Genomic DNA, 180006 nt, shown 5'->3' with positions numbered 1-180006 from the left:
CAGCCCTGATCTAAACCCTATCGAGAAAAAGTGGGCACAGGCTAAGTTTCTACGCCAAGGGTGGATGGAGAATAATTTACCAAAACTGTTTCAGGATATGGGCTGTATCTCTTTTATTATAGACTGACTATATCTAGTTTTATAATTTCTCTGGTACATATTTGGGCAACTAATATATCTAAGTGGTTCTTTTTATCTAAATACTGACTATTTATTTTATTGTTTATATCTATATCATCATTGTCTGACTCAATGAGATAACTGATCATATCTAAAAGGAAGGGAATGTAAGTTTTCTGTTCAGAAATACATCCATCTTCTTTTGTTTCAATCGCTAACTTATTAGCTAACAGCATAGCCTTGTTTATTTTCTTTTCTTGAACTAGTTTTTTTGAAAAGAACTCTGTTGCTAGATCACTATTAAAAGCTTTTAGAGTTATTTCCGGAAGTAATATTTTCTTACCAACTTCATTCCAAAAATGATCCCTACATGTAATTAAAATCTTGGTTCTGTGAAGACCTGATGAATATTCTTCGAATATTGAGTTTATAAAATTTTCTATATCAAATTTATCACCAAGCTTAGCTATAACCTCATCTATTCCATCTAATACGATGACTAGACTTCCATTATCAATTGATAGCTTTAGAAGATCTTTACTAAACTTTGAACACTCCAAAATTTCAACTTCCATTAATGCATTGTAAAAATCGAAAATATCACTGATTTTGTTGTCTTGACTATAGTTTCTTGAAAGCTCACTGATTATCTTTTTAGAATCAATAAATAATATTCCTAAACTATTAACTTCGTCATAAACATAGTCCAGAAACTGTTTCGCAAGTGTGGTTTTCCCAATGCCACCATGACCACTTACAACAAATAAAGGCTCGCTTTCAGTATTAAACCACTCTTTAAGTCTATCGATAGCGGATAGATCTAAGTTACTATTGTTATCATTGTCATATAGCCCATTAACATAGACAGGGAGGTTGAACTTTTCGTATGGAAGGATACAATCCTTGTATAAATGTTCATATCCAAACTCGTCGATAAAAAAAACATGATTAGTGCCAAAGAGCTTTCTTATATTTTCTTTTCTTCTATCCACGTCTTTAATATTAGGTTTGTCTATTAATATTATAGTTCTACTAAAATCTAATATTAGGTTATTTTTCTTTATTTCTCCTAATGTTTTCCCTTGATTTGCCTTTTCATGTAGATAAATAAATTCTTTTGAGTCTGAGAACCTATCAACTAATTTGTACACTTCATATATAATATTGTCTTTCCATTTTTTTACTTTAACTGGAAAATTTTCTGCTAAAGAGAAGCTTGAGTTTTTATCTATGTATAGTTGAATAGTTTTTTCTATAGACCTTTCAGGCGTTGTTACGCTTTCGTCTTCATTTCTTCTGTTTTTCAAAAAATCTTTTCTATACTCTTCAAACTCATACTTCAATCCTTCTATTTCAGAAATATTAGCAGTTCTTATTTCATCTGATTTTTGACCTTTTCTGACTAAAACAACTCCTTCATCCAATGATCTGGTTTTAGTCTGTAATTCTTTTTTTGTTTCAGTTATAAACATTGGGGAGGGTATACCAAAAACTAATAGTTCAACATCATTGTATTTTACTTTATTTATACTAAAATTTATAAATGCTGGCTGTGTACACCTTTCTAGTCTTTGAACTAAGTCTTTCTTAAAACTGTCGATATTTCTAAGTTGTTTTATCTTAGAGAAATCTATGTTGTATGATTTTTTTTCGCTTTCACAAAATCCAAATATTAGATATCTACTTTGACCCACATAACTATGATAAGCGTTGGCAAGTGAAATTATATCTTTTAGGAACTCTCCCCATTTAACAGCCATATCTTCACTAGGCGTACTATCATCCCAATACCACTGCCTTTTAAATTCTAATATGGGCGACTCTTCTTTCGCTAGAATTAGTTCAATATCGTCTTGCATTTTGCTTTCCATGAAGTTTAGTAAATATGTCGCATCTTATCATTAATATAACATTTGTTTATAATAGTATTTAATATCAATATGATTATTAAACTTCAAACATTTGCTTCATCAGTTGTTAGAATGCACCTTCATATCACCTTTCTTACCATCTGGCACAATCACAATAGGTAACACCAACCCTTTCGCAAAGTCATCAGACAGCACGTAATCATAGCTACTGGCAGCGATATCAGGCGTAGTATGAATGATGAGTTTCATCTCATTGCCATCGGTTAGCTCATGCGAGACATAGCTTTCACTCAGCTGATCCAAGGCTTTCGATAGTGCCTCATTACTTGCCATGCTTACCGTTAGATTATGCTGAGCCGTCGCATTATCTACCTTGAAATATTCTGCGTAGTCGCGCACATTTTGGCTATCGAGCGCAAACGGATATTGATAATTGGCAGGGTCAGCGGGCTTTTCACCGCTATCCATGACAGCCCAGTCGATAGTCTTAGTGGCTGTCGTTGACGAGTCTGCGGTCGCCACCGCTGGCTCAGAAGCTTGAGCGGCAGTTTCAGCATTGTTGTTGCAGCCTGCCAGTGCCCACATGCTGGCAGTAGCGATGATCATCATATTCATTAGGCGCTTAGCCATCGACGTATCCTTAGTATTATTAATCATAAACAATATCTTATCAGTGCTATTTTGACAGGTTTCTTGATGCTTCTCTAGACAAAAGCAACAAACCGTTTATTCTAATCAACGCTTTACCTAAATCTAGGGTTTTAATGTCAGTTTTTATACAGGTATTCAGCGCCATTATTGCTCAATCAAAACGCAAAAAAACAGCCATCTTATGATGACTGTTTTTTATAAGTAGCTAGTTTTTTAAAACTGGCAGACCGTTTATAGCTAGCTAATTAGATTTGGCAGTTTACTTGATATTCTTTACCGTTTGCCCATTTGATGGCAAAAATACCTTTGTCGCCTTTCATGTGCCATGCATAGACAGCTTCTGGGTTTGACTCATTAACGTAGCTTGCAGTATCACCTTGTACATCACCATTTAAGATGATTGGTTGCTCAGCCCATTTTACTTTAGGCAAGGTCGCATTGAGCATCACTTGTTTTTTATTGATAGATTGTTTAGCCATGATGGTGCTGTCGTCAGTACAGGTATAAGGTGCTGGTGCCATACGATCATAAGCGGCATCGGTGACGCTTTCTGATGCAGGCGTGTTTGATGCATTTGGCGTAGTAGGAGCCGTGGTTGCACAAGCACTTAATAGGGCAAGGGTAGGTAGGGCAACAGCAAATTTAGTTAGGGTGTTCATGGCATTCTCCAAAGATATAAAAATCATAATGTATTTATTTTTAATAATGCGTTAAGCATATAGCGCATATGGTAACGAAAACAGCGCTTGAAGAATGTTAGAAATTGTTTGTTACGTGTTCATTAAGTTACTTAATCACTGACTAATGTAACGCATCATTTGGTGCGTTTTGGTCGGTATTTAAGCTTTGATTATGGATTTATTAAAAATAAGCCGCTTCAAAGGAAAAAAGCGCCTATCGATCTTTTGAACGATAGACGCTTTTTTGATGAGCTTAAATAAGTGTTCGTCACTCATTTAAGCATCTGCATTTAGCAATGATATACAGAGCTTTAGCTACTTGGTTTTACGCGGTGGCAGACCCGTATGCTGGGTTTGGAAATTGCCTTTGCTCACGCGCTTTTTGGTATTTTTGCTGACCGTGATTTGACCCGCAGCGCCTTTAGCGGATGCGCCATTGGTTGACGAATTATTATTACGCTTCACCGAGTCATTACCGAGGCGGCTGTTCTTTTTACGCGCTGATTGATAGCTATCTTGTGCCGCATCGCGCCCTTCTAAACTGGCGTTGAACGGCGGGATTAAGCAGCCACGATTTTTACCAATCAAATCGCCACGACCCATATCTTGTAGCGCTTTACGCAGCAGTACCCAGTTTTTTGGATCATGATAGCGCAAGAACGCTTTGTGTAATTTGCGCTGCTTACCAGATTTGACGATATCCATGTCACCTTCATCACGGCTGATCTTATGTAGCGGATCTTTATGCGTGTGATACATGGTGGTCGCTGTCGCCATTGGGCTTGGATAAAATGCCTGTACTTGGTCAGCACGGTAGCCATGGCTTTTTAGCCACAGCGCAAGGTTCATCATATCCTCATCTTTCGTGCCCGGATGCGCGGCGATAAAGTAAGGAATCAGATATTGCTCTTTGCCAGCTTCTTGGCTGTACTGCTCAAACATGGCTTTGAATTTATCATAGCTGCCCATGCCCGGCTTCATCATTTTCGATAAGACGTTTTCTTCAGAATGTTCAGGCGCAATTTTTAGATAACCACCGACATGATGGCTGACCAATTCTTTGACGTATTCTGGATCTTTTACCGCCAAGTCATAGCGCAAGCCAGAGGCGATAAGAATCTTTTTCACACCTTTGATATCACGGGCTTTGCGATATAGTTTGGTCAAATTACTGTGATCGGTAATTAGGTTTTCGCAGACGTCAGGATAGACACAAGACGGCTTACGGCAATTCTTTTCAATGGTCTCGTCTTTACAGCTCAGACGATACATATTGGCTGTTGGCCCGCCAAGGTCAGAGATAACGCCAGTGTAGTTAGGTGCGGTATCACGAATGGCTTCGACTTCTCGTAGGATAGATTCTTCCGAGCGGTTTTGGATAATGCGTCCTTCGTGCTCAGTGATAGAACAAAAAGTACAACCACCAAAGCAGCCGCGCATGATATTGACCGAAAATTTAATCATGTCATAAGCAGGGATACGCGCATCGCCATAGCTTGGGTGCGGCAGGCGTGCATACGGCAAGTCAAACACATAATCCATCTCTTCTGTCGAGAGTGGCACTGGTGGCGGATTGAGCCAAACGTCGATAGAGGTATGCGAGTTACCAGCACCGCTACTATGACGTTGCACGAGCGCACGGGCGTTACCTGGATTGGTCTCTAAATGCAGAATACGACTTGCATGAGCATAAAGCACAGGGTCCGATTTGACATGCTCATAGTCAGGCAGACGAATGACGGTTTTTTCACGTGGTGGCATTTTTAGCTTATGCTTACGTGCGGTCATTGGCTTATCAAAACCGCGCATTTGCACCACTTGCGTCTCTTCATCGACTTGTTCAGCGTTGATAACTTTATTGGCAACTGGCTCAGCGACAAAACCCTGATATTGCGATGACATAGATGAAGGCATGGCTTGGCCAACAGGCGAGTCCGATGGTTTGTTCTGCTCAATTGAACAGCTATCAACGTCTTCGGTCATCACATAAGGGTTGATAATTGGATCGACACGACCGACAGTATCGACATCGTTACTCGCAACCTCAGTCATGTCTTCTTGCCAATGACGACGAGTCGGAGTCAATAAATAAGCCGTACCGCGCAATTTACTCATTTGCTCGAAGCTATAGCCTTTCGACAGACCATGTACCACATCGACGATCGCACGTTCAGCATTACCATATAGTAAGACATCAGCACGCGCATCCAGCAAGATACTACGGCGCACTTTGTCTGACCAATAATCATAATGAGCGATACGGCGTAAGCTACCTTCGATACCGCCTAAGATAATTGGCACATCAGGATAAGCTTCACGGCAGCGCTGGCTATAGACGATAGCGGCGCGGTCAGGGCGTTTATTTGCCACGTTGCCCGGCGAGTACGCATCATCGCTACGAATCTTGCGATCGGCGGTATAGCGGTTGATCATGCTGTCCATGTTGCCTGCGGTCACGCCGTAAGCATAGACAGGTTTGCCCAATTCCATAAACGCATCTTTGCTCTTCCAATCGGGCTGAGCAATGATACCCACACGAAAGCCTTGTGACTCTAGTAGACGACCGATAATCGCCATACCAAAGCTTGGATGATCGACATAAGCATCGCCTGAAATAATGATGACATCACAGGCATCCCAGCCCAAATCGTCCATCTCTTTGCGGCTCATTGGCAAATAAGGCGCAGGTTCGTAACAGCTTGCCCAATGTTTGTCGTAGTCGTAAAGTGGTTTGGTGCCTTGTTTAAAGGCGGTGCGGGCGATGGTATCGGCAGACATGAGCGGACCTGTTAATTAGAAAAATGGCACTAAAAAAAGCCGTTATTCATTAAAAATATTAACGGCTCATTTAAAAGCGCTCATTTTAACATGAATTGTCTTCATGATGTCATAAACGATGATAAAGGATTGACGATAAGTTATTGATAGTTTAAGTAATCTATGAATAAAAAGGCTTCTAGGAACTAAGCGCATCTTTATTTCAAATCATCGTTTATAGTAAGGATTTGCTACTCTAATAACTGAAATGGGAAAGTGACAACGTCAAAAGCTAAGGCAAAAGGCAATAAAACCAGCTTCTGAGCTGTATTTGCGCCACTACGAGACACTTGATTTTGCTGACTTTGGGTATAAAAGCTCACCGTATAAGGCTTAGTTAAAGGGCGATAATTGGATTGGATTAAGCTGAGGTTACTTACTTGCGGATAGATAGCACCTTTGACAGGAACGCTAAAGCAAAAGCGCTGAGCATTGATACGCTGGTCACTGGCTGAGGTACATTCTTTGCCGTTGTTTTGCAAAAAGAACTGATAGTCAGAACGTTTAAATTCATCTTTTAGTTTGGCATAAGACAGCTTCATCTCACCCTGAAAATACCCATCGTTATTGGGCACATAAAAGTTCATCTCATTATCGACTTGGATATTTTTTGGTGTCAAATTGGTCAGTAAATTCACCATCTCTGTCCCACCTTGGGTCAGCACATAGCTGTTTTTTTCACCGACGATCACCATGGTCGCGTTGGGCATTTTTGGCAATGCCTGTGCAGGGCGACCAAAAGCCACAATTTGATCTTCTGACAACACACTTTTAGTTGTCGTTGTGTTGACTCGATTGTCACTGTCTAATAATGAACTGGTTGCACAGCCAGAGCTGGCGAGCAATGCCGCAAGCGATGCACTGGCCATCACTGTTTTAAAGCTTAATGCTTTTAGTACTGGATTATTACTTTCTTCTTTTCTAATGGTACGGGTGTTTTTAGTCATGGTAAGGCTTCCTTGTCTACTAGGCGATGGGCTACTGGTGCGGCATCTATTATTTACTGCCAAACTTTCGTTGATATCGTACCTTGTTTGACCGCGACTTATCTACTTTTAATTAAACAGCCAAGCAGTTTTTATAACCAAATTAATCGAGCAAAATCTTTGTGCCACTTTTAGTAAAGTTCATCACAAATTGGCTTTTAAAGTTGCGCACATTATTCTCATAGGTGAGCAAACCAGTCGTGAATCGATGGTAATCACTCATATTTTTGGCATTGACCATCAACATAAAATCCGCATCACCTGATACCTCATAACAGCTCATCACCTGTGGCTGCGCATTCATCAAGCGCTCAAACCGATGTTGCATCGAGGTATTCGAGCGCGCCATCTCTATCATTACCACAGCAGTAAGTCCGTAGCCCACCTTGTTTGGGTCAACGATAGCGACTTGCTTGGTAATGACGCCATTGCTGATTAATGCTTGAATACGGCGCTGGGCAGTAGCAATAGATACATACACTTGTTCTGCTACGGTTTTTAATGGCAAGGTCGCATCGTCTTGTAATAAATTTAAAATCGCTTTATCGATATCATCTAAAACTTGGCTCATGGTGTACTCTCTTTTAGAAAGTGTTTCATTCACTGGATTTTTTACAATTATTATCACTATAAATCAAAATATAAGAAAATATTTATTTTCAAAGCCTATAAAAGAAAAATTTATTCATAAATAAATTTTTATAGCAATAATATATCACCGACACTCAGTAAAATAGACGCTATTAATCAAGGTTTAACAACCAAAACTTAGCAACTAAAACCTAGCAACCAAAGCTTAACCCTAACAAGTAAAAGCTCACAGCTGGTTTTCTAATATCTATGTAAACTTACGGTGCTTTTATGTCTACTTCAATGCTTTCTACTGTCTTTGTAAATACGCTAGCAACGACTGTCTCGCGCTTGCCATTGCCAGCGATTTGGACGGCGGGTAGCGCACAGCAACGCACATTAATATTGGGCGTCATACTAGCCATCTTGTCGAATTTATTATTTGGCGTACTTTATGCTTACAGCAGCTTTTTGGCGCCATTGTCAGGTACGCAAGTTTTTATATGGCGTATGCTAGCGATGTGGGCAGCATTGATAGGATATTTACTGATTAGTGGGCGCTTAGGTTTTCACATTGATAAACTCAAAGCGCTAGGCACAGTTAAGCAGTGGGCGTGGTTGCTATTGCCGACACCGATATTCTTAAGCCAGTTTTGGTTATTTATGTGGGCACCGGTCAATGGGCAGGGCGTACAAACCGCGATGGGTTATTTCTTATTTCCACTGATGATGGTAGTGTTTGGTTGCGTACTATTTGGTGAAAAATTAAGCCGTTTGCAATGGTTGGCTGTTGGCTTTGCCGCATTAGGAGTCGGCAGTGAAATTATCCGTACACAAAGTGTCTCTTGGGCAACGCTTTGGGTCTGCGGCACGTATCCGCTGTATTATATTTTGCGTCGTCTGCAAGGGATTGGCGCGGTGACTGGACTCTTGGTTGATTTGACGATATTCGCACCATTTGCTGTGGCTTATTTGTTTTTATTCGCGCCGAGCAGTTTAAGCTTAGTGAGCGGTTCTGGCTTTTTTATCCTGATGCTGGCGGGACTTGGTGTCATGAGCGTGCTTGCGATGAAAACCAATGTGGATGCTAGCCAAATGCTGCCAGTGAATGTCTATGGCATGATGAGCTATTTAGAGCCTGCATTATTATTTATCTTAGCCGTAACTGTACTGGGCAATCCGTTTGAATCAGCGATGATTTATAGCTATGGTTTGATTTGGCTCGGTATTGTCTGTCTGATTATGCACGGTATACGTCAATTACGCAGTGCTCATAAACAATCGCAAACGACAAAGATTGCGCCAGTTGTTTGAGGGTTGATAAGTAACCTTGATTGAACAAATAAAAATGGACGATTCAACACTATGCTGAATCGTCCATTTTTTAAGATTAACACCAATCTGTTGAAAGATGACTTTAATCTAAATCCTTCTTAAAACCACGCTGCTTATCACGTTCCCAATCACGGTCTTTAAGCGTTTTACGTTTGTCGTGTTGTTTTTTACCCAATGCCAAGCCAATTTGACATTTTACCAACGAGTTTTTCCAATAGCAGGATAATGGCACGCAGGCATAGCCTTTTTGGTTGACTGCACCCATTAACTTTTCGATTTCGCGGCGATTGAGCAGCAGTTTACGGGTACGGATACTATCAGGACTGACATGCGTCGAGCTGGATAGTAGCGGCTGGATATGCGCGCCAAATAAGAATGCCTCATTATTACGAAAGATAATATAAGCTTCGGTAATGGTCATTTTGCCCGCACGAATGGCTTTTACTTCCCAACCTTGTAACGACAGACCTGCCTCAAACGTTTCTTCAATAAAATACTCGTGTCGAGCTTTTTTATTGGCACAAATTTGATTTTCTGGTTTTTTTGATTTTTTTGACATAATTTCTCCATAAGGACTGCCTACAAATACAAAGTCCTTATCTGACTAGTCCTACTGATTCCTCATCCTAACTCAATAAATGGCATTGTCTTTTATTTGGTTTATAAAATGGATGAGTCGAACCGCCTATTGTAGCAAAGCCTCTAACAAAAATGTAAGTCGACTATTAGGACAAATGTAGCCAATATAGTCGCAGTCATTTAAGGTGGGTACACAGCAATCGGGCGCAAACAGAAGACTGAGTACATTAAGTGAGTTTAAGGCGGTAACTATTTACAAATGCATCGACGATAAGTATTAAGTTTGAGCAAAATTTGCTAGCATATAGCCTATTATTACTGACCCTATTAGCCACGCTATGAGCCACTCTACTTCTGCTAACTCCTCAAAGCTGCACACCAGAATTTTATATCCTGGTACCTTTGATCCTATTACCAATGGTCATGTGGACTTGGTCACACGCGCCACCAAACTATTTGATGAGGTCGTTATTGCGGTTGCCTCAGGACATCACAAAAAGCCTTTATTTAACTTTGAGGAGCGCGTCGCCTTAGTCGAGACAGTATTTGCTGACTTGCCGCAAGTATCGGTGGTGGGTTTTGAAGGTCTACTCGTTGACTTTATGCGTGAAAAAAATGCCACTGCTGTCTTACGAGGTCTGCGGGCGATGTCAGATTTTGAATATGAATTTCAGCTGGCCAATATGAATCGTGAGCTTGATGAAAACTTTGAAGCGGTGTTTTTGACGCCATCGCAGAATTACTCATTCATCTCCTCGACGATGATTCGAGAAATCGCCAAACTCGGTGGTGATGTGACTAAATTTGTCCCGCCATGTGTCTCACAAGCTTTTGCTGAAAAACTCAATCTTAAATAGCAAAATACCTGCTGACAATGAAGATGTGTCGAACATTTAAACGCATCGAAATCGTCAAAGCCAACGATACAAGTGTTATAAGAAAAATATAAGGAGCAGTCTATGGCGTTATTAATTACTGATGAATGCATCAACTGTGATGTGTGCGAGCCTGCCTGCCCAAACGAAGCCATCTCAGAAGGCGATGATATTTATGTGATTGACCCTGATCTATGCACCGAATGTGTCGGGCACTTCGATGAGCCGCAATGCGTGGTCATTTGCCCTGTCGATTGTATTCCTCATGATCCCAATCATGTCGAGACTGAAAGCGATTTGTTGTCAAAATATAAACGTATTACTGGTCAATAGAACATGATGATATCAAACCCTTCAACGAACGACTTTGACCAGCAACATCTCTGGCATCCGTATGCCAGTCTACCACCGACATATCCCAATATTGTGATTGATCACGCTGATGGTATTTATATCGTCACGCAAGATGGCACGCGTCTGATCGATGGTATGTCATCGTGGTGGGCGAGTGCACATGGCTATAATCATCCAAAGCTAAACGCGGCAATTATTGAGCAATTGGGTAAAATGGCACACGTCATGTTTGGGGGTTTAACCCATCAGCCAGCGATAGATTTGGGCAAAAAGTTGCTTGCTATCGTTCCTGCTGGACTTGATGCCATATTTTATGCCGATAGTGGCAGTATCGCGGTAGAAGTGGCATTAAAGATGGCATTGCAGTATCAAATTGCCGCTAAGCGTCCGCAAAAGTGCCAATTTGCCTCGACCCATTCAGGTTATTATGGTGATACGTGGCATGCGATGAGTGTCTGCGACCCTATCAATGGCATGCACAGTCTCTATGGTAAACAGTTACCGATGCAGCATTTTGTGCCAGCTCCGCCACTGGGCTTTGAACGTGATATTAGCCAGTCTGAGTATGATGAATTAACGGATTTCTTTGATAAAAATAGCGATAAGTTGGCTGGATTTATTATCGAGCCGATTATTCAAGGCGCAGGCGGGATGCGCTTTTATAGTCCTGAATATCTGCAACTACTGCGTCAGCTGTGTAATGAGCACAATGTGCTATTGATTGCGGATGAAATTGCTACGGGTTTTGGTCGTAGCGGTAAGTTATTTGCATGTGAGCATGCTGATATCAGCCCTGATATCATGACCATTGGTAAGGCGTTGACAGGAGGTTATATGACTTTTGCGGCGACTTTATGTACGCGTAACATTGCCGATACCATTAGCCAAAGTGATTATCCAGCACTGATGCACGGTCCGACCTTTATGGGCAATCCGCTAGCTTGTGCCGTCGCTTGTGCCTCAATTGATTTAATACTGTCCTATGGTATTGAAGCGCGTACAGCAAATATCCGAATAATAATGGAACAACAACTTGCTGTAGCAGCAAAGCTAGACGGTGTTAGGGAAGTACGCTGTCTGGGCGCAGTTGCCGTCATTGAGCTAAATGAAGCGATTGATATGCCGACCTTTCAAACCTTGCTGATTGAAAACGGTATTTGGGTCAGACCATTTGGTAAATTGGTTTATATCATGCCGCCTTATGTGATTACAGATGACGAACTTGCTACCCTTTGCCAAGCATTATTAAAAGTAGTAAGTATTTATTTAACGCAAAAAGGTCAATAATGAGCGTTCTCTTTATCTCCGGTATCGATACCGACATCGGCAAAACTTATGCGACGGGTATGATTGCCAAAGCGCTTATGCAGCAAGGTATTGATGTTATTACCCAAAAGCTGGTGCAAACTGGTGTCGCAATAAATCCAGATAGTGGCGAGATAGGAATTGCTGATGATATTATTATCCATCGTCAGCTGATGAACCTTCCGTTGCAACCTTGCGACCTTAATTTCACCACTTGTCCATATCGTTATGAGAAGCCTGCATCACCGCACTTAGCGACTCGGTTATCAGGGGAAGTGCTAGATCCTGAACTGATCACTAGTGCCACCAAACGATTGCAAGCTGAGTATGACTTGGTATTACTAGAAGGTGCTGGTGGGTTGCTCGTGCCAATAACGGAGCAGTTATTAATTTTAGATTATATTGCTGCTCAAGGTTATCCGATTGTTTTGGTTACTTCTGGTCGTTTGGGCAGTATCAACCACACATTACTGAGTTTAGAGGCAATAAAAGCACGTGGGTTATCGGTACATAGCATCATTTATAATCATATCCATGACGATGCTGATCAGACAGATGAAGAGATATCCACTAGTACAATAGAATTTTTGCAAAGCTATCTCAAAAGCAATTATCCAAATACACATTGGCTACAGCTACCCGATTTGAAAAATGCAATATTTGCCACTGATAGCCTGTTAAAAGATCACCATTTAAGCTTACCAATAGACTTTATTTAACCTATTTGTGCTGATGCTAAAAATAAATCCAAAAGACGTTCGCACTCTGCCATAAGTTTGTTATACTAGCGCGCTTGGTAGACTAGACAATCGCCGCTGCACACTGGCAACAGAGATGCAGGGGAGGAAAGTCCGGGCTACATAGGGCAGCGTGCCAGCTAACGGCTGGGCAGGGTAACTTGACGACCAGTGCAGCAGAGAGTAGACCGCCTTTGGCTTATATGAGTATCGCAAGATATTCATGTCATCGGTAAGGGTGAAAGGGTGCGGTAAGAGCGCACCGCGTGGCTGGCAACAGTTCACGGCATGGTAAACTCCACGCGTAGCAAGACCAAATAGGCATCGGCATGGCGCGGCCCGCGTTCGATGCGGGTAGGTTGCTTGAGCGTACGAGCGATTGTGCGCCTAGAGGAATGATTGTCCACGACAGAACCCGGCTTATCGGTTTACCAAACCTTTTTTATTGTTCGTGATAAAAATGCAGAAAATTTGATAAAATTCATATTTTCTGCAAAAAAGCCCTTATAGGGGTTGACGACAGTCAACAGCTTGGGTAAAATGTGCATCCTAAAATGGCGATGTAGCTCAGCTGGTTAGAGCGCATGACTCATAATCGTGAGGTCAAGAGTTCAAGTCTCTTCATCGCCACCATTTTTATTTTAGCAATACCTGCAATATTAAAAATGCCAATCATTATTTGATTGGTTTTTTTTTGCCTGAAATAAATTATTTAAGAATATGGTGAATGGCTCAAGTCGCACCATAAAACATTATAATTACCTACTGATTTCTTGCTAAATCATAGCTTTATCTGTTTAGGTACAGATTAATTGTTGTAACTTATGTCCCGCTTACTTATCATAGGGGCTGTTTTCGGTAAAGTCCTGTAACGCCATGTCTGTACAACTACCTCCTTATCGTCCTATTAAGCACCGCAGTGGTCTAAAAGTCATGGGTGCCGCATTTCATGCTTTGCTGATGCGTGAGCTGCAAACGCGCTTTGGTGGTTATCGCTTGGGCTATCTGTGGGCGCCATTAGAAATAATTTTTCAAATGCTTATATTTCTAGTGATTTTTGGCGTGATTATTGAACGTGCATTACCAGGGATGAGCTTTCCATTGTTTTTAGTTGCTGGAATGGTTCCTTTTCGCATGTTTCAGACCATTGCGACTAGAGCACTAGGAGCTGTTGAGGCAAATCAGGGACTTTTGATGTACCGTTCAATACGGCATATTGACGTCATTATTGCTAGATCAGCTTTAGAGCTTATTATTTATTTTTTAACATTTATTATATTGTTGGTTGGCTTGGCTTTCTTTAATGATTACGCCAGTTTGGGAAATTTGCATATTGTACTTTTCTGCTGGATAACGATGTTTATGTTCAGCTTCGGTGTCGCTCTAATCATGATGATTGTTGGTTATTATGGGGGTGAAATCACCAAGGTAATTACGATTCTCTTTACCATATTGTATTTTGCTTCAGGTATCATTTATCCGATTCATATTATTCCAGAGCCATATTTTAGTTATTTACTTTATAATCCTTTTATCCATAATATTGAATTGATACGACACGCTTTAGCGCCCAATTATCCCGCTTATCATATTGATATAACGTACTTTTTAAAGTGGACGGTTGCAGTAAATTTCTTGGGTCTGCTCATGTATAAAGCGGTAGAAAGAGACTTAATACGTTCTAAATAACGACAGGTAAGTGAATGATTGAAATTAGAAATGTTTCTAAGTCCTTTATGACCAAGCAGGGTCGGCATTATCTATTTAAAGATTTGAATCTGACCATTGGTGATAAAAAAAGTGTGGGTTTACTCGGTCGTAATGGGGCGGGTAAATCGACTTTGCTGCGTATTATTTGCGGATTAGATAAGCCTGATCACGGAGAGATTATTACCGACTCGACGATTTCTTGGCCAGTAGGGGTAGCCGGCGGTTTTCAGGGTAGTTTGACGGGTCGTCAAAACGTCCGCTTTGTTTGCCGTCTTTATTCAAGCGGTCCCTATATTGACGAAAAAATTCGTTTTGTGGAAGAGTTCGCAGATATCGGAAACTATTTCGATATGCCGGTAAAAAGTTATTCATCGGGGATGAAAGCACGCTTAACGTTTGGCTTAAGCTTGGCCTTCGATTTTGATTATTATATGCTTGATGAAGCAGGCGCTGTGGGTGATGCGGCTTTTCGTAAGCGTAGTGAAGAGATATTGGCCGCGCGCCGTGAACAAGCAGGGTTTTTGATCGTATCGCATAACATCGGTGATATTAAGCGTAATTGTGATATTGGTATTGTGTTAATGGATCAAACAGCACACGTCTTTGAAGACACAACAGAAGCGATTGAGGTATATGAAGAGCATGTCCACAAAGCGAAAAAATAAGATAATTGACTTCTCGCTGTTTATTGGCTTGGTGGTCCTCCCTTGGGCGTTGGTGATATTTTATGTCATGACCATTGCTCATCCGCGGTTTATTTCGACGGCTGATGTGGTGGTCAAACAAGTCAGTGATACCAGTGTGCCTTCTGGCGGTGGACTGTCGGCCTTGTTGGGTGTGAACAGTACCAGTAAAGAAGATGCGACTTATCTGACCGAGTATATTCTATCCAATGATATGGTGAAGCGCCTTGATAATAAGTTCAAGTTCCGCGAAGCGTATCATGTCGATGGCTCAGATCCGCTCAATGAAATTGAGCCTGATGCCACACAAGAAGAGTTACTTGAGTACTTCAAAAAGCGTGTACACATCAATCTGGACGAGCAAAGCTATGTGCTGTCAGTATCGACGGAAGCCTTTGATCCAAAGTATGCTTTTGAGCTGAATAAAACGATCCTCAATGAGTCTGAGCAGTTCGTCAACCGTATTTCACAAGAGGTGGCTCGTGATCAGTTGTTATTTGCAGAGACGCAATTGGATGAATCACAAGATCGCTTGAATGATGCCAAAGAGAAATTGTTAAACTATCAGAACGAAAATGAGATTTACGATCCACAATCCAATGCTCAAATTGTGAATCAGGTGATTGGTAGTTTGCAAGCGCAATTAAGTTCATTACGTACCGAAGAGCGTCAATTACTCAGCTATCTGAACCCAGACGCACCGCAAGTAGTGTCACTAAGAAGCCAGATCAAAGCAGTCGAAGAGCAAATTCTTCAAGAGCAAACCAAACTGACCTCGCCAAATACTACTAAGCTAAATCGACAAGCAGTACAGTTTGAAACCATCAAAGCTGATGTCGATTTCGCCACTGAGCTGTATAAGCTTTCTTTATCTTCGCTTGAAAAGTCACGTTTAGAAGCTTTTAAAAAGATGAAGAATTTGATTGTTATCTCAACACCATATCAGGCTGAAGAAGCAACTTATCCACGCCGCGCCTATATTATTTGGACGTCGCTAGCATTACTTTTGATGCTTTATGGATTTGTGCGCCTAGTGATGGCAGTTGTTCGTGATCATCGTAGCTAGTTTTAACACACCAGATATCAGTAATGATCGATAGATCAGCAAAGGAATACCACTCATGAATATGAAACCACGTCCTATTGTGACCGTGATAAAAGTGTTAAGTTTGGCCATGGCAGCCAGCAGTGTATCAGCACTAGCAGCAGGCAGTTATGCTGATCAAATCTCAGGATCTAGCTTTGGCACCAGCAATAACAGCATGAGTCAAGACCAAAACAGCAATAACATCAATGTCTCAACACAGGCATTTGCAGGTGGTGTATCAGGACAGGCGACCGCGCAAGAAGCGGTTAATGCCTCAAGCTTGCCAAGTCAGTCAGTCATCAATACCACGCGCCCCTATCAAGAAATCAACACGCAAGACATGATGTTTGGTGAGCAGCTGTTTCGTGGAGCATTTTCGACTACTTCTGGCTCTACCTTTAATGACAGTTACGTGATCAACCCGGGTGATAACGTCCAAGTACGGATGTGGGGCGCTTATCAATATGCGGCTACCATGACCGTCGACCCACAAGGCAATATTTTCTTGCCAAATATCGGTCCAGTACGTGTCTCAGGTGTGCAAAATGGCAGTCTACAAAATGTGGTAAAAAGTGCTGTCAGTCGTATTTATCGCTCGAATGTTGGCGTTTATGCCTCATTAGAGCAAGCACAGCCAGTGAAGGTGTTTGTAACAGGTTTCGTTAAACAACCAGGTTATTACGGCGGTTTAGCAGCAGATTCCGTATTGTCTTATTTGGATAGAGCGGGCGGTGTTGATCCGACTCGTGGTAGTTATATTGATATTCAAATCAAACGTAATGGGCAAATGCTACAGCAAGTCAACCTGTATGATTTTTTACTGGCGGGTAAATTACAAGCATTCTCTTTTCGTGATGGCGATGTGATTACGGTCGCGCCGCAGAAAAAAACCTTTGAAGTAGGCGGTCAAGTCCAAAACGAATATACCTTTGAATTTGATGTGAACGATCTGACCATTGGTGATGTATTGCAAGTGGCCAATCCAGCAGCAAATGCGACCAACGTTAGTATCACTCGTAGTGCAGGACGCGCGCAGACGGCAGAATATTACTCGTTAGCAGAAGCTCAAAACGTGCCTGTTTATAATGGTGATCAGATGGTAGTTACCTCCGATCGCTATGCGGGCACAATTGCGGTGCAAGTAAAAGGTGCGCATACGGGTAATGGTGCCATGGTTGTACCATATGGTGCTCGCTTAAAGGACATCGTGCCACAGCTACAGCCAAGCCCACTCGCTAAACTGACTCATCTGACCATTTATCGTGAGTCTGTTGCTGAGCAACAAAAACGCATGATTAATGAGTCGCTCGATCGTCTAGAAGAGCTGACGCTTGCCACGCAGTCAACCACTCGTGAAGAAGCAGCACTGCGTCAAGACGATGCAGCGTTGGTTAAGCAGTTTGTTGCCAAAGCGCGTAATGTTAAAACAACGGGTCAAATTGTTGTCGTCCCGAATTCGTGGCAGGATATTATTCTGCAGCAAGGTGATATCATTGAGATACCTGCGCAAACGTCTGTCATTACCGTTAATGGTCAAGTACGAGCACAAGGCGCGCTGACCTTTAATCCAGATTATACCGTTGGTGATTATGTTGCCAATTCAGGCGGTTTCTCTGACAATGCTGATGTTAAAGAAATCTTGATTATCCATCAAAATGGCGCCAGTGAGGTGGTCAATACCGCTTACCGTATCCAGCAAGGCGATGAGATTATGGTATTACCGAAAGTCAAAACCAAGCGCGTAGAAATTGCTCGTGGCTTATCGCAAATTGTTTATCAGTTGGCCATTGCTGCTAAAGTGGTTCTCGATTTATAACCATTATTGAAAAGTTGTATAACAAGAGAACAAGTCATCTACATAGATAGATGCAAAAGTAATGAATAAGGGTGTTAGAAATGGCAAAAAGCGCGGCAGATGATGTCAATGTGGCAGTGACCTCTCACTCTGATAATGCCTTGCTTTTGCCATCATCCGCATACCAATTGCCACAGCATTTGGCGGTCATTGGTAAGGGTATGCGTCAAAACAATGTACTTTTGTCTCAGGTATTGCAGGCAGATATTCAGCGCTGGTATCCGTGGTCAGGTATACAGCAACGTATCAATGCAGGTAAAACGCATTTACTGTCTGCATTGCCATTACCTAATGTTGTAAAAAATCAGATAACTCATTTGTCCAGCTCCTCTCTCTCTTTTCAGCAACCCGATGCCTTTATCGGTTGGGGTCGTAAAAAAAGCTATCAACGAGCTAATAAAGTGGCTAAGCGGCAAAAGCTTAAGACATTGAGTGTCGAAGATGGCTTTTTGCGCTCATTAGATTCTGGTATTGGTAGCCGTCATGGCCTCAGTGTTGTCGTCGATGACCTTGGTATTTATTTTGATACGACGCATGACTCACGCCTTGAGCGGCTGATTATTGAGCGTACTAAAAATGCTACTACGCCCAATAATTACGAAATAGATGACGCGCACGCGCGGCAATTGATGGCACGTATTTGTAATGAGCAGCTCAGTAAATATAATGCAGTGATCGATTGTCCATCCTTGAATGAATTGACGAGTGAAGACGGCGTTAATACAACGGCAGATTCCTTGAAATCGCATGTTTTATTGATTGACCAAGTGGTTGGTGATGCTTCTATCACCGGTGCTGGTGCTGATAAACGTCAGTTTAAGAAGATGTTAAAATCTGCGTGTCGTAATCATCCTCATGCCCATATTTGGATAAAGGCACATCCTGCGTCAAAATCAGGATACTTGACCAGTCTTAAACTACCTAAGCAGGTTCGGCTATTAACTCAAGCACTCAATCCTATCCAGCTATTAGAGCAAGTTGACCATGTTTATACGGTCAGCTCCCATATGGGCTTTGAAGCATTGATGTTAGGTAAAGCAGTACATTGCTTCGGGGTCAACTGGTATAGTGGCTGGGGTCTAACTGATGACAGCGGCGCACCCAAAAAGCTGCTTAAAGCGGTCGAAAAACGTCGTCAAAAACTTGTCAGCAAACTGTTAGAGGATCGGGAACATTCAAATCCTGCGTTGTTTCCTACCTCATTTGCTAAAAAAACATCTGCGACGTTAGAAACGTTATTTTATAGCGCCTATATAGATTATAGTCGTTATGTAGATCCAGCCACCAAGCAAGCCTGTGATATTGATACAGCGATAGAATGGCTAGTGACTAATCGATATTGGCAAGCGCGCCTTGAAGGGGATCTCACGATATATGAATTTAGTCGCTGGAAATTACCATTTGTAAAAGCTTTTACGAATCTACCGCGTACGACATTATTTATCAAACCCAAGCCACGTCTCAAGAATCTCCTGCATCCTGATCATTTTCGTGTTGATTATCAGCAGCCTCTATTAGTGTGGGGTTTAGCCAAACGCCAGCAAGTACAAAATAAATTACAGCGTAAGCTTGAGAAACAGCCGCATTTGTCCATACCGTTTATATACTGTATGGAAGATGGATTTATCCGCTCAAATGGTTTGGGCGCGACGTTGTTAGCACCGTTGTCAGTCGTCATAGATAAGCAAGGTATTTATTATGATGCAACCCAGCCTTCAGATTTAGAGACGTTGCTACATCATTGTCAGGCATTGAACCCACAGCAAAGTGTCCGTGTACAACAGCTGCAAGATAAATTGCTGAATCAACGGGTGAGTAAATACAATGTTGGGGCTGAGGTCGACAGTGCTAATAACCAGCATACTTCGTGGATGCATGAGGCTAGGGTATCTGGCAAGCGCCGTCTGCTTATTATCGGTCAAGTCGAAGATGATTTATCGGTGCAGTACTGCGGCTCAACGATCAAAACCAACAGCGGCTTGATTGAGCGTGTATGCCAAGACAATCCTGAGGCTTATCTTATTTATAAGCCGCATCCTGACGTTGAAGCAGGGCTAAGGGCTGGTAAGGTTAGCGCAGAGTTTTTACAACAGGTCAGTGCCGTCGCCTATGATACTGCGATGCCTGATTGCTTAGAATGTGTTGATGAAGTACATACGATTAGCTCATTAACTGGCTTTGAGGCGTTGCTGCGCGGTTTAGACGTTACTTGCTACGGCTTACCGTTTTATGCTGGTTGGGGGTTAACGGCAGATATTGATGCCCAGTTATCACCGAAAGCTGACTATTTAGAGAGACGAAAACGCGACACTGCATTAACGCTTGAACAATTATTATATTGTGCGCTTATTCGCTATCCTTTATATCGTTTGCCTAATGGCTATGGGCTTGCACAAGTAGAGCAAGTGATTGACTATTTATATCCTCCTAAAAGCGCTCCTTTGCTTAAAGATATTCATAATACAGAGTCTCAAGCGCAAATATCTAGCCCTATAAATAGCTCGATTAACTATGAGAATTCAGTTTTATCCACGCTACCTGAAAATTTTAAACGCCAATCGACGACTCGTTTTATGCAGCAGCGTCATCAATGGCAGCAGCGCCTGCGTAAATTATCTCGTTAGTTTGTTCTAAACTTGTGACGCAAATCCATTGCGACAAGTAGGGGCTTTTTCGGTATAATCAGTGATGATTAGTGTGTATTTACACGGCTTAATATTCAAGTTATTTAATAAATACTCTCGATTTTATCCTTCATCTTCTCATTAATGGTAATTCAATACTATGGCAGCTTCGATGTCTCACTTGCTTACTCATCGACACGTCTTGCTGTTACAAGGAAAGATGGGCGGATTCTTCAACCGTTTTTCGACATTTCTGCAAACTCAAAATATTAAGGTTAGTAAGATCAACTTTAATGCAGGTGATGCATTTTTTTATCATCATGATAATACCTATGAATATACCGATACGTTAGCGCAGTTCTCTTCTTGGTTGCAGGTTTTCATTGAAGAAAATAGCATTGATGCGATTGTCTGTTTTGGTGATTGTCGTCCGCATCACACCCAAGCTGCTTATATCAGTGAGCAGTTGGGCACCTCTTTTTTTGTATTTGAAGAAGGCTACTTGCGTCCCGATTACATTACATTGCAAGAATATGGCATTAATGGCTATTCGCGCTTAAATACGGCAGATATTAAAGCGCTCAAAAAAGCCAATGATAAACCATTGTATACTCACAATCGTTTTTATCGTTTGAGTATCGCTGCGATTGTCTATTATATTATCGTTTGGATATACAAAAGTCGCTATCCGCATTATTCGCACTATCGCGGTATGACAGCGTGGCAAGAAGCAATCGCTTGGCTCAAAGCACCATGGCGTAAATTGCGAGGGTATTTACCTGATAAGCGATTGCAAAATAAGCTGACCAAAGAACAAAGTAATAATTATTTTTTGATTAGTTTACAAGTGCATAATGACTCGCAGATTACCCATCATAGTGACTACCGTGATGTGGTGCAGTTTATTGATGAGTCTATTGCCAGCTTTGCAGAGTATGCTGATAAGCAGCAATTACTGGTATTCAAGCATCATCCGTTAGATCGTGGTCATCGAGATTATCGCGAACTGGTATCTAGCTTGGCTAGACGCTATCAAGTGGCGGAACGTGTGTTTTATGGTTGCGACATGCACCTGCCAACCTTGATGAAACACAGTATTGGGATGGTGACCATCAATAGCACGACAGGGTTGCAATCGGTATATCACAAAAAACCTACCAAAATCATGGGTCGCGCGATTTATGATACGCCGAAACTGATAGATCAAAAACCACTGAATGAGTTTTGGCAACAACCTAACCGCCCAGATAATGAGTTTTATCTTAGATTCCGTGAATACTTGATAGAGCAAACTCAGATCAACGGGGCTTTTTACGGTAAGTCACCATGGATGTATAAATATCTGCATAGCGCAGGATGTGAACCCATAGAGAGCGATCTGTCCAAAACCAATACCCCTCAGTAGATTATTGATTGTTCATATTCAGTTAGCATGAGTCTTGTCGAAGTGAATAAGGTGCTATCAAGCCGCTCGCTTTCTATCTGTATAGTTATCCGCTCGTAACTTCACTTGTAAATCATCCCTCTGCTAATAAAATCGCCTTACTTTATGGTAGAAAACTGCTAGAATACTCTTTCATGCCTGCGCATAAGAGTTGACGTCCTGAGCGGTTGATTGGAGATGATAGTATTGGCAAATAAGCTGATTCTAATTATTTTCTCTTCCTATTTCCCCCTTAACGATGGACAGCTATTTTAGCGGTTGCGCCTGACAGCATTTATTTCTTAATTTTATTATTCTATCACCCTTAATTTAGTAGGCGCTTTGTGACTGCATTAGCAAATATTCGTAACTTTTCAATCATTGCCCACATTGATCATGGCAAGTCGACGCTTGCTGATCGTTTTATTCAAATGTGCGGTGCCTTGCAAGATCGCGAGATGCAGGCGCAAGTACTTGACTCCATGGATATTGAGCGTGAGCGCGGTATCACCATTAAAGCGCAGTCGGTAACCTTATTCTACGATCATCCTAATGGTGAGCGCTATCAGCTCAACTTTATCGATACTCCAGGACACGTTGACTTCTCATACGAGGTGTCGCGTTCACTAGCCGCTTGTGAAGGGGCGCTATTGGTCGTTGATGCCGCGCAAGGGGTGGAAGCTCAGTCCGTGGCCAACTGCTATACTGCCGTTGATCAGGGTCTAGAAGTCATGGCGGTACTAAATAAAATTGATTTGCCACAAGTCGAGCCTGAGCGTGTCATTCAAGAGATTGAAGACATCATTGGGATTGACGCAGTTGATGCGCCACGAGTTTCTGCTAAATCGGGTTTGGGCGTTGATAAACTGCTAGAAGCATTGGTTGAATTTATCCCTGCACCGACTGGTGATCGTGAGGCGCCATTACAAGCATTGATTATTGACTCTTGGTTTGATAACTATCTAGGCGTTGTGTCATTGGTTCGGGTACGTGAAGGTACTATCCGAAAAGGTGATAAACTTTATATCAAATCAACCAAAGAAGCGCATTTAGTCGGCTCGATCGGTGTCTTTACGCCCAAGCCTGTCGATACGGGTATCTTGGAGGCGGGTGAAGTCGGTTTTATTATTGCTGGTATCAAAGATATCGCTGGCGCGCCAGTGGGTGATACGATTACTCATTCTAAAACGCCAGACGTTGAGCGTATTCCAGGTTTTAAACAGATTACTCCGCAAGTCTATGCCGGTATGTTCCCTGTTGAATCTACAGATTTTGAAAAATTCCGTGAAGCGCTGCAAAAGCTGCAAATCAACGATGCCTCATTGTTCTTTGAGCCTGATACCTCCGATGCGCTAGGTTTTGGTTTCCGTTGTGGTTTCCTTGGCATGCTGCACATGGAGATTATCCAAGAGCGTTTAGAGCGCGAATATGACTTGGACTTGATTACCACTGCGCCGTCAGTTATCTATGAGATTGTAAAAAAAGATGGCAGTATTATCTACGTTGATAATCCATCAAGATTGCCTGAACCCAATAATATCGAAGAGTTCCGTGAGCCAATTGCCCGTTGTCAGATTTTAGTACCGCAAGATTACTTGGGCAATGTGATGACGCTTTGTATTGAGCGTCGCGGCGTACAAGTTGATATGCGCTTTATGGGTCGTCAAGTACAGCTGATCTTTGATATTCCAATGGGCGAAGTAGTCATGGACTTCTTTGACCGTCTAAAATCGGTATCACGCGGATTTGCCTCGCTTGATTATAATTTTGAGCGTTATCAAGTTGATAAATTGGTTAAGGTAGACGTACTGATTAATGGTGATAAAGTCGATGCGCTCGCCATGATTGTGCATGAAACCCAATCACGCTATCGTGGTAATGCGTTGGTGACTAAGATGAAAGAGTTGATTCCGCGTCAGATGTTTGATGTGGCAATTCAGGCCGCGATTGGTAGCCAAATTATTGGGCGTAGTACGGTGAAAGCCATGCGTAAAGACGTCTTGGCTAAGTGTTATGGCGGTGATGTGTCGCGTAAGAAAAAGCTATTGTCTAAGCAAAAAGCGGGTAAAAAACGTATGAAGCAAGTCGGTAATGTGGAGATTCCACAAGAAGCCTTCTTAGCGGTATTGCAGGTTGAGTAAGTCATTACTAATTGACTGGTCAACGATAGTTTTTTTGGTGTAATTAGTGGCGCAGTTGATAGTATAGATAGCCAGATAAGTCGCTCGTTAATAGGCAATTGAGTATGGATTTTGATTTTAATTTAATTTTAGTACCATTAACCATTGGTTTGGGTATTATTTGGCTATTAGATAAGCTTACCCTCAAGCAGCGTAAAACTCGCGGGCGTGGTCAAGAAAGTCTCTTGGTACGCTGGGCTTATGATTTTTTCCCTGTATTGGCAGTGGTGTTAATAGTACGCTCGTTTTTGATTGAGCCTTTTAATATCCCTTCATCTTCTATGGTGCCGACATTATATACGGGCGATTTTATTGCGGTTAATAAGTATGCCTACGGGGTGCGCCTACCGCTGACGTATAACAAAGTGCTGGATACGGGCGCGCCTGAGCATGGTGATGTTGCGGTATTCCGCTATCCTGAAAACCCAAGTATTTATTATATCAAGCGTGTCATTGGTTTGCCTGGTGATACTGTTAGTTATGATCAAGGGACACTTTCTATCAATGATGTCCCAGTTGATACCAAGCCTGTCGATTTTGCGGCAAACCCTGAGTTGACCTCACAGCTTTATTTACCAGGGCAAATCGGTCCAGGGCAAGTACTGACCGAAGACAGTGCGGCAGCGATGGGTGAGCAAGAAGAGGGTGAGGCGCAATATTTTCAGGAAACACAAGGTGACAACAAGCATCTTGTTCGTTACTTGAATGGTATGAATAGTTCCCAATATGCACCATTTTTGCAGCAGCAATCGCCAGAGGTGGTTAGCTCAGCAGGTACCAAATGGCGTATTAGCGTTCCAGAAGGTCAGTATTTTGTGATGGGCGATAACCGTGATCGTAGTGCTGATGGTCGGTTTTGGGGATTTGTTCCTGATGAGAATTTAGCGGGTAAAGCGGTTTATATCTGGATGCATAAGCCACCCGGACTTAATTTACCAACCTTTGAACGCAATGGTACTATTGATTAAGATTATGTCATTAAGATTATGAGACGCTCTATTGGTTGATTTATCGATAATAGTTTTATGCTAATATTGTTGCTATCTAATAAACGGCTACCTAGTATTTTGGTAGCTCCTAAAAATAGTTGTTTACCAGTAGAGGGATATCATAGTGCAGCAATTATCTGGAATCGCCACACAGCGTGGTGCTAGCGTAACGAGTATCGTTTTAATTATTCTTGTGTTAGGAGTTGCTGCCAAATTGATGGTTGCTATCATACCTGCTCAGATTGGTGATTATCAATTGACCAAGACCTTAAGCGCACAGCTTAAGGAGGCAAATAATAATAATGAGACGGCCAAGCAGTTTGTCGAGCGTGTCAATAGACAGCTATCTATTAATGCTGATTATGATACTCAGGCGGAAGACGTATTTACTTTTATTGATAAAAAGACGGGACAATTGGCTATTCGTAAAGAATATGCAGTCACCAACAATTTCTTTGGTAATGTTGATATCGTCAATCGCTTCGAAGGTGATATCGATATGACAACAGCAGAGTAACTAAAAAGAGTGTTAGATCACTCTTAAACTTTTTAATATCTGAATGTCTTTATAATATTCATTAATCCATACTATTACTAACCAAATCAGTAAAACAGAAGGGATAACCACAAGCCACGCATGAAACCAACTTTGCAGCATTCCCAAGCGATTCCTACTCCTCAACAAAATAGCACGTCTGTCGACACGCTGATTGTTAGCTCAGAATTTATTCAGCAATTAGCCGTATTAACACGCAAGTTAGGCTATGTGTTTAAGGACTTGAGTCTCCCCAAACTTGCGTTGACACACCGCTCGTTTGATAGCAAAAAAAATTATGAGCGTTTAGAGTTTTTAGGAGACGCTCTGTTAGGAATGATTGTGGGTGAGGCCTTATATCATCGCTATCCTAGCCAAAATGAGGGTCGATTGACTCGTATGCGTGCCACCTTGGTACGTCAAGAATCATTGGTCATCATTGCGCAAAATTTAGAGCTCTCTAATCATCTGATATTAGGGATAGGTGAGCGTAAAGGTGGTGGGCGCAATCGCGCTTCTATATTGGCTGATGCCGTGGAGTCTTTGATTGGTGCTATTTATTTAGACAGCCAAGATTTGGATATTACTCGCGATTGTGTTCTCTCATGGTATGGTGATTTGATTGACAACGTTAATGACCAAAAAGCGTTAAAAGATGCCAAGAGTCGATTGCAAGAGTGGCTACAATCTAAGCAGTTTGATCTGCCACATTATGAGCTGATGGAAACACGTGGTAACGCGCCGCATCAAATTTTTGTTGTACGTTGCCATGTTAATATCAATAACTGTGTTGATATTACTGAATCTGGTGAGAGCCGCCGTATCGCTGAACAAAAAGCAGCAGAACTAATGATTAACCAGTTGCATAAACTGCCGAGCTCAGCTAAAAAGCGATCCTAACTAGGATTAACCTATGGATCGCACATACCACTTTTTTTGACAATATATGTTAAGTGACGTTTTAAGAATCGTTTATTTGAATTAGCGTAAACGTCACACATTTCAAAAATTTAAATATTTCCCAGCCGATGATGGTTTTGCTTTTTTAGTGCTGATACAGCCAATACATCATTAAGCACCATTTGACTGGGTATAAATTCTATAGGATTAACCTATGAGCAATCGTACTGACTTGCCATCCAATGATGAAGATAATGCCAAAAATATGACCGAAAACACAGAATTGAATCAAAACCAAGATAATATCGATATTACTAATGATGGCATCAATCAAGCAGAAGATACTACTGTAGACAATGATATGGCAATTGAAGAATTCTTTGCCCCTAGTAGTCATGCAGGTATTGCTGATGACTTTAAAGCGGGTTATGTCGCGATCGTTGGACGTCCAAACGTTGGTAAATCGACTTTGATGAATCACCTATTGGGTCAAAAGTTATCTATTACATCACGTAAGCCACAAACGACTCGTCACCGTATCCACGGTATTTTGTCAAATCATGAGATGCAGGCAGTATTCGTTGACACGCCGGGTATTCATCGCAATGAAGTACGTGCTATTAATGAGCGTATGAATAAAGCTGCGGTATCTGCATTAGTAGATGTTGATTTGGTATTATTCGTTGTTGATTCAGATCAATGGCGTGATGATGATTTGTTGGTTTTACAAAAGCTTGGCGATACCAATTTACATGTAGTATTGGTTATTAATAAATCTGATACCTTAAAAGATAAAGGCAGCGTGTTGCCGCTGATTGAGACGTTTAATGACAGTTTTGATTTTGCCGATATCGTACCAGTATCTGCCTTAAAAAACCAAAACCTAGATCGTCTACAAGAAGTGATTGCTTCGCATCTTCCTATTGCTGCCCCTATCTATGATACCGAGCAAATTACTGACCGCTCAGAACGATTTTTGGCCAGTGAAATTATCCGCGAAAAAATCATGCGTAGCGCTGGTGACGAAGTGCCATATGACTTAACTGTACAGATTGATGGGTTCAAAGATGAGCCTGCGCACACTGATCCAAAGACAGGGCGTCCACGTAAGGCTTGTACTTTCATCGATGCGACTATTTATGTTGAACGTAGTGGTCAAAAAGCCATTGTGATTGGTGATAAAGGTCAGCGTATTAAGCAAGTGGGTATGGATGCTCGTAAAGATATGGAGCAGCTGTTTGATAAAAAGATTATGCTGACACTGTGGGTGAAAGTGAAACGTGGCTGGTCTGATGACGAACGTGCATTGACTAGCTTAGGATATTGATTGAAGAATAGCGCTTTAATCACTTTTCTATATGCTCGATGCTGAGGTAATAAGAAATGCGCAATGAAGCGTTAGTCGGTTATTTATTGCATCAGCGTCCTTATCAAGAAAAGCGCGCCTTATATTATCTGTTTTCTCAGCAACATGGCGTGATCCATGGTATTGGGAAAAAAGGCGCGCCATTGTTCATGCCATTGCAGCTCTTTTCCACTGGTAAACGCGATTTAAAAACGTTTAGTCAGATCGATATTGCATCGCAAAACACAACTCAAACAGTCATAGCAAAAGATGATGGCATTGCCACTGTTTTAGAAGCACTACCCTACGAAAATATTACAGGTCAACATCAATATGCGGCGTTGTATTTAAACGAAATACTATGGCGATTGTTGTCGACTGAAGATCCAATGCCAGTATTATGGCTACATTATCAGGACAGTCTGTCTCAGCTTAGGCGACCTTTGAGCGCCAACGAATTACGGTTGTGCTTGCGCCAATTTGAGCAGCATTTATTCAATGAGTTGGGTTTTATCTTAATGTTGACTCACGATAGTGTTGAAAACATCATTCAGCCTGACGATTCTTATCGCTTTTTACCTGATGTTGGTTTAGTGCCTGTCTTGCAGAATGATATACATACTGAGCATTTAGACAATACTATGGGGCAATTTTTTTTCAAAGGTACTGATATTATCGCAATGACGCAGTTAGGTATTACTGACAAAACCTTAAATAATTGGTCAAAAATCCATCGACAGCTTATTGATCATTTACTGGATTATCAACCATTGCAAAGCCGCCTACTATGGCAGCAGCAACAGCGTTACCAATAAATAATAGTACTATCCTCAAAGTGCTATAACCAATCCGATTGCTACTGAGACGGTCTAAAGTTTCATATTCTTGTACCGTTGATCAGTCAATTGGTTTTCGTTATCAAAAAATCTCTTATGACCACTGCTTCATTACCTTCATTTAACAACCCTTTGCAAAAACCTTTATTAAGTATAAACATTGATCACGTAGCAACTCTGCGTTAAGCGCGTGGGGTTAGTTATAAGCCCTTTAGCCGCCGCTCTTTGGTGCGAGAAGGCGGGAGCAGATAGTATTGAGTTACATACAGGCGCTTATGCTGAGGCAAGCTTGGTAGCCGATATGAACATGCAAAATGCTGAGCTGAAACGAATTAAGCAAACTGTTGCTACTGCTTGACGCAGTGATAATAAGCTCTTAATTAACGCAGGTCATGGTCTGACACGTGATAATGTGAACGCTATCGCACAAATTGAGGGTGTTTATGAGTTGAATATTGGCCATGCACTCACTGCAGGCGCTGTACTTGTAGGACTCGAGCAGGCCATCATTATGATGAAAGAAGCAATGTATAATGTATATAGAGCTATCAAAAAATGTGAGTGGTAACTTATGTCATTAGTAATTTCTTATTCGTCACATTCAGTGGGATGATCCTCATTAAGTTTTTGTTTAATAATACCTCCTTGGTTAAATGATATTAGATACATTGCTTCATTATAAGCAACGATGGGACAGTATTTTATATGACCAAAATGTCCTCGTGGTTTGCCACTATCACCCCAAAATTTGGTATAGTGGCGTCGACTTCCAACTCGTAAACTTAGCTTACTGTATTTAGGATTTAAAGACTGCTGAACGACTAATGAATCTACCTGAGCATCAAAGTGATTATTGTCATTTTTATCTATGAATAACAAAAGTGTCTTATCGCTGTCTCTATGGCAGCGCCCTCCAGTATCAGACAAGCAAACAATGATATTCTGTCTTCTGATGTAACTCTCAGCCTTGGCTAAGGCAAGAGAATTCTCTAACTGACTTTGAATCCGTTTGGCTTCCATACGTGCTAATTGCGTTCGTATGACTGGGGCTGCGATCGTCACTATAATTGCTAATACACATACAGTGACGATAAGTTCGACCAGCGTAAAACCCTTGTTATTTCTATTAACAGTGCTTGGGTCTGTTCTAGTGTTTGTATTAGGTGCTCTTTTATAGAGAGATACTATATATCTGTGATACACATAAAGAATCAATCGGCTTTGAGCTAGCCTGTGCTTATTTGAAGTAAAAACCCATAACATAAATGCTGAGAGCTCTTTGTAACTTGATAATGTTTTATGCAGCAATGCCATGAGGCTTGTTACCTATAATAAGTAGTTTAGTTCAATAAAACAATCTCGCTTCTTTAGATGTTATTCAATCCAATCATTGCGTAAAATCGAGCCAATATGCGCGCGAAATTTTGGAGTAATGATCAGATTTATGATGTATGAAATAATGTTGAGTGCTATAATATAAACAGAATATATGTCTACTGTCAAAAAATGTTTCAATTAGTGAATGACTGGTTTTAATAATAGAGAAAAAATACTAACTGTACTAAAATACGCCCAGACAATAGATACTGTTAGGTTTACTATCTATTGTGAACTGACATACAAAAGATAAAAAGCGTAAGGTGTGTTAGTTCTAGGTAACTTAAGCTGGTTATTGTGTTTTAGTTACGACATTATCGTGTAATAATGTGTAGCTCGTTAACGAAAAAAGTTGTAAACTGAATTGATAATCGCTAAGCTACTCCTTAATTGGTTTTGCTTTGTCACTTAAAATTCGTAAAAGATGTCTATTTTAGAGCATCTTGAGAAGCGGTTTTGCTTAATGCATCACTCAAATTATCCTTTGGAGGAAGTCCATGAAATTGAATAAAATTGCTCTAGCTCTGGTTGCTGTAGCAGCTGCACCTTTAGCAGCTAATGCTGGCGTAACTATTAGCCCATTGTTACTAGGTTATCATTACACTGGCGAAGCTCATGACGAGCAACGCGAAATCCTTACAACTGGTAAAAACTTGTACGTAAATGCTGATGGTAATAACATCGACGACGGTACTCCTTTTACTGGCGCTAATGGTCATCCTAATAATGGCGGCGTAGCTAAAGAAAGCAGCTTATACACTGGTGCTGCACTAGGTATTGAACTAACTCCTTCTACTCAGTTCCAAGTAGAGTACGGCGTGTCAAGTGCAAACGGCGAAGCTTCTGAAGATTCTGCTGATGCTGGCGTTAACCGTTTTGACGTAGAACAAACCATGCTTTCTGGTAACTTCTTAATCGGTACTGAAGAGTTCACAGGTTATACTGATAGCGCATTCAAGCCATATGTATTGGTTGGTGCTGGTCAATCTAAGATCAAAGTAGAAAACCAAGAGACCTATAATACAAAAGAAGGGTCATCTGTAGGTCTTGTTAATGCGGGTACTGAAGTTGCAGAGTCTAAAGATACTATTGGTAACCTAGGTTTAGGTGCTATGTATCGTATCAACGACGCTTTAAGCCTACGTGGTGAAGCTCGTGCGATTCATAACTTTGATAACAACTGGTGGGAAGGCATGGCTTTGGCCGGTCTAGAAGTTGTACTTGGTGGCCATTTAGCACCTACAGTAGCAGTACCACCAATGCAAGAGCCAGTTATCGATACTACTCCAGTAGTCGTAATTGAATCTGATCTTGATTCTGATGGCGATGGCGTACCTGATAGCATCGATGCATGCCCAGGCACTCCTATGAATGTCGTAGTAGATGAGCGCGGTTGCCCAGTACCAGTAGATATTACTGATGAGCTGAAAATGGAACTACGTGTATTCTTTGATAACGATAAATCAACGATCAAATCTCAGTATCAACCTGAAATCGCTAAAGTAGCAGAGAAGATGCGCGAGTATCCCAACTCTACAGCACGTATCGAAGGTCATGCTTCTAAAACTGGTCCTTCAGCACGTTATAACCAACGTTTATCTGAAGCCCGTGCCGTTGCTGTTAAATCTATGTTGACTAACGAATTCGGTATTGCTCCAAACCGTATATCAACAGTTGGCTATGGTTATGACCAACCAATCGCTCCAAACGACACTGAAGAAGGTCGTGCTATGAACCGTCGTGTTTATGCCATCATCACTGGTGACAAAACAATGACTGTTGAACAAACTAAAGATATGGTTGTTCAGTAAATAGTATTGGATCAATTGTTTTACTAAATATATAGTTACAAAAAAAGTCACCTAATGGGTGGCTTTTTTTTATTTATGGATTGAGAAAAGCAAGTTATTACATAAATTTGTGAAGCAATAATGTTATACTAGCTGCCCAAACATTCTGTAAATTGACAGAATGTACATTAGCATAGCTATCTGTATGATGAATTTATCAGTGTAGATACTTGATTATATTGAAATTATTTGATTAACCGCATCTATTGTGCAGTCTTCTAAAAGTAAGTACTCAATATCTATCTGGTTGATGATAAAAGTTTATCCAGCGGCGCTTATTGCTACTGCATTTTTTTAAGACGAAACGAGCATTTTATATGGCGAACGATATCAAACACCTGCGTAACATTGCAATTATTGCCCACGTTGACCACGGTAAAACAACTTTGGTTGATAAGTTATTACATCAGTCTGGTACTTTTGGCGACCGTGCAAACATTGCTGAACGTGCAATGGATTCAGGCGATATTGAGCAAGAACGTGGTATTACCATTTTGGCTAAAAATACAGCCATCCGCTGGACAGATAAGACTGATGATACTGAATATCGTATCAACATTGTTGACACCCCAGGTCACGCCGACTTTGGTGGTGAAGTTGAGCGTGTAATGTCTATGGTTGACTGCGTGCTTCTAGTCGTTGATGCGGTTGATGGCCCAATGCCACAGACCCGTTTTGTGACGCAAAAAGCGTTCGAGCAAGGTCTAAAACCTATCGTTGTCATCAATAAAATTGACCGTCCTGGCTCACGCCCTGACTGGGTAATGGATCAAATCTTTGATCTTTTTGATAACTTGGGTGCAACTGATGAACAGCTTGATTTCCCAGTTGTTTATGCCTCAGCATTGAATGGTATTGCAGGTTTGCAAGCTGACGATTTGGCTGATGACATGACACCGCTTTTCAAAACAATTGTTGATGTGGTTCAGCCTCCTCAAGTTGATGCTGACGCACCGTTCCGTATGCAAATCTCAAGCCTTGATTACAACAGTTTTGTTGGCGTTATCGGTATTGGTCGTATTCAGCGTGGTAAAGTTAAAACCAATACTCAAGTAACTGTAATCGACAAAAACGGCAATACCCGTAATGGCCGTATTTTAAAAATTATGGGTTATCATGGTCTTGATCGTATTGATGTAGAAGATGCACAAGCTGGTGACATCGTTTGTATTACTGGTATTGATTCGCTTAATATCTCAGATACGATTTGTGATCCTAGTGCTGTCGAAGCATTACCAGCATTAACGGTTGATGAACCTACTGTTTCTATGAACTTCCAAGTAAATAACTCACCTTTTGCTGGTCGTGATGGCAAGTTTGTGACCTCGCGTAATATCCGTGAGCGTCTTGAGCGTGAATTGATTCATAACGTAGCATTACGTGTAGAAGATACAGAATCTCCTGATAAATTCAAAGTATCAGGTCGCGGTGAGCTGCATCTGTCTGTATTGATTGAAAACATGCGCCGTGAAGGTTTTGAGATGGGTGTTTCAGGCCCAGAAGTTATCGTCAAAGAAGTGGATGGTAAATTACAAGAGCCGTATGAAAACGTTGTTTTTGATATTGAAGATGAGCATCAAGGTTCTATCATGGAGCAGGTTGGCTTGCGTAAAGGCGAGATGACCAATATGGAACTTGATGGTAAAGGTCGTATGCGTATCGAAGCGACGATGCCTGCCCGTGGTTTGATCGGTTTCCGTTCTGAGTTCTTAACGTTGACCTCAGGAACTGGTATCATGACGTCAAGCTTCTCACATTACGGTCCACAAAAGATCGGTGATGTTGGTGGTCGCTCGAATGGTGTCTTAGTTTCTATGGCAAAAGGTGTTTGCTTAGGTTTCGCGCTATTTAACCTGCAAAAACGTGGTAAATTGTTTGCTGAGCCACAGCTTGAAGTTTACGAAGGTATGATCGTTGGTCTTAACTCACGTAACGATGATATGGCTGTTAACCCAACGACTGCTAAGCAGTTAACCAACGTTCGTGCGAGTGGTACTGATGAAGCATTGACGTTGACTCCAGCAGTCAAGTTCACACTTGAGCAAGCGCTTGAATTCATTCAAGATGATGAATTGGTTGAAGTAACACCTAAGGCGATTCGTCTGCGTAAGCGTTATTTGACTGAAAGTGAGCGTAAGCGTCACGGCCGTGGTAAAAAAGGTGCTTAATATTGAGCCATGAATTACTGAGTAATTTATTGGACTGATATTTTATAGAAGCATTTGATGCTGTTGTTATTTAATAATGGGCATCAAGATAACTAAAAAATTAGCAGTATAGAGTGAACTAAATATGGTTCATTCTATGCTGCTTTTTTTTGTTGTAATTTCCATAGAATATAGACAGAATAACTGACAGTAGTAGTGTTTCTTACTATTACTCTTAAGGCTCAAGATTGGGTCGACTGTTGAGATACTTATTCGATTATAGATTGGTATTTTGAGGAGAAAATAATGAGTATGGTTTCTGAGTTTAAAGAATTCGCTCTAAAAGGTAATGTGATGGACTTAGCGGTCGGTGTCATTATCGGTGGAGCATTTGCTACTATCACAACGTCCTTAGTTGAAGACATTATTATGCCAATAGTGGCCTTCATAGCAGGCGGCGAGATCAATTTCAAAAACATGTTCTTAGTGTTGGGTGATGCGCCTGAAGGTGTTGCCATGACCTATGATGCCCTCAAAGCGGCTGGCGTTCCTGTATTAGCCTACGGCAGTTTCATTACCGTACTGATTAATTTCTTAATTTTAGCATTTATTATTTTTATGATGGTTAGAATGGTTAACAAAATGCGTCGTAAAGAAGAAGTACAAGAATTGGTAAAACAACCTTCAGAAGAGGTGCAATTGCTTCGTGAAATTAGTGCTAAATTAGGTAATACCGCTGTTTCAAAATAAAATATGATGATTTGATTAAAAACACAAAAAAGGCTAACGTCGTGTTAGCCTTTTTTATGGATAATTTATAAATGCATTGTCTTTAGCGCAGTTGTATCATTTAACCAGCTGTTAATATAAAGACTATGGCGTAACTACGACATAATCGTTGGTATTAATCAAAATCTCAGATGGTTGATCAACGACAATACGGACAACATTATCATTAGTCACTTGTGATTTGTAATAGTTGTCTTCAGCCACAGTACAACCTAAGCAACGTCCCATCGCATCCCAAGGTTCAACAAAAAGTTTCTGCTGCGCCTGATCCGCATTACCACCGATAAGCGAGAAGGGTAGACTAACTAGGTAGGCGGCAGTACCAGCAACGGCACTGACCAGTTGTAGAGGTTTACCCACTACAGTATCAACCACCATTGTCTCATAAGAGGGCCCAAAGTCTGTCTCATCAATTTCTATGGCTGCCAAGGCAGGCTGCATAGTAGCAGCCATTAAACTTAAGCTTGCGGCTATAGTAATGGCTTTTTGCTTAACTGTGCGTTGGTTTTTGGCTTTAACAGTCATAACGATGTCCTAAAATTCATAGTTGGTATGATTATTAGCTGCTGCTATTTCCACACAGAGACAATTTCCCTATATAAACAATGCGCAACGATAAGTAAGCTAAATATATTACAGATGTATAAACATTATGCACTATTTATGTAAGTGCTCATACTATTAAAGCAAGATGTGTGTCAATCAGCAACAAAAATGGCGTGCGATATAATAATCTTAGTGCAAAATAATAGGACACTTAGTCAAGAGTATTGTGCTGCTATATTATACGATTTGATACCTAAGTTATTTTGGTACTTAAGGCTAAACAGATAGTGATAGTTTCAGATAATATTTAAAGGATTGGCTGACAGTTGGGACAGAATACACTGGCGCGACCATTAATTTTGATATTCTCAAGCACGGCATCACAATGCGGACAAGTTTCCCCTTGTCTACCATAGACATTTAATGTCTGCTGGAAGTAACCGGTTTGACCATCTGCTACGGTGAAGTCTCGCAGTGTCGAACCACCAAGCGCTATCGCCTTTTGTAGAATAACTTTAATATGATCGACCAAAATAATCATCTGAGCATGGGACAGTTGGTGAGCGGGGGTGGCTGGATGAATAGCTGATAAATATAGGCTTTCAGTTGCATAGATATTACCGACACCCACGACGACCTGTTGTTCCATGATGACTGATTTTATAGCGCGAGCAATGGGCTGCTTCTTTGATTTGGCTTTGCCAATTGCTACAGTATCAGCACTGTGATCAAGCAAGTTTGACCGTTGAATCAATTGATACAGGTAGTCTGCAGTAAATTCATCTGATAATGGCTCAGGACCTAAATGATCTAATAGCTTAGCACTATAATCTTTGTGCCATAGCACTGACCCAAAACGTCTTGGGTCATAGTAATGTAGTTGGGATTTTGTATTATTAACGCCCTTAAAAACAATGATGAGATGATCATGCTTGCGCTTTTCAGTACCGTAGCTCTGCTGTTGCAGGCTGCCCGACATGCCTAAATGAACCAAAAGTTGACGCGGTACTAACGTAGCAGTTTGAGCCGCAGCGCTATCATCATTGGGTAATAAAGGTAAAAAGTTAAGAATTAAATATTTTGCGCGGCGCTCAACGCTATCTAGCATGTAATCAATCAAGCTATCTAAATCATCTGGCATCGCCCAACGCAGCTTTGGCTGGAAAACTTTTATATCGATAATGCGTTGCCCTAATAACGGTGCAAGGCTGGTTTTGGTTGTTTCTACTTCAGGCAGTTCAGGCATGATATTTTTATAATAACCTTATGATTCAGCGGACGTATTTTGTGATTTTATATCTAAGCGACGGCGCGGCGAGCATGCAAGATACCATGCTGTTGCTCTAGTTTCGCTAAAAGCTTAGATAGGTGTGCCAATCCTGAGACTTCAATATGAAATTTCAAAAAGGCAATGTTATCATCATTACTAAGCGTTTCAACTTGACGAATATTGACATTTTCTTTATCAATAATTTGCGTCAAGTCACGCAACAGTCCGCGTCTATCATAGGCTTCTACGTGAATATCAACGGGTTGATAACGACCAGCTTGTACCCGCCACGAAGCTTCTATTTCGCGCTCAGGATCGCGTTCAATCAAGCGTGAATATTCAGGGCAACCACGATTATGGACACTGACACCTCGTGATAAGGTAATGTAACCAGCAATTGGCTCGCCATGCACAGGGTGGCAACAGCCTGCTAAATTGATTTCTATATTATCCAGCCCATCGATACGAATTTTATAAGCATCGATTTTGCCTGCCTCTCTAGCATCTATACTTGGCGCAAAATTTTCTGGCGGTCTTTCAGGTTCTAGATGTAGCTGACGAGAGATGTGGCTGGTGAGTTGGTTGAGACCAATGTCGCCTGTGACCAATCCAACGATAATATCATCAGTCGTATTGACATGGAAATGCTGAATATAGTCGTTTAAATCGATGCTATTGGGATGTACCGATAGTCGTTCAAGCTCTTTACTGAGCATTTGACGACCAATTTCAATGTTTTTATCACGGTCTTGCTTATTGAACCATTGACGCAATTTTGAACGTGCACGGTTGGTATGAATGTATCCAAGTGAAGCAACTAGCCAATCACGGTTGGGCTCACGTGATGCTTTGGTGATAATTTCAACTTGTTCACCCGTTTTGAGTTGATAGGTTAATGGTACATAGCGCTGATTGACTCGCGCAGCTTGGGCACGATTACCGACTTGTGTATGTACATAATAAGCAAAATCAAGAACGGTCGCCCCTTTTGGTAGTTCAGTAATGTCACCATCACGGCTAAAGATATAGATGCGTTCGAGCTCGTCAAAGTCAACGAGTTGCTCTTCTTCGTCAAACTCCATGCCCTCTATTTCTTCACCTGTTAGTAAAGATGAGCGCGGTTGGTTACGGGTTTCATTATTGATCGATAACAGCTGACGCAGCGAGCTGATTCTTTGATTAAGATAATTGTCTTTTTTATTCTTTAGACCTTCTTTATAGTTAACATGAGCACACATACCAAGCTCAGCTTCGAAGTGCATTTCATGAGTACGAATTTGTACTTCCAGTGATTTGTTTTCAGCAATGACTGCCGTATGTAGTGAGCGATAACCATTGGACTTGGGGTTGGTAATATAGTCATCGAATTGTTCAGGGATATATCGCCACAAGCCATGTACCAATCCAAGCACGTGGTAACAGTCTGATGGGTTGGTGACCAATACTCGCAGCGCACGAATGTCATAAAGCTGATCAAACGATAAGCCTTTGAGCTTCATTTTTCGGTAGATAGAGTAGATATGCTTAACACGTCCAGAGACTTCACCTTCGATATTAGCCTCTGCTAGTGCTTCATTAAGCTTGTCTTGTACACGCTGAATATAGGACTCACGTTCGCTGCGTTTTTCGGAGAGCAGTTTGGCAATCTCTTTATAGCGTTCAGGCGCAAGGTAGCGAAAGGCTAAATCTTCTAGCTCCCATTTAAGTTGCGCGATGCCCAAGCGATGCGCCAATGGGGCATAAATGGTCATGACTTCACGCGCCACACGATTCTGTCGCTCTTCATTAGAAAAGGTCAATTCGCGCATGGCGAAAGTACGCTCAGCCAATTTGATAAGCACGACGCGTACATCATTGGTGACGGAAATTAGCATGCTATAAATATTAGATAGCTGGTCGCGCTGATTGTTTACGAAGTGATCTTCTAGACGCTTATTGCTTTCAATAATCTCAGACAGCTTACCCATTGCCAAGGTATCTTTGACTAAAGTCGATATGTCTACACCGAATTTTTTCTCGATCTCAGCGAGGCTTATGATTGATTTTCGTGCACTACGATAGAGCATTGCAGCCACAAGAGCATCTTCATCTTGGTAGAGATAGGTCAATATATCTGTCATGCCAATACCCGTGACATAAGCACCTGAACGCTCAGATTCGCTGGTATTCATATGACTGCGAATAAATTCACAAGCAGCACTCAAGTGAGGTACAGACTCTTGTCCGATACGTTTGGCGACGTTGTCTAACCAAGTGGGAACATCAATATTGACTTGATCTAAATCAATCGCTTCGAGCTCTTTATCTGAGAGAGCATTATTTTTATCTAAAAGCGGGTTATCAGAATATTCGTTTTCAAGCTTTGGATCATGACTATGAAAGGCATGTAGTGCTGAGCGATCAAAAGTGGTGTGTAGCTTATGAGTGGACAGCTGGTATTTGATATCGAGGGGGATTTGGGCATAGCTATTGGCAGACTGGTGCGAGCGTTGGCTCGCGACCAGTTGAGCGGCAAGTGCTGCACTATCGGCTTGGGTGGTCTGTCCATCCACCAGCGGTAATCCTTCACGAATTTTTACCATAGCCGACTCCTCTTAGCTATTTTGAATTGATTATAACCTCATCTACTATGCACACACGTTGAACTTACGATTCATAAAGTATCAGCTATAAACCAATACAACTGCTAAAAAATCTGTTTTTTAGCAGTCATAAAATGCGCGTAAAATATATAAAGCTATGAGTGCAAACGTTCACAAGAATGGAAAAAACCAGCCTAGGAATATTGTTTACTATTATCTCACTTTAAAGAGACAAATCAAGCGAGGCTATGTAATGTCTGCGGTTAATCAGGATAAATAACCATCATTTTCTTGCCACCGCTTGACTCAAATTTTGAATCAAGCTCAGTGACATGCAATATGGCTATTTAATGTTCTGAACCGCTCACTTAACCGTAAATTGAATTACACCGCTACTTTTTCAAAACGAGCGATAGACTCAACATGACCGGTATGACAGAACATGTCCATCACGCCAGCATGAGTCAGACGATAGCCTTGCTCTAATAATGCTTTTGTATCACGGGCGAGGGTTGCAGGGTTGCAAGAAACATAAACGATTCTCTCAGCGTTAAATTTCGGCAAGTACTGCATAATTTCCCAAGCACCAGAACGCGGCGGATCGATCAATAGCGCATCAAAGCCCTGATTCGCCCAAGGTTTATCAGTACAGTCTTGCGTCAAATCTTGGCTATAAAATTCTGTATTATTGATGCCGTTACGACGTGCGTTATCGGCTGCACGTGCGGTCATCGCTTCGCTACCTTCAACACCAACTACAGAACCTGTCTCACCAACGAGGCGCGCGAGTGGCAAGCTAAAGTTGCCTAGACCACTGAATAAATCAAGTACGCGTTCACCTGCTTTTAAGTCTAACAAATCGCAAGCAAGCTTCGTCATTTGACGATTAACGGACAGGTTCACTTGGGTAAAATCTGTCGGGATAAACTCGAAAGTCAAATCGTATTCTGGCAATTGGTAATACAAACGACCAAATTGCTGGCTCATGTCATCATCTTCAGTCAATGCAATACGCTGGATACTGTCCGCACCTTTAGACTGCAAATATAGCTGCCAGTTGCGTGCGGCAAAAAACACTTTTAGCTTTTCTATATCAGCGTCTGATAACGGCTCTAAGTTGCGTACGATAAGGGCAACGGGCTGATTGCCATCTGGCAGCTCAGGCATTTCCTCACCCATGGCCAACTCAAGCTGAGCAATCTTGTTACGGCTCTCTAGCGTACTAATCAGTGTTTTTAAGTTTTCAATCTCAAAACCAATTCTTGGATCTAAAATATGACACTCATTTAATTCTGCCAAAAAGTTACTTGAGCGCTCACGAAAGCCGACAAGCGCGGTTTCTTTTTTGGTGACATAACGCACACCCAATCGTGCTTTGGTACGATAACCAAGACGATCACCAACCACTGGAGCAAGCCAGTTATCAGGCGTGACATGGGCTTGGTGTATCAGCATTTCAGCCAGTACAGATTGCTTAAAGTTGATTTGACCGTCTGGCTGCCAGTGTTGCAAATTACAGCCACCACACACCCCAAAATGTGGGCAGGGCGGTACGGCACGTTCAGAATTTGGATTGGCAGTAATACTGACAGCCTCGCCTTCTTCAAAGCTGGCACGGCTATTGGTTATTTTGACCAAGGCACTTTCACCCGGCAATGCAAAGCTTACAAAGATTTTTTTGCCATGTTTGTCTTCGACATGACCATCGTCTATACCAAAACCATTACCATAAACGGCAACGCCGCGACCATCATGCGACAAACCATCAATGGTGAAGGGCAGAGGTTCTGCATCCTTTAGACGGCGGCGTGTCTTTGATGAGGGTTTAGATTTTTTCTTATTAGGCGGAATAGTAATCGTTTGGGTCTCGCTCGTTGGTGGCGTAACATCAGAGGTTGTAGACGTTTTTGAATCGGTGGGTTGCATAAACCTGCCTTAATAATAAATGATAAATAACTAAAAAAATGAGGATAAACGCGATGTCTTATAACGCGCCTTCATATAACTTCATTTGTTATGATGTGGGCGCAGATGACCAATCAGCGATGAAGTCTTGATGGCGGGCATGACCATCCGCTTGGGTATATTTTACTAAATAGTCATAGCTCTGCTGCTGCCAAGCGTCAAAATCTTGTGAGGATAATTGTCCAGTTAAACGCAACCAGCGCAAATAGATTAGCCATGTATTCATGACGTCAGACTCGCAATAAATAGACAGCGTTTGCCAGTCATTAGTGCTGACAAGCTCACCAACCATACTACCGTCGACAGCTGTTTTACCCGGTAGACCATATAAGCTTGCGACAATATCCATGGCTTCGCGGCGGCTGGCACCATACTGGCTAAATCTGTCCATCAAATCAAGGTGACGCGTGTGGAAGCGATTGACGTAATTATCAAAGCGCATATTTTTGATGCGCTCGCCTTCTTCAAATAACCATGGCGCTGATAAGTCGTATTGCATAGCCCGATATATCAGTACAGGAATATCGAAACCTGAGCCATTCCAACTAATAAGCTGTGGCAGCTTTTCAAGGTCACTAAATGCCCGAAAAAATTTGGCAAGAATATCTTTTTCACTGAATTTATCAGCGGTCAATGAGAACAACGACAACTTGCTATCTTTGATATATAGCGCTGAAATACAGACGATACGCTGCAGTGGCAAGCGCATAAAATCATGCCCAGCTTCTTGTATTCGAAGCGCTGTGAGTGCACTCAATGCATCTGCATCATTCAACTCTGCCAATTGCGGATAGATACGGCGCGCCGCATCGGTATCAGCGACAGTTTCGATATCAAAGACCAATATAGGGTCGGATGGTAGAGCTTGTAACATAAGAAATCCTGATTGAATCAACTAAACTGAGCAGCGTTGTCTGTACGTTAATTAATTTATGTGCGGTTATCGACATTGCTGTCGTCAATATTGTCGTCATTAATATTGTATAAACCCGTCGACAAATAACGATCGCCGCGATCACAGACAATAAAGGCGATGACGGCATCAGGGTTTTCTTTAGCGACTTGTACGGCAGCCCATGCTGCAGCACCTGATGAAACGCCCGCGAAAATACCTTCGGTTTTGGCCAGTTTGCGCATATAAACTTCTGCGATACGCTGATCCACATCCATGATTTCATCAATCAAATCTGCGTTAAAGATACCCGGCATGTAAGCTGCAGGCCAGCGGCGAATACCAGCAATCGAAGCTTCTTCATCAGGCTGTAGTCCGATGATTTTGATATCTGGATTTTGTTCTTTGAGGTATTGCGATACACCAGTAATGGTACCAGTGGTGCCCATTGAGCTAATAAAATGAGTGATTTTCCCTGCCGTTTGCGCCCACAGTTCAGGCCCTGTGGTCAGGTAATGGGCTTGACTGTTGTCAGGGTTATTAAACTGATCCAATACGATGCCTTTGCCATCTGCTTGCATTTGCAGCGCTAAATCGCGTGCGGCTTCCATGCCTTCATCCACCTCGATTAACGTCGCACCATACGCAATCATGGCATCTTTGCGCTCTTGAGTTGAATTGGTTGGCATCAGTAGCGTTATCGGATAGCCACGCATCGCGGCGACCATGGCTAAAGCGATACCCGTATTGCCACTCGTGGCTTCAATCAGCATGTCGCCCGCTTTGATGTCACCGCGCTGTTCTGCTTGATAAATCATATTAAACGCAGGACGATCTTTAACAGACCCCGCTGGATTGTTACCTTCAAGCTTGGCCAGTAACGCAGCACCATTGGTCAGCTGCTCTTGCTCAGGTAAGCGCTGCAATTTAACCAATGGCGTCTGACCGACGCAATCAGCAAGTTTGGTGACTTGAGTAATGAAATTAGGGTTGGAGATAGCCGTTGCGGACATAAAGTATCCTTGTTAATTTTTAAAATTGATTTTTAATTACCGTTTATTTTTTAATTATCATTTTGATTTTTGAATAAATATCTTGATACGGCTGCTATTGAGTAAAGTAAGTGATTTGATCGTTAATGATATTTCTACCGCTTTAACGAAATAGCAATGAATGAAAAGTTGCGTCATTATATCATTTTGTTTTTGGCTACGCTGAAGGCATCAAGAGATTTTGGTAAATGAGTGGTGTTTAAAAAGGGCTGGACAGTTAAAATGCCTTTGCGGCATAGCCACTCACCATGATCGATGAAATGCGTTATAGTTATGGCAATATATAGGTACGGCAAGAACAAGAACCATTAAATTTTATCATGGGTAGGCAGTTATCATTTTTGAAATGACGATAGCTTTGAAATGAGAATAGCTTTGAAATGAGCACAGCCCCTAAAAAAATTATGATTGGCTAACACCGCTTACCGCCGCTATTGATTCATAGTGCAATTTTCTGTAGAGAGTAAAGCTAGCATGGCATACAAAAAACGTTTTGATACTAGCAGTGCGTATGGTCAGTTGATTATATTGGTGTTTTTACCCATTTGTATCTTGGCAGCGGTGGGCGGTATTTTGGTCTTTTATGAGACCATGCGCGCCAGCAATTCCGAACAAGAAGTATTGGCGGAGGCGGTGCTGATTCGTTATACCCCAGCGATTGCAGAGCTAATCCCTGAGCTGTTAGCGCAAGAGCGCCAGCAAGCAGACGGCGAACCCAATTCTGATGGCGAAGTCAGAGCAAATGATGCCACTCAAACGACCATCACGAAGCTTGAGGAAATACAAGATAAGCTGGGTCGTATGCAGTCCGAGCAACATGTACAGCGTATTGCGATCATCAATGAAAGCAATCAAGTGCTCGCCGCAGTCGGCTATGGACTGAACGAAGCATGGCCTGCAATAGACACAACAAAGAATTTTTTATCGCAGCAACCAACACCTATTGGAACCGCTTATGGCAGTATATTAGGGGAGTTTGAAGGACAAAAACTCTGGTTGCTCGTCGATATGGACAACGAACCGCTTTATATTGCACGTTATCGTATTGCCATGGCACTAGTGATTACTGGCTTGTTCACTATTTTAATTTTATTGTTGAGTTTAAATATTTATTCAAAGCGCTGGATAGCACCAATTTATGAGCTGCGTTTGCAGTTGCAGCGTACCCATGTCGACAATCTGTATCAGCCTATTCCTGTTGAGTCAGATGGTGAGCTGAACTTATTGCAGCAAGACTTGGTCAAAACGCTACGCCGCCTGCATAGAAGCTTTCAGGAGTTAAAAGACCATGCCGAGCAAACCGAGGATGATTTGCGCCTCGCGTTTGATGAGATGGAAATGCAGAATATCTCTATTCGTAATGCACGTGATGCGGCAATTTCAACCAGCCAAGCAAAATCGGCGTTTTTGGCGAATATTAGCCACGAGCTGCGCACGCCATTAAACAGTATCGATGGCTTTATCAATTTGCTGGCAAGGCATGGCGAACTAAATCCTGAACAAGATTTGTACGTGCAAACCATACGTAAGTCATCAGCACACTTGCTCGCCTTGGTTAACGATGTTTTGGATTTCTCTAAGATTGAGGCAGGCAAGTTAGTACTTGACCGTCATGAGTTTGACCTTTATGACACCATTTATGACGTAGTCGATATGCTTTCGCCTGTATCCGCAGAAAAAGGTCTGCGCATGGCGGTGCTGTTTTATAATGATGTACCGATGCGCATCAATGGCGACGCCCTACGCCTCAAGCAAGTATTGACCAATATCGTCGGCAATGCTATTAAATTTACCGACAGTGGCGATGTGGTAGTGCGCGTCAGCTTAGATGACCATCGTGATAATTATCTTATGATCAGTGTGCAAGACAGCGGTAAGGGCATCTCTTTAGCTGATCAAAAGATGCTGTTCCAAAGCTTTAGCCAAGGCGACCCTTCAATCACTCGTCAGTATGGCGGTACAGGGTTGGGGCTCGTTATTTCCAAGCAATTGACGCGGCTGATGGGCGGTGATATTGGCTTTCATGATAATGCTCAAGAGAATATTGCCAATCAGGGCGCAACGTTTTGGTTTCGGATGCCAGCACATGTCGATGTGTTGGAAGCTGCTACTGGTCAGACGATTGAGCTTCCAGTCTTGGCTCCGCTGGCGAGTGAGACCGATGAGTTTAATGTATTGGTATGGATCAATCATACCGCTTCTATACAAGTGCTCAAAGCCAGCTTGCAATATTTGCCGATTAAATTGACCCAAGCCAACTCCTTACCAGGCGTACTTGAGTCATTAAAAGAGCATGGTAATTATTGGGATTGGGTCATCGTCGATGATGATACCCAAGACGATATGATGGCATTACTCAAACAAATTCGTCTGCATTACCAAGGTAAGCTTGCGGTATTTGGCTATCAAGTTGCTGCCGATCAAGCATTATTAAATCGTTATCATGCCAATATTTTGTATGAGCCTTTAGACAAAAGACAGCTCTATGCTATGCTCGACACCCAAAATCGCAGTACCAAAAAAAGCGTGCAAGAACCGCGCTGGACAGGGGTGACGGTACTGGCAGTCGACGATCATCTGCCCAATTTGTTGGTGCTCGATGCATTGCTCAGTGAGATTGGCATCCAAGTCATCACAGCGAGTAGTGGTTTTGACGCCATAGAAATTATCAGTAAACAACAAACCAAAAATATCAAAACCACGAAAAATGATAAGCAAAGTCTGTCGAATAAAACGCAAATCTCTAAAGCTGAAACGCGCGATGAAGTAAACAAGAAATCAAATATTACGCTTTATGAAGAGGTGAATACCGACGATAAAGTTGCTACTCAGGATAAAGGTCATATTGATCTAATATTCATGGACATCCAAATGCCGCGTATGTCAGGGCATGAAGCTGCAAGACAAATTCGCAATATTGAAAATGATGATAGCCGTATCCCGATTATTGCGTTGACTGCGCATGGTTTGGCTGATGAGCGAGACAAACTGATCGCTAGTGGCATTAATGACTATGTGGGTAAGCCCATTAGCCAGCCTCAGTTGTTACAAGTGCTGCAAAAATGGCTTGGACGTACAACGACAATGCCGCAGTTAAAAGCGTTGCCTGATACCAATCTGCACAGTACTGATGTGCAGACCTTCGATTTATCAAAAGAGAACTCACACTCTAACGACTCACAAAATAGGGAGGCTGAAACGTATTCAACGTGGCCATCAGACTCTACAACCATTGCTTATCCTATGGTGAAAGGTGATGAAAATAACCGTCATAGCGGTTCTAATACAATCAATCAGCCAAAAATAACGCGTCCTTTATCATTGAAGAAAATTCGTGATAATTACTTGCGAGACAGCCAACCACGCGAGGACTATAGACGCGAAACACCGCGCGACACCCAGCCACGCTATGAGAACTTGCGCTTACATAAACAAGGACAGTCGCCACTATTAAAGCCATCAGAAACACCGATAAATAGTGCTCGCGATGGAGTGGTAACGCCTACAAATTCCCACACATATGAGCAAGAAACAAAGAATTGGGACAGCAGTCACCACCATTTAAGCCATTATTCTTTGGGGGCTAATGAAGGTGATGGGTTTGCTATTTTAGATTGGCAAGACGCGTTGACCCGCTCAGCGAATAAGCCCGACTTGGCAGCCAAGCTTATCATTATGATGCTTGATACTATTAATGATGAAAAGCAAGCGCTAACGCAAGCGTGGGATACCCGTGATCGCAGTATGCTAGCGCAAATTGCCCATCGCATCTTAGGCGGTAGTCGTTATACCGGTGTGCCGCAATTACGTCAGGCCAGTCAAGACCTAGAAGATAAATGCTTGCTGAATGTCCAACACACCACCCCTGCGCAGTTTGCCATGCTTGAGCCATATTATGCCGCATTAATAACAGCGTTAAATAACTTGCAGGCGCTGGATTTATCAGCCTATCCTCAGCTCAATTATCATCGTTTGAGTGAAAATGATATGACGTGGAAAATGATTTAGAAGTGATGGTTTTATGACATTAACGATGAATCGAATCGTTGCAGTCAGTTATTGATGAGGTAGCGTCGTAACAAGGCTGTTAATATTGTTGCCATCAGCTTTAGACGTATCGGCATCATATTTAGATGCCATTTCTATTTTATTCATGAATAAGGATTGTTATGAACGCGATTGCCACTTACCAATATGAAACCTTACAAGTTAGTATGACTGACAATATACTCACGGTAACCTTAAATCGCCCACACAAAAAAAATGCCATGAGCTTTAAAGTGGTGAAAGAATTGATAGCTGTCGCAGAACGCATTGGTAAAGACAAAACGATACGTGCGGTGATTCTAAATGGCGCTGAAGGCACGTTTTGTGCAGGCATCGACTTAGGTGATTTAAATCATCCAAAAAATCAAGCGTTCGCCGTTTGGGAGCTGGTAAAGCCATGGCAGAGCTCGTTCCAGCGTGTTTGTCTGGTATGGCGCGATGTGCCTGTACCGGTCATTGCTGTACTAGAAGGCTATTGTATCGGTGCAGGGCTTCAGCTAGCACTGGCTTGCGATGTGCGTATCAGTCATCCAGATTGCAAACTGTCTATTATGGAAGCTAAGTGGGGTCTGGTACCAGACATGGGTTTGACGCAATCGGCGTTTGGCGTGGTACGTGAAGATGTGCTAAAAGAGCTTGCCATGAGTGCGCGTATCGTGACTGCCAGTGAGGGCAAAGCATTGGGTCTTGTCAGCCATTGCAATGAAGCGCCACTTGAGCAGGCGCAAAAGCTCGCTGCTGAATTTGCAGAGCGCTCTCCTGATGCGGTGTTGGCGAGTAAGCGTGTGGTCAATGCTATGTTCCAGCAGCCAGCCACTACTTTATATAAGGAAAAAGTATGGCAGCTTAAAATGATGCTCGGTCGTAATCGCAAGCTTGCGTTAAGAAAAGCCAAGCAAGCCAGTACGGCATTTGGCAAGCGCCAGTTCCGCTAAATATCTTTTACTAATTATGCCGCTATGCTAACGCTCAGACCTATTTTGACAAATTATTGTGATTGTTTTTAGTTGTTATTGTTTGTTTTATTCACGTCATACCTCTATTGAAATGTGAGCGGATAGTACGATATAACACTGTCCACTTGCGCCACTGCATGCAAATGTGCACTAATGGTGGCAATGACCCTTGTTTTCAGTATTGAGTAAAGACTGAATATTAAAGACAATGGAAGCCTGAATACTACAATAACAATCACTAGAGTGTATTGAACCTTTATAACGACTCAATACACTCTATACACTCTATATAAAATGGTCTGAATATGTCTGCTCCAAAATCCTCTCTACCCAATCGACCCATTGCTTCTGAGCGCGTACGCTCTGCTGATTTGCCTGTTGCATGGATTATGATGCTTGGACTTATCGTGGCAGTGGGGCCATTGTCTATTGATATGTATCTGCCTGCATTACCATCGATGGCAGATGACTTTGGTGTCTCCACAGCCTTTATGGCCAACTCTGTTCCTGCCTATTTTTTAGGCTTGGTATTTGGCCAGTTATTTTATGGACCATTTAGTGATCGTGTTGGTCGCGTTAAGCCTTTATATATCGGTATGACGCTATATGTCATCGCTTCCATTGTTTGTGCGACTACTAATAACGAGTATGTATTGTTTGTTGGACGGACGATGCAAGCACTTGGTGCCTGTGTCGGCGCGGTGGTCACTCGTGCCGCGATTCGCGATCGATTGACTGCTAAGCAAACCGCAAAAGCCTTTTCTATTATGATTTTGGTGATGGGTTTAGCGCCGATATTAGCCCCATCGCTTGGTGCGCTATTTCTACAGTTTTTTAGCTGGCACTCTATTTTTTGGTTTTTGGCTGCTTTTGGCACGTTAAATTTATTGCTCACAAAGTTTTTCTTCTTTGAAACGTTGACGGAAGAAAATCGTAATGTACGTCCTGCAAGAGAAGTACTGAGTCAATACTGGGACTTATTAAAAGACCCGACGTTCAATTATCCAGCGATTGGTGGCGGCCTGCTGATGGGGGCGATGTTTGTTTATATCAGTTCAGCCTCTGAGCTGATTATGGATACCTATGGGGTATCCGCAACCCACTTCGCTTGGTTATTTGGGATGAATGCTGCTGGTTTTGTGGGTTTGACTCAGCTGAATCAGTGGCTTACCAATCGCTTTCGTATTTTGAGTATTTTGCGCTTTGGTGCGATGATGCAGGTTATTTCTGCAGGCGTGCTATTTATCATAGGTCTATTTTTGGGTACTGATGCTTGGCTTCCACTGGTACTGGCTTGTATTTTCTTCTGTATCGCAGGCTTAGGTCTGACTCAGCCAAATGCTTCTGCTATTGCGCTGGCCTTTCAAAAACGCCGAGCGGGCATGGCAAGTGCGCTACAAGGCTCGCTCATGTTCTCAGTCGGTATCTTTGGTGGATTATTATTAAACCTATTTCCAGTTAATCCTGTACTCAAAATTGGTATTGCGATGTTCGCTTTGATGAGTCTTGGCTGTTTTTTGATTTGGCAGATAGATCGTAATTTAAATCTGGACGATGCGGAGTAAGCCAGAGACTTTATAGTTTTTGCACTAGAATCTTAAAAGGCGTTCTTAAAAGGCATTCTTATATTGATTATGTAGGGATGCTTTTTTTTGTACTTTTTATTTTATTTTCTGCCTAAAACTGTGCATAAAACAAGACTATATTACAAGTTTTTAGTCATATAAATAGACTTAAGTACGCCCTTAATATTCTTTATTTGCCATATATAACAAATTGTACGTAATAACTAAACATAATTATTGCAATCATAAAGTTAGGCAAGTATTATCAAACGTAACTTTCTGTAAGTAAGTATTGTGAAGATATTACCTAACCTTGCTAGATTGTCATTAATTAATATGTGCAACCACGTGAAGCTTTAAGGGTAAATTATGATGCAGTTATATCGAGTGTTACCAATTGTATTGAGTGTTGGCCTGTTTGGCTGCGGTAACTCTTCCACTCAAGAAAATGCCAATTCTACTGGTACGCCAGTAACAGAAAATAAAGATAATTTTGTCAGTAATTTGCCTGATACGGCACCAACATTAAAGGTCGCTATGACAGGTGATTTACCCCCTTTCTCGTTTCAAGATGACTATGGCAATATGCAGGGTACGGACGTTGATTCCATTAGAGCTATCGGCGAGGAGCAAGGCTTTAAAGTCGAGTTTTATAAAGAAACTTGGCAAGACATGTTCGATAGTGTGGAGTCAGGAAAACGTGATTTAGCTATTTCTGGTATCTCTTATAAAGATGATCGCGCGGTAAGATATGGTCTATCAACGCCTTACTTTTTTAACCCAGCTACCATCATGTACTTGGAAGGTAAGTTTGATATCAAAGGCTTAAACGATATAAAGGGTCTAAAAACTGGTACGTTGGCAGGTTCTAAAGAAGAAGATACTCTGAAACAGATGGGTAGCTCGGTTGAATTGGTTTCAAGATCTACTGCATTTTTGGCTTATCAGGACTTAGTGCAAGGTAAGACTGATGTTTTCTTATACGACATGCCAGTGCTGCAGTACATCATAAAAGGTTATCCAGAACATAAAGTGAAGATTGTACCTTATGAAGCGGCAGACGCACCTTCAGCGCAACAAGTCGTATTAATGGCAAAAGAAAATACTCAGTTGATTAATACGGTTAATGAGGGTATTGCTAAACTGAAAGAAAAAGGGACATTTAAAGAAATTGAAGAGCGCTGGTTAGGTGAGGCTGTACCTGCATCTGCTGATAAGAGCAATTCTGATACTAATACTACGCAATTGAACTAAGGAATTCTGAAGATGGCAACCACTCCCAATGTTGACAATAAGCGCTATCAAGGTCTGATCATTTCAATTGCACTATTTTTATCGCTCATCGGTGCTTTGTTAGCCTTTACGTTCTATACCTCAAACTTATTAGAAAGAAATACCGCGTTAATTGACCAAACCAACCAAGTCGCTAATAGCGCGCAGGCGGTAATTAAAGATTTATTTGACTTAGATAATAGCTATGGAGAAGATACTAACTCTCCGCATATTCAGCGCGTTTTGGAGCGTTTGGAGGAAAACACGGCGTTGATTACCAGCTCTATTGCTGCTATTGAGCAAGGTGCAACGATCACTGACGTTGATGGCAAAACTTATGATCTGCCAAAGATTGACAGTAACGCACAAGTAAACATTACCGCAGCTAATGAGCAGTGGAAAGCGTTAGAGCCTAAGATTCAAGCATATCTCAAAGATGCTGATAATATTATGGTTTCCTCTGAAGATGATCTGACCCAAGCCGTTGAACAAGCCAAGACGTCAAGTCTATTGATTAACGATTCGTTAGACAATTTGACCAAAGATGTTTTTAATAGTGCTGAACGCCAAGCGACGACCATTCGTCTGATTCAGGTGCTTGGTGTTGCCGCCATCTTTACCTACTTTCTAATCTTTGTATTCTTCTTTGTACGTCGTTTACGTGAAACCGATGCTGAAGCGTTCGCTGCTCGTCGCGAGACGCAAGAGATTATGGAAACGGTAAATACGGGTCTATTCTTACTTGATAAAGACTTGAATATTGGTCAGCAGCATTCTCGCGCACTGAATGATATTATCGGTGAGGACAGATTGTCAGGAGAGAACTTTACCAACGTTTTACGTGGGCGTATTTCTGATAAAGATCTGAAAACCACACAGCAATTTATTGAGCAGCTTTACAATCCACGCGTTAAAGAAAAATTGGTAGATTCTCTGAATCCACTGCACAAAGTCATGCTACACAACAACGCTGGTGATAAAGCACAGAATAATCGCTTCTTAGACTTCAAGTTCTCACGTGTTTATGACAACAAAGACATTGCCCGTATTTTGGTCAACGTCAACGATGTATCAGATGCCGTATATTTAGAGCAGCGTCTAGAAAAAGAGCGTTCGCAAAATGATATGCAGATTGAAATGCTCACCACTATTCTAAATGTAAATCCAAAGATTATTAATGAGTTTATCGATAATACGCAGATGCACATTGAGAAGATGAACAATATCTTGAAAAATCCTGGTAGCTCACAATATGAGCTTGAGGGCAAACTAAAAGCCATCTATCGCGAAATGCATAGCTTAAAAGGTGAAGCTTCTGCGCTAAAACTGCATAGCTTTACCAAGATTGCCTCAGATGCGGAAGACAAACTGCACGCATTGCAAAACCAAGGTCAATTATCTGGTAACGATTTCTTGCCATTGGCCGTACATTTGGATGACTTATTAAGCCTATCAAATACCATCGCGACTTTGGGCGAGCGTATTAACCGTTCAGCACCAGCGACTGCACCAACTGCAAATGGGTTAGATGACAATATTGCTCAAAACAGTATGTCAAAAACGGTGGCGACTGACAGTCAGACATCAAATCCTTCAACCAGTATCATAGATACTGATATCGGTCAGGATATTGACCTAGGTAATGAAGCAACTGATGATCATCTGTCTTTTTATAAAGCATTTGCAAAAGATATTGCCGCAAGACAAGGTAAGCAAGTAGAGCTAAAGAGTAATACACTGATGCAAGCGGACATACCAGCGCATCTGGTAAAGCCGATTAAAGAGATTAGCATTCAGCTACTACGTAATGCCGTGGTGCATGGCATTGAAGCGCCAAGTGTTCGTCATTCGATTGGTAAGACTGCGGTTGGGACGATTGATTTAGAACTAAAAGACAACGGCTCAGATTTCATGCTGATGGTGCAAGATGATGGTCAAGGTATTGATTATGACAGCATTCGTGCCAAGTTAAGCAGTGATGGTCGTTTTAGTACAGAAGAAGCCAGTCAGCTCAGTCAAAGCGAGCTGCTCAAACAACTGTTTTCTTCGGGTTTCTCTACCAAAGAACACGCAGATGAAGATGGCGGACGCGGTGTCGGTCTCGATATCATTAAAGCAAAAGTAAAAGATTATGATGGCAAGCTTAACGTAAACAGCGAATTTGGTCAGATGACACGGTTTGTTATTACTTTACCAAAAGCTTAATTAGAAACAGCAGGTATATTGTCAAGGATGACAAGCACTTCATTAAAGGTAATAGATCAGTTATGCATAAGTTAATGATTGTTGATGATTCAAATATTATTAGAAATCGTATTCAACGCGCGTACGATTCAGGGCAGTTTATGCTGGTTGCGACGGCAACCAGTGGTGTTCAAGCCATTGAAAAGTTCAATGTCCATCGTCCTGATGTAATCACTATGGACTTGACCATGCCACAAATGGACGGGCTTGAATGCATTGAGAAAATCATTGCGATTGACCCTGAAGTACGAATTTTAGTGGTGTCAGCACTGTCTGATAAAGCCACTGGCATTGAAGCATTGTCGTTGGGTGCCAGCGGATTTTTGTGCAAGCCTTTTTCAGAAGAAGAGCTTGTAGAGTCTTTGTATGAGCTAATGCAAGACTAAACCATTCAACGACTTAAGTAGATGTCATTATGAAAGAACAAAAGCTACAGATTTTTTTAAGTATTATTAGTAATTATTTTAATCAGTTTGGGGGCGAGGAGCTTGTCGCTGACACCCCATATCTGTTAGAGAACAAACAGCCAAAAGTCCATGATTATACGGGTGTGATCGGTATATCGGGTGGACAAAAAGGCGTGGTGTATTTTTCGGCAACCCGTCAGTTATTGTCCGCTATACTGGATAGCATGGGTGAAACGGATAAAAGCGATGAGAATTATATCGATTTGGCTGGTGAAGTGGCCAATACCATCGCTGGTAATGCGCGTAAAGAGTTTGGCTCAGAGTTCCATATTTCTGTGCCGTTTGTATTTAAAGGCTCTCCACAAAGTATTGTGTTGCCGAATGATGAGCGTTCTTTTATCATTCCCATCACTTGGAACTCGCAGATAGGCGAGATTGTGGTCTGTTTGCAGGATTAACGTTGCTGCCACCGCGTCATAAAGATGGATATTAATATATTATGGTTAAAGTAGAAAAATTGGGTGTGTTTCTGAGCTCAATCAATGCATTTTTTGCACAAATTGATGGCTCGGAAGTGTCCATTGATACCCCTTATTTAAATCATAACAAGAGTGCTGTTGGTTATGATTATAGCGGCGTTATCGAGATATCAGGGCCTCTGGAAGGCTGTGTGTATGTGAGTGCACCAAGCGTGATGTTGCGAGAGGTCATAAAAGTGATGGGCGAGCCTGACTCATCGATCACGATGATGAAAGATCTGCTCGGTGAGATGGCCAACACTATCTCTGGTAATGCTCGTACTGAGTTCGGCTCAGAGTTTATTATCTCGCCACCGCATATTGTTGAGAGCGCACCAAGCGTATCTTATTTGCCAAAAGATCGCCAAAGTTACGTCACGCCATTTACGTGGCGTGGGTATAAAGCGGTCATTGGTATCTGTATTGCTTAATCTACAGCTGCTCATTTATTCAGTATAAAGAACGACGTTAATGCGTCGTTTTTTTATGCGTTATCATCCACTTAAACAGCATAATAGCGCTAGCAGTCGCTAAGCATTATATGCTAAAATACAGCCCAGCTATTTTTTATCACATCGTATTTTTACGTTCAAATGATAGCTCAATTTTTTAAACCAACCCATCAACCAATGACACACACATCATGGCAAAAAATTGCTGGGTGTTTGGCGACTTGATTAATTTGCAAAAAGTTAGTGCTGCCACAATAAGTATTAACCGTTAGCAGATGCGTGTCGCTAGATAGGCAGTTTTTGTGATGTGGAGGCATAACCCAACCAATAGGAATTTCACATGTCTACAAAGAATCCAACCAAAATCGAAATGCGCGACTTACTACAAGCCGGCGCTCACTTTGGTCACCAAACACGTTTTTGGAATCCAAAAATGGGACCATACATCTTTGGTGCCCGTAACAAGATTCACATCATTAACTTAGAGCACACAGTAAAAGCGTTTAACGAAGCATTGACTTACGTTAACGGCTTAGCTGCTAAGAAAAACAAAGTATTGTTCGTAGGTACTAAACGCGCAGCAAGCGGTATCATCGCTGAGCAAGCAGCACGCGCTGGCATGCCATACGTTGACCATCGCTGGTTAGGTGGTATGTTGACTAACTGGAAAACACTTCGCCAGTCAATCAACCGTCTAAAAGAGCTAGAAAAGCAAGCAGAAGACGGTACTTTCGCCAAGCTTACTAAGCGTGAAGCGTTAGAGCGTACTCGTGATATGGAAAAACTTGAGCGTTCACTAGGCGGTATTAAAGATATGGGCGGCCTACCTGATGCAATCTTCGTTGTAGACGTAGATCATGAAGCGATTGCTATCAAAGAAGCTAAAAATCTAGGTATCCCAGTTATCGGTATCGTTGATACTAACTCTAGCCCAGATAACGTTGATTACATCATCCCAGCAAACGATGATGCTATCCGTGCTGTGACCTTGTATGTGACTTCTATGGCTGATGCGATTATCGCTGGTAAAGAATACGCACAGACTCAAGCGGGCGGCAAAGCTGAGCAAGAAGCACCTGCTACTGAAGAAGCACCAGTTGAAGCCAAAGCAGAAGAAGCGGCGACTCCAGCAGAATAATTGGCTGACCCAAAAGGTTTAACTTTGTAAGGATAGCTTGATAGTCACACTATCTGCATCCATATAAAGTTATTAACAGCGTATAAGCTCACAATAGGCATGATGTAGTTTTACTCGTCATGCCTTATTGTTGATGGAACACTCGTTAATAAGCGAGTATTATCGCTTATATATGCCCTCGTGATGCACAATATCTGTTATTACAATGATGTCTGTTATCACGATCAACCATGAGTGCTTCCATTACTATAAGAGCGATATAGTACCAATAGATAGCAAAGATATATCTCATAGAAATTAAGCACTCCCATACATAATAAAAGGTAACTCTTATGTCAGAAGTAAAAGTATCTGCCAAAATGGTAAAAGAATTGCGTGACCGTACTGGTCTTGGCATGATGGAATGTAAAAAAGCGTTAGAAGAATCAAACGGTGATGTAGAAACTGCCATTGATAACCTACGTAAATCTGGTCAAGCCAAAGCAGCTAAAAAAGCGGGTAACATTGCAGCTGATGGCGCTATTATCATCGCTCAAGGCGACAACAAAGCATTCTTGTTAGAAGTAAACTGCCAAACTGACTTCGTTGCAAAAGACGAAAACTTTACGGCATTTGCAGAAGCAGTAGCGAATATTGCATTAGAAAACAATGTGACTGACGTAGCTGCTATCGCTGAATTGCCATATGGCAATGGTCAGACTGTTGAAGAAGCTCGTGTATCTTTGGTACAAAAAATCGGCGAAAATATCCAAGTACGCCGCGTTGAAGTATTAGAAGGTAGCAACCTTGCTTCATACCGTCATGGTTTACGTATCGGTGTTGTGGTATCTTTTGAAGGCGGCAACGCAGATACTGGCAAAAACCTTGCCATGCATATCGCAGCATTCAACCCAGTTGCGGTTGATGACGAAAGTGTAGATGCTGATTTATTAGCACGCGAAAAAGACATCATCGAAGCAAAAGCTCGTGAGTCTGGCAAGCCTGATAACATCGTTGAAAAAATGATCGAAGGTGGCCTACGTAAGTATCTAGAAGAAGTGACTTTACTACGTCAGCCATATGTTATGGACAACGAGAAGAAAGTTGGTGATGTACTAAAAGCTGAAGGCGTAAAAGTACTTGCTTTCAAACGTCTAGAAGTTGGTGAAGGCATCGAGAAAAAGCAAGAAGACTTTGCTGCTGAAGTTGCTGCAACACAAGCACTGGCTAACAAGTAATTTTTAAATTTTGCTAAGAAGAAAGGTGAGTGCTAAGCTTTCTGGTTTGGTACTCACAGATCAGCTTTATTGTTAATCTTGTATCGAACTCAAAAAATATGACAAGATAGATTATGAATGAATAGATAAAGCCTCTTAGCACAAAAAAGCCCGTTAATTATATTAACGGGCTTTTTTACGTTTGGATTCAACGGTTCATGTAGTCTTCATTTTAGCGTAGCGCATCATATGCTGAGTTGGCATAGCTGGCACTATTGCTATTACTGCTGGTGCCATAGCTGACGTTTTGTAAGCCGCTACTGAGACTAGGATTGGCGATTTGATTGCTAGCGTTCATGGTACCGCCTGATAGCCCTGAATCGTTTTTATACAAGCTATGGTAACGGCTCATGACATTTTTGACATAGTTACGGGTTTCCTTAAAAGGCGGGATGCCGTTATATTTATCAACGTTACCTTCACCCGCATTATAGCCCGCAACCGCAAATTCTACGTTGTTATTAAACCGCTTCATCAACCATGCAATATATTTAGCAGAGCCTTCGATATTATCTGCAGGGTTCCAAGGATTGCTGACTTTGAAGCGTCGCGCAGTCGCTGGCATTAGCTGCATGAGACCTTGCGCACCGACAGGTGAGCGTGCATTTGGGTTAAATGCGGATTCGCTATGCATCATTGCTTTTATAAGCCCAGGATCTACGCCATGACGCTGAGCTGAGGCGCGAATATAACTGTCGTATGAGTTGCGGCTTCCGCTACTGCTGGCAGAGCTACTACCGTAATTACTGCTGCTATTGTCACTACTACCGTCATACATTTTAGAATCTTTGTAGTAGGTGACTTTTACCTTTTTGGTGAATTTGTCAAAATTACCACTTGGATTGACGTTAGTGAGTAAGACTTGTCCGCCTTTGTCTTTGTAAATATACATATTACCTGCTTTAGCAGCAACAGATAGAGATAGGCTGGATAGGGCGACAGCGGTCAATAAAACAGGAGACAAGCAGCGAGTCACTAAGGTTGTAACATTTATCATAGGGTTATCACTTTTCATCGAGTAATAGCAAATTGCTTTGCCTATAGGCGCGTCGTTTTGCGCATTTAAGCGGTTATCGTGCTGGTAGGATTTTATCGCTGTAAACGATATAGCACCCTAGCAAAAACCACGTCTAACTAGAAACCACTCGCATTGGATACAAAAAATAATAGTTGCTTACTATAACATATAATAACTTTTCGACGCATACGATTATCAGCACAAAGTATAAAAGTCATTTTTAATTTGTAAAAAAATCAACACACTACCGTTTTTGAGTACGTTGATGGAGTATCGGCTTTATTGTTTTTAGGCGTATGTGGTACGTGAATATTCTGGCTGTGGCAATGAATGAATCATGAGAAATAAAAGCTGTTTGGAGCACTGGGAAGTGCTTTGAACAGGGTTATATAGAAAGTGCACTGATAAAAATAGGCACCCAAACGGCGGTGACCAGCCCGTTTACTGCCAGTCCAAATGCCGCATAACGCCCAGCAGTGTGGCTAATTTGCCATGCTTCGACGGTACCAAAAGCATGCGCTGCCAATCCAAGTGCTAAGCCCTTGGCACGATCATCATCGATACCGCGAAATAAAAAGCGCGCCAAAGTACCACCGATAAGCCCTGAGACAATAATAATTAAGTTCGCCATGGCTAGTGGTGCTTTGATTAAATCTGCGACACTCAGACCGATTGGGGTGGTCACTGAACGCGTTGCGAAAGCGAGTATGGTGTCGTGACTTAATGAAAATAAATAAGCCAATGACATCGGTAGCAATGCACCAACCACACTTGCAAGGATAACTATGAGAGTAAGCTTTTTGACTGGCAGACCTTTAAAGTTCATTGCTGCTAATGGTACTGCCAACAGTACGGTGACATATCCCAATAAGTGATCAAATACAGGCTTGGCAACATCGTAATAATCGTTGTAATCCCATTGTAGGATAAACAAAAATAAGAGAACAAGCGCCAACGCCGTAATCACCATCGGCAGCCATGAGAGCTTACGTGCCAATACACGAGCAGTCACATGAGCGATTAGCGTTAATAATATCGCCGCAAAGGTTGCCACAAACACGTTATCAAAAATCATTGCATTTCCTTGTTCATGCAGCTCATAGCTGTCCTTTGTGCTCTTCAACGGTGGTGCTATCGATGCTAACATCGTGATTGAGCGAACGGTTGGCAAGTATGGCAAGTCCCCAAAGCGGTATGAGTGTGCTAATAATGATCGTCAGCATAACGCCCCAAAGCTCATCACCTAAAGCAAATAGCAGTAAGCCTGCACCTGCAGACACGGGCAAAAAAGCAAAACCGCTATCCACCAATAAAGTGTTACTGGCTTGGGTGAGCCAACTGGGCAGCCCTTTAAGTAATCGCCATGCCATCAAAATAAAGAACATGGCGACCAATCCAACGATGTTGGCAGCCTTTTCTATTCCTGCTAATTGACAGATGATAACGGCTGATTCACGAACCACGATGACCATCGTGAGTGTCAGGATTAAGGCAAGCCATAGCGGCAAATGGGCGGAATGAGTAGATTTCATAAGAAATACTGGCCGATTTAGAAATAGATAGGATGGGAGCCACAAAATAGGTAACCGCACTCTAATGAGTGTGTTCTATCTATCAATGATATGAATATTGGTTGAACCTATAGCCGATGATTATATAGAGAGTAGGCAAACTAATAAAGCTTATAGCATATCGTCAGTGCGATTATAAATAGCAACAGTGTTAAGCTCGCTTACTATAATGAATGTATCATTTGCGCCAGGCTACCTTGTGCTCACTTTGAACGACATAGGCTATGGTAGCGCGTTTTGGTGATCGGAAAGCCCCAAATTTAATGCTATGTGCCAAAAAAAAGGATGATATCAATGGATATCATCCTTTTGTCTTTTATAAAGCTATTTTACAGATTCAGTCATTTATATCTTTGAGTCAGGAGTTTCCACTTCTACTGCTAATTCCTCTGACTTAGCGGCTTCAGAATTCAGCGCATCAAACTCATCAAACGCTTTTTCTTCTGCCTTGGTCATCGTCGGCTCTTCAACCTCGTCAGGCTTTTCGAAGTCTTCAAGTACTGGCATCAATAATGTGGCTTGTGCTAATGGCAGTACATCTAAAGGTTCTAAATTGGCCTGACCTAGTAGTTGTCTTAGCGTATCGCTTGGCAAGCGAATCGTTAAACATTCATGCCCGCTGTCATCGTAGCTCTCTTCCTGAATAACACCCAGCTCATATAAGGCGTTTTTTAACTGACCTGCATGATAAGGTAAGGTCAACTCAAAGGTGGTGAGTGTACCAGTCAGTAACTGCTGGACGGCTAACGACAACGCTTCCATACCTAGATTTTCTCTAGAAGAAACATAGACGCGATTGGGTTGTCCTTCGCTAGCATAACCAATATGTGCAGGCTCATCTGTCAAATCAATTTTGTTGTAGACATTGAGCACTGGTACATCATTATCAATCTCCGCTAATACGTCTTTGACCGCCTGAATTTGCTCATGCATATCTTCACTAGAAGAATCGATGACGTGTAGCAATAAATCTGCTTCCAAGGTTTCTTCTAATGTCGCATGAAAGGATTCGACCAACTCATGCGGCAGATGACGGACAAAACCTACCGTATCGACTAAAACAACACGACCAACGCCCTGCCAGTCTAAACGGCGTAAAGTAGGATCAAGCGTGGCAAATAGTTTATCCGCTGCATAGATATTCTCGTCGACCAAGCGGTTAAATAGCGTCGATTTACCAGCGTTGGTATAACCGACAAGCGAAATCGTCGGCACATCTGATTTTTGGCGGCGGGCTCGACCTTGCGCACGTGTCTGTCTGACTTTCTCGATTCTGCTTTTAAGCTGATTCACGCGCACTTGTAGCAAGCGACGATCGGTCTCAAGCTGGGTCTCACCGGGTCCACGTAGACCAATACCGCCTTTTTGACGCTCCAAATGCGTCCAACCTCGTACCAGACGCGTCGATAAATGGTTGAGCTGCGCCAGCTCTACTTGTAGCTTACCTTCATAAGTACGGGCACGCTGCGCGAAAATATCCAATATCAAACCCGTACGATCCAGTACGCGACATTTGACCAAGGCTTCAATATTACGCTCTTGTGATGGCGATAAGCTATGGTTAAATAAGACGATATCCGCATCATGTTCGCGTACCAATTCTGCTATTTCTTCTGCTTTGCCGCTACCAACGAAGTATCTGGCGTCGGGTCTTTGGCGTGAGCCTGTGACTAAAGCCAAACGATCAGCCCCTGCTGAGTCTGCTAACAGCTCAAATTCACCTAAATCATCAGGATCTTGAATTTGACGGATGTCTAAATGTACTATAATGGCGCGCTCGCCACCTTCGTGTCTTTCAAAATAATCCAAAGAGTATCACCTATTTAATAAAGTAAATATATCGCTATTATCCATTCAGTAAACGTCGATATAGCGTTCATATGACCATATATATGTGGTCTCATCAGTTAATATTAAAGCGTTATAGCACAATTAACGAGGGTTTTATGTTACAGCGTAAATGAAAGCCATAGGCAAATCAGTGAACGCAGCAGAACTGGTTGAATAAACAGCAACTCAGTGAACAAATCGTCACTGACTGAATAAATTTTGTTATACTCATGGCGCTTGTTTACGATATATAATCATATGTTTTTAACCACGAGGGACACAGATGAGCCAATCTAAGTCAGGCTTCTCACTCAGACAACAGTTGGGGCGCGGCAAACAAATTGCTGGCATGACCACTACTATCGCTGGTGGATTGCGCGCCGCCCAACGTATTGGCGCATTTAAACAGCCACCACGCGAAAAATTGCCACGCTATATTCAAGCCTTTTGCCGCAAAATGGCAGGCTCTTTTGGCGTCAAGGTTGTGGCAGTCGAGCGGGTAGAGCAGCACCACGGATTATGGGTATCCAATCATGTGTCATGGATGGATATCCCTGTGGTGGGGACACTGAGTCCTGCTTTTTTCTTATCCAAAGCTGAAATCGGTGAATGGCCTGTATTTGGTAAGCTGGCTCATGCAGCAGGCACGGTATTTATCGAGCGTGGTTCCGGTGATGCAGGGTCGGTCGCCGCCCAAATTGCCAGTTTTTTGACCAAAGGTTTCTCGGTCATATTCTTCCCTGAGGCGACCACCACCGATGGTAAGAAAATCAAGCGTATTCATGGCACGTTGCTACAAGCTGCCATAGATGCTGACGTGCCCGTACGCCCGCTGGTAATTGCTTACGTCAATAAAGACGGCACGTTAAGTGAAGAGTTGCCTTATTATGGCAAGCTTACGATGAAAGAGAGCATAAAAAAGGTGCTCGATACGAAAGATGTGACCGCCTATGTATTGCCACTTGAGCCAATAGATCCTAAAGGGTTGAGCAAAAGTGAATTGACGGATTTGTTACAAGCCCGTATGCAAGAAGGTTTGGCGGAACTGCATTCGCGAGTCTTAACGAAAGTCGCTAAAGTTTAAGCGGTGACAGCTTAATAGTTTCGAATATTTAACACGCTCTAATAAAAAAGGCGCAAATCGCTCAGTTTATAACTGCGATTTGCGCCTTTTTTGTCGATTAAAAATACAGCAGCCTCAATGCGTCAAAGTCTGGTTTGCATCAGACCATGGTGTCACCTCAAGCTAAAATTAGGGTGATGGATTGGGATGCTGTGTATGCACGGCTTCAATCGCTTCCAATACTTCTGAGCTTAAGGTTAAATGGATACTATCGATGTTGGATTTTAGCTGCTCGATCGTAGTAGCGCCAATAATATTACTGGTAACAAATGAGCGTGAGTTAACGAAAGCCAATGCCATCTGTACCATATCTAAATCTGCATCCGCTGCAATTTTGGCGTATTGAGCAGTGGCTAATAGCGCTTGTTCATTGGTATAGCGCGCAAAACGATCATACATCGTGAGTCGCGCACCCGCTGGACGTTTGCCATCGAGATATTTACCAGATAAGACACCAAAGCCAAGCGGTGAATAAGCCAATAGACCTACATTTTCACGGTGCGTAATCTCTGCCATAGCGACTTCATATAAGCGATTTAGCAAACTATAAGGATTTTGCACCGTGATAGGAGCGATCAAACCATTTTTATCCGCCTCCCATAGATAGCGCATCAGTCCCCAAGCGGTATCGTTCGATAGTCCATAAGCGCGAATACGCCCTTTTTTAATCTCATCATTTAACGCTTGAATGGTCTCTAGAAATGGCGTCAAATCATCTAATGGTTGCGATGCCATCTCTTTGGTATAGCCAAGCTGACTAAAAAAATTTGCTTGGCGTTCAGGCCAATGGAGCTGGTAAATATCAATATAATCGGTCTGCAAACGCTGAAGATTGCCATCGATGGCGCTGCTAATATGTTCGGCATTAAAACGCGTTTGCCCATCACGCAAAAAATCCATCGGCGATATTTTGCTAGCAAGAATGACTTTATCCCGCTGTTGGGTTTTATTAAACCACGTGCCCATGAAACGTTCTGTATCACCTTGCTTGTCTTTATCTGGCGGCGATGGATACATCTCCGCCGTATCCCAAAAATTCACCCCTTCGCTTAGCGCCATGTCCATTTGCTCATGTGCTTGGGTCTCGGTATTTTGCTGTCCCCATGTCATCGTGCCTAAACAAATCTTAGAAACTTTTTCATTGAGTTGTGGCAACATTTGATATTGCATATGAATGTCCTTTGTAAATGTATTTTTATAGCTGACAGTTTTTTAAGCGATTACATGAGCTTTATGCCAGTGACACCAGGCGGGGTAACTTTAAAGATTTTTACTTTAAATAACAGGGATTGTCCGGCAAGGGGATGGTTAAAATCCACTTCGACTTGATCGTCATCGAGTGCACTAATCGTACCCGGCAGCGTGTTTTTGCCTTTGTCTTCGAATTCTACCATCATGCCGATTTCTGGATTATCAGCGATTAACGCAAACTGAGTACGGCTGAAATGTTGGATGTTGTCAGGATTCCAATCGCCAAATGCCTGCTCCGCTTCAAGGTGGGCAGAGCGCGTGTCACCTGCGCGCAGGTTCATTAATACCTGCTCAAAGCCAGGTAATAAACTTTCATCACCAATGGTGAGCGTCACAGGCGCATCACGGCTAAAGGTAGAATCAATCATCGTACCGTTCTCTAGTGATACTTCAAAGTGCAGCTTTACAAGGCTACCAAAAGTGATACGGGTGTCTTCATTGGGATTGATAAATTGTGAGTCGGTCATAGTCAACAGCCATTTATTACGGGATTAGGAATTGGTTTGGCAAATAATATAAGGAATGATAAGCCATCTTGGAGAGTATGTAAGCGTAAATAGTGTAACGCAAATAGTGTAATATATTTGGCAATTCTAAGAGCAGGCAGGGGTTTTATGGTAAATAAACAACAAGGTCACATTAAAAAGTGGCAAGATGACAAAGGCTTTGGTTTTATCGAAACGCAGAATGGTGATTCAATATTCTTTCATATCAATGAGTTTAAAGCGCGTCGTCGCCCTGAGGTCGGTGAGCCCGTTGTTTTTACATTTGGGCAGGACAATCAAGGGCGTATGCAAGCAAAAGATGTACAAGAGCTGAGCTTTGTGCAGCAAAAAATGGCGCAAAAAAATCAGAAAATCCGTCAGCGTAATCACAAACGTAGCATGCAAGCAGACTTTGAAGCGGGACAAAAGAAACGTTTGTTCCTTGGTGTGGGCTTTTATGGCGTATTAATCTTGTTGGCTGCCATGAACAAGCTCAGCTGGCTGGTTGTGGGTTGGTATGTGGCTTTGGGTCTCATTACTTATATGATGTATGCCAAAGACAAAGCCGCTGCTCAGAATAATGATTGGCGCACACCTGAATCAACCTTGCATCTGCTAAGTGCGCTGGGCGGTTGGGTGGGCGCGATGGTTGCGCAGACGTATCTACGCCACAAGTCGCAAAAGCCTGAATTTCGAGTGGCGTATTATTTGACTGTTCTCATCAATATGGCGGGGTTGTTGTTTATATTGACAGGAGGAAGCTTGAAATTTTTGCAAGGATTACTTGATTCTTTGGTATAAAAGCACTTGTTTATTTATCATAGTGAGCGGTGTAGTTTTGATGTTTAATGCTTAAGTCTAAAATAAACGGCTGATGAAACATCAAAGTTTTATATCTTGAGTGGCTGGTTGCCGTGCATTGGTATTTTGTGCGAGTATGATGAATTGTACGCAATAAGCACGATTTTTCAGGATAAACCTTAAATGGATTTAATTAATAATAAAAGGCGAACGCAAGTGATTACTTTATACAAATACACCCATCCAAGTCGCGCTGAAACGGTCATTTGGGCATTGCAGGAGGTGGGCTTAGAATATGAGACCAAAGAAATAGATGGCAAAAAAGGAGAGCAGCGAAGCCCTGAGTTTCTAGCCGTTAATCCCTTTGGTAAAATCCCTACCATCACACATGAAGGCAAACACTTTACTGAGTCGTTGGCTATTATTGAATATCTCAATGAGTTACACCCTGACAAACCTTTGACACCAAACACAGCAGATAAGAACTTCGCTGAGAAAAACTATAAACTTCGCCAAGTGATTTCATTTGGCATGATCGAGATTGAGAGTTATCTATGGATACTCACCAAAATCAAGGTATTAGACAATTATGAAAACTGGCCTGAGGGTACCGCTAACAACTGCATGAAGTGTATCCAAAAAGCCCTACCGATTGCTTATGCTTGGGTAGATGAGCAGGAGTATATAGCGGGGGACAGCTTTACGCTGGCAGACATTTATTATCAGCATTTGTTTTCATGGTTGAAGATGCTGGGCGTTGCCTTGCCTGAGCAGGTTCAAGATTATCTTAAAAAATTATCGAAGCGAGAGAAATTTCCTAAGAAATAATCAATCATGACTTTCAGCTGTTAAGAGTGGCGTATAGGCGCAATACTCTATGCTAACTAATAGCCTTTATCAGAAAAAATGATGAATAAAAAAGGTGGGTTACGACTGAGTAATCCACCTTTTTTATTTATAAATTGAATTAATATCTCTAGCTGTAGACGGTTACGACCGTGGCATTTCACGCTTTTTTTCCAAAAACAGCATGTCAATGACAATCAACGCCACACCGATACTAATGCCCATATCCGCAATATTAAAGATAGGGTAATGCCAGACATCAGCGTTGTGTACATGGATGAAGTCGATGACGTGACCATGTAGCAAGCGGTCAATGAGATTGCCAACCGCACCGCCGAGCACTAGCGCTAGACCTGTCGATAGTAGCTTGGCTTGGCGCGGGGCTTTTATTAGGTAGCCAATTAAGAACAATGACATCAATAATGCCAATCCCGAAAAAAACCACTTCTGCCAACCACCAGCATCTGCCAAAAAGCTAAATGCCGCGCCATAGTTGTATGCCAATGTCCAATTCAGAAAAGGCTCAATCACAGGCACTGGCTCATGAAAAGTCAGCTTAGTTTCAGCCAGCCACTTCGTCCATTGATCGATGATTAGCACGACCAACGATAGGAGATACCACGTAAACGCACGACGGCCATTTGCAATCATTTTTGGCGTCTTATTCAAACGACTTTTCGGTGTCGTTGAGCTGCCTGTGGTTGCATGAGCTGGCTCAGGTGATTTATCGACTTCACCATATGGCAGCTTGTTGTCTGATGATTCTGTTGAGTTAGGCGTATGGTTAGGCATAGTGGCGCACCTCACCATCACCGCTGACGTTAGTCACGCAGCGCGCGCAGAGTTCTGGATGTGCACTATCCGTACCGATATCATCACGGATATGCCAGCAGCGTACGCACTTGGTGCCAGCTGCGGCGCTCACATTGACCACTAAGTCTGCTGATTCATCCGTGCTGCCGTCAGTTTGCTCATCTGTGCTTGTTTTATCGGCAGGAGCGTCGCTCATTGGTTTCAAAGTTGCGCTACTAGTGATTAGTACAAAGCGCAGCTCTTCACCCAGCTTGGCTAAGCTTTCATGCATTGCACCGTCAGCATATAGATTAACATCGGCAGACAAGTTAGCGTTGATGATTTTTTCACCACGTGCGGTTTCGATATGTTTATTGACCATATCCTTTGCCAACATGATACGTTGCCAGTCATCGTTGCTGATCGCGCTTAGCTCAAATTCTGGAAATTTATACCATTCTTCAGTAAATACGTAACTGTCAGCGCCATGCAATACTTCCCACGCTTCTTGTGCGGTGAATGACAAAATCGGCGTAATCCAGCGAATGAGTGCCTGAACGATATGGTAAATCGCCGTTTGCGCAGAGCGACGCGGCTGTCCATCAGTCTGAGTCGTATATTGACGATCTTTGATAATATCTAAATAGAAGCTACCCAAATCTTGCGAACAGAACGCAGTAATATGCTGGGTGACTTGGTGAAAATCCATCGCATCATAAGCACTGATGATTTGTGCTTGCACGGTTTGCGCGCGCTCAATGATGAATTTATCAAGGCTGACCAGCTCATTGATATCGACGCTGTTGGTCGCAGGATCAAAGTCGTCGGTATTGGCAAGTAAGAAACGCAGGGTGTTACGGATACGGCGATACATATCGATTGCACCTTTAAAGACCGTTTTACCTGCGCTCATCTCATAGCGATAGTCGCTTGAGGCAATCCACAAACGCAGCATGTCCGCGCCTGTTTTGTTGATCTCTTCCTGCGGCGTGATGATATTGCCAAGTGATTTACTCATCTTGCGACCGTTTTCATCAACCACAAAACCATGCGTCAGTACTTGCTTAAATGGTGGGCGACCGTACATGGCTTCTGAAGTCAATAATGACGTCTGGAACCAACCGCGATGTTGGTCAGAGCCTTCCAAGTAGATATCTGCTGGGTTGGTCAATTCATCGCGTTGTTCAAGTACGGCAAAATGCGTCGTGCCAGAGTCAAACCAAACGTCTAAGGTGTCGGTTGCTTTGTCATAGTCCGCGGCTTCCGCCCCTAAGAAATCTTCACAGCTGGCATCAAACCAAGCTTCCACACCGCCCGCATCGATTTTTTGTGCAGCGACTTCCATCAGCTCAAGCGTGTTTGGATGCAGCTCGCCTGTTTCTTTATGGGTAAAGAAAGTAATCGGCACGCCCCATGTACGCTGACGTGAGATACACCAGTCTGGGCGACCCGTCATCATGGCTTCAATACGGTTTTGTCCCCATGCTGGTGTCCAGCTTACTGCTGGAATATCAGCAAGGGCACGCTCACGCAGACCTTTGGTTTCCATATTAATAAACCACTGCGGCGTTGCGCGGAAAATAATCGGTGACTTATGACGCCAGCAATGTGGATAGCTATGCTCAATCTTGGTATGACTGATTAGATGTCCATTGTCGTGCAGTGCGGCGATGATTTTTGGATTGGCCTTATAAATGTGTTCGCCCGCAAATACCGCTGCGCTGTCTAGGTAGACGCCCGTACCACTGACTGGGTTTTCAACAGGTAAGTTATATTTAAGACCGACGATATAATCGTCAAGACCATGACCGGGTGCCGTGTGCACGAGTCCAGTACCACTATCTGTGGTTACGTGATCGCCTAGGATTAATGGCACTTGACGGTCTGCAATCAGTGGATGCTGGGCACGCAAGCCTTCAAGCTCGCGCCCAGATACGGTCGCTAGGATACCGTTATTTTCTAGTTTGAGTTCCGTTAGTGCTGTTTCAACCAAATCCGCGGCTAATAGCAAATTACCTTTTTCAGTCGCCACCACACTATAGTTATGCTCAGGATGTACAGAGATGGCTTGGTTAGCAGGTAGCGTCCAAGGTGTCGTCGTCCAAATAACAGCGGCGATATTACCCACTACGTCAGCCAACGCCGCAACCTTATCGGTATCCAAAACATCGAAGCTCACATAGATAGCATCAGATACTTTATCTTGGTATTCCACTTCCGCCTCAGCCAGCGCAGAGCTACAGTCTAAGCACCAGTTGACTGGCTTCATACCGCGAGTGACATGACCATTGTCATAAATTTTGGCAAGGGCGCGTACGATGTTGGCTTCTTGATGGAAGTTCATCGTTAGATAAGGGTTGTCCCAATCGCCAAATACGCCTAGACGCTTAAAATCTGCCTTTTGCAATTCAATCTGGGTGCTCGCATACTCGCGGCATAGACCGCGGAACTCAGTCGCCGATACTTTTTGACCGACTTTGCCGACTTTGGCTTCGACCTTTTGCTCGATAGGCAAACCATGACAGTCCCAACCGGGGACATAAGGCGCGTCAAAACCGGATAGCGTTTTTGACTTCACGATAATGTCTTTGAGTACTTTATTAACCGCGTGACCCAAGTGAATCTGACCGTTGGCGTAAGGAGGGCCATCGTGCAAAATGTATTTGGTCGCCCCAGCACGTGCCTGACGAATTTTGCCGTACACATCATCCGCTTCCCAAGCAGCAAGCCAATCTGGCTCGCGCTTGGCAAGGTTGGCACGCATCGCAAATGGCGTATCGGCAAGGTTTAGCGTGTCTTTATAATCCTGGCTTGGCGTATCAGTACTTTTATCAGTCATAGAAGGTGTCTTTTTAGAAAATGGATTAAAAATCGATGTAAAGTCAGATGTGACATTTAGGGTAATGCTTAGCTGGCTGCTTAACCGTTGATGATCGCTTTCTCACTTATAATATATCGCTGTGCATCAACGTCATAAATATGCTCACGTCAATAATAAATGCTATCGAGACGAATGCAACATAAAATATGCTTATGGATAATAAAATACCGTGATAGCAATAAACTAAAAAGAGGCAATGAGATTGGCGGCTATTATATGACAAAAAGGCTAGGGTAAAAAGAGCTGGTCAGTATTGTCCTTATTTTAGCCAAAACCAATTATCTATATCAGTGATGCATCACCTATTGAATCATACGGATGGCAAGTGCCATTGTCTACCGACTGAACTCTAAATAATTGGACTCTAAACAGCAGGCTAAGCATTAAAAAACTGATGATAACCATAAGCGCAATTTGAGCGACCATAAGGGTTGAATGCCCGTCAAACCTTGAGTCATCTCGCCATTCTTTAAGATGACATACGAAGGCGTCACTTGCCCTTGCCAATCAGCGAAGATGCTGCCTTCTTGATCGTTTATTGTCGTAAAGCGATAGCTGTTTTCATTAAGGTAGCGATGCAGCTCTTGGTCAGTGCCTGATTTAATGGCAATCGTAACGACCGGATAATCATTTGCGGCGGCAAGTTTGTCTATGGTCGGCGAGGTGATACTACAAATGGGACACCACGTGCCCCAAAAATACACCAGCGTTGGTTGTTCATTGCTCAGCGCCGCTAAGTCAACGACTTGCCCTTGATAATCGGTCAGTTGCAATTGCGGGTTGGCTGGCATGATAGGTTGTCGCCACCAATTGATAGCGGTATAAATAACAGCAAATACCAAGCCATATATGAGTAGATTTTTAGCGATAGACAACCCCTTTTGCTTGGGTGTTTTCTTTGGCTTTTTAATGGGTTTTTCAGTATCAGTATCAGTCGTCATAATGGCTGCTTTTTTGCTATAGGTATTGTATAAATGGCTTTGATAAGTGGTTGTTGATAGATAAAAATAAACGGCTGAAATGTCAGCCGTATTATTCATAAATTTTATTAAACCGTGTTCAGTGTTGGTATTTTAAAGTGACTGATTAAGGTTTTTGCGCACGGTTTTGTAGTGGGTCACCGAGCAGGACACTACCAGAGTTTTCGAGGCGCTCATCATCGCTTAGCTTACTGGCTGATACTTTAGATTTTCTCTTCCATTTCAAACTATACAAGTCATCACGGCGATCAAGCAGATTATGTACCGAGCCTTCGTTACGGACATGAATAAGCTTGTCTAAGTTCACATCTGAGAAAAATACCATCTCAGTGTTGGCGGTGGTTTCTGCCATGATCGCATCATGCGGGAAAGCAAAATCTGATGGCGAGAAGATAGAAGACTGCGCATATTGAATATCGAGACTTTCAACTTGTGGTAAGTTACCAACCGAACCACAAATCATCACATAGCATTCGTTTTCAATTGCACGTGCTTGGGCGCAGTGGCGCACGCGTAGATAGCCGTTTTGCGTATCGGTCCAAAATGGGACGAACAAGATGTCCATGTCATCAAGTGCCATGAGGCGGGCAAGCTCAGGAAATTCAACATCATAACAGACCAAAATACCAATACGACCAGCATCGGTATCAAACACCTTGACCTCGTCACCGCCTTCGATGACCCAAGCGCTACGTTCATGCGGGGTAATATGGATTTTGCGCTGCTCTTCGACCGTACCATCGCGGCGGCACAAGTAGCTGACATTATATAATGTATCGTCCTCGTCCAAGTACGGCATAGAGCCTGTAATGACGTTGACGTTGTAGCTGACCGCTAAATGCGATATCTCATTTTTAAACCATTCTGTATAACCGGCTAAAAATCGAATAGCGACGTTTTGATCCGTCGATTCACACAGCCCCATCAATGGTGCGTTAAAGAATTCTGGTAAACAAGCAAAGTCAGAGTTGTAATCAGCCATAATATCGACAAAGAATTCGACTTGCTGCAGCAGCTCTTCAGGTGACTCGACTTCACGCATTTGCCATTGGATGCCACCAATACGCACCTCAGACTTACGAGTGTTTGGCTTATAGTCCTGCGGCTCATAATAAATATTTGCCCACTCAAGTAGAGTAGCAAAACCTTTAGATTGTTTATCGTCAGGCAAATAAGCTGTTAAGATACGCTTGACGATAAAGCCATTTGAGAGTTGGAAAGACAACGCAGAATCATGAATTTCACGAGCCGCAACGGCTTCAATATATTCACCAGGTGTGAGATCTTGATGGTTATGATAGTTCGGGATACGACCACCAGCCAAAATAGCTCGGAAGTTTAACTGGCGACACAGCTCTTTACGGGCATCGTATAATCGACGTCCTAGGCGGTAACCACGGTATTCAGGGTCGATCAGCGCATCTAAACCGTAAATAGCATCGCCTTCAGGGTTGTCTCTGATAATTTCTTTATGACCAATCAAGTCGTCGTAGGTGTGCGGGTTAGAAAACGTGGCATAATCAACACGCATAGATAACACGATACCAATCAATTGATCATGGTCAAATAAAGCGATCTGACCTTCAGGGAAGGCATCAATTAAGGTGTTAATAGTGTTCTTTGACCATGCACCGCCCAAGTTGACATAGACACGATCCATCAGTGCTTTTAATTGTGGATAGTCTTTTTTCTTGATTTCAGCGATGGTTAGATGAAAGTCGTCTAGTTTTTCTATTTTGCTCATAATGTTCCTGTTTTGGATCTTTATTAATTTTAGTGATATCAAATAGCATGCGTTGCCACAATTCAGTTGGCAATTTTTTGTGTAAAAAAAGTGATAAAAATATTCCAATCATAAAATATTATCGTTACAATCAATTATCACTGTATTTACAATAGGTTATGAAGATAATTTATCTTATAACTTCTGTCAGCTTTGGCGTTACTGACGTGTTTTTTGAATCTCATATCATTTTAAAGTAGCTACAAATTAGAGTGCCTGTAAATGAGAGTAGCTATGAATTAAAGTGACTATAAAATTTTCCACAATGTTCACAAACAGTCGTTGGGGTTAATACAAGCCAAGTGTTTGGTACAGCTTCTAACCTGAGGGTGTCAGTACAGATATTTTGTTAGCTTAACATTATTTTTAAATAGCATATCTTAGAGCGCTTCGTTTTGATCTATTTGTTTTGCTGGTTATCATAACAAGCTACTCAAGTAATGACAGTTTAACGTGGTAACTATTTGCTACGTTTTTGTGAGTCGCTGTCTTTTTTATTGGGGCGTTGTTGTGTTTGTTTTGTTTAGCCTTATTTAATCGGTTTTTTAGGATTTTTTTATTATGCCCTCAAGTCACAACAATAGAGTCAGTAGCTGGGATGAGATAGAAGACTCAGCGCTGGTTCAATTGGTGTATGTTAGTAGTTTGACGCTTGTCTCACGTTTAAGCGCCTCTATATTTGATGAAGTAGAATGTCATGCGCGTAACTATAATCAACAGCATGGCATTACAGGTACTCTATGTTATGGTAGTGGTCATTTTTTGCAATGCATCGAAGGTGAGAAAGCGCACGTATTTGCCTTAAAGCAACGCATATTTGCGGATAATCGTCATAAGAATACTGAAATATTGCTGTTGCAGACGATAGAACATCGCCGTTTTGCGGATTGGCGTATGCGCTTATTATTTTTAGAGCGTTGGTTATGGTCACCAGCGAGCAAAAAGCAAGCCGCACAATTATCGCCATATTTGCCATTTGCGCCGCATAATTGGTCACCTGATCGTACCGAGAATTTTTTACAAATCATCAAAACCTTTGATACGCCGCCACATATCAAAGCGGCTGGTATTACCTATAATGCACTGGGCAACATGTTTCGTCATATCGCCGCCCCGCACCAAGCATTTTTAATCGTTCAAGGTTTTTTAAGTGTGTTATTAGTGGTAGCGCTAGTGTTGTTATTTTTATAAATAATCGCTTTGATAAGCCAAAAAAAGACGCTAAACCATCACGTTTAGCGTCTTTTTCATACTCGCTTATTTATTACTTTAATTATTAAATAAGCAATTACATATCAAAAATTTTGCCACGGTTCATAATGTTATTTGGATCAAAGACTTTTTTTACCTCTCGTAAGTACTCAATCTCAGTCTCACTGCGGCTATATTGTAAATAAGGCTTTTTAGTCATACCGACGCCATGTTCAGCCGAAACCGAACCGCCATACTTCTGTACCGTCTCAAACACGTGTTTGTTGACGATTTGACACTCGGCGAAGAAATCATCTTTGCTCATGTTTTCAGGCTTTAGAATATTAAGATGCAAGTTGCCATCGCCGATATGACCGAACCAGCAAACCTCAAAGTCAGGGTAGTTGCTGCTGACGATGTGATCAATCTCGGTGATAAACTCAGGGACATAGCTTATCAGTACGGATACATCGTTCTTATAAGGGGTAAATACTGAAATGGTTTCAGAAATGTATTCGCGCAATTTCCACAGCTCTTCAGCCTGTGCCAAGCTCTGGCTCATGACACCATCGACGACCCAGCCTTGCTCCATACAATGCTCAAATATCGCCATGGCTTTATCCATGATCGGCTCGTACGGCGCTTCGAACTCTAATAGCGTATAGAACTTGGTACGCGACTCAAATGGCTCTTGTACTTGACCGTGTGCCATCAACTTATCAATCGCCACATCATCAAAGAATTCAAACGCGGTCAAGTCAATCTTCGCTTGAAAGGCTGATAGCACATTCATCACATCATTAAAGCTGTCCATACCAAGTACCATGACATTTAAGTCTTGTGGCTGACGCTCAAGCTTGATTTGCGCATGGGTGACAAGCCCAAGTGTGCCTTCGCTACCGATAAACAATTGACGCAAGTCATAACCCGTGGCGTTCTTGACCATACCGCGATTGAGCTGCAAGATATCGCCTTTACCAGTGACCACTGTCAGCCCCATGATCCATTGACGAGTCATGCCATAGCGTATGACTTTGATACCGCCTGCATTGGTGCCAATATTGCCACCTATTTGACTTGAGCCAGCTGAGGCAAAGTCGACAGGGTAGTACAAGTTTTTAGACTCTGCGAATGCTTGCAACTGCTGCGTGATAACACCTGCTTCGACTTCAACTATTCGATCGGCTTGATAGAATTGTCCGATACGGTTCATTTTATCCATACTGACGACAATCTCGCCATTGGCGGCGACGGCGCCAGCTGACAAACCGGTACGACCGCCACTTGGCGTTAGCACCACATTGTGCTCATTGGCAAGCAGTACGATGGCTTGTACTTGCTCAGTGGTCTTTGGGAAGACGATGGCAGCAGCAGCAGGCGCAAAATGCTTGGTCCAGTCCTTGCCCCAATGCTCTAAGCTCTCAGGGTCGGTTTTGATTTGGCTGGCGTCAAACTGATGAACATCCATCAAAGTGCTCAAAATAGTTTGAACAGCAGCTGTATGGGTTGCAGAGGTGCTTTGGCTAGATAAAGAAGTCATGGTCAAATCTCGGTATAAACGTAAGCGCTATGCCTAAAGGGGATTATTATATCGCTAAATGGATATAAACATAGCCACATAGGTATGTTTATATAGTACGTATTTATATGATTATAAGTGAGCCAGTAAAGCAATGATAGAAAGATGTCATGTTGCGTGCTTATATGGCGGTAAATGGCAAAAAATAGTTTAATAAACGTCGAACAGCGTGATTTACTATAGCATAAAAAGTTTTCAGGCTTGATAACCAATAATTCATCTAATCTGCTAACATCGCCGCCCAATTTTGTGTAAGATATCCAGACTGTTTTCGTTTCACCCACCCTATAGTTAAAGCATTGGTAAGTGGTTACGACGTTAACCTCATTTAATGTACTCAGTGTATGGTTTGCGCTTGGTTACTTTGTACCTACTTTAAACGGCTTCGACTACAGATTATCCCTCAGATAATTTTACAAGACAATTATAGGACAGTTCTCATATGGCGTTATCACTACAAAAAGACAAAATCCGGTTTTTATTGCTTGAAGGTCTACATGACAATGCTTTAAAAGTATTGGAAGGAGCTGGTTATCATAATATCGAGAATATCAGTCACGCATTAGATCAAGATGAGCTGATCGAAAAGATTAAAGACGCTCACTTTATCGGTATCCGTTCGCGTACGCAATTGACACGTGAAGTACTTGAGCACGCGCACAAGCTCATCGGTATTGGCTGCTTTTGTATCGGTACTAACCAAGTAGACTTAGACGCCGCTCGTGATTTGGGTATTCCCGTCTTTAACGCGCCATACTCAAATACCCGTTCGGTGGCTGAATTGGTATTGGCCGAAGCCATCATGCTATATCGCGGCATTCCTGAAAAGAACGCGACCGTACATCGTGGCGGTTGGGGCAAGTCTGCGACCAACTCACATGAAGTACGTGGTAAGACGATCGGTATCGTCGGTTACGGCTCTATTGGCTCGCAACTGTCTGTCTTGGCAGAAAGCTTTGGCATGAAAGTCATTTATCATGATGCTGTGACCAAATTGCCACTAGGTAATGCGGTACAAGTAGGTAGCTTAGAAGAGCTACTATCAACGGCTGACATCGTGACTTTGCATGTACCTGATGTACCAAGCACCCGCTACATGATGAAAGCTGAGCAGTTCGCCCATATGAAAGACGGCAGCTACTTCATCAATGCCGCTCGTGGTACTTGCGTAGAGATTGATGATTTAGCCGCTGTGCTTGAATCTGGTAAAATCTTGGGCGCAGCGATCGACGTATTCCCGAAAGAGCCAAAATCAGCTGATGAAGAGTTTGAATCACCACTGCGTAAATTTGATAACGTCATCTTGACGCCGCATATTGGTGGTTCAACGCAAGAAGCGCAGGCCAATATCGGACTTGAAGTCGCTGATAAGTTCGTTAGATACTCTGACCAAGGTGATACGGCAACCGCAGTCAACTTCCCAGAAGTTTCTGTTCCGTTCAAAGAAAACTCACACCGTCTGCTACATATTCATAGAAACGTACCAGGCGTGCTGTCACAGATTAACCGTCTGTTTGCAGAAGCAGGGATTAACATCCTCGCGCAAAGCCTGATGACAGAGGGCGATGTCGGTTATCTAGTGATGGATGTTGATTATAACGATTCAGATGCCGCACTAGATCAACTAAAAGACGTAGAAGAAACGATTCGTGTGCGTATTTTGTTTTAAGTTATAGTGATAACTTATTCATAAAAAAGAGGCTAATAAGCCTCTTTTTTATTTTTAAACTATTATTCAGTAAATGCTTACGATATCATTACTACTCAATTGTTGATTAATTATTCATGGACTACTACAGGAACATATTATGTCAATGGCTTTTGGCTTCTGCACAGCATCTGATGACCAACTAGAAAATATAATTAATGGTAATATCGACCTTCATGAAATGCGTTGGAATACTGACAATCAGTATGAAAATTTCATTCAAGAATCATTCGAGTTTTATTCCATGGAAGTGCTAGAAATTTTGGGAAGTGGTGATTACCCGTTATCCAACTTATTATTTTTAGCAAAGGAAGATAAAGAGTTTTATGAGGCACAGGAAGGTCTTTTATACGATTCTGATGCAGTGACGCAAATTGTATCAGACTTTCAAGAGACAGACTTAAATGAAGTGGTATCAGATATGGGTTATGCAGAAGATCAAGATGTAATTAACCTGTTCCAAAAAGTTCAAAAACTATTTGAGTTCGCAAATGAGAAAGATATTAATGTGATAGGTTTCATAATTTAAAGTAATGTGGCAAGTTTTCTTACAATAAATCTGCCACATTTTTTAATAGACAATATTTACTTGCAATTATTTTTTAGCTTGATTAGCGTCTTCCGCTTGACGACGTGCTTCGATTTTAGCGGCTTTGCGTTTCTCAATCACATCAATCACATCGCTACCAATATGCGCTTCGCCACGTTTCTTTGCCAGCTGCATTTGATGCTCGCGCTCACGGAAACGGGCTTTTTGCTCGTCGGTCGCTTTATCAATGCAGTGTGGGCAAGACTCGCCTTTGATATAAGCAAGGCTTTGCATGTCATCGACAGTAATGGGCATACGGCAGGCGAAGCATTGCTCATAGTTGCCTTTTTCTAAGTTATGATTGACCGACACGCGGTTATCAAAAACGAAGCAATCGCCTTGCCACATAGAGTCGCTGGCTGGAATTTCTTCTAGATACTTTAGAATACCACCTTCTAAATGATACACCTCTTCAAAGCCTTGTTCACGCATATAAGCAGTAGATTTCTCACAGCGTATACCACCAGTACAGAACATCGCGACTTTTTTATGTTTGGCTGGATCCATCTCTTTTGCGACGTATTCTGGGAACTCACGGAACGTCTCTGTATTTGGATTGACGGCATTTTGGAACGTACCGATTTTAACTTCATAATCATTACGGGTGTCGATAAGAATGACGTCAGGGTCTGAGATTAACGCATTCCATTCGCTTGGTTTTACATAGCGACCAACCGATTGCAATGGGTCAATATTCTCAACGCCCATGGTAACGATTTCTTTTTTGAGCTTCACTTTGGTACGATAAAAAGGCTGAGCATCGGTATAAGATTCTTTAAAGGTAAAGCTGCCAATCGCTTCGATACTGCGCAGATACTCAAGGACGTTATCAATACCTTGGCGTGTGCCAGAAATCGTACCATTAATGCCTTCATTAGCAATCAATAACGTGCCTTTGGCATCATTATCGAGCATATTATTTAAAATTGGCTCGCGGTATTGCTCAAAGTCAGCAAAACGCGTGAACTTATATAGAGCGGCAACGACGATGTTATTGGTGACGCTATCGTAGGCTGGGGCTGATTTGTTGTCGGTGACAGTGCTATTTTGGATACTGCTATCTGTATTGTGGTCTTGAATGGTACTCATGTTTTTCTCCTGCTGGCTAGGTCGCAAACCTAGTGCGTTGGGTTTAGGGTGCTTTTTAAAATTAACAGTTGAAATTAATTGGTAAGATTCATAACACTAGCGCGATTGTGGAATTGGCTAATGCGGGCGTAGTGTAGCAAATTTCAAGGAAGTTTTGGAGGTTTTATCATTCTTAAGCCAGATATAGGTGATGATGATAATAGAAATAGACAACAAAAAAGCCCAGTAAAATACTGAGCTTGTTTTGTATTCACTGCGTAAAGCAAAATTAGCGTTTACTTACTCTGGAACCAAGTATCCGCTTTGCTGCGGGCGCTAGCGATATCTGAGCTTGATAAGTTCAATGCCAACTGGCCAATTTTACCGCGTGCTTTGTTACGGACTTTTTCATCAAGCATACCATCACGGGCAGCCAAATCGTACCATTTATAAGCATCAACGAGATTTTTTTGCTTTTCATCTAGCAATGCAAGCGTATAGCTGGCACGGTTATCGCCACGCATAGCGGCTTTTTCTAACCAAACTTTTGCTTGTTGCAAGTTAGGCTGCACACCTTCACCGCGCAAGTACATGATGGCAAGATTCAACTGAGCAGGGGCAACGCCTTGCTGAGCCGCTTTGGTATACCACTGAATAGCTTGCTGGGTATTCTTTGCAATGCCTTCACCTTTCTGTAAGCGCTTGGCTAAATAAAACTGAGCGTGATCGTTACCTTGGGCAGCGCGGTTAGACAGTTCACTAACTGGCATTAGCTCAAAACGTGACGTATCAAGTGGTACGTTTGATATTAACTCAGCGTTTGCTAGACCTGCACAAGAAAATAAGGCAGTAAACAACGCAGCTTTTAATAATTTCATAGCAGCTCCAAAATTAGGTAGTTAATAAGCAAAAAAAGTTGCACCGCTAAAAGAGGTTTAGACGGCGATAACAATTAGGTGAAATCTTGCAATACCAACTTACCCAATCATTAGCAATATAATTAATCGATGTGGTGTGGCAAATTCCTTTAATCGAACCGATAAACGGTCAGAATCAGGGTGCGATTGACACTATTTTGCTAGCTTAACACCCAAACTTACGAAACTCAAATACTAATTACATGATTTAATGCTTATTCATACCTCATTGTCCTCAATAAAATCATAGAGTTACTTAAGCGTAAGAATAAATTAACCAGTCATTAAGGTTGAAATTTGTATTTATGAGCCGTGCTACCGCTTTCAACCAATGCTAGAGCGTGTCCTCAATTCAATCGACTATCCTCTAAATGGGCAAAAAATGGCTAAATTTTACCAAACATCGTCAAATAGCTTAGCAATATCTCGATATTATTTGCGCTACTTTCCTTATTTGACAGCAATTTATCTCATTTTTATCACCATTTTTAAAATGAAGATACGCCCTAAGTAGACAAACCTATTATTCGGGTTTTTGTTTGGTGACACGATAGATAGCGACGTCTGCCAATAGGTTGGGTGCTTGGCGTATCAATGCTTTCATAAGTGGCGTATGACCTTTTTCAGAATCGCTGACGGCAAAGCGGTTGACGATATGAATATCATGCTGTGCACAAAGCTGCTCAAAATCTTTAAACGTACACAGATGAATGTTTGGGGTGTTATACCACTCATAAGGCAATGCCTCTGAGACAGGCATCATCCCTTTAAGTCCTAAATGAATGCGGTTTTGCCAATGAGCAAAATTGGGAAAGGTGATGACGGCTTCGCGAGCAACACGTAGCATGTCAAGTAAGAGCACATCAGGCGATTTCACCGCTTGCAGCGCCCGTGCCATGACGACGGTGTCGAAACTGTTATCAGCGAAACGTGCCAGACCATCATTCAAGTCTTGCTCGATAATAGATAAGCCTTTGGCGATACCATCGTTGATTTTTTCTTCGTCAATCTCAAGTCCGTAGCCGGTGACGCCGCGATTTTGTTGTAAATGCGCGAGTAGCTCACCATTGCCGCAGCCCAAGTCCAGTACATGTGAGTGCGGCGCAATCCAGCGCTCAGCCAATTGATGATCCATTCTCATGAGCGTGCTCCTGATTTTTGCTGGCTGCTTTGATTTGTGCTTTGTGCTGGTTGTTTTGATTTGCTGTCGGTGATAAATGGCGCAGTCAAAAATCCTCGGACGGCACCCATATAACGGGGAATATCAAATAAGAAAGAATCATGACCATGCGGCGCATCGACATTGATATAGTTGACGGGTTTGCCAGTCGCCATCAGTGCATCGACAATCTCTTGTGAGCGCTCCGGCGCAAAGCGCCAATCGGTGGTAAATGAGACCACTAGGTATTGGCATTGCGTATGGGCAAAGGCGGCTTTGAGCGCAGAAAGCTCTAGCTGACGATTCTGTTCACTCTCATCTATCGTTGCCACCGTATCTTCTAACGCAGGTTGCGTGCTTTGTTTACTAGATTCGACTGATGTGGTGATCGAGTCCTTAAGCTGTGTTGCTGATTCTGTCGAATCTGTTGCCATGGCTGATGGATATTCACGTGTTGGATCAAAATAATCTAAGGCTTTTGTCATGAGCAAATAAGTATTGGCATCGAAATTTTCGCTAAAGCGCTCGCCTTGATAGCGTAAATAGCTCTCCACTTGGAACTCAACATCGTAGCCATACATAAATTTGCCAGACTTTAAATCACGACCAAATTTCGCCTTCATCGCATCATCGGTCAAATAGGTGATATGCCCAACCATCCGAGCCAATATTAGCCCGCGACGAGGGTAGGTGCCTGCTTGTAAATAGCGTCCCTCTTTGAAGTCAGGGTCAGACAATATCGACTGCCGCGCCACTTCGTTAAAGGCGATATTCTGTGCTGAGAGCTTTGGCGTGCTGGCAATGACCACGCAGCGTTTGAGTCTATCTGGATAATCGACTGACCATTGCAGCGCCTGCATACCACCCATGGAACCACCAACAATGGCATGCCAAACGTCAATACCGAGACGATCTGACAGCATCGCTTGGGTTTTTACCCAGTCCTTAATAGTGACGAGCGGAAAGTCAGGACCATAAACTTGCAGTTCACTGGCTGGATTGTTTTTGTTTAAACTGTCTTTGTCTAAACTGTTTTTGTTTACATTATTCTGGTCTGAATCGATACTGTCAGGATTAATGGTCGTTGGACCGGTAGAGCCGAAACAGCTGCCGATGTTGTTGACACATACGACATAAAAACGATTGGTATCGATGGCTTTATTAGGGCCAATCATATTGTCCCACCAGCCAGCCTTTTTATCATCAGCACTATGAAAACCTGCCGCGTGATGACTGCCGGATAGGGCGTGGCAAATGAGTACCGCGTTTGATTTATCACTATTTAGCGTGCCATAAGTTTCGATGATTAAATCAAACGATGGCAAAGTACGATTACATTCTAACGTCAACGGCTCAGCGAAATGAAAAATCTGAGGCGTGATAATTCCGACTGAACCGACTGAGTCCACAGGATTAACTAAGCTCGCCGAATGAAGCGTATCTGTCGGGGACTGGTCACTGGTATTATTAGGGCGTGCGTTCAAAGCTACCTCGCAAGACAACAATCATCAATAAAATAAAAAGGGCAAACTGTCGATAGGCAGTGTTGCCAATACTGCTTTGCCGACACTGTTTTCTAAATGTTTTTCTTACAATGTGCTTGCCTATTGTATGGTGATGCGCGTAGGAGTACAACCGTCGAGCGAGTCTTTTGAGCATAGTCTTTTAAGCATGGTTTTTAGGGGCGATGGGTGGTAGGTAGAGAAGGGTTAGGGTGAATCAATGATTGATGACTATCCATAAATAGCAATAAATAGCAATAAATAGCAACTAAGTATCAAATTGTATAAGGGTGCTTTTACCATGCGTTATTAATGGATAAAATGCTACACTAATAAAGCATTTAATCAATCATGACTTAATAATCTTTTATCGCATATTCTTCTTTAATTAACCTAATAATAAAATAGTGCTGCTATGAAACCTGAACTGCCTCCCCGTATTGCCGTCCTATTAGTGAACCTAGGTACGCCAGATGAGCCAACAGCGCCTGCCGTACGTCGTTACTTAAAACAGTTTTTGTCTGACCCCCGAGTAATCGAGATTCCGAAATTCTTGTGGGCGATTATTCTCAATTTGTTTGTATTGCCAAGCCGCCCTAAACGTGTGGCAAAAGCCTATGCCAGTATTTGGGAAGGCGACTCACCGATTCGTAAGATACTAAAGAGCCAAGTGGAGCTATTGGAACCACGGCTTGCAAATAGTGCCGCGCCATTTCGGGTTTCTGTCCATCCGGCGATGAGCTATGGCAATCCTGGTTTGCCAGATGTGATGGATACCTTGCGCGGTGAAGGCGTTGATCACTTTATTATCTTGCCATTATTTCCGCAATATTCGGCTTCCTCTGGTGGCGCTGTTTATGATGCGCTGACGAAGTGGACGCTCAAGCAGCGCAATTTGCCGAACTATACTATTGTCAAAGATTACTTTGCGCATCCGCTGTACATCCAAGCATTGGCTGATTCGATTCGCCGCTTTCAAGCAGAGCATGGCAAGCCTGACAAGCTGATGTTTAGCTTCCACGGTATCCCGCAGCCTTATGCTGATAAAGGTGATCCCTATCCTAAGCGTTGTAAATGTACCGCCGCACAAGTGGCTCACGCGCTTGGTCTAAAGGATGACGAATGGATTATCAGTTTTCAATCACGCTTTGGCAAGCAAGAATGGGTCAAGCCCTATACCGATGTGGTATTAGAAGAGTGGGGCAAGTCAGGTGTGCGCTCGGTACAAGTCATTAGTCCGGCTTTTTCTGCTGATTGTCTGGAAACGCTAGAGGAGCTGGCCATCGAAAATCGTGAAAACTTTCTTCACGCGGGTGGACAAGAATATCACTATATTCCCGCATTGAACTTGGATGAGGCGCACATTGATTTGCTTGAAGCGCTCAGTGCGCCATTGGTCAAAGGCTGGGCGGGAACGCTAGATGGTTGGGCTTAATTGACTGTATTTGTAAGTTATAAAAAAATACCGGACATCATGTTCGGTATTTTTTTGACTAAATGATTTTAATGAATTTGATTAAAATAGAATAAAGTTGGGATTTTTGGTGACTGATATGTAAAACTATGCCAAATAAACTTTTGTGTCATTGTCAATTTTACGTTTGCTTAACTTTATTTTTAAGGATAAACATGTCCAACCCTAATAGTCCATACGCCAATGTGTCATTACAAAAATCAGATGGTCAGCCACCCGTTTTGCCGCCAACCGATGAGTATGGCAGTGCATTACCGCAGTTGCTAACCAGTCCACGTAAGTGTGATGCAGCGGCTGGCATGAGCTGGATTATCAAAGCCTTTGGATTGTTTAAAAATCAGCCGTTATTATGGTTTGGTATCAGTGTGACATTCTTAGTAATTGTTGGTATTGCGTCTTCAGTGCCTCTACTTAACGTCCTTATCATACCCACTATATTTATGTTTATTGCGGGTATTATCAAAGGAGCAGCTGCGCAATCACAAGGAACTGAGCTACGCTTTGATCACTTGTTTTCAGCGTTTAAAAGTCATTGGCAGCCACTACTCATCCTTGGCTTACTATATTTAGTCGGTATCATTATTGCTCTGATTCCGCTATTTATCGCTATGGGTAGTATGATGTTTTCTATGATGTCAGGTGATATGGGCAATAATTATGGGGCGATGAATGACATCTCCTTAGGCGGTATTTTCTTCGGTTACCTGTTGACTATGCTGCTCATGATACCGCTGTATATGGCACTTTGGTTTGCCCCAGCGCTGATTGTTTTGCACAATCTTGAGCCTATCGCTGCCATGAAAAAAAGCTTTGAAGCAGGTAAGGTAAACATCATTCCTATCTTAGTTTATGGCTTAGTTTGTTCGTTGTTATTGCCTATTTTAATCATCTTAACGTTGGGACTGGGTGCATTTTTAGTGCTGCCTGTTATGTTGCTCACTTACTACACCAGTTATCGTGACGTCTGGACTGACCAGCCGTTGTCAGTAATGTAATCAATATTTTATAGTACAAAAAAAGCATGCCCATTATATCGAGCGTGCTTTTTTATTGTGAGAGAGCTTTTTTATCATGAAAGAACTTGGTTAAAAGTCGTCGTCATTACTACGTTCCGCCGCATCTCTATCAGCGATATCAATGATGTCCGGATAATCGCTGTCATCCAAATTATCGTCCACTAATACTTCATCGATTCGCGATTCGTCTATATTTTGATGATGCATAGGGGTTAGCCCTTGAGTCGCATCACTGCCGGCTTGCGAGTTGTCAAATCCTGCGCTATTGTCAATCACATCATCATTATCAAGGGTATGCAACATAGGGTCAGCCAAATCAATTTCTTGGCTGTTATTATTGACGTCCGTATCACCTTCAATGTGATCCATGGCTTCTGGTAATGGGCTTTTTGAATGGTCCATCATGGTTTCCTTATTATTGATAGTTATCATTAGGGAGTTAGCAATCGTTATTGTTGATTTTATTTATTAAGATTCATTTATCAAAGTCAGTGTGACGCGTTATGATGTTCACCGATAGTAGTAAGGTGTCACAGGATGTTAAAAAAATGTAAGACAAGTACAAGATAGACATAAAAATAGGAAATATATGATGGTATCAAGTAGTAGGTTGTTCGTCACAATATCCTTAATCAGTGCCACAATAGGTTTGACGGCTTGTGAAGGTGTACCTTTTTCTGGTAGCAGCGCCCATAGCAGCTTGGATAATGCTGATTTAAAACAGCCGTTAATTATCGATGCCAAACTGCCAAAAGCCACGACAACCATAGACTGCGCACAATTAACACCGAAGCAAATAGTTAAGGTAAAAGGTCACAGCGTACTCAGTGCAAGCTGTGATTTGACAGCCAAGTCGATACGCTTTGAGTTGAATGATTCGCACAGCTCCCTCGACTGTCAGGGCACTCTGCTCAGTACCAGTACTGATGATGCATCAACGGCCAGCGCCATTATAATTAAGCCCAAAACAGATAGCGCTATCGAAGATATTACCGTTGCCAATTGTCATGTGGATGGCTATGGTCATGCGCTACATATTCGACAATATAGCCAGCCCAATCAGCGTTATGCGCGCAGCTTGATAGACCCTGCTGCCAATCGTGCGCTTGCACCAAGCGCTATTCGCGTGATTAATGTGAGTAGTCAAAACAGTATCAATAGTGGCATGTTCGTCGGTGATCATGTGCATGGCGTGAGTTTTGATAAAATACGTATTCAAAACGCAGGCACCGTTGGGTTATATCTGGAATTTGGTAGCCGCGATAATGTGATTCAAAATTCGGTGTTTGTCGGTAATGGCTTCCGTACCTTTAAGCCCAATCGTGAGGCGATAGCGGTTGATTCGTCGAGCAATAACCGTATCGAAAACAATCAATTTATCCATAATGGGGCAGGCAGTATATTGCTGTATCGCAATTGCTTTGAGCATGCTGATGACAGTACGCGGGGCAATCATTTTCAGCGTACCGAGTCGAGCCGTGACAATATCATTCGTGGCAATATTTTTAACGACGAGCCAGTCGGGGTTTGGGTTGCGTCAAGGCAGTCGCGCAATCTCAAAGGTTTTGAATGCGGTGCTTATTTGCTGAAGCAAACGCCATTTGCCAGCTATCATTTAGACAGTGCTAAGGACAATCAAATTATCGATAATCGATTTGAGCAAGTCGAGCAGGGCATTATCGTAGAGGATGACGGCACGCTAATAGCTGGCAATAAGTTTGCAGCGAACGTGCGTTTGCCCATTTATGTCGGTTCTGAAATTCGGGAAGACAGCGTAGCAGGGGCGATAAAAAATACCGTTATTAAAAACAATATTTTTACTGGTAAAAATGCTGAGCAAGCCATAAAAATTCGTGAGGCAAGCAAAACGGCTACTCATATTGAGCAGCCGTAAGTATGGTTTTATATTAAATAAGCGTTACCGGTCAATAACAGTATAACGAATAGGTGATGTTGTTATTAAGCACCAACCTTGGTATTGACCCAGCGGATTACAGAATCTGGCGTGACTTGCGAGACTGCTTGAAAGAGCTTTGCTGGCATGCCCACAGAGTAATGCGTACTTTTAAGTTTACGATTGGGACTGGTCGTCAATTTACACAATGTTTTGGCCACATCGTTGACCGTTAGATGGATGCCCAAGCGATCCATACTGGTCACTTCGATGTCGGCAGTCATGTCAGATTTGACCCACAGCGGCATCACATCGATCACCTTGATACCCAATTTTTCGTATTCAATATTAAGGCCTTCTGTGAGACCTCGCACAAAAAACTTACTGGCCGCATAAGTCGCAACTTCGGGTTGACCATAGATAGCAGAAGCAGAGGACACATTGATAATTTTGCCGTCTTTGCTATCAGCCAGATAAGGTGCCAGTTTATGACAGCCAATCAAAACACCTTTACAGTTGACGTCAATTAAAGCCAATTGCTCATCCAAGTTGGTCGTTGGCAATGCGCCACTGACCAGCACCCCAGCATTATTAATGAGTGCATCAATACCACCGAAATGTTCAATCATTTGCTTGATAGCATGGTCCCACGAGGCAGGCTGGGTGACATCCAGTTGACCTGTAATAATACGCTGTTGTTTGACGGCTTTCTTAAAAGATTTGTCTTTAATGGCGCTTTCAAGGGTCGCGGTATTGGTCGCAAACAACCCAATATGATGGCCTTTTTCCGCCAGCTTTTTCGCTGTTGCCAAACCGATACCACGTGATGCGCCTGTAATCAATATATTCATAATAAGTGACTTAATCGTTATTAATCATGAGTAAATCGAGGTCGTATATTAGGATGCTTATCCCTCGGACTTATTATTATAGCCATTCCACTATAATAATATTACTGCGTTAGCCTCGCTTGAGGTATTAGATATACATCTACACTCGGTTGCCTTGTACTATTTTTAAATTGAACCGACTATAGTATAACAAATTCGTCTAAATGTATTTTGCTAGAGAGTATGACTATTGATGTAGAGCGCAGGGTGAGTAATATAGTAAGTACAAGTATTTATCGCTATCAGCAAAGACATTTTGCATTAACGTGAAGCTGTTTGATAATGCAGCTCGCTTGCCTTTTTTGATTGACAGTCGTAATCGTTTAAGTTCAAGCGCCACAAATAAATCAAGGCAATGCCATAAACAGCAGTTTCTGACAGCTCTTCTATAATAACGCCCAAAGCTTCGGGAATCATAATGGCGTTTTCACCCATATATTCTAATAATACTAAGGCGACGACGGTGAGATACAAAGACACTGGCACCTTTTTTAATATTGCCCAAAGGTAGCGCCATGCATAAGCCAATAAGCCAATGATAAGCAAATAAACGATGGTCAGGACGACGTCTTCCCACCAGTCATAAGAATGGCTGAGCAACATAAAGTCAGTGGGAACCAATAAGTCTGGTAGATAATTTAACTCACGGCGTATCACGGCAAAGAATACCAGCACCGCTGCTAGCCAAAAAGCTCGAATCTGTTTAAAAGTATTTATGGCAGAACTCTGTAGTAAATACTGTAAGCAACGTAGCAGACAGGCGAATAAAATAATGATACCGGGGGCTTCGATGATGCCATCTGAATTCAAAATAAAAACCTCCTGGTTTTTGAAAATAAAAAAATGAGCACAAAGGCTCACTGTAGACCGAACATTATCCAATGACATATAACGCAATAAGCCGCTATTATAACGCCAATGTCAGCGCTATAACGTTATTTAATATAACTAATGAGTCATATGTCATTGTTAATACAAGCAAACAAATGCTCTTTGTTATGCACATTGTTATCGGCTATTTATACCTATGATGATACAACCAATTCAATAGATAGCAGGGTTAAAATAAGGTTTCCATCCGTAATAATGCTGATGGGTAATGGTCCTTATCCGCTGTTTTATCATTATAATAATTTAGCTCTGTTTGTACATAAAGCCACTCTCGCCAGACAGGTTGGCGGTAGCTTATAGCAGGGCCATAGCTATTTAATGTTGATTTATCATCGTCAAAGTAACCGCCCGTAGAGATACCATAAGCCAGCTGTTTTTCGTTGCCAAAATAGTGTACTTGTCTGAGATCGTTACTCCAGTCTGTGCGTTCTTCATCGTCTTGATTGCGATAACGAATGGCGGTGCGGTTATTGATGAACCGCTCAGCATTTATGCCATATTGCAGATTTAGCCCGCCTTTTGCATAGTGCTCACTATCGAGTCCATAACGATAGTAACTATCACTAGTGACAGTCCATTTTTTGTTGTCATACCAGTCTTTATCGACGCTCACTTTTACGTATAAGTCATCGAGCGAGCGAACCCCGACATCGATATCTGTTTTGACCCCTAACTGCTGCTCAACCTCATGACTAAAACGTGACCAACGAAGGGCGATAGAACCATTGTCTTCTCGCGTTTTTCTCCTGTTGACGAGTCCGTCTTGGTTGCTGGTATTTGCTTGGTAAGTATCGCCCGTCACATTCTGTTTTAAGAAGGTATCTTCATCCAAATCCTCATCACCGATAATCAGACTTAATCTTTTTTCTAACATTGGTAATCGTAAGCGGCCGCGAATCCTAGGTTCAACGCTCACGTCACTGCCTGATTGTGGATCGTTGACCCAGCGGGTATCTAGTACAACTCGTAAACTGGCTTTGGCGGGTTTTTTGGGATCCGGTTCGCCGAACCAACCGTCCATTTTGTGTGCCCATTCATGCAGCTGTTCTTGGACCTCTTCACGGCGTTCGTCCGTCCAATTTTTTGCTCCTTGTACTGATGAAGCGGACTGCTCGGCAGATGTTTCGGTAGGTTGAGATCGATAGCCAAATTGATTGAGGTTTTCATCTCGATTAGAGTTAGCGTCATGAGATAACGAAGCTGTGTCAGATTTTAGCGGTTCGACTTTCGGCTCTGTGGTGGGCGTAGTATCCGCCCATGCTTGCGTGCATAAACTTAAACTGGCAAGTGTGTAAAGGGTAATGGTGTTGAGATTTGCTGGTTTAATCATGGAGAGCTTCAATTACTTTGGGTAGCTAAAAAGGACAAACAAAAGTATTATGCCATAGGTCGTTAAGCACATACATATAGAGGCGCTATTATATGAAAGTTTTAATCATTGTAAGCTTGCTTTTGATGGTCTTGCCTTCAGCACATGCTGAAATATCTCTTGATGTCAGGCAAGCTGTTGAAAAAATTATGAGCGTTTATTACAGTTCAAGCTATGATAAGTTGCGTGGTTGTACCTTATATGACGACGGCTCAGAAATCTATTGCCTTGCTCCTAAGCATTATGAATTTAAAAACATCGAGGGAGTAGATACTTTATATGTATTGGTTTCTGGTGATACGGTGGAAGATGGTGCACGAGTGACACCAGGACTTGGCGGATTATTCATACTTTATAAATTAGGCAATTCTTGGGTCGTCTCTGCAAGCAGTCCTTATATAAAAAATGGCGGAGCGGGTAGAAGTCAGCTCAAAGATTTTGATTTAAGAGAAGTGGGTGCTGATAGGTACGGTTGGGTAGGTAAGTTTTGTGGCTCCGGTGCAGGCGGTCAAACCAATTGTTCTTGGAGTATGTACGCTGCTATGACAAGTGGTAAAGTCGAAGAAGTGGCAAGATTGGATTTAGATTATTCGTATGAGCTTATGAGTAAACCGTCATATGGTGAGGCTGAAAGTGATGTTAGTATCAATACAGGTGGGGTTATGACTCAAGGCTTTTATCCCTTAAAAGTCACTGTCGATTACGAACACGGTCTTTATGATAACAACTACGAGCCAATACCCTCTAGTCTGGATAAAGGTACAGATAGCTTTATTGTAGAGTTCAACGAGCAGACACAGACGTTTAACTTGCCAGATGATAAAAGTTAAGATGAAAAATTCTTATTATCTTTAGCGGTTACTGTATTTATCTTTGTCTATCGAGTATCACTTCAGGCATCGTGTCAAGATAGCTGCTAACAGCTAAGCGATCACCATTTGAATCAAAATAATAAAAACTATTGCCTTTTAAAAACTTAAAAGTATCTATGTAATAATTATCAATAAAAATAGGTATGTCATACTCCGTAGGGACGATTATTTTATTATCTTTATTTATCATGCCATAACCATTCTCTTTTGCCACGACTGCCAAGCCATTATGAAATGAATCAGCATTCAGATAGTTTAAGGGTACAACAGTCTTTCCACTGCTATTAATATAACCCCACAGTTCATCCTTTCTTACAGGTGCTAGTCCTTCTGAGAAATACCTGATTTCTTCAAACTGATATGGAATAGTAAGTTCGCCAGTATCATTAATAACACCCCATTTACCCTCGTACTCAACAGCCGCCTTACCTTCAGAAAAAGGTCTGACATCATCATATATTATCGGAATAATGACTTGGTTTTTTTGTTGATGTATCCATGATGTTCATTTTTTTTAACGATGGCGAGTCCTTCAGAAAACTCAGCAGTAAAGTTATAACTGAATGGAACGATGATATTGGCTTGTTTATCAATAAAACCATATTTCCCATCTTTCTGAGCACTTGCTAAACCTTCATTGAAGTCACATAGCTCACCCCAACTTACTCCCTTCGATAACTTATATCCTGGCAATAATCCGCATGCTATTGCGTAATTGCTTAAAGACAAGCTAAAAGCTAGGATGAGTGTGGTCAATAATTGTTTGATAACGGAATCCTTAGTCATCAACGTCAGCTCCTACGAATTAGATACTATCGATTGGGTAGGATATGGGCAATCTAAAGAACAGCCCATATCATATAAAATAAAAACGTTAGGTCTTGAGCTGTTTTATTCTACAAAAATGCTTAATGTGCCTCATCCCAATTCTCACCAGCACCCGTCTCAACCAATAACGGCACAGCAAACTCCACACTCCAGCCTTTTTCAACGGCAGTGGTCGTTAAGACGTCTTGCATTGCATTAGTAATGAGTTGGCTAATCTCATCTACCTTGTCACTATCCACTTCAAACACCAATTCATCATGGACTTGTAGCAGCATTTTGGCTTGCTCTTTTGGCAATACTTGATCGACGGCAATCATGGCAAGCTTAATCAGATCAGCGGCTGAGCCTTGTAGTGGGGCGTTGATAGCTGCACGTTCAGCGCCTTGCTTGACCATACGGTTGCTATGAGTGATATCAGGCGTGTAAAGCTTACGACCCAATATCGTCTCGACATAGCCTTGCTCATGAGCACTGGCGCGAGTATTGATCATATAGTTTTTGACACCCGGATAGCGATCAAAATACATATCGATATAATCTTGTGCCTCATTGCGGCTCATTTGTAGCTGCTTGGCCAGTCCAAAGGCGCTCATGCCGTACAGTAGACCAAAATTAATGGCTTTGGCATTACGGCGCTCGGTCGAGGTTACGTCGGCAACATCCTTGCCAAGTACTTCAGCAGCAGTCGCAGCGTGAATATCTAACCCTTCATTAAAGGCCTCAGTTAAGTTTTTATCGCCTGAGAAATGTGCCATGAGACGCAATTCAATTTGTGAATAATCCGCCGCCAAAATAACGCGACCTTCTGGTGCGATAAAGGCTTGGCGAATCAAGCGACCAGTCGCGGTACGAATCGGAATATTTTGTAAATTGGGATCAGTCGAAGACAAACGCCCAGTACTGGTCAATGCTTGATGATAGCTGGTATGTACGCGATCAGTCTCAGAATCTGCGACATTATCAAGCGCATCGGTATAAGTGCTTTTGAGCTTAGATAGACCGCGATATTCTAAGGTAATATCGACCAATGGATGATCGATTTTTGACAGTACGGCTTCACCAGTAGAGTATTGACCTGATTTGGTCTTTTTGCCACCCGGAACGCCGAGTTTTTCAAATAGCATCTCACCGAGCTGCTTCGGTGAGCCTAAGTTAAACTCTTCACCAGCGACTTCATAAGCGCGTTTTTCTAGCGCGATAATTTCTTCATCGAAGCGCTTTGATAACTCGTTTAAAAATGGGCGTTTGATTAAAATGCCGTTTGCTTCCATTTGACAGAGGATTTCGGCGGTTGGGATTTCTAGCTCATTGAGCAATTTGGTATTATTGTCATCATTGGCTAGCTCAACGCTGAACACCTCAAATAGCTGATAAGTAATGTCAGCATCTTCACAAGCATAGTCGCTAGCGATATCGATGGCGACTTGATCAAAGGTAACTTGCTTAGCGCCTTTACCAGCGACATCTTCATAGCTGATGGTTTGGGTTTGTAGATAATGGCGTGCCAAATCATCCATGCCATGACGGGTAATCGCAGCATTAATCACATAGCTGGCAAGCATGGTATCCATCGCCCAATTATTGGGACGAGCATGAATATTACCCAATAAATCGATATCATAATGGCTGAGAATATGGGCGTCGTACTTTAAATGCTGACCGATTTTACCGATATTTGGGTTTTCTAAAATAGGTTTTAGACGTGTTAAAACGCTATCGCGGTCGAGCTGTTTAGCCGTCAGCTCGTCACCCTCTAGCGCATGTGTCAGTGGTATGTAATAGGCTTCATGCGCTTGTACCGCAAAAGACAAACCGACGATTTGTGCTTGACGCCAATGGACGCTAGTGGTTTCGGTATCAATGACAAAGTGCGGCGCAGACTCTAACAATTCAATCAAACTGTCAAACGCACGCTCATCTAAAATAGTATGCCACGCTCTATCATGCTGTTTGCCGTTTTGGACATTTTCAATATTGGATGATTGCAGAGATTTGGCAACTTGTGCTTGTGATTCAGCATCTGCTTGGCTACTTGCAACACTTTGTGCGCCGTTCCCATTAGCATTGGCTGGATGGTTTGGGTGGTCAAGAGAAGCAAGCTCATTTCTAAACTCAAGCTCGCTATACAGCTCGCGCAATTCATCTATATGAGCACAAGGATTGGTATCGATTTTCAAATCATTCCAGTCTTGACCGATATCTAAGTCTGTGACGATAGTGGCCAGTTTGGCATTGAATGGAATTTCCTCTGCATGCTCAATCAAGCCTTTAGCGCCGCGTCCTTTAATAAAGCCAATATGCTTTAACATATTGTCGATATCACCGTACTCAACGAGTAAGTCTTTGGCGGTTTTTTTGCCGATACCGGGCACGCCTTTAATACCGTCAGAAGCATCACCCATTAAGGTCAAAAAATCAATCATTTGGTTTGGATTAATACCGAATTTTTCGATGACCGCTTGGGTGTCCGTTACTTTACCCGTGAAGCTGTCTTCCAATATGACGCAGTCATTGACCAGTTGCATCATGTCTTTATCGCCAGTTGAGATGACCACATGATGACCTTGCTCGACCGCACGGTGCGCCAGTGTGCCGATAATATCATCTGCTTCTGCACCTTCGATGCGTAACAGTGGAATGCCCAAAGCGGTTACCAAGCGATGGATATAAGGAATTTGCTCCACCAGCTCTATGTCGATGGGCGGACGAGCCGCCTTGTAATCAGCAGACATATGATGGCGAAAAGTGGGTGACTTGGTATCAAAACAGACCGCCATATGGGTCGGATGATATCGACGCATCAGTTTTAACAGCGCATTGAGCGTGCCACGGATGGCATTCGTTATCAGCCCTTGCGAGTTTTGCATAGTCTTTGGCAAGGCGTGATACGTGCGAAACAGATAATAAGAGCCATCAACCAAAATAAAAGGTGGCTGATTTTTGTCCACGTGACTGGTGTCCATAGTCGCTACGTTGGGCATGGTATCAAAATTTGGTAGGGCTTTAGGGTCAAGCGCTTGATGCGAGTTGTGGTTGTTGTCTGCGGAGGAGTCGGTCATATGGTCAGTCATAAAAGTCACTTATTATTAGGTATCAGATAGAGTAAATATCAGATAAAACGATGCTTCCATTATAACGATAAAATCAGACCTTGCCGAACTTCTCGATAGTTATGATATTTCTACTGCTGACAGACGCTCATAAAAAAAGAACCCAGTATTCACTGAGTTCTCTTATAGATGAAGCCGACATTGTTATTATTAAAAACCTATCTCACTTCTGAAGTCACTTCACTATCGATATTACCGTGAGTCGCTTTAGAATATGGGCAGACTTTATTGGCTTTTTCGACCAGCTTTTGGAACTCATCCGCTGATAGCTCTGTGTTTTCAGCAGTGACATGAATTTTCACGGCTAATTGAAAATCTAAGCCTTCACCTTTCATTAAATCTACGGATACTTCAGTGGTAGAGTCAAACTTTGCTTTTTCTGCCCCTTTGACCGCAGCAAGTGCGCCATCAAAGCAGGCTGCATAGCCCATCGCAAATAACTGTTCTGGATTATTACCGTCCTTACTGGAACCCGGCGCGACCATATTAATCGTCAAATCACTGTCTTGCAGACTGGCATTACCTGTACGGCCGCCAGTAACTGTTGCTTTGGTGGAATATAGTGTTTTCATAACATATCCTTTGTTGTGAGTTTTTATGTTCAAGCATTAAATTTTGATAGGGATTCAGCATAACAAACCAGTGCATGAGCAATATAGGTCAGTCGTAAGTATATACTGTGGATTTGTAAGTGAACTGTTAGTAGAATCTTTAGCTGCATTTAACTATCGCAGGAAAAGCTTAATCGCTATAAGTAACAGAAGTATTAATGTAATATAGGAATATAGCTGTAAAAAATAAAGTTACCAAAATAGATGATAAAAAATCTAACCAATAAAGGTCTTATTCGATGAATAAATCAATGGTGTTACCTATTGCACTTTCTTTGCTAACATTTACCCTTGCTGGCTGCGGCGGGGAGGATGATGGTATTTATGGTTCGGGTAGTAATAAGATTACGCTGACCAGCTTTGACAATAGCTATGATAAGCAAGCGAAAGATAGCGCTATTGCACGCATCGATGAGACCTACCGTACTGGTGAGCGTGAAATCAAGATAAAAAATATCGTTAATAATTATAGTAATCAAGGTTTGAATACTTTGGACAGAACGGTATTATCAGACAATTTTGAAGGGCGACTGGAAAACAAAAACATTGAAGTTGATAACCGCATTGTCAAACGTCCTATTTATGAAAAAAACAGTAATAACAAGCTAGACTACGAAACCAATTATAAGACGCTCAACTTATCAGGCTTGCAGGCAAACAGTTATAGCGCTGGTACAAACATAAATAACAGTCGCGGTATTCTCACCGACTTAAATAATTATCCTAAGATTCCAGCCAATGCAGAGTTTCCGATAGGCTCTGTTTGCTATATTCCAGTAGTCGAGAGCGAACGCTCGTTTTTAGCCTTTAACGACAAAAACAAGACGGGATATACATCGCTCGATAAGTGGATTGATGCAGCTGAAAACCGCTTTAGCGATGATAGAGGCTATAGAACTTCTGAGTTTGGTGTAGGCATAGGCAATAAGCAAAAAGCGGCACAAGTGACGTTCTCTGAATACCGAAATCAGCCTGCTTATCAGTACAATGGTGTCGAATATAACGATGGCACGAATGATAAAAATGCTATTTATGAAGCAAATTATGTTGCCAAAGGTGTGATGAATCCGAATACTAACAGTCTTCGCGGTGTGGTGGATTGTACGATAGTCAATGAAGTCGCAGGAGATTTCTTGGCCGCACAAATCAAACGTTACTATTAATCATAAAAACTTATCATGTTAAAAAACTGACCAACACTCTCTATTTGACTATCTAGGGAGTGTTTTTTTATGCGCTAATTCTGCACCTTGACGCTAAATCCGCTACAATACGCTCATTATTTATTCTATTTAGTTAGATTACTGTCTAAAAGACAGCCTTTTTGAAGTTAAGGTTGAAGCCAAAAATTATGAGCGTAGATCCAAAGAAATTAAACAAAGAAGTGGCTAAACGCCGTACTTTCGCCATTATCTCGCATCCCGATGCAGGTAAGACCACTATGACTGAAAAGTTACTATTATGGGGTCAGGCAATTCAGGTAGTAGGCGAGGTCAAAGGCCGTAAGACCGATCGACATGCGACATCAGATTGGATGAGTATGGAGCAAGAGCGTGGTATCTCGATCACCACTTCTGTCATGCAGTTTCCTTATCAAGACCATGTGGTCAATCTATTGGATACACCGGGTCACGCCGATTTTAGTGAAGATACCTATCGTACCTTAACCGCTGTGGATAGCGCGTTGATGATGGTCGATGGGGCTAAAGGGGTCGAAGAGCGAACCATCAAGCTGATGGAAGTCTGCCGCATGCGCGACACGCCAATCATCTCATTTGTCAACAAGCTTGACCGCCAGATTCGTGAGCCGCTTGAGTTGCTCAGTGAAATTGAGCAAGTGCTAAAAATTAAATGTATCCCAGTGACTTGGCCTATCGGTATGGGACAAGATTTCGTTGGCGTCTACCATCTGACCGAAAACAAGACTTACTTTTATGAAAAAGGTAATGGCGGTAAGATGACAGTGTCTGAGACTCGCGAAGGCTACGATTATCCAGATATCCGTGAGCGTTTGGGTCAGCTGATGTTTGACGCTTTTGAAGAGTCACTTGAGCTGGTACAAATGGCGTTAGAAGAGTTCAGTGTTGAGGCGTTCTTAGCGGGCGAGATGACGCCAGTATTGTTCGGTACAGCATTGGGTAACTTTGGCGTAAACATGGTACTTGATACCTTGATCAAATATGCACCGCCACCCAAGTCGCATCCGACCAATGAGCGTGAAGTAGCGGCCACAGAGACGGATTTTAGTGGTTTTGTCTTTAAGATTCAGGCCAATATGGACCCACGCCATCGTGATCGCATTGCATTTTTACGCGTGTGTTCAGGCAAGTATGAAAAAGGCATGAAGCTAAAGCATGTGCGTTTGGGTAAAGACGTACGCATTGCCGATGCACTGACCTTTTTGGCAGGGGATCGCGAAGCGTTAGAAGAAGCGTATCCGGGTGATATCATCGGTTTGCATAATCACGGCACCATCTCTATCGGTGACAGTTTTACCGAAGGCGAAGAGCTGAACTTTACGGGTATTCCGCATTTCGCGCCTGAATTGTTCCGCCGTGTCATCCTAAAAGATCCGCTCAAATCGAAAGCCTTGCAAAAAGGGCTGCAGCAGCTAAGCGAAGAGGGCGCGACACAGGTCTTTATGCCGCAGATTAACAACGATTTAATCTTGGGTGCGGTTGGTGTACTACAGTTTGAAGTGGTCGCGCATCGTCTCAAAGAAGAGTACAAAGTACAGTGTATCTTTGAGCCAGTATCGATTGCCACCGTACGCTGGATTCATTGTGATGATGAAGTGGCATTGGCGAAATTCAAACGCAAAGCCCATGACCAGTTGTCGCTAGATGGCGGTGGTTATTTAACGTATCTTGCCCCATCACGGGTCAACTTGCAGCTGATGCAAGATCGCTATCCAGAAGTCACTTTTAGCAATACTCGTGAGCATTAAAATCCATCGTTTCACGAGTTAGTTTATCTTTTAAGACACGCCAGCCGTGTCTTTTTTATTAGCTTAGATTTAGGTATTAAACGAGAGAGGGTAGGTAGCTATTCGTTAGCAGGAGACAGCAAAACCCTAAAAACACAAACAGTGTTCCTACAATACATCGTAATTGTTACGGTAGAATATCAAGTAACATCTTATGTTTATAAAAGAGGATATATGAACGCTGCGAATCAAATTGATATCAGTCAGCCAACAATGAATCCGCATTTATCGATGACAGCAAGTCGTAGTCTTCTGCTGAGACTGCTTGCCGGCAGTTTACTGCTAGGTAGCATCGCGATGCCTGCCAATGCAGGTAATCTCATCAGTAGCACGGATTATCTAGAATATGAACTGCCTAAAAAAGTGCAAGCACAGTGTGTTGAGCGCGATAACTGTCCAGAAATTGACATCAAATATCTGAAGACCAATCACGGTTGGATCAATGATATCGCCAATGCACGTATTAATAATTTAGTCGTCAATAGTAAACCTACTGAATCTGCGCCTATCAAAACGAACGTCAATCAGACAATGGTGAAAGCCGCCATTGATGACTTTGCCAGCTCACAGTTCATAGATATGCCAGAGGGCAGTTCATGGGCTTATAGTTTAATGGTAACGCCTGAGTATTTAGGTCATGTCAGTGATTTCGAACTGTTTGAAATTAATACTTATGTCTTTACAGGTGGCGCTCATGGCATGCCTCATAGCGAATACTTGATATTTGACCTTAATACCAAAAAACAAATCACGCTTGAGGATATGCTTCAATCAGGCAAGGAATCACGTTTTAAAGCGCTTGCTTATGATGCTTATAAAACTTGGGTCAAAACGGTTGACGACGATGTCAGCAGTTATGAGAAAAACTGGCCATTTACCTTAAGTGACAATGTGACACTGACGGATAAAGGCATCGATATTCGTTATCAGCATTACGATATCGGCCCATATGCCTACGGTATGCCGGTACTTAGTATTCCGTACAGTAAGCTCGACGGTGTCATAAAGCCGCACTTTATACCTAAATAGTTCGGATGGTCATTGCATAACTTATTACGGTTTATATTAAAAAAATCGTAAAATCTCTTAAAAAATTGGCAATGATTTATCTAAAACCATTTGAAATTTAATAAAAGAATAAGGAGTTACCGCATGACGAACAATACAGATAGTATGAAGGCGACAGTCGACACAGAGACTTGGCAACTTAATGCATTAACAGAAGCGCTTGGTGACCTAACGTTGACGGTCAATGACAGCCTGTCTGTTGGTCGTGGCAGCGACAACGACGTGGTACTTGGTAGCAAGCAAGTATCGCGTAATCATGCGGTGTTAAGCATCTTAGATGGTCGATTGTATGTCAAAGATTTAGACTCATCGAACGGCACATTTATCAACGAGCAGCGTATCGAAGGTAATACATCGAGCCTTTTACAGGTAGATGATACCATTGGCTTTGCCAGTTTTAGCTTTCAGGTAAATGCGCCACTTGCTGCTACAGATACTGATGTATTAGCGCCCGTAGCAGTAGAGGATTCAGTGGCTGAGACTGAGACAGTGGTTGCTGAAACGACTGCCGAAACGCAGTCTGTCGAAGACTTGACGGTGAGTGAACCTGTTGTTCATGAATCAGTAGCAAAAGAGCCGATTGTTAAGCAAACGGGCATCGAAGCTATTCTGCCTGTGACAGCTGATGTGAAGACAGTACCTGTTGATAGCGCCTCGGATAGAGTAGCAGACTCAGTAGGGGTAGCTGAGACCAGTGTTAAGGAAACAGTTGAACCAGTCTTACAGGAGGCGATTCAGGAGCCTATTGTGAAACAAACGGGCATCAATGAAGTCTTAACGGCTATAGGTAATACCGTGTCCGACACAACTGAAGCGGCACCAATCGCTGCTGCAACTGTAGCAGATGCACAACCTGCTGTAAGTCAGCCAGAAGCCGTCACAGCGAGAGAGGCGGCACCGACAGCATCTGCTCATGATACGTCATTAGTAGAGCAGTCAGCTGTACATGAAAAGCCAGCAGTTGAATCAGAGCATGACAAAACGACTAAAACTGCTCTACAAGAAGAAGCAGATCCCGACATTCTACGAGCCAAGCAGGCGGCAACCGCACAATTTTCTGGCACTGCCAATCTAGGTCAATCTCGTGATCTTGGCACAGAAGGTAATAATGCGATGGATCAGGCTATCAGTAATACAGCCAATGTAGGACAGGCAGAGAAAAAACCAAGCGGTGGTTGGTTTATTTGGGTGTTTATTGCCATCATCATTATTGCGTTAGCATTGTGGTTATTTAACATGGGCGGTGCGTAACCAAGTACTGACCAGTGCGTTTGAGATGCTCTAATCCAAGCGGGCTTTGGTATAATTATTAGCCAACTGTTAGCTACTATCGGCTAATAGTCCAGCAACCCTCACGAATATGTCACTTTGATAGCGTCAACATTCAATAGAGTGTTGACGCTATATTTTATTTAACAGTCTGCTGTTTTATCTTTTGCCAATATTTTGTTAAGAGAGCATTATTATGATGAACTTTGAAGAATATCAAGCTTTTAAAGACCGTGGCTTTAGTCATGCTCCACTGATAAAAAAACGTCTAATGGACGCACAGACACCAGTATCTGTATTTTCTAAAGTACGTGATTTAAGCGGCTCTGCATATTTATTTGAGTCTGTCGTAGGCGGGGAGCGTTGGGCACGATATTCGATGATTGGTTTAGGTAGTGATCTCATTTTGCAGTATGCCGATGGTAATATGACCGTCAAAAAAAATGACCATACCGATGTCGATGCAGTCGCTGACCCGTTTGACTATATCCGTCAGCTAATGGCGCAATATAAGATGCCAACAGTCGAGGATATTGCAACGCTACCGAGCTTTAGCGGCGGCTTGGTAGGTTACTTTGGCTATGACATGGTGAGGGTTATCGAGCCAAGCGTGGGTTTGTCAGGCGCCCCCAATCCGATGACAATGCCGGATATGTGGCTGATGCTGTCAATGAGCGTGATTGTTTTTGACAGTTTAGAAAATACGTTATCTATCATCGTTTATGCTGATTGTCACACTGAAGATGGCTATAGCAATGCCATCCGCGAGCTAGAAAAAATTGAAGAAAAACTGGCAGAAATGCCAAATCTGAGCGCACCCGTAATGCCGACGCCGACATTTACCTCACAAACAGGCGCGCAGAAATATTGTCATGATGTCAATAAAATAAAGGATTACATTTTAGCAGGCGATGTCATGCAAGTCGTTCCTGCGCAGCGTTTGACGGCGGATTATACTGGCGACTCATTAGCAGTCTATCGTGCTCTACGATTTTTGAACCCATCGCCGTATTTATTCTTGGTGCATGGTTACACCCTCGATGATCACAAGCGTTTCGACATTATTGGAGCATCCCCTGAGATATTATCACGTATCGAAAATGGCAAAGTGACGGTACGACCATTGGCGGGTACTCGTAGACGCGGAAAAAATGAAGCGGAAGATTTAGCGCTTGAAAAAGAGCTGCTGAGTGATAAAAAAGAGATCGCTGAGCACTTGATGCTTATCGATTTGGGTCGTAATGATATTGGCCGCGTTTGTGAATATGGCAGTGTCAAAGTCACCGAAAAGATGTTTGTCGAGCGTTATTCGCAAGTGATGCACATTGCTTCTAATGTTGAAGGGACGATATTGCCCAATAAGGATGCGTTGGATGTTTTTTGTGCGACGTTCCCCGCTGGTACGCTATCAGGTGCGCCCAAAATACGCGCCATGCAAATCATTGACGAGATAGAGCCAGTCCGCCGAACGGTATTTGGCGGCTCAGTCGGTTATCTGGGCTGGCATGGCAACATGGATACCGCCATTGCCATTCGTACTGCAGTCATGCGCCGTGGTAAAATTCATATCCAAGCGGGCGCTGGGGTTGTTGCTGATTCTATTCCAGAAGCAGAGTGGGAAGAGACCAACAAAAAAGCATTAGCGTTGGTCAAAGCGGTAAAAATGGCGTGTAATGGTTTACGGATTCGCTAGGGACTCCAGTCATAAAAACACAGTACGCGGTTATTGTGGAAAAACCGCCTATTTTTTTATTTAAAAAACATCATTATAATCAATCAGTTGTATTTTTTTATTAAAATAATCATAAAAAAGGCAAAAAAGGGCTTGCGTCTTTCAAAAAATTTGATAGAATAGCCACCACTTTAAGAGAACAAGCCGACTTAGCTCAGTTGGTAGAGCAACTGACTTGTAATCAGTAGGTCGCCAGTTCGATCCCGGCAGTCGGCACCATCTCTCTTAAAGTAGCTTTTTATGAATCTGTCTTAAACTAAAGCCATTTTTGTTTAAAGCAACCTAAGGTGGGATTGGGGAGCGGTCAAACCCAACAGACTGTAAATCTGTCGCGAAAGCTTCGAAGGTTCGAATCCTTCTCCCACCACCATATTTTTTAAGTTTGTCATAGCGCCAAGCATACTCTTTATACTTCATGACTCTCGATTAGAGTCTTCCTGAATAAGAGTAATTGCGGGTGTGGTATAATGGTAACACCTTAGCCTTCCAAGCTAATGACGCGGGTTCGATTCCCGCCACCCGCTCCATATATACAACATCGCAAAGATTATCAATAAATCATCACGACAGTCAGTTTTAGTATTGCTGTATCGTGATATTTTTTTTAGTAAATCCATAAGTTGTTTTTTGTGGTTATTAAAAACATGCTCATATAGCTCAGCGGTAGAGCACTCCCTTGGTAAGGGAGAGGTCTTGAGTTCAATTCTCAATATGAGCTCCATTTATTGTTTAAACCTCTTGTGTTTGCTTTACCATCTTTAAACAGTTCGTGTCGATATCGAAATTACAAAATATTGAAAATTATAAATTACAGTGTAGCAAATAATATTTAAGGGTGACACTGAGGTGTTGCCTTTTAGTGCTGTCAATTTATTAAGTTATCAATACATGAGTAAGTATCTAAGATAAAAGTATCTAGGTTCGGCAGGTTCCAATATTATTAATGATTTACACTAAGATAAAGTAGTGCAACAGCGATAATGTATAATATCTTGTAATGTTGACTAGATTAAAAAATACGTATAATGCTTAAACCTATGTGTGCAGCATTGAAATGCATGATCTGAGCACATATATACAGTCGTAAAGTGATCAAACAGTTTTAGTAGATAAGCCATAGCGTCAACGGTTTGATGGTTCTGTATGCATCATGAGCCGTCAAACAGCTATTCACCGATCTTTGATTGATAAAGATTCACCAAAAAAAGAGGAAATACCCATGGCAAAGGCCAAGTTTGAACGCGTAAAGCCACACGTCAACGTCGGTACAATCGGACACGTTGACCACGGTAAAACAACCCTAACAGCTGCCATCGCAACTGTAGCCGCAATCACCTCTGGTGGCGAAGCCAAAGACTACGCGTCTATTGACTCAGCACCAGAAGAAAAAGCACGTGGCATCACCATCAACACCTCACACGTAGAATATGACACCCCAGCACGTCACTACGCTCACGTCGATTGCCCAGGTCACGCCGATTATGTTAAAAACATGATCACCGGTGCCGCTCAAATGGACGGCGCAATCCTAGTCGTATCAGCAACTGACGGCCCAATGCCACAAACCCGTGAGCACATCCTGCTTTCACGTCAGGTTGGCGTACCGTACATCATCGTATTCATGAACAAATGTGATGTTGTTGATGACGAAGAATTGCTAGAACTCGTAGAAATGGAAGTTCGTGAACTTCTTAATGACTACGACTTCCCAGGTGATGATACCCCAATCATCCATGGTTCAGCGACTGAAGCCCTAAAAGGCTCACAAGAAAAATACGGCCAACCAGCGGTTGTAGAACTTCTTAACGTTCTTGACACCTACATCCCAGAGCCAGAGCGTGACGTTGACAAAGCATTCCTAATGCCAATCGAAGACGTATTCTCAATCTCAGGCCGTGGTACTGTAGTAACAGGTCGTGTTGAATCTGGTATCGTACGCGTAGGCGACGAAATCGAAATCGTCGGTATCCGTGACACTCAAAAAACCACCTGTACTGGTGTAGAGATGTTCCGTAAACTGCTTGACGAAGGTCGTGCAGGCGAAAACTGTGGCGTACTACTACGTGGTACTAAGCGTGAAGACGTACAACGTGGCCAAGTACTAGCTAAGCCAGGTTCAATCACTCCTCACACCAAGTTTGACGCAGAAGTATACGTACTGTCAAAAGAAGAGGGTGGTCGTCATACTCCATTCCTAAACGGCTATCGTCCACAGTTCTACTTCCGTACTACTGACGTAACTGGTGCAATCCAATTACAAGACGGTACTGAAATGGTTATGCCTGGTGATAACGTTGAGATGGGCGTAGAGCTTATCCACCCAATCGCTATGGACAAAGGTCTTCGCTTCGCAATTCGTGAAGGCGGCCGTACTGTAGGCGCTGGTGTTGTTGCTAACGTACTAAACTAATCTATCAGTCTCAGTAATGAGATTGTAAGTTAGTCATGAAAAAGCCATCCTTGAGAAAGGGTGGCTTTTTTTTGGCTACAAAACAGATAACGGCATAATCAATATTATAATGATAAATATTTGAAATACAGTAAGTGCTATGGTATTTGGGTTTGTATAAATAATAATAAGAGGATACATAATGTTGATGATAAAGGTTTTATCAACCCATAGTGCAGATTTTGAGCAAGTGCTGCAAGCAGTAGCGGATATTGAAGCCATCGTTCAACCGCAAGATGCTTGGGGCTATCAGACATTGGTGGAATCACTCAAACAAGATAGCATGCATCTGCTGATCGTTTATGAGCAAAAAGACAATATTATTATTAATAATACTGTGACAGGCTATTGTTTATATCAAGTGATTTTTGAACAAGCGGAGATTTTACGTATTGGCACTCATCCTGATTATCAACGCCAAGGTATCGCCTCACAGATTTTTGCCAGATTGAATACAGAGTTAAAGACCAGTCAGGTAGAGAGCCTTTTATTAGAGGTGCGCGCAGATAATGCGCCTGCGATAGCCTTATATGAGCAGCAAGAATTTGCTCTCATTCATAAGCGTAAAGGGTATTACCAAACTCCACATCAACCAGCTATTGATGCATTGATTATGCAGCATCTTTACGTCCGAGAATAATTCATGGCATCGAATGGAACCAAATAAACCCGCAGAATAGTAGATGGGTCGGCACTTTTATTATTATTGAGTGGGTATTTTCTTTTTGCAGATTTCAATATTGAGTTTATAGTCATTATCTACTTTCATACGCTCAAGAACGTCGATGCGTTCGCTTAATAGCTCTACCATGAGGCTGATATTGGCTTGCTGTTTTTGTATTTGAGCCAATTTTTGCTGAGTAAGCATCAGTTGTAAATCAACATCCAATTGACCGTCGTAATAATCATTCAGGCTGTCTCTGATTTCAGTGAGTGTAAAGCCAATCGCTTGCGCACTTTTGATTAGCTCAATACGTTCGATACATTCTGGATGAAACTCGGTATATAAACGGGAGCCTGCCTGACGCTTACGAGATTTTAGCAAGCCCAGTTGGTCATAATGACGAACGGTGTCTTTGGTTGTTTGAGCTTTTGTTGCCAGTGTTCCAATCAGTAAGAACGATGTGTCGGGTGCCATGATAACCTCGTCGGTAGGTAGCAGTTGATAAGGTACGAGTTAATAAAGTAGCGATTAACAAACAGACATAAGCTATCAATCACTTCGTCATCGTATTTATTTTAAGATAAGCTGCCAAGGTTCTATGGTATCAAGTAACGATACGGCGAGTGGTTTGTGAGAGTTATTTTGCCATTTGACAGTGCTATTAGCCGTTAAGAGATCCAATTGAGTCAAAAAGTCAGCACGCGGTAGCGTGGTTGCACCCAAGCTCATCAAATGCTCATTTGGTAGCTGACAGTCGACCAGCGCCACATGGCTTTGTTCACATAAGCGCATTAAACCCCAAAATGCGAACTTTGAGGCGTTAGAGGCGATATGAAACATCGATTCGCCAAAGTAAATGCTACCTATTTTTAGACCATAAAGCCCGCCAATGAGTTGCCCTTTATCATTCCAAACTTCAATGCTATGTGCAAATCCTTGTGCATGCAGTTCGGTATAAGCCTCAATCATTTCATCATGAATCCAAGTATGTTCGCCCTCGGGCTGTTCATTATTGAGGCGATCACTGCGCGGTAAACTACAGGCATGAATAACGTCATCAAAAGCTTGATTCAAGGTTAATTGCCAACGCTCGCGGATGGCTTGCTTACGCAGCGACTTGCTTGGCTTATAATTGGTTGGCACCATCACACAGCGCGGTTCAGGGCACCACCATGCAATTGGTTCATCTTCATTAAACCAAGGAAACAGACCCTGCGCGTAAGCAGAAATCAATGTTTCGGCTGCCAAATCTCCTCCGATAGCGACGATACCAATGCCGTCAGGATCAACCATTAAAGGGTCAGGAAAGTCATAACGCCCAAGACTTTTTAAGGTCTCAGGCGTGATGTGCTCATTGTTGTATTGAGAGAAATTACCCATTTAGGCTTCTTTATCAGCAGTCAATGTTGACGCATAAGTATGGTCAGCGGCTGTAGCTTCGCCAATCGCATCCAAGTATTTTTCAGCATCTAGCGCGGCCATACAGCCCGTACCAGCAGAAGTGATAGCTTGACGATAGACATGGTCTGCGACATCGCCTGCGGCAAATACACCTTCGATGCTGGTTTGTGTGGCATTGCCGTCTAAGCCGCTTTTGACAATAAGATAGCCGTCTTTCATATCCAGCTGACCTTTAAATAAGTCTGTATTCGGTTTATGACCAATCGCGACAAACATGCCAAACACGTCTAACTGTTTGGTGCTGCCATCAATCATAGATTCGATGATTACGCCATTGACGCCCATGTCATCGCCGACGACTTCTTTGACTTTATGATTCCACTCGATTTTAATATTACCGTTTTTGACCTTTTCAAACAATTTATCTTGGAGGATTTTTTCAGAGCGTAAGCTATCACGGCGATGCACCAAGGTCACTTCAGCAGCGATATTTGATAAATACAATGCTTCTTCGACAGCCGTATTACCACCACCAATCACCGCGACTTTCTGATCTTTATAAAAGAAACCATCACAAGTTGCACACGCTGATACGCCTAGGCCACGGAATTTGGTTTCCGACTCCAACCCTAAATACTGTGCTGATGCACCAGTCGAGATAATAAGCGCATCACAAGTGTAGCTACCGTTATTACCCGTCAGCTCAAAAGGGCGCACGTTTAAATTAACTTCATTGACATGGTCATAAACCAATTCAGTACCAAAGCGCTCGGCATGGGCTTTCATGCGATCCATCAATGCAGGACCCGTTAAATCATGCGCATCGCCCGGCCAGTTATCGACTTCAGTGGTGGTAGTTAGCTGTCCACCTACTTCCATGCCCGTGACCATAACAGGTTTGAGGTTGGCACGTGCTGCATACACAGCCGCTGCATAACCAGCAGGGCCTGAGCCTAGGATAATGAGTTTTTCGTGACGTGGAGCGGTATTGTCAGTTGCCATGAGTTATTCCTTGCTAAATATAAATGTTAAAAATACGAGTAAACAATATAATAAAAAACAGTCTTCAAAATTGATGCTAATGGGATTTTCTAATCGCTGCGTGATAATAACATAAGGGCATTGGACGAAAAGTACAAGTTTGCTAAAACAAACACAGGTATGATTACAATCAAAGTATATTTCTCTTGAAATATTATGGTTAGAAACCGCTGGTATTTTATAGGTCTTGTCTAATATGACTGTCCTTGTTCTGTTCGTTATATTTTGCGAGTGACATAGGTTTTTGCTTAAACCGTATGATTTTTGCCTAAACCGTATACAGACTGATTTTATTGCACGCTTTCTTTGTAAGACGGTCGCCACTATCCCTATGTATTTGTTATTATAAGAAGTTATGCCAAGTGTGCCAAAGGCAAAAAGAAGGCTGTTGTATATCGCTTTTATAATAGACAATGTTTTCTGTACACTTCGCTAAGTGCGTTTGTATCAGCACTTTATATCCAACCCTTTATCAGCGCTTTATGTCAGCATGATTAGGCTTAGTCATGCATTGGCGACCATTTAGTATTAATAACAAGGCAGATCTTACGTGATATCAGCACCGCTTATTGAGTATTTAAAAAAGGGAATATTTACCCTCCTTGGGTTAATACTGGCCGTTTATCTATTTGTCATTTTGATGACATATACCAGTAACGATCCTAGTTGGTCGCATATCAGTAGCGATATGACCACGATTAATAATGTAGGCGGTGAATCGGGTGCTTGGTTATCTGACTTGCTTTATAGCTTCTTTGGTTTTGGTGCATGGTGGCTGCTGGCGTTTGTGGTTTATGAGTCTATCCTTATTTGGTGGGACAACAAGCCAACGTTTTGGCTGATGCGAGTGGTTGCTTATGTGTTTTTATTATTAAGTGCCAGTGCTTTGTTCGCACAATTGGTGGCGTTAGTACAGCAATTGACCAATCCAGGAACGCTAGGGCTGGAAAGCGTGGCTGGTGGCATTATTGGATTTGAACTACAGGCGCGTTTGGCACAGCTTTTATCGCAGTGGGGGAGTGTGATTTTCTTGACGGCATTCGTCATTATTACCGCAACTTTTGCCTTTAATATTCATTGGCTAGCGATTTATGAGAAGGTTAAGGCGCTATCGTGGCTTGGCTCAGGGGTGAAGCGTCAGGGTAGGATGCACGATAGCGTATCAACCACGCCAGAAAACATTAATGCCAAGCAAAATGATGAAAACACAGCCAAGAGTAACGCGAAAAAAGACGCAGCCGATCACGAGCAGCTGCCACTTGAGTTACAAGTTGCTGGCAATGCTCAAGCCGTAGACAACAGTGGTCGGTTCAGCAATGTGTTGTCAGAGTTTTTGGCAACGTCAGGGTTGGCTGAGAGCGTTAAAGCTTCTGTAGTTGCCGCAACACAAGCGGCGATGCCTAATTCAGCTGCTAAATCTAGTCGTGAGAATAGTGAGCCTGTCCCTGTCTCAGTAGAAACACCTAGCAGTACTGTTCAAAATCTAGCAAGTCATACGACTACATCGACGCCGTCAAGTCCTGCCATGACTGCTATCCGTAAAGTCGAGCCAAGCTTTGCTTGGAATGACGCCAATACTGTCGATGACTTATTAGCCAGCGAGCAAATGGCTTATCACGCTAATAATATGAACACTTCTGATTCAGCCGCTACTACTTCTGTATCTGCTGATAGCAATACTGACTCGTTAGAGACAGCGGTGCTAGACTCTACAGCGATATCAGCCGCAGAGATGTCCGAAGCTCAATCAACAGAGAACTTGCAGTCAACAGCTCAGCCATCAATAAATGAGCTGGTATACGGTGAGACGGCTGACGAAACGGATAATGAGCCTAAATTGTTTGAGTTAGAGGATAAAGTGGAGGCCGTTGATATACTGGCTGATGCATGGTTGGCAGAGCATGCGGATGTCTCAACATCTACAGCTATGCAGTCTGTAGAAACAGGGCAACCTGCAGGAACAGTGCAAGCAGCCAATATGACTGAGCTGCCCAGACAAGCAGCAGTCACAGCGCCTGCGACAGACTCATCTAATAGCGAAATGAACGACTTTACTGATAAATGGTTTGATGAAGAACCTGAACTGTCAGAGGATTCCGAAACTTCTTCTGTATCTAATGAAGCGAGTGTCGCCAAAGTAGTAGACGTGGTTGAACCAGTTGCGTCAGTCGCTGATATGACGCCGACCAATACGCCACCGTCTAATCCTAAACTGCCGCCTACGGTAGAAACCCGCGTCACAGCGTCAGCTATTGAACCAATGGTTGCGCCTAAACCAACGGTAAGTTTTGCGGTACCTGAGGGCGATAGTAGCAATCATATCACTGACATGATGCCAGAGGATGACAGCGCTGAGGATGTCAATGCGCCCGTTATGCCAGATATTAGTGATGATGCCGCCTTCAGTCAAAAATCACGCTCGATGCAAACAGCTGCCTATCGCAGTAGCCTAACGCCTATTCCAGAGATTTCTATTTTGGATAAGCCAGACCCTGATCGTAAGCCCAGTTATACCGTCGCCGAGCTTGAGCAATTATCAGAGTTACTAGAGATTAAATTACAAGAATTTAATGTAAAGGCGAATGTGGTCAACGCCATTCCGGGTCCTGTTGTCACCCGCTTTGAAGTCGAGCTTGCTGCTGGAGTAAAAGCCAGTAAGGTTACCGGTATTTCACGTGATTTGGCGCGCTCGTTATCGATGGCGTCTTTACGTGTGGTTGAAGTCATTCCGGGTAAGCCGTATATCGGTATCGAAGTACCCAATAAGCAGCGCGAAATGGTACGTTTGATTGAGCTATTGAATACCGAAAAATTCCAAGATCCTAAAGCCCAAATCAGCATGGCGATGGGTAAGGATATCGGTGGTAATGCCATCATTACTGACCTTGCGCGCGCGCCGCATATGTTGGTTGCTGGGACTACAGGTTCGGGTAAATCGGTATTGGTCAACTCGATGCTACTATCGATGCTACTCAAATATACGCCAAATGAGCTGCGTCTCATTTTGATTGATCCAAAGCAGCTCGAGCTTGCCAACTATAATGATATTCCACATCTATTAACACCAGTCGTCACTGATATGACTGAAGCGGCCAGTGCTTTGTCATGGTGCGTGGCAGAGATGGAACGTCGCTATCAACTGATGAGTTTACTCAAAGTGCGTAAGCTTAATGAGTTTAACAAAAAGGTCATTGCTGCTGAAAAATCGGGCAATCCGATGCTTGATCCTTTGTGGCGACCTAATGACAGCGTGAGTATCAGCCAAGCACCGAAGCTAAAAACTTTGCCGATGATTGTCATTGTCGCGGATGAGTTTGCCGATATGATTATGCAGGTTGGTAAACAAGCCGAAGAGCTTATCACCCGTCTTGCACAAAAATCACGCGCAGCAGGTATCCATTTAATGCTGGCTACCCAGCGTCCATCGGTCGATGTAATTACTGGCTTGATTAAAGCCAATATTCCTGTGCGGGCGGCACTACGAGTGAACTCAAAAGTAGATTCGCGGACGATTCTGGACAGTGGCGGTGCCGAAGACATGCTGGGTAATGGTGATATGCTCTTTCTAGGACCTGGGCAAATTGAGCCAGATCGTGTGCATGGTGCCTATGTCAGCGATGAAGAGGTCAACCGTGTTTGTGACGCGTGGCGCGAACGCGGTGCGCCTGATTATATTGATAATATGGCAGGCAACTTTGAACTGTCTAGTCCTAGTGGCGGTGGTAGTACGGCGAATGCATCTGGTGAGGATGACGATCTTTATAACGATGCTGTGGCCTTTATTATGGAGACGCGAAAAGTTTCTGCTTCTAGTATCCAGCGTAAATTTAGCATCGGCTATAACCGTGCCGCACGTATCGTAGATTCCATGGAGGACGCGGGGTTGGTCAGCTCAATGGGCAAAAGCGGTAAGCGTGAGCTATTAATGTAGCGTTTAGACTTTATTAGACAATAAAAAAGACGAGTCACAGAAGTGGTTCGTCTTTTTTATCGGAAAAATATGATAACGCTCATGTCTGAATGACCAATCAGTTTTTTTATCAATTATCAGCACTCGTTTTTTATACTAAACTGACCTTTGTTGATAGCATAAATATCACTCAATTTTCAGAAATTTTAGGTTTATTACTCAGCAAGGACGCTACTATGTTTAAAGAATATACCCAATATGATGCCATAGCATTGGCGGCATTGGTCAATGCAGGTGAAGTCAGCGCTAAAGAGTTGTTAGATGCTGCCGTCTATCAAGCCAATACACTCAATCCCAAATTAAACGCCATCATCCATCGTTTTGATGACCGTGCTTATCATGCTGCACAGGCGGGATTACCCTCAGGTATATTCAATAGTGTGCCTTATCTGCTCAAAGATTTGTCATTTAGCTTTGCCGATGAGCCAATCACGATGGGCAGTCGTAGTGTTAATATCATCTCTGAGAGCGACAGTGAAATCGTCAAGCGAATGAAAGCCACAGGTGTGAATACCTTTGGCAAGACCAATACGCCAGAATTTGGTTTAATCATTACCACTGAACCAAAAGCCCATGGTGCGACTCATAACCCTTTCAAAAAAGGTTACAGCTCTGGCGGTTCATCGGGCGGTAGTGCAGCATCAGTAGCGAGCGGTATCGTACCGATGGCGGGCGCGGGTGATGGTGGTGGCTCGATACGCTTCCCTGCTGCTTGGTGCGGCGCGTTTGGACTCAAACCCAGCCGTGGTCGTAACCCGATAGGCCCTAAATTCGGGGAAGGCTGGGAAGGTGCAGTCGCAGATCACGTGATTACCCGCAGCGTACGTGACAGTGCCGCGATGCTCGACGCTACAAATGGCGCAGAGATTGGTGCGCCTTATGTCATCGCGCCACCTGATGGCACATTTTTGCAAGCTGCGATGCGCGCACCAAGGCAATTAACCATTGCCTTGCATCAACAGCCATTGATTGCCAATACTGTGGTGGATAAAGAAGTGTTAGCCGTATTAGAGCAAACGGCTAAGCAGCTAGAAGCCATGGGTCATCGCGTCATACCCGCTGAGCCGAATATCAATATCGAGCAGTTTTGGCATGACTTTATGGTGGTGGTCTGCACCCATACCGCTTTTACCATTGATAATATTGAGCGTGACTTTGGGGCAGAACATATCAAAAACCTAGAGCCACAAACCTACAATATGGCATTGCTGGGTCGCTCATTATCAGCCGTTGATTTGGCGCATGCTAAGCATGGTTGGCATCACAGTCAGTATCAAACTGGCTTGCTACTTGAAACCTATGATATGATTTTATGTCCGACCGTGCCGACACCTTCAGTTAAGCATGGTGTATTGCCACCAAGTGTTATGGATGAAATGCTCATGCGTAGCGCAGGATTGCTCAATAAGGGCATCGATATGGGTAAGTATGCCTTTAGCTCAGGTATGATCGAAAAGCTTAGTCAGCCTGTGCTGGGCAAAATGGCCTTTACACTACTGGGTAATATCACGGGATTGCCAGCGATGTCATTACCGGTAGGAATGAGTAAAAAAGGTTTGCCAATTGGGATGCAGCTGATTGGGCGTATGAATGATGAAGCGACATTATTCAGTGTGGCAGGGGAGATGGAGCGAGCAGGGTTGTTTACCAAGGCAGCCTTTGAGAAGTAAGTTTGCATTCTATCGATTAAGTAATGATTACTCAATCAAATCGATAAATATCCATGCCCAAGCTATGATGCGCCATGCTTTGATGGACAACTGAGACACGCTGACCTGTACCTAAGGCAAAAAACAATGGCAACAGATGCTCGTCACTCGGATGAATATCTTTATAGTCAGGATATTGCTGCCAATCTAAAGCACTAGGAATGTCTGTTTTGAGCTGTTGTAGCAGCCATTGCTTAAATGCTTTAGCCGTTTGGTCAACACTATCTGCTTGCCAGCGTAATGCTCGCAGATTATGGGTAATGTTACCTGAACCAATGATAAGTATTTGCTCTTCACGTAGGCGCGCTAGCTGCGCACCCAATTGATAACAGGCGATACTGTCATAATGCTGCGGTAGAGAAACCTGTACGATAGGTATCTCAGCCTCTGGATATAAGTGGCTGAGCGGTGCCCACACCCCATGATCGCAAGCCCGCACCGGATTGACGCTACAAGTAATACCGCGTGCAGTGAGCTGCTGGGCAAGGGATTCAGCAAGTGCTGGCTGACCAGATGCAGGGTATTGAAGCTCATATAGCTCAGGTGGAAAACCTGAAAAATCGTGCCAAGTCTTAGGTTGCGGATTACTGCTCATTTCGAGTTTGGCGGATTGCCAATGCGCTGACATAATCAGGATGGCACGTGGCTTTGGTAAGTTTTGCCCAATACGTGCCAGTGCACTGGTCGTGGCAGATTGTTCAATGGCAAGCGTGGGTGCGCCATGCGAGATAAACAACGCTGGTAGCTTAGCCACATTTGATTTTAAAATAGGCGCATCTGTCCAAACGCCAGTCGCCGTGATCGGCGTTGGCGAATGAGAGTACGAGTCATCAGGCTGATGAATTGAATGAGGGGCGTTAGGTGTCGCATGTTTTGGATATTTCATGTAGCGTTTATTAGGGCGCGCCGCGATTTTTCAATCGCTTCTATCATTGATATTGTTGCCCATAAACTATCAGCACAGAATCTCGGCAAAAAATATTAGCACAGAGTATGGCAGTGTTTAATGACTGCTTAGTTGCCACGATGATAAGGATGATTGTTGTTGATACTCATCGCGCGATACAATTGTTCCATTAGCACAACACGTACCAGCGGATGCGGTAATGTCAGCGCTGATAGTGACAATTTTACATCGGCTTTGGCTAATACTTCTGGCGATACGCCGTCTGCACCGCCGATCACCAGTGCAATATCATCGCCTTGCTGCATGCCATTAGCTAATTTATCAGCCAGCCCTTCTGTCGAAATCATCTTACCTTTGACATCCAATACCCATAGTTGCTCACGCCCTGAGGCATTATGAGCGGCTAGTATTGACTGTCCTTCTTGCTCACGGTATTGTGCCAAATTGGCATCAGACGGGTTTTTTGCACGCTTTGCGGCAGCAATTTCCACGATTTCTGTACTGAGCATAGGTTGGATACGCTTAAAATACTCATCGAACCCCGTCTGTACCCATTTAGGCATTTTATTACCGACGGTTAAAATCCTTACTTTCATAGCCAGTACCACTTTAATTTTAGTCATTAGTAAAATATAACAAAAGAATTCTATGCTTAAGTGAACGTAACAAACAACCTTTTTACCCTGTCGTTTTTGATGATTTACTAATCTTGGATAAACAATAGGTCTTACATCAAGGGCTGTATGGTTTGCGAGACACTATCTTCTGTATTTTGGTCATTACCACTAGCATCAGTTGGGCTGGGTTTTGGAATAATAGTAAGCTTGGCATCAGATTCAAAAACGATGGCTTCAACATCATCAAAACGATGCACTCCTTCAGAGCGCATCGCACATTCAATTTCTTGACGAGTCAGCCGCTCAGCGCGCATGGCATCTGGCAAAAACTGCCCCTGATAAAAAACAATACGCGGCTCTGACAAAATAAAACTGCTAAATTGCGGTGAGATAGAGGCGTATTTCGTAACTAAAAACTGCAATAAATAAAGTACTAAAATCGATGAAATCCCTTCGACAAAGGGAATGTCTTTGAGCAGAATAGTACTGGCACCAAGTGAACCGATCATCACGGTGACGATCCAATCAAAATTATTGAGCTGTGAGGTGGAGCGTTTACCTGAGATTTTGGTCACCAGTACGATTAACACATAAACCATGACTGTCGTCAAAACGATGCGTCCAAGCTTGTCTATATTGTCAAAAAAAACCATGTCCATGATAAATGCTCCTATTAAAATATAAAATCGTTAATCACCTAAAATCATTCAAAAGGCTGCTCATTAAAGTTAGCCTAACGGATTTTATGTATTAATAGGGAGAAAAATTTGTAGCACCTTGTAGAGGTTCGGCTGAGGTCTTCTCGCTCACATAGTTTTTCGTTTAGGGTCAAGCAGGCGATTGATCGCCCAAAGACTGATGCGAGCACTGACCAGTGTCAGCACCAATATCATCACCAGCGATGAGACCAATGGCAGTGGTTGCTGGACGGCCATCTCTAGTAAGACTTCGCGATTTACCGCATCAAACAACCAAAACCATATAGCTAAGAAGTAAATGACAGTCAGTAGCCAGACCACCGCGACTCCGCCAAACATTAAGCGATTGATTTCACCGCTATTCAATGCGCGCTGCTGATGTTTGACAAATTTACGAACCGCGATATAAGCCCCGATAATGATAGACAATACCGTTACCAGTTGCGAATTCAAAGCAAGCTTGGTTTGAATCATCATAAATATTGCGCTGGCAAGCGTATAGCCAATCGCGAAATATCCTACATATTGTGCCAATTTAGGTTGCGCTGACTCATGGTTTTTCGGCAGCGGCTTGCCACCTGAATGAGTCTTGGATTTATTGAGATTGGTTGTCTTGCGTGACATAAGTGAACCTTTATAAAGGTGAAAAATAGGATGTAAAAAACACTTAATGCTGCGCCGTCCAATCAAGCATCGCATCTAGCACAGGTCTGGCTGTATAAGCGTTATGTGCTTGCTCACTATTGATGAGTCCAACCACGACATAATCCTGTCCCGACAATCCTTTGACATACCCTGCCATCGAGGTGACGTTGTTTAAGGTACCTGTTTTTATCCACGCACGACCAATGGCTGCTGATTCTGGTAGGCGTTCACTATGAGCGGTAATGGTGCCACTAACGCCAGCGATACCTAACGAGTTGACGTAAGCGTTAAAACTTGGATGGCTATAAGCATAAGTTAATAGCTCGCTTAGGTTTGCAGCTGTGATGGTACAGTCGCGGCAGAGTCCTGAACCATTGGTCAAATGCGGCGGCGGTGTGCTTAGATTGGTCTGCCACCATTGATTAATAGTCTGCAATGCGACAGGATAGCTCGTCGCAGTCGGCGTGCCAAATTGATACAAGCTATGTGAACCATTAATAGCTTTATCGAGCGTTTTATTATCAACTTTGTCATAAACACCAATCGATAGCGCCACTTGCTCAGTCATCACATTGTTTGAAAAGTGATTGATATCGTAAATCTGCTGCGTCAAATTCAATGATGGGTAGCTGACAATAGGCAGCGGTGATATAGGAAGTGCTGCTAAACCATGCGCTGATTTGGTGCTTTTCGTTGTAGTGTAGGGTGCTTCTTGAGTGATGACACTACCACTCAGCGTATTGCCTAGCTCTTGCCATTTTGCGGCAATAACGCGTGCGGCAAAATCTTTGGCATCAGGATAAGCCACATAAAAAGCATGCTCTTGGCAGCTGTTTGGCAAATGAGTATTTAACACCAATTGTTTTGCTTGCCATTCAGGTGCGAGACTATAACGCGCTTGTCCACAGGCCGCCGAACGCGTATTTATGATGCTGGGCAAAGCATAGTTTGCTAATTTTGGTGTATAAGTTAGATTTGCTTGGTCATCGTTTAACGGATAGCTTTTGATACCGATGGTACTAAAATTCACCAAAAAACCATCGGGACTGGCGTTATAAGGACGTAGTGGCGAGTTATCAAAGGCGGCAGGGTCTTTACTGACATTTTTAAAGACGCCGCTGTCAATGATAATATCACCGTCGATATGACGGATACCGGACGACTGTACTTTATAAAGGAGCTGTTCTAAACGCTCGTGGGTCATTTTTGGATCACCGCTGCCTTGAATAATCAAATCGCCATGCAGACGGTCACCGATGACAAGGCCTGTATGATAGACACGGGTATGCCAGACAAAATCAGCGCCTAGGGTGTCTAAAGCAATAAAGCTGGGAACGAGTTTCATGGTGCTGGCAGGCGTGCGAGCGATATCGGCTTGATGGTTCAGCAACGGCGAAAATGAAATTTTTATGGAGGCGTTATCAGTACTGATGTCATCAGTTTTATTGTTATTAGCATTGTTGTTAATGACAGCTGTTTTTGCCTTATCACCCAATATCGTTGGGATGCTTTCTAAGCTTTGATAAGTGTAAGGATCATCGGTGTAGGCATGCAGTTTTTTCTCATGCTTTTCAATGGTACGCTGCTCAATAGTAATCAGCGTACTCTGTTGGCGCACATGGTTATTACTGGTTTTGTCATTATTATTTTGCGTGGTTTTTTGAGAATTACTTGTTATATCAGCATTTATATTGGCAGTCGGTTTTGTCTGAAGAGCTGGTTTAGATGAGCGGTGTGTGCTGCTGCTATCAATAACCTGAATGGGAGCGGGCAGGTGACTGGCATTTTTATCACCGACTGGTGTGACGATAATACTAATATCAGCTTCTGTTAAATCGGCTCGTGATAATGCTGCTTCGATGGCTTTTGGTAGTGCTGCTTGTGCATGGATGGGCAATAGTGTCGCCGTTGCTAATAACGCCATGATAGGTACGTATTTAGCAGGCGGCTTCGACGGTCGCAGATAACGAGAAAAAGGGGATAATTTGGCAGTAAAAGCAGAGGAATGACGGAGTTTATAGGTGGGTCGCATGAGCATCTTTCATCAGGTGGCAAAAACAGCCTATGGTAACATGAGTTGCCGTTTTCGCGTAGATGGCAGGCGTAGATGAAAACCTGTTTTTATCTGAATTTGCAGAATGCGAACGCACGTTAGCGCACATGTAAAAATGCCATGGCGGTCATGATGGCATCGTTGTAAGCATCATGAGCGCCTAGATCGGGTATATTATAATGCGCTAAAATATTGGTCAGATGCTGCGCTTGGCTAGATAGTCCTTGGGTTTGACCACTCATGCGCCGACTATATAAATGGCGCAAATCGATGACTTCGTTGGGCAGTGCTGTGCCCATATAGCGTTTGACCAGAGGGTTTAAAAACGCTGTGTCTAAACTTGTACAAAACCCCACAATCGGCCGATTGCCTATAAACGGTAGTAGTAACGCTAGCATCTCATCGTAGCTCATACCATGCTCAACGTCGGCAGTACGCAGGCCATGAATCACAATGGTGTCACGGTCTGGCATCACAGGTGGTCTGCAGACGATATGCATGCCATTGCCCGTATCTATTGTATTGTCATTGATATGAATCGCGGCGACAGACAGTAAATGGTGATTTTTTGGATTGAGTCCGGTCATTTCGCAGTCAATCGCTACCCACTGCTTAGCCAAAGACTTGGTAAACATCGATGCCAACTCTGGACGCTGTAGCTGCGTTTTTTGCCAAGCGCAGGATAACTGTGTTAGCCAACTCATAGTTGTCGCTCATCCATTTATGCGATTGTTTTACTTATGCGAGCTCTAGTTGATAATGCTGACGTAGCTGATTTTTAAAGCTTTTAACAACGGCCAAACACTCTTTTAATAAGTCGCGCTCAAGCGCGGTCAAGGTCATTGGGTTGACTTGCCGTGCATGTTTATCATCGGTTGATAACGCGACTGATAGGCGCTGTGCCATAAAAAACTCCAAGGCTTCTAATAGAGTATCTGCGCGCTCTTGGGTCAAGGCGCGCGTTTGTACCAAAGCTTTAAGACGATTTTTACTACTGGGCAGCTCTAAGATATCGTTTTCTAACGCCAAGGTACGAATGCCATGAACCAGTGGAAAGATACCGGCTTTCTTTAGATCAATGTCTTCTGACCCAGATTTACCACCGAGCAAAGGCACGAACTTTTGCCACCACTGATTGACATCACCGAACTGTAGCGCGGCGCGCGCGAACTGGCGTACAAACATAGGGTCTGACTGCCTGTGGGCAACCTTTAAATGTTGACGCACCTGAGTCAATAATGACTCATCTCCGCAGACGTATTCGCCATCGAGTATGGCAGACAAATAAATACCATGCATGGGATCCGTATTTCTAAACCATAAACCAATCTGAGCATTAAACTGTTTTAGCGGCTGACGCCACATAGGGTTGGTCATCATGATATTACCATCGCACAGTGGATAACCGAGGTCTGCTAAATGCTGATTAAAAGTATCCGCAAATTGTGCCAGATCAGGGTGAGTATAGCCGTCACGTAAGATGAGCGCATTGTCTTGGTCGGTACGCATGATTTGCTCACCGCGCCCCTCGGAGCCCATCACAATCAGGCAGGTATTGTTCATGACCTCATCAGGCACGATAAGTTGCCAAAGCTTGGTAAATACCTGTGCATTTAAGGTCTGTACCATGCGGCTGATATTACCGATTTTGACACCGTTTTGATGTTGGGCGCGAATGTAACGACCGATAAGCTCGACGGCGGTATCCAAGCTTGATAAGTCTTTTGCTTGCTCGATTTGGATACTAATGAGCTGTGAATGATGACCAATATGCGCAAGCATATCGCTTTGTCCCAGTATACCGACGACATCTCCATTTTGATCCATCACTGGTAGCCGATGGATGCGATAGCGGGTCATGGTCAATAATGCATCGCCAATCTCATCACTGGCTTTGATGGTACGCAAGTTAAAATTAGCATAGCGCTGGCATGGAGTAGTGGCTGGATCTTGCTGGTCACTCACGGCGCGGCAAATGTCGGTATCGGTCAAAATGCCCAATAGATGACCAGTACCATATTGCATATCTCCCTCATGTTTTAGGTGGTCTAAAGGTTGCACCAGTACATGTTTTAGCCCCGCTTTCGTCATGATAGACGCGGCTTCGTACAAGCTGTTATTGGCGTTGACAATATGGACTGGCAATAGATTGACGTCAATGACGGGCTGCAACATGATTTGCTGCACTTCTTGTTGGTCATTGTAGCTGGCAGAGACTATGGATTTATTATTGCGGCGTTGCTGTAATGCCTTTAGCCGTTCGGGCAATTTGTCTGACAGCATTTGGCGCACTAGATGATTTTGGGCGCTGATTTTATCGACTGTGCTACCAGCGACTTGGAGCAGCAAGGTATCCTCAGCAGCTCGAAACTGATAGGTCTGCAGTGCTTCAGTATTAAGGCTATTTTCAGTCAATGATTCAGGCAGACGACGGCTGTCGAACCAGTCGTTATTATTGAGATGGTCGGAGTGATTACTACCCAAGTAAGAGACAACAAACTCACCATCAAGCAATTGCTCAATCTGCCCTTTAATGACCACATACAGATATTGCAACTCTTCGGCAGTTAGATTCTCATTTTTGGCAAGGTAGCGGATTTGGGTATTTTTTCTGATGCTTTGACGTTCAGCCAGACTCAATACGTCAAAGGGCGGCTGGGTAAAATCAAGATGGGGCATGGCATCATCCTTGATGGCATATTTGGTAAAAGATAATCGATGATAAAAGACACTTTACTATAGCATTATTAAAGCAAAAAACCTCTAATAACCACAGTAATATTGTGGCTATTAGAGGTTGCTGTTTTTTTTGAAAATTTTACGTATAAAGCGACTGCTTATGCGCCTAGTAATTTGCGAATACGGTTTATCGCTTCGCGGCTCTCATCAACACTCGCAACGAGCGCAATGCGCACATAGCCTTGCCCAGGGTTTTTGCCATCAATATCACGTGACAGATAGCGCCCTGCTAGTGCGTGAATATTGGCCTGCTCATACAGTGCTTTGACAAACCGCTCATCATCCCCATCGAACGGCTCAGGGACCTTTATCCAAAAGTAAAATCCAGCCTCAGGCATTCGTAACTCTAGTAGTTCACCAAGCTCAGACATCCACAAGGCAAACTTTTCTTGATACAGAGCGCGATTGTGTGCCACATGCTTTTCATCTTGCCATGCAGCGATCGAGGCGAGCTGATGTGGTATCGGCATCGCACAGCCTTGATAAGTACGATATTGCAGGTAAGCTTGTAAAATAGTGGCATCACCTGCCACAAACCCTGAGCGCAAACCAGGCAGATTTGAACGCTTAGATAAAGAGTGAAAGACAATACAGTTTTTGAAATCATGACGACCGAGGGCAGCGCAGGCTTGCAATAGTCCAATCGGCGCCGTATCAAAATACAGCTCGCTATAGCACTCGTCACTGGCAATAATAAAATCGTACTGATCTGACAGACGAATGAGATACTCCCAATCTTCCATCGTTATGACCGAGCCCGTTGGATTGTTCGGACTACACACAAACAGCAACTGCGTACGCGCCCAAACATCTTTTGGTACGGCGCGATGGTTACCTTTAAAGTCATCGTCCATTGTGCAAGGCACAAAATAAGGCTCGGCTTGCGCCAGTATCGCTGCACCCTCATATATTTGATAAAAAGGGTTGGGCATGACTATTGTAGGAGCAGTCATAGGAGAAACGGCAGATAATGGGTCAGAGACAGACAGCGGACTACTCTCTGTATCACTTACTTTATGATCCACGACTGCTTGTACCAGACTAAAAATAGCTTCGCGTGTGCCCATTACTGGCAATACTTGCGTGTTGGCATCGACATGGTTCAAAAAGAAGCGTTTTTCTAGCCAATGCGCGATGGTTTGGCGCAGCTCAAACATGCCATTAGTCGTTGGATAACGACTTATTTTGTCCAAATTTTCACGTAGTACGTCCAGCACGAACGCTGGTGGCTCATGTTTTGGTTCACCAATACCGAGCTTGATTTCACTGTAGTCATGGGCTGGCACACTGTTAGCAAGCAATGTTGCCATCTTTGCAAAAGGATAAGGATGCAGGTACGTTAAGTTGTGATTCATAAGTAGGGTAACTATAATAGACAATTAATAATAAAGTTATAAAGAAAAATTACATTTAAGCAGTGTAGCACTTCTCTTATTTTTTGTCTTTTACTTCTCATGCTCAAGCTGCTTAGCTATTTAACCATAAATTATAATAACTAATGAAGCCGTCACAGATTTAAAAATCCTAAAAAAAGCTTATCAATTGATAACTTATAACAATACAAAAAACTGCTGTCAGCCCTAATGATAGATTATGGTGAGGATAATTTGATATGCCTAGTATCTCAAAAACTAATGATCTTAACGCGACAGACATTCAAGATGAAAATTTTGATGATGCGCAACAGCGAGCCAAATTGTACGAGCTATTAAAACAGCGGGAGCAAAGCTGGTGGCAAGCTCGCCAGCAATTAATTAGCCATAAAGAACGAAAAATGTTTTGGTACGGTGAAAACAGCTTGATGATGTGGTTACTGTGGCAACTGGTCAGTTACGTGATCGTTGCGATGGTGCTGATGTTGCTTAGCAATCAGCTCGGTATTTTACTGCCCTTATGGCAATATATTGCTTTATTTGTTTTACAGACAGTGATTTTTGTGGCCATGCTCGCGTCCAAAAGTCGAATGGCAGACAGCTTGCAACGTAAAATCGATAAAGATGAGTTGATGCGTGAAGAGGCACTGAATGAGATGATTATCTTAGCAGAGGACAGCCTTTATCCCGATGTGCATGCCAAATCGCCTATTTCTCTAAGACAAATCTATGAGTGTTTTGGCAGAGATTTTCATTTAGCAAGTTTACATTGTTTGCTGCAAAAAGAGGTCAACGCTGGGCGCTTAATACTGACGCAAAAACAGATTGAAGCAGAGATTCTGCCACCAGATCTTGCGGATGATGAGCTCAATGAGCACGCTAGCGAAATGATATATAAAAGCACCTTATAAAAGGTGCTTTTGATATTAACGGGTTAAAAAATACAAAGCATGCCATCAATGAATGGATGATACACGCTGAGTATTTATCTTAGACTTATCTTGTAAGCCCATTTGTTCAATCACATTTGCTGTAAGCAGCAGGCTGCTCTCTTTGCATACTGAGACTTGCCATCAAGGCGGATCGTAGTGCGTCAAGTCTAGCAGCAGATAGCGGTTCATCATTTTGATCGCTGATATAAAACATATCTTCTGCACGTTCGCCCAAAGTGGTGATACGCGCCGCATGCACCTCAATTTTCTCCTGCAAAAACACCTGTCCTACTCTTGCCAATAGTCCCGGCTGATCAAGGGTTTCTAAGCTCATAATATGCTGATCAGAAGCCTCATTAAACTCAAAATTAATCACCGTGGTCACTTCAAAATGTCTGAGCTGACGCGGTATGCGCTTATTGGTAAGTTTCAGTAATGTCGGGTCTTTAAAAGCATTGATTAAGCGCTGTTTGAGCTCTTGTTGACTGTCCTCATCGACCAATAATGTGCCACTGGGATCGAGCAGTACATAGGAGTCCAAAGCAAAATCGCGGGTAGCAGTAATGATACGGGCGTCTAAAACATCCAAGTTCATTTGATCAAATACAGCCATGGTGACTGCAAACAGGTTCGTCTGATCTTGGGTATAAACAAAGACCTGTACCGCATCAAGGGCCAACTCACGATGCTCACGTAATACCACCAATGGCGGGCTATCTGCATTAGAAGCAAGACCAATCGGCGGATGGTTCAAAATGGCTTCGGTATGCCATAAGATGTCTTCAGGAATTTCTCTCAAGAAATATTCATCACCCAAATCATCCCATAGCCTCAAGACTTCATCGCGATTCATGTGTTGATTGTTGACACTATCGAGCATCGCTAAGGCTTGGGTACGTGTGGCACTGATCATATCTTGGCGATTAGTAGGTGCATCGATATCAGCGCGCAAAATGCGCCGAGTTTGTGAGTATAACTGTTTCATTAATGTGGCACGCCAGCTGTTCCACAACTGTGGATTGGTCGCATTCATATCCGCAACAGTGAGCACATATAAATGATTGAGGTGGGTGACATTACCGACTAAATTGGCAAAAATAGTGACCACTTCTGGATCTGAGATGTCTTTTTTCTGAGCAGTCATCGACATCAATAAGTGATAGCGAGTGAGCCAACCAACCAAGTTGGCATCCGCCAGACTCATACCATGCGCCAAACAAAATTCAGTCGACTCGGTTTGACCCAGCTCACTATGGTTGCCACCGCGACCTTTGGCAATATCATGAAACATGGCGGCCAGTACCAAGATTTCCTTGCGCTCGATACGCTGAAAGATAGAGCTAACCAGTGGGAAATCTTCATAAAATCGTGGGTCGGTGAAGCGATGCAAAATCCGAATTAAAAATAAGGTATGTGCATCAACCGTATAACGGTGAAATAAATCATATTGCATCAGACCCGTCACTTGGGCGAACGCAGGAATGTAGCTGCCTAAGACGCCGTAGCGATTCATGGCACGCAGGCGATGAAACAGATAATTCTGCTCTTTTAAATTGGCTAAGAAGAGCGCTTGGTGAGCGGGGTTATCACGGTAGACTTGATCGATGCCACGCGCGGCGATTTTTAGCGCACGCAAGGTATGAGTGCGCACGTTTTTGATACCGTACTGACCCATCAGTAAAAACATCTCTAGGATAGCATCAGGATGCTGGGCAAAAACCCGATGATGCGCCATGGCGATTTGGTCACCAACTTGGTTAAAGCGCGCATTGATTGGCTGCTTTTTTGGACGCTCATCATCAGGTAACTGCGGCTCTATAATCGTCTCGTAGTAGTGATTGGTCAGCATCTCAGACAGCGTCGATATCTGCATGGCACAGCGATAATAGTCGCGCATAAAACGCTCGACGGCGGCATTTGGCTGATCGTCTGGCTGCGTCTCATAACCCATTAACTGGGCAATTTCACGCTGATAATCAAACAGCAGCTTGTTTTCGTTGCGACCAGTCAATACATGCAGATAATGACGTATTTGCCATAAATAACCTTCTGCAAAATTCAGCTCATCGAACTCTTTTTCAGTCAAAAAGTTTTGTTGTACTAAGTCATACAGCTTACCCACTCGAAAATAGCGTTTGGTTACCCAGCCGATGATATGAATGTCGCGTAGACCACCAGGGGCGGTTTTTATATTGGGTTCAAGGTTGTACTCGGTGGCATTGTGCTGTAAGTATCGCGCTTTAGCTTCTGCGATTTTTACTTCAAAAAACTCACGTGGCGACCACTGTTTATTGACAATTTGAACGGGCACATCCTGTAAAGCCTCATTACCAATTAATAGCCGAGCTTCTAGCTGTGCACTGGCAATGGTGTGATCGAGCGACGCCTCTAAAGCGTCATTAACACTACGTACCGAGAGAGCAGGCTCTAATCCGATATCCCACAATAGCGCCACCAACCGATCTATTTTCCCACTGGCATCAGCACCAATCTCATCAGGGGAGAGCAATAAAATGTCGATGTCTGAATAAAGCGACAGCTCGCCGCGACCATAACCGCCTGTGGCAAATAAAGCCAAATCTGTTTTATCCAGCTCAAACCAGTTGAACAAGGCAATCAGCAATTCGTCGATCGCACCAGAGCGTGCCGCCACCAATTGACGAATATTGACACCGCGTTCAAGTGCACGGTTAATATCTTGATTAATTTGAGTCAACCAGTGAGGAATACCCAGTAGCGACTTTTCAGTGACAGGGGTGTCCGCTAGCAGTGACGCGTTTGTCGCTATATCCTTTGATAATAGAGGTAAAGGTGTCAGATCGATAGAAGCGACATCACAAGTAAACATGAGTGTTATCCCGTTAAGAGTTTAAAAATAAAACGTTTCAGCTGAAAAGCGTAGAATCACCAGTGTGCTGGTAGCTGATAAAAGCCACAAATATAAGTTACCAATATAATTTATTAAGTCATCAGAGTATAAAGATAAAAAGCGGGTGAGCACAATACTCAATATGACCTAATTATTGGCCAAAAAAAAGACCGCCTAGGCGATCTTTTTTGATATTACTGGGTCAAAAAACTTAAATCTTCTTCAGGGCGAGTGGTAAACACCTCACAGCCATTATCGGTCACGACCATCGTATGCTCCCACTGTGCTGACAGCTTACGGTCTTTAGTAATCGCCGTCCATTCATCAGGCAAAATCTTGGTTTGCCATGTACCTTGGTTAATCATCGGCTCGATGGTAAAGGTCATGCCTGTTTTTAGCTCAAAGCCTGTACCTTTTTTGCCATAGTGCATGACTTGCGGCTCATGGTGAAACTCATTGCTAATGCCGTGACCACAGAACTCGCGGACGATACTGAAACGTTCAGGTTCGACCACTGCTTGGATAGCAGCACCGACATCACCAAGACGCGCACCGTTTTTGACGACACTCATACCAGCATATAGGGCGTCTTGTGCCACTTTGCAGATACGCTGTGCCATGATAGAGCCGTTACCAACGATCCACATTTTTGAGGTATCGCCATAGTAACCATCTTTTATCACGGTCACATCGATATTGATGATGTCACCATCTTTGAGTAGCTTGTTTTCGGCTGGAATACCATGACAAACCACATGGTTAATCGAGGTGCAAATTGATTTTGGGAAGCCATTATAGTTAAGCGGTGCAGGAATAGCCTGTTGCACATTAACGATATAGTCATGGGCGATTTGGTTAAGTGCCTCGGTACTGATGCCAACTCGAACGTGCTCATCGAGCATGACAAGGACATCACTGGCAAGTTTACCGGCCACGCGCATTTTTTCTATGGCTTCTGGGGACTGGATAAGGGATTTTTTAGTCATCATTATATTACTTATAGTTATGGAATTAATGGCTTGAATTATAACATAAATGAAGACGCCGCTGTTTTACGTTAAGTGATAGTGAACCTATCATTATTATTGATAATAATTGCTTTACAGCGAAGTAAGGGCAGTTGTGACCCTATAGTCACGATAATATATTCATATTTTGACAATTTAGTTGAATGTTACAGAAGATATAAGTAATGTAATTTTGCATGCTAAAGGAATTAGCAGCAATCTTTGCCGATATTATGAGGTAAAGATAATCAAAATTAATGATAACAAGGACGTTATTATGACGCTAAAATCTTCTCTAGCTTCGGCTTTCACGCCTAGCGCATTTCTCCCCTCACTTGGTGTTATCAGTGCCGGTGTACTTTTAATGGCTCTACAAACCACCTCGGCTCAAGCTGCTGGTCAATACTATAATTGCGCCAATTCAACCGGATGTAAGCTGGTCAGCAACAAATATTGGACGTCAAATCATACTGATACAAAATACCCAATTGTTATGGCACATGGTCTTGGCGGCTTCACTAACTTGTTTGGGGTTATCGATTACTTCAATGGCATTCCTCAAGAGTTGATGAAAGGCGGCTCAGAGGTATATACCACCAAAACGTCAGCCGTCAATAACAGTGAGATTCGCGGAGAGCAACTGCTACAACAAGTCAAAACCATCACTGCCATTTCAGGTGAGCCTAAAGTCAATTTATTTGGACATAGTCAAGGCGGTATAGATATTCGCTATGTCGCTGGCGTCGCGCCAAAATATGTCGCATCAGTTACGGCAGTATCAAGCCCAGAACAAGGTTCAAAAACGGCAGATTTTGTCAAAAACACCCTTGAGCCAAACAACACCACAGGGAATCCATCCAACGTCACAACACAGCTAGTCTCAGGCGTGTTCAATTTGATTGGTGGCTTTACAGACGTTGGTTCAGGTATCAGTTTTAAAGAGATACAAGAGCAAGATGGCTGGCAAGCGCTCGTGGCTTTATCAACTGATGGTGCTGCTAAGTTCAATGCCAAATTTCCCGCGGCAATGCCAAAAAACTATTGTGGTCAGCCGACCAGTACTGCTGTCAATGGCATTAAATACTATTCGTTCAGCGGGGTTGGGCAGATAACAAGCGCACTGGATCCTAGTGATTATTTATTGGCAGCAACGAGCGTACCGTTTGCAGGCGAGTCTAATGATGGGTTGGTGTCTGCTTGCTCAAGTCGTCTTGGTTATGTGATTCGGGATAATTATAGAATGAACCATTTGGATTCAGCCGATCAAGTATTGGGTCTAACGGCATGGGGCGATTCTGAACCAAAATCCATCTACCGTACTCAGGTCAATCGTCTTAAAAACGCTAACCTTTAATAATGTAAGCTTTTAATAACATACGCTTTTAAAAACATACGCTTTTAAAAACATAAGCCTTTAAGCTGATTTGTAAAAAGAACCCTCATTTATGTCGAATAATCGCCGCCCAGCCTATCTACCAATAGTTATAATCGCCGTGGTTAGCATAGCCATAACGGCGGCGGTGATTATGTGGTTCAAACCTGATAATACACGTATGGCTACAGCGCAACCAGTATCCAGTGCTCTCGCTAGTGAGGCTGATGCTACTCTATCAACTGCGCTGGATAATGGCCAAGTAGTGCAAACAACTACCGCCCAAAACCAGTCTCTATTTGTCACTGGATTGGAGCGTTTGCCGCGCTCATTACAAGGCACGCAAATTGACGGCGAAATCATCATTGATGAAAATAAGCAGTTGGTCGTCACTGAAGGTCTACGGCGTTTATTCGATTATTTTTTGTCGGCGCTGGGTGAAGAAGATGAAGCGGTTATTTATGCCCGTGTTGAAAGCTATATTCGTCACCACACGCCAGAGCCAGCCGCTAGTCAAGCGGTCACTATATTTGACCAATATATTACCTATCTTAAAGCCATTTCTGAAATAGAAGAACGTTATGGCAATCTGCAATTACAAGCGGCAAAAAGCGGTGAGCTGGATCTAAATGTCGTCGCTCAGCAAAAGCAAGATGTAGCCAAGTTGCGTCAGCAGTATTTTACTAAAGAAACCATTATCGCCTTCTTTGGTGCAGAAGAGGAGTATGATAATTATAGTATGGAGATGGTCAGAATTAACCAAAACCAGCAGCTAAACGATGTGCAAAAAGAGGCAACGCGGCAGAACTATATAAGCCGTATGCCGGATAATGCGCTCAAAGCCGGTATCACCCAGCAAGCCAACCTGAACGAGCTGATGAATCGCACAAAACAGATGCAAGCAAAAGGGGCAACGGCTCAGGAATTGTATAACATGCGTCGTGATCTGGTAGGTGCTCCAGCCGCCACACGCCTCGCGCAAGTCGATGCAGAAGATGCTAACTTTGCTCAACGTTTCGACCAATATCAAGCCCAAAAACAGCGCTTATTAAGTCAAAGTGCAGATAAAACGCAAGCACAAACCCAAATCAATCAAATCGAACAGCAGCTATTTAGTGAGGCTGAACGCAAACGTTTGGTAGGCTATGCTGCTTTGCAACAACAGAACCTCGCCAATCTAGAGTAATGCCTAGCATAAATGAGTAAAACGGTAATTTTAACGAGAAACTGTCGGTTTTCAGGGTATATTCAAGAAGTTATAGAAAAAGTGTTAGCAGTTAATGTACTGTCTAACAATAGAGGTTAGCAAAAAGACTATAGAGCGCAACAAATAACAGGGTAATCATACACTCAATCTATAATGACAGTTAAGCTCCAGTTGTGCATAATGACCGCATTGTTGAGAGTAATGAATAAAACAGTAAATTAATCATAATAAAAACGAATGTTTAGGATAAGAGCTATTTCTTATTTTAAAAAAACCACTAGAGGAGCTTATATGAAAAACATGACTAAAATGATGATGGCAGCAACGCTTGCGGTAGGTACATTGGCTGCTGGTTGCCAAACCACCTCTAGCGTAACAGCGCCAGTGACTCAACCAATTAATTCTAATACGCTACAAGCATATGATTGGCAGCTCGTTGACGCAAAACGCAGCAATGGCGATAAAGTTAGCCAATTGTTCTTTGATCCAGCGAAGCCATTAACGCTAAAGTTCTTCAAAGATAGCGGTAGTGACCGTGTGACCTTTATGAACACCTGTAATAACATGGGCGCTGACTACAAGGTTGTGAATGGCAATGTCGTATTAGGCAACGTTTTATCTACTATGATGGCATGCCCTGAGCCACAAGCAAGTTTTGATACTGCGACTTTAGCGACCGTACAAGGTAAATATAGCATCAGTAAAAATGCCAATAACACCCCTATTTTGACCATTACCAATAGCAATCAAGTTGCCCATTTCAAAGCCGTTTCTAAATAATTCAATCATTACAGATAGTTTTTAAATAGTATTTGCTAAAAGCAATGTTCTATAAAAGTAATGTTCTATAAAAGTAATGTTCTATAAAAGTAATGTTCTATAAAAGTAATGTTCTATAAAAGTAATGTTCTATAAAAGTAATGTTCTATAAAAGTAATGTTCTATAAAAGTTAGATGTAGTTTTAAAAGTACCTCACTATCTAGTGGGGTATTTTTTTGTCCAAAATTTGGCATGGTTTACGCTACACTGTCATTTGCTATTAAGTAAAGTATGTCGGCTAAAATGCCTTAGTGCGCTCAATCTTTTAGCCTTAATTGTTAAGATTCTCAGTACGCAATAATCAACACTTTATTGGACGTTATTTTATGTCAAAAATGCTTGTATCAAAATCATCCGTCAATATACGAATGATAAGTAATATCACCGCACTAACGACTTTTATTCTGTTGACGGGGTGTCAGACCTTGCCTAGTACGATGTCTAAAACGATGTCTAAAACGATGCAAGCACCTGCTAAACATATGAGTGCGAGCAATCCACTAACGGCGCGAATGTCAGCGATAGATCGGCAAGGGCGCATTGCCTATGTCGAGGAGCAAGGCATCGGAGCTGCAAAGATATCGACGCTTTATAGCATTCGTCCTGATGGTAGTGATCGTCAGTTAATCGATCAGCTTAATGGTTATATTTATGCGCCAGCGTGGTCAGCTGATGGGCAACTGCTGGCATATAGTAAACAAGCGCCGCGCCAGCATCCTAAGATTTATATCTATGATCGCAAAAGCAACATCCGCAACCTTGTGGTAAATGCTGAAGGCAGCAATATGTCAGCGTCGTTCTCACCTGATGGTCAAAAACTCCTATATAGCTCAACTGTCGGTGGCAATGCTGATATCTATGAGATACGTCTCAGCGATGGCAATACTCGGCAACTGACGACATTATCAAGTACAGAAGTACAGCCAAGCTATGCGTCTGATGGCAAAAGCTTTGTCTATACTAGTGATAAGGTCCGTGCTGGACGCCCAAGCATATATCGCTATGACTTTGCCACTGGCAATGCGACGCCTATGCCGACTAGTGGCTATGTCGCGAGTCCTCAACTCAGTGCAGACGGTCAGCAGTTAGCGTATCTCAACGGTCGTAAGGCCGCCGTTATGACCCTGAGTACTGGGCAAATCACCAATCTAGCAGAGACTGGACTTGATGAACCAGCGCGTCTGTCACCATCTGCACAGTATGCTATTTATCCGACAAAGCTTTCACAAGTGGGTGGTCAAAATGGCGGCAGCTTGGTCATTCACTCATTATCTGGTAATACAAGCTATGCCATTGGCAGTAAGATGGGCGGAGTCGTGCGCTCGCCGATATGGGGACGCTAAAGGCAAAACCTATGTATTATGTAATGGAATGTATATATAATCCTTGATAAAGCAACATAAGTTGATTTAAAAAATGTAAACTTGGCAGCATTAATTTGAGTGAGCATCATCCACATAATACCAATTTGCATAACCAAGTCATTGAGCTAATAGATTGGGTGAGCAAAAGGAGAATACGCGCAATGCAGGAAGCTTTTTTAGTCTTTATCACTAAAATCAGTTTATATCCCACGATTATTTTTACGGGGCTTGTGATGTTCGTCACCTTATATTGGACAGTATCTCTACTCGGTATGGCAGATATGGATAGCGTAGACCTTGGTGAGTCAGGCGGTGATGCTGATGTCTCTACCTCATCATCGACTGGTTTTTTTACCGGTCTCATGCTCAAGTTTGGTCTTTACGGTGTCCCTTTAATCATCATACTAAGCTTAATTAGCTTGATCGGTTGGTTGCTTAGCTATTTATATACCAGCTTTTTACACCAATATTTCGATTCTGGCGTTCTGTATTATTTATTCGGTACAGGGGCACTCATTTTCGTATTGGTCGTATCCATGTGGTTGACAGGTATTATTATTTCGCCGATTCGCAAAAATATCGCCAAAATTCCCAAACGTAATTCGTCTAATAATGTGGGTAAGATCGCTGTTGTGCGTACGCTTAGTGTCACAGATAAACATGGCGAAGCAGAGCTAAATGATGGCGGTGCAGGATTGATACTCAAAATTCGTTCAGACAGCAATGATGGGTTGCTAAAACAAGGCGATAGAGTGATGTTGGTCGAGTATTTAAAGGATGCCAATACCTACCGAGTTGTTGTCGTGGAAGATAAAAAAATATTGTAAAAGTATGAATAAAATTGTGCATTTTTAGAAGTAACATAAATATTTTTAAATTTGGTGATAGTCGGTTCAAGGTAATTCAGATATATCGAAGGCGAATGACAGGGCTATAAAGCACACGTGCTATATACAGTGCCATAAATAGTAGAGTTAGCAGGCGTGATAGCGTATCTGATTTATATAGAATTGATTATGGAATGTTTTAATTAAAGGAATGGATATGGACACACTCATTATCGTCGGCGTGGTTGTAATGCTGGCGTTTGTTTTTATGATGGTCGCACTATTGATGCTCAAGGCCTTTTACTTTAAGGTCGAGCAGGGCAAAGCACTCATTATTAACGGTGTGAGTAAAATTGCCGTACGTTTTGATGGTGGTTTTGTTTGGCCAGTCATCAACAAAAAAGAATTGATGCGCATATCGCTCATCACGTTAGAAGTGGACAGACGCGGTAAAGAAGGTTTGATTTGCGCAGACAACATGCGTGCTGATATCACCGTGGCATTTTATTTACGCGTCAATGAAACCGAAGAAGATGTGCTAAAAGTCGCCAAATCGGTTGGGGTTGAGCGTGCATCAGATAAAGTCGCTGTCAACGAGCTATTTAATGCCAAGTTCTCAGAAGCCTTAAAAACAGTTGGTAAGCAGATTGATTTCGTCAAATTGTTTGAAAATCGCAGCGAGTTTCGTGACAGCATCGTTCAAGAAATCGGTAACGATCTGAACGGCTATGTCTTAGAAGATGTGGCGATTGATTACTTAGAACAAACGCCAAAATCTTCATTAGACTCAAGTAATATCTTAGATGCTGAAGGTATCAAAAAGATTACGCAATTAACGGCCTTTCAGAACGTCATCACCAATGAGCTTGAGCGTGATGAAGAGCTGGCAGTTAAGAAAAAGAATGTCGAAACCAGAGAGGCGATGCTAGAGCTTGAGCGTCAACAAGCTGATGCCGAAGCCAAACAGCAACGTGAAATCTCGTCAGTGATTGCACGTGAGACTGCTGAAACTCGCAAGATTGAAGAAGAAGAGCGTAAAAAATCTGAAACGGCTGTTATCTCGGTTGAGCAGGATTTGGCCATTCAGCGTGAGAATCAGCAGCGTGAAATCGAAGTAGCAGGTCAAAATCGTCTGCGTGCGGTCGTCATCGAAGAAGAAAAAGTCACGCGTGCGCGTGATTTAGAAATTGTCTCTCGTGAGCGTGAAGTTGATCTGCAACGTATCGAAGCTGAACGCGCGATTGAGCTTGAGAAAAAAGAAATTGCCAACGTCATTCGTGAACGTATCGCAGTGGACAAAACTGTTGCGCAAGAAGAAGAGCGTATCAAAGAAGTCCGCGAAATTAGCGAAGCTGAGCGTTCTAAGCAAACACGTGTGCTAGCAGCAGAAGCCGATGCGGAAGAAATCAAAGTACGTCAGGTGAAAAAAGCCGAAGCAGAAGAGCTGTCTGCCAAGCACAAAGCCGTCGAAATCACCACGCTTGCCGCTGCTAATCTTGAAGCATCCGCTAAAGATTCAGAAGCCAAAATTAAAATGGCCGAAGGTATCAAGGCAGAAGAGTCGGCGCATGGCTTCGCTGAAGCGGCTATCCAAGAAGTCAAAGCGGCGTCTTTGGAAAAAGAAGGCATTGCGAAAGCCAATGTTATCAAAGCGACTGGACAAGCTGAAGCGCAATCAGATCGTGAAAAAGGTATGGCAGATGCTGAGGTTATCGCGGCTCGCGGTGAATCTACCGCCAGAGCTGAGCGTGAAAAAGGCATGGCAGATGCTCAAGTCATCGCGGCTCGCGGTGAGTCAAATGCCAAAGCAGAACGTGAAGTTGGATTGGCAAAAGCCGAAGTTACTCGTGCACATTTCCAAGCCGAAGCAGATGGTCTGGTCGAGAAATTCAATGCCATGGGTAGCATGAGCAAAGAGGCACGTGAGCACGAAGAATTCCGCATGAGCCTTGAGACAGCATTGCAAGAAGCATTGGCATCAATCGATGCTGGTAAAGAAATTGCGAAAGAAAATGCTGAAGTATTGGCAGTGGCGTTACAGAAAGCCAAAATCGATATTGTTGGCGGCGAAGCGCATTTCTTTGATAACTTTGCCAAGTCATTGTCTATCGGTAAAGCCATCGATGGCCTAGCAGGTAAGTCAGATACATTGAGCGGTATCATCAATGGTGTGATGGCCAGTCAAGCCATGAAATCAAACCAAAAAAATGATGATAAAACGACTTATTAATAGGGTCTAAATGTCTAGGGCGAGTCCTCAATTCAATCGATAGTTATCTAAATAGGTTGAAAATGGCTAAATCTTGCCAAACAGCGTCAAATAGCTGACTAATATCTCGATATTATCTGCGCTATTTTCCTTGTTTGACTGCAATTTATCTCATTTTTATCACCATTTTTAAAATGAGGACACGCCCTAGCCTTAATGAGCAAATATTAGTGAGTAAGTTTTTATCTAACAGTATGAATGAGTAATATTTTCTAAAATAAAAAATCTGTCGTGTAGGCGGCAGATTTTTTTGGCTAACTCATGGTGATTCAGAACGACGAATCATGATGAGTTGGCTAATCTAAAAAAATAGCAGTGACCACTCGTTTTTTTAGATTAGCCAAGTGCTTCTTTATCAAATGCCTTAATATTTCATTATTTTCTCTATTGCCCAAAATTCTCTTATTAAGTAAAAACAGAAACGGACGAGCAACAATGGCGGACACGCAAAACTCAACAAATTCAGACAGCAACGATAATGCTAATCAAACCAACCAAACCGATCAGGCAGTTGCTTCAGGCAATGCCTATGAGCTCATCAAAAAACGTCTGACGGAACAAGGCGGTCGTTTAGAGACGCAAACGCTGACACTAAATAATGCGCGTCTCGAAGAGTTTGGCAGCACCCAAATGCAAGTCATTGCTCGTACTCGTATTCGTACCGAGTACAACTGTGTGGCACAAGACATGGTGCAGGTCGGTGATTATTTACTGTTTGGCTACAACGTTTTTATGGGGCTCAAACGCGCAAGTAATATCAAGGACGTATTGTCGTTATATCGCCTGAACGAGCCAGTTGGTAATGAAGAAGAGTATCAGCTCGAAGAGGTCGATTTAAAAGGCACTTTTTTGGCTCAAGATGCCTTTGTCCAAGACTTCAATGAGCTGTATCGATATTACAAGCAAACGCGCCTGATTCAAATAACGGTGAAAGACAGCAAATTGCTGTTGGCGTTTCAGATTGGCGAGCGCATTACTGATATTCGAGTGTTCCGTTTTGCGTTAGATTTTAGCCAAGGTACGCCAGAGTCGGCGCAAGTCGCTTATGTGGACAATCGAGGCGAGCGTGATATTGAGCTACCGCCTGCTTATGATTTTGACTGGATTGAGACCACACGCGATCAAATGGTGAATGGTAAATATCCCCATATGAATATCTTGGATACGATATTTGTGGAAACGGTCGGTGGTGATTTGACCATTAAGATTGAGGACAATACGCAGTCAGGGCAAGGTATTTATAGTGAACCGGTCAATGACCGTACCCAGTCGCTTACCGATGCCGAGATTGCGTATGCCAAAGTGGGCAGTTTAATACTGCTCAAAATATTGCCTTATCGTGAAGATGACTACCGTTATTTCGTTTATAACACTTTGACCGAAACGGTGCTGCGTTTGGATGCGATTGGACAGTCGTGTGTTCAGCTACCAGAAGACCACGGCATCATGTTTCCGGGTGGTTATTATCTACAGACGGGTGAGTATAAGCTGTTCGAGGCCAATAATGTTGGCGCTACTGACTTACGGTTTAAGCGTAAAATTGTCTCGCCAAATGGGGAAGATGTTCTATTCTTATTTTACGACAGAGACTTGGGCGTTACGGGGCTGTTTCCTTATAATTTGATTAAAAAGCAATTGGCAAACCCTATCTATTGCAACGGTATGGCTTTGGCAGAGAATGGCCGCTTGGTGCTGTTTAGTGACCAAAGCGAGCCGTCTCGTATTCATCCGATGCAGATATGGCATACGCCTTACGCCTCGCATGAGTATGTGAGCGAGCTGCCAGAGAGCACGAGTTTTTATGGCAAGATTGGCAATAAAGAATTGGTGCGCGGTATCTCAGATCTTTATAGCATTACCCGCCTCATTGACAATCAAAGCGTGTCACAGAAGCTCTATGAAGAGCTTACCAATAATACCAGCCGACTCTTTGACAGCTATTACTGGTTGTCTGAGCCTGAGCTGAGCGAAGTCGCCAGTAGTATTAAAGAAGTGACGGCCACGGCTGAGCTAGTCATTGATGAGTTCGCCAAAGTACAAAGTATCCAAAAGCAAACCCAAACTGCGCTAGCCGATGCTGATACGCAGCAAAGTGAGATTTTGCGGCAGATACGCGTCACTAGCTTTGAGTCTGCCAGTGATTATGTCGATCAGTTGTCAGCGTTAAGACGCCAAAAAGGCCGTTTGGTCAGCTTAGAAGATTTGCGTTATCTGGATGCTGACAAGTTACAAGCATTACAGACACAGTTAGAAGAAGCCGAAAGCGAGCTGGCTGAAAAGACCGTGCTATTTTTAAGTGGGGAAGAAGCGCTTTCGAGTTACGAAGGTATATTGGTCGATGTCAGTGAGCGTTTAAATACCGCTGAAACCAATGCTGAACTAAAACCCGTATTGGATAAAATTGATGAAACAGCGCAAGGGTTAGATTTATTAACCGAGCTATTAGGTACGCTAGATGTAGCCGATGCCACGGTACGTACGCAAATTATCGATGATATATCGACCATTTATGCCAGCCTAAACCAGAGCAAAGCCAAGCTCAATCATAAACGCAAAAATCTAGGCTCTGCCGAGGCCGTGGCGCAATTTGGCGCGCAGTTTAAGCTGTTTGGTCAGTCCATTGCCAATGCGTTATCTATTGCCAATACCCCTGAGAAATCAGATGAGCAAATGGCTAAGCTATTGGTGCAGCTAGAAGAATTGGAGAGTCAATTCGCTGACCCAGAGACCAATAGTGGCGATCAGTTTTTAGCCGACATCATCAGTAAGCGTGAAGAGATTTACGAGACCTTTGAAAATCACAAGCAGCAATTGCTTGATGCTCGTAACCGTAAAGCGCAAAACTTAGGTGATGGCGCGCTGCGAATGCTTGAAAGTATTAAAAAACGCACGCAAAGCACTGGCGTCACAGGCTTTACAGAAGAGGAAGCTCTCAATACATACTTTGCAGCTGATGGTCTAGTACAGAAAGTCCGCAACATCGCAAAAGAGCTGCAAGCGATGGGCTTTAGCGTCAAAGCCGATGACATCGACGCCCGTCTAAAAGCCATTCAAATCGAGAGTTATAAGAGTCTAAAAGACAAGTCGGACTTGTTTGAAGATGGTGGTCAGATTATCAAACTGGGCAAGCATCGTTTTTCGGTCAATACTCAGCCACTTGATTTGACTTTATTGAGTCGTCAGCAGTCAGATGGTAACCGTGTTTTAAATCTGCATCTCACGGGCACAGACTATTATGAAGTACTTAATAATGCTGAGCTGAACGCTTTGCGCCCGTATTGGGACATGAATATCGCTTCTGAGTCGGATGCCGTTTACCGCGCCGAGTATTTGGCCTATAGCATTATCGAGAATGCCAAAAACAGCCAAGAGGGTTTGACTGAAGCGCATCTATATCAAGCATACGATGCGACAGTCATTACCCTAGATGTTAATGGCGATATTGATAATGACAGCCCATTGTCCAAACTGGTCAAAGCTTACGCCACCCCTCGCTATCAGCTCGGCTATGACAAAGGCATTCATGATCATGATGCTACGTTATTACTGATGCAAATATTACCGACTTTGCGCGAGGCAGGGTTGCTGATTTATACCCCGCAAGTACGTGCATTGGCGCAATTGTTTTATTGGCAGCTCAATATCGTACAAGCGCTGGGCTTAGACAGCTTGCGCCAATTTGGCTATGACGCTTGGTTAAATGAATCCGTGCTGACGCGCGCGAGCAACTGGACGGATAGAGCTGCGACCGCCGAGCAACTGCGCCGTGCTTTGGGCAGTGATACGGCTAAGTCTTTACTAGTCGAAGATATGAGCAAAGTGATGCGTGACTTTGTCGCCGCTCATAATGATGACGGTATTGGCGTTGATAAAGGTGCTAGCATCGATAAAGATGGCAGCGTTGATAAAGGCGCCAACATCTTCAAACCAAGCTATATCCAGCTTGCCTGCGAATACTTGGTGAGCGTCATGGGACAGTCAGCTGAATCGAATACTGTCGCATCTAACACAATAAACTGGCAAACTAGCCAACAAGCGCAGCAGTTGTGTGAGCAGCTAAGCCAAACGCTAAATAGTGCCTCAGGCAGCACGCAAGCGACGGCCAGTTTTGACCAATTACAGTCTTCAATTGGCAAGCTTGGATTCCAGCCCAAATCAGCCTATGAGCTATTGGCAACATGGTTCCATGCATTGCTTGATAAAACCTACGCTAGTACAGCATTGGCTAATGCAGCTGATGATGGCACCAATGAAGACGGCGAACTCAGTGAAGCACAGCTTGCTGAAATTGAAGAAAAAGATGCGTTACGCAAGCAGCAATTAGAAAGTGGCCGTCATTATGTGCCGGAGGCGATTGCGGTTTTACTCACTCAATTGAACGATGCTCAACGTGAAGCTTTGGTGCAGCGATTGATTGATTCAGGCGCGAGCTTCAATAAAGGGCTAAGTGCTAAAGGATTGAGCAATCAAGGTTTAAACAGTACAAGCGCAAGTACCACGCCATCTGCTTTATCATTTTCCTCAATCACCTCGTCGCCAGTTTCATCGACGACATCATTGACCAGTATTAATAATCCGCTCAATCAAGTGCAAAGCTTTGAGCGTAGCACGGGTAAAGTATCGCTTGAAATACAAGTGAATCATCTACTAGGTGAGCATCCGCGTATTCATCAGCAGACCTTAACCTTTGCCGTCGATGACTTCTTAAATCGTCTGCATCATCATGATACCCAAGTCATTCCTGCCTATAGACGTTATTTGGCCATGCGCTCAGAGATTCTGCATGATTCAAAAGAGACATTGCGACTGGACGAGTTTATGCCGCGTCCACTATCCTCATTTGTGCGTAACCGTCTGATTAACGAGAGCTACCTGCCTCTCATCGGTGACAACCTCGCCAAACAGATGGGTACGGTCGGTGAAGATAAGCGTACCGATTTGATGGGTATTCTCATGATGATATCGCCACCAGGGTATGGTAAAACTACCTTGATGGAATATGTGGCAAACCGTCTCGGCCTTATCTTTATGAAGATTAACTGTCCGTCACTTGGTCATGACGTCACCTCATTAGATCCCGAAAAAGCGCCCAATGCCACCGCCCGAGAAGAGCTGAATAAAATCAACTTAGCCTTTGAGATGGGCAACAACGTCATGCTTTATCTCGATGATATTCAGCATACGCATGCGGAATTTTTACAGAAATTTATCTCACTCGGTGATGGTACGCGCCGTATCGATGGCGTCTGGCAAGGCAAAACGAAAACCTATGACATGCGTGGCAAAAAGTTCTGCGTGGTCATGGCGGGTAACCCGTATACCGAGAGCGGCGAAGCCTTCAAAGTGCCAGACATGCTCGCCAACCGTGCCGATATCTACAACTTAGGCGATATCATGAGCGGCATGGAAGAAGTGTTTGCGCTCAGTTATATCGAAAACTCGCTCACTTCTAACACCGTTCTCGCGCCACTGGCCAACCGCGACCTAGCGGATGTCCATCGTCTCATCAAAATGGCGAAAGCGGACAATGCAAATCTTGCACAAGCCCAAAGCGGTGATTTGACGTATCCGTATAGCACTTCAGAGATTAATGAGATTGTCGCGATCTTGCGTCATATGTTTAGGGTGCAAGAGGTCATTTTAGACGTCAACCAAGCGTATATTGCCTCTGCCTCGCAAGATGACAAGTACCGCGTTGAGCCGATATTTAAGCTGCAAGGCAGTTATCGTAATATGAATAAGATGACCGAAAAGCTGTCGGCGGTCATGAATAAGAGCGAGCTGAACCAGCTGATAGATGATCACTATCTGGGCGAGTCACAGCTATTGACCCAAGGCGCAGAGAGTAATCTGCTCAAGCTTGGCGAGATGCGCGGTGTGTTAACCGAAGAAGAAATGCAGCGTTGGGCACAAATCAAAGCCGACTTCTTGCGTAACAAAGCCATGGGCGGGGAAGATGGTGATACGGGCGCGCGTATCGTCGCCCAGTTGGTCGACTTGGCCAGTGGCTTCAATGCCATTAGTAGCCAGTTTGAGACATACTTAACGAAAAATGATCCTGAACAAATCGCTCGCTTACGAGAAGCAGGAGAACAAGCGCAGCTCGATGCCCAGTTAAACGCTCAATTAGAAGCACAGAAAATCCTTGCCGATAGCGTGGTCAATAATGCCAAAGTCGTCAGCGATAGCATTGATAATGGCTTTGAGAAAAGTCTGAATCAGCTGATGCAAATATATAAACATGATCATAATGCTGAAAAGGCAGAAGGTGAGTATCTCAAGCAAAACCAAGAGGTGCAAAAAGCACTGATGGTGCAGCTGGTCAATGCCGTTGAACAACTGGCACAGAAAATGGCCAATAGTCTATCTAGTAGTCTGACTGAAAGCCTGATTAAGAATGAAGAGCATCAAAACGTAGATAGCGATGCGCCTGACATCACTCAGCAGACTGTGCTTATGGCAAACGCATTGAAAGAGGCGCTTGCACCGCTGACGATGCGTATGGATGAAAAATTACTCATCGATAGCAGTACCGATCAATCAGGCAAGCTAATCGTCAATAGCCTCAACAGACTTAATAAAATCTTTGATGACTATGATTAATCACTATCGATTAATAGCTGACGATTAACAACTAATGCTTGATTATTAATGCTTATGAGCAATGCTGATGACTTGCACTTATGAACATCACTTATGAATAGCACTATAAATAGGTCTTATGATTAAGAGACAGTGGTAATATAGTCGGCAACAGCTACTTTGGGTACAATGACGGCGAGTAAAGTTGCTACAAACAGTAGGTTAAGCAAGCCTGACACCGTATCCGATGGTAGTGAATCGACTATATCAAACCAATGAGAAAATTATGGCGCACAAAAAAAAGAACGTCCGCAAAAAACTCTGCCCTGTCTGCGAGCGCGAGTTTAGCTGGACTAAAAAGCTGGATAAAAACTGGGAGAGCATGGTCTATTGCTCAGACCAATGCCGACGGGTGAAAAAATATGAAGGGCTGGATCATCAAAAAGAAGATAAATAGGCAGTAAACATTAACTGTAGATATTAGATATACGGCACAAGGGAGCAGACGATGGCACATAAAAAGGTAAACCTACCGCAAAAAACCTGCCCCGTCTGCCAGCGTCCGTTTACGTGGCGTAAGAAGTGGGAAAAAGACTGGGAGCAGGTGATTTATTGTTCTGAGAAGTGTCGGCGAGGGAAGGTTAAAGTTAACTAAGAAAAATACAACAGAAATACTGACACTAAACATACTTAATATTTATTGATTTCAGTATTCAAATTTTTCCAATGATTTTTAATTTGCGAGTCAATCTTATTTTTATCAAGCGTTCTACTAGCTAGTTTCGCATACGTAATAAAGTTGCCCCAGTTATAACTAGATGTTTGCCTCCACTGGTTAGTCGTTCCAGACACTCGTTGGTATTTTTTTGAACGATTTGAGCCTATATAAGAGTACTGTTTGTATAATTGTCTTTTAAAAATTTCACCTCTAGATTTATTTCGAATCCTAGACTTAAAATACCCTCTACGCCTAACTCCGGCTTTCATTTTTCTATAGTAACTAGCTAGAGAACTTGTTTTCAAGTAGGTATATTCACCATCAAAACTAAAGCCTAAATATTCAAAGTTTCTATTGCTACTATTTTGGTTTATTGATCCTTCAAACTCTTGTAGACAAGTTAACCTATTTCCATCGTGATTAAATTGAAAAACCTGAGTCTTAGAGGGTTGTATTTCTAGTTTTGAAATTTTAATAATAGATTTTTCCAAAAAATCAATCATATAACTTTTGTGTCTTCTTTCACAAACAATAACTGCATCATCAGAATATCTCCGATATAAGCCATTCAAACAAAGAACATTTCTATTTACTGCCTCATCAAAATCTAGCATATAAATATTTGCTAATGTAGCACTGATAGGCGATCCTTGACAGATACCATAACCTTTTAAATGATTGTTTTTATCACGTTTATGCTGCCTTATAAGGCCCTTAGCACGAATTTTATGAATATCGTTTTTTTCACAAAATGAAATTGCACCTTGAGCCTTCATGTATTTTAAAGATTTTATATGTTTTTTATTAATTAAACCTGACTTTGACTCAGTAATTATCTGATCTTGAAATAAGTTAAATAAGTGTAGTTCTTCAATATATGAAAATTTAGTTATATTTTTGAATACATTATAATGGTCATTTGGCAGAGTATTAACATTCAAAACTTTGCACCAAGATTTTTTAAGTATTTTATGATCTAAGTTATCGAAAAATCCAGTGACATCTACAGCAATAGCAACTAGCTCTCTATTTGAGTTGTTTCTAATATAATTAAAAACATCATTAGCAAAATCGATATTACATTTATTTCTATATTCATCGAAGGGAATTTTTCTATAGGCAGTGACTACTTCATTTAGTCCTTTATCTTTTAATAGTATTTCATATTTTTTCATCAACAAGGATGAGTAGTATGAATAAATATTAGAGTCCAAATGGCTAGCGTAATAAATGTCTCTAATTTTAGGGTCTAACTGTTGACGTTCTCTATTAAACTTTACGTTTCCAAAATTATCATACTTCTTTCTGAGTTTTCTAGAGAAAATTTGCTTATGGATAAATGGGAGAAATGAGTGTTTAGAGATCTGGTTACTATCTTTTATGTAACTAGATACTTGTTTCTTGTTTGCTGTAGTAATGGGATACCCAATATGAGGGTACCTTCTAACTCTAAACCATTCAGTTTTTTTCACTAATATAGAACCATAGTTATAAGGTGTGGAGAACGAACCTGTACGGGGCTTCGCTTTTTAACACTACTTAGTAGTGGGTAAGTTAAGTTCCAAACGTCACTATAAAGAGTGACACCCCTTATCAAGACAGGAATAAGTATAATAATACATATTAAACATCTTATGGGGATATACACCATGCAGAATCTAACAATATTAATAATAGTTTATATCATAAATAGATTGACAACGTCAATTATCTATGGTATTTAACCAACTTACTAGCTTTCTAGTAAGCACTGCACAAACTTGCTTATGCAGTTATTTAGCAAACTTAACAAACCAGCTTCATTCTCCACTCGTTTATTCTAACAGAGAGTAAAAAATCCTACAAATTCAAATTTAACCGTTTCTTAGTCATTTTCATTTCACAATTTTCTTACTCAATATTAAAGCACGCATAACTAATAAAGCCTTTGATTACTTAGCATCTCTCTTCGCAAAAATATTCGCAACCAACGCACCACTAAAGTTATGCCATACACTAAATATTGCACTAGGTAAGGCCGCGACAGGGTTAAAGTAAGTTGCCGCAAGGGCAGCGCCCAGACCAGAGTTTTGCATGCCCACTTCTATCATGATCGCGCGGCGTTGTCTCTCCGTAAAGCCAGACAAGCGGGCGATTACATATCCCAAGGTATAACCTGTCATATTATGTAAGGCAACCACTATAAATACGATAGCGCCACTATCTAAAATAGTCGCTTTAGACACTGCCACCACTGCCGCTATAATGATAGAGATGCCCAATACCGACACCATCGGTAATACCTCAGTGACGAACTCAATCTTTTTACCCAAAAACTTATGAAAGATAATACCTAGTAATATGGGCAAGATGACGATTTTTGTGATGGTTATCATCATACTAGCCAAATCGATATCAATCAGCTGACCCGCAAAAACACTGAGCAGAATAGGGGTTAAAAAAGGCGCAAGTAGGGTAGAGATAGAGGTAATTGCCACACTCAATGCCACATCACCTTTGGCTAAGAACGTAATCACATTACTAGAGGTACCGCCAGGGCAACAGCCAACCAAGATAACACCGACCGCTATTAAAGGATCAAGGTTGAAAATTACTGTCAATAAGTAAGCAATGAAAGGCATTAGCGTGAACTGCGCTAACAGACCTACCAGTACAGGTTTGGGGCGTTTGACAATTTCTAGAAAATCTTCGGTTTTGAGCGTCATGCCCATCCCAAACATAATGATGCCAAGTATGGGAACAATCAAAAAAGCCAATGAGGCAAAGAATTCAGGAAAAATAAATCCCAAAACAGCACTGACTAATGCCCAGATTGCAAACGTTTTGCCAATCCAACTAGAAAGTAATGCAATCTGATTCATAGTCTGTCTCAAAATAATAAAGTAGACAATAATCTAGCATGGTTTTTATCAGTAAATGATAAAAGTATTTTTCTATGAACGTAGCGATAAGTTTGTTGATGGTAGGCAAAATAGAATGCTATAAAAAATGGCTTACTTATTATTAAATAAGTAAGCCAAAAAATAACTATAAATTGTTTAAGCGTTAACTGAGTTTCAAGTTCCTATAAATTCGGATTTAACCACTTCTCAGCAGTCTTCATATCCCAGCCTTTACGCTCAGCATAACTCTCTAACTGATCACGGCTTATCTTACCGACGTTGAAATACTCACTGTCAGGATGCGAGTAATAGAATCCGCTGACCGATGACGCAGGCCACATCGCATAGCTTTCGGTTAGCGTTGTACCAATCGCATCTACCGTACCGAGCCAATCAAACAATTTGCCTTTTTCGGTATGCTCAGGGCAGGCAGGGTAGCCAGGCGCAGGGCGGATACCCACGTATTTCTCTTTGATCATCTCATCATTAGTGAGTGATTCAGTCGGTTGATAGCCCCAATACTCTTTACGGATGAGCTCATGCAGATGCTCAGCAAAGGCTTCAGCTAAGCGATCAGACAATGCCTGCACCATGATGGCATTATAGTCATCACCTGCTGCTTTGTACTTTTCAGCCAGTGCTTCTGTACCGACGATAGAGACGGTAAAGCCGCCCAAGTGGTCAGTGTGGGTGTTAGATGGTGAGATAAAGTCTGCCAAGCTAAAGTTAGGCTTGCCGCTGGCCTTGTCGCTTTGCTGACGTAAGTGCTCGAATTGATATTCTGCTGCGCCGCCTTTAGTAGTACGGTCATAGACAGTAACGGTATCGGCACCCGTACGGCGAGCTGGCATAAGTTTGAACACCCCTTTGGCGACGATTAATTTTTCATCAATCATCTTTTGCATCAGCTCATTGGCATTATCGAACAAATCGCGTGCCGCTTCGCCGACTACATCATCTTGCAATATTTTCGGATACTTACCGACCAGACCCCAAGAGATAAAGAATGGTGTCCAGTCGATATAAGGCAGCAAGTTAGCGATTGGATAGTCATCAAATATCACTTGCCCCAGCTTATTGGGGACTGGTGGCACATAGTTTTCCCAATCATACTGAAAGCCAATTTTGACCGATTCGGCATACGTGACCTTCGCCGCCTTTGGTTGACGCTTAGCAAGGCGTTCACGTACCTTGACATACTCTTCGCGAGTTTCATCGATAAGCGCTTGACGGTGTTCTTTGGAGAGCAGTTTGGTGACTACACCGACTGAGCGTGAGGCATCAGATACATAGATGACGGCATCATTTTGGTATTGTGGCTCGACTTTGACCGCGGTATGCGCTTTGGAGGTCGTTGCACCGCCAATCATCAAGGGTAACGTCATGCCGCGCTCTTGCATTTGCTTGGCGACATAGACCATCTCATCGAGACTTGGGGTAATCAGACCTGATAAGCCAATGATATCGACTTCTTCTGCGATAGCGGTATCGAGGATTTTTTCACACGGCACCATGACGCCTAGATCGACGATATCATAACCGTTACAGCCTAGCACCACGCCGACGATGTTTTTACCGATATCATGGACATCGCCTTTGACGGTCGCCATGAGGATTTTGCCTTTCTTTTCACCCTCGACTTTTTCTGCTTCGATATACGGATTTAGCCATGCAACGGATTGTTTCATCACTCGCGCAGATTTCACCACTTGTGGTAAAAACATTTTACCGGCACCAAATAAGTCGCCGACGATGTTCATCCCGTCCATCAATGGCCCTTCGATGACTTCTAGCGGCTTGGGGTATTTCTCCCATGCTTCTTTGGTATCGGCCTCTATAAAGGTAGTGATGCCTTTGACCAGTGCATGGGCGATGCGTTCTTCTACCGTGCCTTCGCGCCAGCTCATATCAACGGTGCTGTCTTTTTTCTTACCACCGTTTTGGTAGTTCTCAGCCACAGTCATCAGACGTTCGGTGGCGTCTTGACCGCTCTCACCTTGGTTCCGATTGAGCATCACATCTTCGATGGCGTCACGAGCTTCCTTTGGAATATCATCATATAACTCAAGCATGGCAGGATTGACGATACCCATCGTCAGGCCATTGGTAATCGCATGGAATAAAAACACCGAGTTGATGGCTTCACGAATCGGGTTACCACGGAAACTAAACGACACGTTAGACACACCGCCCGATACCATGGCATTGGGTAGGTTTTCAGTAATCCATTTAGTGGCGTTAATGAAATCAGCACCGTAGTTATTGTGCTCAGTGATACCGGTGGCGACCGCAAAAATGTTCGGGTCAAAGATAATGTCTTCTGATGGGAAACCAACTTCATTGACCAACACATCATAGCTGCGCTGACAAATCTGAATCTTACGCTCGTAAGTATCGGCTTGACCGTCTTCATCAAATGCCATGACGATAACGGCGGCACCGTAGCGCATACAAAGTTTGGCACGCTCAACGAACTCAGCATGACCTTCTTTTAATGAGATAGAGTTGACGACGGACTTGCCTTGGATACGCTTAAGACCTTCTTCGATGATATCCCATTTAGACGAGTCAATCATCAGCGGTACGCGGCTGATATCAGGCTCACCAGACACCAAGTTGACGAAATGAATCATCGCTTGCTTGGAGTCGAGCATGCCTTCGTCCATATTGATATCGACGATTTGCGCGCCGCCTTCGACCTGATCTCGCGCCACATCGAGTGCTTCGGTATAGGCTTCGGTTTTAATCAAGCGTAAAAACTTTTTAGAGCCTGTCACGTTGGTACGTTCACCGACGTTGACAAATAAGCTATCAGAATTAATAGTAAATGGCTCAAGCCCCGATAAACGGCAGGCAGGTGGGATATCTGGAACGACGCGCGGTGGATAATTTGCCACCATTTTAGCGATTTGACGGATATGCTCAGGCGTCGTACCACAACAGCCACCAACGATGTTTAAAATACCCGCTTTGGCAAAGCCTTCGAGTAGGGCAGCGGTTTGTTCGGCTGTTTCATCATATTCACCAAACTCGTTGGGCAGACCTGCGTTCGGATGCGCTGATACATAGGTATTAGCAATGTTCGACAGCGTTTGGATATGCGGACGCAGCGCATCAGCGCCTAATGCGCAGTTAAAGCCAACCGATAATGGCTTGGCATGGCGAATTGAGTTATAAAAGGCTTCGGCGGTTTGACCTGATAGCGTTCGACCTGAGGCATCGGTAATGGTACCCGAAATCATAATTGGTAATTCAAAACCAATATCATCAAACACGCCTGTGATGGCAAAGATTGCAGCTTTGGCATTGAGCGTATCAAATATTGTTTCGATGAGGATGAGATCAACACCACCTTCTATCAGGCATAAAGTCGCTTCACGGTAATTTAGTACCAATTCGTCAAAGGTAATGTTACGAAAAGCTGGGTCATTGACGTCCGGTGATAGCGAGCACGTGCGTGAAGTTGGCCCTACGACACCAGCGACAAAACGCGGTTTCTCAGGTGTTTTTGCCGTAAATTCATCCGCCGCTTCGCGTGCAATCTTGGCGGCTGTCTTATTCAGCTCAGGCACTAGATACTGCATATCGTAGTCAGCCATCGACAGACGCGTACCGTTAAAGGTATTGGTCTCGATGATATCGGCACCAGCTAGCAGATGATCGTGATGAATGTCTTTAATCATGTGCGGCTGTGTCAGTACCAATAAATCATTGTTGCCGCGTACGTCTTGACTGATATCGGCAAAACGCTCACCACGATAATCTGCTTCTTCTAATTTATAGGTCTGAATCTGTGTACCCATCGCCCCATCTAACATCAAGATGCGTGATGCCATTTGCTCGGTGATACGTGCACGTGCCGTCAATTGCTGCTCTTTATAAGGAAACACGGCAGGTGGCGTTAAAATAAAGTCATCAGCGGATGATGGACTAGAAGTAGGAGCAGATTGAGAAGTCATCGTTTGAGTCATAGGAGCGCTGCTTATATCGTCAATGTTATAAAAGGGGAAGTAATAAGAATAATAAATAGCGTGCAACATTCATAAAAGGCGTGGGCAAATCCGCATTATTCTAGCATGAAAATTATACCTCACGTGGGACAGTACTTATTCCTCTTTGGCAATATGCTAGACAAAAAATCTGCCTGTTGATTGAGTGAGCATGATGTTCAAAGTTTATGCCATTAAGCGATTAGGAACAAATGAATATCATTTCGCTTAAAGATTACATAAAGCTTTGTTTCTATAAATGAAAGCACAACGATTGTGCTTAAAAGTCAGACAGAGTTTACACCTGTACTACAAAAAGTTGCGTAAAGAGGAATTGATAAAGCTTAGTTATATGTTAATTTAATTTCAGAAGGATTGATGTTTCATAAGCAAAACTTACTAGTAAATGTTAATAGTTGTATTAGTGACATCTAACATTTACCACTATTATTAGCGCTAGTATTTGCTATAAGGGAAGACGATCTAATCTGCAAGACAGTTATAGAACAGTCAATAAATACTTAATCATTAAGGATAATGTTATGAAGCTTACTAAAATTGCTACCATCGGTACATTAGCACTCTCAATCGCTGGTTTAAGCGCTTGTAATAATATGATGCCAAGCAAAAGCGCAGCCATGAAAGCGCCTATGCACAGTCAATCTATGGCGAAAATGAACGTGGTACAAGTTGCCCAAAGTAATCCTGACTTCTCGCTACTGGTCGAAGCCGTCGTAGCGGCAGATTTGGCGGGTGCTTTGTCTAACCCGAATGCAAACTATACAATATTTGCGCCGACCAATGCCGCATTTGTACAAGCCCTGCAAGAAACAGGCATGAGCAAAGCACAACTATTTGCCAACAAGCCACTATTGACTAAGATTTTAGGCTATCACGTGATTAACGGTGCTGCGCCAGTATATGCGAAAGACGTTAAACCGGGCAATATTACTATGTTCAGTAAAGATACTCTGATGGTCACCAATCAGGGCAAATTGATGGATGAAAATGGTCGTACTACCAATATCATAAAAACCGATATTGCTGCTAATAACGGCGTAGTACATGTTATCGATAGAGTATTACTGCCCAAATAAGATTGATCTCAAAATTACAGCTAAAGAATTATATCCCTATTACTTTGTATGATGCAGTTGGTATGAGTACCAGCTACCGTCTTTGATGACATGATTGTTAAATACACGCTATTTTAATTGCTAACGGTTTTAGATGAAGCTCCTTTAGATGACACTGCTGGCATTTAGAATGTTTGAGCTATTTTTTAAGCGTGTCATCATTATTGTTTAACACTACGACAATAAACGACAGTCATCTTTGTTTCTTGTTGAAAGCTTTGATCATTTAACAATTTAAATCATTCGACGGATGCTACTGACAAAGTAGATGGTCCATTTGGACTCATACATAAGGATATACTCATGCTAAAAAGAACCCTATTATCTCTGGCGCTTGCCATGACCGTTTTGCCGCTAGCCGCTTGTAATGACGACGACAATGATTTTTCAGTTGTTGTAGAAGCGCCAACACAAAATATTGCAGAAATTGCTGCTGAAAATAAAGATTTAACCATTCTTAACGCTGCGTTAAAGGCATCTGGACTTGATAAAGTTTTGATGTCATCAGAGGACGAATTTACTGTATTTGCACCTACTGATGCTGCATTCGCTGAATTATTGGAAGAGCTTGATGTGACATCAGAAGAGTTATTGGCTGACAAAGAGCTATTAACCATGGTCTTAACTTATCATGTTATTCCCAATATGACAGTCAAAGCTGCTGACATTCCTTATGGCGACAGTATCGAAACAATCAATGGTCAAGCATTCTCTATTAGTGATGCCAATGTCATTATGGATGCAAGTGGGGATACCTCTGAAATTGTCAAAACAGATGTATTGGCCACTAATGGCGTCATTCACCTCATTGACGACGTACTGTTACCTACTGACAAGTCTATAGTGGATCTGGCCGTTGCCACAGAGGATCTCAGTATCCTCAAAGAAGCGGTGGTAGCAGCAGGATTGGCTGATGCCCTCGCTGATGAAGATGCTGACCTTACCGTCTTTGCACCAAACAATGCCGCTTTTGCTAAATTATTAGCTGAACTTGATATAAGTAAAGAACAGCTATTACAAGATAAGCCGTTGTTGACGAAGGTGCTCACCTATCATGTGATTGAAGACGATCGCGTCTTTGCCTCTGAAATTATGGCAGGCAGTCAAGAGATGCTAGAAGGCAGCAGCATCACATTTGACGATAAAAAACAAATTACCGACGAGAGAAATCGTACCTCTAATATCGTGACCGCGAATATACAAGCGAACAATGGAGTTGTACACGTGATCGATACAGTGTTGCTACCTAAGTAAGCATTAATCCGAAATTAATCAGTTAAAATTATAGTTATTGGTATAGCAGAGGCGACATTATTACTATTGTTTAGTTGCTATCATTTGCAACAGATAAGTGGTTCGCTGTTATATACATTAACTGGGTTAAGTTATTTGTCAAACAAGTCACTTAACAGACCATCTCTTTATAAGGAAATACTTATGTTGAAGAAAAACTTACTTTCTATTGCTGTCGTTACAGCTGCCATGTCATTAGCCGCTTGTAATGATAAAGAAGCAGTTACTGATCCTGTTGAGCCTGAAGTGACTACTGAAGAAGTGGTTGTAGAGCCTGTTGCCGAAGTTGAGCCAATGACTGAAGCCGATCCAATGGCCGATACTGCTGCGACGCAAAGCATTGCTGAAATAGCAGCTGGCAACGAAAATCTAACGATTCTAACGGCTGCATTACAAGCTGCTGGCTTAGATACAATGATGATGGATGCTGGGACTTATACGGTATTTGCACCAACTGATGATGCATTTGCTCCTGTGTTAGAGAAGCTAGGCGTTACTAAAGAAGAGCTATTAGCCGATACAGATCTACTGAAAAAAGTACTTCCGTATCACGTAGTACCTATGATTGTTATGGCAGCTGACATTCCTTATGGTACTGATGTTGCTACTGTAAATGGTGCTACTATCAATATTAGCGATGCTAATGTCATCACTGATGCGACTGGTAACACGGCTAATATTACTGGTACAGATATCATGGCAACGAACGGCGTGGTTCACACTATCGATGCAGTATTGATGCCTGAGTAAGTTGTTTCTATAGCCTCTTTATTGATGATTAATTATTTAAATAATGACGTCGAAGAAGCCTAGCTATTGAGCTGGGCTTTTTTGCGTTTGGGGGATACCTAATGTTTACCATAGCATTGATATAAGTCAGTCGCATGAAAACGGTTCAATGTAATGGAGAGTAAGATAAATGAGCCTCTCATTGGTTCACACTAATGCAAGTTTAAAGAGTAATGATGACTTATGTAAGATATCTATTGAAGGCTTATGAATGCAAAGGTTTGAAACAAAAAAGCCCGAAACGATTGTTTCGGGCTTTTGTTTTAGAAGTTTGAATAACAATTATGTTAAAGAATAATAGCTACGTTATAGAATATTACTTATGCTCTTTACGTAGTGGATCTGCTGCCATTCTTTGTTGCTCTTTTAGATGACGCTCTTCCCAATAAGGGGCGTTTTTGATGCCGAATTTTGCAGGATCAAAACTGTAGCGCTCAACACCTGCTTTACGCTGTGCTTCATAGTCTTTTAGCATGGTAAGTGTTGGACGAGCCACAATGAAGATGACCAAAATACCAACGATGTTCAACCAAGCCATAAGCCCAACACCAATATCACCAATAGCCCAAATGTAGCCAGCTGAGTTTAGGCCGCCGTAAGCAACCATCACCATGATTAAGATTTTGACTAAGAATAGACCAGTCTTGTTGGCACTGCGACCAACAAAGCGCGTTAGATAAGCAACGTTCACTTCAGCGATGTAGTAGTAAGCCAAGATAGTGGTAAAGGCAAAGAAGAAGACAGCAATAGCGATAAAGGTGTTACCAAAACCACCATAAACAGATTCCATCGCCATTTGCGTGAATGCAGGGGCGTTGATTTCAGTGGTAGCAGCGACATTCTGTACGATGAACTGACCGTCTGGTAATGTTCCTTGAATGTTATAAGTACCCATTGTTAGGATCATGAAGGCAGTAGCAGAACATACTAATAGGGTATCGACATATACTGAGAATGCCTGAACCAAACCCTGCTGTGATGGGTGCTCAACTTCAGCAGCAGCAGCAGCATGAGGACCTGTACCTTGACCTGCTTCATTTGAGTAAATACCACGTTTTACGCCCCAACCAATCGCTGCACCAAAACCTGCTTGAGCAGTAAATGCATCGCTAACGATTAGACCGAATACTTGTGGAATCATATCAAAGTTAGTAAACATGATGATTAGTGCAAGAACGATATAGCCCAATGCCATAAAAGGAACGGCATACTCGGTAAACGTTGCGATACGCTTGATACCACCAAAGATGATAATACCTAATACCACAAGGATAATGGCTAAGGCTACTAGACGCATTGAGCCAACTTCTAAGGCGCCAATGCTCATAACAGACCCTTCGCCCATTACCTGTGCGAAAGCATTGATAACGCCGTTTGCCTGTACACCTGGTAAAAATATACCACAAGCGAGGATAGATGAGATTGCAAAGAGGATGCCATACCATTTTTGGCCAAGTGCGCGCTCAAAATAGTAAGCTGGGCCACCGCGATATTCGCCAGTGATGACGTCTTTTTCTTTATAAATCTGTGCGAGCGTAGACTCAACATAAGCAGTCGATGCGCCTAAGAAGGCCACGACCCACATCCAAAATACGGCACCTGGGCCACCGAAGCCGATAGCCGCAGCTACCCCAGCGATGTTACCCATACCCACGCGTCCTGCAAGTGATACGGCAAGTGCCTGAAATGATGAAATACCTTGATCACTAGATTTACCAGTAAAGAGTAATTTGATCATTTCACCGAACAGACGCACTTGTACGAAGCGCGTCATAATGGAATAAAATAGGCCCGCGCCCAAGCACAGATAGATCAGTGCGGGGCTCCAGATAATTCCGTTTACTAAGTTAACTAAACCTTCCATATGTATATTCCTAGTACTGTCTCAAAGTGGCTCTGTATGCTAGGAGTAAGCTAACTGGTTAACTTACTTATTTAAGTTAAGCAGTTAAATTATCTACATCGACTCATGTATATCCGTTAAGTCTCATACGCGCTTAGCCACTAAGAATGGACTGTAGTTGTCTGTAGTTATCCGCTTGGTTTATCAGTAATATTGACGGTTTGCTTATGCTTATTACCGATGGTATGTGTATCAGCATAGTTGCAAGGCGTAAGCTGTCTCAATTACTGCGACATTTATCCTATCACTTAATATCTGAGATGAATGTTCAGTAGACCAGTGGATAAAACAGGCGGTTATAATATTAAATACTTATCATGCCGATAGCATTCAACTTTTTGTGAGCAGTATCGATTGACTACAGGGTTGGTGTGGCTGATTGAAACGATTAAGCGAATCTCTAATAACTGAGTAATATTTTACATAGAAATCAACAACTCGCTAATACTAATCAAGCCATAAGTCCACTACCAAATGTATTCAAACCGTACGGCTACGTAACTGCAATTTGCCATATTTTTGTAGTAATTACTAGAATTTTCTTTGTACAGAAGCATATATATTCATATTGAGTCAGGCAGATATGACTACAAATAACGATAAAATATCGCATGTTTTGACCGTTGTTAGATATCGAATCAATAGATAAAGCCACATCGACTACACAAAAATAGAGCGGTTATTCATCGCTTATCTGTCACTCCTCTATACTGGACAAGGTATGGAGTAAAGATAATGCCAGTGGTTCGATGATATTTGTGATGTAGATGTTATCAATGACAGGTAATAAAAACGAGCAATAGTCATGGGATAGCAGTGTGGTTTTGCGGTTGTGTTTTGGTAACGGCTAATTGTAAAAATACTGAGATAGCGCCATCATTGTGTAAAATATCTTATCCTATAGTTTCGTTATCGTTGATAAGAAGAGACTCCAGTAGAGCGGCATACGATTGCTATCGTACCCATTAACTGCTGTTCTTATGTTTAGTGTGGCTTTAATACAAGTGATGTGCCTTTATTATAAAAAATATACGGCTTTAATATAAATAGACATACATTTGCATGACCTCATTTATCAGCTTCAAAATACAAGCTTTAAAAAATTATCAAAAAAGTGTTACTGGCTATTTATTATTTACCATTATTAGGAGAAACAATGATGACGCGTCAATCAATTGTAAAACCCATATTGCTCGCGGCCGTGTTAGCGACGTCTACCGTCGGTCTAAGCGGTTGTGGCTACAACAACCTGCAGGCTCAAGATGAGCAAGTTACCGCGTCGTGGTCAGAAGTGGTGAACCAATATCAACGCCGCGCTGATTTGGTGCCAAACTTAGTCAAAGTCGTGCAGCAGTACGCTGAGCAAGAACAAGAAGTGTTTACTCAAGTAGCTGAGGCACGCTCTCGTGCTGGTAGCATTACTGTGACGCCAGAAGTACTGAATGATCCAGAAGCGATGGAGCGTTATGCAGCGGCACAGGAACAGATGACAGGTGCACTATCACGTTTGATGGCTGTCTCTGAACGTTATCCTGAGTTAAAGTCAGATGCTTTGTTCCAAGACTTACAAGCCCAGCTCGAAGGCACTGAAAACCGTATTGCCGTCGCTCGTAACCGTTATATTCAAGAAGTGCAAAGCTATAATACGACGGTGCGCCAATTCCCAACCAACATTACAGCAAAAGTATTTGGTATGAATGCCAAGCCAAACTTTAGCGTGGCGAATGAAGATGCTATTTCAACCGCACCAAGTGTTGACTTCGGTGATGATAAGTCAGCGACAGCTGAGTAGTGGTGATTAAATAGAGATGAAAACAGAGCGGGATTTGCCGCTCTGTTTGTTTACATTTTTATCGTTTAGCTTAGTTAGCCACTAGTTTGCTTAGCCACATTTTTAAAGGTATTGATGGATATGAATGCCTATTAGACTTAATACCAAATCCAAAAAGTACGATTAGCTATGTCAAATTTGGTTTTTTTGCTATGCTAATTTTTGTGAATGGTATCACGTAGATTCACTCAGTACAGATGTCACTTGAGGTGGTATAGATTAGATGAACAATTCAAAAGCAATCCTATCAGTATTACTGTTCACACTCAGCGTCAGTAGTGCGCCTGTGTTGTATGCTGCGCCTAATGAAGCCATTGATAGCACCTCAGACATGCAAAGTCGTAGTGTTGAGGACTTGGTAGCGATTGCCAAAGCGGGCGAGTCTAATGAAGCGATCAATGACGCTGTATTGGGTAATGATGCAATCAATGATGCCATTTTAGGCAATGAGGCGATCAACCCTAATGTGGCTAATAATGATGCCACAGCTGGGTCAACAGCCGCAAATCCTTCTCCTATACAGTCAAATGCACCCAGTGTCGATGCCGATAAGCTCATATTAAATAATCCTGTCGTTGATCAGGCCAATATCCTAAATCCGCAAGAAAAACAGCGTCTAGAGGCGCAGCTTAGAAATATTTATCAGCAAGGTCTTGCGCAAGCAGCGGTGGTTATCGTTCCTACGACCAATGGTGTTCCTATCTTTGACTATGCTCTACAAGTAGCTGAGAAATGGCAGCTGGGCAATAAAGACATTGATGATGGCTTACTCATGGTAGTCGCCGTCAATGACCGTGATATGTACATTTTGACGGGTTACGGACTAGAGGGTGTCTTACCAGATGCTGCCGTCAATCGTATTATTCGTGAAGATATCACGCCGTTATTTAAGCAAAATAACTATGGCGCTGGGATAATAGCTGGCGTTGACGCGCTCAAAACGCGGCTGACTGCTGATCCTGAGGTATTGGCTCGTGCCGATGCGCAAGCAGCCGAGCGTAGTGCACAACAAGGTTCAGACGAGCTACCATCGCCCATATTTTTATTTATTATGGCGATGATATTTGGAAGCTTTATTACCAGTATTTTTGGTCGTGTATTTGGTTCTATTATTACTGCTGGTGGGTTTTTTGCGGGATCGTTAGCCTTAGGCGGTGGTTTTTTTATGACCGTTATTATGGCTATATTCTTATGGCTATTTTTGATTTCACGAGGTGGCGGCGGCGGTGGTAAAGGTGGATCTGGCGGCGGTCGTAGAGGCGGCGGTATGATATTCCTACCTGGTATGGGCGGTGGCGGCGGCTCTGGAGGTGGTGGTTTCGGCGGCGGCGGCTTCGGTGGTGGCGGCGGTGGTTTTGGCGGCGGCGGTGCTGGTGGCTCTTGGTAGATGCTTAAGTAAAAACGGATACTAAACGACCGTCAGCAATGACGTATTTGAGGAAATAGTAAAATGTCAGAAAACAACGCGTCAAATCCCAGTTTTGCCCGCTGGTGGCGTCAAGTCTTATTTATTCCTATATTGCATAGTAAATGGTTAACAGCAGCGGCCAAAGCACGTTTAACAGACGAGGTGACCCATGCAGAGCGAGGGCATCGGGGTGAGGTGTTTTTGATTGTAGAAAACCATCTGCCGATTCAAGAGGCGTATTATATTGGCTGTCGCGAACGTGCGATTGAGCTGTTTAGTGAGTATCGAGTTTGGGATACTGAGGAGAATACGGGCGTCTTGGTGTATGTCAATATTTGCGAGCATCAGTTAGAGATCGTAGCTGATCGTGGTATCAGTGCTCATGTCAGCCCCACCGTTTGGCGGGCGATGTGTGATAAGGCCGTGTCAGGTATTGCCAATCAAAAAACCGAAGAAAGCTTGGCTGAATTGTTAGATGAAGTTGGGCAAGTGCTGCGTCAGTATTATCATTTGGAGCAGGATCCAGCGGGTAACGAGTTGTCTGATACTGTGGTGTTTTTGAAGTAACGTAGATGAGGGAATCTGATGGCTTGTTATTTTGCTAGCATCGTGTTCTTTTATAGGGTTTTGGCATCAATTACAATATAATAGCGCCTCTAGAAATCGAGGGTGACTGATATATTGCTCAAGCGTCTATACAGGCTTTGCATTTATAAAGGCGCTTCTCAAAAGCACTTCTCAAAAGTACTCTACTACAAAAAGCCGTCACTGGAATCCTATGATTGATTTAATAAAGAAATTACCAAAAGCTGAGCTGCATTTACATATTGAAGGCTCACTAGAACCTGAGCTGATGTTTAGATTGGCCAAAAAGAACCAGATAGAGATTCCCTATAAAAACATAGAAGATGTGCGCAACGCCTACAACTTCACCAACTTGCAAACCTTTTTAGATATCTACTATGCAGGCGCAAATGTCCTGATCACTAAAGACGATTTTTATGATTTAACGTGGGAATATATACTTAAGTGTGTTGAAAATAACGTCATTCACACAGAGATATTTTTTGACCCGCAGACGCATACTGAACGAGGCATACCTTTTGAAGTGGTGATAACAGGCATCAAAGAAGCGCTTGCAGATGCCAAAGAAAAATATGGTATCACCTCTTGTATTATCATGTGTTTCCTAAGGCATTTATCACAAGAAGAAGCGTTTGAGACCTTAGAGCAAGCACTGGTATTCAAAGATGACATCATCGGTGTCGGTCTTGATTCATCAGAGCTGGGCAATCCACCATCAAAATTCAAGGATGTGTTCAAAAAAGCTAAAGAAGCAGGTTTTAAGCTGGTCGCTCATGCTGGTGAAGAGGCAGATTTTTCGTACATTTATGAAGCACTGGACTTATTAAATATCAATAGAATCGATCATGGTGTGCAATCGATAAAAAGCCCAGAGTTGATGCAAAGACTGAAAGACGAGCAAATGCCGCTGACCGTTTGCCCGAACTCAAATATTGAGCTGAAAGTCTTTGATAATTACAAAGAACACAATATCAAAGAGCTGCTAGATTATGGTCTAAACATCACCATAAACTCTGATGATCCAGCCTATTTCAAAGGTTATATGAATCAGAACTTTATAAATATATGCGAAAATTTACCGCTAACAGAAGACGATGTTGTTACTTTGGTAAAGAACTCCTTTAATGCTTCATTTATTAGTGATGAATTAAAAGCAGCATATTTGGCGAAAGTTGATCTGGCGCTAAAGTAAATCAACTATGACTAGGTTTTAGTATCCGAGGCTTAACGGTTGATATCAATCGTTAAGCCTTTTCTTTTTTACACGGTATGCTTTTTAGGTTCAAGCGACTTAAGTTCAAGCAACCTAGGTTCAAGCGACTACAGCGCAGTGATTTTCTGGATTAATAACGGCATAATCACACCAGCTTTTTCTGCTAAGGTGATATCCACAATAGTATTCGGCGTTGGATTGGGATTTATCTCAATAATTTTGGCACCATTTTGTTTCGCTGACTGTGCGAGTGCAGCGGCAGGATAGACGAAACTGGAGGTACCAATACTGATAAATACCTCGCAATTCGCCGCCGCATCTTCTGCCGTTTGCCATGCTTGTACTGGTAATGCTTCGCCAAACCAAACGATATCTGGTCTGATATAGCCATCGCAATGGCGACAGGTCATCAGTGTGTCATCAAAATTGATTGTATCCTCGCTATGATACGAACCCCTCGATTGACTTTGGCAGACTGTCTCGCATTGACTACAGCGGTTATGCCACAGATTGCCATGCAAATGAGTTACCGTACTGCCAGCTTGCTCATGTAAATCATCAACATTTTGAGTGATAAGCGTTAATGATTGGTTGGACGACTGAGTATGGTATTGCCACTGCGCTAAGGCAAAATGTGCAGGATTCGGTTTTTTATCTGCGACCAATTGCCTTCGCCATTGATACCATGACCACACCAGTTTTGGATCACGAGTGAAAGCCTCAGGTGTCGCCAAGTCTTCGATACCATAGTTTTCCCACAAGCCTGTTTGCTTATCTCGGAAAGTTGGAATGCCACTTTCTGCTGAAATCCCTGCACCCGTTAAGATACAAATATGCTGTTTGGATGTCAATAATTTAGCAGCAAGTTCTACTTCTGCTATTAACGCTGGTGATAATTCTGCTAACATGAGCCAACCCTTGCTAATAATGGATATCTCTTCTAATGATAGATGGAATTTGGTGGCTTGTCATATTGTTTGCTGTTATTGCCGCTTTATGGTTGTTGGCAAAGTCACGCGGCGTAAAAGTGGGTGAGACAATTCATAATAAATCGTCTAAAAGCGTGAAAAAACCTATTAATGACGACCTGCAAAAAACCTCCGTACTGATTAAACAGTATTTTCCTGATTATCGAGTCACACGCAAAACCAATCACTTATTGCTCAGTAAACAAGACAGGAAAATTGCAATGATTACGATGGATAAGAAAATTGCTTCAGGTCAGCGCCTGTTGGGTAACGTGCCCGTGATTAATTATCATCGTGTGCCCAACCGTGCCCAGCTAGCAGCTAATTTGCAGCAAGCAGAATAGGCGAGTGTTATAAGCGAAATGCCTATCATATAAGAAAACTATCTATCAATAGACGAGCACGCACGGCGAAATCCGCAAATATTTTGAGTACGGAGTTAATGGGTATTCAGGATTTAGGGTAATACTAGGGAAGGATGAAACAAATATTACCGATACAATGATTGGTGCGCTCGGCGGGAGTCAACCAATTGTCTTAACATATTGATTAACATAGATAATTTATATAAATTTTATTTTATGTACAACAATATGTACAACATCTTGTCATCGTTACTCTATGTTTGAACCGTAGAAAAATACCATAATCTCTTACAAAATAATTATGATAGTGAGAATAATTTATCTAATTTTAGCAATTAATATCTTATAAGCCGACTCAATCCATGCTTGCTCACTAGCATAACCGTTTAATACTGGATCGAAGTCAAAGCTATTATTTTCAAAAACTGTTGTCGCTAGATCATTTGCTAGTATATATTCAAGGTCTTGAACTACGCTGTTTAATATCTCTATATTCTCTTTAATCACAAAACGCATAAGTACGTCCTTATCATTCGCTTTATGATCAGAATACTCTGCCCGCCAATCTTGATAGAAGTAAGCATCCATCAAATATATAAATGTATTTATTATAATGTTTCCTAGTAAATAATTCTTTTGGTCATACGTTTTCGTGCAATAGTGAGTCTTTTGATAGTAATGATTAGTGATTATAGCTATCTGCTTTTCGCTCCTAAATTTATGTAATGTTTAGGACAAAAATTAGCTTACACAGGATTGCTTATAAGCAGTATACTTTTCGGCTAATTCATAAACAAAAGTGGAAAAATATGAAAGCATGGTTAGTCAATACGAACACAAAAGGAGAGAATGGCAATCCTAACGGCTTCAAATATATGTTAAGACAAAATAAAGCCTCTGCCTATTATGATCGAGCATCCGAAGTAGATAAGATTAAAAAAAGCGATCTTGTGTTGTTGTACCATAATGATAATCGAATTATTGCGGTTGGTGCTGTTGTTAATCATTATGAAGGTCATGACTATGAAGTTTTGAACGAAGTAGAGCATTGGGTGGATGTAAACTGGCTATGGAAAGCCAGTTTTGATGATAACTTCGTGCCAACTAATTCTATCAATAGAAATAAACTTGGCATTACGATGGTAAATGGAACAGTGGTTAATGTCACTGATCAAGTTGACTATAAGGCTTTATTCGAAGAAATAGCCATGAAGCAACAATTTTAAACATCACTACATGAAGTGAATGGCTGTAATGAAGCCGAGATATGATGTAACCCTATAAGTGTCAATTTAGATACCTATAGGGTTTTTTATTGTGCCCGTTAAGGAGTAGTTGATTGCTATAAACTATCATTACTCTAGCTATATATGGCATTTAATAATTTTCTATCTTCAACACCTGCCATGTCTGTAACTCACCTATATACCTGATATAATTTCGAGAACTTTACTAAATTTTTATCCTTGCCCAACAAAAAATAAGACAACTCCATGACCAAAAACTTCTCTCAAACAGCGGCTTTCATCTGGTCTGTCGCTGATCTATTACGCGGTGACTTTAAGCAGTCTCAATATGGCCGCATTATCCTGCCGTTTACGCTATTACGCCGCCTAGAATGTGTATTAGCAGACACCAAGGCTGCTGTGGTTACTGAGAGTGAGCGTATCGCTGAAAAAGGTCTGCCAGAGGAAGCACAAGAGAAGTTCATCATCCGTGCCAGCAAGCATGCGTTTTATAATACCTCGCCCATGGATTTGAGCAAGATGGGTCAGAGCGATATCAAAGACAACTTAAACACCTACGTGCAATCTTTCTCTAAAGACGCACGTGAGATATTTGAGCACTTCAAATTTGAAGAGTTTGTCGGGCAACTGGCCGATGCTAACTTGCTGTATAAAGTGGTGCAGAAGTTCGCCAATACTGATCTTAGCCCTAACGCTATCTCTAACCATGAAATGGGCTTTGTCTTTGAAGAGTTAATCCGCCGTTTTGCTGAAAGCTCGAACGAAACCGCAGGGGAGCATTTCACGCCGCGCGATATCGTGCGCCTGACGACTTCACTGGTGTTTATGGAAGATGATGATGCCCTGACCAAAGACGGCATTATTCGCACCATTTATGACCCGACAGCGGGGACAGGCGGCTTCCTGTCCTCTGGTATGGAATACGTGCTAGAGCTGAACCCTGACGCGGTGATGCGTACCTATGGGCAAGAGCTCAACCCTGAGTCTTATGCAATCTGTAAGGCCGATATGCTGATCAAAGGGCAAGAGGTCAATAACATTAAGCTGGGCAATACCTTGTCTAGTGATCAGCTGGTCGCTGAGAAGTTTGACTACATGCTATCGAACCCGCCGTTTGGCGTGGATTGGAAAAAGATATCAGGCGAGATCAACGACGAGCATACGCAAAAAGGTTTTGATGGTCGCTTTGGGGCGGGCTTGCCGCGCGTGTCTGATGGTTCGCTATTGTTCTTGATGCATCTGATTAGCAAGGTGCGTCCGATTGCCAGTCATGGGCAAGGTGAGAATGAAGCCACTGATAGCAGCACAAACAGCAATCAAGGCAGCCGTATAGGTATTATCTTAAACGGTTCACCGTTATTTACTGGCGGCGCAGGCAGTGGCGAGAGTGAGATTCGCCGCTACATCTTAGAGGCCGATTTGCTTGAGGCTATCATCGCCTTGCCAAACGATATGTTTTATAACACGGGTATTGCTACTTATATCTGGATATTAAGCAATAAGAAAGCGCCTGAGCGCCGTGGCAAGGTGCAATTGATCGACGGTAGCAATCTATACAGCAAGATGCGTAAATCACTGGGCTCTAAGCGTAATGAGATGAGTGAAGATGATATTAAAACCATTACCAAAAGCTTCGGCAACTTTGAGGTGGTCGATGCGCGCGTACTTGATAAGCCAGAGGAAGTAAAATCCAATCGTGGCCGCCAATCTGCAAGCCCAAAAGCGGAACCTGCCAAAACCTTTGCCAGTAAGATATTTGCCGCCCATGAGTTTGGCTATCGCCGTATCACCATTGAGCGTCCGCTACGTCTCTCCGCGCAGTTATCCGATGCGGCTATCGAAACCCTTCGCTACGCCTCCAAACCGTTCGATATGGTCATGCCAGCGTTATATGAGGCATTTGGTAGTGACTGGACGCAAGATCACGACACCGATGCTGAGACAAGCAGCTATGGCGACTTATCAGCGGTCATCTTAGAGGCGCGTGCAATGATTAAGGCGGACTTCTCTGAGCTAAAAGAAAAGCAAATCAAAGATGTGCTTGACTCCAAACTTTGGCAAGATCAGCTTGAGATTATGAATAAAGCCAAAGCCTTGCAAGCGGCTATCGGTGAAAACCAATTCGATGACTTTAATGAGTTTGAAAAAGTGTTTAAGCAAGCGTTAAAAGATGCTGATGTTAATCTTGATACCAGAGAGAAAAAACAGCTGATGGATGCCATCACATGGAAAAATCCGGACGCCAAACCGGTCATTAAAAAAGCGCTCAAGGTTGCTAACCCACTCTATGGAGCGTTTAGCTATACTGATCCTGCCAGCAAGACCAAAATTGTAGAGTTCCAAACGGACAGCGATCTGCGTGATTATGAAAACGTGCCGCTCAATCCTGAGGTGACCACCACTGAGTTGATCGAAAGTTACTTCACTCGTGAAGTACAGCCGCATGTGCCTGATGCGTGGATCAATAGCGACAAGACAGATGCCATCGATGAAGATATCGGCATTGTCGGCTTTGAGATTCCGTTTAATCGTCACTTCTATGTGTATGAGCCACCGCGTCCGCTAGCTGAAATTGATGCAGACTTGGATGCGGTTAGCACTGAGATTATGCAGTTATTGGGTGAGGTGCATTCATAATGGCGAAATACGAGCAGTATGAAGAGTATAAACCTACAGGTGTAATCTGGATCCCTGAAATGCCTCAAGGTTGGCAGGTGACTAAGCTCAAGTATTTAATAAAAAATCTTGAGTCAGGTGTTAGTGTAAATGCTGCTGATTACCCTAAATCGGAAGGAGAGTTTGGTGTTCTAAAAACAAGTTGCGTTTACACTAGAGAGTTTCGTGCCGAAGAAAACAAGACTGTGTTTGAAGAAGAGTTGAGTAGAGTTAAGTGCCCAGTAAGAGCAGGCTCAATAATAATAAGTCGAATGAATACGCCTGATCTTGTTGGTGCTGCTGTTTACGTCAAAGAGGACTACAGCAACCTCTATCTTCCCGATCGTTTATGGCAAACTGTCTATAACGATGAGGAAACTCAAAGCTCAAAATATCTTCATTATTTTATGTACCTCAAAGGCTTTAGAGATCAAATTTCAAATTTTGCAGAGGGTGCTAGTAGCAGCATGCAAAGTATTGCTAAGGAAGATTTTTTATCAATTAATATTTTACTACCTACGCGAGTTGAGCAAGAGGGAATCGCTAATTTCCTCGACTACGAAACTGCCCAAATCGACACCTTAATCGAAAAACAGCAAACCCTTATCCAACTGTTAAAAGAGAAGCGCCAAGCCGTGATCAGTCATGCGGTGACCAAAGGCTTAAACCCTGATGTGCCGATGAAAGATTCAGGTGTTGAATGGTTGGGGGAAGTACCTGAGCATTGGACAGTTAGCTTCGTAAAATACATAGTGCTTGGAGCAAAAGACTCAATGGTAGACGGGCCTTTTGGTTCGAGCGTAAACACTAGTGAAGATTATGTAGATGATGGTATTCCTGTCATTAGAACTGTAAATATCACTAACAATGGTTTTTCTTCCGATAACTTAAAGTTTATGCGCCAGCAAAAATTTGAACAGTTAAAGCGACATTCTGTAAAGCCTGGCGATGTTTTATTCTCAAAAGTTGGGACAATAGGTAATGCATGTTTATTACCGAGCGATATACCAGAAGCTATATTATCGACAACAGGTAGTTGTAAAGTTTCGGTTGATCAGAATAAGATTGAGGGAGAGTATTTAGTATTGATGTTTCATTTAATGAATCAGACTCTTATGGAAATGGCTAATTCTAACGTTCAACCTTTTCTTAACATGAGTAATATTAAAAACTTAAAAATATCACTACCGAGTATTGAAGAGCAAAAAAACATTCTAACTTATCTTGAAGAGAAGCTAGAGGGTATTGATGACTTAATCTCTAAATCCCTTAGTTTTGACAAACTAATCCGTGAACGCCGTACCGCTTTAATATCCGCCGCCGTCACAGGCAAGATCGATGTGCGGGGCTGGCAAGCGCCTGAGTAGCTGTAAATAGAGATTAAGCGCATATTGCGTTTGATAAACAAGAAAATCAATAAAAGGAGTTATATGATGAAAGCAGTTACCGTAGCAGCTCTATTGGCATCAATGGCCGTGACCACCATCGCCCAAGCACAGACCTATAAATGGCAAGATGATTTTTGCAGTATGCAGGGTGACTTTGACAGTAATAAATATACTGCTAAGCAAATCAAGAATTCACATTTAGTATTAGAAAGCTTAACAAGATCAAATCTAGATAGCTTTTTTCCACCGATGGATATTGATGCACTAGACAAGTTATCGATGAAAGACTTAGACAAGCTTACTGAAGAATATATAAAAGTTAAGAATAATATTGAACGACTTGATGTGGTGCCTGAAGCAAAAGGTTATAAGCAAGAGTTGGTCAAATCTATTGACGGCGAATATAAACAAAATAAATTGACGATTTTGGGATATCTGAATCCCAGTGAGGCACTCAAGCAAAGCCCGCAAATGTGTAAAACTTATATTGAGCCGTTATTAAAGAATGAAACGGCTGTGCAAAATAGATGGAAGCAGTTTGTTGAAGAGCAAATTCAAGAACAAGCAGATATCACAGACGATGGTGGTAAGTATTACCGCAGTTTGGCTACCAAGCGCTATCAGGAAGAAAAAGCCAGCAACCCTACTAAGTACGCCAAGATAAACTTGGTTACTTTTGGTTTTGGTAATTGCGACAATGATCAGGTCTATCATGCCGACTCTGAAGTGGTATTTAAAAATCAGCAAAAACTGAATAAAACGTTATTTGGTAAAAGCTTTAAGCAGATGTGCGATGAGCCGTAAAACTTGGATTACGTTTTTTAGTCAAACTAAATAAATTATTGAACTCGTGCAAGTATGCCGCACCGCTCTAATATCTGCTGCTGTTACGGGTAAGATTGATGTGAGGGGTTGGCGGGCGGCTGACAACAAAGCCTTCGTAATGCACAACTAAAATTACGCGCTATAAGAGTACTTTATTAAAGTTGACTGGCATAGGTATGAAAGTTATGAAAAGATTACTATTGATACTATTAGGAGTGGGTACAGCCCAAGTGAATGGCGCTGTCGAAACTACTTTCCAACAAAATAACACTTTGACCCACACGACTAGCAATGATTCTACGTCTGCAATTTATGGTTCTAGTCGCAATATATATGCTACCAATAGTAGTGCTACTGTATATAGTAATGATGAGATATCCAAAGCTATTGATAACCTAAGTGCTCATGTCAAGCAAAAAAAATATAAGATAGGCTCGCTAAGTAGCCGTTTATCCTATGAGAATAAATATTCTGACGCTAAGGATAGTTTGGCCGATATGAAAAAATGGGCAAACCAAGGCAATGTAGAGTATCAAGTTAAGGTTGGTTTAATATATTACAACGGTGAAGGCGTCCGTCAAGATCTTGTATTAGCAAGAAAGATGTTTCAAAAGGCAGCAAAACAGGGAAACATACAAGGTCAAGGGATGCTTGGATACTTTTATGAAGAAGGTTTTGGTGGTCTTAAGCGAAACCGATCTACAGCAAAGGAATGGTACGGGAAAACGTGTGACAAGGGTCATCAATATGGCTGTGATCAATATAGACGATTAAATGAACGTGGTTATTAATGGACGCCCACACACAATAGCAGAAGTGAATAAAGTGTGGTTGATTAAAGTAAAGCAATGAGACACAACATATTCTATGGTAAGCACATAGCGTTAGATAATCGACCCAAAAGGTAGGATGATTTTTTATTCTTAATGTACAATTGTTTTGTTTTTATGCTAGCATCGTCCAGCATGCTTTTATACCAAAGATGCTATAGCAACTAACATAGTATTGGTTATTTGAAAAATAGACTGTATAAAAAGGCTAGATGATGTTTTGGTTTTTAAAATCTAAATCTGCCAAAATGGCAGGAAATGTTCAAAAACTTTTTCTTAAAGATAGTTATCATGAGGCTATTGAGCTGGCTGATAACTTATATTGTCAATACATTGATAGCGAAGATTCACAAGAGCGCGCCCATGCCAAAGCTGCTTTAACATGGAAAACAACAAGCCTTATTATGCTTGAAGAATATCAAAATGCTATATCAGTTTGTGAAAAAATTATTGATATTTATACTCATGGAAATCTTCCTGAAGATATTCATGATGGCTATAATAAAAAAATTATAAGAGCGGCATATACTGATAAAGCCAGAGCACTATATGGATTGAAAGAATACAATAAATCTTTAAAAATTATAGACTCAGTAGTGGATGAAGGGATTGATTGTACCGATGAATTGACAGAGGTTGCAGTACTTGAAGCATTATTATTAAAGTATGAGATTCTTCAAATGGATCCAAATCTTTCTAATAGATTGATAGTACTAAATAAAATATCTTTTCGTTTTCAGCTGAGTGATAACCCTAAAATTTTGGAGCAAGTTATTCCTGTCGTTAGAGACATGATGCTTATATTTATAACACTTAAGGATATTAAAAACCTACATATTGTCCGTCGTATTCTTGAAAATATTAGTATCAGATCAAAATCTGAAGAGGTTCCAGCTTTTCTATCATACATAGATAAATTTGAAGAATCGTTTAAAGAATAGAAATAGCGGTTATCGGCTATATGTAATATATGGAACATACAAAGGGTTTTGCCAGCGCTAGCTGATATTTTGTCTGCTATATTTATATACCGTTTAACAAAAGTAAAAATAAGAAAATGCCATGAGCCGCGACGTCACCTAAGAATCTGTACTCCAAACTGATGTTGTCACTCAAATACAAGCGCAAGGCTTGCAGTTGGGTCGCACCAGCGGCTATCAGATAGCAGCGTTAGTATTTGGTGTCTATCCATAATTAATTTCAATTGATGTAAGACTCCGCACCGTTTTAATCTCTGCTGCCGTTACGAGTAAGATTGATGTGAGAGGTTGGCGGGCGGATGAGTCGTCAGTAATGTAAAGATGAAGCGCTTGTTTATATGTCATAACCAGCAAAATAACCAAAGGAGTTTCATTTATGAAAGCAATGACGACAGCCGCCATTTTTGTCTCAATGGCAGTCACCACCATTGCCCAAGCGCAAACTTATGAGTGGCGTTCGGAAATGAAGTCTTGTCAATATCAAGGAGATTTTGATAATAATAAATATACTGCCAAGCAAATAGAGAATTCTCATTTCGTATTGAACAGTTTGACGAGAGCAAATCTTGAAAGCTTTTCTGAGCCTATGAGTAATCTTTTTTTAGACAATATATCGTCGAAAGACCCAGAGGTACTGACTAAAGAGTATAAGCAAGCTAAAAGTAATATAGAGCAACTTGAGTTAGTTCCCGAAGCACAGAAGTATAAACAACAGCTACTTAAGACTATTGATGGCGAATATAAAACGGCACAATTGGCTATTTTGGCTTATCGCAATCCTAGTAAAGCGCTTAAGCAAAGCCCGCCAATGTGTCAGCATTATGTAGAGGCTTTATTGCAAGATGAAACGGCAGTGCAGAATAAATGGCAGCAAGTGATTGAAGAAACAATTCAGAAGCAAGCTCAACGGGGAGCGATGCATTTAAAAGCGCATCGCCTGAGCGAGACATGGAAGTATGAAAAACAAAAAAACGAAGATCCTGCTTTTTATGCACGAAACGCTATTGTGTCTTCTGGGTTTTACAACTGTGTTAAGAGTACCGCTTATCGCCCTGAGCTAAAGACAGTGTCTGCTAATTATGCAAAGCTTAACCATAAAATATTTGACGGTAAATACACCGCGCAATGCGCAATGCGCCAAGAGTAGACCTCTTGCAAAAGTGAAGAACAGAGATCATCAAAGGTAGAAAGTATCAGATCGTTGGTATCAATAAAGTGTGGTTGATTGTTTAATGCAATTTGACTGGCTCTAAAAAGTATCCTAAAAAGAATAGTAAGTTAAATGTTTGTCCGATTAACAAATATCAAAATAAGCAAGGCGAATGAAAAAAAGGACTCCAATGATGAAAAGGTATTCGTTGATAGCGGTAAGCGTATTACTGACTGTGTCTAGTATTGCGACAGCCGAAGTCTACAAATGGCAAGATGATCTATGCGATATGAAAGGGAGTTTTGATAATAAAAAGTACAGCGCCAAGCAAATCAAAAACTCCCATCTCGTATTGGATCGTTTAACCAGATTAAATCTGGAAAGCTTCTCTTCACCCATGAGTGTTGATGCGCTAGATAAACTATCTATGAAAGACTTAGATGTCTCGACCGAAGAGTATAAGCAAGTAAAGCGTGATACTGAGCGTCTTGATGTTGTACCTGAAGCGAAAGGCTATAAACGAAACTTACTCAAAACGATTGACGCAGAGTATGAAAAAGATCGATTAGTCATTTTAGGCTATCTAAACCCTAGTGAAGCCCTCAAACAAAGCCCTCAGATGTGTAAAAACTATATTGAACCTTTCATGCAGAACGAAGCGGCGGTGCAAAATAGATGGAAACAGTTTGTTGAAGAGCAAATTCTGGAAACAAGCGAGTATGGGGCTGATGAACTAGAACGATATCGTAAAATTGCGACCCAGCGCTATCAGGAAGAAAAGGTAAGTAACTCTGCTAAGTATGCCAGAATAAACTTGATAACTTTTGGCTTTGGTAATTGTGTTAACGATCAGATCTATCATGCTGACTCTGAAAAAGTCTTTAACAACTACAATCAGCTCAATAAAACCATATTTGGTAAGAGCTTGAAGATGGTATGTGAGGAGCCCTAAGGCTTGATTTAAGCGTATCAAAAAATAGAGTGAGCTATGAAAAACAACGTATTAAGATATCGCAAAATAAGAGGCATTAACCGCCGTAAGCGCACTATTGAGCAATGGGGTGATAATCGTAAGAGCCTTAATATTGAGCTGCTGAATCAAGAAAAAAGGGACTACGTTGAATTCTTGGTACAGCCATGGTCACGCTTGTCTTTGATTAATAGTATCTATCCTGAGCCAACAGGTGACTGTGAGTATCTACTGATCAAAAACCTGCAAAAAATATATCAGTCATGGCAAGACTCGTTAGAAGCGTTGCAAACCCCTTATTACTTGCAAATATGGCTACGTGAAAACTATGTCAGCCGCTCACAAGTCGTGTGTGCTATCGATGAGATGAAAGATTTCTACGATGATACCTTTGAAGCGATAGATAAACAGCCCAAAAATGGTATTCAAACCTCTATCCACTATAATTCAAACACGGCTGAATACTTAGATCGTTTTGAATGGAAACTTTATCGAAGGCTTGTCCATTATGATATGGCCGATGAAGAAGATTTAGAGATGTTGCAATACATTGACCCTATCAAGCTTTTAAGAAAAGAAAGCATTAAAGGGCAGGAGCAACAGATCGTTGAAATCGATAAAGTGTGGTTGATCTCATAAGCCCAATTCATAACTTAATAATAAGAATCTCACCATGACTCAGACAAGTACTGCTATTAACGCGCATAACATCACTTACGAATCTGTCTTTCAAGCCGATATTGTCAGCCAAATGCAGGCGCACGGCTGGCAGTTAGGTCGTGCCAGCGGTTTATGACTATAGTATTAAGCAACGGGAATGCCCTTATACAATAACTTGATATAAATAAAATACCCTATATCCATTCCGCCCTAATATGTAGAGGACAAAATGAAAGTGTCAATCGTACCGCTAAGAATCAGACACAAAGTAATAGCTTTGAGCGCTGCTTTAGCGCTATCGTTATCCGCGCATGCAACCAGTTTTAGCAGTACCAAAGCGCTGGCGGAACAAGGTCATGCCGCCGCTCAATATAGCATGGGCGCGATGTATGAGATGGGCGATGGTGTGCCCCAAGACCCTAACAAAGCAGTGGCGTGGTATAAAAAAGCCGCTGATCAGGGCGTGGCGGCAGCGCAATACGATATGGGCGCGATATATATGACAGGCGAGTATGTGCCGCAGGATTATGCTACCAGCGCCGAATGGTTCCAAAAGGCTGCCAATCAAGGCGACAGCATAGCGCAATATAATCTTGGCGCGATGTATCAAGAAGGCTTAGGGGTAGAGCAAGATTATGCCAAGTCGCTCGCATGGTTCGAGAAATCTGCCAATCAAGAGGAGCCATTCGCGCAATATAGCATGGGCGCGGTGTACCAAGAAGGACTGGGCGTGACGCCTGACTATGCCAAAGCGGTCGAGTGGTATCAACGCGCCGCCGCACAAGATAATGTGATGGCGCAGTACAGTTTGGGCTTGTTGTATCAAAGCGGCATTGGGGTCGATCAGGATTTTACCAAAGCCTATGACTGGTATCAAAAAGCCATTGAGCAAGGAGATCTTGACGCTCACAATAACATCGGCGTGATGTATGAAGCAGGCTTAGGCGTGACGCAAGACTATAGCGAAGCAGCCAAATGGTATCAAAAGGCTGCCGATCAAGGACATGCAATTGCCCAAAACAATATTGGACAGTTTTATATAAAAGGCTTAGGTGTGAGGCAGGATTATACCGAAGCACTGTATTGGCTACGAAAAGCCGCCGCGCAAGGTGAGGATTTGGCGCAAAATAATTTAGGCTATATGTATGAGAACGGTAATGGGGTTGCGCGTGATTATGCCGAGGCTTTTAAATGGTATGAAAAGTCTGCCAACCATGGCAATGCATTGGGTATGGGCGGTTTGGGCTGGGCATACTATAGTGGTCAAGGCGTTGAGCAAAACTATGTTAAAGCCTTTGAGTGGTCACAACAATCTGCCAATCAAGGTGAAGCTGCTGGTCTAAACAACCTTGCTGTGATGTACTTAGAGGGCAATGGCGTACCGCAAAATTATGCCCGCGCCATGACGTTATTTAAACAAGCTGCCGCCCAAAATCATCCGTTCGCCCCGCGTAATCTGGGGCTGATGTATATGAAGGCGCAAGGGGTAAAGCAAGACAACGTGCAGGCTAAGGAATGGTTTGATAAAGGCTGTGGCAATGGCGACTTGCAATCATGTCTTGGCTCTAAACTGTTAAATATGCCTTAAAATGACTTCCGCATATTAATAGATATAATTATGAATCATCCCGATCCAGTTACTAAGTGCTACAAGCAGCTATTCTGGGCGCTCATTTATAGCCCTATTATTGCTTATCTAATAAATGCTTACTTAACTTACAGCGGGTACAAAAAGCACGACTCGAATTATACTGTTTCTTTAGAGTTTTTTAGTAGTACCGCTAAGTATATGCTGGACGATATTACCATTACTTTAATGTTCCTTTGGATTCCCTATGTTTGGATTGTAATTATTCCTTATCTGTTTATTTTTTATAAGGCACTTACTTCCAAAAGAGCAGTCGCTGAGAAATATAGAACGCTACTATTAACGTTTCTGCTAGTGCTGCTTTTTATATTTGCTAGAGAGTATTCAGACCTTATAGCGCTTTCGACCTAATTATTTTAAGCAAAATAATAATAAAACTAAACGGACTTAACATGACCAACGCCCACGATATCACTTACGAATCTGTCTTCCAAGCCGATATCGTCACTCAAATGCAAGCGCATGGCTGGCAAGTAGGTCATGCCAGTGGCTATCAGGCAGAGACTGCACTATATGAGCAAGACGTACTCGACTTTGTGCAGACGACCCAGCCAAAGGAATGGGAGAAGTTTTGCCGTACTTTCCCTATCGACTCTGAGCGCCACTTTATCACCGCATTAGTGAAGCAGCTAAACAAGGCTGATGAACACTCAACCGATCAAGCCTCACGCACTTATGGCACATTAGGCGTATTGCGTCATGATCTCAAGATTCGTAATGCTCGTTTCTCATTGTGCCAGTTTAAGCCTGAGCATAGCTTGAACCCTGAAATCATGGCACGCTATGAGGCTAATATCTGCCGTGTCGTTCCTGAGGTGGTGTATAGTCCGCATGCTAGTTTAAAAGACAGCACTGACGGCAAGGTCGCTAAGCGTAACCGTATTGATGTGGTGCTATTTGTGAATGGCTTACCCGTGACGACGATGGAGCTAAAGTCTGAGTTTAAGCAGTCGGTACAAAATGCCATTAGCCAGTATAAGAAGACCCGCCTGCCTAAAGACCCTGATACTAAAAAGTCTGAACCATTACTGACCTTTAAGCGCGGCGCATTGGTTCACTTTGCCGTCAGTCAGTATGAAGTCTATATGACAAACAAGCTGGCAGGTAACAGCACCTACTTTTTACCCTTTAATAAAGGCACTAAAGATGGCGGCGCGGGCAATGATACGCCTAGCGATAGCAGCCGTTATGCCACCGATTACCTCTGGAACGAGGTGCTCACGCCAGAGAATTTGCTATCGATCCTTGGGCATTTTATGCACTTGCAGATAGAGGAAGAAGAAGACGCAATTGGTCGCAAGTCTAAAAAAGAAACTATGATGTTTCCGCGCTATCATCAGTGGGATGTCGTGACCAAATTGGTCAATGCCGCTGTGACTGAAGGCGCTGGTCAAAAGTATCTGATTCAGCATAGTGCTGGCTCAGGTAAATCAAACTCTATCGCATGGACGGCCCATCAGCTATCTACCTTATACAACAGCGATGGCGATAAGCAGTTTCATTCAGTGATTGTCATTACTGACCGTACCGTACTTGATGACCAGCTACAAGAAACGATTTATCAGTTTGAACATGCTGATGGCGTAGTTGGTAAAATCAATAACAAAGAAGGTGACGGTTCAAAGTCTGAGAAGCTTGCTGCCGCACTGGTAGACTCTCAGCCCATTATTATCGTTACCATTCAAACCTTTCCGTTCGTACTTAAAGCCATTGAAGACTCTAGTGTTCTAAAATCACGGCGCTATGCCATTATCGCCGATGAAGCACACTCATCACAGACAGGCTCAACGGCTCGCCAGCTGAAAGAAGTATTGGTCTCAGGTGATATAGAGAGTAATGCAGATGATGACGCGCCGCTATCTAGTGAGGACATCTTAGATGCCACGCTTGCCGCACGCCGTAGCAGTCCTAACCTAAGCTATTATGCCTTTACCGCCACACCTAAGCCAAAGACCATTGAGCTATTCGGGCGTTTGCCTAATCCTGATTTGCCAGCCTCTAAAGATAACTTGCCAGCCGCTTATCATGTCTATTCCATGCGCCAAGCGATTGAAGAGGGCTTCATCCTAGATGTGCTTAAAAACTATACCAACTATAAAGTGGTCTATCAGCTCAAGCAAAAACTTGCCGCCGCTGATGACGAAGTTGATGCTCGCCGCGCCAAGATTAAGCTCAATAATTGGGTACGCTTGCATGAGCATAATATCGCCCAGAAAGTGAAGATCATCATTGAGCACTTTAATGACAACATCAAAGGCTTACTTGGTGGCCAAGCCAAAGCGATGGTGGTGACCGGTTCACGTAAAGAGGCGGTACGCTATAAGCTAGCCTTTGATAACTATATCGCTGAGTATGGCTATAGAAACATCAATGCGATGGTCGCGTTCTCAGGTGAGGTCACCTTTAACGATAATGATCCTGATAGCGGCGCATTACTTGGTGAGAAGTTCACCGAGCATAATATGAATATTGGATTAAAAGGCCGTGATCTGCGTAAAGCCTTCGACAGTGATGACTATCAAGTGATGCTAGTGGCCAACAAGTTCCAGACAGGCTTTGACCAGCCTAAACTGTGCGCCATGTACGTGGATAAGAAACTAACAGGCGTGGACTGCGTGCAGACCCTTTCACGGCTGAACCGTACTTATAAGGGCAAGGCAGAGAGCGGCACGTTTGTGCTCGATTTCTTTAATGATCCTGACGATATTCTGGAGGCCTTCCAACCATACTATGAAACCGCAACCTTAGCGGACGTGTCTGACCCTGATCAGGTGTTTGACCTTTATGAGAAATTGCGAGCATCTCAAATTTTCTTATGGCACGAGGTCGAGCAATTCGTTGAGGCCTTCTACAGCAAGAACAAGTCTAATGCAGCCATTAGTAATATCTGCAAGCCAGCGGTTGAGCGTTGGCAGAAGCGTTATAAGCTGGCACGTGAGCAAGCACAGCATGCCAAGGTGATGCTGGAGCGTACCAAAGCAACGGGCGATGTGGTACTGATGACCAATGCTGAGAATGACTACAAAGGTTTTAAGACTGATCAAGACGCGCTAGAGATCTTTAAAAAGGATTTAGGCACCTTTACCCGCCAGTATGAGTTTATGTCGCAAATCGTGGACTATGATGATAAAGAGCTAGAGAAGCTCAGCCTATACGCGCGTAACCTACAGCCGCTATTACGTGAAAGCGTGGATAATGAAGAAAACGTTGATCTAAGTAACATCGTCATGAGCCATTACCGTGTCTCAAAGTTGCATCAGCAGGACTTAAAGCTACAAGAGGGCAAGTCTGAGTATCAATTAGATGGTGGCAGTGGAGTGGGCACGGCCACGCCTAAGGACAAACAAGAAGCGCTGCTATCACAGATTATTGAGAGATTGAATGAAGTCTTTGCTGGTGAGGATTTTACTGATAAAGACAAAGTGAACTTTATGAATACCATTTGGGATAAAGTCACGGAGAACGAGATCGTGGTTAAGCAGTTCACCAATAACAGTGTTGATCAGATTATGCTGGGCGGTTATCCCAATGCTGCCGAGGACGCTATGTTTGATGCCAAGGGTACATTTGAAGACATGACCATGCATCTACTGTCTAACCCGAATCAGTTTAAGCAGTTTATTCGATTGATGCTCGATACGAAGCTGGGTGCTTAAGTTTTAGGATAGGTTATACAGAGAGTAAAGGGTACATAGTATGACGGATAAGAATATTAACCTTTGTGATACTGAAGATGAGAAATTGCGTTATAACATCAGTATGCTATCGTCCTTGCTTCTTTTGAAGAAAGGTATGCCTGAAGGCAAAGCTTTAATGAGGAAGTTGACAAAAGAGCTGTCTAAAATACCTAGAAAGCAGAAAGTTCAGGTTGCAGATATATTTAATAACTTAGCTACGACGCAGGAAAAAGGAAGTATTAAACCAGAAGATATAAACTTAGAAGAAGGAGAGCTATCCAAACATCCTTATGAGTCATTAGTACGTACGCTGCTTGGTGCTGAAGAATCAACCCACTTACTTGAGCATGCCAAGATTGTAGATGACAGTTTGAGTCAGAAATTTAATAGTAAGCTTATTATAAATTTTAAGACTTACTTATTTAAGACTTTTAACTATGAAGATGAGGCGCTTAATATAAACATGCCAATAGGGGGTTTCTATTCGTTTATAGTGCTTAGCTTTATCGCTAATCTTGATGCTCTAGTTCATGCAGCTTTTTATTCAAAAGATATTAGGCCGATTAGTCTGGGCTGGTTGTTTATGCATAAACGAGATCCAGATAAATGGGAATATGACACAGTAACTTCAAAATACAAGCTAACTAACAAAAATGGTAATCCTTTCACTTGCACCTCACGATCGTTCATACACTTTATATTAACAGATCTTTATTTTTATAGTAGCGAGAAAACTAAACAAGTCCGTAAAAAAACAAAGCCCAAAGAAATGCCAAAAGGTCATTATGGTCTTCGAAATGAGATTAATTGGAGAACGGATGATGAAGATGGTCAGTTGTATAGTTTTTTAGATAGAAAAAGCGAACGTGATAGTAAGAGAAACTGGATTAGTCTTGAAGAGTTTTATTGGTTGTTGGGTATGGAAGAGTCTCTAGAAGATGAGCCTGACAAAGCATTAGTTAGTTTCCAGAAATCGTTTGTAAGATATATAAAAAATGAAGATATAAATGAACTTGGTGGACTTCCTCCTACTGCTGAAGGTATGACTTGGTTCATATATGCTTTCTTTCAAAGTATTTATGAGCACACGGATAAACTCAACAAGCAGACCAAAAAACAACATTGTGTTATCTGTGATGAGTATTATGGATTGTGGGAATCAATGACGGCCAAGTACGAGAAGATGATCAGTGAGCATGTAAACAATCCACGGGTCGAATGGCCGGATTATTTGAAGAAACAAGCCACACATATTGAACGTATGGCTTGAATATAACTGGTAATTACCAGCTAGCTACCTATTTGCTTGATGGGTTATTGTCACGGCCGCCACCTGATGGGTTGCCTGTTGTGCTCGGCCAGCCTGCGCCTTGACCACCATTGTTCATATGAATTTTCATAGTTGTTACTCCGTTAAGTGTTTAGGTTATATAGTCAGTTGCTTACTGCCTACAACCAATATATTAACGGTTCACAAAAATTGAATCTCCCCCAAAAATAAGGATTTTGGTCAAAAGTTATACAGTTGGTTAAATACTATTAAAAATGGGTAGGATCACATAAAAAATGATACTGCTCTCACTGCCAAATCCGAATCGCTATTTGAAATTCAATAGACTTATGTTTTATATTAAGTTAGGTGTTTGGACGTGAATCAGGTTTTTTGACGAGGCTTTTAGGCGTTGTGCAAGATGATGAATAAATCGATTTTCCCAAATTTTTTTGTTTCCGTTTCCTCTGATTTTTCCATCTTTGTTTCCATAAAGGGGCTTGATTTATTTGGTCTAAGAGTCAATTTTTCTTGTTTCCATTTTACTTGGAGATAGGGCATCTTGTTTCCATTTTTTCCTGTTTACTGCGTTTTGTTTCCAAGTCTGTTTCCATATATTTGGTAAAATTCTTAAGAGAAACAGAGAGAAAATAACAATTTTGTACTTATGTATTTGATATTTTAGCCAAAAAAAGTTGGGTTTAATGGCATGTAACTCTTGGGTTTAGAATACAGTTCAGCCATCTCACAACCTATAATGATAATCTAAAAAATTTACCATATTACTTAGTAGAGGGGTTTTGTTATCAGAATAGTTTATAAAGCTTCCTGATTTTTCTATGCTTCGCTATTTTACTTGGGACAAACGGGACAGACGGGACAGCGCTTAATTGGTATAGCTTACAGCCGTCCCGTCCCGATTTTTAGCAATGGGACAGACGGGACAGAAAAGCCAAAATATAAAATCCTGTCCCGTTCGACCCGTTATGGTTTCTAGCAGTGGGACAGCGAAATCCTTTAATACATATGGCCTGTCCCGTTCCTCCCGTCTGTCCCGTTCTTTTTCATAGGTTCACAAGAAAGTATGTTAGCAGTAACCGCGTAAACAGACGGGCGATGCTTACCATTAAATAAAGTATCAGGCGTTTTATAGATTTTACGATCACCTTGATTGAGCAGTAGTAGGTCGGCTTCCTCTAATACTTGTAATACTTTCTTTTTACTAAAAGGCGCACATACGCTATCAAAAGTTTCTTTAGAAAAATAATAATCCCCCGTGTCCATATTGCGATAGCCTATACGGTTTGGTGTCCTCTCTTCAAAGTTTAAGCGCGTGTTTTTATAGCAAGGCTGAAAGCGACTTGATCCATGCTGTTCAATAAATGCCTTGATATGCTCTATGATTTGGCGCTGCTCATGTTCACCATCACGCCCATAGTTATCAAGCCAATTATCTAAGCAAGTCATCACGGCTTTAGTTGCTTGTCCTGCTTGCCAGCCCGTTATACCTGCCTGTGTTGCTAGCTCACCAGCTGCGCCCACGATAGCGAACCGTTTAGCCACTCTATGCGCTTGTGCTGTCAGGTCGCTATATTGACTCATAAAGTCACTTACAAGCTGCCCAGCGTTGGCGGTGGTCGCTGTCTTGTCACTGG

The 180006-nt window shown here is 42.5% G+C and carries 136 protein-coding genes, 5 tRNA genes, 1 other RNA gene and 2 pseudogenes; 87 read left to right on the top strand and 57 right to left on the bottom strand.

Annotated elements, in window-relative coordinates:
- Positions 1 to 116: 116 nt before the first annotated feature.
- From JMW94_RS05090 to JMW94_RS05065, 6 genes are all read right to left on the bottom strand, one after another.
- A complete protein-coding gene (locus JMW94_RS05090) occupies positions 117 to 1979 on the bottom strand; it encodes an NB-ARC domain-containing protein (RefSeq protein WP_201602269.1) in 1863 nt (620 codons plus the stop codon).
- Positions 1980 to 2090: 111 nt separating this feature from the next.
- Positions 2091 to 2648, bottom strand: a complete 558-nt coding sequence (locus JMW94_RS05085) for a hypothetical protein (protein ID WP_227685421.1) — start codon at positions 2646 to 2648, stop codon at positions 2091 to 2093.
- Between the two features lie 239 nt (positions 2649 to 2887).
- On the bottom strand, positions 2888 to 3301 hold the full coding sequence (locus JMW94_RS05080; protein WP_045443583.1) for a hypothetical protein: 414 nt from the start codon (positions 3299 to 3301) through the stop codon (positions 2888 to 2890).
- Between the two features lie 336 nt (positions 3302 to 3637).
- Entirely contained in the window at positions 3638 to 6100 is a 2463-nt protein-coding gene (locus tag JMW94_RS05075) for a YgiQ family radical SAM protein (RefSeq protein WP_201602268.1), read from the bottom strand.
- A gap of 230 nt (positions 6101 to 6330) precedes the next feature.
- Positions 6331 to 7086: a hypothetical protein gene (locus tag JMW94_RS05070; RefSeq protein ID WP_087813980.1), complete on the bottom strand. Its 756-nt coding sequence runs from the start codon at positions 7084 to 7086 to the stop codon at positions 6331 to 6333.
- Positions 7087 to 7228: 142 nt separating this feature from the next.
- On the bottom strand, positions 7229 to 7696 hold the full coding sequence (locus JMW94_RS05065) for an Lrp/AsnC family transcriptional regulator (protein ID WP_201602267.1): 468 nt from the start codon (positions 7694 to 7696) through the stop codon (positions 7229 to 7231).
- Positions 7697 to 7986: 290 nt separating this feature from the next.
- Between JMW94_RS05065 and rarD the strand changes: the two genes are divergently transcribed.
- Positions 7987 to 9009 carry an EamA family transporter RarD gene (gene rarD, locus JMW94_RS05060; protein ID WP_201602266.1) on the top strand — a complete coding sequence of 341 codons (1023 nt, stop codon included), beginning with the start codon at positions 7987 to 7989 and terminating at the stop codon, positions 9007 to 9009.
- 103 nt (positions 9010 to 9112) lie between these two features.
- Here the strand turns inward: rarD and smpB are convergent, their stop codons facing one another.
- Positions 9113 to 9589 carry an SsrA-binding protein SmpB gene (gene smpB / locus JMW94_RS05055; protein ID WP_011512728.1) on the bottom strand — a complete coding sequence of 159 codons (477 nt, stop codon included), beginning with the start codon at positions 9587 to 9589 and terminating at the stop codon, positions 9113 to 9115.
- 358 nt (positions 9590 to 9947) lie between these two features.
- Between smpB and coaD the strand changes: the two genes are divergently transcribed.
- From coaD to JMW94_RS04960, 19 genes and pseudogenes are all read left to right on the top strand, one after another.
- A complete protein-coding gene (gene coaD / locus JMW94_RS05050) occupies positions 9948 to 10466 on the top strand; it encodes a pantetheine-phosphate adenylyltransferase (protein ID WP_060490411.1) in 519 nt (172 codons plus the stop codon).
- Between the two features lie 102 nt (positions 10467 to 10568).
- The gene (locus tag JMW94_RS05045) at positions 10569 to 10817 is read left to right on the top strand and encodes a YfhL family 4Fe-4S dicluster ferredoxin (protein WP_021814308.1); all 249 of its coding nucleotides are present in this window, start codon (positions 10569 to 10571) and stop codon (positions 10815 to 10817) included.
- A gap of 6 nt (positions 10818 to 10823) precedes the next feature.
- Positions 10824 to 12125 (top strand): adenosylmethionine--8-amino-7-oxononanoate transaminase, encoded by a 1302-nt coding sequence (bioA, locus tag JMW94_RS05040; RefSeq protein ID WP_201602281.1) that lies wholly within the window; start codon positions 10824 to 10826, stop codon positions 12123 to 12125.
- Positions 12125 to 12862, top strand: a complete 738-nt coding sequence (bioD, locus tag JMW94_RS05035) for a dethiobiotin synthase (protein ID WP_413786184.1) — start codon at positions 12125 to 12127, stop codon at positions 12860 to 12862. Before bioA ends, bioD begins: the two co-directional genes overlap by 1 nt.
- Before the next feature lie 74 nt (positions 12863 to 12936).
- Positions 12937 to 13319: RNase P RNA component class A (gene rnpB / locus JMW94_RS05030), an RNA gene on the top strand.
- 117 nt (positions 13320 to 13436) lie between these two features.
- A tRNA-Met gene (locus JMW94_RS05025) sits at positions 13437 to 13513 on the top strand.
- A gap of 243 nt (positions 13514 to 13756) precedes the next feature.
- Positions 13757 to 14569: an ABC transporter permease gene (locus tag JMW94_RS05020; protein WP_201602263.1), complete on the top strand. Its 813-nt coding sequence runs from the start codon at positions 13757 to 13759 to the stop codon at positions 14567 to 14569.
- A 14-nt stretch (positions 14570 to 14583) separates the two neighbouring features.
- Positions 14584 to 15255 (top strand): ABC transporter ATP-binding protein, encoded by a 672-nt coding sequence (locus JMW94_RS05015; RefSeq protein ID WP_060490415.1) that lies wholly within the window; start codon positions 14584 to 14586, stop codon positions 15253 to 15255.
- On the top strand, positions 15233 to 16339 hold the full coding sequence (locus JMW94_RS05010) for a capsule biosynthesis protein (RefSeq protein WP_227685420.1): 1107 nt from the start codon (positions 15233 to 15235) through the stop codon (positions 16337 to 16339). Before JMW94_RS05015 ends, JMW94_RS05010 begins: the two co-directional genes overlap by 23 nt.
- A gap of 55 nt (positions 16340 to 16394) precedes the next feature.
- Positions 16395 to 18176: a polysaccharide biosynthesis/export family protein gene (locus JMW94_RS05005; protein WP_193007719.1), complete on the top strand. Its 1782-nt coding sequence runs from the start codon at positions 16395 to 16397 to the stop codon at positions 18174 to 18176.
- A gap of 80 nt (positions 18177 to 18256) precedes the next feature.
- Positions 18257 to 20839 (top strand): capsular polysaccharide biosynthesis protein, encoded by a 2583-nt coding sequence (locus JMW94_RS05000; RefSeq protein ID WP_201602257.1) that lies wholly within the window; start codon positions 18257 to 18259, stop codon positions 20837 to 20839.
- Between the two features lie 160 nt (positions 20840 to 20999).
- Positions 21000 to 22244 (top strand): capsule biosynthesis protein, encoded by a 1245-nt coding sequence (locus tag JMW94_RS04995; RefSeq protein ID WP_201602254.1) that lies wholly within the window; start codon positions 21000 to 21002, stop codon positions 22242 to 22244.
- Between the two features lie 362 nt (positions 22245 to 22606).
- Positions 22607 to 24403, top strand: coding sequence for a translation elongation factor 4 (gene lepA / locus JMW94_RS04990; RefSeq protein ID WP_201602251.1), 1797 nt, complete (start codon positions 22607 to 22609; stop codon positions 24401 to 24403).
- A 104-nt stretch (positions 24404 to 24507) separates the two neighbouring features.
- Positions 24508 to 25410, top strand: a complete 903-nt coding sequence (lepB, locus tag JMW94_RS04985; protein WP_087813992.1) for a signal peptidase I — start codon at positions 24508 to 24510, stop codon at positions 25408 to 25410.
- A 145-nt stretch (positions 25411 to 25555) separates the two neighbouring features.
- Positions 25556 to 25948, top strand: a complete 393-nt coding sequence (locus JMW94_RS04980; protein WP_227685419.1) for a DUF4845 domain-containing protein — start codon at positions 25556 to 25558, stop codon at positions 25946 to 25948.
- A 120-nt stretch (positions 25949 to 26068) separates the two neighbouring features.
- Entirely contained in the window at positions 26069 to 26866 is a 798-nt protein-coding gene (gene rnc, locus JMW94_RS04975) for a ribonuclease III (protein ID WP_055125735.1), read from the top strand.
- A 361-nt stretch (positions 26867 to 27227) separates the two neighbouring features.
- On the top strand, positions 27228 to 28193 hold the full coding sequence (era, locus tag JMW94_RS04970; RefSeq protein WP_227685424.1) for a GTPase Era: 966 nt from the start codon (positions 27228 to 27230) through the stop codon (positions 28191 to 28193).
- Between the two features lie 56 nt (positions 28194 to 28249).
- Positions 28250 to 29026, top strand: a complete 777-nt coding sequence (gene recO, locus JMW94_RS04965) for a DNA repair protein RecO (RefSeq protein WP_087813995.1) — start codon at positions 28250 to 28252, stop codon at positions 29024 to 29026.
- A 211-nt stretch (positions 29027 to 29237) separates the two neighbouring features.
- Positions 29238 to 29615 (top strand): annotated as a pseudogene (locus JMW94_RS04960) (pyridoxine 5'-phosphate synthase).
- Between the two features lie 20 nt (positions 29616 to 29635).
- On the opposite strand, the gene JMW94_RS04955 reads toward JMW94_RS04960, so the two are convergent.
- Positions 29636 to 30361 carry a Tfp pilus assembly protein FimT/FimU gene (locus JMW94_RS04955; RefSeq protein ID WP_227685418.1) on the bottom strand — a complete coding sequence of 242 codons (726 nt, stop codon included), beginning with the start codon at positions 30359 to 30361 and terminating at the stop codon, positions 29636 to 29638.
- A 560-nt stretch (positions 30362 to 30921) separates the two neighbouring features.
- Here JMW94_RS04955 and JMW94_RS04950 point away from each other — a divergent pair.
- From JMW94_RS04950 to mscL, 3 genes are all read left to right on the top strand, one after another.
- On the top strand, positions 30922 to 32235 hold the full coding sequence (locus JMW94_RS04950) for an OmpA family protein (protein ID WP_201602248.1): 1314 nt from the start codon (positions 30922 to 30924) through the stop codon (positions 32233 to 32235).
- Between the two features lie 356 nt (positions 32236 to 32591).
- The gene (gene typA / locus JMW94_RS04945; RefSeq protein WP_201602234.1) at positions 32592 to 34442 is read left to right on the top strand and encodes a translational GTPase TypA; all 1851 of its coding nucleotides are present in this window, start codon (positions 32592 to 32594) and stop codon (positions 34440 to 34442) included.
- 285 nt (positions 34443 to 34727) lie between these two features.
- Positions 34728 to 35171 carry a large conductance mechanosensitive channel protein MscL gene (mscL, locus tag JMW94_RS04940; RefSeq protein ID WP_060490427.1) on the top strand — a complete coding sequence of 148 codons (444 nt, stop codon included), beginning with the start codon at positions 34728 to 34730 and terminating at the stop codon, positions 35169 to 35171.
- Between the two features lie 123 nt (positions 35172 to 35294).
- Here the strand turns inward: mscL and JMW94_RS04935 are convergent, their stop codons facing one another.
- The 6 genes from JMW94_RS04935 to cysM form a co-directional block, all read right to left on the bottom strand.
- Positions 35295 to 35735 (bottom strand): hypothetical protein, encoded by a 441-nt coding sequence (locus JMW94_RS04935; RefSeq protein ID WP_060490428.1) that lies wholly within the window; start codon positions 35733 to 35735, stop codon positions 35295 to 35297.
- Positions 35736 to 36063: 328 nt separating this feature from the next.
- Positions 36064 to 37002 carry a bifunctional DNA-formamidopyrimidine glycosylase/DNA-(apurinic or apyrimidinic site) lyase gene (gene mutM, locus JMW94_RS04930; RefSeq protein ID WP_201552867.1) on the bottom strand — a complete coding sequence of 313 codons (939 nt, stop codon included), beginning with the start codon at positions 37000 to 37002 and terminating at the stop codon, positions 36064 to 36066.
- A 53-nt stretch (positions 37003 to 37055) separates the two neighbouring features.
- Positions 37056 to 39608 carry a RelA/SpoT family protein gene (locus JMW94_RS04925; RefSeq protein WP_201602220.1) on the bottom strand — a complete coding sequence of 851 codons (2553 nt, stop codon included), beginning with the start codon at positions 39606 to 39608 and terminating at the stop codon, positions 37056 to 37058.
- A 384-nt stretch (positions 39609 to 39992) separates the two neighbouring features.
- Positions 39993 to 41534, bottom strand: a complete 1542-nt coding sequence (gene rlmD / locus JMW94_RS04920) for a 23S rRNA (uracil(1939)-C(5))-methyltransferase RlmD (RefSeq protein ID WP_201602217.1) — start codon at positions 41532 to 41534, stop codon at positions 39993 to 39995.
- An 88-nt stretch (positions 41535 to 41622) separates the two neighbouring features.
- Positions 41623 to 42447, bottom strand: coding sequence for a 3'-5' exonuclease (locus JMW94_RS04915; protein WP_201602199.1), 825 nt, complete (start codon positions 42445 to 42447; stop codon positions 41623 to 41625).
- A gap of 56 nt (positions 42448 to 42503) precedes the next feature.
- A complete protein-coding gene (cysM, locus tag JMW94_RS04910) occupies positions 42504 to 43478 on the bottom strand; it encodes a cysteine synthase CysM (RefSeq protein WP_201501989.1) in 975 nt (324 codons plus the stop codon).
- A 513-nt stretch (positions 43479 to 43991) separates the two neighbouring features.
- Between cysM and JMW94_RS04905 the strand changes: the two genes are divergently transcribed.
- The 10 genes from JMW94_RS04905 to tsf all read left to right on the top strand — a co-directional run bounded on the left by JMW94_RS04905 (position 43992) and on the right by tsf (position 57333).
- Positions 43992 to 47525, top strand: a complete 3534-nt coding sequence (locus JMW94_RS04905) for an ATP-binding protein (RefSeq protein WP_201602196.1) — start codon at positions 43992 to 43994, stop codon at positions 47523 to 47525.
- Positions 47526 to 47686: 161 nt separating this feature from the next.
- Positions 47687 to 48499: a crotonase/enoyl-CoA hydratase family protein gene (locus tag JMW94_RS04900; RefSeq protein WP_045453705.1), complete on the top strand. Its 813-nt coding sequence runs from the start codon at positions 47687 to 47689 to the stop codon at positions 48497 to 48499.
- A 326-nt stretch (positions 48500 to 48825) separates the two neighbouring features.
- Positions 48826 to 50085, top strand: coding sequence for a multidrug effflux MFS transporter (locus JMW94_RS04895; RefSeq protein WP_201580911.1), 1260 nt, complete (start codon positions 48826 to 48828; stop codon positions 50083 to 50085).
- Between the two features lie 369 nt (positions 50086 to 50454).
- Entirely contained in the window at positions 50455 to 51339 is an 885-nt protein-coding gene (locus tag JMW94_RS04890) for a transporter substrate-binding domain-containing protein (protein ID WP_045443631.1), read from the top strand.
- A 12-nt stretch (positions 51340 to 51351) separates the two neighbouring features.
- Positions 51352 to 53562 carry an ATP-binding protein gene (locus JMW94_RS04885; protein WP_201602180.1) on the top strand — a complete coding sequence of 737 codons (2211 nt, stop codon included), beginning with the start codon at positions 51352 to 51354 and terminating at the stop codon, positions 53560 to 53562.
- 62 nt (positions 53563 to 53624) lie between these two features.
- A complete protein-coding gene (locus JMW94_RS04880) occupies positions 53625 to 53987 on the top strand; it encodes a response regulator (RefSeq protein ID WP_045443633.1) in 363 nt (120 codons plus the stop codon).
- 29 nt (positions 53988 to 54016) lie between these two features.
- Positions 54017 to 54466, top strand: coding sequence for a chemotaxis protein CheX (locus JMW94_RS04875; RefSeq protein ID WP_045443636.1), 450 nt, complete (start codon positions 54017 to 54019; stop codon positions 54464 to 54466).
- A gap of 41 nt (positions 54467 to 54507) precedes the next feature.
- Positions 54508 to 54957 carry a chemotaxis protein CheX gene (locus tag JMW94_RS04870; RefSeq protein ID WP_045443639.1) on the top strand — a complete coding sequence of 150 codons (450 nt, stop codon included), beginning with the start codon at positions 54508 to 54510 and terminating at the stop codon, positions 54955 to 54957.
- 361 nt (positions 54958 to 55318) lie between these two features.
- A complete protein-coding gene (rpsB, locus tag JMW94_RS04865) occupies positions 55319 to 56116 on the top strand; it encodes a 30S ribosomal protein S2 (RefSeq protein WP_045443642.1) in 798 nt (265 codons plus the stop codon).
- A 332-nt stretch (positions 56117 to 56448) separates the two neighbouring features.
- A complete protein-coding gene (gene tsf / locus JMW94_RS04860) occupies positions 56449 to 57333 on the top strand; it encodes a translation elongation factor Ts (protein ID WP_045443645.1) in 885 nt (294 codons plus the stop codon).
- 211 nt (positions 57334 to 57544) lie between these two features.
- On the opposite strand, the gene JMW94_RS04855 is transcribed toward tsf, so the two are convergent.
- The 4 genes from JMW94_RS04855 to hflX form a co-directional block, all read right to left on the bottom strand.
- Complete coding sequence (locus JMW94_RS04855) at positions 57545 to 58369, bottom strand: lytic transglycosylase domain-containing protein (RefSeq protein WP_193007699.1); 825 nt, start codon at positions 58367 to 58369, stop codon at positions 57545 to 57547.
- Between the two features lie 406 nt (positions 58370 to 58775).
- A complete protein-coding gene (locus JMW94_RS04850; RefSeq protein ID WP_201539772.1) occupies positions 58776 to 59465 on the bottom strand; it encodes an LrgB family protein in 690 nt (229 codons plus the stop codon).
- 22 nt (positions 59466 to 59487) lie between these two features.
- Positions 59488 to 59922: a CidA/LrgA family protein gene (locus JMW94_RS04845; protein ID WP_201602161.1), complete on the bottom strand. Its 435-nt coding sequence runs from the start codon at positions 59920 to 59922 to the stop codon at positions 59488 to 59490.
- Between the two features lie 384 nt (positions 59923 to 60306).
- Positions 60307 to 61770: a ribosome rescue GTPase HflX gene (gene hflX / locus JMW94_RS04840; protein WP_201602158.1), complete on the bottom strand. Its 1464-nt coding sequence runs from the start codon at positions 61768 to 61770 to the stop codon at positions 60307 to 60309.
- Positions 61771 to 62074: 304 nt separating this feature from the next.
- Between hflX and JMW94_RS04835 the strand changes: the two genes are divergently transcribed.
- The gene (locus JMW94_RS04835; protein ID WP_109591016.1) at positions 62075 to 62875 is read left to right on the top strand and encodes a lysophospholipid acyltransferase family protein; all 801 of its coding nucleotides are present in this window, start codon (positions 62075 to 62077) and stop codon (positions 62873 to 62875) included.
- Positions 62876 to 63043: 168 nt separating this feature from the next.
- Here JMW94_RS04835 and JMW94_RS04830 read toward each other — a convergent pair whose 3' ends face one another.
- A complete protein-coding gene (locus JMW94_RS04830) occupies positions 63044 to 64084 on the bottom strand; it encodes an aldo/keto reductase (RefSeq protein ID WP_201602142.1) in 1041 nt (346 codons plus the stop codon).
- 50 nt (positions 64085 to 64134) lie between these two features.
- Positions 64135 to 64632, bottom strand: coding sequence for an FKBP-type peptidyl-prolyl cis-trans isomerase (locus JMW94_RS04825; RefSeq protein ID WP_201602139.1), 498 nt, complete (start codon positions 64630 to 64632; stop codon positions 64135 to 64137).
- Positions 64633 to 64779: 147 nt separating this feature from the next.
- Here JMW94_RS04825 and JMW94_RS04820 point away from each other — a divergent pair, with 147 nt between their 5' ends.
- Complete coding sequence (locus JMW94_RS04820; RefSeq protein WP_060490442.1) at positions 64780 to 65451, top strand: DUF1294 domain-containing protein; 672 nt, start codon at positions 64780 to 64782, stop codon at positions 65449 to 65451.
- 183 nt (positions 65452 to 65634) lie between these two features.
- Positions 65635 to 66279, top strand: coding sequence for a glutathione S-transferase family protein (locus JMW94_RS04815; RefSeq protein WP_201602123.1), 645 nt, complete (start codon positions 65635 to 65637; stop codon positions 66277 to 66279).
- Positions 66280 to 66441: 162 nt separating this feature from the next.
- Here the strand turns inward: JMW94_RS04815 and lspA are convergent, their stop codons facing one another.
- From lspA to JMW94_RS04795, 4 genes are all read right to left on the bottom strand, one after another.
- Positions 66442 to 67089 (bottom strand): signal peptidase II, encoded by a 648-nt coding sequence (gene lspA / locus JMW94_RS04810; RefSeq protein WP_201602120.1) that lies wholly within the window; start codon positions 67087 to 67089, stop codon positions 66442 to 66444.
- Positions 67082 to 69928 carry an isoleucine--tRNA ligase gene (gene ileS / locus JMW94_RS04805; protein WP_201602117.1) on the bottom strand — a complete coding sequence of 949 codons (2847 nt, stop codon included), beginning with the start codon at positions 69926 to 69928 and terminating at the stop codon, positions 67082 to 67084. The genes lspA and ileS overlap by 8 nt, the downstream gene beginning before the upstream one ends.
- Before the next feature lie 425 nt (positions 69929 to 70353).
- Positions 70354 to 70911 carry a protein disulfide oxidoreductase gene (locus tag JMW94_RS04800; RefSeq protein ID WP_201602102.1) on the bottom strand — a complete coding sequence of 186 codons (558 nt, stop codon included), beginning with the start codon at positions 70909 to 70911 and terminating at the stop codon, positions 70354 to 70356.
- Positions 70912 to 71056: 145 nt separating this feature from the next.
- The gene (locus JMW94_RS04795) at positions 71057 to 72694 is read right to left on the bottom strand and encodes a carbon-nitrogen hydrolase family protein (protein WP_045453728.1); all 1638 of its coding nucleotides are present in this window, start codon (positions 72692 to 72694) and stop codon (positions 71057 to 71059) included.
- 600 nt (positions 72695 to 73294) lie between these two features.
- On the opposite strand from JMW94_RS04795, the gene JMW94_RS04790 reads away from it, so the two are divergent.
- Positions 73295 to 73924, top strand: coding sequence for a BLUF domain-containing protein (locus JMW94_RS04790; protein ID WP_201602099.1), 630 nt, complete (start codon positions 73295 to 73297; stop codon positions 73922 to 73924).
- A 97-nt stretch (positions 73925 to 74021) separates the two neighbouring features.
- Here the strand turns inward: JMW94_RS04790 and JMW94_RS04785 are convergent, their stop codons facing one another.
- Positions 74022 to 75392: an FAD-binding oxidoreductase gene (locus tag JMW94_RS04785; RefSeq protein ID WP_227685423.1), complete on the bottom strand. Its 1371-nt coding sequence runs from the start codon at positions 75390 to 75392 to the stop codon at positions 74022 to 74024.
- Positions 75393 to 75945: 553 nt separating this feature from the next.
- Here JMW94_RS04785 and serA point away from each other — a divergent pair.
- Positions 75946 to 77172, top strand: coding sequence for a phosphoglycerate dehydrogenase (gene serA / locus JMW94_RS04780; protein ID WP_201602093.1), 1227 nt, complete (start codon positions 75946 to 75948; stop codon positions 77170 to 77172).
- A gap of 139 nt (positions 77173 to 77311) precedes the next feature.
- On the top strand, positions 77312 to 77740 hold the full coding sequence (locus JMW94_RS04775) for a hypothetical protein (RefSeq protein WP_087814015.1): 429 nt from the start codon (positions 77312 to 77314) through the stop codon (positions 77738 to 77740).
- 66 nt (positions 77741 to 77806) lie between these two features.
- Here the strand turns inward: JMW94_RS04775 and JMW94_RS04770 are convergent, their stop codons facing one another.
- The 4 genes from JMW94_RS04770 to metX form a co-directional block, all read right to left on the bottom strand.
- Positions 77807 to 78889 carry a rhodanese-related sulfurtransferase gene (locus JMW94_RS04770; RefSeq protein WP_227685417.1) on the bottom strand — a complete coding sequence of 361 codons (1083 nt, stop codon included), beginning with the start codon at positions 78887 to 78889 and terminating at the stop codon, positions 77807 to 77809.
- Positions 78890 to 79164: 275 nt separating this feature from the next.
- A complete protein-coding gene (locus tag JMW94_RS04765) occupies positions 79165 to 79746 on the bottom strand; it encodes a tetratricopeptide repeat protein (protein WP_045443681.1) in 582 nt (193 codons plus the stop codon).
- Between the two features lie 562 nt (positions 79747 to 80308).
- On the bottom strand, positions 80309 to 80926 hold the full coding sequence (metW, locus tag JMW94_RS04760; RefSeq protein ID WP_045443684.1) for a methionine biosynthesis protein MetW: 618 nt from the start codon (positions 80924 to 80926) through the stop codon (positions 80309 to 80311).
- A complete protein-coding gene (gene metX / locus JMW94_RS04755; protein ID WP_201602273.1) occupies positions 80923 to 82353 on the bottom strand; it encodes a homoserine O-acetyltransferase MetX in 1431 nt (476 codons plus the stop codon). The genes metW and metX overlap by 4 nt, the downstream gene beginning before the upstream one ends.
- Before the next feature lie 508 nt (positions 82354 to 82861).
- Here metX and hemH point away from each other — a divergent pair.
- Both hemH and JMW94_RS04745 read left to right on the top strand, forming a co-directional pair.
- Entirely contained in the window at positions 82862 to 83881 is a 1020-nt protein-coding gene (gene hemH, locus JMW94_RS04750; protein ID WP_201602090.1) for a ferrochelatase, read from the top strand.
- A 194-nt stretch (positions 83882 to 84075) separates the two neighbouring features.
- Positions 84076 to 84915, top strand: coding sequence for a BPSS1780 family membrane protein (locus JMW94_RS04745; RefSeq protein WP_201602087.1), 840 nt, complete (start codon positions 84076 to 84078; stop codon positions 84913 to 84915).
- Between the two features lie 90 nt (positions 84916 to 85005).
- Here JMW94_RS04745 and JMW94_RS04740 read toward each other — a convergent pair whose 3' ends face one another.
- A complete protein-coding gene (locus JMW94_RS04740; protein WP_227685416.1) occupies positions 85006 to 85341 on the bottom strand; it encodes a hypothetical protein in 336 nt (111 codons plus the stop codon).
- 184 nt (positions 85342 to 85525) lie between these two features.
- Here JMW94_RS04740 and JMW94_RS04735 point away from each other — a divergent pair, with 184 nt between their 5' ends.
- On the top strand, positions 85526 to 86830 hold the full coding sequence (locus tag JMW94_RS04735; RefSeq protein ID WP_201602072.1) for a right-handed parallel beta-helix repeat-containing protein: 1305 nt from the start codon (positions 85526 to 85528) through the stop codon (positions 86828 to 86830).
- Between the two features lie 65 nt (positions 86831 to 86895).
- On the opposite strand, the gene JMW94_RS04730 is transcribed toward JMW94_RS04735, so the two are convergent.
- The 3 genes from JMW94_RS04730 to JMW94_RS04720 form a co-directional block, all read right to left on the bottom strand.
- Entirely contained in the window at positions 86896 to 87681 is a 786-nt protein-coding gene (locus tag JMW94_RS04730; RefSeq protein ID WP_201602069.1) for an SDR family NAD(P)-dependent oxidoreductase, read from the bottom strand.
- 300 nt (positions 87682 to 87981) lie between these two features.
- Positions 87982 to 88530: a hypothetical protein gene (locus JMW94_RS04725; protein WP_227685415.1), complete on the bottom strand. Its 549-nt coding sequence runs from the start codon at positions 88528 to 88530 to the stop codon at positions 87982 to 87984.
- Positions 88531 to 88780: 250 nt separating this feature from the next.
- Entirely contained in the window at positions 88781 to 89941 is a 1161-nt protein-coding gene (locus tag JMW94_RS04720) for a hypothetical protein (protein WP_201602063.1), read from the bottom strand.
- A gap of 92 nt (positions 89942 to 90033) precedes the next feature.
- Between JMW94_RS04720 and JMW94_RS04715 the strand changes: the two genes are divergently transcribed.
- The gene (locus JMW94_RS04715; protein WP_201602060.1) at positions 90034 to 90810 is read left to right on the top strand and encodes a hypothetical protein; all 777 of its coding nucleotides are present in this window, start codon (positions 90034 to 90036) and stop codon (positions 90808 to 90810) included.
- A 37-nt stretch (positions 90811 to 90847) separates the two neighbouring features.
- On the opposite strand, the gene JMW94_RS15100 is transcribed toward JMW94_RS04715, so the two are convergent.
- The 4 genes from JMW94_RS15100 to JMW94_RS04695 form a co-directional block, all read right to left on the bottom strand.
- Complete coding sequence (locus tag JMW94_RS15100) at positions 90848 to 91312, bottom strand: WG repeat-containing protein (protein ID WP_413786185.1); 465 nt, start codon at positions 91310 to 91312, stop codon at positions 90848 to 90850.
- Positions 91312 to 91638, bottom strand: coding sequence for a WG repeat-containing protein (locus tag JMW94_RS14980; RefSeq protein WP_201602057.1), 327 nt, complete (start codon positions 91636 to 91638; stop codon positions 91312 to 91314). The genes JMW94_RS15100 and JMW94_RS14980 overlap by 1 nt, the downstream gene beginning before the upstream one ends.
- A gap of 122 nt (positions 91639 to 91760) precedes the next feature.
- Positions 91761 to 94751 carry a DNA polymerase I gene (gene polA / locus JMW94_RS04700; RefSeq protein ID WP_413786183.1) on the bottom strand — a complete coding sequence of 997 codons (2991 nt, stop codon included), beginning with the start codon at positions 94749 to 94751 and terminating at the stop codon, positions 91761 to 91763.
- Positions 94752 to 94948: 197 nt separating this feature from the next.
- The gene (locus tag JMW94_RS04695; RefSeq protein WP_060490459.1) at positions 94949 to 95362 is read right to left on the bottom strand and encodes an organic hydroperoxide resistance protein; all 414 of its coding nucleotides are present in this window, start codon (positions 95360 to 95362) and stop codon (positions 94949 to 94951) included.
- A gap of 278 nt (positions 95363 to 95640) precedes the next feature.
- Here JMW94_RS04695 and JMW94_RS04690 point away from each other — a divergent pair, with 278 nt between their 5' ends.
- The 11 genes from JMW94_RS04690 to rimI all read left to right on the top strand — a co-directional run bounded on the left by JMW94_RS04690 (position 95641) and on the right by rimI (position 105545).
- Positions 95641 to 96564, top strand: a complete 924-nt coding sequence (locus JMW94_RS04690) for a hypothetical protein (protein ID WP_201602054.1) — start codon at positions 95641 to 95643, stop codon at positions 96562 to 96564.
- Positions 96565 to 96752: 188 nt separating this feature from the next.
- Entirely contained in the window at positions 96753 to 98348 is a 1596-nt protein-coding gene (locus JMW94_RS04685) for a peptide chain release factor 3 (RefSeq protein ID WP_055125693.1), read from the top strand.
- A 213-nt stretch (positions 98349 to 98561) separates the two neighbouring features.
- Positions 98562 to 99416, top strand: coding sequence for an RsiV family protein (locus JMW94_RS04680; protein ID WP_201602052.1), 855 nt, complete (start codon positions 98562 to 98564; stop codon positions 99414 to 99416).
- Between the two features lie 123 nt (positions 99417 to 99539).
- Positions 99540 to 100706, top strand: a complete 1167-nt coding sequence (locus tag JMW94_RS04675) for an FHA domain-containing protein (RefSeq protein WP_201602037.1) — start codon at positions 99540 to 99542, stop codon at positions 100704 to 100706.
- A 214-nt stretch (positions 100707 to 100920) separates the two neighbouring features.
- The gene (locus JMW94_RS04670; RefSeq protein WP_201602018.1) at positions 100921 to 102417 is read left to right on the top strand and encodes an anthranilate synthase component I family protein; all 1497 of its coding nucleotides are present in this window, start codon (positions 100921 to 100923) and stop codon (positions 102415 to 102417) included.
- Between the two features lie 182 nt (positions 102418 to 102599).
- Positions 102600 to 102675: transfer RNA gene (locus JMW94_RS04665), tRNA-Thr, on the top strand.
- 67 nt (positions 102676 to 102742) lie between these two features.
- Positions 102743 to 102826 (top strand) — tRNA-Tyr (locus JMW94_RS04660).
- 83 nt (positions 102827 to 102909) lie between these two features.
- Positions 102910 to 102983, top strand: a tRNA-Gly gene (locus JMW94_RS04655).
- 119 nt (positions 102984 to 103102) lie between these two features.
- Positions 103103 to 103177: transfer RNA gene (locus tag JMW94_RS04650), tRNA-Thr, on the top strand.
- Positions 103178 to 103675: 498 nt separating this feature from the next.
- Positions 103676 to 104866, top strand: coding sequence for an elongation factor Tu (gene tuf, locus JMW94_RS04645; RefSeq protein ID WP_055124836.1), 1191 nt, complete (start codon positions 103676 to 103678; stop codon positions 104864 to 104866).
- 181 nt (positions 104867 to 105047) lie between these two features.
- The gene (gene rimI / locus JMW94_RS04640) at positions 105048 to 105545 is read left to right on the top strand and encodes a ribosomal protein S18-alanine N-acetyltransferase (protein ID WP_201602015.1); all 498 of its coding nucleotides are present in this window, start codon (positions 105048 to 105050) and stop codon (positions 105543 to 105545) included.
- Positions 105546 to 105608: 63 nt separating this feature from the next.
- On the opposite strand, the gene JMW94_RS04635 is transcribed toward rimI, so the two are convergent.
- The 3 genes from JMW94_RS04635 to trxB all read right to left on the bottom strand — a co-directional run bounded on the left by JMW94_RS04635 (position 105609) and on the right by trxB (position 107972).
- The gene (locus JMW94_RS04635; protein ID WP_045447676.1) at positions 105609 to 106043 is read right to left on the bottom strand and encodes a MerR family transcriptional regulator; all 435 of its coding nucleotides are present in this window, start codon (positions 106041 to 106043) and stop codon (positions 105609 to 105611) included.
- A 96-nt stretch (positions 106044 to 106139) separates the two neighbouring features.
- Positions 106140 to 106949 carry a leucyl/phenylalanyl-tRNA--protein transferase gene (gene aat, locus JMW94_RS04630; protein WP_201602012.1) on the bottom strand — a complete coding sequence of 270 codons (810 nt, stop codon included), beginning with the start codon at positions 106947 to 106949 and terminating at the stop codon, positions 106140 to 106142.
- Positions 106950 to 107972 carry a thioredoxin-disulfide reductase gene (gene trxB, locus JMW94_RS04625; RefSeq protein ID WP_193007872.1) on the bottom strand — a complete coding sequence of 341 codons (1023 nt, stop codon included), beginning with the start codon at positions 107970 to 107972 and terminating at the stop codon, positions 106950 to 106952.
- Positions 107973 to 108561: 589 nt separating this feature from the next.
- Here trxB and JMW94_RS04620 point away from each other — a divergent pair.
- The gene (locus JMW94_RS04620) at positions 108562 to 111942 is read left to right on the top strand and encodes a DNA translocase FtsK (RefSeq protein WP_201602009.1); all 3381 of its coding nucleotides are present in this window, start codon (positions 108562 to 108564) and stop codon (positions 111940 to 111942) included.
- A 215-nt stretch (positions 111943 to 112157) separates the two neighbouring features.
- Positions 112158 to 113651: an amidase gene (locus JMW94_RS04615; protein ID WP_201553048.1), complete on the top strand. Its 1494-nt coding sequence runs from the start codon at positions 112158 to 112160 to the stop codon at positions 113649 to 113651.
- Between the two features lie 31 nt (positions 113652 to 113682).
- On the opposite strand, the gene JMW94_RS04610 is transcribed toward JMW94_RS04615, so the two are convergent.
- From JMW94_RS04610 to dapC, 8 genes are all read right to left on the bottom strand, one after another.
- Positions 113683 to 114576, bottom strand: a complete 894-nt coding sequence (locus tag JMW94_RS04610; RefSeq protein WP_201601993.1) for a DODA-type extradiol aromatic ring-opening family dioxygenase — start codon at positions 114574 to 114576, stop codon at positions 113683 to 113685.
- Positions 114577 to 114704: 128 nt separating this feature from the next.
- Positions 114705 to 115193, bottom strand: a complete 489-nt coding sequence (rlmH, locus tag JMW94_RS04605) for a 23S rRNA (pseudouridine(1915)-N(3))-methyltransferase RlmH (protein WP_201601990.1) — start codon at positions 115191 to 115193, stop codon at positions 114705 to 114707.
- A gap of 131 nt (positions 115194 to 115324) precedes the next feature.
- Entirely contained in the window at positions 115325 to 115873 is a 549-nt protein-coding gene (locus JMW94_RS04600; protein ID WP_201601987.1) for a DUF421 domain-containing protein, read from the bottom strand.
- 147 nt (positions 115874 to 116020) lie between these two features.
- Positions 116021 to 116536, bottom strand: a complete 516-nt coding sequence (locus JMW94_RS04595) for an ABZJ_00895 family protein (RefSeq protein ID WP_201601984.1) — start codon at positions 116534 to 116536, stop codon at positions 116021 to 116023.
- A gap of 43 nt (positions 116537 to 116579) precedes the next feature.
- Positions 116580 to 118589, bottom strand: coding sequence for a D-alanyl-D-alanine carboxypeptidase/D-alanyl-D-alanine-endopeptidase (dacB, locus tag JMW94_RS04590; protein ID WP_227685414.1), 2010 nt, complete (start codon positions 118587 to 118589; stop codon positions 116580 to 116582).
- Between the two features lie 119 nt (positions 118590 to 118708).
- The gene (locus JMW94_RS04585) at positions 118709 to 119314 is read right to left on the bottom strand and encodes a 3'-5' exonuclease (protein WP_201601981.1); all 606 of its coding nucleotides are present in this window, start codon (positions 119312 to 119314) and stop codon (positions 118709 to 118711) included.
- A 34-nt stretch (positions 119315 to 119348) separates the two neighbouring features.
- Positions 119349 to 121289, bottom strand: a complete 1941-nt coding sequence (locus JMW94_RS04580; protein WP_201601978.1) for a DUF294 nucleotidyltransferase-like domain-containing protein — start codon at positions 121287 to 121289, stop codon at positions 119349 to 119351.
- Positions 121290 to 121447: 158 nt separating this feature from the next.
- Positions 121448 to 122704 carry a succinyldiaminopimelate transaminase gene (gene dapC, locus JMW94_RS04575; protein ID WP_201601964.1) on the bottom strand — a complete coding sequence of 419 codons (1257 nt, stop codon included), beginning with the start codon at positions 122702 to 122704 and terminating at the stop codon, positions 121448 to 121450.
- Positions 122705 to 122961: 257 nt separating this feature from the next.
- On the opposite strand from dapC, the gene JMW94_RS04570 reads away from it, so the two are divergent.
- Positions 122962 to 123633 carry a hypothetical protein gene (locus tag JMW94_RS04570; protein ID WP_201601956.1) on the top strand — a complete coding sequence of 224 codons (672 nt, stop codon included), beginning with the start codon at positions 122962 to 122964 and terminating at the stop codon, positions 123631 to 123633.
- Between the two features lie 106 nt (positions 123634 to 123739).
- Here JMW94_RS04570 and glnD read toward each other — a convergent pair whose 3' ends face one another.
- The gene (gene glnD / locus JMW94_RS04565) at positions 123740 to 126502 is read right to left on the bottom strand and encodes a [protein-PII] uridylyltransferase (protein WP_201601953.1); all 2763 of its coding nucleotides are present in this window, start codon (positions 126500 to 126502) and stop codon (positions 123740 to 123742) included.
- A gap of 215 nt (positions 126503 to 126717) precedes the next feature.
- Complete coding sequence (gene map, locus JMW94_RS04560; protein WP_372815769.1) at positions 126718 to 127509, bottom strand: type I methionyl aminopeptidase; 792 nt, start codon at positions 127507 to 127509, stop codon at positions 126718 to 126720.
- Positions 127510 to 127807: 298 nt separating this feature from the next.
- Here map and JMW94_RS04555 point away from each other — a divergent pair, with 298 nt between their 5' ends.
- From JMW94_RS04555 to JMW94_RS04515, 9 genes are all read left to right on the top strand, one after another.
- Positions 127808 to 128884, top strand: a complete 1077-nt coding sequence (locus JMW94_RS04555) for an esterase/lipase family protein (protein WP_201601950.1) — start codon at positions 127808 to 127810, stop codon at positions 128882 to 128884.
- A 91-nt stretch (positions 128885 to 128975) separates the two neighbouring features.
- Positions 128976 to 130088, top strand: a complete 1113-nt coding sequence (locus JMW94_RS04550; protein WP_201601947.1) for a lipase secretion chaperone — start codon at positions 128976 to 128978, stop codon at positions 130086 to 130088.
- Between the two features lie 312 nt (positions 130089 to 130400).
- The gene (locus tag JMW94_RS04545; RefSeq protein ID WP_201601945.1) at positions 130401 to 130889 is read left to right on the top strand and encodes an META domain-containing protein; all 489 of its coding nucleotides are present in this window, start codon (positions 130401 to 130403) and stop codon (positions 130887 to 130889) included.
- A gap of 366 nt (positions 130890 to 131255) precedes the next feature.
- Positions 131256 to 132272 (top strand): PD40 domain-containing protein, encoded by a 1017-nt coding sequence (locus JMW94_RS04540; RefSeq protein ID WP_201601930.1) that lies wholly within the window; start codon positions 131256 to 131258, stop codon positions 132270 to 132272.
- 182 nt (positions 132273 to 132454) lie between these two features.
- On the top strand, positions 132455 to 133120 hold the full coding sequence (locus JMW94_RS04535; RefSeq protein ID WP_201601927.1) for an OB-fold-containig protein: 666 nt from the start codon (positions 132455 to 132457) through the stop codon (positions 133118 to 133120).
- A gap of 217 nt (positions 133121 to 133337) precedes the next feature.
- The gene (locus JMW94_RS04530) at positions 133338 to 135350 is read left to right on the top strand and encodes a flotillin family protein (protein ID WP_201601924.1); all 2013 of its coding nucleotides are present in this window, start codon (positions 133338 to 133340) and stop codon (positions 135348 to 135350) included.
- A gap of 474 nt (positions 135351 to 135824) precedes the next feature.
- Positions 135825 to 141992: a DNA repair ATPase gene (locus JMW94_RS04525; protein WP_201601921.1), complete on the top strand. Its 6168-nt coding sequence runs from the start codon at positions 135825 to 135827 to the stop codon at positions 141990 to 141992.
- A 265-nt stretch (positions 141993 to 142257) separates the two neighbouring features.
- On the top strand, positions 142258 to 142428 hold the full coding sequence (locus JMW94_RS04520) for a DUF2256 domain-containing protein (protein WP_010196547.1): 171 nt from the start codon (positions 142258 to 142260) through the stop codon (positions 142426 to 142428).
- A 51-nt stretch (positions 142429 to 142479) separates the two neighbouring features.
- A complete protein-coding gene (locus JMW94_RS04515) occupies positions 142480 to 142626 on the top strand; it encodes a DUF2256 domain-containing protein (RefSeq protein WP_201601904.1) in 147 nt (48 codons plus the stop codon).
- A gap of 35 nt (positions 142627 to 142661) precedes the next feature.
- Here the strand turns inward: JMW94_RS04515 and JMW94_RS04510 are convergent, their stop codons facing one another.
- From JMW94_RS04510 to metH, 3 genes are all read right to left on the bottom strand, one after another.
- Complete coding sequence (locus JMW94_RS04510) at positions 142662 to 144161, bottom strand: reverse transcriptase domain-containing protein (RefSeq protein ID WP_201601901.1); 1500 nt, start codon at positions 144159 to 144161, stop codon at positions 142662 to 142664.
- Between the two features lie 459 nt (positions 144162 to 144620).
- A complete protein-coding gene (locus JMW94_RS04505; protein ID WP_201601898.1) occupies positions 144621 to 145550 on the bottom strand; it encodes a bile acid:sodium symporter family protein in 930 nt (309 codons plus the stop codon).
- 203 nt (positions 145551 to 145753) lie between these two features.
- Positions 145754 to 149542 carry a methionine synthase gene (metH, locus tag JMW94_RS04500; protein WP_201601895.1) on the bottom strand — a complete coding sequence of 1263 codons (3789 nt, stop codon included), beginning with the start codon at positions 149540 to 149542 and terminating at the stop codon, positions 145754 to 145756.
- 560 nt (positions 149543 to 150102) lie between these two features.
- On the opposite strand from metH, the gene JMW94_RS04495 reads away from it, so the two are divergent.
- The 3 genes from JMW94_RS04495 to JMW94_RS04485 all read left to right on the top strand — a co-directional run bounded on the left by JMW94_RS04495 (position 150103) and on the right by JMW94_RS04485 (position 152739).
- Positions 150103 to 150657, top strand: coding sequence for a fasciclin domain-containing protein (locus tag JMW94_RS04495; protein WP_201601880.1), 555 nt, complete (start codon positions 150103 to 150105; stop codon positions 150655 to 150657).
- 342 nt (positions 150658 to 150999) lie between these two features.
- On the top strand, positions 151000 to 151950 hold the full coding sequence (locus JMW94_RS04490) for a fasciclin domain-containing protein (protein WP_201601877.1): 951 nt from the start codon (positions 151000 to 151002) through the stop codon (positions 151948 to 151950).
- Between the two features lie 183 nt (positions 151951 to 152133).
- Positions 152134 to 152739 (top strand): fasciclin domain-containing protein, encoded by a 606-nt coding sequence (locus JMW94_RS04485; protein ID WP_201601873.1) that lies wholly within the window; start codon positions 152134 to 152136, stop codon positions 152737 to 152739.
- 355 nt (positions 152740 to 153094) lie between these two features.
- Here the strand turns inward: JMW94_RS04485 and JMW94_RS04480 are convergent, their stop codons facing one another.
- Entirely contained in the window at positions 153095 to 154642 is a 1548-nt protein-coding gene (locus tag JMW94_RS04480) for an alanine/glycine:cation symporter family protein (protein ID WP_055125213.1), read from the bottom strand.
- A gap of 1198 nt (positions 154643 to 155840) precedes the next feature.
- Here JMW94_RS04480 and JMW94_RS04475 point away from each other — a divergent pair.
- The 4 genes from JMW94_RS04475 to JMW94_RS04460 all read left to right on the top strand — a co-directional run bounded on the left by JMW94_RS04475 (position 155841) and on the right by JMW94_RS04460 (position 159697).
- The gene (locus JMW94_RS04475) at positions 155841 to 156473 is read left to right on the top strand and encodes a LemA family protein (protein ID WP_045456163.1); all 633 of its coding nucleotides are present in this window, start codon (positions 155841 to 155843) and stop codon (positions 156471 to 156473) included.
- A 262-nt stretch (positions 156474 to 156735) separates the two neighbouring features.
- Complete coding sequence (locus JMW94_RS04470; RefSeq protein WP_201601870.1) at positions 156736 to 157899, top strand: TPM domain-containing protein; 1164 nt, start codon at positions 156736 to 156738, stop codon at positions 157897 to 157899.
- 63 nt (positions 157900 to 157962) lie between these two features.
- On the top strand, positions 157963 to 158487 hold the full coding sequence (locus JMW94_RS04465) for a TPM domain-containing protein (RefSeq protein ID WP_109591531.1): 525 nt from the start codon (positions 157963 to 157965) through the stop codon (positions 158485 to 158487).
- Between the two features lie 211 nt (positions 158488 to 158698).
- A complete protein-coding gene (locus tag JMW94_RS04460; protein WP_201601843.1) occupies positions 158699 to 159697 on the top strand; it encodes an adenosine deaminase in 999 nt (332 codons plus the stop codon).
- 128 nt (positions 159698 to 159825) lie between these two features.
- On the opposite strand, the gene JMW94_RS04455 is transcribed toward JMW94_RS04460, so the two are convergent.
- The gene (locus JMW94_RS04455) at positions 159826 to 160626 is read right to left on the bottom strand and encodes an NAD-dependent deacylase (RefSeq protein WP_201601840.1); all 801 of its coding nucleotides are present in this window, start codon (positions 160624 to 160626) and stop codon (positions 159826 to 159828) included.
- Between the two features lie 35 nt (positions 160627 to 160661).
- Between JMW94_RS04455 and JMW94_RS04450 the strand changes: the two genes are divergently transcribed.
- Positions 160662 to 161030, top strand: a complete 369-nt coding sequence (locus JMW94_RS04450; RefSeq protein ID WP_109591524.1) for a hypothetical protein — start codon at positions 160662 to 160664, stop codon at positions 161028 to 161030.
- 339 nt (positions 161031 to 161369) lie between these two features.
- On the opposite strand, the gene JMW94_RS04445 is transcribed toward JMW94_RS04450, so the two are convergent.
- A complete protein-coding gene (locus tag JMW94_RS04445; RefSeq protein ID WP_227685422.1) occupies positions 161370 to 161639 on the bottom strand; it encodes a contact-dependent growth inhibition system immunity protein in 270 nt (89 codons plus the stop codon).
- 221 nt (positions 161640 to 161860) lie between these two features.
- Between JMW94_RS04445 and JMW94_RS04440 the strand changes: the two genes are divergently transcribed.
- The 13 genes from JMW94_RS04440 to JMW94_RS04385 all read left to right on the top strand — a co-directional run bounded on the left by JMW94_RS04440 (position 161861) and on the right by JMW94_RS04385 (position 178351).
- Positions 161861 to 162277, top strand: coding sequence for a hypothetical protein (locus tag JMW94_RS04440; protein WP_201601834.1), 417 nt, complete (start codon positions 161861 to 161863; stop codon positions 162275 to 162277).
- Positions 162278 to 162544: 267 nt separating this feature from the next.
- Complete coding sequence (locus JMW94_RS04435) at positions 162545 to 164935, top strand: type I restriction-modification system subunit M (RefSeq protein ID WP_201601831.1); 2391 nt, start codon at positions 162545 to 162547, stop codon at positions 164933 to 164935.
- Positions 164935 to 166320, top strand: a complete 1386-nt coding sequence (locus JMW94_RS04430; protein WP_201601828.1) for a restriction endonuclease subunit S — start codon at positions 164935 to 164937, stop codon at positions 166318 to 166320. Before JMW94_RS04435 ends, JMW94_RS04430 begins: the two co-directional genes overlap by 1 nt.
- A 63-nt stretch (positions 166321 to 166383) precedes the next feature.
- Entirely contained in the window at positions 166384 to 167145 is a 762-nt protein-coding gene (locus JMW94_RS04425; RefSeq protein WP_201601817.1) for a hypothetical protein, read from the top strand.
- 206 nt (positions 167146 to 167351) lie between these two features.
- Positions 167352 to 167957: a tetratricopeptide repeat protein gene (locus JMW94_RS04420; protein ID WP_201601814.1), complete on the top strand. Its 606-nt coding sequence runs from the start codon at positions 167352 to 167354 to the stop codon at positions 167955 to 167957.
- Between the two features lie 254 nt (positions 167958 to 168211).
- The gene (locus JMW94_RS04415; protein ID WP_060490493.1) at positions 168212 to 168937 is read left to right on the top strand and encodes a hypothetical protein; all 726 of its coding nucleotides are present in this window, start codon (positions 168212 to 168214) and stop codon (positions 168935 to 168937) included.
- Between the two features lie 415 nt (positions 168938 to 169352).
- Positions 169353 to 170123, top strand: a complete 771-nt coding sequence (locus JMW94_RS04410) for a hypothetical protein (RefSeq protein ID WP_201601812.1) — start codon at positions 169353 to 169355, stop codon at positions 170121 to 170123.
- Between the two features lie 193 nt (positions 170124 to 170316).
- Positions 170317 to 171078, top strand: coding sequence for a hypothetical protein (locus JMW94_RS04405; protein WP_201601809.1), 762 nt, complete (start codon positions 170317 to 170319; stop codon positions 171076 to 171078).
- Positions 171079 to 171114: 36 nt separating this feature from the next.
- Complete coding sequence (locus JMW94_RS04400; protein WP_201601806.1) at positions 171115 to 171735, top strand: hypothetical protein; 621 nt, start codon at positions 171115 to 171117, stop codon at positions 171733 to 171735.
- 34 nt (positions 171736 to 171769) lie between these two features.
- Positions 171770 to 171892, top strand: a complete 123-nt coding sequence (locus tag JMW94_RS14975) for a hypothetical protein (RefSeq protein WP_265088303.1) — start codon at positions 171770 to 171772, stop codon at positions 171890 to 171892.
- A gap of 141 nt (positions 171893 to 172033) precedes the next feature.
- On the top strand, positions 172034 to 173344 hold the full coding sequence (locus JMW94_RS04395; protein ID WP_201601803.1) for an SEL1-like repeat protein: 1311 nt from the start codon (positions 172034 to 172036) through the stop codon (positions 173342 to 173344).
- 452 nt (positions 173345 to 173796) lie between these two features.
- Entirely contained in the window at positions 173797 to 177060 is a 3264-nt protein-coding gene (locus JMW94_RS04390; protein WP_201601801.1) for a type I restriction endonuclease subunit R, read from the top strand.
- Positions 177061 to 177100: 40 nt separating this feature from the next.
- Positions 177101 to 178351, top strand: a complete 1251-nt coding sequence (locus JMW94_RS04385) for a hypothetical protein (protein WP_201601799.1) — start codon at positions 177101 to 177103, stop codon at positions 178349 to 178351.
- Positions 178352 to 179368: 1017 nt separating this feature from the next.
- Here the strand turns inward: JMW94_RS04385 and JMW94_RS04380 are convergent.
- A pseudogene (locus tag JMW94_RS04380) lies at positions 179369 to 180006 on the bottom strand (hypothetical protein); the annotation flags it as partial.

The organism is Psychrobacter immobilis (assembly GCF_904846185.1).
GTDB classification, from domain to species: domain Bacteria; phylum Pseudomonadota; class Gammaproteobacteria; order Pseudomonadales; family Moraxellaceae; genus Psychrobacter; species Psychrobacter immobilis_B.
Note: the sequence above shows the minus strand (reverse complement) of the source record. Positions and strands in the feature narration are given on the sequence as shown.

Coding starts and splice junctions, on each gene's coding strand:
- JMW94_RS04485 (WP_201601873.1), top strand. CDS start 152,134: ATGTTGAAGAAAAACTTACTTTCTATTGCTGTCGTTACAGCTGCCATG.
- mutM (WP_201552867.1), bottom strand. CDS start 37,002: ATGCCTGAACTGCCTGAAGTAGAAACAACCAAAACCAGCCTTGCACCG.
- JMW94_RS14975 (WP_265088303.1), top strand. CDS start 171,770: ATGACTCAGACAAGTACTGCTATTAACGCGCATAACATCACTTACGAA.
- tuf (WP_055124836.1), top strand. CDS start 103,676: ATGGCAAAGGCCAAGTTTGAACGCGTAAAGCCACACGTCAACGTCGGT.
- polA (WP_413786183.1), bottom strand. CDS start 94,751: ATGACTGACCATATGACCGACTCCTCCGCAGACAACAACCACAACTCG.
- JMW94_RS04900 (WP_045453705.1), top strand. CDS start 47,687: ATGAACGCGATTGCCACTTACCAATATGAAACCTTACAAGTTAGTATG.
- JMW94_RS04935 (WP_060490428.1), bottom strand. CDS start 35,735: ATGACTGTTAAAGCCAAAAACCAACGCACAGTTAAGCAAAAAGCCATT.
- JMW94_RS05075 (WP_201602268.1), bottom strand. CDS start 6,100: ATGTCTGCCGATACCATCGCCCGCACCGCCTTTAAACAAGGCACCAAA.
- JMW94_RS04800 (WP_201602102.1), bottom strand. CDS start 70,911: ATGACGACTGATACTGATACTGAAAAACCCATTAAAAAGCCAAAGAAA.
- JMW94_RS04845 (WP_201602161.1), bottom strand. CDS start 59,922: ATGAAATCTACTCATTCCGCCCATTTGCCGCTATGGCTTGCCTTAATC.
- JMW94_RS04595 (WP_201601984.1), bottom strand. CDS start 116,536: ATGTCACGCAAGACAACCAATCTCAATAAATCCAAGACTCATTCAGGT.
- JMW94_RS04440 (WP_201601834.1), top strand. CDS start 161,861: ATGAAAGCATGGTTAGTCAATACGAACACAAAAGGAGAGAATGGCAAT.
- JMW94_RS04790 (WP_201602099.1), top strand. CDS start 73,295: ATGCCCTCAAGTCACAACAATAGAGTCAGTAGCTGGGATGAGATAGAA.
- JMW94_RS04880 (WP_045443633.1), top strand. CDS start 53,625: ATGCATAAGTTAATGATTGTTGATGATTCAAATATTATTAGAAATCGT.
- JMW94_RS04835 (WP_109591016.1), top strand. CDS start 62,075: ATGAGCCAATCTAAGTCAGGCTTCTCACTCAGACAACAGTTGGGGCGC.
- JMW94_RS04520 (WP_010196547.1), top strand. CDS start 142,258: ATGGCGCACAAAAAAAAGAACGTCCGCAAAAAACTCTGCCCTGTCTGC.
- JMW94_RS04950 (WP_201602248.1), top strand. CDS start 30,922: ATGAAATTGAATAAAATTGCTCTAGCTCTGGTTGCTGTAGCAGCTGCA.
- smpB (WP_011512728.1), bottom strand. CDS start 9,589: ATGTCAAAAAAATCAAAAAAACCAGAAAATCAAATTTGTGCCAATAAA.
- JMW94_RS04785 (WP_227685423.1), bottom strand. CDS start 75,392: ATGGATGTTCATCAGTTTGACGCCAGCCAAATCAAAACCGACCCTGAG.
- JMW94_RS04915 (WP_201602199.1), bottom strand. CDS start 42,447: ATGTTACAAGCTCTACCATCCGACCCTATATTGGTCTTTGATATCGAA.
- JMW94_RS04580 (WP_201601978.1), bottom strand. CDS start 121,289: ATGCCCCATCTTGATTTTACCCAGCCGCCCTTTGACGTATTGAGTCTG.
- JMW94_RS04815 (WP_201602123.1), top strand. CDS start 65,635: ATGGATTTAATTAATAATAAAAGGCGAACGCAAGTGATTACTTTATAC.
- map (WP_372815769.1), bottom strand. CDS start 127,509: ATGACTAAAAAATCCCTTATCCAGTCCCCAGAAGCCATAGAAAAAATG.
- JMW94_RS04430 (WP_201601828.1), top strand. CDS start 164,935: ATGGCGAAATACGAGCAGTATGAAGAGTATAAACCTACAGGTGTAATC.
- ileS (WP_201602117.1), bottom strand. CDS start 69,928: ATGACTGATAAAAGTACTGATACGCCAAGCCAGGATTATAAAGACACG.
- rlmD (WP_201602217.1), bottom strand. CDS start 41,534: ATGCAACCCACCGATTCAAAAACGTCTACAACCTCTGATGTTACGCCA.
- JMW94_RS04685 (WP_055125693.1), top strand. CDS start 96,753: ATGAGCGTAGATCCAAAGAAATTAAACAAAGAAGTGGCTAAACGCCGT.
- JMW94_RS04740 (WP_227685416.1), bottom strand. CDS start 85,341: ATGATGGACCATTCAAAAAGCCCATTACCAGAAGCCATGGATCACATT.
- JMW94_RS04890 (WP_045443631.1), top strand. CDS start 50,455: ATGATGCAGTTATATCGAGTGTTACCAATTGTATTGAGTGTTGGCCTG.
- JMW94_RS04610 (WP_201601993.1), bottom strand. CDS start 114,576: ATGAAATATCCAAAACATGCGACACCTAACGCCCCTCATTCAATTCAT.
- trxB (WP_193007872.1), bottom strand. CDS start 107,972: ATGGCAACTGACAATACCGCTCCACGTCACGAAAAACTCATTATCCTA.
- JMW94_RS04535 (WP_201601927.1), top strand. CDS start 132,455: ATGCAGGAAGCTTTTTTAGTCTTTATCACTAAAATCAGTTTATATCCC.
- lspA (WP_201602120.1), bottom strand. CDS start 67,089: ATGCCTAACCATACGCCTAACTCAACAGAATCATCAGACAACAAGCTG.
- JMW94_RS04400 (WP_201601806.1), top strand. CDS start 171,115: ATGAAAAACAACGTATTAAGATATCGCAAAATAAGAGGCATTAACCGC.
- JMW94_RS04680 (WP_201602052.1), top strand. CDS start 98,562: ATGAACGCTGCGAATCAAATTGATATCAGTCAGCCAACAATGAATCCG.
- JMW94_RS04745 (WP_201602087.1), top strand. CDS start 84,076: ATGTCCAACCCTAATAGTCCATACGCCAATGTGTCATTACAAAAATCA.
- JMW94_RS04670 (WP_201602018.1), top strand. CDS start 100,921: ATGATGAACTTTGAAGAATATCAAGCTTTTAAAGACCGTGGCTTTAGT.
- JMW94_RS04615 (WP_201553048.1), top strand. CDS start 112,158: ATGTTTAAAGAATATACCCAATATGATGCCATAGCATTGGCGGCATTG.
- JMW94_RS05070 (WP_087813980.1), bottom strand. CDS start 7,086: ATGACTAAAAACACCCGTACCATTAGAAAAGAAGAAAGTAATAATCCA.
- JMW94_RS04420 (WP_201601814.1), top strand. CDS start 167,352: ATGAAAAGATTACTATTGATACTATTAGGAGTGGGTACAGCCCAAGTG.
- era (WP_227685424.1), top strand. CDS start 27,228: ATGGCAATTGAAGAATTCTTTGCCCCTAGTAGTCATGCAGGTATTGCT.
- JMW94_RS04770 (WP_227685417.1), bottom strand. CDS start 78,889: ATGAGTACCATTCAAGACCACAATACAGATAGCAGTATCCAAAATAGC.
- JMW94_RS04825 (WP_201602139.1), bottom strand. CDS start 64,632: ATGACCGACTCACAATTTATCAATCCCAATGAAGACACCCGTATCACT.
- JMW94_RS04410 (WP_201601812.1), top strand. CDS start 169,353: ATGAAAGCAATGACGACAGCCGCCATTTTTGTCTCAATGGCAGTCACC.
- JMW94_RS04505 (WP_201601898.1), bottom strand. CDS start 145,550: ATGAATCAGATTGCATTACTTTCTAGTTGGATTGGCAAAACGTTTGCA.
- JMW94_RS04515 (WP_201601904.1), top strand. CDS start 142,480: ATGGCACATAAAAAGGTAAACCTACCGCAAAAAACCTGCCCCGTCTGC.
- dapC (WP_201601964.1), bottom strand. CDS start 122,704: ATGAATCACAACTTAACGTACCTGCATCCTTATCCTTTTGCAAAGATG.
- JMW94_RS04675 (WP_201602037.1), top strand. CDS start 99,540: ATGACGAACAATACAGATAGTATGAAGGCGACAGTCGACACAGAGACT.
- JMW94_RS04405 (WP_201601809.1), top strand. CDS start 170,317: ATGATGAAAAGGTATTCGTTGATAGCGGTAAGCGTATTACTGACTGTG.
- JMW94_RS04455 (WP_201601840.1), bottom strand. CDS start 160,626: ATGTTAGCAGAATTATCACCAGCGTTAATAGCAGAAGTAGAACTTGCT.
- JMW94_RS04690 (WP_201602054.1), top strand. CDS start 95,641: ATGAATAAATCAATGGTGTTACCTATTGCACTTTCTTTGCTAACATTT.
- JMW94_RS05080 (WP_045443583.1), bottom strand. CDS start 3,301: ATGAACACCCTAACTAAATTTGCTGTTGCCCTACCTACCCTTGCCCTA.
- JMW94_RS05020 (WP_201602263.1), top strand. CDS start 13,757: ATGTCTGTACAACTACCTCCTTATCGTCCTATTAAGCACCGCAGTGGT.
- JMW94_RS04870 (WP_045443639.1), top strand. CDS start 54,508: ATGGTTAAAGTAGAAAAATTGGGTGTGTTTCTGAGCTCAATCAATGCA.
- JMW94_RS05005 (WP_193007719.1), top strand. CDS start 16,395: ATGAATATGAAACCACGTCCTATTGTGACCGTGATAAAAGTGTTAAGT.
- JMW94_RS04895 (WP_201580911.1), top strand. CDS start 48,826: ATGTCTGCTCCAAAATCCTCTCTACCCAATCGACCCATTGCTTCTGAG.
- JMW94_RS04850 (WP_201539772.1), bottom strand. CDS start 59,465: ATGATTTTTGATAACGTGTTTGTGGCAACCTTTGCGGCGATATTATTA.
- rimI (WP_201602015.1), top strand. CDS start 105,048: ATGTTGATGATAAAGGTTTTATCAACCCATAGTGCAGATTTTGAGCAA.
- JMW94_RS04775 (WP_087814015.1), top strand. CDS start 77,312: ATGTCAATGGCTTTTGGCTTCTGCACAGCATCTGATGACCAACTAGAA.
- JMW94_RS04720 (WP_201602063.1), bottom strand. CDS start 89,941: ATGATTAAACCAGCAAATCTCAACACCATTACCCTTTACACACTTGCC.
- JMW94_RS04460 (WP_201601843.1), top strand. CDS start 158,699: ATGATTGATTTAATAAAGAAATTACCAAAAGCTGAGCTGCATTTACAT.
- JMW94_RS04530 (WP_201601924.1), top strand. CDS start 133,338: ATGGACACACTCATTATCGTCGGCGTGGTTGTAATGCTGGCGTTTGTT.
- JMW94_RS04570 (WP_201601956.1), top strand. CDS start 122,962: ATGCCTAGTATCTCAAAAACTAATGATCTTAACGCGACAGACATTCAA.
- JMW94_RS04385 (WP_201601799.1), top strand. CDS start 177,101: ATGACGGATAAGAATATTAACCTTTGTGATACTGAAGATGAGAAATTG.
- rarD (WP_201602266.1), top strand. CDS start 7,987: ATGTCTACTTCAATGCTTTCTACTGTCTTTGTAAATACGCTAGCAACG.
- lepB (WP_087813992.1), top strand. CDS start 24,508: ATGGATTTTGATTTTAATTTAATTTTAGTACCATTAACCATTGGTTTG.
- JMW94_RS04495 (WP_201601880.1), top strand. CDS start 150,103: ATGAAGCTTACTAAAATTGCTACCATCGGTACATTAGCACTCTCAATC.
- JMW94_RS04545 (WP_201601945.1), top strand. CDS start 130,401: ATGAAAAACATGACTAAAATGATGATGGCAGCAACGCTTGCGGTAGGT.
- JMW94_RS04415 (WP_060490493.1), top strand. CDS start 168,212: ATGTTTTGGTTTTTAAAATCTAAATCTGCCAAAATGGCAGGAAATGTT.
- serA (WP_201602093.1), top strand. CDS start 75,946: ATGGCGTTATCACTACAAAAAGACAAAATCCGGTTTTTATTGCTTGAA.
- JMW94_RS04475 (WP_045456163.1), top strand. CDS start 155,841: ATGACGCGTCAATCAATTGTAAAACCCATATTGCTCGCGGCCGTGTTA.
- JMW94_RS05015 (WP_060490415.1), top strand. CDS start 14,584: ATGATTGAAATTAGAAATGTTTCTAAGTCCTTTATGACCAAGCAGGGT.
- JMW94_RS04820 (WP_060490442.1), top strand. CDS start 64,780: ATGGTAAATAAACAACAAGGTCACATTAAAAAGTGGCAAGATGACAAA.
- JMW94_RS05000 (WP_201602257.1), top strand. CDS start 18,257: ATGGCAAAAAGCGCGGCAGATGATGTCAATGTGGCAGTGACCTCTCAC.
- JMW94_RS04765 (WP_045443681.1), bottom strand. CDS start 79,746: ATGAAATTATTAAAAGCTGCGTTGTTTACTGCCTTATTTTCTTGTGCA.
- glnD (WP_201601953.1), bottom strand. CDS start 126,502: ATGTTTACTTGTGATGTCGCTTCTATCGATCTGACACCTTTACCTCTA.
- JMW94_RS04885 (WP_201602180.1), top strand. CDS start 51,352: ATGGCAACCACTCCCAATGTTGACAATAAGCGCTATCAAGGTCTGATC.
- JMW94_RS04905 (WP_201602196.1), top strand. CDS start 43,992: ATGGCATACAAAAAACGTTTTGATACTAGCAGTGCGTATGGTCAGTTG.
- rnc (WP_055125735.1), top strand. CDS start 26,069: ATGAAACCAACTTTGCAGCATTCCCAAGCGATTCCTACTCCTCAACAA.
- metW (WP_045443684.1), bottom strand. CDS start 80,926: ATGAGAATGGATCATCAATTGGCTGAGCGCTGGATTGCGCCGCACTCA.
- JMW94_RS04830 (WP_201602142.1), bottom strand. CDS start 64,084: ATGCAATATCAAATGTTGCCACAACTCAATGAAAAAGTTTCTAAGATT.
- rpsB (WP_045443642.1), top strand. CDS start 55,319: ATGTCTACAAAGAATCCAACCAAAATCGAAATGCGCGACTTACTACAA.
- JMW94_RS04925 (WP_201602220.1), bottom strand. CDS start 39,608: ATGGTAAAAATTCGTGAAGGATTACCGCTGGTGGATGGACAGACCACC.
- tsf (WP_045443645.1), top strand. CDS start 56,449: ATGTCAGAAGTAAAAGTATCTGCCAAAATGGTAAAAGAATTGCGTGAC.
- JMW94_RS04480 (WP_055125213.1), bottom strand. CDS start 154,642: ATGGAAGGTTTAGTTAACTTAGTAAACGGAATTATCTGGAGCCCCGCA.
- JMW94_RS05085 (WP_227685421.1), bottom strand. CDS start 2,648: ATGATTAATAATACTAAGGATACGTCGATGGCTAAGCGCCTAATGAAT.
- JMW94_RS05045 (WP_021814308.1), top strand. CDS start 10,569: ATGGCGTTATTAATTACTGATGAATGCATCAACTGTGATGTGTGCGAG.
- JMW94_RS04470 (WP_201601870.1), top strand. CDS start 156,736: ATGAACAATTCAAAAGCAATCCTATCAGTATTACTGTTCACACTCAGC.
- rlmH (WP_201601990.1), bottom strand. CDS start 115,193: ATGAAAGTAAGGATTTTAACCGTCGGTAATAAAATGCCTAAATGGGTA.
- JMW94_RS04435 (WP_201601831.1), top strand. CDS start 162,545: ATGACCAAAAACTTCTCTCAAACAGCGGCTTTCATCTGGTCTGTCGCT.
- JMW94_RS04450 (WP_109591524.1), top strand. CDS start 160,662: ATGATAGATGGAATTTGGTGGCTTGTCATATTGTTTGCTGTTATTGCC.
- JMW94_RS05010 (WP_227685420.1), top strand. CDS start 15,233: ATGTCCACAAAGCGAAAAAATAAGATAATTGACTTCTCGCTGTTTATT.
- JMW94_RS04955 (WP_227685418.1), bottom strand. CDS start 30,361: ATGGCATTGCTGCATAAAACATTATCAAGTTACAAAGAGCTCTCAGCA.
- hemH (WP_201602090.1), top strand. CDS start 82,862: ATGAAACCTGAACTGCCTCCCCGTATTGCCGTCCTATTAGTGAACCTA.
- JMW94_RS04555 (WP_201601950.1), top strand. CDS start 127,808: ATGACGCTAAAATCTTCTCTAGCTTCGGCTTTCACGCCTAGCGCATTT.
- dacB (WP_227685414.1), bottom strand. CDS start 118,589: ATGCGACCCACCTATAAACTCCGTCATTCCTCTGCTTTTACTGCCAAA.
- JMW94_RS04715 (WP_201602060.1), top strand. CDS start 90,034: ATGAAAGTTTTAATCATTGTAAGCTTGCTTTTGATGGTCTTGCCTTCA.
- JMW94_RS04490 (WP_201601877.1), top strand. CDS start 151,000: ATGCTAAAAAGAACCCTATTATCTCTGGCGCTTGCCATGACCGTTTTG.
- JMW94_RS04635 (WP_045447676.1), bottom strand. CDS start 106,043: ATGGCACCCGACACATCGTTCTTACTGATTGGAACACTGGCAACAAAA.
- JMW94_RS04855 (WP_193007699.1), bottom strand. CDS start 58,369: ATGATAAATGTTACAACCTTAGTGACTCGCTGCTTGTCTCCTGTTTTA.
- JMW94_RS04465 (WP_109591531.1), top strand. CDS start 157,963: ATGTCAGAAAACAACGCGTCAAATCCCAGTTTTGCCCGCTGGTGGCGT.
- JMW94_RS04540 (WP_201601930.1), top strand. CDS start 131,256: ATGTCAAAAATGCTTGTATCAAAATCATCCGTCAATATACGAATGATA.
- JMW94_RS05065 (WP_201602267.1), bottom strand. CDS start 7,696: ATGAGCCAAGTTTTAGATGATATCGATAAAGCGATTTTAAATTTATTA.
- JMW94_RS04875 (WP_045443636.1), top strand. CDS start 54,017: ATGAAAGAACAAAAGCTACAGATTTTTTTAAGTATTATTAGTAATTAT.
- aat (WP_201602012.1), bottom strand. CDS start 106,949: ATGGGTAATTTCTCTCAATACAACAATGAGCACATCACGCCTGAGACC.
- JMW94_RS05090 (WP_201602269.1), bottom strand. CDS start 1,979: ATGCAAGACGATATTGAACTAATTCTAGCGAAAGAAGAGTCGCCCATA.
- bioA (WP_201602281.1), top strand. CDS start 10,824: ATGATATCAAACCCTTCAACGAACGACTTTGACCAGCAACATCTCTGG.
- recO (WP_087813995.1), top strand. CDS start 28,250: ATGCGCAATGAAGCGTTAGTCGGTTATTTATTGCATCAGCGTCCTTAT.
- bioD (WP_413786184.1), top strand. CDS start 12,125: ATGAGCGTTCTCTTTATCTCCGGTATCGATACCGACATCGGCAAAACT.
- JMW94_RS14980 (WP_201602057.1), bottom strand. CDS start 91,638: ATGACTAAGGATTCCGTTATCAAACAATTATTGACCACACTCATCCTA.
- JMW94_RS04550 (WP_201601947.1), top strand. CDS start 128,976: ATGTCGAATAATCGCCGCCCAGCCTATCTACCAATAGTTATAATCGCC.
- JMW94_RS04390 (WP_201601801.1), top strand. CDS start 173,797: ATGACCAACGCCCACGATATCACTTACGAATCTGTCTTCCAAGCCGAT.
- JMW94_RS04425 (WP_201601817.1), top strand. CDS start 166,384: ATGATGAAAGCAGTTACCGTAGCAGCTCTATTGGCATCAATGGCCGTG.
- JMW94_RS04445 (WP_227685422.1), bottom strand. CDS start 161,639: ATGGATGCTTACTTCTATCAAGATTGGCGGGCAGAGTATTCTGATCAT.
- mscL (WP_060490427.1), top strand. CDS start 34,728: ATGAGTATGGTTTCTGAGTTTAAAGAATTCGCTCTAAAAGGTAATGTG.
- coaD (WP_060490411.1), top strand. CDS start 9,948: ATGAGCCACTCTACTTCTGCTAACTCCTCAAAGCTGCACACCAGAATT.
- JMW94_RS04730 (WP_201602069.1), bottom strand. CDS start 87,681: ATGAATATATTGATTACAGGCGCATCACGTGGTATCGGTTTGGCAACA.
- typA (WP_201602234.1), top strand. CDS start 32,592: ATGGCGAACGATATCAAACACCTGCGTAACATTGCAATTATTGCCCAC.
- JMW94_RS04600 (WP_201601987.1), bottom strand. CDS start 115,873: ATGGACATGGTTTTTTTTGACAATATAGACAAGCTTGGACGCATCGTT.
- metH (WP_201601895.1), bottom strand. CDS start 149,542: ATGACTCAAACGATGACTTCTCAATCTGCTCCTACTTCTAGTCCATCA.
- JMW94_RS04585 (WP_201601981.1), bottom strand. CDS start 119,314: ATGAGTTGGCTAACACAGTTATCCTGCGCTTGGCAAAAAACGCAGCTA.
- JMW94_RS04735 (WP_201602072.1), top strand. CDS start 85,526: ATGATGGTATCAAGTAGTAGGTTGTTCGTCACAATATCCTTAATCAGT.
- JMW94_RS04995 (WP_201602254.1), top strand. CDS start 21,000: ATGGCAGCTTCGATGTCTCACTTGCTTACTCATCGACACGTCTTGCTG.
- JMW94_RS04795 (WP_045453728.1), bottom strand. CDS start 72,694: ATGAGCAAAATAGAAAAACTAGACGACTTTCATCTAACCATCGCTGAA.
- cysM (WP_201501989.1), bottom strand. CDS start 43,478: ATGTCCGCAACGGCTATCTCCAACCCTAATTTCATTACTCAAGTCACC.
- JMW94_RS04525 (WP_201601921.1), top strand. CDS start 135,825: ATGGCGGACACGCAAAACTCAACAAATTCAGACAGCAACGATAATGCT.
- JMW94_RS04695 (WP_060490459.1), bottom strand. CDS start 95,362: ATGAAAACACTATATTCCACCAAAGCAACAGTTACTGGCGGCCGTACA.